The organism is Psychromarinibacter halotolerans (assembly GCF_029168315.1).
Classification (GTDB): domain Bacteria; phylum Pseudomonadota; class Alphaproteobacteria; order Rhodobacterales; family Rhodobacteraceae; genus Psychromarinibacter; species Psychromarinibacter halotolerans.
The window spans coordinates 1-227,764 of sequence record NZ_JARGYD010000004.1 but is presented as its reverse complement, the minus strand read 5'-3'; the positions used below and the strand labels follow the sequence as shown (position 1 = coordinate 227,764).

Here is a 227,764-nt window from a genome sequence, read left to right as displayed (position 1 = left end):
CGGGCTTGGCTTGGGACGCCCACGGCCCGGCGGTGCCCTCGTCGTGCAGCACGAAATCCAGCGTCAGGCGGCCCGCCTCGGCGTCGAAGGCGCGCGGTGTGAAGTCCCGCATCTCGGGCTTTTCGCCCGGCCATTCCAGCCCGCGTTCCCCCGACGTGGGGATCGGCAGGTCCTGCCCCGGACGGGGGAAGAACAGTTTCACATGGTCGTCGAAACCAAGCGACACGAAACCCTTCAAGTCCGGCGATTCAACGACGATGCGGGCCATGCCCGGGGTCAGACGCGTATTGGACACGACGGTCGTGCGGCGAAAACGGATCTCGTGCCGGACTCGGCGAGTGGTAATGGGCATAGGGGTGCCTTTCACAGATGTTACTGGAGGCTGGCGTCGGGCCCGGTCGGGGCTCGGCATTGCTTGCCGGTAGGGGGTCATACGGCCGCGACGGGAAATTCCGTCGCGGGGTGTCAGAAATGCCGTGCGGCGCCGGGTGTCAAGTCGCCCGCGCCGCACGGGATGGCGTCAGGCGCCAGCGTCGGTCAGTCGCGCAAGATCCTCGGACGACAGCTTCAGTTCGGCGGCCTTCGCAAAGCTTTCAACCTGCGCGACACTGGTGGCCGAGGCGATCGGCGCGGTCACACCGTCGCGCGCGATGACCCACGCCAGCGCGACCTCGGCGGGCTTGGCCCCATGCGCACCGGCGACGTCTTCCAGCACATCGAGAATGCGAATACCGCGCGGGTTCAAGTACTTCTCGACCATACCGCCCCGCTTGCGACCTTCCAGATCGTCCTTTGAGCGGTACTTGCCGGACAGGAACCCAGCGGCGAGGCTGAAATAGGTGACGATGCCGATGTCGTTCGCCATGCACAGGTCGCGCAGGCCGCCATCGACGGCGTCACGGTCGTACAGGTTGTATTCGGGCTGGATCACCTGATAGCTCGGCAACCCTTCAGCGCGCGAGGTTTCCAGCGCCGATGTCAGCAGCGCAGCGTCATAGTTCGATGCGCCGATCGCCTTGATCTTCCCGGCTTTCAGCAGCTTGTCATAGGCGCCCAGCGTCTCGGAATGCGTGACCTCAAGGTCGGGCCAGTGCGAGAAGTACAGGTCGACGTCATCGACGCCAAGGCGAGCCAGCGACTTGTCTGCCGCCTGAAGAATCCACGCCTCTGACAGGCCCTTTTGCCCCGCGCCGCCCATGTCGCTGCCGACCTTGGTGAACAGCTTCACCCGGTCGCGCATCCCCGGGCGCGCCCGGAACCACTTGCCCAGCATTTCTTCGGACTCGCCGCCCGAATGCCCGTCGGCCCACGCGGAATAGACATCGGCGGTGTCGATGGCATCGAAACCATGATCGACGAAGGCATCGAGAACACGGAAGCTTTCGGCCTCGTCCGTCGTCCAGCCCAGCACGTTGCCGCCGAACACGATGGGCCCGATCTGGAAGCCGGTGCTTCCCAAAGGTCTTTTTTCCATGATCTGTCTCCTGTGGTTTTCGGGGACGGCCCGACCCTTGGGTGCGGCTGCCGTCTTTTGAGACAGTTAGTTTTCGACGGCGCGATGCAACCCGCAGTGACGCACAGTCCATGTTTGCATCGGCCACTTCGCACCTGCCCGCCCACGTCATTCGGGCCGGTATCCGCGCAAAGGAGCCGTCTGGAGTTCACCGATACTTAACCGGCGATGGCGTAGCGTCCGACGCGGGGGAATATCGGAGGTTCTGGGATGCGGCACGACAGCACGGCGGCGATGGCGCTGCATGAATTCAACGGCGCGGGCGAGGCTCCTCCAGCGGTGCTGATCCTGGACGACCAGGAAATCGACCGGCTGCGTCTGCGGCGGGTCTGCGGCAAGGCTGGTCTACAGCCGGATTATTCAGAGGCCGCCACACTGGAAGAGTTTCGCGCGGCACTCGACGTTCGCCCCTATCAGGTGATCTTCCTCGACTATCATCTTGGAATGGACACCGGGCTGGACGCCCTGCAGATCGCCAAGGCGCACGAGCTTCAGGGCGATGCGATCCTGATCATGGTGACAAGCGTCGGCCAGCACGACGTCATCATCGAAGCGATGCGATCCGGCTGTTCCGATTACATCATCAAGGAAGAACTCGGGCCCGAGATGCTGCGCAAGGCGATCACCGGCGCGTTCGAACGGCGCATCCTGCTTGCTGCGCTTGCCGGGAACCAGCAGGTCGGCGACCTTGGCACCGCGCTGCAAAGTTTCCTGACCACCAGTGCGCCGGAACTGCAATCCATCCTGACGGAGATGATGCACGGCGTCTGGCGCATCCGGAACAGCGCCGGAAGCGACCCAGAGATGCGCAAGGACACGCTGGTGGTCACCCGGTCCTGCGGCGAACTCGCACGGTTCCTGGACGAACTGAAAGCGATCGCTGACGGCACCCACCCCATCGAGGGACCGGCCGGACGGCACGGTCAGGGTTAGCCCGCATGAGACTGCGTTCGAAAATCACACTGGCAGGTGTCGTGTCATCCGTGTTCGTTTCGGTGCTGTTCGCGCTGATGTCGGCACACTTCGTCCGGGTTCAGGGCAACGCAGAGGCGCGGCGCTATCTCAACGCCCGCGCCGCCCTGTATGCCGAACGGATCGAGGATGCCTTCAGCCGGATGCAGCGGGACGGCCACAGCCTGTCCGGCACGCCACCGGTGCCGGGGCTGATCCGCGCGATGCGCGCGCCCGACGGGCTTGATCCGCTGGACGGCACCTCTGCCGAACTCTGGCGGGAACGTCTGGCGCAGATCTTCAGCGCGGTTCTGCACAACACACCCCATTTCACCCAGATCCGCTATATCGGTATGGACGACAACTGGACCGAACTTGTGCGCGCCGACCGCAACGGCGACGACGTGCAGGTGGTCGCAGACGCGGACCTTCAGGCGAAGGGCAACGAACCCTACCTTGCCCCGATACGGTCCGGCACCGACACCGGGCCCTATTTCTCGAACGTGACGCTGAACCGTGAACACGGCCGGGACGAGGGGCCTCCGACCATACGCTACGTGGTGCCGGTGCATGATGCCGGCGGCAGCCTGTTCGGCGCACTGGTCATCAACGCGGACTACGAGAAACTGCTTCTGACGGCGACGCCGAACCTTGGGTCGGACTTCACTGTTACAGCCGTGACAAGCGCGCTTGATCACATGACGTGGACCGGCGACGGCGTGTCGGATCTTCGGTTCCACACCTACCCCGGGTGGACCCCTCCATTGCACGCCGCCCTGCTGCCCGCCGCCGACGGGCGGCTGGTCAGCACGGACAGTGCGGCGGTCGTCACCGTGCCGGTCTTCGAAGAGCGTCCCGATCGACCATTTTCGCTGTTCATCCAGACCGCGCTTCCGCTCAGCGTGCTGGAAGCCCCCGCGCATCGGGTGTTCGGGCTGGAGATCGCGGCGGGCGCCGTCGTCACCGCGCTGGCCGCCCTGCTGTCCTTTGTCCTTGGCCGCCAATTGACCCAGCCGCTGCACAGGTTGTCCGATGCGATCCGCGCCTACCGGGCGTCCGGGACACCGCTGCCCGACCTTCCCGCCGGGCGTGATGAGGTCGGCGACCTTGCCCGGGCCTTCCGGCACATGGCCGACGATCTGATCCGCGAAAGCGCCCGGTCGAAGGCGATGGTTCACGGCGTCGCCGACGCCATCTTTTCCGTCGACTCGAAGGGCCGCATCGAAGAGGCGAACCCGGTCGCCTTGGCCCTGTTCGGCTATTCCCGCGACGAACTGATCGGGAGCGACCTGTCGCTATTGGTGCCAACGGAAATCCGCGAGGCCCATCGCGGATTCGTCCGCGAAGCCGTGGTGCCTAGCCGCCGAAAGATGGGGTTCAACCGTACGATCCACGGGGTCCGGAAGGACGGAACCCGGGTGCCGCTGGAAATCACGATCAGCCGCGCCGTGTACGATGGCGCGGCCCACTTCATCGGCGTTGTGCACGACATCTCGGAACGGGTCGAAAGCCGCCGGATGCAGGTGTTGATCGAGGCGCTGTCGCGCTCGAACGAGGAGTTGGACAGGTTCGCCTACGTCGCCTCGCACGATCTGAAGGCGCCGCTGCGCGTGATCGACAACGCGTCGCGGTGGCTGGAAGAGGACCTTGAAGAGCACATGACGGACGACACGCGCGAAAGCATGACGATACTGCGCAACCGCGTGGTCCGGATGGAACGGCTGCTGGACGATCTGCTGGCCCATTCGCGTATCGGCCGGGTTCCGGTTACGTCGCAGATGATCTCTGGCACAGAACTGGAACAGGCACTGCGCGGACTGATCGACCTGCCGCCGGGGTTCCGGTTCGAGACCGGCGCAGACCTTGCCGGGATTTCGGTGCCGCGCATGCCGCTCGAAACGGTCCTTCTGAACCTCGTAGGAAATGCGATCAAGCACCACGACCGCGACACCGGAGAGGTTCGGCTGGATGTCGCGGAAACCCCCGAGGGGTACGAGTTCACGGTAACGGACGATGGCCCCGGCATCGCACCCGAGTATCATGAGAAAGTGTTCGAGCTGTTCCAGACCCTGCGCCCCCGCGACGCGGTCGAAGGCAGCGGTATGGGGCTGGCGATGGTGCGCAAACAGGCTGACGTGGTCGGCGGCCGCATCACCGTGGAATCGGACGGGACGCGCGGTACGTGTTTCCGCCTGTTCTGGCCGCGCGTGCCTCTGGTTGGGGAGATGGCCGCATGACCCGCAAGGATGACGTGATCGACAGCCCCCTGAGCATCATCCTTGTCGAGGATGACGACGGCGACGCGAAGGCCGTGACCCGCGCCTTCGCGCGGCTTGACGGGCAATGCTCGATCCTCCGCGTGCGCGACGGGATCGAGGCACTGGCCCTTTTGCGGGGCGAAAGCGGGCGCGCACCGCGGAACTATGTCCTGATCGCCGATCTTAATCTGCCGCGGATGGGCGGGATCGAACTGTTGCGGAAGATCCGCGACGATCCCGACCTGCACCGCGCTGTCGCCTTCGTCATGAGCACCAGCGCCGACGATCGCGACGTCACCGCCGCCTACGCCTATCAGGTGGCCGGCTATATCCTGAAACAGAAGGCGGGCCGGGACTTCGGCAGCCTTGTCACCACGATCAACCACTTCTGGCGGCTTGTCGAACTGCCCGACATGGGCGGCGGTGCGGGAGACTGAGATGGCACGACTGAGCGTACTGGTTGTCGATGACGACGATGCCGACCGCAAGATGATCCGACGCCTGATAGCTGCCTGCGGTCTGGACGTGACGGTCCACGAAGCCAGCTGCCGGGCAGAAATGCTGGATCAGGCCGCGCATGTCATTGATGCGATCTTCATGGACTACCGCCTGCCCGATGCGGATGGGCTGGAACTGGTGACGCCGGCGTTACAGCGGTGGCCACGCAGTGCCGTGATCCTTGTCACCGGTCAGGGGGACGAGGATCTTGCAAAGTCCGCGATCCTGCAGGGCGCGACGGACTACATTCCGAAACGGTCGCTCAACGCGAACGCGGTGACCCGGATCCTTGAAAACAGCGTGCAGGCCGCGCGGCTGCGCTGGCAACTGGAAGAACAGCGCACCGAACTGGAACTGTTTTCGGACACGCTGGTGCACGACCTGAAGGCCCCGATCCGGGCCGTCGCATTTTTCGGCGATCAAGCCGAAGAGGATCTTCGAAACGGCGACATCGACGCCGCACGCGAGGCGGTCGATTTCGTCCAGCGGGCGAACCGGCAGATGCGCAATCTGATCGACTGTCTTGCCGATCACATCCGAAACGACCGGGCAACCACGACCGAAGACATCAGCGTATCGACGCTGGTCTCGGAAGCGACCACCGCCCTGACCGGAGAAATCGCGGAAAGCGGCGCAGAGGTCCGGGTCGACGGCGGCGACGTCACCCTGTGCTGCATTCGCGCCCAGATCGTCCAGCTTCTGCAAAATCTGATCGGCAACGCGATCAAATACGCCGGCGGTGCACCTCCGCGGATCACCGTTTCAGCCACCGCCGAAAACGGTGCGACCCATCTGGTGGTGGCCGACAACGGGCCCGGCATCGAGGAAGGCTATCGCAAGCGCATCTTCGAGCCGTTCCGCCGGATCGACGGCACAAATCGGCCCGCCGGCACCGGGCTTGGCCTTGCCACCTGCCGCAAGATCGCACAGCGCCATGACGGGCACATCTGGTGCGCCCCCGATCCGGACGGCGGCAGCCAGTTCCACATTCTGCTGGGACAGGTTCAGGTTCCGATCGCCGCCGATCCCGGTGGTCCCGGCGCGCACCTTGCCAGCATATCTGCGACCGGCACGCCCGCCGCGGCCCCCGCCCCGAACAGCAACGTGGCGTGACCGGGATGGCCGCCGCAGCCCCGATCACCCGCACGCCGGACATCCTGGTGGTCGAGGATTCGGCGCTGGACCGCGAGATGATGCGCCGCGTCCTGGCTCTTCATCCCAAGTGTCGCGACGTTTACTTCGTCGAAACCGTGTCCCGCGCGCGAGAGGCCGTTTCGAAGTACCGCGTGCGGCTGATCTTCATGGACAACACGCTGCCGGACGGACACGGATCGAGCCTTGCGCTTGAACTTAGCAACACGCCCGCCCACCGCGACATCCCGGTGATCCTTGTCAGCGACTGGCCGTCGCCCTTCATGTACGCGAAGGCAAACGCCCCCAATGTGCGAGAGATCTGGACCAAGGACCAGTTCGACCTGGCAAACGTCAGCCGCGTCATCGACGGGCAGATGCGGCCCCGCCCGGCCTGACCGCGCCCGCGCAAACTGCCCCTGCCCCGACGCTCTGGTGCAGAAGCCACTGCGCCTTCAACCCAAGATGGCTGCACGCCGCGATCACAGCTTAAACCGTCCGCAGTATCGGCAGGATCGCCCCACCAAGCCGCCCTGCCCCTCCGGATCGCGCTGGCGTTTACCATTTGTAAACCCTCGCAGTTTTACCTCTTCCACATGACATTCGAGAGACCGTGGAGAGATCGCTGATGAAGGATGTGGTTCCGTCACCCGCTGCCAAAGCGATCATCCACCTGACGCGGTCCGAGGCGCCCGAGGACCGGCGTTTCGTGGTCGACAGCATCAACGTGACCTCGTCCGAGATGACCCTGACCCTGTCGAAACTGAAGACCCGATCCTTCGCCAATGCGGTCAATCCCGAGATCGTGCATGCGGTCCTGACCCACATGGGCGAGCGGCCGGGTCAATTGGTGTCGTTCCCGGATCTGGAGATCGTGTCGGACGATCTTGTCGCGCGGGGCCTGCGGGTGTTCACGCGGCAGTCCCCCGACGGCGAGGTTCGCGCGGCCGTGCATGTCGAACGGATCTTCTCGTCGTGGTATTCGCTGCTGCAACCAGAGAACCGGCCCCGCACGATCGAGGATTTTTCCGACTACGTGGCGGTGCGGGCCCTGTTCGACGTGGTGCTGCCCTGTCTGAACGTCGCATCGCTTAGCCCCACGCTTTGGGGCGACGACGGGCATAAGATGACCGCGCTTTCGTCGCGGATCGGCGAAGCGGTCGCCGACCTTGGGTTCTATTCGGAACTGATCATGCGCCACATCCGCGAGAAAGAGGACCGGCGCAGGGGCGGATCATCCCCTGCGGTCCCCTACCTCGACTGCGCCGATCCGTGATGCCGTGCGGGTCAGGCGTCGGCCCCGGCGGCGGACAACTTTTCGAACAGGCGTGCGACCGCTTCCGCCCCCGGGTCCACGTATCCGCGCAGCTGATCCGGATTGACGTAAGCCGCGCGCCCCGCCTTGGCCCTCAGCATCTCTGCCGTGCGGTCGGCCCCCTCTCGGGCGGCCACGGCGGCGGCGGCAATGTCACCGTCCGCCAAATGCTGCAACGCGGGGTGCAGCGCATCGACCATCGTGCGATCGCCCAGTTCCGCGCCGCCGACCTGCTGCATACGCTCCAACCCGGCCTTCAGCGCCTCGCGGATCGGCATACCGCTTGACGCGGCATCGCCGGCGGCGGCGAAGAAGATCGCCAACAGCACACCGGACGACCCGCCCATCGTCTGGCTAAGCTCTTGCCCGATGGCGCGATAAAGCTGCGTGTGGTCGGCCAGCGGCAGGTCGTCCATCGCGTGCACCAGCGCGCGCGCGGCGGTGGCCAGCGTGGTGCCGGTGTCGCCGTCGCCGGTGCGCGCGTCCAGCGCGTTCAGGTCGGCTTCGCAGGCGATCAGGATCTCGCAGCAGCGGGTCAGGAAGGCGCGGGTCGCGGGGTGGTCGGACGGCAGCGGCTTGATCGGGCGCAGGCCATCCGGCAGGTCGCGGATCTCGACCGGCGTCAGGGCGCGCACGCCGGGCCAAGCGGTCACCGGCGTCTCGGCCTGCAAGGCCGCCAGTTCTTCCGCGTCAGCGGGGAAGACCGAAACCGAAAAGCCGCGCATTTCCAGCGAGGTCATCATCGCTGCCGGGCCGATCACGAATTTCAGCCGGTCGGCGATGGCCGAGTTGGCAAGTTCATAGGCCAGTACCTGCATCTCCAGCACCGAGGCGCCGCCGAGGTTGTTCAGCAGCGCGACATGAGGCACGCCATCGGGCATGTGTCCCGACAGCTTGTCCGCCACCATGCCAACGGCCGTGCGGGCATCGATATAGTCCACCTGCTCGACCCCGGCCTCGCCGTGGATGCCCAGCCCCAGCTCGGCTTTTCCGGGCGGGATTCGGTCCTCTTTCGGGACACCGGGCACCATGCAGGTGTCCAGCGACATGCCAATGGACCGGACCCGGCGGATCACGTTCTCGGCGGCTGCCGTCACCGTGGCAAGGTCGGCGCCCCCCTCGGCCAGCGCGCCCGCGATCTTGTGGACCAGCAGCGTGCCCGCCACGCCCCGTGCCTGTGGCAGATCGGGCAGCGCCACGTCGTCGTCCACGATCACCATGCTGACGTTCAGCCCGAAGGCCCGCGCGCGCTCCGCCGCAAGGCCAAAGTTCAGCCGGTCGCCGGTATAATTTTTGACGATCAGCAGGCAGCCCGCCGGTCCCGTCACGGCGAGGATGCCCGCCAGCACCGCATCGACCGACGGCGAGGCGAAGACGTCGCCGCAGATCGCGGCGGTCAGCATCCCCTGCCCGAGGAACCCCGCGTGGGACGGTTCGTGACCGGACCCGCCGCCAGACACCAGCGCGACCTTCGAGCGGTCCCAGTCGGTGCGCACCACGGCGCGGATGTGGGGGTAACCGTCCAGCCGGGCCAGCCGTCCACCGGAACACGCGATCAGACCGTCCACGGCTTCGTTAACGATGTCTTCCTTGCTGTTCATGAATAGGGTCATCGTCGTCTCCTTCAAAGGGCACGGGCGCCGTCGGCGTCGAAGTAATAGGGGTTCCGGGGGCTGATCTTCAAAGTCTGGCCCGCCTGCAGTTCGGTGTGCGGGTCGGTCACCGTCACCAGATCCTGGTTGCGGAACCTCAGATGCAGACGGGTCTGATCGCCCAGCCGCTCGACGCGCACGACCTCGCTGTCCTGTCCTTCACCCTGACGGATCTGTTCCGGGCGCAGGCCGATCCAGCGGGCGCCCGGCGGCGCGGTGCCGAACAGGTCGGCGGGCAGGATGTTGATGCGCGGCAGGCCTAGCCGACTGGCGGCATAGATGCTGACCGGGGCCTCATAGACCTCGCGCGGGGTGCCGAACTGGACCAACCGGCCCTGTTCCAGCACGCCGACATGGGTGGCCATCGTCATCGCCTCGATCTGGTCGTGGGTCACGTACAGAAAGGTCGCCCGCGCCTCGGACTGGATCGCTTTCAGTTCGACCCGCAGGTCGGCGCGCAGCTTGGCATCCAGCGAGCTGAGCGGTTCGTCCATCAGATACGCTGCCGGGTCGCGCACCAGCGCCCGCCCGATGGACACGCGCTGCATCTCGCCGCCCGACAGCGCGGTCGCCTTGTTGTCCAGCTTGTGCGAGATCTGAAGCATCTCGGCGACGCGCCCCACCTTGCGCGCAATCTCGTCGGCGGGGGTGCTGAGAAGGGGCGATTTCAGCGGGAAGGCAAGGTTCTCGCGGACGGTCATGTGCGGGTACAGCGAGTATTGCTGGAACACCATCGCCACGTTGCGCTGAGCGGGCGTCAGGTTGGTCACGTCGCGCCCGCCGATCGAGATTTCGCCACCGTCCGGCGCATCAAGCCCCGAGATCAGCCGCAGCGTCGTGGTCTTGCCAGCACCGGTCGGGCCAAGAAGCACGACGAACGCGCCGTCCGGCACCGTCATCGACACACCGTCCAGCGCCAGCGTCTCGCCAAAGCGCCGCGTGATGTTGCGCAGGGTGACTTCAGCCATGAAACAGCACTCCTTCGTTTCCGGCGGACCGAAGCGCGCGCGAGGTGTCCGCGTCGAACAGGCTGATCATGCGGGCGTCGAACCGCAGGCCGGTCGTTTCCCCCTCGGTCACCCGCTGATGCGATGGGACGCGCGCCTTGACCTCGCCGTGATCCGTCAGAAGCGTGACGATCTGGGTGGTGCCCAGATATTCCGTCGCCACCACCTTGGCGCGCAGCGGCGCGTCGGCCTCTAGGTGAACGTGCTCGGGCCGTACGCCCAGCACGATACGGCCCTGCGCCCCCTCTCGCATCACGGGCACCTCGAAGGCCGTGCCGCCAAGAACCTGCGCGCCGGTGCCCTGTTCGACCGTGCCGTCGAATTCCAGCTTGTTCATCGGCGGCGAGCCAAGGAAACCCGCAACGAACAGCGTCGCGGGCCAGTCGTACAGGTCCTGCGGCACGCCGAACTGCTCGACCACGCCGTGGTTCATCACGACGATCTTGTCCCCCATCTGCATCGCTTCCAGCTGGTCGTGGGTCACGTAAACGGTCGTCGCCCCCATCCGGTCGTGCAGCGCACGCAACTCTTCCGCCATATGTTCGCGGAACTCGGCGTCCAAGGCGCCCAGCGGTTCGTCCATGAAGAACGCCTTCGGCTCGCGCACGATGGCGCGGCCCAGCGCGACCCGCTGCCGGTCGCCGCCGGACAGGCCGCCGACCGGCTTGTCGAGAAGGTCGGTGATCCCCAGCAGGCGTGCGATGTCTTCGACCTTTTCGCGGGTCTTCGCGCGCGACACGCCTTGGCTGCGCAGCGGATAGCCGATGTTGGCGCGGACGTTCATGTGCGGATACAAGGCGAACATCTGGAACACGAAGGCGATGTCGCGCTGGCTGGCGCGGCGGCCACCGACCTCTTGCCCGTCGATGTAGATCTCGCCGCTGGTCGGCAGTTCCAGCCCCGCCATCATCCGCAGCGTCGTCGTCTTGCCGCAGCCCGACGGCCCCAGCAGCATGAAGAACTCGCCATCCTCGATGGTGAAGGTCGAGGACTGTACGGCGGTGAACTCGCCGAAGTCCTTGCGCAGGTTGTCGATCCGGATCTGGGCCATGCTTACTCCGGGAAGTGGCTGACGATCAGGAACATGACGGTCCCGGCCAGCGTGACGATGAAGGAATAGGTGAAGGCGACCATCACGAAGGGCTGCATCATCATCACGACGCCCAGCCCGATGAGGATCGAGGCCGCCATCTCCCACGGGCCGCGCCGGAACAGGCGGGGGGTGGTACGATCTTGGTCAGGGGTGCTCATTTGCGGACCGCTCCGAAGGTGATGCCCCGCAGCAGGTGCTTGCGCAGCAGGATGGTGAAGACGACGACCGGCAGCAGGAAGATCGTGGCGCCGGCGGCGACCGCGGGCCAGTCTTGCCCGCCCACGCCGATGATCGTCGGGATGAAGGGCGGCGCGGTCTGGGCCGTGCCAGAGGTCAGCAGCACGGCGAAGGCGTATTCGTTCCACGCGAAGATCAGGCAGAAGATCGCGGTCGACGCTATGCCGGTGGCCGCCTGCGGCAGCACCACCTTGTAGAACGCCTGAAACCGCGTGTAGCCGTCGATCAGCGCGGCTTCTTCGTATTCGCGCGGGATCTCGTCGATGAAGCCCTTCAGCAGCCACACCGCCAGCGACAGGTTCACCGCCGTGTACAGCATGATCATGCCCGCGTGGGTGTCGCTGAGGCCCAGCGCCCGGAACATCAGGAAAATCGGGATCGCCACCGCGATGGGCGGCATCATCCGGGTCGACAGGATGAAGAACATCAGGTCGTCCTTCAGCGGCACCCGGAAGCGCGAGAAGGCATAGGCCGCCAGCGTGCCAAGGAAGACCGACAGGAAGGTCGATACGAAGCCGATGATGACCGAGTTCATGAAACGCGCGCCAAACCGCGACGGCCCCGCGATCACCATGTCGTACTTGCGCACGATTTCCTCGTACCACGTCTGCGGCGGGTTGGCGGCAAGGAACTCGGCCGTCTGCCGGGTGCGCGTGGTGAACAGGTTGACGTAGCCTTCCAGCGTCGGCTCGAACAGGATCTTGGGCGGATAGGCGATGGCGTCCGATGGCGATTTGAACCCGGTGGCGATGATCCACAGAAGCGGCAGAAGGGTGATGACGGCGTAGGCCACAACCAGCGTTCCGGCGACCCACTTCTGCGTTCGAGACGCTGCGATGACGGAAAAGTCGCTCATTGCACCGCCTCCGGATCGTTAACTATTTTGGACCCGAAAAGCGTCAGCGGTCCGACGTCCATATCAAGCAGGTCGTTCAACGGACCGGGTTTCGCGATTGCCGCGAAGCCAAACAGAAAAGGTGGATCCTCATAGATCCGGACCCACTCCATCAGCGTCCGTTCGCGATGAGGCAAATCCAGCATTTGAAGGAGTTCGCCATCCCCGTCCTCGCCGGGCCCGATGTAGTTGCATGTGGTGGTCCTGGGGTCGGACGACACCGCCAGAAGCGCGCCGTTCTTGGTCAGCAGCGTGCGGCGCGAAAGGAAAAGTGATCGGACCCGCTCGGGCCAATCGTCCCTAAGCGCGGTTTCCAGTCGATGGCGCAAATAATCGACGGACCGGTTGCTTTCGCCGTCGCCCATCATGAACCAGAAGATGACCGCCAGTTCATCCGGGGACAGGCTTCCCTCGGGCATAGCCAGTACCGGCCCGTCGGGAGAGAACGAGGTGGGCGACCAGCCCCGCGCGGCCAGTGCCTCCGGCACCTTTGTTCCGGTTCTGTCGGGCGTGGTGCAGATCTCGAAGGTCTCTAGCGCCTCGGTGGCGCCACAGGCGGCGGCGGTGGAAAGGCAAACGAGAGCGGACAGGACAAGGCGTTTCATCTCAGCGTTCCTTTACCTTGTTCAGCGCCTTCACGTAAATCGAGGCCAATCCGAACACCGTGACGAACAGGATGATCGCGTAGGCCGAGGCATAGCCCGTGCGCCATTTCTCGAACGCTTCGCGCTTAAGGTTGATGGAGGTCAGTTCCGTGGTCGATCCCGGCCCGCCCCCGGTCAGTTGCACCACAAGGTCGAACATCTTGAAGTTCTCGATCCCCCGGAACAGCACGGCCAGCATCAGGAACGGCAGCACCATCGGCACGGTGATCGTCCAGAATTGCCGCCACGGCGACGCCCGGTCGCATTCCGCGGCTTCGTAGATCGACGTCGGGATCGACCTCAGCCCGGCAAGGCAGATCAGCATGACAAAGGGCGTCCACATCCATGTATCGACGATGACAATCGCCCAAGGCGCCAGCGAGACCTCTCCGATCATCGAAAAGCTTGACGGATCGGTGCCCGAGACGAAGCCGACCACGTAATTGAACAGCCCGATTTGCGGCTGGTACAGGAAGGTCCAGAAGTTCCCCACCACCGCCGGCGACAGCATCATCGGAAGCACGATGATCGTGGTCCAGAAATTGTCGCCGCGGAATTTCTTGTTGATCAGCCATGCCAGCGCAAAGCCGATCAGCACTTGCAAGGCGATGGTCCAGAACAGGAAATGCGCCGTCGCCTGCATCGTCTGCCAGATATCCTCGTCCGTCAGGATGCGCTGGTAGTTGCGCAGGCCGACCCATTCGACTTCGGCGTTCGGACGGTTGACGCGGTAGTTGGTGAAACTCAGCCGGATCGTCCAGATCAGCGGGAAGATATTGACCGCCAGCAGCAGGAAGATCGTGGGCGCGACGAAGATCCACGCGATGGCCCGGTCCGATAACCCCCGTACCCTGCGGGCAAGTTTCGGAGGCGTGGCCGCGGCGGCCCGCTCGATTGCACTGTTGGACATGGTGCCTCGCACGTACGTTTTTGGTGGGTGCGGAGCGGCAGGGAGATCGACCGCTCCGCACGAGCTTCGGTGCCTGCGCCGGACGGATCCGGCGCAGCGGCCGTCAAAGCTTGCCGTCGTCCTCGAAGACCTCGGTCCAGTCCTCGACCAGCCCGTCCAGCGCCTCTTGCGCGGTGCCGTTGCCGGCGATGACGAAGTCATGCACCCGGTCCTGCATCGACAGAAGCAGGGAGGCATAGGACGGCTCGGCCCAGAAGTCTTTCACGATGGCCATCGAGTCGAGGAAGGTCTGCGCATAGGGTTGGCTGGTGGCGAAGTCAGGGTCTTCGACCACGGCCTTCAGCGCGGAATAGCCGCCCAGCTCCCACCACTTGGCCTGAATCTCGGGCTGCGCGAACCACTTGATGTATTCCAGCGCCGCGTCCTGGCTGTCGGAGTAGGACACGACAGAGATCCCCTGCCCGCCCAGCTGCGCGAAGTGACCGCCCGGGCCTGCGGGGTTCGGAAAATAGCCCGACTTGCCGCCACCGACGTTCGGGTCGGCCTCGACCCCCGGCCAGATGAAGGCGAAGTTCATCTGCAACGCGACCTGCCCGGATTTGTAGGCATCGATGTTCTCGGACATGTACCAGTCCGACGACCCCGGCGGGGTGCAGCAATCGTAAAGCTCCTTGTAGAACTCCAGCCCCTCGGCCACCTCGGGCGCGTTCACCACGCCGTCCAGCTTGTAGGGTTCGTCGGATGTGCCATAGGTCAGGCCGTAATTGTACAGCGCGTTGGTGACACCCATCGTGATGCCTTCCGAGCCGCGCTCGGTATAGATCGCGGCGCCATAAACGGTCTTGCCGTCGATCTCGCGGCCCTGGAAGAATTCCGCGATGTCTTTCAGTTCGGCCAGCGTTTCCGGCACGCCAAGATCGCGGCCGTATGTCTCGCTGAACTCGGCCTGAAGCTCGGGCATCTCGAACCAGTCCTTGCGATAGGTCCAGCCGACCACGTCGCCGAAGGCCGGCAGCGCCCAGTAGTTCGGGGTGCCCTTGGGCCATTCGGAATAGCCCGTCACCGTGGCGGGGATGAAATCGTCCATCGTGATCCCTTCGGCTTCGAAGAAATCGTTCAGCTTGATGTAATGGCCGCTTTCGGCAGATCCGCCGATCCACTGGCTGTCGCCGATCATCAGGTCGCACAGCTGGCCGCCCGAGTTCAGTTCGTTCAGCATCCGGTCCGCGAAGTTGGGCCAGGGCACGAATTCGAACGACATGGTGTGGCCGGACTGGGCCTCGAAATCCTTGGACAGTTCAATAAGGGCGTTGGCCGGGTCCCATGCCGCCCAGCACAGCGTCAGGTCGTCGGCGCTGGCCGCATGGGCCCCGGCGAAAAGCGCCCCGGCCGCCGCGGACATCAATGCAATTCGCGTCTTCATCTGAATCTCCTCCCCATGTTCGGTCGCTGCCTCCCTGCAGCGACTCGCTTGGTGAAACAAAGCTAACTGAGGTACGTGCCTCAGAGCAATTATTTTCTGAGGTACGTGCCTCAAAGGATTTGCATTCTGGCCGGAAAATTCGGATTAAGACGGAAGAGACCGCTGGCTTCACGCCCAGCATGGAGAGAAAATGCGCCCTACTACCAAAGACTTGGCCAAAGCCGCAGGCGTCAGCCTTGCCACGGTCGACCGGGTCTTGAACCGCCGCCCGGGCGTGCGGAAGGAAACCGTCGACGCGGTGACGGCGGCAATCGAAGAGATCGGATTCGAGCGCAACATCTCTGCCGCGAACCTTGCCCGAAGCCGCCGCTACAGGTTCGAATTCCTACTTCCGACGGCGGGCGATCAGTTCCTCGAAACTCTCGCGTCCCGCATCGAAGAAGCACGCATTGCCTTCGCCGCCGAGCACACCGAGGTCCGGTTCCGCCGGGTGCTTAGCGACGACCCGCACCAGATCGCGGCTGAACTGGCCCGGCTGGGTCCGGACGAGGTGGACGGGATCGCGATCATGGCCCCCGAGGCACCGCAGGTCCGGGACGCGACGCACCGCCTGTACGAACGGGGTGTGAAGGTGGTGCAGTTCGTGGCGGGCCAGCTTGGCGGACCCGAGGTCGACTTCGTCGGCGTCGACAACAACGCCGCCGGGGCCACCGCCGGGCGCCTGATGGGCAAGTTCTGCGGCGGCCGCCCCGGCCGCGTGCTGGTGATCGCCGACACGATGAACGCGCGCGACAATGTCGAGCGGCGGCAGGGCTTCGACCGGATCCTGACGACGGACTACCCCGACCTGTCCGCGCTTCCATCCTTGGAAACGCACGGAGACCCCGCCCGCACACGCCGGATCGTTGCCAACCTGTTCGAGAATTTCCGCGACATCGCAGGTGTTTACGTCCTAAGCTCGGAGACGCGCGTCGCGCTAGAAGCGGTGTCCGCCGTAACCGATTTGCGCCGGACGCAGGTGATCGCGCACGAGCGGACCGCGTTCAACATCGCCGGTCTTCGCAGCGGCGAACTGGACGCGGTGATCGCGCAGAACCCGGGCCATCTGGTGCGCAGCGCCATCCGGGTCCTGCGGGCGCGCTGCGACGGGCGCGAGCCCATCGCGTCACAAGAGGAAATCCGTATCGAAATCCTGATCCGCGAGAACCTTGGCCACGAGGACCCGGACCATAGCGTCGCGCGGGACTAGCCGACGATCAGCTGCTTTAGCTGCAACGCTTCGTATTCCAGGGTCGTCAGGCGATAGTTCACCACATCCCCGATCGACAGCATCGCGATCATCTGCCCCGCCTCGACCACGGGCAGGTGGCGGAACCGACCGTCGGTCATCTTGCGCAGCACCTGCACAAGCGTGTCCTCGGGGCTGGCCGTCTGCACATCGGTCGACATCAGATCGGCGACCGGCATCGACATGGTGCTGTCGGGCGCATCCGCCAGCCGGCGGACGATGTCGCGCTCGGACAGGATGCCGACCAGTTCCCCCTGCGGGCTTTTGACCGGCAGCGCGCCGATACGGTGATCGCGCAGCTTGCCAACCGCGGTGGCGACCGTGTCTTCGGGGGCGACCCACAACAGGCCCTCTCCCTTGGCCTCCAGCACATGCGCCACCGTCGCCTGCGCGGCGGACAAGTTCGTTTCTATCGACTGGCTGCTGGTGCGGTCCTGGCTGTCCAGGTCTCGGGTCTTCGGCGTGTACGAGGCAGGCATGGCGTTCTCTCCCTTGGGTAGGTACAGGGTATTGCAAAACGCGGGTTCGTAAATGGTTCACGACGAAAAGGGCCGACCTTGACCGATCTTTCGCTTACACCGGCGGTCGCAACCGTGCTGTTCGTGATCGCCTGCCTTGCCGGATATCGCTATCGCAGCGTGTGGAAAGCCGAAGGCCCGCGCAGCCAGTTGTGGCTGTTCGGGCTGATCGCGGCTGTGTCGCTTTTGACCTTGGGCTTCCTGCCCGTGACGGGCGGCTAGGGGTTAGCCCGCCCCCTGCTCTACCCGCTCCAGCATCTTGCGGGCACGCGGGCATTCTAGCCGTTCACGCAGCGGGCTGTCGGGGTCGATATCCTTCTTGCAGACAAGGCACTTGTCCGCGCCTGCGACGGCGTTCAGCCCGCCGCAGCTGCCCTTGATGGTGCGCCCGTTCAGGATGACGCCCAGCGCCATGCCCAGCATCACGATCAACAGCAGTCCGAATGCAAAAAGGAAAGTCGCCATCGGGATACCCCGTGTCTTGTGTCAGGTCCGGCTCAGGCGGTCAGTTGCGCGAACCGGTCCGACGCCGTGGTCTTGAACCCAGACTTGCCGCCTGCCCCGTCGCGGTCAATGAACAGCACGGCCATGTCACGATCATTTGCGATCTTCAGCCCGCGTTCGCGACCAAGCACCAGCAGCGCGGTCGCCCACGCATCGGCCAGCATCGCGTTGTCGGTCATCACGGTGACGGATGCGGTGTCGTGCGTCACCGGGCGGCCCGTGGTCGCGTCGATGATGTGCGAATAGCGCGTGCCGTCGACGTCGAAATAGTTGCGATAGTCGCCCGAGGTCGCCATGCCCATGCCGGACACGCCCACAACCTGCATCACGCCACGGTCGTGGACCTGCGGCGTTTCGATCCCGATCTGCCACGGACGACCGTCGGGATTGTTGCCAGCGGTGTACAGGTCGCCGCCGATTTCCACCATGTAGTCGGTGATGCCGAAGTCGTTCAGCACGCGGGCGACGTGATCCACGCCAAAGCCCTTGCCGATCGACGACAGGTAGATCCCGGCGTCCGAGTTCAGCTTGGTCAGTGCACCGCCGCCCAGCACGACCGACTGCGACTGGCCGCAGCAGGCCATCGCCTGCGCGATCTCGGCCTCGGTCGGCATATCGGACCGGGTCCGGCCTGCGCCGAAACCCCACAGGTCGATCAGCGCGCCGACGGTGACGTCGAAGCCACCCTCGCTTGCGTCGTGCACCTCGGCCGCGGCCTGCATGACCTGTGCCAATTCGGGCGAGACGGCGATGCTGTCGCCAGCCCGGGCGGCGTTGAACCGCGAAATCTCGGACCCGTCGTCCCAGTTCGACATCTGCGCGTTGACCTGCGCCAGCGCGCCGTCGACCGCCGCCTGAAGCGCATCGTGCTGCACGTCACGGCTATGATCGATCGCGACGATGTTATACCCCGTTCCCATCGTCAGGCCGCTGAGTTCGAGCACGTTCCAGCCCTTCCGGCAGGCAGCCAGTGCAAGCGGCATCACGATGAAGCTGCGGCGGGAAAGGTTAAACTGGTTCGACACGGGCCTACTCCGCTACGGTGCGTATGTTCTATAGGGTTCCGCCCGCTTCTGCGGCAGAACGGCGCGAGGATCAACATGGATTTCAAGAAGTGCGTCCAAGCGCCTTCCAAACTCCGGTCTTGTGTCGCATAAGGCAGCCGGAAAATCGACAGGACAAAAGACGTGCAGCAACACAGGTTGAGAAAAGGTCTGGATGTGCCGGTGCTGGGCGCGCCGGGCGACTTTATCGAAGACGGCGCCAGTATAAGGACCGTCGCGATCCTGGGAGCGGACTACATCGGGCTGAAGCCGCGGTTGTCGGTGCAGGAAGGCGACGTCATCGCCGCCGGCGCGCCGATCCTCGCGCACAAGGACACCCCCGAGGTGCTGGTCACCTCGCCCGCCTCGGGCCGGGTCAAGGCGATCAACCGTGGCGCGCGCCGGGCGCTGGTCAGTGTCGAGATCGAGGTCGACGACTCTGCTGCCGAGCCGGTCGATTTCAGCGACACCGGCGACGCGACCTCGCGCGAAGGCCTCACGGCGCGGCTGTGCGCATCGGGCCTGTGGACCTCGTTCCGGACCCGTCCCTATTCCAAGCTTCCCGTTCCGGGCACCGTCCCCGCCGCGATCTACGTGACCGCGATGGACAGCGAACCGCTGTCCGCCGACGCCGCCGTGATCATCGACGACGATCCCGAAGCGTTCTCGGCCGGCCTCGCGGCCGTTGCCCGCCTGACCGACGGCACGACCTACCTGTGCCACGAGATCGGCGCCGAGGTGTCGGGATCGGACGTCGAGGGCGTCGTCGCCGCCGGGTTCTCTGGCCCGCATCCCGCCGGTCTGGCCGGAACGCACATGCACTTTCTCGAACCGCCGTCGGCCACGAAAACGGTTTGGACCGTCGGCTATCACGACATCATCGCCATCGGGCGTCTGCTGCGCACGGGACGGCTGGACACCAGCCGCATCGTCGCGCTGACCGGCCCGCTGTGCCAGCGCCCACGCCTGGTGCGGACCGTGGCCGGCGCGTCGCTGACCGACCTGTGCGCCGAGGATCTTGCGACCGACACCCCGGTGCGGATGATCTCGGGCTCGATCCTCAGTGGGCGGGGCGCAGAGGGCGTCGCCGCCTATCTCGGGCGCTACGCCCGGCAGGTCACGCTGATCGAAGAGGATCACAAGCAGATCCCGATGGGCTGGATCCGCCCGATGCCGTCGAAATACGCGGTTCAGCCGGTTCTGGGCTCGGCCCTTAGCAACAAGCTGTACGCGCTGACGTCCAACCTGAACGGCGGCCGCCGCGCGATGGTGCCGATCGGGACCTTCGAACGGCTCATGCCACAGGATTTCCTTCCCACGCAGCTTCTTCGGTCGCTGCTGGTGATGGACACCGATTCCGCGCAGGCGCTTGGCGCGCTTGAGCTGGATGAGGAAGACGTGGCCCTGTGCGGCTTCGCCTGCCCCGCCAAATACGAATACGGCATCGCCCTGCGCGACAGCCTCACCAAGATCGAGAAGGAGGGGTAAGGCCGATGGGTCTCCGCGCATTCTTCGACCGGATCGAGCCTCAGTTCACCAAGGGCGGCAAGTACGAGAAGTACTTCCCCGTCTACGAGATGATCGAAAGCTTCATCTACACGCCCAAGACGGTGACCACGGTCGCACCGCACGCCCGGTCCTACATCGATATGAAACGGATCATGACATACGTGGTGCTTGCCACGGTGCCGTGCATCCTGTTCGGCCTGTACAACACCGGGCTTCAGACCAACATGGCGATTGCGGAATACGGCCCCTCGGGCTGGCGCGCCGCGATCATCGACGCTCTCGGGATCGGGTTCAACCCGGCCAACCCGATTGCCAACATGCTGCACGGCCTGATGTATTTCCTGCCGATCTATATCGTGACGCTGGTCGCGGGCGGCATCTTCGAGGTCATCTTCGCCGTCATCCGCCGGCACGAGGTCAACGAGGGCTTCCTTGTCACCTCGATGCTGTACACGCTGATCATGCCCGCCTCGACGCCCCTGTGGCAGGTGGCGCTGGGGATTATCTTCGGCGTCGTGATCGGCAAGGAAGTGTTCGGCGGCACCGGCAAGAACTTCCTGAACCCCGCGCTGGTGGGCCGGGCGTTCCTGTACTTCGCCTACCCCGCCTATATGTCCGGCGACACCGTCTGGACCCCGGTCGACGGCTTTTCCGGCGCGACCGCGCTGGCCATCGGCGCGTCCGACGGCCACGCCGCCCTGCCCGAGTACGGCATCACTTGGATGGATGCCTTCATCGGCACGATCCAGGGCTGCCTCGGCGAGACCTCGACCATCGCCTGCCTGCTGGGGCTGGCGTTCCTGCTGGCCACCCGCATTGCCAACTGGCGGCTGGTCGTCGGCTGTCTTGGCGGGATGATCGCGTTCTCCAGCCTGCTGAACGTCATCGGCTCTGACACCAACCCGATGTTCGCCATGCCGTGGTACTGGCACCTTGTCGTCGGCGGCTATGCCTTCGGTCTGGTGTTCATGGTGACGGAACCCGTGTCCGCGTCTCACACCAACGTCGGCCGCTACATCTATGGCGCTCTGATCGGCTTCATGGTCGTGATGATCCGCGTGATCAACCCGGCCTTCCCCGAAGGCATGATGCTGGCGATCCTGTTCGGCAATGTCTTCGCGCCGCTGATCGACTACTTCGTCGTGCAGGCCAACATCAAACGGAGGGCAAAGCGCAATGCCTGACGCTCAGGAGCAGAAAGGCCCGATCCGCCGTTTTCTGGATCTTCCGCCCGACTCTGTCGCGAAGACCGTGGTCGTGGCCGTCGGCCTGTGCCTTGTGGCATCGATGGTCGTGTCCGCCGCCGCCGTGGCCCTGCGCCCGGTGCAGGAAGCCAACCAGTTGAACGACAAGCGGGTGAACGTGCTGCAGGTCGCCGGGGTCTACGACCCGGACGTGCCGGTGAACGAAGCCTTCGCCGCGTTCGAACCGCACGTGCTGGAGCTGGACACCGGCGAATACACCGACCAGTTCGAGATCGACACCTTCGACCAGCTTGCCGCCAGCGGCGACCCGGCGATCGTGCGTGCTCTGGACGAGGACCCTGCGGGGCTTGGCGGCCAGATGGACGCCTTCCGCATGATCTATATCCTGCGCGACGACGCGGGCGAGATCGACAAGGTCGTGCTGCCCATCGAAGGCTATGGCCTGTGGTCCACGCTGTTCGGCTTCATCGCGCTTGAAGCGAACGGCAACGACATCTTCGGCCTGCAGTTCTATCAGCACGGCGAGACTCCGGGCCTTGGCGCGGAAATCGACAACCCGCGCTGGAAAGCCCTGTGGAACGGCAAGAAGCTGTTCACCGAGGACGGCACGCTGGCGATCACCGTCGCCAAGGCGCCGCCCCCGCAAGGGCGAGAGTATTACGTTGACGCGCTGGCGGGGGCGACCCTGACCTCGCGCGGGGTGGATAACCTGGTACGTTTCTGGATGAGCGAGGCCGGTTACGGCACCTTCCTCGACCGCCTTCAGGCAGGAGACATCGACTGATGGCACAGACCTATCGTTCGCAACTCGTCGATCCGCTGATCGACAACAACCCGATCACCCTGCAGGTGCTGGGCATCTGCTCGGCGCTGGCCGTGACCTCGTCGATGCAGGTGGCGCTGGTGATGTCCATCGCGGTGACGCTGGTGACCGGCTTCAGTTCGATGTTCATCTCGATGCTGCGCAACCAGATCCCCAACTCGATCCGGATCATCGTGCAGATGGTCGTGATCGCGTCTTTGGTGATCCTGGTGGACCAGGTGCTGAAGGCCTACGCCTACGAGATTTCCAAGACGCTGTCGGTCTTCGTCGGCCTGATCATCACCAACTGCATCGTCATGGGCCGCGCCGAGGCTTTCGCGATGAAGAACCCGCCGGTGGCCAGCTTCATCGACGGCGTCGGCAACGGTCTGGGCTATGGCCTGCTTCTGATGGTCGTGTCGGTGTTCCGCGAACTGTTCGGTTCGGGCTCGCTGTTCGGCATCACCATCATGCCGACCGTCAACAACGGCGGCTGGTACGTCCCGAACGGAATGCTGCTTCTGCCGCCGTCGGCCTTCTTCGTGATCGGGCTGCTGATCTGGGCCGTCCGCACATGGAAGCCCGGGCAGGTCGAAGAGCGTGAATACAAGATCCAGACGGTGGAGGCACACTGATGGAAGGTCTTGTCTCTCTCGCCGTCAAGGCGATCTTCGTCGAGAACCTCGCCCTGTCGTTCTTCCTTGGCATGTGCACCTTTCTTGCCGTGTCGAAGAAGGTCGCGACGGCCATTGGTCTTGGTGTTTCGGTCATGGTGGTGCAGGCCATCACCGTGCCCGCCAACAACCTGATCCTCAACTACCTGCTGGCGCCGGGCGCCCTGTCTTGGGCGGGCTTCGCGAACGTGGATCTGACCTTCCTTGGCCTGATCTCGTACATCGGGGTCATCGCCGCGCTGGTCCAGATCCTCGAGATGGTGCTCGATAAGTACTTCCCGCCGCTTTACAACGCGCTGGGTGTGTACCTGCCGCTGATCACCGTGAACTGCGCCATCCTCGGCGGCTCGCTGTTCATGGTCGAACGCAGCTACAACTTCGCCGAGGCGGCGACCTATGGCGTGTCCTCCGGCTTTGGCTGGGCGCTGGCGATCACCGCGATGGCGGGCGTGCGCGAAAAGCTGAAGTACTCGGACATCCCCGACGGCCTGCAGGGTCTGGGCATCACCTTCATCACCGCTGGACTGATGGCGATGGCCTTCATGTCCTTCAGCGGCGTCAAACTGTAAGGAGGACGATCCATGACGACTTTCGGACTTGGCGTCCTGCTGTTCACCCTGATCGTTCTGGTTCTGGTGACGTTCATTCTGGCGGCCCGCTCGAAGCTGGTCAGCTCGGGCAACGTCAACATCACCATCAACGGCGAGAAGACCATCTCGGTCCCGTCCGGCGGCAAGCTGCTGCAGACGCTGGCGGGCGAGAAGATGTTCGTCCCCTCTGCCTGCGGCGGCGGCGGCACCTGTGCCCAGTGCCGGGTGCGCATCCATTCCGGCGGCGGGTCGATCCTGCCGACCGAGGAATCGCACATCACCAAGCGCGAGGCCGCCCACGGCGACCGCCTGTCGTGTCAGGTGGCCGTGAAGCAGGACATGGACATTGAGGTGCCCGAGGAAGTGTTCGGCGTGAAGAAGTGGGAGTGCACCGTGCGCTCTAACGACAACGTCGCGACCTTCATCAAGAACCTCGTGCTGGAACTGCCCGAGGGCGAGGACGTGAACTTCCGCGCCGGTGGCTACATCCAGATCGAGGCGCCTGCGCACAAACTGTCCTACAAAGAATTCGACATCGCCGAGGAATACCGGCCGGATTGGGACAAGTTCAATCTGTGGCAGTACGAATCGACCGCCGACGAGCCGGTCGAACGCGCCTACTCGATGGCGAACTACCCGGACGAGAAGGGCATCATCATGCTCAACGTCCGCGTCGCCTCGCCCCCGCCGGGGTCTACCGGCATCCCGCCCGGGCTGATGTCGTCGTACATCTTCAACCTGAAGCCGGGCGACAAGGTCACCATTTCGGGTCCGTTCGGCGAGTTCTTCGCCCGCGACACCGACAAGGAGATGGTGTTCATCGGTGGCGGCGCCGGCATGGCGCCGATGCGGTCGCACATCTTCGACCAGCTGAAGCGGCTGAAGAACAAGGACCGGAAGATCACCTTCTGGTACGGCGCGCGGTCCAAGCGCGAGATGTTCTTCGTCGAGGATTTCGACGAGCTGGCGGCAGAGTTCCCGAACTTCGAATGGCACGTCGCCCTGTCCGACGCTCTGCCCGAGGACGACTGGACCGGCTACACCGGGTTCATCCACAACGTCCTGTACGAGGAATACCTCAAGAACCACCCGGCACCGGAAGACTGCGAGTACTACATGTGTGGCCCGCCCATCATGAACAGCTCGGTCATCAACATGCTGCTGGACCTTGGCGTCGACCGTGACGACATCATGCTGGACGACTTCGGCGGCTGACGCGGATCGACAGGTTTGAAAAGACCCACAAGGGGAAGCTTCGGCTTCCCCTTTTTCGTTCGGGCAGGGCGAACCGGCGCGGTGCTGGCCCCTGCCCTCGTCGCGGGCTAGACCTGTGCCAACTGCGTGAACATGGCCGCGCCGGGAGAAACGGGACCGAATGCTGCTGATCACCATCTGGCCGATCTTTGCCCTGATCTGCCTTGGCTTCGTCCTGTCGCGGCGGGACTTCCCGTCGGGACCGTTCTGGCCGGCAGCAGAGCGTCTGAACTATTTCGTGCTGTTCCCCGCCTTGCTGGTGTCGAGCCTTGCCGATGCGCCGGTGCGGGACCCCGACCTGCTTCGGTTCGGCGGCGCGGCGGCGGTGACGATCCTTTTGGCCGCGATGCTTCTTACCTTCGCGCGACTTGTACGCCCGGTCACGCCCGCCCGGTTCGGCCCGATGCTGCAAGGCGTGGTCCGGTTCAACACCTACCTGTCGCTGGCGCTGATCGCGATCCTGACCGGCGACGCCGGGGTCGAGCGCGCCGCCGTCTACCTTGCCATCTGCGTTCCGCTGGTGAACGTGCTGTCGATCCTTGCGCTTAGCGGCAGCGGCGCGTCGCGCAGCCCGATGCGGCTGGTCCGCACGGTGCTTGCCAATCCCCTGATCCTTGCCTGTCTGGCCGGGTTCGCGCTGGCACTTGGCGGCATCGGCCTACCCTTGGGCAGCGGCGACCTTTTGCGGCTTCTGGGTCAGGCCAGCCTGCCGCTGGGCCTGCTGTGTGTCGGGGCCGCGCTGAACCCCGCGGCACTGCGTCAGGACATGGCGCCCCTGTCCCTTGTGGGCGGCGCGCGGCTGCTGGCGATGCCCGCGCTGGCGGCGGCTACCGGCCACACCTTCGGGCTGTCCGGGATCGAGATCGCGGTGCTGGTGATCTTCTCGGCCGTGCCGACAGCGCCGACGTCCTATGTTCTGACCCGCCAGATGGGCGGGGACGGCGCGTTGATGGCCGGGATCGTGACATCGCAGACCCTCGCTGCGCTGGCGACCATTCCCCTTGTTTTGCTGCTGTTTGCGGGACTGTAATCGCGGGGCGAGCGAAGAAAATTCAAAAAAATTCGTCGCGGCTGCATCCAAACGCGGTCCGGCCCGAGTCCTAGGGGTATCAAGGCCGCCGATCATCGGCAGCCAGATACGCGAAAAGGACCAGTTAGATGCTCACCAAGTTTTCGACTCTTACCGCCGCCGCCGCCCTTATGACGACCGCGACGGGTGCCTTTGCCCAAGACAGCCTGATGGCCATCGGCCTGTCCGGCGACAAGACGCTGCACATGATCGACACGTCCACCGCGACCGTGACCGCGTCGATGGACGTCGAGGGCGTGGACAACCTGCTTGGCATCGACCTGCGCCCGGCGACCGGCCAGTTGATCGGCGTCACCGACACCTTCGAGATTGTCGAGATCGACCCCGCAACCGGCATGGCGACCGTCCTTTCCACGATGGACACCGAGCTGCCGGTCATGGACGGCGCGCCGGTGATCGTCGACTTCAACCCGATGGCTGACAAGCTGCGGTTCATGTCGGGCACCACCAACCACCGTGTCGACATCGAAAGCGGCGCAGTGACCGTCGACGGTTCGCTGGCCTTCGAAGAAGCCGACATGCACGCGGGCGAGGCTCCGGCCATCGCAGCCGCCGCCTACATCAATTCCTACGGCAAGCCGGAAAGCACGGCGATGTTCGACATCGACTCGACGATCGTTGCGGTGATCCAGCAGACGTCGCCCAATGACGGCACGCTGGCTGCCATCGGCAAGCTGGGCATCGACGCGGCAGACGCCTATGCGTTCGACATCGCCACCGATGCCGACGGCAACAACACCGCGTGGCTCGCCGCTGGCGGGATGCTTCACACCGTGTCGCTGGACGACGGCTCGGTTCAGGAAAGCTGGGAGATCATGGAAGCTGGTGACGCGGTCCTGCGCGACATTACCTTCATGACCGCGATGTGATCGTCCGATCGCAATCGGCCGGCGCGGGTATCCCCGCGCCGGTCGTCAGCCAAGATCCCTGCGGCTTGGCGGAATACGGCGCCGGTTCAGGTTGGACTGCGCAGCAAACGCCGCTAGGCTCCGTGGCAAAAGCGAGCGTCGAATGCCGCCGCCACGAGGGTTCGGAGCTGTCCTTGATCAACCACGACATGTTGCTCCGTTCTTGCGCGGATGGTGACAGAACGGCCTTGAAGCAATTGCTAGAGGCCGAAGGCGGCCGGATGTTGGGTGTCGCGCGTCGAATGCTCAAGCGCGACGATCTTGCTCAGGATGCGGTGCAAGAGGCACTGGTCCTGATCTGGCGCCGGGCCCACCAGTACGACAGCGGGCGCGGCAGCGCGAAGGGTTGGATCTATACGATCCTGCGAAACCGGTGCCTGACACTGCTGCGGTCCGAAGATCGCGACATCAGCACCTCGCCCGAGCGGATGGACGCCTTGCAGGACGCGGAAGTCGTCGACGAGGCGTTCGACAGGCTGGCGGGAAGATCCGATCTAAGGCGCTGCCTAGAGGGCCTGGATCTGCAGACGCGGCGGGCGATCCTGTCGTCATATATCCTCGGGCACAGCCACGGGGAAATCGCGGGGCGGATGGAGGCGCCCCTGGGTTCGGTGAAATCATGGGTCCGGCGCGGATTGATGAAACTGAGGGAGTGTCTGTCATGACGGACCGGTCTCTGGACGTCCTGATCGACGAGGTCGTGCTTGGCCTTGCGGACCCCGCCGAGGTGACCCGCATAGAGGCGCTGGCCGACCGCGATCCCGATATTGCGGCGCGGCTGGACCGTGCGCGCCGTCGGTTTGCGCCCTTGGACGAAACGGTCGACGAAGCGCCTTTGCCGGACGATCTGTGGTCGCGCATCGATGCTACCATCGACCAAGCCGAAAATCCCGACGCGCCCACCACCGACACAGACGCGCCAGCCGCCGAGGTCGTCGATCTGGCAGCCATCCGCCGTACGATGGCGCGCTGGAAGGGGGCTGCCGTTGGCGGTCTGGCCGCGGCCCTTCTTCTTGCCATTTCCTTGGCTTGGTCGATGATGTCCGCCAGCGGTCCAACGGTGGTTGCCGTGCTGTTGAACGATAGCGGAGAGGCCATTGCACTGGTCGAAAGCAGCCCGGACAACACCACCCGCGTCACCCTGCTGGAACCGGCGGATGTCCCGAGCGACCGCGTGATGCAGGTCTGGACCAAACCCGAAGACGACGGTCCGCCGGTGTCGCTGGGTCTTCTTGCGCGTGGGCTGTCGGAAACTCTGACGATCGAGGGCCTGCCCGCCCCCAATGCCCGCCAGCTTTACGAGATCACCGTCGAACCCGAGGGCGGATCGCCCACGAACCTTCCCACCGGGCCGATACTGGGCAAAGGGCTGGCGAAAGCGCCCCTGATCTGACCGGCGCGGCCTGCGGGGGCAAGCCCCGCAGGATAGCAAGCACCCATCCGATCCGTGCGCCGTCTTCGCCGGCCGGGACGATGCACGCCCTCCCCCTCATGCGACGCCCGCCGAACACTGCCCGCCCCCGCGCCTCTCAGATCCCTACGTGATCGGCAACGCGCCGTTTGTGCACCGCGCAGGTCGCTACGGGCGTTATTGCGGCGGTCTGAGTATTATTTTTCCGACGTTTCGCGGCAATTTCCCAAGTTCCCCAAGATTCTCCATGACTCGTGGCCCTATGCGGCCAAGACTGGCGGCAGCGGCATAAAGCCGCACAACAGCGCCGCACCCGAATTTTGGTTCGGAGAAAATTGCGGTGCACGGAACGGGAGAAGCAAATGACTACGGAAACATTCGTCGTCGCATATGAGTGCGAGGAGGATTCATCCAGTGTCTTGGCCTATGCCATCGCACGTGCGCAAAAGGACGGGGCGCTTTTACATTTGGTGCATGTGCTTGAATGGTCCCCCTACACCTTCCTGACTCCGCAGGAGATCGAGGAAAGGACGACCCGCCGAAAGCAAGAGATGACGCGCGCCCAAGAGGCCATCATCGACCCGGCCTTGGCCAAGGCCCGTGCGGCGGGTGTCGAGGCCAACGGCGAAATCCGCTTCGGTCAGGTGGTCGAGATCATCTCGGAGACAGCCACCAAGCTGAACGCCGACATGATCATCGTCGGCCGCTCCGGTTCCAATTCCGTCGCCGCCCGCGTCTTCGGGTCGGTTCCGCTGGGCCTTGCGCAGATCGCCAAAGTCCCCACGGTCATCGTCCCCTGAGTGAAAGGCAGCACCATGAAAATCATTTCCAAACTGGCCGCCTCGACAACGGCCCTGACCATTATGACCGCGCCAGCCTTGGCGCAGGGCATTGATGCCACCATCAACGACGCCTTCTCTAGATACACCGGCTGGTATGTCGGATTCATCTTCGCCCCGGTGCCCGGCACCAGTTTCAGCTGGATCGCCCTGTGGCTGGTGGTGGCGGCGCTGATCTTCACCTTCTACTTCTCGTTTATCCAGTTGAAGGGCTTCGGCCATTCCATCCGGCTGGTGAAGGGTGACTATTCCGACCCCGAGGATGCAGGCGAGGTCAGCCACTTCCAGGCGCTCGCTACCGCGCTTTCCGGCACCGTGGGCCTTGGCAACATCGCCGGGGTTGCCGTGGCGGTCGGGATCGGCGGGCCCGGCGCGACGTTCTGGATGATCGTCGCGGGCCTTTTCGGCATGGCCACCAAGTTCACCGAATGTACCTTGGGCGTGAAGTACCGGAACGAATACGCGGACGGCCACGTTTCGGGCGGCCCGATGTACTACATCACCAAGGGCTTCAAGGAGCGCGGCCTGCCGGGCGGCAAGATCCTTGCGGTACTGTTCTGTATCTTCACCATCCTCGGCGCCCTTGGCGGCGGCAACATGTTCCAGGCCAACCAAGCCCACGCGCAGCTGGCCAACGTGTTCGGCGACTATCCGGGCTGGATCACCGGCCTTGTGCTGGCGATCATCACGTTCGTCGTCATCGTCGGCGGCATCAAGTCCATCGCGCAGGTGACCGAGAAGGTTGTGCCCTTCATGGGGGTCTTCTATGTCGGCGTTTCGCTGATCATCCTGCTGATGAACTACGACATGATCCTTTGGGCGTTCGGCCAGATCTTCGCAGGTGCCTTCACCGGTCTTGGCGTCGCTGGCGGCTTTACCGGCGCGTTGATCCAAGGCTTCCGGCGTGCCGCCTTCTCGAACGAAGCGGGGATCGGCTCTGCCGCCATCGCGCACTCGGCCGTGAAGACCAAAGAGCCGATCACCGAGGGCTATGTCGCCCTGCTAGAGCCGTTCATCGACACGGTGGTGATCTGCACCATGACCGCCCTTGTGATCGTGATCACCGGCGTGATGCAGGTCGACCCGGAAACCGGCCTGTACATGTGGGACAGCGAAGCGGGCCGCATCATGACCGAGGGCGATGTCTCTGGCGTGGCGCTGACCTCTTCGGCCTTCGCGTCGGTCTTCTCGTGGTTCCCGATAACGCTGGCGATCGCGGTGGTGCTTTTCGCGTTCTCGACGATGATCTCGTGGAGCTACTACGGCCTTAAGGCTTGGACCTATCTCTTCGGCGAAAGCAAGGGCAGCGAGATTACCTTCAAGGTACTCTTCTGCGTATTCATCGTGATCGGCGCGGCCGCCAGTCTAGGGCCGGTGATCGACTTCTCTGATGCCATGCTGTTCTCGATGGCGATCGTGAACATCATTGCCCTGTACCTGTTGATGCCGATCGTGAAAGCCGAACTGGCCCACTATGTCGGGCGGCTGAAGTCCGGCGAGATCAAGCGGTTCAAGCACTGATCCACGCGCAAACAAACAGACGCCCGGCAATTCCGCCGGGCGTCTGCCGCCGGCCCTGCCCTGCGGCTGGATACGGTTCGACAGATGGCACTACGCCCTGCGAGGGGCAGTCGCAAAGCGCCCAGATGATCGTCGCCCCCGGTGATCGGAGACGCGAACCTCAGCCCGCCGCGCCGGGCGTACCTTTGCGGAAATGGAAGAAGGCGTAGTTCGACCGCGGCCGGATCTCGGTGATGAAGACGTCCTCGAAGCCGATCTTCTGCAGGATCGCGTGGAACTCGTCCAGCGCGTAGCTCGTCGCCGTGATGTGGCGCTTGCGGTATTCCTCGACCGACTGGATCGGCTTGAACCGGGGATTGCCGTTGTCATAGCGGATCTGAACCATGCCCAGCGAGAATGCCGCCATCTTGTCGTACATAAGCCGCAGCACATCCTCGCCGTAGGCTTTCGACGGGAAATGCTGGAACACGGCAATCGAGAAGAACACGTCAACCGGGGTCTCGATGGCTGCGGCGACCTCGTCCAGCCCCTCTTGGATCAGGACCGGGCGCAGCATATCCGAGCCCTCCTCGCGCAGCATCCGGCCGCATTCCTCCAGGTTCTTCTCGGAAATATCGACGCCATAGAATTGTTTGGCCACGTCGCGAAAGGCAAAGGCGTTCGCGCCGCCGCCCGGGCCCCATTCCAGGATCGTCCGAGGCGTCGCCCAGAAATCGCCGGGGTAGTTATAGAACTGAAGCATCCGCTCTAGGTCAGCGCGGGTGCGCTTGCCGATCGACTGCCACTTGGCATCATCCGCCCAACGGCCGACACCGCGATAGTGGGAATTGTCGGCACGGTGCAACTCGTCCTCGTGCTCGTTCCAGACGCTCCGCGCCGCCTCTGTTTCCCGCTTCAACCGTTCGGTATCAACCATACCTTTTTGCTCCATATATCTTTCCAAGCGTTGCCAGCCTACTGACGTACCAAACCGCCACAGGCCGCGCCCGGGAACCGCCTGCAGGACCATCCCAGCGGCTGCCAACGAAAGCAACCCATTTGCACCGTTCAGGCTGTATCGGGGCGAGTGACGTTCCCGTTTCGGTTTCGCCTGCGATGACGAGCAACCGGGCGGCGCCTCGGAAGCAGTCTGACCGAACCGAAGCACATCCGATGAAACCGATATACGGGAAATACCGCCGACATCGGACATTCGACCGTCCGGTGTCGTCTCGGGAAATCGGGGGGGCTAGGAGTAGATGGCGGAAAAGGAGTCCGCCACTCTTACTGTCTTAAGATTTGAAAATAAGATATTTTTTCTGTTCGCCTTTGGAAAATACCACATTTCATACCCCACCTTGCGTCAGATCTGACCGAAACAACCTGCAGTCGCTTCTTCAGATCTTGGCCTGATCTTGGCTACAAGCGGCAGCGAACAGAACCACGCTTCCACAGAATGCGATCCGAAACTCAGACCTGCTGATAACGGCCGACCCTAGACATGGAAAAGTTGCTAATCGGCCAATGCAACGTCTCTTTGACTGGGGGCGGAGAACCTTGCAGAGATCGCTTTAGGCGATCCATTCGGCTGCGATCCTGGTGAGCGTCGCGCTCAATCGGAGCGAACCGTCTATGGATTTCAGTTTCAATGCTTGTGTAGGAGAGGTGCCCGTAGGTTCGGCTGACGGTATCAGTATTCGCATGCCCCAGCTGCTTTGCCACGATCGCGAGCGGTGTGCCCGCCTGCACAAGCTGACTTGCATAGGTGTGCCGCAGGCCATGAAACACCAGCTCTAAAGGCAATTCCGCTTTATTGCAGGCTTCCCGGAATAGGTGCTTATGTCCACCATTCCAGACCGTGCCGTTCTCCATTTTGAAAACGAACTCATCCTCCGGTTTGCCGGCGATCAGGCTGAGAAAGAAATTCATACCCTCTTCGGGCAGGATAACATACCTGCCCCGGCCATTTTTCGATGGGCGAATGTAGATGCCGAACACATGAGTTCCGACGTCCTGGACGCGCATTCGCTGTAGTTCGGAAACCCGGCAACCTGAAAAAAGCGCACCTCTAACCAGATCCGCCAAGTCCCCTCGACAGTTCGAGATAAGGCTGCGGCACTGGTCGCGCGTCAGAAAGACCTGACGTGGCACATCCGCGCTCGGGATGCGGCGCAGGCATCGCCACGCCCGTTCCGAGTCCGTATCGCCATTTTCCCAAGCCATTCGGAGAGCTAGGCGAAGGATGCCTATCAGGGTGTTCAACGTCTTTTTGCGCTTTCTTAGCGCCTCTGCACCCAAATGCTCCAAACTCATCCGAGGGCCGACTGGCTGGTTGCCACGCTTCGGGGGCGTCTCGAGAACTTCCCGGCAGAACTCGGCAAACCGACGTCCCGTGAAACCGTCGAGCGGCACATTGCCGAGGCGAGGAATTATGTGGAAATTGATCAATGACAGGTTGGTTTCGAAGTGCGACCGCGTCGCTGCAATCCGCTTCCACTCAACATAGTCCTCCATCGCGTCGCCTATCGTGAAGGCTTCAACGGACTTTTCATACTTGAGAGTTCGGTTCACGCCGACTGGCGTCGGTTTGGACGCGATGCGTTCGATAGCAGGATCAGTGAACCACGCTTCGGCCAGAGCGATAGCATCATTGTAGCTCACTCCGTCATGAGATGGCTTGCAGGGCGCCAAGCGTCGCTGGCGGTACCCGCCACTAATCGTCCTGACGCGCGCAACCCAAAATGACTTACCGCTGGGTTTTCTGTGGACACCTAGGTGCCTAGAGTATTCTAAAACAATCCAATAGGGAGCCTGGCGTGCTGGCAAGTCAGCAATGGTCGCTGGGTTCGTGAGGTCTGGCTTCGTCATGAGGGTGCTCCTCGCCTTCGCGGTTCAAGAGCAGCTTCCTCGCCTTCTCGGTAATTCCGAACCGGAACATGTAGTCCGCAAGGACCGCTTCCAGTTTCAGCTCGTTTTCAGTCACCCGACTCACCCCATCTGCGGTATCGTGAGCGGACTCTGAACGGAATTGGTTAACGTTTGGTTAATTCGCAGCCAGATGCTTTCGGACCGCAGGAGGAGGCTTGTCATGAAAGCGATGTTCAACCGTGAAGAAGAGCGCCTTGAGGTGTTGGCCCAGTTGGCCCGCGCGCCAATACCGACCCGAGCCGCGTTGATTGAAGAATACCGCAGACGGTCCGAGGGGGCATTCGCCCCAAGGACTCTGGAATGCTATCATAATATTGTGCGCAGCTTCTCCGCTTGGTGCGATGAACGGGGCTATTCCTCAAAGCCGCCCATTAGCCCTTCCGTGGTGGCGGAATACGTCGACTGGCTGGGAGGACAGATCCGTTCAACGACTATCGCGACACGCCTGTGGGCAATAGCGGAGATGCATCGGGCCAACTTTGAGGCCTCCCCATGCCGTCACCGCCTCGTTGAATTAGCTTTGAAATCCGTCAAGAGAAAATATGGTGCAGCCGTACGGCAAGCACCTGCACTTAGCAAAAAAGAGGTTTGGGCAGCCATCGAGCGACAAGGCGATAGCCGCGCAGATCTGCGGAACAAAGCCTTGCTCTGGATTTTGACCGACAGTTGGTGTCGTGCGTCAGAGGTCGTCGCATTCAAGGTAAAGGATCTGCTTCGCCAAGAAGATGGTTCCAGCCTATTGTATGTTACACGATCAAAGACCGATCCCTATGGAGAGGGTGCATACGCTTTCTTATCGGCGGAGGGCACGCGAGCGTCGCTAAAATGGATAAGAGAGGCCGGCCTCAGACGTGACGATCCCATCATCACCAAATCGCAGGTAGGCGGGTTAAGAACACCACTAAACCCTGCCACCGTCACTCGCATCATTAAGCGATGCATCGGGCGAGACGATGTCTCGGCGCACAGTATGCGAGTTGGAGGTGTCCAAGATGCCTTCCGCATTGGATGCGATCTCTCATCAATCATGGTCGCGGGTCGATGGTCGTCACCAGAAATGCCGGCACGCTACGCCCGGCGGATACTTGCAAGTCAATCCGCTTCGGCGCAGGTCTCCCGGGCGTTTGAACAAGAGCGCGCCTCCGAGCTGTAGGCAAAGTTCGAGGTCCGGTCGCCGCGCCCCGCGCAATCAGTTCCCAATATGTTCTAATTATCATTAACCTTTTGTTCACGGAACGTCACAAGATCATACATTTTCCCGTGGGACCGCTCCATTGAAACTTGACCCAGTACTCAGTTCAAAAAATTAACTTCAATCGATTTAAAATGATTTTCTAAATTCATCGCCACACTTAATATCTCCACCTGTTATCTTGTTAATGGAGGGTTCATGTATAAATTTCGAAATGGGGACGTGATAATATCTGTCGCTTTTGGACCGCACTTTGAAGGTCGTCTCGATTGTGGTGAAGTTCACGTTATTGTCGAAGATTGCCGCGGCAGGCTTCGGAGAGAAAAAAATATATCGGAGTAATTTAACAAACGAAGCTTTGGGGCTTTGTGAAATTGCATCGGCATATCACGACGCACTACTCAAAGCTTTTAATCGGCTCCCAGCGACGCAGCCTAAAGCCGTCAGTCGGTGGACTTAAGAGCAGGCTTCACCGGCGCCCGGTTCGCGGCGTGCACCAATGCAGTCGATGTGGGCCAGTAAAGGCGACGATTAGTCGTTTCCTTCTTAGGTCGCGAAAGTTCGAGACGGGCGGTTAGCAGCCGTTCGCTGCGTTCTGGAGTAATGACCGCAAAGCGCTGAAAATGGACCTCTTTGCTCTTGCCGTCGGAAGTGGCTCGACGCGTTAAATTCCTTATCGACTTAGGCGTTTCACGCGCACCGTTGCGAAGGTCATGATGCCAAAGCTACTTGGCAGGGGCACTTCGCGACGGGACCTGGACTTCCGACCTTACAGGGATGCGGGAGCGTGCCCTTGCCCGGATCGCCGCGACCGACCGCCCCACGGTCAGATTCGGCGACCCTTCAAGGCTCATCCACCTCGAGAACGTAGCTGTCAGGCTCCATCCGGTTGCTGATGGCCTGAACGATTTCGGGCCTCAGCGCGGGGTCGTCCGGCAGGTACAGCCCTGTCTGCCGGATGGCACGCAAGAGATTGATCTCGGCTCCGAGATATTCCAGCGCCACGCGCGAGGCACCGGGTTTGCGGCCCTGGCGGGTAGGGCCGCCTGTCTGGATGCCAAGCAGGTAGTCCACGCGGCTGCCATAGCTTGGATAGAAGATCGCCTGGGTGACCGAGTTCAGTTCCGTCGTTTCGTATTCGAACAGATGCAGACGGTCCGCGAGCTGAAAGAGGATACCCTCGTACTTGTTCGTGCGCCTCCACCGGTCCGTCTCGGGGTGCGGCAGCACTTCGACGTTCTTGAAGTATCCGCGCCCATCCTGAACCACGACCCGCGCCAGCGAGCGGATGATCCGCCCCTTGTTGCCGAAGGAATAGAAATACCGGAAATAGAAGCCCTCGTAGCGATCCACGGGCGACGCGCGCGCCATCAGAGCGTCCATGCGCTGCATGGGGATCTCGAGCGTCGTCCGCGCCACAGGCTGCCTGCGCAGGCCGATCAACTGTGCAAAGCGCTGCTCTTCGAGAAACATCTCGGCTTCGGTGACCCCGATGAAATCACAGATCCGGCGCATGTTGTGCCGTGACGGTCGGACCTGCCCGTTCAGGTACTTGTTGAACTGCTGCCGGTTCATCCCGATGCGGCGGCATACATCGGAAATTGAGCTGTAGTGGCTGCATGCAAGCGAGAGATTTGCGGAGAAGGTATTCGACATGCAGCTATCGCACACTGACGCACAATTGGTGTCAAGTAGCATAAGGATGCGAAATTGTCATAAGCGGGTGTCGCACGGCATCCTGTGCGCAGAAAAGCAAAGACCGGTCGGTTTCGCGACCGGCCCCCGACAGGAGAGCTGACTTGACCCCCACGACGACCACCCGACGCACCTTTCTGACCTCCGCCGCCGCGATCGGCGCGGCGGGCCTCTTTCCCGGCGGCATCGGGATGCTGCGCGCACAGGAAGGCAGCGTGCTGAACCTGCGCCTCGACGGCGACAACTCGATCCTCGATCCCGGCTACATGGTCGGCGGGACCGAGATCGAGGCGCAGAAGCAGTGCCTGCCCTTCCTCGCCGAATACGTCCGCGACGGCGACACCTTCAGCTGGCAGCCCACGGCCCATGTGACCCGGCTGGAATATGTCGACGACACGCATATCGAGTTCGAGCTGGCCGAAGGCCTCGTCTGGTCCGGTGGCCACGGCACGCTCAAGGCCTCGGACGTGGCCTATTCCTATGCCCGCATGAAGGACAGTGAATGGTCGGGCTATTTCGACGCGCTGGAAACCGTCGAGGTCACGGGCGAGCTGACCGGCACGCTGGTGCTGAACAAGCCCTTCGCGCCGTTCATCATGGTCACGCTCTGCCACGGTCCGGGCGCCATCGTCTGCGAAGCCGCGACCGAAGCGGCTGGCGGTCGTTTCACCACCGACTTTCCCGCCGTCTGCGGCCCCTACACCTACAGCGCCACGCCGGGCCAGCGGGCGGTCTTCGAACGCAACCCCGAATGGACCGGCCCCGCGCCGGGCTACGACCGCGTTGTGGCCCACGTCATCACCGAGGTGCAGGCCGCCGAACTGGCCTACGAGGCCGGCGAGATCGACTGCACCGAGCTGGGGCCCGACAGCCTTGCACGCTACTCGAACGAAATGCCCGAGGGCACGGCGATCACCACCGCCGGCCAGCTGCAGTACATGTGGATGGGCATGAACACCCAGCACCCCAAGCTGCAGGACCTGAAGGTCCGCCAGGCGATCCAGCATGCGGTCGACGTGGACAGCATCCTTGCCGGTGCCTTTGCCGGCACCTCGGCCAAGTCGCACGGGATCGTCTGCCCCGGGCTGTTGGGCGCGCGGTCGGATCACGGCTACAGCTACGATCCCGCCCGCGCCCGCGAATTGCTGGCCGAAGCGGGTGTCTCCGGTTTGACCCTCACGCTGCGCACGCTGAACTGGCAGGAACGTCTGCTGACCGCGCAGATCATCCAGGCAAACCTTGCCGCCGTCGGCATCTCCGTGAACATCCTGCCGATGGAAAGCGGCCCGTTCTGGGAAATGGGCATGGAAGAGGCCGGGGACACCTGGCAGGATCTGGAACTGTGGATCATGCGCTTCGCCACCGTGCCCGACCCCTACGAGGCGACCCAGTGGTTCATCTCCGAACAGGTCGGTGTCTGGAACTGGGAACGCTGGACCAGCGAGGAGTTCGACAGCCTCTACGAACAGGGCCTGTCCGAGACCGACACCGCCGCGCGCGAGTCGATCTATGTCCGCATGCAGGAGATCATGGACGAGACCGGCGCCTATGTCTGGATCAACCATGAGCCGGAAACCTACGCACACAAGACGTCCATCGACGTCGTGGCCGCGCCCTCCGGGGAACTGAACTACCACCGCTTCAAACCGGTCTGATCCCAAAGGTCGCCCCCGCCCTGAGACATCCCCCGGGCGGGGGCCTCCCAACACGAACCGGGGGCAAATCCGGCATGATGACCTACCTACTCAAACGGCTCGGCCTGGCGGCGATCGTCGTCGTGGCCGTGCTGCTTCTTCTCTTTTCGATGCTGCACATGATCCCGGGCAACCCGGCGATCCTGGCCCTGGGCACCCGCGCCTCGCCCGAGGCGATCGCGGAATATACCGCGCGGATGCGCCTGGATGAGCCGGTGCTGGTACAGTTCACCCACTTCCTCGGCAATGCGCTTCAGGGGGACCTGGGCGAGGATGTCTTTTCCAACCGCCCCGTGACCGCCATCATCGGCGAGCGGATCGGCTTTACCCTGGCGCTGATCTGTACCGGCATGGGCTGGGCAGTGCTGCTGGGCATCCCGCTGGGCTGTCTGGCCGCCGTGCGGCCGGGCTCCTGGCTGGATCGGGTGACGGGGGTGTTCTCCGTCGGGATGATCGCCGTGCCGTCTTTCCTTGTGTCGATCTGGGCGCTGCTGCTCTTCTCGTTGCAGCTGCGCTGGCTGCCCGCCATCGGTGCGGGCGAACCCGGCGACCTCGGCGACCAGCTGACCCACCTTGTGCTGCCCGCCTTTGCCATCGGGCTGGGCTGGGTCGGCTACCTCGCCCGCATGGTGCGCGCCTCCATGCTGGAGGTGATGGGAGAGCCCTACATCCGCTCCGCCCGCGCCTTCGGCCTAACGGACCGACGCGTCAACGGCTACGCGCTGCGCGTGGCGATCCTGCCGACGATCACGCTGATCGGCATGGGTTTTGGCGGGCTCATCTCCTCGGCGGTCTTTGCCGAGATCATCTTTGCCCGCCCCGGCCTCGGCAAGATGATCTTCGACGCGGTGTCCGACCGCAACTTCCCCATCGTGCAGGGCGGCGTGCTGGTGGCCACCGGCTTCTATATCACCGTCGTCCTGATGTCCGACCTTCTCATTGCCTGGCTTGATCCTCGTGTCCGCTCTTCCCTCTGATCACATCGCACCCGAAGCGCGCGAGACCGCGAGCCGCGAGCGCCGCGAGAAGCTGAAGCGCTTCCTCACCGACTGGCAGGCCGTGACCGGCCTTGTGCTCGTGGTGCTGTTCTTCGCCAGCGCCCTCTTCGCCCCGTGGATCGCGCCCTACGATCCCAACGCCATGGACATTCCCGCCCGCATGTCCGGGCCCAGCTGGGCGCATATCGCGGGGACCGACCAGCTCGGGCGCGACACCTTTTCGCGCATCCTGCACGGCGGGCGCGTGGCGCTTTATATCGCGGCGCTCGGGGTGTCCGCATCGCTGACCATCGGGCTGATCCTCGGCATGATCGCGGGCTTCGGGCCGCGCTGGCTCGACAACCTGATGCTGCTGGCGTTCGACGCGGTGCGGTCCTTTCCGTCGGTCATCCTCGCACTGGCCACCGTCGCGCTGACGGGGCCGAGCCTGACCGTGGTTCTTGCCATCGTCATCCTGACCACGATCCCCAGCTATGGCCGCGTCGCACGGACCGCGACACTGGCGTTGCGACACACCGAATTCATCCTTGCGGAACGCTCGTTGGGCGCCTCGACGCCGCGCATCCTGCTGCACCACATCATGCCGAACGTGATCGGCCCGCTGCTGATCCTCGCGGCGATGGAGGTGCCGGTGGTCGTCTCGATCGAGGCCGGTCTGTCCTTCCTCGGCATCGGCGTGCTGCCGCCACAGGCCAGCTGGGGCACCATCCTGAACGAGGGCTACCTCGTGATCCGCGATGCGCCGTGGATGGTGATCGCCGGAGGCATCCCGCTGATCCTGACGACGCTGGGCTTCACCTTCCTCGGCGAGGCGCTGCGCGACATCTTCGACCCGCGCATGGGGAGGGGCAAATGAAGGACTTCATGACCGACACGCTTCTGAACATCGAGGGGCTGAGCCTTGAGTTCAAAACCAACCGAGGCCGGGTGAAGGCGCTGCGCAACATCTCCTTTCCCGTCCGCAAGGGTCGTATCCTCGGCATCGTGGGCGAAAGCGGCTCGGGCAAGAGCACGGTGCTGTGGTCCACCCTTGGCCTGCTCGCCGGGAATGCAGAGGTGACGGCGGGCCGCGTCGATTACGGCGACAGTGACCTGCTGACGCTGGATGCCGAGGGCCTGCGCGCCCTGCGGGGCGAGGAGGTGTCGGTCGTCTTCCAGGACCCGATGACCTCGCAGATCCCGGTGCTGCCCTACGCGCGGCAGATGTCCGACATCCTCTACCGTCGTTCCATGTCCGAGGCGGAGAAGCGTACCGCCGCCGTCGACATGTTGCGCCGGGTCGGCATCCCCGACCCCGACGCCCGCGTCGATGCCTACCCGCACCAGTTCTCCGGCGGGATGCGCCAGCGCGCGGGCATCGCCATGTCGATGCTGACCGGGCCGAACCTGCTGCTGGCGGATGAGCCGACCACCGCGCTCGACGTGACGATGGAAGCGCAGATGATCGGCCTCATGCGCGGTTTGCGCGATGATTTCGACACCACCATCGTCGTGGTGTCGCACAACCTCGGCCTGATCGCCGAGATGTGTGACGACGTGGTCGTCATGTACGCTGGCGAAGTGGTCGAGACCGGCGAGGTCCACGACATCTTTCACAACGCCCGCCATCCCTACACGCGGGCACTGCTGGAATGCGATCCGGCGCGGATCGCGGATGTGTCGCGCAAACTGCCGGTGATCCCCGGCGACATTCCCGATCTGACGAAGCCGCTGCGCGGCTGCATCTTCGCCAGCCGCTGTCAGAAGGTCATGCCCGCCTGCCGAAGCACCACGCCGCCGCTGGTGGAACGCGGCACCGGCGTGGCGCGCTGTCACCTGCTGAGCGGCCCCTTTGCCGATGGAGGCTGGCCACCGCCCAACGGCGAAAGCACGGTGGCGCGCGACCTCGGCGGCCTGTCCCCGGTCAAGACACTCACCGACACGCCCCCACTGCTCGACGTCACCGAGCTGAACGTGCAGTTCCGCACCATGGGCCCGCTGAAGGCCTGGATGCGCGGCGTGGCGCGCCCCTTCGTCAACGCGGTGCTGGACGTGAGCCTCGACGTGAAGCCCGGGGAAACCGTGGCGCTCGTCGGGGAAAGCGGGTCCGGCAAGACCACGCTGGGCCGCACCATCCTGAACCTTCAGGCGGCGGCGGGCGGATCGGTGCGCTTCGACGGGCAAGAGATCACCGGCATCTCCGAACGCCGGTTCAAGCCGCTGCGCCGCGACATGGCGATGATGTTCCAGGACCCGATCGGCTCGCTCTCGCCCCGCAAATCGGTGCGGGCGCTCATCACCGAGCCGTTGCTGATCCACGGCACGCAGGGGCGCGACCTCGATGCCGAAGCAGAGCGTCTTGCCGACATGGTCCGCCTGCCTCACGGGTTCCTGTCGCGCTACCCGCACGAGCTGTCCGGTGGCCAGGCCCGGCGTGTCGGCGTCGCGCGTGCGCTGGCGCTGAACCCGCGGCTGATCGTGGCGGATGAACCGACCGCCGGGCTGGACGTGTCGGTGCAGGGCGAGATCCTCAACCTGATGGCCGATCTTCAGGCCGAACACGGGCTGAGCTACCTCATCATCACGCACAACCTGCCGGTGGTGCGCCACATCGCCGACCGCATCGCCATCATGTACCTGGGCCGCATCGTCGAAGACGGCCCCGCGGCGCAGGTTTTCGCCAATCCGGCGCATCCCTACACCCGGGCGCTGGTCGAAGGCGTGCCGCAACCCGACCCGGACCGCCGCCGCCCCGAGGCCGCGAAGATCGAGGGCGAGGTGCCCAGCCTGCTGCGCCGCCCCAAGGGCTGCGATTTCGCCTCCCGCTGCCCGTTTGCCCGCGACGCCTGCCGGGCGGCCAAGCCCGAACACCGAAACATTTCCGCGGAGCGCCGGCACGCCTGCCTGTTCCCGCTGCACGACACGACAGACCTGACGGAGACCGCATGAGCTACGGCATCTATATCGGCCGCAACCTGACCGCTGACGGGCACGCATGGCTTGCCGGCTACGGCGACGAACCTTCCAGCCACTGGCTCGAGATCATCGACCGCGCCGAGCACGCCCCGGACGCGACCATCACCGTGGGCGTCGGCCCCGACAGCGACATGCCCGGCCACCGCACGCAGATCCCGCAGGCGGCGCAGACCGCGCGGCACATGCGGGTCAGCTACAGCTACTACCTTGGTGTGCCCGCGCCGATCACCAACGGCGGCCTGAACGAACACGGCGTGGCGGTGCGCGACATCTGGTCGACCTCCTGCCAGGCGCTGATCGACATGACGCCCAAGGATCAGACCGGCCCGAACTACTCCGATCTTGCGCGCATCGTGGTCGAACGCGCCCGCACCGCGCGCGAAGGCGTCGACATCATGGCGCAGCTGATCGCGGAACACGGCTATTCCTGCTACGGCGGCAACTCGCATATCATCGCCGATCCGGATGAGGCCTGGGTGGTCATCCAGTTCTCGGGCGGCAAGGGGCTGTGGGTGGCCGAACGGCTCGGGGCGGAGTCGATCCGCGCCTCGCGTCCGGGCTACATCGGCGTGGTGCCGACCGAGCCGAATGAGACCTTCCTCTATCCCGATCACTTCATCCAGACGGCGGTGGACCTTGGCTGGTATGACCCCGCCTCCGGCGCGCCCTTCGACGTGAATGCCATCTACGGCGACGGCAAGGGACCGTGGAAAGGCATGGCCTGGGTCGAGGAAGAAATGCGCACCCGCGCCGCCAAAGCGCCGATCACTTTCGAGGATGTGTGCTGGGCCATCCAGACCGAGAAACTGACCGGCGATACCGCGGGCTACGGCCAGGTCGTGCCACTGGTGCATCCCGAGCATTCCGACTTGCGGATGATGTGGCACGCGCCCGTCGGCCCCGTGACCGCGCCTCTGGTGCCGGTCTTCCTGGGCCAGACGGAGGTGCCCGACGCCTTCGCCCAGCACCGCTACCTGACCACCGGCGAAGCCCATCGTTTCCTGGATCGCCGCAAGGAGGCCGCAGACCCCGACACCGTCAGCCACGTTGCCCAGGGGATCGAGGTCTCGGAAAGCGCGGTCTACGAGTTCAAGCGCCTGATGCACCTTGCCTTTCAGGACGAGGCACTGCTGCGGGAGGTCTGGGACCACTGGCGGCTGATGGAGGCCCAGTTGGCCGGTGACCTGCCCACCGTGCTGGAAACGGCGCGCGTGTTGCTGGAGGCCGGCAAACCCGATCTCGCCCGCCGCGTGCTGACGCGTGAAAGCAGCGCATGGCTCGAGGACGCGCTGCAGGATTGCAAAGCGCTCGTCGGTTCCGGATACGCAAGGCTGCGCCAGCGAGACATCCTCAACCGCACCGGAAAGCCCCTTGCGCCCGAGCAGTTCTGGTAGGTCACCGCACGGCCCAAGGTCGCGCCGAAGCCACACGATCCCGCACGTCGCCATACCTGATCTGCGTCTTCAGTGTGACGCGCGGAAGGCCGAGATGAGCGACCATGGCAGCTTCGGGCTGGGACCGGTCATCCGCTGCGCCTGGCACGAACGTCCGGAGAGGGCCGAGAGTGCCGTTGGCCCCACCAGCCTGGGCCCGCGGCGCACTGCAGCACCGCATGACCGATTCGAGCCCTCTCAAGACATTAGTGCTGGTGCGGCGAAATAGCTCTCGCGTCCAGATCTTGCCTCCCCTTGTCTTGACCTTTGGCTAGATGGCGGCGAAGTCGCCCGAATGCTGAAAGAACGGCGTTGATGATGAAATCGGATTGCTGGCGACGACCGAACGCGCAATCCATCTCGATTTGGCGTAGGTTTGGCTGTTGGGAATTTATAGTCGACATCTGCTCACTCCTTCAAAGGCAGGGACATCGTGCTGTCTCTGGTGGGCCATTTCTTGAAGATTGCAGCCAGAATTTCTTAAGAATTTTTTGCCTTTCTCGGATGGCCCGCCATGGGTCATGCTGCGACCATGAAGATCACGTTCGGAGACTGCGCTGTCGATACTGGTCGGCACATGTTTTGGAAGGCAGGTAAGTCTGTCCGACTTGAACCGCAGGTCTTCGATGTGTTGGCCTACTTCCTGAGGAATCCAGGAAAGGTGATTTCACGCGACGACCTCGTCGAAGCTGTGTGGGACGGAAGGGCTATCTCTGACTCTACGATTTCCACCAGGATCAATGCGGTCAGAAGGGCCATTGGCGACAATGATCGTGCCAACCGCATGCTCGAAACACTGAGCAAGCGAGGTTATCGGCTCTCTGCCCAAGTCTCTGGCGACACACGGACAATCCCAAATATCGTAAACTTGGAGCGCCAGATCGTAAAAGTCGCTCGATCCGCGGATGGCACAATCATTGCCCACGCCACGAGCAGCGAGGGTCCACCATTGATGCGGGCTGGGCAGTTCCTGACACATCTGAACATGGACTGGGAGAGTGAAGTCAGGCGACCGACGCTTGACCGCCTCGGCGCACACTTCGCGCTGACGCGGTACGATCAGAGGGGTACTGGCCTCTCCGGAGGTCCCATGACGGATTTCTCGCTCGAACGGCTAGTGGAAGACATGCTTGCCGTTGCAGACGACGCTGAACTCGACAAATTCAGCATCTGGGCAACATCACAAGGAGTGCCGGTGTCATTGGCATTCGCGGCGGCCCATCCTAAACGAGTCAACCGCATGGTTTTGTATGGTGGTTTCGTTCAAGGGCGCGCTGTCCGTCAGCAGGAAGCCAACACGGTTCAGGCGGATACCCTTCTCGATTTGATTTCCGAGGGCTGGGGCAAGCCCGGCGGAGCCTTCGGCAAGGCATATGCGACACTCTTCATGCCCGACGCGACGGCGGCGCAGATGGATGACATGTGCAAAATGCAACTGGCATCCGCTTCGCCCGAGACTGCGATCGCACTGAGGCGCTCAATAGACAGCTTCGACGTGTCTGACATTCTCGAACAAGTACGAGTGCCGGTTCTGGTCGTTCACACAACCGAAGACTCCGTCAATCCATTGAGCCAATCCCGCTTGATGGCATCGCTGTTGCCAGAAGCACAATTGAAGATCGTCGACGGTAGAAATCACGTGCCGCTTCCAGGAACAGACGCATGGGAAACGATTATGCGCGTTTCGGTCAATTTCCTAAGGTCCGCTTAGTCCGAACTGCTGACGTTGCCCTGCCAGACCATGCTGCGTGATGCTACCCATAGCAGGTTTGGGGAAGCTGCGCCGCAGCGATGGCCCACCCGGTGAATGACGGCTTTAGGCCGGAAGCGTCATGCTTCTCTGCCACGCCTGCCAAACAGTCTGCCATAGCGCCCTATGAGCTCTTTGAGCCAACAATGTTGAATGCTGCATGCCAATCGAATGTCGGATTTGATGACCACGGCATGGAAACCAGAAAGGACCGACTTCGGCCCAAGGAAGCCTTGCGCCAAGCGACCAGAAATTTTGAATTGACGTTGGGTCATGGTACCCTCGCGCCATCTTGCGATGGGGGAGACGATGATTTCCAGATTTTCAATCGCTAGCATTCTGCTTGGACTAAGCGTTTTCGGGAGTTCGGCCTTTGCCAATCCTGACTTGATTGCAGCAGCAAAGGAGGGCGACCGCGATGCTGTCCTGAACGCCCTAGAGGCCGGACGGGATGGTCCTGCAAGCCTTGGCCGCCCGTTGTTCTTCGCCGCGCAGAGGGGTCATGCGGAAGTGGTGCGGCTGCTGTTGGAACACGGGGCAGATCCAAACACAAGCTTCACCTTTGGAAGCCCGCTCCATACGGCGGCGCGCGCCAATGACACCGCAGTCGTCGCGCTCATTCTGGAGCACGGTGGAGATCCGAACCTGCCCGCCGGCGATTTCGATCAATCCCCGCTTCACGAGGCCGCCGACCGAGGCGCGACGGAAGTCGTCAGAATCTTGATCGCCGGCGGAGCAGACGTGAATTTCCGAAACGACAAGGGGCAGCCTGCGATACATGATGCTGCCGCTTCCGGTCATCAGAACGTGGTGGAGCTGTTGCGTGGCTTCGGCGCCAAACCAGATCTGCCGAACCCAATCGCTCCGGGCGAACTCGAAAATGCCAACATTGAAGCGGGGTCAAGGGCTCTGAATGGATGCAACACGTGCCATGAGGTCGCCGAAGGCAAGGCCGCAACCGGTATCCACGTGGGTCCCACATTGATAGGGGTCTTTGATGCACCGCGTGCGGGCCAGGAAGGCTATGCCTACTCCGATGCAATGGCTGCTTTGAGCGGCTCGTGGACCGCCGAAGCTCTCAACGAGTTTCTTTCCGACCCAACCGGTGTGGTTCCCGGAACCGAAATGCTCCGTACACCGGATATGACCAGAGAGGAGAGGATCGGGATCATCGCGATTCTGCGCGACGCTGCGCGGTAAGACGGTCCTGACGCATGGCATGAACAACTCATGCTTGACGAGCGTTGGCCAGTAACGGCGCGAGAAGTGTTCGCGTGTTCTGTAGCGCTCGCCAGATACGCTTTTCCTCAGGAAGCACTTTGTCGAAGGTTCCACCGCCAATTTCGGCTGTGGCCTACACAGCGGACGCTCGGGTCCGGCGCAGCGAATGAACGCCCCCCTTCAGCACTGCGCCTGAAGCCATGCGGCAGCAAGGCCGACCGGCAGGTTAGGCCTGGTAGTGGTCATTTGCGCCTCCGGCATAAACGATCGCTTCCTCCACAGTGCTGACTTTTACTCTCCAAGAAAATTGCACGGTGGACGAATGGCCGCTTTGGTGAAGCTGCGCCGCAGCACTCTGAAACGAAGCAAACGGCCGCTGTGGGCCCTTCTTGAAGCTAGGCGCCATCCCGCATTCGGGGGAAGCGCGGTTAAAACTGTTACACCGCCGATATCTTTGACCGACCTTGCCGTGGTGTAAATTGTGGTAGGTGAGGTGTGTGTGAAAAATGTTCACCTTAAAAACGGGTGGTTACTTCGGAACTGATGCTCCCTTCGTCTCCGCCACTTGACTTGGCGAAAGTGTTCTCCCGATCCGGCTACGGCCGGATTTTTCCGTTGCTTTCGAGGGTTATGCTGGGTGGCCTGAGCACCGACCTTAGCGCAAGAAGACCCTGCAGCAGTCTCTCCGGCCCGTTTTCTCTAGACCTCATGACTAGGCCGATTTGGTGAATTCTCTGTAAGCCACTGAAATTCATGCCGTCTTCTTGAGTGCGACCTGAACACTTCGATCTGGGTGACACTCGGGCTCACGCGACTGACATCGAACCATTGGCGAAAGGCGGAAATATTTGTTCCTCTGCGCTGCCGCGTTCGACCCGAAGGGCGGAAAGGGGAAGTTCGCTGCAGACGCGAACTCACCCTTGGCGCACCGCGGAAGCGGACCTTCGTCTCGGTTTGCCCTACCGGACATTGGTTGACCAACATTTGGGGCGGACTCCGATCCTTGGTTGCCATTGCACTCCGAGCAACCGGCTATTTCCGACCGGACATTCGGGCGAATGGCGTAGCCGACCATGAGCCCATGCAGGTTGCCTGAGGTTGGTTGCTTTGAGCTGGCGGGGAATAGCCGCCTTGGGTTATCCACCTTCGTTCCCTTCGACAGGTGGCAGCACCATCATCTCTCTTGCTTTCCCAACAGCCTCCATACGGGACCGGGCGCCGAGCTTCTCGAGTATTGCCGAAACATGGTGGTCCACGGTTCTTGGCGAGATGAACAGCCGCTCGGCGATCTCGCCGTTTGTCAGCCCCCGCGAAAGCAGTTCGAGCACCTTGCTCTGACGGTTTGTCAGACCGGCGGCATTCTCACGCGTCGAGGCGCGCGGTCCCCGCGGCACCGACTGAACACCGCGCTGACGCAGGTCGAGGCGGACCCGTGCCGCGCTCGCCGCCGCCCCGAGGCCGTCGAGAAGGTCCAGTCCCATCCGCTGGGCCTTCGCATCGCCATTAACAAGGGCAAGTGCGCGTTCGAAGGGACAGCCCAACTTGGCCCATGCCGCCGCTGCCGCGCGCCAGTCGCCGCGGGCGAGATGCCGATGCGGGGCTTCCAGTTCGGCGGGTGTCTTCATCTCGAGGCCGAGTTTCCGGCCTAGCAGCCACAGGGCGCCGCAGGACCAGCGGTCGCCACATTGCTCGGCAAGCGCAGACGCTTCGGAAATGCGCCGGGCCGCGTTGGTATCGGCCTCACCCTTGAGCCAGGTCTCTTCCGCCATGAGCAGGGCATGGACGAGGAATCGCGGTGGCTCATTGCCGGTCATCAGGTAGTCCGCCAGGCTTCGAATGAGGGAGCCTGCTTCGGGGTCTCCGCGCCGAAGACGGACTTGGGCGAGCGCGGCCGTGGCCGGAAACTTCAACATGGGGGAGGCTTGCGCAGTCGTCAGGATCCCGAGCGCCTCCTCCGCCGCCTCGGTCCAGGCACCGTCCCGCACGAGCAACATTGCCCGCGTTCCGGTCATGTACCAGACCCAGCTGTCTAGGTCCCGTGACTCGCAATAGGCAATCCCTTCGATCAGCATCCTTCGCGCGCGTGGATGGTCATAGGCAGCCAGCGCCATATACCCAGCATTGGTATAGGCACGCGCGGCATGTTCCGGCAGGTCGTGGTCAACCGACAGTCCCAAAGCACGATCCAAGGCGTCGCGCGACGCCTGCGGTTGGGCATGGATCAGCGCGCTTCCGGAGTTGTTCAACGCGTGCACCAAGATGTCGACGCGGCCTAGCTTCTCGGCAAGTGGTATCGCGCGGTCGCTCCACTTCAGCGTCTCGCGCAGGTCTCCAGCCAACATCGCCAACTGGCCGAGGTTGGAGCAGGCCATTGCCAGTTCGGCACCCGGCGGTTGCGCGGCCAGCACTCGGTAGGCTTCGGCGGCGTGGCGATCGGCTGCCACACGGTCGCCTGCAAGCGAATGCATCCGGGAAAGCCAGCGCTGCGCGTCCCCCTCGCCAATCCGATCCTCCAGACTGCGCCGGATCTCCAGTGCCTCGGTCTCGGCGGCAATCGCATCGGGCATGCGGCCCAGAAGGTGGAGTTCGAAAGCCAGCGCCTCGCAAAGTCGCGCACGGTCCGCGGTCATCGCGGGCGGGCTTGCGGCAAGCGCGGTTTGCAGATGGCGCGCGGCTTCGCGATGGGCGCCGATCGCCGCCGCCTCGCGGGCGGCTTGCGGCGCCATCTCTGCGACGGCTGCACGTTCACCCGCCGCGTCGGCGTGGTGGACCAGCCGTGCCGTCGAGACCCCCGGTCGATCGCGTAGGACCGACAGAGCTGCCGCGTTCAAGGCACGGCGGCGCGCCGGCGAAAGCTCCATCTCGATGCTGCGCCTTCCTAGCTCATGACGGAAAGCATAGGTCGTCGCATCGCTTTCGATCAACCCGACATCCGCCGCGATTTCCAGCCGTTCGCTGGAGCCGGGCGCCAGAAGGTCCAGAACATCCGCTTCAACCCGGCCAGGAAAAATTGCGGCCATCTGCATTGCATCCTGCGTCGCTGCGGGCATCACGTCGAACCGGGCGAGCACGGTGTCGCGGACCGTGTGTGGCAAGGTCTCCTGCATGCGCAGAAGCTCGGTGACGAAAAAAGGGTTGCCCCCCGTCAGCCTGAATATGTCTTTTGCGTTTCGACCGGAATCTACGGCCAGATGCTCGACGGCGCCGAGGCTGAACGACGGGACATCGACATAGATCAGCTGGTCGCGCGGAACAGTGCTCAGAGCATTGCGCAGCCGCGTACGGGCCTCCCGGTCGTCGTCGCGAGCCGTGACGAGTAACATCAGAGGCGCGCCAGCCTGCCGTCGGCCGACGAAGCGGACGAAGTCCAACGTCGCGTCGTCGGCCCAGTGCAGATCCTCGATGATCGCGAGCGTCGGCGTCTCTGACAGCGACGCGAACATGTCCGAGAAAAAACGGCTGCGCGGAACGTCGGGCCCGGGTGGAGAAAACTCACCGCGCGTCTCTTGGCGTTGCCAGTCGGCCAGCGGGCCGAGCGTCTCAGGCGTTGCGAAGTCCTCGCACGCGCCCCACAGAACCCGCAGATCCGCCTGCGCCGCAAGGTGGCGCACCAGAGCGGTCTTGCCCGACCCTGCTTCCCCTAAAAGGCAGACCAGCTTACCCTCATGCGCGGCGGCCCGTTCCATTGTCCGGGTCAACGACTTAAGGATGGCTCCGCGTTCGAGCAGTTCCAACGCCCCGCTCCCTGCTTGTCAGTTTGGCAGGTTCAACTCCATGAAGACCAGCCAGTTCCGCATCTCGTCTTCGAGGTCATAATAGGGGTCCGCCTCGACAAAGCCCAATTGGCGGTAGAGACCCTGAGCTTCGCGTTGCTTGGGCCCGGTGTCCAGCAACATGCGATTATAGCCGGCCGTTGTGGCCTCCGCGATGATGGCTTCGGCCAGCGCCCTGCCCAATCCTTTCCCGTGGTAATCAGGGTGGACAAACATCCGCTTCATCTCGCAGGAGCCGCCGCCGATATCGCGCAAGGCGACGCAGCCCGCGGGGACATCCGCGTCGCAGGCCAGCAGCAACCGGCCGCGCGGTGGAGCATAGACGCCAGGCAGTCCCGCCAGTTCGGCCTGAAATGTCCTCATGTCGAAATAACGATCGATCAGGTCACGATACTCCGAGTGTCTGTCGTAGTGCCATTCGACGAACCCGGCCATAAGCGTCCGCACCGCGTCCAGTTCAGCTCCTGTAGTTGCTTGTGCAATTCTCATGATGTCTCCGGTCAGGTCACGGGGACCAGTGGAGCACCCACGCCTTTGCTGGGTCAAGGCACGTAACCTGGCGCTGGCCACAACCGAAAATAGGTGGTTTGCCGCCGCAAATTGGGCAGTGGCTCCGATGCGCAGGTGTGCTGTGCCGTGCATCCTTAACCCCGGCACAACAAAGGAGACCAGCCATGCCACGCTACCTGATCGAACGCACTTTCCCTCAAGGCCTGAACATCCCGATCAACGCCGAGGGGAAAGGCGTGTGCCTTGACGTCGCCGAACGCAACGCGGAGGGTGGCGTGACCTGGGTTCATTCCTATGTGTCCGGCGACAAGCAGAAGACCTTCTGCATCTACGACGCTCCGACCCCTGAAGCAGTCCGGACAGCGGCGCAGAAGAACGGCCTTCCGGTCGATCACATCACGGAGGTCAGAGTTCTCGATCCATACTTCTATGCCTGACCCGACTTCCCCGGATAAGTAGGCCATTGCCATGTTGATGCTACGCTTTGCACCAGTGTCCGCAATGACATGCCCCGGCGCGGCATGGCCATGACCACACAAAGGTTGGCTTTGGGCCGAAACCGGCCGCTACGACTCCGAGGGACTCGCAGGACACGCTACCCGCGGTTGGCCGCCGCCCGACAAAAACTGAATGCGGATTTTCTTCAGCACCGACGAGCGAGCTATTCCGGATGAATATCGTGCGGAGTGCATCCCGCGTCGAGCACAACGGCGATCCAGTTCACATCAAGCGCTTCGCCCTGCTCCGAAAGCCATTCTTCTTGTAGGCGGTAGGCTGGCAACTCCTGCGCAGCCGGGCAGTACCAGTAATGAGGTGCCTGCCGGTGGTGCGCGAGTTCATGCAGCAAAACGGCGACATCGCCGGCGTCGCGCGGATCCCAAGGGCGCACCAACAGGACCTCGGACCGGTCGGGATCATAGAGCCCTCGCAAGTGGCCACGCTGGAAAGTAGCCGCCTCCCCTCGCCGCGCCGCCGCCTGCCATGCGCTGACAAACCGGACGTGAGGAGCCGTATCTCGGCGCGGCCAGTCTGTCTGTGCATCAAGCCAGTGCTCAAGCGTCGATACGAGCATTGTCATATTAGCTGCACGGCGCCAGTCGGCGTCCAATTCCAGTGCAGGTAGCTCGGCGCGTGTCGGCATCGGACACAGGGCGATCGTTGCCGCAGCGAGGGCCGCGGCGAAACAGGGGCTAAGCATCGGTCCCTCCGATGAATGGTTTTGAGATTTGGTGTCCCGATGTTACGATACTGCCGCAACGTCACCCAGTGATCGTATTTCAGGCGCACGTGAGTTCAATTCAGGCAGGGAAATGGGACGCAAGCTTCCCCCATTCGCAGCTGTCCGGGCCTTCGAGGCCACCGCTAGGCACATGTCGGTCAAGGTTGCTGCCGAGGAGTTGTGTCTGACCCCCTCAGCGGTAAGCCACCAGATCAAGGCGCTCGAAGGGTTCTTGGACACGCAGCTGTTCGAGCGCGCGGGCAACCAGATCGCATTGACCCTCACAGGCGAGAGCTATGCCGGGAAACTGACTGGCTTGCTCGATACGTTTCTCGAAGAGACCGAAGCCGCTCGCGATGCTCCTCGCACCCTTCGCGTTCTGTCCACGCCCGGCTTCGCGGCGCGTTGGTTGGTTCCCCGTCTGCCTAGACTTGAGTTTGCCCGCGACATACGGCTTCGGGTCTCGAACGGCGCGCCCTCTCTCGACTTCGTGACCAATGACGCGGATGTGGTGATCCAGTGGTCCGACCGCCCGACGCCCGGCTTGCACGTCGAGCCGCTGATGGCCTCGACGCGCTATCCAGTCATTTCGCCCGAACTACGTCGGCGCGAGAACGTCCGACATCCGGAAGATCTGCTGCGATTGGAGTTGTTCTACGACGAGACGGATGATGCATGGCCCGAATGGTTCGAAAGGGCTGGCCTTCCAAGCGCCGAGTTGCCGCAGGGACAGACCTTTCCTAACTGTGAACTTTCGACGTCGATGGTTGAACAGCAACAGGGCGTGTCGCTCGCTTACGATGCCATCATCCGCGCTACGATAGCCTCAGGCCGGTTGGAACGCCTCTTCAACGTGACTACGCCGACCATTTCTATCTATGCGATTGCCTGTCCCCAATCCCGTATGCACGACCCGCGGATCGCCGCCTTTCGGCACTGGCTCCGCGCAGAAGCCGAGGCGGAGGAAGTTATTCCGCTGAGTTCACCGCAGGCAGCAGAATAATTGCGGTCGGAAGACAGGAATTCGTCGACCACGCTATTGCACCGCACGTCTGCTTCCTTTTCTCGGTGGATCCTACCCCTGTGCTGAATTTCGCCGACGCAGGGAAACTCGGCAGGGGCGCGCATCAGACCTATACATGGCTGACTAAAAAACTCGGCAATTTCAGAGAGAACGCAGAAAAGTTGATTTGTTACATAATTTAAACTCGGGTAGACTAGAATTTGGCCGCCCATTTTGCCGCCTTATCTACATAGGTTTTTTATGACCCAAACACCGCTCGAATGGCGCGATCTTGTCGTCGCAGAGTACGATAGTCTGGAAAATTTCAAGGACCGCGCGACGCTTGATCGCCGCCGCGAAGAAACACTACGCCGGCTCGACATGCTCCGCTACATGCTCTGGACGCTGAACGACGCGGAAGAGTGGGGCCAGAAAGTCGAAGGAGAAACCAGCCTCGTATTGCTAGAGTCCGAGATTTCTGAACTCGAAGATCTCCAAAGCCAGCTCGATCAGATCCTCCAAGGGCCCGGAAGCAGCAAAACCTGACCGTCCCATTAATCTCTGGCCATGCTCATAAGTGGTCGGTGATGGGTCCTTCCTGCACGAAGGCAACATTCGCCGAATATCCCAGAAAAGTAGGCTGTGCCGGAGAATGAGTATGTCTTCTTGGCTGAGTCCGATTCTGCGACATATCGATGGCTGGTTCGACCGACCGCTAGATTCGCCGGATATTCGGCGGATCTACCTACTTCAACCTCAGTCAATCGATCCGCCGCGGCTACAGTCGACGCCAGTTCGCAAGGGCCGTGCATCGGATCTCTCGCAATTTCCGTTGGGTCTGTGAACGCGACCAGATTTCATCCCGGCCCCGAAACCCTGAAGCAAGTTCGGCCACCTGCCTTGCGTACTTATCATTTGGTTCTGCGGCGCGCCATTGTGAACCGCGACCCTGCGCCGGGGCTGGTTCATCATTCCGATCGAGGATCGCAATACTGCTCCGTCGACTATCAGGCCGAGCTTCGAAAACGCGGCATCCTGATCTCGATGAGCGGCAAGGGGAACTGCTACGACAACTCGATGGTTTTACGTCGGGGCCGACAGTCCACTGGACTGTCTTCTATTCCCTCCTCACCTTCGTCAAGACCATCAAGTCGGAGCTGATCTGGCCGGTCGCCTGGCAGACCCGCCAGCAAGCCGAGAACGCCATCGCCAGATACATCGACGGGTTCTATAACCCCGTCAGGCGGCACTCATCGCTCGGCTTCCTAAGCCCCATCGCATTCGAGCGCAGGGCCCGCGAAGTGAGCTAAGCGCTCTCCACTAAAAACGGGCAAGTCCACTCTGACACAAGTCCCTCAACAGTTCTGCTTGCCTTTCCGGGGACAGAGGCATGTATGCGCTGACAGTCGTAGCGAGACTATCATGGCCTAAATTCTGCGACCATGCCTTGCGAGCCTCCATCGTGGTGCAAAGCCTGTCGCCAAGGAAGGCCAGCGTCTTGCGGATGCTGTGAGGGTTGAACTCTTCCAGCCCAACGGCTCGGAATGCCCCCTTGACTACCTTGCTCACGGTTTGGGCGTTGGAATATGGGGCACGGGTCAAACCGCCGCAACCGAACTTGCCACCCGTGACCACGACCGCTTGCTTGGGAAATACCGCATCGTCCGGTCCGTAGAGCAATTCCGTTCTCAAGAATTCAATCCATGCGGTGAAAGCTTCGCGATACATCGGATCGACCGGAAAGAACCAAGACACAAAAGACTTCGCACCCTTGGTTTTCACCTCGCGCCCGTCCTGGAAGATGGAGCCGGAAATCAAGTCGACATGCTTCAGCCGCAGCGACGCGATGGCGCCAGCACGCGCTCCGGTAAGCATGATCAGTGCGAACTTGGCCTTGTCGCGACGCTGGATTTCATTGTTTTCCGGCATATGGCGGAATGCATGGTTGCATTGCTCGATAGACGGATAGCGCGCCGGCCGCTGAGTATGGGCGGCGCGGGCGTCCTTCATCGAGTTGTTGAAGTAGGCCACGTCCGAGAGCGACACCCGAGACCGATAACCCGGCTGAGAAGACAGCCAGCGGATGAAGCCGCGAGCCTGGCGCAAGAGCGAGTCGCGCGTCGAGAGACTAATTGGCTTCCCGGTGCGAGCGTTCTTGCGGGTATCGAGGTACTTCTTAAACCGGGCCGCCCATTCGCGGTGAAACGCCTTGAATGGCTTATAGCCCACCGCCTCTTCCAGTTCCCGCAGGGCCGAGCGGACCTTGTCCAGCGACGCTTCATCGTAGCCTTCGGCATGCGTCAGATACTCTATGTAGTCGCGCTTGACTCGCTCGTTTTCCTCATTGAACTTTGGCACGGCTTGGGCCTCCTGCCCGAAGTTATGATTTAAGCGTGGTTTCGATGGTTCCTTTAGGCTGTCCGCCTGTCGTTGGTGCCAGCGTCGAGGAGGTCGGCCCATTTCGGGAGGTCGCGGCGCGAAATAATGCGGACGCAGATACCCTCGCAGGCGGAGCAGAAGCCTCTCAATTGCCCGTGCGCATCCGAGAGCCGTTGGTATTCCACCACACCTGCGACAGGCGTTCTCGGTTCCTTGCAGTGGAGGCAAAAGAACTCACCGTCCTGCAGCGGGCGTCGGCGTTTCTTGCGGAGTTGTTCGTGGAAACCCTTCAACGCCCAACCTAGGATCAAGGTGGGGCGCTTTTCGGTCATCGCAGGGAGCCCCTGCTTGATCCAAGCGCGGATCGTCTGCTCGGTCACCCTGACAACCTCTGCCGCTTCTTCGACCGTGTACGCCTTCAACGACTTGATCCGGACCGAGCTGACAGCGCGTGCCACTAGTGGCGCTCCCCGGCGCGCGGCTCAACGCGGTTCGCCTCCGCCCATGCGTTCAGGTCCGCGCCCCGGTACACGATCTTACGGCCCAGCTTATAGAAGGCGGGCCCTATACCCTTGTGCCGCCATTGTGCCAGTTTGGCGCGGTCGCCGATCAGATCCAGCTCGGGATCACCGAGGGTGTAGTTGCGGCGCTGCTCAAACAGATGTGTCATGCTATTGTTCTCCGTCAGTGTTTGACGGTCGTCTTCAAGCACGCTCGATGCCGATTGAGAAAATGCAGCGATCCGCCGAGAGAAAGGCCTTAGCTCTTGGGCCTTACCTGCATGCTTTCGACTAGATTATCTATGACAGCATCCCTGTTGCTTCTGGGCGACGGGAGGTCGAGCAGATCAGCAAGCGTGTCTTTCGGAGGGATTAGGTCGTTGTCTGTAAGCTGCTCTATCGCCCACTCGCAGGGCAGCCGCACGCCAGTCTGAATGTCCAGCGCGTCGAACGATGCCTTTACGGCCCGGGTGTAGTTTGTTGAAGGTTCACCCGTCTCACCTGACGATCCAACAGTCGGTCTGCTGCCAGTTTGCAACGCGTACAGTTTGGCAATGCGGAGTGCAATTGCGCGAGCGTAGTGATCGGGAGCGCGGTGTGGCAAACTCCAAAACTGTGCCTCCTGATCTCCAAGCTCCTTTGCGTGTGCCTCAAGTGCTTTAGTCAACTCCAACAGCACGAAAATACTAGGGACGAACCCACCCAAATCCGCAATATTTCTATGTATAAGACTCATACTATCTTTCGATTTTGCTCTGGGTGCGGACGCTCGTAGTTTCTGATCTACAACCGTCTGAAGAGACGCTAGGAGCGATTTTGTGTCAGGTGGATGGTCGCGATCCACAAGCCTTTCAGCAACCGCCCTCAATTGGGTTGCGCTAAATTCTACGGCTTCTTTTTCCCGCACGAACTCCCGCTTGCTGTCATGCATGTTCGCCTTTGAGATATCGAACGGCGGGTTCGGCTCAAATCCGTGGCCTCGCGGGCTGTGTCTCCCAAACGGTGCGAGCATCTCGTCAATAATCTCGTGCAGTCGTTCAACGAGGTCACGGAACGTGTCTGGGTTAGTGTCGGCGTTCATAAGGCAGCATGGGCGATGCCTTTATGCATTACAAGAATTTGTTCTCAGTTTGTTTCAGTTTCCGCATACTTGCAGAAAGGTGGGCGTCATAGAGCCTTTCGGCATTAAATTTCATGAGAAATAGAGAATGAGACTACCGTTCCATTCCCTCCAGTTACGAATTGCGACCATCGTTCCATCAGCGCACGGCGCTTTTCCAGCAGATCTGACCGCGCATATGCCTGTTCCACCTGTGATCCGATTCGGTGCGAAAGGCTCATTTCAGCAACCTCGCGCGGCGCGCTCGCCGCCTCGGCAGCCCAGTCCCGGAAGGTGGAGCGGAAGCCATGCACCGTCACGCCTTCGACTTTCATCCGGCGCAGCAGCATCAGCATCGACATGGGCGAGAGAGGCTTGTACCGCTTCTGCCCCTCGAATACGACCTCGGAGGACAAAGCCCGCAGCGGTTCGATGATTGCAAGCATCTCTCTGGTCAGCGGAACCCGATGCTCCTCGCCTCCCTTCATCCGGTCGGCGGGGCAGGTCCAGAGGCGCGCATCGACGTCTATCTCTTCCCATCGCATTCCCAAGACTTCGCCGGTGCGCGAGCCGGTCAGACAGGTAAACATCAACGCCTTTGCCGCCATCGCGTCGCGCGCTTGCAGATCCGCGAAGAATGCAGGTACGTCCCGCCAGTTCATCGCCTTGTGGTGTTTCGGCTTGGCCTTAACCTTCGGCAATACACCAGCATCGCGGATCGCCGTTACCGGGTTCTCGCTGTCGCGGAAGCCCTTCGACCGCGCCACGTCCAGCACAGTCTTGATGCGCTGCGCCAACCGCCGTGCTGTTTCGTGCTTCTCAGTCCAGATTGGCGAGAGACACATGAGCACTTCCGGCTGTCCGATGCTATCCACCGGCATCCGCCCAATCTTTGGAAAGGCATAGTCCCGCAAAGTGTTGATCCATTGCTGACCATGCTTGGCGTTCTTCCAAGTGGGCATTCGTTCGATATGAACCTGCTGCGCGACTTCCTCAAAGGTTGGGATGTGTTGCCGGCCATTGAAGCGCGGGTTCAGCCCCTGCTTCGCCAGCCGCCGATACTCCAAGGCTCGATCGCGCGCTTGGTTCAGCGTCACTACATCCGCCCCGCCCAGGCCAAAGTCCGTCCGCAGCGGAGCGCCTTTGCTATTCTTCTGGCCCTTGACCGTCACCCGCACGATCCAGCGCCGCGCTCCGGACGGATCGACGACGAGGTAAAGTCCGTTCCCATCCCCGTGCCGCCCCGGCCCGAGGTTGTCCACCAGCTTCCTTGTCAGCTTACCGCTCAGTGTCACGAGAGATACCACACTTCATACCACGCAAGGAACAGATACCAGAGGAATCGAAATGAAGCGAGCACAAGCGACAAGCGCCGTGCAACGCATTAAAGTAAGGGCATGAGGTCGCCCATGACGACTGCCTGACATCTGGGGAAAACGCAGGGTGGCGGAGAAGGAGGGATTCGAACCCCCGGAGGCTTGCACCTCAACGGTTTTCAAGACCGCCGCATTCGACCGCTCTGCCACTTCTCCGTGGGCGACAGGACTATCCCGCCGCGGGCGGGGAAGGCAAGACCGACCGCAACGCAACACGAAGGGACCGGATTGGGCCCGTCACAACCTTGCCACTTCCCAAAAGGCGCCGTCGCGGCTAGTCTGCTGCCACCCATGTTGCGTGCCCGCACTTGGGGAGAGCAGAACAAACGCGGCAAAGTTCGCGGGAAAAGGGGCAAGGTATGGCAAGGACGCGGACGGGGCGTATCGCTCTGATGCTGTGTAGCGCGGCGGCTTTGGCGGGCTGCAGCGAAAACAGCGACCTATTCAAGAAAACGACCCTCGGCGACGAAGCCGCGGTGACATCGGGCGTCGACACGCCCGGAACGACGAAACTGGTGGAACGCGACATCGAGGTTCCCGAGGTGTTTCAGGTTTCGGACAATGGCCTTTGGGACGGACGCCCGTCGCTGGGCGGCGTCTGGGTGGCACACCCCGACGTGACCGAACCCGAGCGCGTGATCATCCGCAACGGCGAGAACGGCAAATTCGTGATCGGCGCCCTGTTCAAACGCGAGCGCGAGAATCCCGGCCCGACCTTTCAGGTGTCGTCGGACGCAGCCGCTGCGCTTGGGATGCTGGCCGGTTCGCCCGGTGCGCTGAACGTCACCGCGCTGCGCCGCGAAGAAATTCCCGAAGCCGGACCGGCCGTGGCGCCGGAAACGGTTCAGGTCGCCAACCTCGAGACCCCCGAAGGGATCGAGACGACCACGCTGGACGACCCGACCGAGCTTGCAGATGCGGCGCTGACCGCGCTGGACACGCCCGCCGCGCCGTCGGTCACGCCCGAGATGGTGGCAAGCTCGGCGGTCGATACCGCGCCGACGCCGCGCCCTGTTCCCGGCGTGCTGACCAACGTCGAACCGACCTCGGCCCCGGTCAACGCGGCGCCGCCGGCGGCGACCTCGACCCTGTCCAAGCCGTATATCCAGATCGGCCTGTTCAGCGTTCAGGACAACGCCAACCGCAACGACACCGCGCTGCGCACCGCGGGCATCGCCTCGACGGTGAGGGAAGAGACCAGCAGCGGCAAGACCTATTGGCGCGTTCTCGCCGGGCCGGCAACGAACGGCTCGGAACGCGACGCTCTGCTGGCTAAGGTCAAGAAGCTCGGATATGCGGACGCATACTTCGTGAAGAACTAGCACGCCCAAAGAAAGGACCCTCAAGGCCCATGCGTTTTGCCCCTCTGCTCGCGACGCTCGCCCTGATCCTGATGACCGCCCTGCCCGTCCACGCGTTCGAAACGCGGGCACGGGCGGCCTGGGTCTATGACATGACCACCGAGACGGTGCTGATGTCGAAAGAGGCCGACCTGCCCTATCCGCCGGCCTCGATGTCCAAGCTGATGACGCTGAACATGCTGTTCGAGGCGCTGCGCGACGGTCGCGTGACGCTGGACACGCAGTTCCGCGTCTCGACCAAGGCGAAGAACATGGGCGGCTCGACCATGTTCCTGAACGAAACCGACCGTCCCACCGTGGAAGAGCTGATCAAGGGCATCATCGTCCTGTCCGGCAACGACGCCTGCGTCGTGGTGGCCGAGGGCCTCGCCGGGACCGAGGAAGCCTTTGCACGGATGATGAACGACCGCGCCCGCGCGCTTGGCATGTCGAACTCGACCTTCGCCAACGCCAGCGGCTGGCCCGCGCCGAACCAGCGCATGTCGATGCGTGACCTTGGCACGCTGGCCGCGCGCCTGATCTCGGAGTTCCCCGAGTACTACGGCTATTTCGGCATGACCGAGTTTCCGTTCGACGGCCGCGCCCCGCAGAACAGGTTCAACCGGAACCCGCTTCTGGCCCTCGGCATCGGCGCGGACGGCCTGAAAACGGGCCACACCGAGGAAGCCGGTTACGGCCTTGTCGGGTCCGCCATGCAGGGCAACCGGCGCATCGTCTTCGTGATCGCGGGTCTGAACACGGAAGACGAGCGCGCTGAGGAATCCGAGCGTATCGTGAACTGGGCCTTCCGCCAGTTCGTGCACAAGACCGTGGTGGAAGAAGGCAAGGTGCTGGCCTCGGCCCCCGTGTGGCTGGGCAACATCGATCAGGTGGGTCTTGCGGTGCCGCAGGACGTGGACCTGCTGATCCCGGCGCTGGTGCAGGGCAACATCGAGGGCGAGATCCGCTATCGCGGCCCGGTGCAGGCCCCGATCGAGCAGGGTCAGGAACTGGGCGAGCTGATCATCTCGCTGCCGGACATGCCGGAAACCCGCGTGCCGCTGGTGGCGGACCGCACCGTCGAGCGGGGCGGCTTCATGCCCCGCATCCGCACCGCCGCGCGCATTCTCCTGACCCGTTTCGCGGGTCAGGCCGCCGACCTGCTGTAAGCCTGCGTCAGGCCGTTGACCCCGTGCGGGTGGACGGCTACGCCGCTTTCATGACAGGACGTTTCATCACCTTCGAAGGCATCGACGGGTCGGGCAAGTCGACACAGGCCCGCCTGCTGGCCGACGCGCTGCGCGCCAAGGGGCACGACGCGGTGCTGACGCGCGAACCCGGCGGGTCCCCCGGCGCGGACGAGATCCGGCGGCTGGTGTTGGAAGGCGACCCGGACCGCTGGTCCGCCGAGACCGAGCTTTTGCTGTTCACCGCCGCCCGCCGCGATCATCTGGAACGGCTGATCGAACCGTCGCTGGCCGCCGGCAAGGTGGTGGTCTGCGACCGCTTCGCGGATTCCACGCGAATGTATCAGGGCCTGTCGCGGGGCGATCTGCGGGCCAAGGTCGACGCCCTGCACGACCTGATGATCGGGCGCGAGCCGGACCTGACGATCCTGATCGACATGGACCCCGCCACCGGCCTTGCCCGCGCCAAGGGGCGCAACGGGACCGAAGAACGGTTCGAGGACTTCGGTCTGGATCTTCAGGCCAAGATGCGCGCGGGGTTCCTTGCGCTGGCGAAGGAATTCGCCCCGCGTTTCCGGGTGATCGACGGCGACCGCCCGCCCGAGGCCGTCGCGGCGGAGGTCGAAGCCGTTGTCCTAAAGGCGCTGGCATGACCGACGCGGCGCCCGAAGCCGACCGCGCCCCCGGCGCCCCGCACCCGCGCCACACCGAGCGGCTGATCGGACAGGACGAGGCAGAGGCCGCGTTCCTCGACGCGTTCACCACCGGGCGGATGCATCACGCCTGGCTGATCACCGGCCCGCGCGGCGTGGGCAAGGCGACGCTGGCATGGCGGATCGCGCGGTTCCTGCTGGCGACGCCGCTCCAGCAGGAGGACGGCCTGTTCGGCGCCCCTCCGCCGCCCGAGACGCTGGATATCTCCGAAGACCACCCGGTCTCCCACCGCCTTGCTGCCCTGTCCGAGCCCGGCCTGTCGCTGGTGCGCCGCCCGTGGGACCCGAAGACCGAACGCCTGCGGCAGGAAATCACCGTCGAAGAGATCCGCCGCCTGAAGCGGTTCTTCGAATTGTCCGCCGCCGATGGCGGGCGCCGTGTGGTGATCGTGGATGCGGCGGATGAGATGAACGTCTCTGCCGCGAACGCCCTGCTGAAGGTGCTGGAGGAACCGCCCGCCAACACCACGCTTCTGTTGATCGCGCACCAGCCGTCGCGCCTTTTGCCGACCATCCTGTCGCGCTGCCGCCGCCTGCGGTGCCGCACGCTGGATGCCCCCGAGATCGCGCAGGCGCTGTCCCAAGCAGGTGTCGAGCCCGGCGAGGACGCAGACGCGCTTGCGGCGTTGGCGGAAGGGTCGGTCGGCACCGCGTTGCGCCTGCTGACGATGGACGGGCTGAAGCTTTACGGGGAACTGGTGCAGGTGCTGGGCGACCCCAACGCCCGCCCCCGCGCCTTGGCGCTGGCCGACGGCGCGACGGGCCGCACCAACGCCGACCGTTTCGCGCTGCTGCTGGACCTGTTCGATCTGTTCCTCGCACGGCTTGCCCGCGCCGGAATCTCTGGCCCGCCCCTGCCCGAGGCCGCCGAGGGCGAAGCCAGGTTGATGGCGCGGTTGTCGCCACACCCCCACGCGGCACGCCAGTGGGCCGACCTTGCGCAGTCGCTGGGCGCGCGGGCGCGGCATGGCCGGGCGGTCAACCTTGACCCTGCCGCGCTCATCCTTGATATGGTTCTCAAGGTTCACGAAACGGCGGCCAAGCTGCCCGCCTGACTCCCATCCGCCTTGCACGTTCACACTTCGACCGAAGACCGCTTTTCCATGCCCGCTGACATCCCGCAGATTACCGACAGCCATTGCCACCTCGACTTTCCGCAGTTCGAGGGCGAACACGACGCCCTCCTGGCGCGGGCCGCAGAGGCGGGCGTGACCCGCATGGTCACCATCTGCACGCGGCTGCGGCAGGAACCGCAGGTCCGCGCGCTGGCCGAGGCGCATGCGCCGGTGTTCTACGCCGCCGGCACCCACCCGATGAGCGCGGCGGAAGAGCCGCTGGCGACCGTCGACGAACTGGTGGCGCTGGCCGATCACCCGAAGTTCGTGGGCATCGGCGAAACCGGTCTCGATTACCACTACACGGCGGACTCGAAAGACATTCAGCAAGAGTCGCTGCGCATCCATATCGAGGCTTGCCGCCAAACCGGCCTGCCCCTGATCATCCATGCCCGCGACGCGGACGAGGACATGGCACGCATCCTGTCCGAGGAACACGCGGCCGGGGCCTATTCCTGCGTCATGCACTGCTTCTCGTCCGGCCGGCCGCTGGCCGAGGCCGCGCTGGGGCTTGGGTTCTACCTGTCGATGTCCGGCATCGCCGCCTTCCCCCGGTCAACCGAACTGCGCGAGATTTTCGCCGACGTGCCCGTAGACCGCGTGCTGGTCGAGACCGACAGCCCCTATCTTGCGCCGCCGCCCCATCGCGGCAAACGCAACGAGCCCGCCTTCTCGGCCCACACCGCCCGCGTGGGGGCCGAAGTGTACGGGCTGGACTATGCCGACTTCGCCGCCCGCACGCAGGCGAACTTCGAGCGCCTGTTCTCGCGCGTGGCCGCCTACGAGGCCGCCGCGTGAGCGCCGAGCTGCGGTTCACGATCCTCGGGTGCGGCTCGTCCGGCGGCGTCCCGCGTCTTGGCGGGCACTGGGGCCTGTGCGATCCCGACAATCCGAAAAACACGCGCCGCCGCTGTTCGATGCTGGTGGAACGCGAAACGCCCGAGGGCGTGACGCGCGTGCTGATCGACACCACGCCCGACATGCGGGCGCAGCTTCTGGACGCCGGTGTCGGCGCGCTGGATGCGGTGGTGTTCACGCACAGCCACGCGGACCATACCCACGGGCTGGATGACCTGCGGCAGGTGGTGTTCAACACCCGCCAGCGCCTGCAGGTCTGGGCCGACGGCGCGACGCAGGACGACCTGTATTCGCGCTTCGCCTATGCCTTCATCCAGCCGAAGACCTCGCCCTACCCGCCGATCCTTGAGATGAACACCATCGAGGGGCCGATCACCGTGACCGGTGCTGGCGGCGCGATCATCCTGACCCCGTTCGAGGTCAACCACGGTTCGATCGACGCGCTGGGGTTCCGGATCGGCGACCTCGCCTATCTGCCGGACGTGGCGCACATGTCGGACGAGGCATGGGAAGCGGTCACCGATCTCGACTGCTGGGTTCTCGACGCGCTGCGCCGCGATCCGCATCCGACCCATTCGCATCTGGCGCAATCGCTGGAATGGATCGAGCGCGCCGCGCCGAAACGGGCCGTCCTGACGAACATGCACCTCGACCTCGACTACGAGGCGGTGAAGGCCGAGACGCCCGACGACGTGACACCGGCCTATGACGGGATGGTGATCCGCTATGCGCTTTAGGCGCCGCGGTCTTCCGGTCGCAGGCGCCCCGATCACCGCTCTCAAGGGCGCACGCCCCTCCCCCGCTCTTTTCAAGGCCCAACAGTCATGCAAGCCCTCGTAGACGTCATCCTGCCCGTGTTCCTTGTCATCGGCGCGGGTTACCTCGTCGTGTGGCGCAAGATGTTCTCCGACGCGGCGGTGGACGGGCTGATGGGCTTTGCCCAGAACTTCGCTTTCCCGTGCCTGCTGTTCCGCGCCATCTCGCAGCTGAACCTTGACGAGGCCTTGTCGGTCTCGCTGTTCGCCAGCTTCTACACCGGCGCTTTCGCGGGCTTCGCGGCGGGTCTTCTGGGGGCGCGGCTGATCTTCCGGCGGCCGTGGCAGGACAGCATCGCCATCGGCTTCTGCGGCATGTTCTCGAACTCGCTTCTGCTGGGCGTGCCGATCACCGAACGCGCCTATGGCGCAGGTGCTCTGCAATCAAACTTCGCGATCATCTCGGTCCACGCTCCGATCCTGTACGGCATTGGCCTGACCATCATGGAACTGACCCGCGCCCAAGGCGCCGGGCCGCTTGCGAAGGCGAAGGCGATCCTGACGGCGGTGTTCCGCAACGGGCTGATCCTTGGCATCGCGCTGGGGTTCGTCGCGAACCTCACCAACCTGCCGGTGCCCGAGGTTGTCGGCGGCGCGCTTGATCTGGTCAGCCGGGCCGCCCTGCCCGCCGCGCTGTTCGCGCTTGGCGGCATCCTGTACCGCTATCGCCCCGAGGGCGACATGGCCACCATAACGATGGTCTGCCTGATCTCGCTGGTCCTGCATCCGCTGGTCACCTACACGCTGGGCAAGCTGACCGGGCTGACAACCGGGCAGCTGCGGTCCGCCGTGCTGACCGCGTCGATGGCGCCGGGCGTGAACACCTATATCTTCGCCAACATGTACGGCGTCGCCCGCCGCGTCGCGGCCTCGGCGCTGTTGATGGCGACGGCGCTGTCGATCGTGACGATCTGGATCTGGCTGGCGATCCTGCCATAGCAAAAGGCCCCGGACATCGCGATCCGGGGCCTTTCCTTATTCTGACGATAGCGCGCCGCGCCCGGATCAGCCGGGCGACATGCCCCGCATCCGCTCGGACCGGCGGCGCAGCAGTTCTACCGTGGTCAGCAGCAGGATCGAGATCCCCACAAGGATCGTCGCGACCGCAAGGATCGTCGGCGAGATCTGTTCCCGCAGGCCGGTGAACATCTGCCACGGCAGCGTCTTCTGCCCGACCGAGCCCACGAACAGCACCACCACGACCTCGTCGAACGAGGTGATGAAGGCGAATAGACCGCCCGAGATCACGCCCGGCAGGATCAGCGGCATCTGTACCTTGAAGAAGGTCGTCACCGGGTTGGCCCCCATGTTCGCCGCCGCCCGCGTCAGGCTGTCGTCGAAGCCGACCAGCGTCGCCGTCACGGTGATGATCACGAAGGGGATCCCCAGCGCCGCGTGCGCCAGCACGACGCCCACGTAGGTGCCCTGCAGACCGATCCGCGAGTAGAAGAAGTACATCCCCGCCGCCGAGATGATCAGCGGCACGATCATCGGCGAGATCAGGATCGCCATGATCGCCCGGCGGAACGGAACGTGCGGCTGGCTCAGGCCGATGGCCGCCAGCGTGCCCAGCGACACCGACAGCAGCGTGGCCGCAGGTGCGATCTGGACCGAGTTCCGCAGCGCCTGCTGCCAGTCCGGGTTGCTGAAGAAGTCACGGTAGTGCTTCAGCGAATAGGCTTCCGGATCCAGCGCCAGCATCCCCGGCGTGAAGGTGAAGAAGTTCTCGGCGTTGAACGACAGCGGCATCACCGTGAGGATCGGCGCGATCAGGAAGAAGAAGATCAGGCCGCAGATGAACTTGTAGGTGTTGTGCCACAGCGTCTCGCGCGGGGTGGAATAGATCGGCACCCCGTTCCGGTACTTGCCGGTGTGCAGCCAGTAAGCGAACCAGCCCAGCACGAAGCCGATGATCGCGCCCCCAAGAAGGCCGGACAGCCCCGCCAGAAGCAGCCCCACGACCGCGAAGATCGCGGCCGAGATCAGGGTGCCCGTGCGCTTATCCGGGACGAAGGTGCACAGCCCATAGGCCAGCGCCGCGCCGATCACCGCGCCGACCAGAAGGCCAAGGATGCCAGAGCCGTTGGCGATGCCGACGAACAGTCCGAAGAAGGCCGCCAGCGCCGCGACGAAGGGCACCGTGAAGGTGGTAAGCGGCGGGGTCTTGATAGGTTGTATAAGTGCCATGTCCGATTACCCCAGGCTCACGTTATCGATGCCGACGATCTTGTCGTAGACCCAGTACAGCACCAGCACGACCACCAGCAGGATGGTCCCCAGCGCGGCCGCAAGGCCCCAGTTCAGCGACGACGAGATGTGATAGGCGATCCGGTTACTGATGAAGGTACCCGTGGTGCCACCCACCAGTTCCGGCGTGATGTAGTAGCCGATCGCAAGGATGAACACGAGGATCGAGCCCGCGCCGATGCCGGGCACCGATTGCGGGAAATACACCCTCCAGAAGGCCGTCCACGGCGTCGCACCCAGCGACTTGGCCGCGCGGACATAGGACGGCGGAACCGTCTTCATCACCGAGTACAGCGGCAGGATCATGAACGGCAGCAGGATGTGCGTCATCGCGACGATGGTGCCGAACTGGTTGTTGATCATCACCAATCGGTTGTCGTCCGCCACAAGGCCGACCCAGACAAGGATGTCGTTGATGACCCCCTGTTGCTGCAGCAGGACCTTCCATGCTGACGTCCGCACCAGAAGCGAGGTCCAGAACGGCAGCAGCACAAGGATCATCAGCAGCGACGACACCCGCATCGGCAGGTTCGACAGCAGGTACGCCACCGGATAGCCCAGCAAGATGCACGACAGCATGATCGTCAGCGACATGATCATCGTGCGCTTGAACAGCAGCATATAGATCTGCTGGTCGTCAGGCTGCTGCTGCACCCCTTCCGGCGTCAGCTTCAGGTCAACCGAGGACAGGAAGTAGCCAGAGGTGTACTGCGGCGAAAACGTCTTGATCGTGGCCCAGACTTCCGGGCTGGCCCAGTCCGGGTCCAGTTCGGCGAAGAACGGGGCGTATTGCTGGTCGGGGAAGTCGGGAACGACCTCTTCCATCGCCGCCGCAAGCGCGTCGGCCCCGAACCCGTCATAGCCGGCCACCGCCTCGGCGGCGCCGTCGCGCGTCAGGTCCTTACCCAGCGCGGCGAAGACGGCTTCCCACGGTTCCTCTTCCGCGACGACGTCTTCGTCGACAAGGGCGGTGAAGGCTGCGAAGGCGGCATAGGCTTCTGCCGTGCGCGGCAGGACCTCGCTGATCGCGGCGTCGGGAACGAAACCGATGTCGCCGCCCATCGGGTCCTGCAACAGCGCCGAAAGGCGGCTGCGCTGTGCTTCGATCAGATCGACATTGCCCGGCGCGTCGCCGGTCGTGCCCATCATCTCGAACCAGAACCCGGCGTCTTCCCAGCGTTCGTCCAGATCTTCCAGCGGGTCCTGATAAACCTCGGCGAAATCGTCCAGACCGCGCCCCGAGGAGCGGAACAGCGACGACAGGCCAACCTGTTCATAGTTCAGGCGCGTGCCCAGACGCGTGTGGCGGCGGGCTTCGGCGGCAAGGAACAGATCGTAGTAAAGGGCTTCGTACACCGCTTCCGGCGGCTGCTCGTCGGACACCGCGTCCCAGTCCTGCAGGACCGACACCGTTTCCGGGATCGTGTTCTCGACGATCTGGTTCTCGACCGACCGGAACAGCATGTCGAGGATCGGCGCGATGAAGGTGACAAGCACGAAGATCAGCAGCGGCGCGATCAGCATCAGCGCCCGCAGCTTTTCGCGGCGAAGCGCGCGCATCAGCGACCGCTTCAGCGGTGTGCCGTCCGCGGCCAGCACCGGGCCCTTCTGGTCTACCGCGTCGGCTTCGCGCAGGGCGTTGTCGGGTGTCGGGCCAGTCTTGACGTCGGGCCCCGAGGTGGCATCGGTCATGCTCAGGTCCCTTCGACGACTAGGATCAGACTATCGGCGGACTTGCGGCGGATCTCGGCGACTTCTTGGTAGTCGGGATCGTTGTACGCCGCGAGCGCCTCTTCGTAGCTGGGGAACTCCATGACGACATGTCGGTCGCCGCAGGTGCCTTCGACCACTTCGTTGCGACCGCCGCGGACGATGAAATTGGCCCCCATCTTCTGCAGGATCGGCGTGTCGAGGCGCACGTACTCCGGGTACAGTTCCGGATCGGTCACCTTGATATGCGCAATGATATAGCCCTTGGGCATGATCGTGTGTTCCCCGTTGTCGTTTTTTGATTTTTGACTTTGGTTTTTGGGAAGCGGCCCAACGCTGGGCCGGGCCGCTCCGTTATCTTGTGACAGGGTGGCGCGCCCCGAAAGGAACGCGCCGGTCTGTCAATCTTACTGAGCGAGCCAGGCTTGGAACTTCGCGTCGATGTCGTCGCGATAGTCGGCCCAGAACTCGTAGTTGTAGACGAAGGTGTTGCCAGCGTTGGCTTCAGCCGTCGGCATGTGCGGCGCCATGTCGATCCCCAGTTCGGCGTGCTCGCCGACAAGCGGGCCGGACGAAACGCGGGCCGGGCCGTAGGAGATGTACGCAGCCTGATCGGCCAGACGCTGGGTGTCGGTGGCGAAGTACAGGAAATCCATCACGCGAGCGAGACGATCTTCCGGCAGACCTTCGGGGATGATCCAGCCGTCAAGGTCATAGACCTGAGCGTCCCACATCATCGCAACCGGCTGGTCCTGCTCTTCGATGACCGAGAACAGACGACCATTGTAGGTCGAACCGATGAAGACTTCGCCGTCAGCCAGAAGCTGGGGCGTGTCGGCGCCGGCGGACCACCAGACAACGCTGTCCTTGATGGTGTCGAGCTTGGCAAGCGCCTGATCCTGACCTTCCGGCGTGGCGAGCACGTCGTAGATCTCGTCCTTGGCGACGCCGTCGCAGAGAAGCGCCCATTCCATGTTGTTGATCGGACGGCGTTCCAGCGCGCGCTGGCCCGGATAGGTTTCCAGGTCAAACACGTCGCAGATTTCCGACGGCGCATCGACGCCTTCCGGCACCATGTCGGTGCGGTAGCCGAAGGTGGTCGAGTAAGCGATCTGCGGGATGAAGCAATCGCTGACGATCATGTCGCCAAAGTCATCCTCGGCCGAGGTGCCGTCAGGCGCCGGGGCAAGGATTTCGTCGTGGTCGACTTCCATCGCCAGACCTTCGTCGCACAGACGGATGGCGTCAGCCGCCACGACGTCGACGAGATCCCAGGTGATGTTGCCCGCTTCGTCCATTGCGCGCAGCTGAGCCACGGCTTCGTTCGAGCTTTCGTCCCAAACGATTTCGACTTCCGGGTTCGCTTCCATGTAGGGGTTGGCGTAGGCCTGAACTTGGCTGTTCTGGTAAGCACCGCCCCAGCTGACAAGCGTCATGCTGTCGGACATTTCCTGTGCAAACGCCATCGGCGCTGCCGCGACGGCGGCGCCGGTCATAAGCATCAGTGACTTGAGTTTCATACGAAATCTCTCCTGTTGTCGTTTTCCCGTATCTCCCTTTTCCATCCCCTTGGCCCCGGGCAGGCCGTGCATCGGGGGGAAACTCGATCAGGCGTCTAGCGCCCTGCAGTCCTGCGGACGCCACCCGATTTCCAGTATCTCGCCGGGCTTCAGCCGGCGCTGGTCGGGCGCGTTCCGGGTCTTGACGATGAAGTCGTCATTGCCCGCAACTCGCAGTTTGGTGCGATAGATGTCGCCCATGTAGATAAATTCCAGCACCTCGGCCTTCAGCGTATGCGCATCGGCGGCAAGGCGGTCCTTGTTGAACTCGACACGTTCGGGGCGGATCGAAACCAGCGTCCGGTCGCCCACGGCGTTCACGTTCACCGGCACGGTGTCGATCATCTCGCCGTTGTCCAGTTCCACCACAGCCTTGTCGGCAGTGATGCTTTTGACGGTGCCGTTCAGCGTATTGTTCTCGCCGATGAACTGCGCGACGAAGCTGTTCTGCGGTTCTTCGTACAGGACGTCCGGCGGATCCAGCTGCTGGATGCGACCGTCTTGAAACACCGCGACGCGGTCCGACATGGTCAGCGCCTCGGTCTGGTCGTGGGTCACGTAGACCACGGTGATCCCGAGGTTGTCGGCGATGTGCTTGATCTCGAACTGCATGTGCTCGCGCAGCTGTTTGTCAAGCGCGCCCAGCGGTTCGTCCATCAGCACTAGCTCGGCTTCGAACACCAGCGCGCGGGCCAGTGCGATCCGCTGCTGCTGACCACCCGAAAGCTGCGCCGGGCGGCGGCCGCCGAAGTCGCCCATCTGGACCATGTCCAGCGCGCGCTTGACCTTCTGCTCGCGCTCCGACTTGCCCATCTTGCGGACTTCCAGCGGGAAGGCGAGGTTCTCTGCCACCGTCATATGCGGGAACAGGGCGTAGTTCTGGAACACCATGCCGATGCCGCGCTTGTGCGGCGGGATGTTGTTGATCTCTTGCCCGCCAAGGCGAATTTCGCCGTGGGTGGCGGTCTCGAACCCGGCCAGCATCATAAGGCAGGTGGTCTTACCGGACCCGGACGGTCCGAGCATCGTCAGAAATTCGCCCCTCCCGATCGAGAGGTTGAGATCCTTCACGACGAGCGTTTCGCCATCGTAGCTTTTCTGCACCCGGTCGAATTCGACAAAGGCGTCATGGGCGGCGCTTCCGTCCAAGCCAGTTCTCCCTGTTGTTCCCGGTGCGTTGATCGCCCCGTTTTCGCTTTGCATCGTGGCGTTGATCGCCCTCGTTTCGCTCAGCATCCAAACAAATGTCTAAATGATGCGCAACCGGATCGCGGCACGACCAGCGACCTACCGTGGTGCATATCCGTCTTTTCGACGGGATTTGCGGCCCTCGGTGCGTATAGCTGGCTCGCGGTGAGGAAAAATCCACCGATTAGCGAACAAAAGGCGGGAAATTCAAAGTTCCTGACCCGCCGGAATGTCCAGAATGGCACGTTCGGCCAAGAAGGGATGAACCCGCAGCGCGTTGCGCACGGACAGCTGCGCCAGCGGCAGGCGACCCTGCTGGAAATAAATCATCCCCCGCCCCGCAAGGGCGCCGAAATGCCGCGGTTCGTGCTTCAGCACTTCCTCGACGTCGGCCAGCGCGCCTTCGTAGTCGCCGACAAGGAACCGGACGGTGGCCCGCTGGTTCCAGCCCTCGGCATAAGTGGGATAGGATTCCACCAGTATGTTCAGATGCTTAAGAGCCCCGGCATAGTCATAAGCCGACCGCCGGGACAGCGCCTCTTCCAGCACTTCCTGCGCGGCGTCGTCGGGGGCGGTCAGCCAGACATCCCAGATCCGCGGCACGATTGCTTGCGCTTCGGCGGGCGTGCCGGCGTTTGCCAGCGCGGCCAGAAGCGCCTCGTAACCCTCGTCCCCGCCTTGCTGCGCCGGGACAGCGACCGGGAATAGCGCCAGCATGGCGAGGACGGGGCCCAACAGGCGGATGCGGCACGTCATGGCTTATGGTCGGCCCTGAAACGCCGTTGCGTCAAGTGAAATGCTGTAACACCGCTGTCATCTGGCACTGGCCAAGGGTGCCGAAGGCGGCCAGTGTTAAGCAAACGGAGAACAACCCATGCATATCGCCCTGACCGGCGCGGCCTCGGGGATCGGGGCGGCCCTTGTGCGGCGCCTGAAAGCCGCCGGACACCGAATCACCGCTTTCGACATCGCAAAGCCCGAGGGCGTCGACCGCTGGCTTCCGGTGGACATGGCCGACACGGCCGCCGTGGCGCAGGCCGCCGATGCGGCAGAGGGTCCGTTCGACGCGCTGATCCTGAACGCTGGCCTGCCCCCGCGCGACGGAAACGCCGCGCAGTTGCTGGCGGTGAACGTGTTCGGCCTGATGGCCACCGCCACCGCGCTGGAACCCAAACTGGCGCCCGGCGCGTCCATCGTCGCCACCGCGTCGCGGGCGGGCGAACACTGGCGTGAGAACCTGCCGCAGGTGAAGGCGCTGATGGGGCTGCCCGGCCCCGACAGCCTGCCGGACTTCGTCGCCGCGAACCACATCGACCCGCTGCGCGCCTATTGCCTGTCGAAAGAGGCGGTCATCGTCTGGACCATCCGCCAGACCGAGCGGCTGCTGGCGAAGGGCCTGCGCGCGAACTGCGTCTGCCCCTCGGCGGTGGACACGCCGATCCTGTCGGACTTCAAAGCCGCCCTTGGAGAACGCGCCGCAGGGTCGCTTGCCCGCGTCGGCCGCGCCGGCACGGCGGACGAGATCGCCGCCGTTATCGCCTTCCTTGCCGGGCCGGACAGCGGCTGGATGCGCGGACAGGCGATTCCCGTGGATGGCGGCATCTCTGCGATGGTGCTGGCGGACGAGACCGATCTCGTCTGATCTTCCCATCCCCCGCAGAACAGTATACGACGGTATACATAGGGTGTGAGGGGCAGTGACGGCATGATCGACTTGTTCACGGGCGGACTGGATCCGCTGGTCGCGGCGCTGCTGCTGATTGTCAGCGCCTTCTCGTCCTTCATCACCGCGTCATTCGGCATCGGTGGCGGTGGGGTGATGCTGGCGGTGCTGGCGTCCCTTCTGCCCCCTGCGGCGATTATTCCGGTGCACGGCGTGGTGCAGCTGGGTTCGAACACCGGTCGCGCGGCCCTGTTCGTGCGCTACACCCAGTGGCAGGTCTTCTGGCCTTTCGTGATCGGGTCCATCATCGGCGTGCTGATCGGCGGCATGACCGTCGTGCAGCTGCATCCCGGCTGGCTTCAGATCGCGGTGGGCGTCTTCATCCTGTGGACGGTGGTCGGCAAACCGCCTGCCTTCCTGCGCAAATGGGGCGCGGTGTCGGGGGCGTTCTCTAGCTTTCTGTCGATGTTCATCGGCGGCACCGGCCCCTTCGTCGCGGCCTATGTCCGGGCGCAAGGCTATGACCGGCACGCCTATGTCGGAACCCACGCCACGCTGATGACCGTGCAGCACGGGCTGAAGGTACTGATGTTCGGCTTCCTTGGCTTCGCCTTTTCGGAATGGGCGCTGTTCATTCTTGCGCTGGTGCTGGCGGGGTTCGTCGGAACGTGGATCGGCAAGCACATGCTGGCCCGCATCAACGAGGCGCTGTTCAAAAAGGTCCTGAACGCGATCCTTGTCCTGCTGTCGCTGCGTCTGGTCTGGGCCGGTGCGATGCGGCTGTGGGGCTAGGCTCGCCTAGCCTTCCAGCAGGGCGCGCGCCGCGCCACGCGCCTCTTCGGTGATCGTATCGCCGGCCAGCATCCGTGCGATCTCGTCCACGCGGCCAGTGCCTTCCAGCGGCGTGACCTGCGACAGGGTCGCGCCCTTCGACACGCGCTTGGCCACCTGCCAGTGATGCGCCCCGCGCGCCGCCACTTGCGGCGAGTGGGTCACCACCAGCACCTGCCCCTTGTGCGCAAGGCTTTCCAGCCGCCGCCCGACGGCGTCCGCAGTCGCACCGCCGACGCCACGGTCGATCTCGTCGAAGATCAGCGTAATGCCGCTGTCGGTGCCGGTCAGGCAGACCTTGAGCGCCAGCAAGAAGCGGCTGAGTTCGCCGCCCGAGGCGATCTTGTTCAGCGGCCCTGACGGCGCGCCCGGGTTGGTGGCCACGGTGAAGGCCACGGCGTCACGCCCTTCGGGGCCCGGATCGGCGTCGTCGAGTTCGGTCGCGAAGACGGCGCGTTCCATCTTCAGCGGGGCCAGTTCCTTCGCCATCGCGCGGTCCAGCTTTCCCGCCGCCTTTCGGCGCAGGTCGGACAGCTTGGCGGCTTCGCTGTCATAGGCGGCTTCCGCCGTGGCAAGTGCGGCCTGCAACGACTTGAGATCCGCCGCACCGCTGTCCAGCGCCGCAAGCTGCGTCCGCAGCCGTTCCGCGAAGTCGCCAAGCTCGTCCGGCGCGACACCGTGCTTGCGGGCAAGCCCGCGGATCGCGAACAGGCGTTCTTCCACGCGTTCCAACTCGCCCGGGTCGACCTCCATCGATTCCAGCGCGTCGGCCACGGCCTGTTCGGCCTCTCCGAGTTCGGTCAGCGCACGGGCAAGCGCGGTCAGCGGCGCGTCCAGCCGGCCCTCGGCCTGATCGGCTGCGCCGTCCAGCCACCGGATCGCGTCCGAGATCATGCCCTCGGCGCCATCGTATCCCAGCGCGGCATGGGCGCGCGACACGTCCTCGCGGATGCGGCCGGCGGCCTGCATCAGGCGGCGGCGGTCATCCAGCTGGGCCTCTTCCCCCGGCTGCGGATCAAGCGCGTCCAGTTCCGTGGTGGCGTGGCGCAGGAAGTCCTCTTCCTCGCGGATTGCCGCCAGCCCCGCCTCGGCCTGCTCCAGCGCCTTGCGGGCCGCGCCCACGGCGCGCCACGCCGCGCGGGTCGACGACAGCAGGGCCCCCGCCCCGGCATAGTCGTCCAGCAACAGCCGATGGCCGCGCGTGTTCAGCAGCCCGCGATCGTCCTGTTGGCCGTGCAGTTCCACCAAGGTGTCCGACAGCCGCCGCAGGATATCGCCCGACGTGCGGCGATCGTTCACGAACGCGGTCTTGCGCCCGTCGGCGGTGTTGACCCGGCGCAGGATCAGTTCCTCGGTCTCGGGAAAGCCCGCCTCGGCCAGAACCGCATGGGCCGGGTGGCCTTCGCGCAGGTCGAAGACGGCGGTGACCTCGCCCTGCTCGGCGCCGGTGCGGACCAGTTCCGCCCTGCCCCGCCACCCCAGCACGAAGCCAAGGCTGTCGAGAAGGATCGACTTACCTGCCCCGGTTTCACCGGTCAGCACGTTGAGGCCGGGCTGGAAGTCAAGTTCCAGCCGGTCGATGATCAGGATGTCCCGGATGTCGAGACTGCGCAGCATGGCGCTATCGAAGCCCCCCGCAGGAGGCCACGACGCGACAAGTCAGCCCGACGGCAACGCAGCGTGTCAGAGCCATTCGCCCCGCACCATCTGCCGATAGATCTGCGCCAGCCAGTTGTCGCCCGCCAGTTCAAGCCGCAGGCCCTTGCCGGTCAGCAGCGTGTAGGCGTCGTCGTACCATTCGGTCGACTGGTAGTTGTAGCCCAGGATCGCACCCGCCGTCTGCGCCTCGCTGTACAGACCAAGCGCCACGTAAGCCTCGACAAGGCGATACAGCGCCTCGGGGGTATGGGTCGTGGTCTGGAACTGCTCGACCACCGCGCGGAACCGGCTGATCGACGCGGTATAATGCTTGCGGCGGTGATAGTAGCGGCCGATCTCCATCTCTTTCGCGGCGAGGTGGTTGAAGGCAAGGTCGAACTTCAGGATCGCAGAGTCCGCGTACTGGCTGTCGGGATACGTCTCGATCACAACGCGAAGCGCCTGCAAAGCCTGGAACGTCAGGCCTTGGTCGCGGCCGACCTCGTCGATCTGGTCGTAATAGCTCAGCGCCAGCAGGTACTGCGCATAGGCCGCGTCCTCGTCCGCCGGGTAGAACTCAAGGTACCGCTGCGCGGCGGCGCGGGTTTCCTCGTATTTCTTGTCCTGATGCCAAGCGTAGGCCTGCATGATCAGGGCCCGCTTCGCGAGCGCGGAATACGGGTACAGGCGCTCGATCTCCGAGAACAGCTGCGCCGCGTCGTCGGCGCGATTCACTTCAAGCTGGTACTCGGCATTCTGATAGATCTGTTCGGCGCTTTGATCCTCGATCGGGGTACGATCACGACCACCCCCGCACGAAGCCACCAAGGCCAGTGCCAGGATCGAAACGATTGCACCCTTTCGCGTCGCCCGAAGCTTCATGGAGTTGCCTTACCCTATCCGCTCTTATTCGGCCCGCCGCGGCCGGACGGCCCTGTTGCGCGTTGGTCTAGCACAGAAATGCCGGGAGCCAACAGCCCTTTCGGCGGCGCGGGACAGACCCGGACGGGCGGCGATGAACCGCCCGTTTCAGACCGTGTCTCAGGCCGCGTGGGCCAGCGCGGCAAGATCGCCGCGCGTCACGCCCGCGCCGGGAAGGCGCGCGACCGTGTCGGCGTCGCACAGGACGACGCGATAGGCCATCGGGTCCGCGAACAGCGCCCGCAGCAGCTGGTTCGTCAGCGCATGGCCGGCCCGAATGCCGGTATAGCGGCCAAGGATCGGGCAGCTGGCCAGTGCAAGGTCGCCAAGAGCGTCCAGCATCTTGTGGCGGACCGGTTCGTCCGTGTGGCGCAGACCGCCCGGCGACAGAACGTGGTCACCGTCGAAAACAACCGCGTTCTCACCCGGCACGCCGCCAAGGGCCAGACCGTTGGCTTGCATAGTTTCAACATCTGCACGGCGGCAGAAGGTGCGGCTGTCGCAGAGTTCATGCAGAAATGCGCCATTCGCCATGTGCAGGCGCTTTTCCTGATGACCGATGGCGGCATCCACGAAATCGATGCTGAATTCGATCTCCAGCGAATCTGCGGGCTCAAGGCGCGCGGTGGCTTCGCCGTTGCGAACCTCGACCGGCTTCAGCACCCGGATCGCACGCAGCGGCGCGCGCAGGCGGCGGATGCCCTTGGACAGGATGCCCTGCACAAACGGGGCAGAGCTGCCGTCGAGGATCGGAACCTCGGGGCCGTCGATCTCGATCATGGCGTTGTGCACGCCGCAACCGGCCAGCGCGGCCATCAGGTGCTCTACCGTCGAGACAGAGACGCCTTCATGATTGAACAAACGCGTGCACAGCGGCACGGCCTCGACCGCATCCCAGCGGGCGGGGACCAGCGCGTCCTTGTCGGTCACGTCCACCCGGCGGAACCAGATCCCCGTCTCGGCAGAGGCCGGCAGGATCGTCACGCGGGCGGGGGCGCCGCCATGAAGACCGACGCCTGTGAAGGTCACGGCGTTCTTGATTGTCGTTTGCACTGTATGCCTCACACCAATCCGAGAAGAAGGTTCCCGGCAAGCATCAGTTAAGGAACGTAAAACTTCACTACAATTCACTCTTTGCAACGCTCTGAAACATGCGATTCGCACGTAAGCGAAAATATGCGCAATGTGCAAATTCAAGCCATCAAATCATTGATTTAAAATAAGAAAAGACCGGGCGATGCCGGTCTTTTCAGGGTCGTTTATGTGACCGCTATCAGTTGGCTTGGCGCCGCAGGAAGGCCGGAATCTCGATCCGTTCCTGTTCCGGATCCAGCTCCATCTCTTCTTCCGGGGCCGTCACCGGCGGCTGCCGGCGCACCGACGGCTGCGGTTTCGCGGCCGTTGCGGCCTCGCCCGAATGGCCGGTCATGCGGCCGATCAGCGAGTTGATGCCAAAGCGCGGCTTCTCTGTCGGCTGCTCTGCGGCGGCCGGTTGCTGTGCGACGACCGCCTGAGGACGCGCCCGCGGGCTGTTCTTCACGGCGTTCTGCAGACGGGTCAGCATCTCGGGCGACGGCGCACTGGATTTGGGTGCGACGAAAGTCTCGGGCTGCGGATCGTCGAAGTACTGTTCGTCCTCGACAGCGGCCGGAGCGGCAGCGACGGGTTCCGGCTGATACGCCGGCGGCGGTAGATCGTCACCGTCGTCGAACAGGCTCGCGGTGTCGTTCTTGGCGGCCTTCGTCTCCATCCCCTTGAAGGACGGCTGCTCGGGCTCGAACGATGCGACCTTCGGCTCGGACGCGGCGGCCGGGACGTGCTGGTCCGCAGCCGCTATCTTCTGGGCCTGAGGAAACCCGGCCTCGAACTTTTCGTCGACCTCCTCTGGCGTAGCGAGCGGCTCGGACAGGCGGCGGCGCGGAACCGGGATGTCGGCGACATTCTCGGACGCGTCGATGCCAGTGGCCACGACGGAGACGCGCATACGGCCTTCCATCTGGTCTTCCAGCGTCGAGCCGACGATGATGTTGGCCTCGGCGTCCACTTCCTCGCGGATACGGTTCGCGGCTTCGTCGAGTTCGAACAGGGTCAGGTCGTGACCGCCGGTGATGTTGATCAGCACACCACGCGCACCGCGCAGCGAGATCTCGTCCAGCAGCGGGTTCGCGATGGCCTTCTCGGCGGCCTGGATCGCGCGATCCTCGCCTTCCGCTTCGCCGGTGCCCATCATCGCCTTGCCCATTTCGTCCATCACGGCACGAACGTCGGCAAAGTCGAGGTTGATGAGGCCCGGACGGACCATCAGGTCGGTGACGCCTTTGACGCCTTGGTACAGGACGTCGTCCGCCATCGAGAACGCTTCGGTGAAGGTCGTCTTCTCGTTGGCAAGGCGGAACAGGTTCTGGTTCGGGATGATGATCAGCGTGTCGACCATCTTCTGCAGATTTTCCACGCCGTCCTCGGCCTGGCGCATCCGCTTCGCACCTTCGAACTGGAAGGGCTTGGTCACGACGCCGACGGTCAGAACGCCCAGCTCGCGTGCCGCCTGTGCGATGATCGGCGCAGCACCCGTCCCGGTGCCGCCGCCCATGCCGGCGGTGATGAAGCACATGTGCGCCCCGGCGAGGTGATCGACGATCTCCTCGATGGTCTCTTCCGCCGCAGCAGCGCCAACGGACGGACGCGCACCGGCGCCCAGACCTTCGGTCACTTTCACGCCAATCTGGACCCGCGAGGCAGCGCGGCTTTGGGAAAGCGCTTGAGCGTCGGTGTTCGCAACAACGAATTCGACGCCCTCAAGCTCTTTCTCGATCATGTTGTTGACGGCGTTCCCACCGGCGCCGCCGACACCGAAGACCGTAATACGCGGCTTCAGGTCTTCACGTTCGGGCATCTGCAAATTCAAAGTCATCCTCTTTCCGCCTGCTCTATGTCCGCCCGGGTATGGCCCAGGTCCGCCTCGGTTGACATTGACCATACCGACTCAGCGACGGAAGGTCACGAGAAAAACAAAATTCGCCACAAAATATCGAAGTCATTTCATGGCCAGCGGCGGGATATGGTCAGCGCAACGACATCTTGTGTTTACCAATTGTCCTTGAACCATTTCACCGCACGCCGCAGCGATCTGGCGGGGTACCGTTCAGCCGGCATTTCGAAGTCCCACCACTCGTCCTGCGGGTGCGCGGCGAAAAGCGCCAGCCCCACACACGACGCGAAAGCTGCACCGGTTGCGGCCTGAGGTAAACCCTGAACTCGCAGCGGCTGTCCGATGCGCACTTGATTGCCGAGGATCTTGGGCGCAAGGCCGTCAAGGCCGGGAATCTGCGAGGCTCCGCCGGTCAACACGATCTGTTGACTGGGTAGATGTTCGAATCCTGCTGCATCCAGCCGTTCGCGGACTTCCTCCAGAATCTCCTCGACGCGGGGGCGCATGATGCCGATCAGCTCGGCACGGCTGACCGTGCGGCGGTCGTGTTCCCAGTCGCCGGTGTCGCCGCCGATCTCGATCCGCTCGCGGTCGTCCATGCCGGTGGCCACCACCCCGCCGAACACGGTTTTGATCCGCTCGGCCGTGGCCAGCGAGACTTGCAGGCCCTTCGAGATGTCCGAAGTCACATGCTCGCCGCCCAGACGGACGCTGTCGGCATAGATCATGTGCTTCTTCATGAAGATCGAGATGCCGGTTGATCCGCCGCCCATATCGACACAGGCGGCGCCCAACTCCTGTTCATCCTCGACCAGCGACGAGATGCCCGAGGTGTAGGCCGAGTTTGCGATCCCGGCGAGTTCCATGTCGCACCGCTTGATGCAGTACAGCAGGTTCTGCACCGCGTCGCCGTCGATGGTCATCATGTGCATGTCGCAGGCCAGACGGTTGCCGATCTGGCCGCGCGGATCGCCAAGGCCGGACCGATGGTCCAGCGCGAAGTTCACCGGCTGGGCGTGCAGGACGTGCCGCCCCTCGCCATAGTCGGGCACGTCGCAGGACGCGAGGACGCGGGCGACGTCTTGTTCCGTCACGCTGCTTTCGTGCAGTTCGATGAACCCGGCAAGGCCATAGCTGCGCGGGTTGGCGCCGGACAGACAGGCGATGACATGGTCGACGCGGACGCCGGCCATCTTCTGCGCCGCCTGTACGGCGGTGCGGATTGCACGCTCGGTCTCGTTCATCGCCGAGACCTCGCCGAAGCGAACGCCGCGCGACCGGGTCGTTGCCGCGCCGATCACGCGGAAGGCGCTTTGCCCCGCCAGCGAGCCGACGCCATCGCTTTCGCGGTACTGCTCGGGTCCGTCGAACCGCAGCACGAGGCAGGCGATCTTGGACGTCCCGATGTCCAGGATCGCGATCACCCCCCGTTGCAACGCGGCCTTGCGCATGGCCCGCATCGCGCGCTGGGATTCGTAGAAGTCCGTCATTGCAGTATGTCTCCCAGTTCGATGCCCTTGATCATATGAAGGTTCGCCACCGCGTCGGGCCGCATCCGCAGCGTCGCCCGGTTCGGGTTGCGCATGTCCACGACCGACAGGTCGCGTTCCAGCAGGTCCTGCGCCTCGTGCAGCGCCATGACGCGTTCCAGCGCGATGACGGGCTCATCCTCGGGCAGCATGATCTTCTGCCCACGGTCCAGAACGATGTCCCACCGGCGCTCGCCGACACGGACGATGCCGCGCAGGCGGTCCGCGATCGGCGCGGCGGCCGCGTGCAGTTTCAGAGCCTCGGGAACCTCGGTATCCGCGCCGATCCCGGCGATCAGCGGCAGGTCGCTGCGGCGTCCACGCTCTTCAAGCGCGGCCACGCGGCGCCCCTGCCCGTCCAAAAGCTCCAGCAGTCCCGGCGCGCGCCAGACGACAGAGGGAAGGCGTTCGGTGACAGCGAGTTCCAACACACCGCCGGGCTTCACCCGCAGGTTGGCGTGCGCGACGGCATCCAGCTGTTCGACGACCTTCTGCATCGCGACAAGGTCGATGTCGAAAGAGCTGATTGGGAAATCCATCGGCAGGATTTCCTTGATGTCGGCGGTCAGTTCCTCGGACGCGTTCTCGATGGTCATCTCGGTGACCATGAACTCGGGACGCTCGGCCACGGTGCGACGGATCTCGGCGATCATGTCGGTCAGGGCCGTGCGGTTTTCCGGCTGCATGAACACGTACAGCAGCGCCAGCGCGGACACCGCCAGCGGCAACCCCACGCGCAGCAGGCGCGGGACATAGGGCGTCAGCCACAGCCGGTGCATCCGATAGGCCCAGCGGGACGGCGCCGGATCCCGGCGGGGGGTACGATGATCTACCTGTTGCATGAGGCGTCCTCGACGATCCAGCGGCAGAACGGGCCGAACGGCATCCCGCAGACGGCGGCCTGCTCGGGTGCCAGCGACGTCGGCGTCATGCCGGGCTGCGTGTTGGTTTCCAGCAGGACCAGCCCGTCGAGCCCCCTGCTGTCGTCCCAGCGGAAATCGGTGCGGCTGATGCCACGACATCCAAGAATGCGGTGCGCGGTCAGCGCGTGGGCCATGCAGGCGTCGAACACGTCCTGCGGGATGTTGGCTGGCACCTCGTGGCGCGAACCGCCGTCCTTGTACTTGGCGTCGTAGTCGTACCAGCCGTCGGTCAGGATGTCGGTGACCGTTATGGCGCGGTCGCCCATCACCATCGTCGTCAGTTCGCGTCCGGGCACGTAGGTCTCGACCATCACCGTGTCCGGCATGGCGTCGTCCAGCTGCGGTGGGCCGTTCGACCCCTCGTTCACAAGATAGACGCCGACGCTGGACCCCTCGTTATAGGGCTTCACCACATAGGGCGGCTCCATCACGTGACGGGCGCGGACCTCGTCTCGCGTGGCCAGCACGCTGTCGACGACAGGCAGACCGGCGGCGCGATAGGCGGCCTTCGTCTTGTCCTTGTCCATCGCAAGCGCCGACGCCAAAACGCCGGAATGGGTGTAGGGAATTTGCAGCCATTCAAGGATGCCCTGAACGCAGCCATCTTCACCGTACCGGCCATGCAGCGCGTTGAAGGCGACGTCGGGCTTCACTTCGGCAAGGCGCACGGCAAGGTCCGGCCCGGCGTCGATCTCGACAACCTCGAACCCTTCCCCCCTAAGAGCTGCGGCGCATTCACGCCCGGATGACAAGGACACCTCGCGCTCGGCCGAGAGTCCGCCCATCAATACCGCAACCTTGGGGGATGCCCTGCCCGACATACCCAACGCCTCTGCCTCTGTGTTTCGTGCCGGGCCTTATTATTGGTGACCCGTGCGACCGCTCATTATCTGGGAACGGGTTCTCCGACCCGTATGACTTCCCATACTAACGAAATCCCGCGCGTTTGGAATACCTTTTCTCGAACCATTTCACCGAGTTCTTCCAGCTCGGCCGCCGTCGCACCGTCGGCGTTGGTCAGGAAATTCGGATGCTTCTCGGACATCTGCGCCCCACCGTGGCGGAAGCCCCGAAAACCGGCTTCTTCGATGATTTTCCACGACTTCAACTCGTGCGTGTCATCGGCCCGCCCGGTCGAGCTGAACCCCGCAGGGTTGCGGAACGTCGACCCCGCCGTGCGGTCCTTCGACGGCTGGCTTGCGTCGCGGCGCGCCAGCTGTTCCGCCATCGTCGCCTCAAGCTCTGCCGGATCGCCCTTCGGCGCGCGGAAGGTGGCGGAAGTCACGACCATCCCGTCCGGCAGATCCGTTTGGCGATAGGCAAAGTTCAGGTCCGCCGCCGTCAGCGTGACCGCCTCCCCTGCCCGAGTGACAGCCGTGGCGTGCTCGAACACGTCCGCCGTGTAGGTGCCATAGCAGCCAGCGTTCATCCGAACCGCGCCGCCGATCGATCCGGGAATGGTGCGCAAGAAGGTCAGGTCCAGCCCCGCCGCCGCCGCCTTTCGCGCGACATGCGCATCCAACGCCGCAGCACCGGCCGTGACCCGGTCGCCGTCGATCTCGATCCCGTTGAAGCCCCGCCCAAGCCGCACCACCACGGCCCGGATGCCGCCGTCGCGCACGATCAGGTTGGACCCGACGCCCATCGGGAACACCGGGATCGAAGGATCCAGCGCCTTGAGGAACGACTGCAGGTCCTCCGTATCCGCTGGCTGGAACAGCCAGTCCGCCGGGCCGCCGACGCGCAGCCACGTCAGGGAAGACAGGTCACGATCGGGGGTCAGGGTCCCCCGCACTTCGGGCAGTTCGGTCATGTTAGTCAGGATGTCCGCCAATTCGTTTCAGCCACCGGACAAGATACAGCACCGGCCAGCGCAGCATCGACACTCCGGCCGCGAGGAAGATCAACGCGAACCACGGCCCGTTCTCGAAATACAGCCAGATCAGGATCGGAATGCCCGACGCGAGCAGCACGAAAGCCGCGGGCCAGTGGCTGCGGCGCGACGGGATCATCGCCGCGAAATTCGCCGCGATGCACCACAGGCAGGCCAGCACGAAGGGGATCGTCATGACGCGCCCCCAAGCTTGCGGGCCAGATGGATCAACGGGCGGCGGAACAGCGACAGGACGGCGAAGACGCCGAACAGCGTCGGCAGCAGCCCGTGGGCGACGCCGATCCAGTACAGCAGCGGCGGCGCCGACAGCAGCAGTGCCAGCCCCGGCGCCATTTGCAGCCGCATCGGCAGAAGCGCAGTAAGAGAGGCCGCCACGACCCAAAGACACGCAAGAAGCAGTGGCAGACTCATCGCACGCCCCTTCAGTCCGCCAGCCGGGCCGGAAGCCCGTTGGCCCATGCGCTGATGGTGCCGGCGCCAAGGCAGACGACGATGTCGCCCGGCCCGGCATTGGCGCGGACCAGCGCCTCTAGGTCGTCCTCGGTCGAGATGGCATTCGCGTTGCGGTGCCCTGCCCGCACAAGACCTGCGACAAGATCCTCGCGGCTGGCGCCGGGAATGGGATCTTCGCCAGCGGCATAGACCTCGGCGATGCCGACAACGTCCGCGTCATTGAAACAGGCGCAGAATTCCTTGAACAGGCTCGACAGGCGCGTGTAGCGGTGCGGCTGGTGCACCGCGATCACCTTGCCCGACGACGCTTGCCGCGCGGCCTTCAGCACGGCGGCAATCTCGGTCGGGTGGTGGCCATAGTCGTCGATGATCGTCACACCGCCAACTTCGCCGACCTTGGTGAACCGGCGATTTACGCCCTTGAACCCGGCCAGCGCCTCGCGGATTTTCTCACGCGGGATGCCAAGGTGGCGGGACACGGCAACAGCGGCCAGCGCGTTGGAAACGTTGTGGTTTCCAGGCATAGGCAGGGTACAGCCCTCGATCGTCTTGTCCTCGGCGGCCAGCCGGATGTCGAAATGCGCCACCCCGCCCTCGTACCGAAGATTGTCGGCGCGCACGTCGGCCTGCGCGTTGAACCCGAAGGTCACGACGCGGCGGTCGGTCACTTTGCTGACCAGCGTCTGCACGTCCGCATCATCGGTGCAGCAGACGGCCAGCCCGTAGAACGGAATGTTCTCGACGAAGTCGAGGAAGCCTTGGTGCAGCGCCTCTTCGGTGCCCCAGTGCTCCATGTGCTCGGGGTCGATGTTCGTCACGATGGCGATCGTCGCAGGCAGACGGTTGAAGGTGCCGTCGCTTTCGTCCGCCTCGACCACCATCCAGTCGCCGGTGCCGACACGGGCGTTCGATCCGTAGGCGTGGATGATGCCGCCGTTGATCACGGTGGGGTCGATGCCGCCCTGATCCAGCAGCGTCGCGACCAGTGTGGTGGTCGTGGTTTTGCCGTGCGTGCCGGCGACCGCGACGTTGGACTTCAGGCGCATCAACTCGGCCAGCATCTCGGCGCGGCGCACCACCGGCATCCCGCGCGCACGGGCGGCGTCAAGTTCGGGGTTGCCCGGCTTGATCGCGGACGAGATCACGACGACCTCGGCCTCTTCAAGGTTCTCGGCGGTCTGGCCCACGAAGATCTTCGCGCCCATCCCGGCCAGACGGTCGGTGATCTTCGACGCTTTCAGGTCGGACCCCTGCACCAGATAACCGTGGTTCAGCAGAACCTCGGCAATCCCGGACATGCCGATGCCGCCGATCCCCACGAAGTGGATCGGCCCCATCTCTGTCGGCAGCTTGGTCGCCGCGTTCGTGCCAGCCATGCGAAATCTTTCCCAGCGCTCGAAAGTCATGCCCGTCTATCGCCTCTCTGCCAAGTGTTCCACCAGAGCCGCCAGACTGTCTGTCGCGTCCGGTCGGCCGACGGTCAGTGCCGCGTTCGCCATCTCGGACGCGGCGCGGGGGTTCGTCAGGACTGCGGCCATATGCTCTGAAAGCGTATCGGCGTCCAGCTTCGATTCGGGGATCATCACCGCAGCGTCGGCGGAAACGAGCCCGCGCGCGTTGGCGGTCTGCTCGTCCCGGATCGCCGCCGCCAGCGGCACAAGGATCGAGGGACGGCCGATGATCGACAGGTCCGCAACGGTCGATGCGCCGGAGCGGGCGACGACAAGCTGCGCCTCGGACATGCGGTTCGGGACGTCGGTGAAAAAGGTTTGCACGTCCGCCTTGATGCCGTGTTCGGCATAGAAGGCGTTCACGCGATCCTCATCCTCGGCGCGGGCCTGATGCGACACGCGAACGTGACGGCGGATCTCGTCGGGCAGCTTCGCGACGGCCTCTGGCACCACGTCCGACAGGATGCGCGCACCTTGGCTGCCGCCCAGCACCAGAACCTGCATCGGGTAATCGCCCGGGGCGATGTAAGGCGCCGCGTGCCGCTCTGCGATCGCGCCACGCACCGGGTTGCCGGTGTGATAGCCTTCGATCCCTTCAGGCAGCTGCGTCGGCCACGTTCCGCATGCGACGGCATCGACGCGCTTTGCGAACAGCTGGTTCACACGGCCAAGCACACCGTTCTGTTCGTGGATCATGCGGGGCAGCTTCAGCAGCGTCGCCGCCGCCAGCGCCGGGATCGACGGATAGCCGCCAAAGCCGACCACCACGGCGGGCTTCAGTCGACGGAAGTCCATGACCGCCTTCATCACGCCGCCCGTGATGCGGAATGGCACGACCAGCTTCGCGGCGGCACCGCCGCGGGCGAAGGTGGCAGAGGCGACCTGTTCGATCACGACGTCTGACGGGAAACCGCCGGTGTACCGCGCGCCGCGCGCGTCGGTCGACAGCATCACGCGCCAGCCGCGCGCCAGCATGTGTTCCGCCAGCGCCTGCGCCGGGAACATGTGACCGCCGGTGCCTCCGGCAGCAATGACAAGAAGCGGCGCAGTCATGCCGCCGCTTCCATGTTTTCAGTATTCTGCTTATTCACGGTACTTTTTGCGCTGATTGGCGCCTGATCTTTTACTTTTGCAACAACCATCACCGCCGACTTCTCAGCAGGATATCCCCGATCTCGCCCTGCGGACGTGTCCGGGTCAGCGCCAGTAGCATCCCGACAAGGATGCCCCCGGCGATCAGCGACGAGCCGCCGTAGCTGACGAAGGGTAGCGTCATGCCCTTCGCCGGCAAGAGCCGCACCGCGACGCCCATGTTGATGATGGCCTGCACCCCGAAGGTACACGCGAGACCCGTTCCCGCCAGTCGGATGAACGGATCCCGCTCCCGTATCAGTCGCATCAGCGACCGGACAGTAATCGTCATGTACAGAAGGATGATGAACAGCACGAGGATCAGGCCGTACTCCTCGGCGGCGACGGCGATGATGAAATCGGTGTGCGCATCGGGCAGCGACCATTTCACCTGCCCCTCGCCCACGCCGACACCGAAGAACCCACCCTCGCGGATTGCGCCGGTGGCATAGCCAAGCTGCGTGCGCGGGTCGATGTCCGGCGACAGAAAGCCGTCGATCCGGCGGGCGAAGTGCTGCGAGGAATTGTAAGCCACGGTCCCTGCCGCGACCACAAGGCCGGCCATCCCGGTCAGAAGGGTGAACGGCGCACCGGCGACGAAATACATCACGCCCCAGCCGAACAGCACAAGGCATGCCTGCCCGAAATCGGGTTGCAGCGCCAGCAGGCCCACCACCGCAAGAACCAGACCGAAGGACAGGCTTTTACCCGGCGGTCCGTGGATCTCTTGGCTGGCAGCCATAAGCCACGCCGAGATGACGATCAGACCGGGTTTCAGAAATTCCGAAGGCTGGACGGATGCGAACCCAAGCGAGAACCAGCGCACCGCACCTTTGCCGAAATCGGTTCCGAAGAACGGCAGCAGCATCAGCGATGCCAGCGCAAGAACGGCGCCGATCACGCCGATCCGGCGGATCACCAGCGGCGACATCATCGACACAAGGAACATCACCGTCAGCGCAAGACAGCCGAACAGCGCCTGCCGCTGGACGTAGTGGAAAGGATCCAGACCGTTGCGCGACGCCAGCGGAGGCGACGCCGCAAGACCCAGCAGCATCCCCACGCCGAACAGCAGAAGAACGCACGCCATCGACCACTTGTCGATGGTCCGCCACCACCTGGGAAGAATCGGCTCGCCTTCCCGGACCGGGACCGCACCGAACACCATTTCCGTCATGGAGTACCGCCTGCCAAAGATGTGCTGCTCGCCCGGTTATCCGGGTCTAGCTGGTACAATAACGAGATTCAGCCTTATGCGCTAGGGCAAATGCGGCGGTTTAATATCACGAACCCAACCTTGCCTGGACCTCTGCGGTGAAATGCTCTCCGCGTTTCTCGAAGTCCGGGTACTGGTCGAAACTGGCCGCTGCCGGGGCCAGCAGCACGGTGTCACCCGGCTCTGCCTCGGCCATCGCATCGGCGACCGCCTGTTCCATCGTCTCGCTGATCTGGTGCGGCGTGTCGCCCAGCTGAAGCGCGAACTCGCGGGCGGAATGGCCGATGAGATAGGCCTTGGTCACGTTCCCCAGCGCATCGGCAAGACTGGCGATGCCACCGTCCTTGCCCAGCCCGCCCGCGATCCATCGAATGCGGCCGAACGCCCGCAGGGCCTGTGCGGCGCTGTCGGCGTTGGTGGCCTTCGAGTCGTTGACATAGGCGACGCCGTTCGCCTCGGCGATCAGTTGGCTGCGATGCGGAAGACCCGCGAAGTCGTGGAACGCGGCCTCGATCGTTTTCGGGGACAGGCCCAGCGCGCGGGTCGCGGCATAGGCCGCGCAAGCGTTCTGGTGATTGTGCGCGCCCGGTAGCCCGCGGATGTCGCGCAGGTCGATCGACGCCATCTGGCGGGCCTTGCGGTATTCCGACAGAAAGCCCTTCCGCGCGAAGACCGACCAGCCCGGCCCGCCCAGCTTTTGCCCAGACGAGATGCGGATCACCCGGTCGTCCCCCGGCCCCTGCGACATCTGGTTGGCAAGGAACCGTCCCTCGGCCTCGTCCACACCGATGACGGCGCGGTCGGGCGCGCCCTCGGCAAACAGGCGACGCTTGGCCGCGAAATAGCCCCCCAGCCCACCATGACGGTCAAGGTGGTCGGGCGTCAGGTTGGTGAAGACCGAAATGTCCGGCGTCAGCGCCCGCGCAAGGTCGGTCTGGTAGCTGGACAGTTCCAGCACGATGACCTCGCCGTTTTCCGGCGGGTCGATGTCCAGAACCCCGCGCCCGATATTGCCGGCCAGCTGCGCCGGGCGGCCAGCGTGGCGCAGAATATGGTGGATCAGCGCCGAGGTCGTCGACTTGCCATTCGATCCGGTCACGGCGATCACCCGCGGCGGCTGGTCGAAACTCATCCAGTCCGAGGTGCCAAGGCTGGCGAAGAACAGGCCGATGTCGTTGTCGACGGGAATGCCCGCGTCCCACGCGGCGGCAATGGCGCGGTTGGGCTGCGGGTACAGGTGCGGAATACCGGGCGACACGATCAGGGCGGCAACACCGTCGTAAGCGCCGGGGCGGGTCAGGTCGACCAGTTCGAAGCCTTCCGCCTCGGCCCGGGCGCGGCCCTCTGCACCGTCGTCCCAGCAGATCGGCGTCGCGCGCCCGACCAGCAACGCACGGGCGGCGGCAAGGCCCGAACGGCCAAGACCGAGGATGGCGACCTTGTGGCCGGCGTAGCCGCGGACGGGGATCATCTGATGGCTCCTGAATCTGTTCCGCAAGGGTTAGCGCGGTTTGCGGTCCGGGGCCAGTGCGCGGCCAAAGAACGCCCCCGCGCACGTCTCGCGTCACCGCCTGCGTTTGAACGGATACGACAATCGCCGCTGGTCCGGACGCAAAATAAGCCGCGTTTCCAGCAGAAATCCGACAATCGCCGCTTAACGCAGCTTCAGCGTCGCAAGTCCGATCAGGGCAAGGATCACCGCGATGATCCAGAAACGGATGACGATCTGCGGTTCCGCCCAGCCACGCTTTTCGAAGTGGTGGTGGATCGGCGCCATCAGGAACACCCGCTTGCCGGTGCGCTTGAAGTACAGGACCTGAATGATCACCGACAAGGCTTCGACCACGAACAAGCCGCCGACGATGGCCAGCACGATCTCGTGCTTGATTGCCACCGCGATGGCGCCAAGCGCGCCGCCCAGCGCCAGCGAGCCGGTGTCGCCCATGAACACCGCAGCAGGGGGTGCGTTGTACCAAAGGAACCCCAGCCCGCCCCCGATCAGCGCCGCGACGAAGACTAGGATCTCGCCGGTGCCGGGCACGTAATGGACGTCAAGGTATTCGGTAAAGTCGACCCGCCCGACCGCGTAGGCGATCACGCCCAGCGTTCCGGCGGCGATCATCACCGGCATGATGGCCAAGCCATCCAGCCCGTCGGTCAGGTTCACCGCGTTTGCGGCGCCGACGATCACGATCATCGCGAACGGCACGAAGAACCACCACAAGTTCAGCAGCACGTCCTTGAACACCGGAAACGCCAGCCGAAAGCTTAGCTCTTCCGGGTGGAACCAAGACGCCCAGACGGCGGCAAGCCCGGCGATGGTGAAGCCGATCAACAGCCGGATGCGGCCCGAAACGCCCTTGGTGTTGGACTTGGAGACCTTCGCATAGTCGTCCGCGAAGCCGACAGCGCCGAAGCCCACGGTGACGAACAGCACCATCCAGACATAGGGGTTGTCCAACCGGGCCCAAAGCAGGCTGGAGACGACCAGCGCCCCAAGGATCAGCACGCCGCCCATCGTCGGCGTCCCCTGCTTGGTCAGCAGGTGGCTTTCCGGACCGTCGTCGCGGATCGGCTGCCCCCGGCCCTGCCGCTTGCGCAACTGGTCGATCAGGGGACGACCGAAGATGAAACCGAAGATCAGCGCGGTGAAGAAGGCCGCGCCGGCCCGAAAGGTGATGTAGCGAAACAGGTTGAAGAAATCGCCGCCGTCGGAAAATTGGGTGAGCCAGTACAGCATCAGGCGATCTCCTCGGAATCCGCCAGCAGCGGATGGCCCAATTTCCGCACGGCGTCAACGACGAGACTGACCTTGATCCCCTTCGATCCTTTCACCAGCAGCACGTCGCCCGCGTCGACCAGCCCGTGCGCGGCGCTCGCCACCTTCTTGGCGCTTGGCGCCCACTGGCCCTGCTTTTCGGGTGGCAGCGCGTCGTAAAGGTTGCGCATCAGCGGGCCGACGCAATGGACCACGTCGACCTCGGACAGGCTTGGATCCCGCGCGATGGCCGCGTGAAGCTCGGCGGCCTCGGGGCCCAGTTCCAGCATGTCGCCCAGCACCGCGATGCGGCGCCCCGAGGCGATGCGGCCCAGGCCGTCGCGCGGATGGGTGGCGGCGAGGATCTCTAGCGACGCGGTCATCGAAACCGGGTTCGCGTTGAACGCGTCGTCGATCAGGTCGAAGCTTTGTTTCTGCTCAAGCGGGTCGAGGTACAGCCGCTCGATCGTGCCCCGCCCTTCCGGCGGCTGCCACTTGGCCAGCGCGGCGATGGCAAGCGCGACGTCGCCCTTTACCGCCTTGACCGCCGCGAAGGCGGCCATCGCGTTGATCGCGAAGTGACGGCCGGGGGACTGCACCTTGTAGATCACCGACTGCCGCCAAAGGCGCCCCTGCGCCACGGTGGTCTCGCGGCTAAGCCGCACGTCGGTCACCCGGTGGAAGTTCCGCGCCGCCTCGCCGAAGGTGCGCAGCGTGGCGCCCTTCTCGCGCGCGGCGGCTTCAAGGATCGGGGCGGTCGGGATGTCGCCGTTGGTGATCGCCGTGCCGCCGGGTTCCAGCCCCTCGAAGATCGACGCCTTTTCGCGCGCGATGGCTTCGATGCTATCGAAGGCTTCAAGGTGGGCCGGGGCGACCGTCGTGATCACCGCCACATGCGGGCGCGCCATGCGGGTCAGCGGCGCGATCTCGCCGGGGTGGTTCATGCCGATCTCGATCACGGCATAGTCGACGTCAGCCGGCATCCGGGCCAGCGTCAGCGGCACGCCCCATTGGTTGTTGAAGCTCTTTTCCGCCGCATGAACAGTACCTTGCGCCGAAAGAACGGCCCGCAGCATATCCTTGGTCGAGGTCTTGCCGACCGACCCGGTCACCGCCACGACCTGCGCGCGGCAGCGGCCCCGCGCGGCGACGCCAAGACGTTCCAGCGCCGGCAGGACCTCGTCCACGATCAGCAGCGGCGCGTCCTCGGGCACCCCGTCCGGCACGCGGGAAACCAGTGCGGCGGCTGCGCCCTTCTCAAGCGCCTGCGCCACGAAGTCGTGGCCGTCGCGCACATCCGTCAGGGCGACGAACAGATCGCCGGGCGCGATGGAACGGGTGTCGATGGACACGCCCGAGGCGGACCAGTCGGTCGTCGCGCGGCCGCCGGTGGCCGCCGCGGCCTCGGCCGCGGTCCACAGGGTCATACCAGCCGCCCGTCCAGCGCGGCGACCGCCACGCTGGCCTGTTCCGCGTCGTCGAAGGGATAGACGTCGTCGCCGATCACCTGCCCCGTCTCGTGCCCCTTGCCCGCGATCAGCAGCGCGTCGCCGGGTTGCAGGGCATCGACGCCGCGCAGGATAGCTTCAGCCCGGTCGCCGACCTCTGTCGCGTCGGGCGCGCCCGCCATGATCATCGCGCGGATCGCCGCCGGATCCTCGGACCGCGGGTTGTCGTCGGTGACGAAGGCCACGTCGGCATTCTCGGCGGCGGCCTGCCCCATCAGCGGGCGCTTGGTGGTGTCGCGGTCGCCACCGGCGCCGAACACCACGATCAGACGGCCCAGCACATGCGGGCGCAGGGCCTTCAGCGCCGTTTTCAGGGCGTCGGGCGTGTGGGCGTAGTCGACGAAAACCGTCGCGCCATTCTCGCGCGCGGCGACAAGCTGCATCCGGCCGCGTACTCCGCCGAGGTGCGGAAGCATGTCGAAGGTGCGGGTCGGGTCACAGCCCGTGGCGATGACAAGCCCCGCCGCCAACAGCACATTTTCGGCCTGAAATCCGCCGATCAGGTCAAGCCGGGTCTGGCGCGGGCGACCGTTCCAGTCGAACCGCAGGTCCTGTCCGGTTGCGTCGTACCGCTGACCCCGGATGCGCAGGTTCGCGTCGGCGGACCGGCCCACGGTCAGGATGTCCTGCCCGCGCTCCATGGCCATCTCGGCCAGCTGTGCGCCGCGCGGATCGTCGATGTTGATCACCGCCGCGCCGTCGTCCGGCAGAACGCGGGTGAACAACCCCGCCTTCGCCTCGAAATACTCTTCGAAGCTGGCGTGGTAATCCAAATGGTCCTGCGTGAAGTTCGTGAACGCCGCCGCCGACAGGTTGACCCCGTCCAGCCGCCGCTGGGACAGCCCGTGCGAGGACGCTTCCATCGCGACATGATCGACCCCGGCGGCCGCGATCTCGGACAGGACACGGTGCAGGGTGATTGGTTCGGGCGTGGTGTGCTGAAGCGGCGCCTGATACGCGCCCTCGACCCCGGTCGTGCCGACATTGGCCGATTTCAGGCCAAGCTCGGCCCACAGCTGCCGGGTAAAGGTCGCGACCGATGTCTTTCCGTTGGTTCCCGTCACCGCGACGGTGGTGTCCGGCTGAAGCCCGAACCACAGCGCGGCAGCATAGGCCAGCGCCTGACGCGGGTCTTCGGCGATGACAATCGCGGCGTCGGACTCGGCCAGCTCGGCAGCCGCGATCTTCGCACCCTGCCGGTCGGTCAGGATCGCGCCCGCGCCCATGCGCAGGGCGTACTGGATGAACTCCCCGCCGTGGATTCGACTACCGGGCAACGCCGCGAACAGGTGCCCCTGCTCGACCGAGCGGCTGTCGACGGACAGTCCGGTGATCCGCGTCTCGCGCCCGCCCTGAGCCGTAAGACCCAGATCAGCAAGTGTTTTTTCCTGTCCGCTCATCTGCCCGCTTTCCGTGGTCAGCCCTTTGTTACTCCATCGGCGCTGTCGGGTTCAATCACTGGCCGCAGCCCAAGCAGCGGCGCGACGCGACGGATCACCTCGGTCGCCACCGGAACCGCCGTCCACCCCGCAGAGCGGCGCGGCTTCGTGCCCGAGGTCTCGACAGGTTCGTCCAGCGTCACGACCAGAACGTACTTCGGATCGTCCACCGGGAAAACGCTTGCGAAGGTGGTGATCACCTTGTCGTCGTAATAACCGCCGTTGGGCCGGGGCTTGTCGGCGGTGCCGGTCTTGCCCGCGACGCCGTACCCCGGCACATCCGCGAAGCTTGCCGTGCCACGCGTGACGACCGCCCGCAGCATTGCGCGCGCCGCGGCCGACGTCTCTTCCGACACGATGCGCGGGCCGGGAATGCGGTAGGCCTGCTTGACCAGCGTCGGCGTCACCTTGGTGCCGCCATTGGTCAGCGAGGCATAGGCCGCCGCAAGGTGCAGCGGGCTGGCCGACAGGCCGTGGCCGTAGGAAATGGTGATCGTGTGGATGTCGGACCAGTTCTTCGGGGTCAGCGGCTTGGCGTAGGGCGCTTCGAACAGTTCGACTTTGGTCGGCTCGAAAAAGCCCAGCGCCTTCAGGAATTCCTGCTGCCGCTTTTCGCCGATCTGAAGCGCGACATGCGCCGTGCCCACGTTCGAAGACTTCACGATCACATCCGTCAGCGAGATCAGCGGGCCATAGTTGTGACCCTCGAACTCTTTGATCGTGTACTTGCCCCACCGCATCGGCGCATCTGCGTCGATCAGAGTCGAAGGATTGGCCAGACCGATTTCCAGCGCCTGCGCGGCGGCGAAGATCTTGAAGGTGGACCCAAGCTCGTACAGGCCCTGCACCGCGCGGTTGAACAGCGGGCTGTCAGACGGATCCCCTTCCAAAAGCGGGACGGGCCGGTTGTTGGGGTCGAAGTCCGGCAGGCTGGCCATCGACACGATCTCGCCGGTGTAGGCGTCCATCAGGACTGCGGCGGCGCCCTTGGCGTTCAGCAACTTCATGCCGCCGTACAGGATTTCCTCGATCGCGGACTGGATCGTGAGATCCAGCGACAGTTCCAGCGGGCGGCCGTTGTTGGCCGGATCGCGCAGGAATTCGTCGAACGCCTTCTCGACACCGGCGGTGCCGATCACCTCGGCCGCATAGACACCTTCGACGCCGAACTTGTAGCCGCCAAGGACATGCGCCGCGAGCGAGCCGTTCGGGTACAGCCGCATCTCGCGCGGGCCGAACAGCAGGCCGGGTTCGCCGATATCGTGGACCTGCTGTTGCTGCTCGGGGCTTAGCACCTTCTTGATCCAGATGAATTTCCGCTTGCCGGTGAACTGCTTGAACAGGTCCTCGGCATCGAGATCCGGGAAGATCCGCGCCAGTTCGCTGGCGGCGCGGGCCTTGTCGACCATCATCGGCGGCTGGGCGTACAGGCTGTGCGTCTGCAGGTTGGTCGCAAGGATGCGGCCGTTGCGGTCGACGATGTCAGCCCGCTGGTTGACGATCTCGCTGGTCGAGGCCGAGGCGCGCGGCTCTTCCGGTACAGAAGCCGCCATCAGCCCCATGCGGGCACCGACCACGGTGAAGGCGCAGAAGAAGAACAGGCCCAGCACCAGCAGACGCCCCTCGGCGCGCTGGCGGGCCTTGTCGCGCATCTGTTCATGACGCAGGCGGATGTTCTCGCGCTCGATTGCGTCGGGGTTCTCGCCCTTGCGGCGGGCTTCGAGAATGCGGGCAAGCGGACGAAGAGGGACGCGGGTCATGGGATCAGCATATCCTCGGCAGGCACCGGAGCATTGGCCGGGGCGGAAACGGTCACGGCGCCGGTAATCGGGCCAAGTTGCAGTTCGGACGGCAGCGCATCGGGGCGCGGATACGAGATCTGTTCGACCCGGCCGAACTGGACGGCGGCCAGCGGCACAAGACCCAGCGAGGCGAAGTTCATGCCGACAAGATCAGCCAGCCGGTCAGGACGGTTCAGATAGGCCCATTCGGCGCGCAGCACCGCGCGGGTTTCGCGCAGTTGGCCGATCTGGCCCTGCAGCGATTCCACTTCACTTAGCGCGCGCTGTGTCTTGTAGTTTTCGCCATAGGCCCAGAACGCCAGCCCCATGACAGCCAGGATCGACAGTACGAAAGCGAATGACTTCAACGTCTTGCCCCCTTGTTTAGCATCGGCATCCCCAGTTTTGCGCGGTCCGCCGCGCCCGCCGGCGCGTCGGTGCGACGCGCGACCCGCAGCCGTGCCGACCGGGCACGCGGGTTTTCGGCCAGTTCGTCGTCATCGGGTCCCACCGCCTTGCGGGTGATGATCTCCCAGCGGGGCGTTTCCGCTTCGGTCGGCGGGGCATGGCGACTGCCCTGCCCCTGCTTGCCGCCCCGGATCTGGAAGAACCGCTTGACCATGCGGTCCTCGATTGAATGGAAGGTCACCACCGCCAGCTGCCCGCCCGGTTTCAGCGCGCGTTCCGCCGCTTCCATCCCGGTGGCCAGCTCACCGAACTCGTCGTTCACCGCGATGCGGATGGCCTGAAAGGTGCGGGTGGCGGGATGCGCCTGCCCCGGTTTCGGGCGCGGCAGCTGGGACTCGACGATCTTCGCCAGCTGCAGCGTGGTTTCGATCGGCGTTTCGGCCCGCGCCCTGACAATCGCACGGGCGATCCGGCGCGAGGCGCGCTCTTCTCCGTAAAGATAAAGGATGTCGGCCAGCTCCGCTTCGGACGTCTCGGCCACCAGATCGGCGGCGGACGGGCCCGTGTCGCTCATCCGCATGTCCAGCGGGCCGTCTTTCTGAAACGAAAAGCCGCGCTCGGCCATGTCGAGCTGCATCGACGAGACGCCGAGATCCAGCACCACGCCGTCAAGTTGGTCTGCGTATTCGTCCAGACGACTAAAGGTGCCCTCGACCAGCGACAGGCGGTCGCCGTACTCGCCGGCCCAGTCCTTTGCCATCTCGAAGACCATCGGATCGCGGTCGACACCGATCACGTGATCCGCGCCGGCCTCGAGCAGCCCACGCGCATAGCCCCCTGCCCCGAAGGTGCCGTCAAGCCACCGCCCGGAGACCGGTGCGACCTCTCTCAGAAGCGGGCGCAGCAGGACCGGGATGTGGGGGGCGGACGCGCTGGCAGATGCGGTCGCGGCCATGACCTATTCGCTCCGGACGTCGTTCAACAGCGTCAGAGGATCGAAATCCTCTGGTTTTTCTGCGAGGTAGGCTTCGATTTTCGCCTTCTTGATCCTGTCGTAGGCTTCCGGTTTCCACACTTGGAAACAGGCGCCTTGGGCAATGAAATAGGCTTCCTCGTCGATATCCAGCTTGTCGCGCAGCTTCTTGCTAAGGACGATCCGGCCGGTTTCGTCCACGGACATTTCAAGCGAGAACGCCTGATAGCGGTCAATCATGTAGGTGCGGTCGGGGCCATTCGGGAGCTTTGCGATCTTGTCCTCGAGCTCGTCCATCGAGTCGATCGTGTAGCATTCAAGATATTGCTGGCTTTCGTCGCCGTAGACGATGACGAACTCGGCGGGCTTGCCCTCGACCCAGTCGGGGTCACCGGACTCGATCACGCGGCGATAGCGAGAGGGGATGGAAACACGGCCCTTGCCGTCCACCTTCTGGGTGTATTCCCCTCTGAACCTACGCGCCACTGTCCCGCGTGTCCTTGTCCCGTCCCCCGCGAATTGTTCTGATTTTCAACCCCTAGAACGGAAACGGCGGATCGAGCTGCTGCCACTGCTCGATCCGCCGCCCTCGTCCCGCTTAGCGGGTTGTCCAGCTGCGCGCGCCACCTGGGGGGATGTCTGCTCGCCCGCGCGCCGGATCTCTTGGTCTGATGAAGTTGGGAGCCTGTATGAAACCTGCTTTTTGGTTACCTCGGATCTTGTTGTCCGTTTTTTGAACCCGTCTTCATCGTGGTTAAAGGAATGCCATGGGAATTCAGGGGAAGCAACGGGGTATATTTTCAGAACCCCCCTTTTCTGGCGTTGACAGAGACCGAAAAACAACAGCCCCGACAGCGCGCCCGCTTCGTTTTCCAACATATAGATCAGGGGTATAAATTGCCGTCTATATATGGTCGAAACTTTTTTGCAGGCTGGTTCCCTAAATTCCCACAAGATCCGGCCATTCCCACCCGATCCCCTTTCTCGCAGGCCGGAATCACGGGATGCGAGCGGTGAATCGTCCGATTTTGGGCTTGGTTTGGGGTTGGGACCATCTGGAACCCTGCGGGTCCCCTGAATTCCCAACCGTTCCATACCCCCGGAGTCGACGATGCCCCGCTGGACAGCGAGGCATCGGTCGGAACGTTGCTCGAAGAGATATTAACAGGGTTCTGTGGATAAATCCAGAATCCTTTCAGGCGACCCCGCCCGCGACAAGCCCGCTGGCCAGCCGGGCATAGGCCTCGGCCTCGGGCCCCTCGCCCGCGGCGATCGGCACGCCGACGTCCCCGGCAAGGCGGACATCCAGCGTCAGCGGCAACTCTCCTAGGAAGGGCAGGTCCAGCCGCTCTGCATCGGCGCGCACGCCGCCGTGGCCGAAGATATGAGACTCGCCCCCGCAGTGCGGACAGAAGAACGACGACATGTTCTCTATAAGACCAAGCACCGGCGTCCCCAGCCGACGGAACATGTCTATAGCCTTGCGCGCATCCAGAAGCGCCACGTCCTGCGGCGTCGAAACGACCAAGGCGCCGCTCAGGCGCGTCCGTTGTGCCAGCGACAACTGCACGTCACCGGTGCCGGGCGGCAGGTCGACGATAAGAACGTCAAGCTGACCCCAGTTCACCTGACCCAGCATCTGCTGCATCGCTCCCATCAACATCGGCCCCCGCCAGACGACAGCCTGATCGTCTTCTACCAGCAACCCGATCGACATGACCGTAACGCCATGCGCATGAGGCGGCTCGATCGTCTTGCCATCCTTCGAATCCGGCTTGCCCGACAGACCCATCATGCGCGGCACGCTGGGACCGTATATATCGGCATCGAGAAGCCCGACGCGCCGCCCCTGCCGCGCCAGCGCAACCGCAAGGTTTGTCGCGACCGTCGATTTACCGACACCCCCCTTCCCAGAGGCGACAGCGATGATGCGATCGACGCCGCTGACCTGCTGCGGACCGTCCTGTTGCGTGGGGTGCCGACCGATCTTCAGGCTTGGCGCCTCACCCCCGCCCTGCTGCGCCCGCGAAGCGCCTTGCTGCGACGCAGCATTGGCGTGGGCGGTGACGACAACGGACACGTCATGCACGCCCGGCATGGCGCGCACGGCGCGGACGCATTCGGCGCGAACCGGCTCCAACGTCCGCGCCGACTCGGGGCTGTCCGCTTCAAGCACAAAGCGGACGATTCCCGCCTCGACCCAAAGCGCTTTAACAAGCCCCGCCGTGACAGGGTCGCCACCATCGGGAAGCTCAACACCCATTAGGACTTGACGGATTTTCTCAGCGTTTGGGGCCATCTTTGCGATCTCCGCGCGGGGTGGTGAATTTTAAGCCTTTTCCGAAGGCGCTATGAAAGAGCCTGCTGAAAATTTCGGCATAAGTCACGCCGCGTGACTTAGGGTTACTTATGCGCCTTCTGCATAGCCGGAATGAAGCTTGGACGGATTGTGCATCTGCAGCATATGTTTATTTTGATCCTCAACACGACGGCACAAGCAGCCATCGACACAGACACACCCGGCGGCGGACACCAAACACCCGCAGCCGACCCGAGACAAGACAGGGTGCCCGATGCACCCGCAGAGAAACGAAGGAAAGCAATATGGCTTTCACACAGGAAATCGCAGGCTTCGAAGCCGGACTGGTCCGTCACATGCGCGAAGAGCTTTCGCTGGCCCGCCGGGTCGCAGGCAAGCGCGGCAAGACCGGAACCGCCGAAGCCCGCTGAACAGAGATAGAGTTTCAGGCACCTTCTCCTCCTCCCTAGGTTGTCTGATGACTCGCGGCGACGTCTTCCTCCTCCCTGATGTCGCCGCATCCTAATACGCCGAAGCCCCTCTCCTCCTCCCTGGGGCCTAGGTGATCGAAGACCGGCGATGCCCTCTCCTCCTCCCTGGGCATCGCCGGGACTTCGCAAAGAATACGAATACGGACGCCTCCTCCTCCCTTTGGCGTTCGTTGGAAAGTCGGCGGCACCCTCTCCTCCTCCCTGGGTGCCGCCGATGCCAAAACAGAGATGCGTGCGTTCCTCTCCTCCTCCCTGGAACGCTCGTTGGAAGATCGGCGGCACCCTCTCCTCCTCCCTGGGTGCCGTCGGTTCCTTCCACCGGAATACGGACGTCCCTCTCCTCCTCCCTGGGGCGCACGTTGGAAAGTCGGCGGCGCGCTACCTCCTCCCTGCGCGCCGCCGATTCCAAAACAGAGATACGGGCTTTCCTCTCCTCCTCCCTGGAAGGTCCGTTGGAAAGTCGGCGGCACCCTCTCCTCCTCCCTGGGTGTCGCCGGTGCTTTCCCCAGATACGGGCGTTCCTCTCCTCCTCCCTGGGACGCACGTTGAAATGACGGCGATGCGCTTCCTCCTCCCTGCGCATCGCCGTTTTTCTTTTCAGACACAGCCACCGCAATTCACGCGACCGCCGCCGTCAGGGCGGCGAAATCCGATTGATTTCCGCCGGTCCATTCGCCAAACGGATACGGACCTGAATTGGGGGACCGGACATGACCAGGATCGACGCCAAGTTCGCAGAGCTGAAAGCGAGCGGGAAAAAGGCTTTCGTAGCTTATGTAATGGCCGGCGACCCCGACTATGAAACGTCGCTTGAGATCGTGAAATCGCTGCCCGCCGCCGGTGTCGACGTGATCGAGCTTGGCCTGCCCTTCACCGATCCGATGGCGGACGGCCCGACCATCCAGCTTGCCGGTCAACGCGCGCTGGAAGGCGGGATGACGTTGCAGAAGACGCTGGATCTGGCGACCGAGTTCCGCAAAGAGGACGACACGACCCCGATCGTGCTGATGGGCTACTACAACCCCATCTATAATCGTGGCGTCGACACCTTCCTTGCAGACGCGAAGGCCGCCGGGATCGACGGGCTGATCATCGTCGATCTGCCGCCGGAAGAAGACGACGAACTGTGCATCCCGGCGCAAAAGGCAGGCCTGAACTTCATCCGCCTTGCCACGCCGACCACCGACGACAAACGGCTGCCGACGGTTCTGCAGAACACGTCCGGCTTCGTCTATTACGTGTCGATCACCGGCATCACCGGCTCGGCCGAGGCGCAGGCCGCCGATGTCGGCCCCGAGGTTGCGCGCATCAAGGCGAAAACCGACCTGCCGGTTATCGTGGGCTTCGGTATCCGCACCCCCGAATCCGCCGAGTCGATCGCCGGTATCGCGGACGGCGCCGTCGTGGGGTCTGCCATCGTGGCAAAGATCGCGAACGGCGACCCGGTGGAGTCGGTGCAAGCCTACGTCAAGACGCTTGCCGACGGCGCCCATCGCGCCTGACCGCTTGCCCGCGGCCCCCGCGACGTGCATGGGTACGACATGACCTTGCCCCCTGACCGCATCGCCGCCCTTGCCGAAGACCTTCTGAGCGCCCGCGACAGCGGCCGTCAGCGGCCTCCGCTGTCCGACACCGAGGACGCGTTCGGCTGGGACGACGCCCATGCCATCGCCGCGCGGATCCGCACGCTGCGCATCGCCAGCGGCGAAACGCCTGTGGGTCGCAAGATCGGCTTCACGAACCGCACCCTCTGGCCGCGCTACAGCGTCAACGGTCCGATCTGGGGCGACATGTTCGACCGCTCTGTCATTCAACTGGACGCGGCGCAGGCGACGGTCGACCTGCCCCGTGTGCCGGAACCGCGTATCGAGCCCGAGATCGTGTTTGGCTTTGGCGCGACCCCGGCCAGCGGCATGTCGGATGCAGAGCTTTTGGACTGCATCGAATGGGTCGCGCACGGGTTCGAGATCGTGACCTCGGTCTATCCCGGCTGGACCTTCGCCGCCGCCGACTGTCAGGCCGCCTTCGGGCTGCATGGCGCCCTGCTTGTCGGACCGCGTCAGCCGCTGGCCCGGATGGGCGATGCCCCGGCCGAAACGCTTGCCGCGCTGGAACTGACCCTGACCGGCGGCGAGGTGCGTGCCGAAGGGCGCGGCACGGACGTGCTTGGCGGCCCGCTTCAGGCTTTGCGGTTCCTGCTGGGCGGTCTGGACAAGACACCGGGCGAGACGCCGCTGAAGGCCGGCGACATCGTGACCACAGGGACGCTGACCGACGCGATGCCGGTTGCCCCCGGCGACCGTTGGCAGACGGAACTGCGCGGCTGCGACCTGCCGGGACTGGACGTCACCTTCCGCTAAGGCGGCCCGCAGCGGTGCCCCGGCACAGCCAATTGTCAGCGGCGCGCGCGACTGCTAACCAAAGACGCCGCACACAATGCCCCGGAGGAAGCATCCATGCCCGTCATCACCGAGATCGAGGACCTCAAACGCATCTATCGCAATCGGGTGCCGAAGATGTTCTTCGACTACTGCGAGTCGGGCAGCTGGACAGAACAGACCTTCCGCGAGAACTCTTCGGACTTCGACAAGCTCTACCTGCGCCAGCGGGTGGCCATGAACATGGAAGGCCGGTCGACCAAGTCGCAGATGATCGGTCAGGACGTGTCGATGCCGGTGGCGCTTGCGCCCGTCGGATCGACCGGGATGCAGTGGCCCGACGGGGAAATCCTTGCCTGCCGCGCCGCGCACGCCTTTGGCACCCAGTTCACCCTGTCGACGATGTCCGTCTGCTCGATCGAAGATGTGGCCTCTCATGTCGACAAGCCGTTCTGGTTCCAGCTTTACGTGATGCGCGACTGGAAATTCGTCGTGCGCATGATCGAGCGTGCCAAGGAAGCCAAGTGCTCCGCGCTGGTGCTGACGCTTGATCTGCAGATCCTCGGCCAACGCCACAAGGACCTGAAGAACGGCCTGTCGGTGCCGCTGCGCCCGACCCTGTCGAACATCTTCGATTTGTCGACCAAGTGGGCATGGGGCCGCGCGATGATGAAAACGCCGCGCCGCACCTTCGGCAATATCGTCGGCCACGCCGAGGGCGTCACCGACCTGTCGTCGCTGTCGGCTTGGACGGCTGAAAGCTTCGACCCCCGGCTGGACTGGGAAAAGGTCAAAGAGATCAAGAAGCTTTGGGGCGGCCCGCTGATCCTGAAAGGGATCCTGGATGCCGAGGACGCCCGCATGGCGCTGGACGTCGGTGCCGACGCGATCGTGGTGTCGAACCACGGCGGGCGTCAGCTGGACGGCGCGCTGTCGTCGATCCGCGCGCTGCCGTCGATCCTTGACGCCGTGGGCGACAAGATCGAGGTGCACCTCGACAGCGGCATCCGGTCCGGGCAGGACGTGCTGAAGGCCATCGCGATGGGCGCCAAGGGCACCTTCATCGGCCGCGCCGCAATCTACGGGCTGGGCGCGATGGGCCAGCAGGGCGTCACCCGCGCGCTGGAAGTCATCCACAAGGAACTCGACGTGTCGATGGCGCTGTGCGGCAAGCGAAACATCTCGGAGCTTGACCGCGACATCATGCTGATCCCCGAGGATTTCGCGGGGAAGTGGGCCGATACGTCCTCCCCCGCCGCCTAAGCCGGAGACCCTGCGTATGACACCCGATCACGCCAAGGCGCTGGACCTGCTGTCAACGGGCCAGTGGCAGGCTGCGCATGACATCGTCGAACACGAAGGCGATACCACCAGTGCGTGGATTCACGCGCTGGTGCACCGGATCGAAGGCGACGACTGGAACGCCGGGTATTGGTATCGCCGCGCTGGCCGTGCGCCGTTCGACGGGACGGTCGATCAGGAGATCGCGGCGATCCGGTCCGACTTGGCCGACTGAGCACCCGGCGTGGCCCCGTTTCGGGGCCACCGCCCGTCAAAGCCCGACGGCAACCCGCGGCTTGCGCCATGCCAGCGCCCAGATCGCCGGAAGCGTGAAGGCCACCAGACCTGCCACCGCGACGAAGGACCAGCGTAGGCCGAACATCTCGGCCAGCCCGCCCATCAGCGACGGTCCGATGAAGAAGCCCACGATCCCGAACATCCACGCCCGCGACAGCACATAGCTGCGCTGTTTGTCGCCCACGCGCGCGCCCAGCAGGGACGTGGCCGAGGGCACGATCACCGACATGCCAATGCCCGTCAGCGCGACACCCGCCAGCACCACCGGCACGTTGGGCGCGGCCGCGATCACCAGCGCGCCAATAGACCCGATGATGGCAGAGCCGAAGATCAGCTTGGCGTCGCCATACCGCGCGCTCAGCACCTGCCCGGACAACCGCCCGATTCCCATCATCAGGCCCAGCATTGCCGGGCCGAAACTGCCCGAGCCATGCTCGCCGCCCAGCGTGCGCTCGATGTGCAGGGCCGACCACGCCTCGGTCGAGTTTTCGCCGATGAAGCTGGCGAACAGGATGACGCCGGTCAGAACGATGGCGCCCCACGGGATGCGCGCCGGGTTGCCGGGGGCGTCTTCCTCGACCGGGGCCGCCGTGCGGGGAACGCGCATCAGTGCGACGCACAGCAGGATCAGAACCGCCATCCCGGGCAGGATCTGCGCCGGAGACATCCCCGCCTGCCGCCCCAAACCGCAGACCCACGCGACGGCGGCGAAGGACAGCGAGTACATCGCGTGGTTCACGTTCATAAGGTGCATACCGTGCCGCGCCTCTAGCCCGCTGATGTGCACGTTGGCCGAGATGTCGAGGAACGCCACCGACAGCCCCATCACCAGCAGCACAGCGCCCAGCGTGACCACGCTGGTGGGCAGCATCGGCAGCATCACCACGATGCAGACCAGAAGGCCGAACACCGGCATCGCATAGCGGCCAAGGCGGCCCGTCACCTTCGGCGCGGCCCACATGCCAAGCAGCCCGCCAAGCGCCGACATCAGCAGGGCGCCGCCCATCTCGCCGTCGCCCGCGCCGACACGGTCCTTGATGTCGGGCAACAGCGCGGCGAAACTGCCCCACAGGGCACCCACGGCCATCAGGCTGGCGGACGGCGCGCGCGACACGCGCAACGCTTTGATCAGGGACATTCCGGGAATCCTTCGCTTGCGGGGCGGACGCTATCCCTGCCCGGTCGGCCTGCCAAGGGATGGCCCGGCGGAATTAGACCCTTCCCTTGGGTCGGGATCTGCCTTATAGGCGGCGCTTCATCGGGCATACACCCTTGGAGGATGCCCATAACACTCAGTTAGGAGAAGAATTATGGCTGGCGAGATTCCTGATCTTGTAGCCACGGAGCGTACGGGGACAGGCAAGGGGGCCGCCCGTCAAGCACGCCGTGAGAATCTGGTACCTGGTATCGTGTACGGGGGCGGTGTCGATCCGCTGCCGATCAACCTTCCCTTCAACGAACTGCTGAAGCGCCTGAAAGCTGGCCGCTTCCTGTCGACGCTGTTCAACATGAAGGTCGAAGGGCACGATGATGTGCGCGTGATCTGCCGTGCCGTGCAGCGCGACGTGGTGAAAGACCTGCCCACGCATGTCGATTTCATCCGCCTGCGCCGCACCACGAAGATCAACCTCTTCATCCCCGTCGAGTTCGTCGGCGAAGAAGAGAGCCCGGGCCTGAAGAAGGGCGGCGTGCTGACTGCTGTCCGCCCCGAGGTCGAGCTGGTCGTCACCGCTGGCGACATCCCCGACCACCTGACCCTCGACGTGTCGAAGATGAACATCGGCGACACCGCGACGATCTCGTCCATCGATCTGCCCGCCGGCGCCAAGCCGACGATCGATCGGGACTTCGTGATCGCCAACATCACCGCCCCGTCCGGCCTGCGCGCCAGCGACGACGCCGAGGATGAAGGCGCGGAAGAAGCAGAGGCCGAGACCGAGGAGTAATCCCGGTTCCCTCTCGGATCTGATTGCAACGGAGCCTTCGGGCTCCGTTGTTCGTTTTGGAACAGCCTTCGCGACAAACTTCGCAAAAGCTGCCGCAAATTGTTCGATTTCTGAATATCAGGCGAGGTGGCCCAACGGCCGCCCAGCGGGACGTTCCACCCGCCGCCATTGCACGCGGCGCGCCGCGCGGATAGATCTTTCGCAACCGCAGCAAGGAGCCCCGCCCCATGCGTCTGTTCGTCGGTCTCGGCAATCCGGGGGCCAAGTACGCCCGCAATCGTCACAACATCGGCTTCATGGCCCTCGACCGCATCGCCGAGGATCACGGCTTTGGACCGTGGCGCGCCAAGTTTCAGGGACAGGTGTCCGAGGGACGGCTGGGGCTGGAAAAGGTGCTGCTGCTGAAGCCCGAGACCTACATGAACCTGTCGGGCAATTCCGTGTCGGCGGCGGCGCAGTTCTACAAGATCGGCCCCGAGGACGTCATCGTCTTCCACGACGAACTGGACCTTGCCCCGGGCAAGTGCCGCTTCAAGACCGGCGGCGGCCACGCGGGGCACAACGGCCTGCGCTCGATCCACGCGCAGTTCAGCGACAAATACCACCGCGTGCGGATGGGTATCGGCCACCCGGGCCACAAGGATGCGGTGTCGCATTACGTTCTGCACGACTTCCCGAAGGCCGATCAGGACTGGTTGGACGACCTGCTGCGGGGGATCTCTGACGGGGCGAAACCGCTGGCCGAAGGGCACACCGGCAAGTTCATGAACGCTGTCGCCCTGCGCACGGCACCGCCGCGATCTTCGAAAACCGCTGGCAAGCCGGAACAGGAACCTGCACCGAAACCGGACGCCAAACCCGAACCCGAACCCGAGCCCGATTCGCGCAGCGCGATCCAGAAGCTGGTGGACAAGTTCAAATGACCCTGCGCGCGGCGCTGCGCGATCAGGCCACGTCCTGCGAACATTTGGGGTCGCCGTTCAACGCGCGCCTTCTGCGGCTGATCGCGGACCGGCTGGAACCGGGCGGTGTGATCGCCGACCGTCTGCTGGACTGGCCGGGCGACATCTCGTCCCGCGGGCATTCGGTGCCCCTGCGGCTGGCCGGAAGCCTGCATGGTCTGGTGATCGAAGGCGAAGCGCCGGAGTTGGCGGCCTGTTACCCCCCGCATGACGCAAGCGATGACGCGCTGTGGGCTGCGGTAAAATCCGCGATGGAAGATCACACCGAACGGCTGGGGCAGTGGCTCGACCGCCCGCCGCAGACGAACGAAACCGCCCGAAGCGCGGTTCTGATCGCGGCGGGGCATTGGCTGGCGGACCATTACGATCTGCCTTTCGTCCTGTCGGAACTTGGCGCAAGTGCGGGGCTGAACCTCTTCTGGGATCGCTACGCCCTTAACCTTCCCGGCCGTCGGCTTGGGCCCATCGATGCGGTGCTGACCCTTTCGCCCGACTGGGACGGCCCCCTGCCCCCGAACGCGTCCCCACGGGTTGCCGAACGGCGCGGCACGGACCTGACCCCTTTGGATCCCACATCGCCCGACGACCGGCAGCGCCTGTGCGCCTATATCTGGCCCGACCAGTCGGACCGCCTGTCGCGCACGCAGGCCGCCCTTGCCGCGGCAACCCCCGTCGTCGATGCCGCCGATGCCGCGGACTGGCTGGATCAGCGACTGGCCGATCCCCGGCCCGGTCATCTGCACCTGATCTATCACACCATCGCGTGGCAGTATTTTCCCGAACCGGTCAAGGCACGCGCCCGCGCCGCCATCGAGGCCGCAGGCCAGCGCGCCACCAAGGCGGCGCCCGTCGCATGGCTGGGCATGGAGGCCGACAGCGACTCGCCTGGCGCGGGGATGACGCTGCGTCTGTGGCCGGAAGACAGAACAGTCACGCTGGGCCGGGTGGATTTTCACGGCCGCTGGCTGCGGTGGTCGCCACACGGTTGAACGCCGCGACACCGAAGCTAACATCGACACGGACCAACCCCGGAGACCCGCCATGACAATGGACCCTTCTGTCAACGTGCTCGGAGAGCCGCTGGAATCCTGCTCGGACGACCCGCTTACGGGCTATTACCGCAATGGGTCCTGCGACACATGCGACGAGGATACCGGCAGCCACACCGTGTGCGCGGTCATGACGGCAGAGTTTCTGGCGTTCTCGAAATACGTCGGCAACGACCTGTCGACCCCGCGCCCCGAGCTTGGCTTTGCCGGGTTGAAGCCGGGCGACCGCTGGTGCGTGTGCGCGGCGCGGTTCCTGCAGGCCCATGACGAAGGATGCTCTCCCGAGGTGGACCTGTCGGCCACCCACATGCGTGCGCTGGAAGTCGTGCCGCTTGCGGTGCTTCAGGCCCGGGCTATCGGCGCGGATTGACCTTGTGCGCCGGTCATGCGACCTCGGGGCCAAGCCAGCGACCGCCGAGGCGCAGCCAGCCTATCCCCGAACCAGCATGAGACAGGCCATGAGCTTTATCGCGATGAACCGCTTCCGGATTCTGCCGGGCAAGGAAGAAACCTTCGAGACCATTTGGAAAAGCCGGGAAAGCCGGCTGAAAGAGCTGAAAGGCTTCCGGGAATTCCGGCTGCTGAAAGGCCCGGAGGGCGAAGGCCACACGCTGTATTCCAGCCACGTCGTCTGGGACAGCCGCGAAGATTTCGAAGCGTGGACCAAGTCGGAACAGTTCCGCGACGCGCACAAGAATGCCGGCAACAGCGGCACCAAGGACGTGATGGCCGGACCGCCGCAGTTCGAAGGCTTCGAGACGGTCCTGCACGAATCGTAAGACCCGTCAGGCCGCCCGCCCTGCCCGTTCCGCCGGTTTCTCGGCCACGGGCGTCAGTTCATCCCCCATCAGGTCGTCGATGAACAGGCTGAGTAACTGCGGGCGGCCGGACACCCCGGCTTTGCGGTAGATCGCGTTCGACTGCGCCTTAACCGTCCCTTCAGATGTTGCGCGAAGCCCGGCGATCTCTTGGATCGACAAACCTTTCAGCAAGAACATCGCGACGTCGTGCTCGGCGGCTGTCAGCTGCCATGATGTGAATCGGTCCTCGATCAATTCGTGGAACGCGCCAGAGGCGATGCGCAGGCGATCCTCCAGCGCGTCGGCCCGCCGGTGAGACTGGCGCAGGGCCATCGCCCCCAGCACCAGCCCAAGGATCAGCCCCAAGGACGCGCCGATTTCCAGAAACTCGCGGGTCTGCCAGCTGATCGGCTGCAAACGGATGCCGATCACGGTCAGCGCGATGTCCGACACGAAGAAGATCGCGCAGATTGCCTGCACGAGCAGAATGCTGATCAGAAGTGTCCGACGCTTCACGGGGCCGCCTGTTCCGTTTCCTGCTCTGGTGTCCGCGCCCTTCCAACGGACAACCCGTGTTTATACGGAAAACGCTTGGCGCTCCATCGTGACGGCACGGCCCCGTTGCGTCAGCCGTTGCCGCCGCCGGGTGATCCGTCTGGGCGGTCGGGCCTGTCGGGCCGGTCCGGTCTGTCCGGGCGATCCGGGCGATCTGGCCTGTCTGTCTGGTCCGGGCGGTCGGGCCTGTCAGGAAGATCGGGCCTGTCAGGACGATCGGGCCGTTCGGGGCGTTCAGGGCGGTCGGGAACCTCTGCCGGGCCGAGATCCGGCATCAACCGTGGTCCGTCGACGAAGGTATCGTCACCACTGGTATAGTCGCGCAGGATCTCTCCGGTGCGGGGATTGACGATGATCTCTCTTTGACGCGACCCGTCATGACCCACGACCCGCAGGCGGCCCAGCAAGGTGTGGCTGACGTCGATCTCATCATAGCCGTAGCGGCGCAGTTGATCTGCGACCCGCTCTTCCAGCGACGCCGCGTGCGCCGTTGCGGCGCCCGACGCGACGATGAATGCGGCTGTAAGAAGTTTAGCAATCATCTGTATCCTCCGGGGTCAGCGAAAGCTGTCGATGCGGCGGCTCCTGCTGGGGACAGGAACCGCCGCATACTACTGGAACGAACTTCGGCTTCGGGATACCGGCGTCGTTCCTTTGGTTCGCGTTTGCCCGCCGTCCCGGCCCCTCCTCATGTTTGGAGACACGTCGGAGGTCGCCCACGGATGCATGATTGGTCGGATCCGCACCGCGAGCTGTTATGCCGGGAACTGCCAGAGGCAGCGGGATGAGTGGTGGCACACACGATATGCCCCCCACATGCCAGCCCCGCCGGAGATGCGCCATAAACCTTCGGCCAGACCGCATAAACCCAGGTTTAAGGGCCAATAAAACAAGAGGTTTCCGCAGGATAGGCGCGGTGCCCTGTTCGGCCCGAACCGCAGTCGCGCGCCGGATGGATGCGGACCGCGCCCGCGTCATCGCAGGCAGGTCCGACCGATTGCACGGCCCCGATGCGGCCGGAACCGTGCGCAGTTGGCGGTAAAGGGTGATGTCAGCCCAGATCCTGCCCAAGGTGCTGGGCGACGGCGAAGATGTCCTTGTCGCCCCGACCGCACATGTTCATGCAGATGATGTGATCGGCGGGAAGGTCCGGCGCAATCTTCATGACATGGGCCAGCGCGTGGCTGGGTTCCAGCGCGGGGATGATGCCCTCGGTCTCACAGGACAGCTGGAACGCCTCCAGCGCTTCCTTGTCGGTGATCGACACGTACTCGGCCCGGCCGGTGTCGTGCAGCCACGAATGTTCCGGCCCGATGCCGGGATAATCGAGCCCCGCCGAGATCGAGAAGCCTTCAAGGATCTGCCCATCGTCGTCCTGCAGCAGGTAGGTCCGGTTGCCGTGCAGCACGCCGGGGCGCCCGCCCGTCAGCGAGGCGCAATGCTCCATCTTTTCGTTCACGCCCTTACCGCCGGCCTCGACGCCGATGATACGGACGTCCTTGTCATCGAGGAACGGGAAGAACAGGCCCATCGCGTTGGAACCGCCGCCGATGGCGGCGATGATCGTGTCGGGCAGACGGCCCTCGGCCTCCATCATCTGTTCCTTGGTTTCCTTGCCGATGATCGACTGGAAATCGCGGACCATCGCCGGGTACGGGTGCGGGCCCGCCACCGTGCCGATGCAGTAGAACGTGTCGCGCACGTTGGTCACCCAGTCGCGCAGCGCATCGTTCATCGCGTCCTTCAGGGTGCCGCGACCAGACGTCACCGGCACCACCTCGGCGCCCAGCAGCTTCATGCGGAACACGTTGGGTTTTTGCCGTTCAACATCGTGGGCGCCCATGTAGACCACGCATTTCAGGCCGAACTTGGCGCAAACCGTCGCCGTGGCCACACCGTGCTGACCCGCGCCGGTTTCGGCGATGATGCGGGTCTTGCCCATGCGGCGGGCAAGGATGATCTGGCCCAGCACGTTGTTGATCTTGTGCGCGCCGGTGTGGTTCAGCTCGTCGCGTTTGAAATAGACCTTGGCGCCGCCCAGCCGCTCGGACAGGCGTTCGGCATGGTACAGCGGCGAGGGGCGACCGACATAGTGCTTCCACAGGAAGTCCATCTCGTCCCAGAAGCTTTGGTCGGTCTTCGCACGTTCGTATTCCGCCTCGAGATCGAGGATCAGCGGCATCAGCGTTTCCGACACGAACCGCCCGCCGTAAAGGCCGAAGCGGCCGTTCTCGTCAGGGCCGGTTTTATACGAGTTGGGAAGATCTTCGGCCATGGTGCGCCCCCTTGAACTGGTTTCTCCGCGTTTAATCCGAAAGCCCCACGCGGTAAAGCCGCGTGCGCCGTCGGACGGCCCGATCGGACACCTTCGGTTGCTTGCGATGGTAATTGACCTGCGCGGCCAGTTGGAGGCACTCTGATCGCGGGAAGAGGACCCCGGGAGGACGACCATGAACACCAAAACCCTGCTGTGCGCGGGCACGGCGCTGTTTGCGCTTGCGCCTGCTGCATGGGCCGCCGACTGCGCGGCGATGACGGACGCCGCACCGGAAGGAGTCACGATCACCGAGGCGGTGCAGACCGAAGCGTCGGAAGAGATTAACGTCGCCCACTGCCTGCTGCGCGGCGTGATGGACGAACGCACCGGGATGGATGGCAAACCCTATGCCATCCGCTTTGAACTGCGGATGCCGGACGACTGGCAGGGGCGGTTCATGCATCAGTTCAACGGCGGCAATGACGGCGCAGTCGTCCCCGCCCTTGGCGAGGGCACCGGCGTCGCGATGGGCAATCCCGCATTGGCGCGGGGCATGGCCGTGGTGTCGTCCGATGCCGGTCACGACGGCGAGGCGAACCCCGAAGCCGGGCTGGCCGGGTCGAACATGTTCGGCTTCGATTTCGAGGCGCGGCGCGACTATGGCTATGGGGCCGTCGCCAAGCTGCACCCCGTCGCGCTTGAACTGGTTGAAACCTACTATGGCCATGCGCCGGACTACGTTTACGGCTTTGGCCGGTCCAACGGCGGACGGCACGCGATGGTCGCCGCGGAACGGATGCCGGATGCCTTCGACGGCCTGCTGGCAGGTTACCCCGGCTTCAACCTGCCGAAGGCTGCGCTTCAGCACGCGTGGGATGTGCAGTCTTTCCGCAGCGTGGGCAACAGCCTTGCCACCGCCTTCTCGGCCGACGAACTGGCCGCCGTCGCCACCCGCGTGGCCGAAGCCTGCGATGGGCTCGACGGGCTTGAGGATGGCATGATCTTCGACGTCGAAGGCTGTCAGGATGCGTTCGACCCCGCCACGATGGCGTGCAGTGCGGGCCAGAACAGCGCCTGCTTGTCCGAGGACAAGGTCGCCGCGCTGCAACGAATTCACGCCGGTCCGACCGACAGTTCCGGCACGGCGCTGTATAGCGACTGGGTCTGGGACACCGGCATCGCCACCGCGAACTGGCGCTTCTGGAAGCTGGAAAGCCCGATCCCGCCGTGGGGCAAGAAACCCCTGATCGCGATCATGGGGTCGGGTTCGCTGGCACAGATCTTCACCACCCCGCCCACGCAAGTCGCGGGAGACCCGGAGTCGCTTGAAGCCTATCTGATGGCCTTCGATTTCGACACCGACGCTGACGGGATCTGGGCCACGTCCGACGCGTTCCCCGAAAGCCCGATGGAGGTCATGACGCCGCCCTCGGCTGCCGATCCGACGCTGGACGGCATGGAAGCGGCAGGCAGCAAGCTGATCGTGTTCCACGGCGTGTCCGATCCCGTGTTCTCGTTCAAGGACACTGCGACCTGGTACGCCCGCCTGATGGAAAACAACGCGGCGGCCAGCGACTTCGTTCGGCTTTACGCGATCCCGGGCATGCCGCATGGCCAAGGCGGCAATGCCCCGGACGAGGTGGACATGCTGGGCGCCCTGATCGCATGGGTCGAGGACGGCGCAGCCCCCGGCCCGCTGACCGCGACGATCCGGCAAGGCAACGAAGAGGCCGACACCGGCAACCTTGGCGCCACGCGCCCGCTGTGCCCGTGGCCCCGGCACGCGCAGTTCACGGGGAACGACCCGATGTCCGCCGCCAGCTTCAGCTGCGAATAGGCCATTTCTCCCGCCCCCGTTCGGCGGGGGCGGCGCGCTTAGACCAGCGTTTTCTTGAAACCGACGTGGCTGGGGTCATATCCCAGCGCCTCGTAGAACTTGCGGGATTCGGTCCGCTGCGCGTTCATCGTCAACTGCATCAGACGGCAGCCGGCGGCGCGGGCCCGTGCTTCGGCATCGTCGAACATCGCCCGGCCCAGCCCGCGGCCCCGCATGGTGTCGGACACCCGCACGCCTTCGACCTGCGCGCGGCGGGCCGCGCTGATCGACAGGCCTGAAATGAACGTGATCTGGTAGGTGGCGACGACAACGCCGTCCTCTTCCCCGACGATCAGATGGTTCGCACCCTCGTCCGCCATCGCGTCGAACGCCGAAAAGTAGCCGTCCATATCGGACTGCTCTCGCCCCTGCCCCAGAAAATCATTCGCCAAAAGCGCCACGACGGCCGGCACATCCTCGCGCCGGGCCTCGCGCCAGATCATGCCAGCGCCTTCGCCAAGGCCGCGATCTTCGCGGGGTCTTTGACGCCGGGGGCGCTTTCGATGCCGGACGACAGGTCGACTTGCCGCGCGCCGGTCAGGCGAACCGCCTCGGCGACGTTATCCGGGGTCAGCCCACCGGCCAGCATCCACGGAACTGGCCAGCGCCGATTGGCGATCAATGTCCAGTCGAAGGCCACCCCGTTGCCGCCGGGCCGGTCGTCGTCCGGAGACGGCTTGGCGTCGAGCAGGATCTGGTCGGCGACAGAGACGTAGGTCTCTAGCGTCGGAAGGTCGTCTTCCGTGGCGATCCCGACCGCTTTCATCACCGGAAGCCCGTACCGCGCCTTCACCTCGGCCACCCGTTCCGGGGTTTCCTTGCCGTGCAACTGAAGCATGTCCAGCGGCACGGTGTCGGTGATCCGGTCCAGCAGTTCGTTGTCGGCGTTCACCGTCAGGGCGACCTTGCAGATGCCCACGGGCACCTCGGCCGCCAACTCAGCGGCCGTTTCGATGGACACGTTCCGGGGCGATTTCGGGAAGAAGACGAACCCGACATAGGCCGCGCCCGCCTTGGCGGCGGCGGCGACGTCTTCGGGCCGGGACAGGCCGCAGAACTTGATGCGTGTCGAGGTCATGGCAGCCGCGGGTCTAGCTTGCCTTGCGGTCGTCCTCAAGCAAAGCCAGCACGTCGTCCGACGTCCCCGGCTTCTCGTGCTTGATCCGAGTCACCTCGCGCGCAAGCTTTTCCTTCTCGCGGCGCTGGTGGGCGGCTTCGGCGCGGTGCTTGTGCTCGCGCAGCCATTCCCAGACGAAGCCCAGCAGAAGGCCGATCACGACCCCGCCAAGGATGACAAGGAACAGCGGCAGCGTCACCGAAGAGTTGAAGCCCAGCAGCAGACTGGTCTGCTCGGGCAGGACGTTCAGCGTCACCATCTCGCGGTTGGCAAGGGCAACGGTAATCAGGCAGACCGCGATGACGGCCAGGATCAGGTAGCGAATATAGCGCATATAAGTCTCAGGCGTTTCCGTTCAGCCGGTCGCGCAGCAGCTTGCCGGTCTTGAAGAAGGGGACATGTTTCTCGTCCACCTCAACGGATTCGCCGGTGCGCGGGTTCCGTCCCAGTCTGGCATCCCGCTTCTTTACGGAAAAGGCCCCGAAGCCGCGCAATTCGACGCGGTCGCCACGCGCCATCGCTTCGATCACTTCTTCGAAGATCGTGTTTACGATCCGTTCGACATCGCGCTGGAACAGGTGCGGATTTTCGTCAGCGATCTTCTGGATCAATTCCGAGCGGATCATTGGCAGCATTCCCCCATCGCTTTCAGAAAAACGGCCGCGTTTTCACGGCTCTAGTTATCGTAGGACTATAGGCCCAATCTAGAAGGCACAAAACAACAGCGCCACGGGTTTCGCGCCAGAAAAGGTGATTTCGGCATGGAATCGCGCGTCGATGCGGCGGCGCAGCGGGAAAAACCCAATGATTTCGCTGAATTCCGGGCGTTCCGAGCAAGCAGAGGGCACTGCTGATTCGCAAAGCGGGCGAATCTGTCGGACGTATTTCGCCGCCTCTGCCCCAGTCGGCAGGTCGGAGTCGGAGCATGTTCATTAACAAGTAAAAAAGGCGCCGAGGCGTTGCCCGGGCGATTTTGTCCGACCGGGAACGAAAAAACCCCGCGCCTTTCGGCGCGGGGTTCGCTTCACCGGCAGAGGCCGGGAAATCTCTTACTCGTCGCCCTTCAGAGCAGCGCCGAGGATGTCGCCCAGCGACGCACCCGAGTCGGAGGAACCGTACTGCTGAACGGCCTCTTTCTCTTCGGCGATCTCGCGTGCCTTGATCGACAGGCCCAGACGGCGGGTCTTGGCGTCGACGTTGGTGACGCGGACGTCGACCTTGTCGCCAACCTGGAACCGCTCGGGGCGCTGCTCGGCACGGTCACGCGACAGGTCGGAGCGGCGGATGAACGACTTGAGGCCGTCGTATTCCACTTCGATGCCGCCATCTTCGATCGCCGTGACTTCCACGGTGATGATCGAACCGCGCTTGACGCCGTCCATGGCTTCCGCGAACGGGTCGCCTTCCAGAGCCTTGATCGAGAGCGAGATACGCTCTTTGTCGGTGTCCACCTCGGTGACGACGGCTTTCACCATGTCGCCCTTGCGGTAGTTCTGGATGGCTTCTTCGCCACGCTGGTCCCACGACAGGTCGGACAGGTGAACCATGCCGTCGATGTCGTTGTCGAGACCGATGAACAGACCGAATTCGGTGATGTTCTTGACCTCGCCTTCGACCTCGGTGCCCATCGGATGGGATTCCTCGAAGACTTCCCACGGGTTGCGCATGGTCTGCTTGAGACCCAGCGAAACGCGGCGCTTCGCGGTGTCGATTTCCAGAACCATGACTTCGACTTCCTGAGAGGTCGAAACGATTTTGCCCGGGTGGACGTTCTTCTTGGTCCACGACATTTCCGAAACGTGCACCAGACCCTCGACGCCGGGTTCCAGTTCCACGAACGCACCATAGTCGGTGATGTTCGTGACGCGGCCGGTGTGAACCGACTCGATCGGGAACTTGGCTTCGACGGAATCCCACGGATCGTCCTGCAGCTGCTTCATGCCGAGGCTGATACGGTGAGTTTCCTTGTTGATCTTGATGACCTGGACCTTGACGGTCTCGCCGATAGACAGGATCTCCGACGGGTGGTTGACGCGGCGCCAGGCCATGTCGGTGACGTGCAGCAGGCCGTCCACACCGCCAAGATCGACGAACGCGCCGTACTCGGTGATGTTCTTGACCACGCCGTCCACGGCATCGCCTTCGCTGAGCTTGCCGATGACTTCGGCGCGCTGCTCGGCGCGGGACTCTTCAAGGATGGCACGGCGCGACACAACGATGTTGCCACGGCGACGGTCCATCTTGAGGATCTGGAACGGCTGCTTGAGACCCATCAGCGGGCCGGCATCGCGCACGGGGCGCACATCGACCTGCGAACCGGGCAGGAACGCCACGGCGCCGCCGAGGTCGACGGTGAAGCCGCCCTTGACGCGGCCGAAGATCGCGCCTTCGACGCGCTGATCGTCGGCATAGGCCTTTTCGAGACGATCCCAGGCTTCTTCGCGGCGGGCTTTGTCACGGCTGATGACCGCTTCGCCACGCGCGTTCTCGACGCGGTCGAGGAACACTTCGACCTCGTCACCGACAGCGATGTCGGGCGCTTCACCGGGGTTCGCGAATTCTTTGAGTTCGACACGGCCTTCCATCTTGTAGCCGACGTCGATGATGGCTTGGCCGGCTTCGATAGCGATGACCTTGCCTTTGACAACCGAACCTTCGTTCGGGGTGTCGATTTCGAGGCTTTCATTAAGGAGGGCCTCGAATTCCTCCATGGATGCGTTCTGAGCCATGTGGCGTCTATTTTCCTTCATAGGCGTTTTGCGGGCCGTGCGGTTGTCTCCGCCGGTCTTGGGATTTCATTGGTCAACGGGTCCACAAAACAAAGAGGGCCGGTGGTCCCGACCCTGCTCGTCTCGATGTCTCGCGGTTAATCCCGTCTTGTCGACGGGAGGCGTATAGCCAAGCGACCGCGAAAAGACAAGCCCCGGGGGCCTGGGTGGGGCGTTCCGGCGGCCTGCCGTCTGCCGCAGGGTCAGGCGCCGCCCTGCCCCGGCCCGGCGGCACCCGCTGGCGCCTGCCATTCAAAGTGGATGTCCCAGCTGTCGCTGCCCGTCACCACGAAGCCGAGGCTTTCGTAGAACGCGTTCGCCCGACTGCCGCGCAGCGCCATCAGCCGCAGGGGCAGACCGGCCTCGCGCGCCTCGGCCTGGACCGCGGCGACAACGGCACTGCCCCGTCCCTCGCCCTGCCGGTCGGGGCTTAGATAGAGGTGGTCGAGGTACAGGTGATCCGCGCGTCGCCGGACCACGACGAACCCCGCAAGCGCGTCCCCGTCCAGGATCAGGCGCGTGTCGTCCGGATCGAATGCACCAAGAAACCGCTCACGGGCGCGGGCCGGGTCGAACCGGCCCAGCGCCTCTAGGCTGGGTCGCATGGCTTCCACCCGGATCGCGGCCAGCCGCGTGCCATCTTCGGGCGCGGCGGGCGCAAGGCGCAGGTCTGGCAGCGTGGAAGTCAGCAATACCGCTCGGGTCCGTTCCACTGCCCGGCATTGTAACGGTCGCCGTGGCACCAGCCGACCGGCAGGATTCTTTCGATCTCGGCTAGTTCGCTGTCGCCCAGCGTGATCTCGGTGCCGCGCACCAGTTCGCGGAAGTGGTCGGCGGTGCGGGTACCGGGGATCGGGATGATATTGTCCCCCTGCGCCAACGTCCACGCAATGGCAATTGCGGCGGTGGGTTCGCCCATCTCGGCTGCGAACTCGCGCAGCGCGTCGGTGTATTCAAGGTTCGGCGGCAGGGTATCGGGCTGGAAGCGCGGGTTCCCCTTGAGGAATCCGATGCCTTCGACCTTTTCCAAGGACGGCGGCGTGTCGGTCAGCAGGCCACGGCCCACAGGCGAGAAGGCGACAAGCGCTGCGCCAAGCTCTTTCGTCGCCTGCAGCAAGCCCAGTTCGGGTGCGCGGGTCGAAAGCGAGTACTCGGACTGCACCGCCGCGATCGGCGCGGCGGCGGCGGCGCGGCGCAGGCTGGACGGCGCGATCTCGGAAAAGCCGATGGACTTGCACTTGCCCTTGGCCACCAGCGCCTGCAGCGCCTCTGCCGCGTCTTCGATGGGCATGTCGGCCTGACGACGGTGGACGTAATAAACCTCGACGCAGTCGACGCCCAGACGCTTGAGGCTGCCGTTCAGTTCGGCCTCGAGGTGGTCCAGATCGTTGCGGTAACAGCGGTTGCCGTCCGCGTCCTTGGTGATCCCGCCCTTGGTGGCGATGACGAAATGATCCTTCGCCCATGGGTTGGCGGCAAGATACGCGCCGATGGTCTCTTCCGACTTGCCGCCTGCGTAGACGTTCGAGGTGTCGATGTGGGTGACGCCCAGTTCGACCGCCGCGTCCAGCACGCCAAAGCTTTCGTCCTGCGTGGTCGGTCCATAGAACGGCCCGAAGGACATCGCGCCGATCCCCAACGGCGAAACCTCGGTCGTTCCCAGTTTGCGTTTCTGCATCATCCGTCTCCCCTCATCCTGCTTTCGATCTCGGCGATGGCGCGGGCCACGGCCTGTTCAATCGTCATGTCGCTGGTGTCGATCAGCATCGCATCCGGCGCCTGTGTCAACGGCGCGTCAGCCCGTCCGGTGTCCCGTGCGTCGCGGGCCAGCTGGTCGGCCAGAACCTCGTCATAAGTCACCGCCAGCCCCTTGCCGGTCAGCTCAAGATGCCGCCGCGCCGCTCGCACCTCGGCAGAGGCCGTGACGAACAGTTTCGCGTCGGCATCCGGGCAGATGACCGTGCCGATGTCGCGCCCGTCCAGCACCGCGCCGCCGGGGCGGCGGGCGAACCCTTTCTGGAACGCTACCAGCGCCTTGCGCACGGCGGGCATCGCCGCCACGCGGCTTGCGGCCTCGGCCACCTGCGGCGTGCGCAACCCCTCGCGGTCCAGATCGGCAGGCACCAGCGCCTCGGCGGCGGTCAGCGCGTCCTCGCCGTCCAGCGTCCGGGCGCCCACGGCGCGGTACAGCAGGCCGGTGTCGAGATGCGCGAACCCGAAATGATCCGCCACCTGCTTCGAGATCGTGCCCTTGCCGGCGGCGGCGGGGCCGTCGATGGCCACGGTGAACGGGCGGTTGGTCATGGGCTCAGCGATTGGACCGCACCAGCTGTGCACCGAGCGTGCCCATCAGCGGCTCGAAGATCGGGAACGAGGTCGCGATCGGGCCGCTGTCGTCCACGCCGATGGGTTTCTCCGACGCCATGCCGCAGCACAGGAAGGACATCGCGATCCGGTGATCCAGCCGCGCCTCGGCGGTCGCGCCGCCGGGAACGCCGCCCGGTCCCATGCCGTGGACGATGAGGGTGTCCTCGTCCTCTTCGATGGTGACGCCACAGGCCTCCAGCCCGCGCGCCATCGCGTCGATCCGGTCGCTTTCCTTCACGCGCAGTTCCTTCACGCCCTTCATCACGGTCTTGCCAGAGGCGAAGGACGCGACGACCGAAAGGATCGGATATTCGTCGATCATCGACGGCGCGCGTTCCGGCGGAACCTCGATGCCCTTCATGTCCGGTGAGAAGCGGGCGCGCAGGTCCGCGACGGGTTCGCCGCCCTCGGTGCGCTCGTTTTCGAACGTCAGATCGGCGCCCATTTCCTTCAGCGTGGTGTACAAACCCGCACGGGTCGGGTTCAGGCCGATGTTCGGCACCAACACGTCAGACCCCTCGACGATCAGCGCGGCGCAGACCGGGAACGCGGCCGAGGACGGATCGCGCGGCACGGCGATGGTCTGGGGCTTCAACTCGGGGCGGCCGGTCAGGGTAACGACGCGGCCCTCGTCGGTGTCCTCGACGGTAATCTCGGCCCCGAAGCCGGCCAGCATCCGCTCGGTATGGTCGCGGGTCGGTTCCTTTTCGATCACCACGGTCTGGCCCGGCGCGTTCAGCCCCGCCAGCAGAACGGCGGACTTCACCTGCGCCGAGGCCATTGGCAGCGTGTAGGTCACCGGCACCGGATCGGCGGCGCCGACCAGCGTCATCGGCAGGCGCCCGCCCTCGCGGCCTACGGCTTGGCAGCCGAACAGCGACAGCGGGTCGGTGATGCGGCCCATCGGGCGCTTGCGCAGGCTGGCATCGCCGGTGAAGGTCGCGGTGATCGGCGTGGTCGCCATCGTCCCCATGATCAGCCGCACCCCGGTGCCCGAGTTGCCGCAGTCGATCACGTCCTCGGGCTCCGAGAAGCCGCCGACACCGACGCCGTGCACGGTCCAGTCGCCGCCGCCATGTTCGATTACCTCGGCCCCGAAGGCGCGCATCGCCTTGGCGGTGTCCAGCACGTCCTGCCCTTCCAGCAGGCCAGAGATCTTCGTCTCGCCCACCGTCAGCGCGCCAAGGATCAGCGAGCGGTGGCTGATCGACTTGTCGCCGGGCACGTCGGCGGTGCCTTTCAGCGGCCCGGACTTGCGGGCGGTCATAGGGGTGGCGGGGCCGTGGGACGACATCGGGGACCTCTCGTTGAACCGTTCCCCGGATAGCGAAACCCCGAAGGACAATCCACAGGCAATCAACCTGTTGCGGTCGCGCGGGGGCGCCGAGCGCGCCGCGAAATCGGAAACGAGGGCAGCGCCGGCCCGCGGGGTGGCGCAATAGCGCCGCCCCAGGGGGGCGGGTCGGCGCTGCCCGGCGTAAACGCCGGGCGGGACGTCACTCCGCCCCCTACCCCGCCTTGCGGAAGGTCAGATAATGCGGCGTCCGCCCCTCGCGCAGGGCTTTCTGTTCATAGCGGGTCGAATACCAGTCGTCCCACGGCGTCCGCCAGTCGGCGGCGCGCTCGGCCTGCCATTCGAACCCGTGGCGCGGCACCTGTTCCAGTGTCTGACGCACGTAGTCCGGGATATCGGTCGCGACGCGAAACTCGGCGCCGGGTTTCAACACGCGCGCCAACGGTTCCAGATGCTCGGGCGTCACGAAGCGGCGACGGTGGTGTTTCTTCTTGGGCCACGGGTCAGGATACAGCAGGAAAGCCTTCGCGACCGAAGCTTCCGGCAGCACGTCGAACAGATCGCGGACATCACCCGGATGGATGCGGATGTTCTCGACCCCGGCGTCGCGCATCTTGCCCAGAAGCATCGCAACGCCGTTGATGAACGGCTCGCATCCGATGATGCCGACGTCGGGGTTGGACGCGGCCTGATGCACCATGTGCTCGCCGCCGCCAAAGCCGATCTCCAGCCACAGATCGCGGCCGCCGAACAGCGCCTGAAGATCCAGCGGCGCACGGTCCGGATTCACGTCCCAGCCGACAGCGCCGGGGCTGAGGTCCGAGAGGTCCTCTTCAAGGTATTCCTGTTGGCTGGGGCGCAGCGTTTTGCCATGCCGACGGCCATAGAAATTGCGCCAAGGCGCTTGCGGATGCTTTTGATCGTTCTTCGTGTCGCTCATGGCCGCGCCTATGGCGCAGCCACCGCCCCGGGGTCAAGCACCAGACGGTCAGGCTTCACTGTTTGCTCCACGCGAACGACCCTCTCGTTTTCGTGATTAAATTATGTTAACGTTACGTCAACCTCATTGCGTGGCGTCACGAGTTCAGCGGTTTCATTCCGGCCAACCAATAGGGGAAAACACCATGTCCAACTGGGAAATCCACGGGCACGAGCTCGTGACCTGCAACTGCGTGTATGCGTGCCCATGCCAGTTCAACGCGCTGCCCGACAAGGGCCACTGCGAGGCGGCGGTTCTTTACGAGATCGACAAGGGCCACCACGGCGACACAAAGCTGGACGGCTTGCGGCTGGGCATTCTGTACAAGTGGCCGGGCGCCGTGCACGAGGGCGATGGCACGATGCAAATCTTCGTCGACGACCGCGCGACCGACGCACAGGCGACCGCGCTTGAAGCGATCGCCAGCGGCGAGGACACCGAGGATTTCGCGACCATGTGGTGGATCTTCCATGCGATGGCGCCCAACCGGCTTCCGACGGAACGCGCCGCGATTTCGCTGGATGTCGACATCGAAGAACGGACTGGCAAAGGTCGCGTCGGTGATGCGTTCTCGCTGAGTGCCGAGCCGATCCGCAACCCGGTCACAGGCGACACGCACCGCGTCCGGATCGATCTGCCGAACGGCTTCGAGTACCGCATCGCCGAGATCGGGTCCGGCACCGCCAATGTGACGGCCGACATCAAGATCGACGGGATCGACGGCACCTACGCCCAGATGGCGGAACTTCACATCTCGGGCACCGGCGTGCTTGAAGCCGCCTGACGCCATGCGCGGCGGATGGGTAGAGGTCGCGCTTCGGCGCGACCGCGCGCTGCTGGTCGGCGCGATGGGGGTCCTGTTCCTGCTGGCGGGCCTTTACACGATCTTCGGTGTCGGCATGTCGATGTCGGCGCTGGACATGACCCGGATGGCAGGCATGATCGACATGCCATCATTGCGGACGCCGGGCGCATGGTCAGCGGGCTTCACGGTGCTGGTCGTCCTGATGTGGTGGGTGATGATGGTGGCGATGATGCTGCCGTCCGTCGCGCCAGTGATCCTGCTATACGCTGCGCTGATCCGGCGATCTTCCACCCCGGACCGCGCGCGGAACCTTGGTGCAAACTTCCTTGCCGGCTATTTGCTGGCATGGTTGGGCTTCAGCCTAGGTGCTGCGCTGTGTCAGTGGGCGCTGGAATACGCCGGGGTCGTCTCGGCCTCGATGATGACGCTGCTCGACACGCGGCTGGGCGCTGTCGTGCTGATCGCGGCGGGGGCGTTCCAATTCACACCTTTGAAAGACAGCTGCCTGTCACAGTGCCGATCCCCCGCAAAATTCCTGTCAGAGCGTCATCGCCCCGGCCTGCGGGGCGCGCTGGTGATGGGGCTTGAACACGGGATCTACTGCCTTGGCTGCTGCTGGGGGCTGATGGCCCTGCTGTTCGTCGGCGGCATCATGAACCTGTACTGGATCGTGGGGCTTGCAGCGTTGGTCGCACTGGAAAAGCTGACACCGCACGGACGCCTGATCTCGCGCATCGCGGGCGCGGCGTTGGTGGCGTGGGGACTGTCGCTGCTCACGGGGCTAACCTAGGCAGGTCTAGCCACGGCCGCGATAGGTCGGCACACCCTGATCGGGTATCCAAGCGCCTTCGGGGGCCGGGCCGGTCTGCCAGAAGACGTCGATCGGGATCCCGCCGCGCGGATACCAATAGGCACCGATGCGCAGCCATTCGGGCGACAGCAGTTCGACCAGCCGGTTGGCGATCTCCATCGTGCAATCTTCGTGAAAGGCGCCGTGATTGCGGAAGGAATGCAAAAATAGCTTGAGCGACTTGGATTCCACCAGCCAGTCGCCGGGGATGTAGTCGATCACGATGTGGGCGAAGTCGGGCTGCCCCGTCATCGGGCACAGCGAGGTAAACTCGGGCGCGGTGAACCGCACCGCGGCGCCCTGCCCCTTGGAACCGAAGGGCACCCGTTCCAGCACCGCCTCGGACGGCGACGCGGGAAGCGCGGTGTGAGCGCCAAGTTGTGAAAGGCCCGATACGTCGGTTTTCGCCATGTACCGGGCCCTCCCGTTTCAGTGGATCAGATCGCGGACTTCAGCGCCTCGGCCAGATCCGTCTGTTCCCAAGAGAAGCCGCCGTCGGCTTCCGGGGCGCGGCCGAAGTGGCCGTAAGCCGCGGTGCGCTGGAAGATCGGCTTGTTCAGCTGAAGCTTCTCGCGGATGCCACGCGGGGTCAGGTCCATGACCTGCGCGATGGCCGCCTCGATCTTCGCCTCGTCCACTTCGCCGGTGCCGTGGGTGTCGACATAGATCGACAGCGGCTTGGCGACGCCGATGGCGTAGGACAGCTGCAGCGTGCACTTGTGGGCCAGACCGGCGGCAACGACGTTCTTGGCGACGTAACGCGCGGCGTAGGCAGCCGAACGGTCAACCTTGGTCGGATCCTTGCCCGAGAACGCACCGCCACCGTGCGGAGCAGCCCCGCCATAGGTGTCGACGATGATCTTGCGGCCGGTCAGGCCGGCGTCGCCGTCGGGTCCGCCGATCACGAACTTGCCGGTCGGGTTCACGTGCCATTCCGTTTCGCCGGTGACCCATCCTTCGGGCAGTTCGCCAAGAATGTAGGGTTCGACGATGGCACGCACGTCGGCCGAGCTTAGCGTCGGATCAAGGTGCTGGGTCGACAGAACGATCGACGTCACGCCAACGGGCTGGCCGTTTTCGTAGCGCACGGTCAGCTGCGACTTGGCGTCCGGTCCCAGCTTGGGCTCGGTGCCGTTCTTGCGGACCTCGGCCAGCTTCTTGAGGATCGCGTGGCTGTAGAGGATCGGCGCCGGCATCAGTTCCGGGGTCTCGTCGGTCGCGTAACCGAACATGATCCCCTGGTCGCCTGCGCCTTCGTCCTTGTTGTCGGCGGCGTCAACGCCCTGGGCGATGTCGGCGGACTGGGCATGAAGGTAGCTGTCGACCTTCATGTTGGCCCAGTGGAAGCCTTCCTGCTCATAGCCGATGTCCTTCACGCAGTCGCGTGCGATCTGTTCGACGTTGCGGATGACCTCGCCGGGGCCGCGAACCTCGCCGCCGATCACAACGCGATCGGTGGTGGCGAACGTCTCGCATGCGACGCGGGAGTACGGATCTTCTGAAAGGAATGCATCAAGGACCGCGTCGGAAATGCGGTCACAGACCTTGTCCGGGTGGCCCTCTGAAACGGATTCAGAGGTGAAGATATAGCTGTTTCGGGACATGAGTGCTCCATTGGAATGTAGGCCGACCACGCCAGGAAGCCGTTGTGGCGGCACATTCCAATTGGGTTATCTTTGTGGCGAACTCGCGTCAATGGCGTTGCGGCGGCGCAGCACGATTAGCCCCGAAAGCCCCGCCAACAAAACGAAGAACACGGGCCAATCCCCGGTATTCGCGTAGATTGTCGGCGGAAGTGGACTAGGAAGGGATGAATCAATCCACCCGGCCTCGTTCAGCGGGATCGACGCCACAATTTCGCCACGCGCATCAATCACCGCCGAGACGCCGGTATTCGCGGCCCGCACCATCGGCAGGCCCTGCTCGACCGCGCGCAGCCGCGCTTGCGCCAGATGCTGGTACGGCCCCGAGACCTTGCCGAACCAAGCGTCGTTGGTGATCTGCAAAAGCCAGCCGGGCCGCGCGGGCGCCGCGTTGACGTCTTGCGGGAAGATCGCCTCGTAGCAGATCAGTGGCAGCGCGCTGCCCAGCGGCCCCAGATCCAGAAGCTGCGGCCCCGGCCCCGAACTATAGCCAAAGCCCATGCTGGACCCGAACAGTGTCATGCCGACCGTGTCGAACATCGACGACAGGGGCAGATATTCCCCGAACGGCACAAGGTGATACTTGTCGTAAAGATCGGCGACGACGCCGTCGCCATCCAGCACGATCAGGCTGTTGAAGGCGTCCCGCCCCTCCCACCGCTGAATTCCCAGCACGACCGGCACCCCGCCTGCGGCCTGCGCGACCCGCATAAGAAGCGGCTCAGCGTTGTTCAGAACCGTGGGGATCGCGGTTTCCGGCCAGATCACAAGGTCGGGCCGCCCGTCGGCGCCCGCAGCCGTGTATTCCAGCTGTCGGCGGAAGAAAGTCGTCGCGTGGTCCGGGTCCCACTTCAGGTGCTGCGCCGCGTTGGGCTGCACCAAGCGGACCACCTGCGGCGATTCAACGGCCGGGACCGGCTGCGCCGCCTGCCACATGCCAAGCCCGTACAGCACCGCGAAGGGCAAGAGCGCCAGCCCACCCCGGCGCCAGCTGGGCCAAGCCGCCGACGCAAGGGCTGCCGCAAGAACCGTCAGGACCGACAACCCGACCGGCCCGACCCACGCCACCAGCTGCATCGGGCCCCAACCGACCCACACATGACCGATCATCGCCCACGGAAAGCCGGTCAGAATGTAAGATCGCGTCAGTTCGACGAAGGCCAGCGCAAGGGCGAAGGCCACCGCCTGCCCCCAGCGGCCTGTCCCCCGCCCGATCCAGTGCGCCAGCGCAAAGGCCGCGCCCCAGAACAGCGCGAACCCGCCCGCCATGAAGACCAACGCGAAGGGCGCCATCCAGCCGTGGCGGGCGATGTCGACGAAGAACGGCTCGACGATCCAGAACAGCGACGCCGCGAAGTAGCCCGCGCCAAAGCTCCAGCCGATCCACGCAGCCCCCCGCACTGTCGATGTGAGTACAAAGAAACGGAACACCAAGGCCAGCGCGGCAAGCGTCGCCCAAGGCAGGCCCACGGGCGCCTGCCCAAGCGCAGCCAGCGCGCCCAGAAGGATCGCCGCCGGCATGGACCGGCGCGCGAAAATACCCTTCCGCGACGCTACTGCGGTTTCACTCACCCGCGACCTGCGGCAGCCTGACACGCAGACGCTTGATCCGGCGCGGGTCGGCGTCGACGACGACGAACTCGACCCCTGCGGGGTGCGGGATCATCTCGCCACGCGCCGGCACGCGGCCGGACAGCATGAAGACCAGGCCGCCAAGCGTGTCGATCTCTTCCTGTTCTTCGTCATCCGCAAGGGACAGGCCGATCTCGTGCTCGAACTCTTCCAGCGGCGCCGTGGCCTGCGCAAGGTAGACGCCCGGTTTCTCCTGCGTCCAAAGCTGATCTTCCTCGGTGTCGTGTTCGTCCTCGATCTCGCCGATGACCTGTTCGATCAGGTCCTCGATGGTCACAAGGCCGTCGACCCCACCGTATTCGTCGATCACCAGCGCAAGGTGCATCCGCTGCGTCTGCATCTTCTGCAGCAGCACGCCGATGGGCATCGACGGCGGCGCGAACAGCAGCGGCCGCAACATCTTGCGAAGGTTGAAGGGAATGCCGTCGCCGTTGAACCCGTGGGTCAGGGCAAAGTCCTTCAGGTGGACCATGCCCAGCGGCGTGTCGAGCGTGCCTTCGAACACCGGAAGACGCGTCAGCCCGCTTTCGCGGAACACGGCCACCAGTTCCTCCATCGAGATTTCGATGGGGACCGACACGATCTCGGATTTCGGGATCGCGACGTCCTCGACCCGCATCCTGCGCAGGTTGAGCATACCAAGAGCCGCGCCGGCCTGAGCCGACCCGTTCGGGGTCCCGTCGGTTTCATCTGAATCTTCCAGCTCGACATCCGTCGGGCCGTTCAGGGCTTTCTTGAACCAGGTAAATAACCCGCCCTGCCCGTTCTCTATCTGATCCTGCGCGCTTTGCGCTGCGCTAGAGGACCCGCTATCCGCGTCGCCCATCTGTCCTTTCCAAGAAACGCGAGCCGCTGCGGCCCGCGCCGCTAATATGGGTCTGGAAGCCCCAAGGTTGCAAGTATCTCGACCTCAAGACTTTCCATCAATTCCGCATCCGCGTCGTCGATGTGATCGAAGCCCAACAGATGCAGGACTCCGTGCACCACCAGATGGGTCACATGGTCCTCGACGGGGCGCCCCGCCTCGGCAGCTTCCCGCCGACAGGTTTCCACCGCGATGGCGATGTCGCCCAGTTCCCCGGCCTCTGGCGGGTCGGGACGTTCGCCTGCGAATTCCGACGCGCGTTCCTCGGACGGCCATGACAGGACGTTGGTCGGCGTGGGCTTGTCGCGGAAGTCCGCATTCAACACGGCGATGCGGGCGTCGTCGCAGCCCAGAACCGCCGTTTCGAAGTCATCGGGATCAAGCCCAAGGTGACGCAGGGTCGCCGTTTCCGCACGCGCGGCCAGCTGTTCCAGCTTCAGCGTCTCCCAGTCGGGGGCTTCGATCACAACATCCACGGTCATTCCGCCAGTGATGCCAAGCCACCCCGAAAGTAAAGCCCGCCGCGGCATCCGCGCCACGATCCCGCGCAAAATCATTAAAGCCAGCGTTATTAAACGGACCTTAGGACAGGGATTGTTAAGCTGCTACCGGATAACACGCGGCGGATTTTGACTATCCGCACCGTGAAGGAGACGTTGAATGCGGAAGGCTCGGGCAATCCCGCCCGGCCCTACAGGAGCCTACAGGAGACAAACCCGCAATGTACGTGACCGTCCTGTATCGCAACACATGCCTGCAGATGTATCTGCGGCCCGCGCGGGCTGTGCGCAGGTCCGTGCGCCCGGCGCCGATGCTGCGGCTGATCGCCGGCTAAGCCCACCGCGCTGAAACGCTGGCTTAGGCGTGGCCGATCACTTTCGGGTCGCGGCACGCGTGGCGCGCGCATTCCAGTTCCAGCGTCGAATGTCCGACGCCGAACTTCTCTGACAGCATCACCTTGATACGCGCCTTGATGGCGTCCGCTTCGGCCCACCTGCCCTCGACCACGACGACATGCGCCTCCATCGCGGGGTGATGTTCCTCCATCTGCCACAGATGCGCGTGATGCACGCTTGCGACCCCGTCGACCCCTTGCAGGCTTTCGACGATCTCTTCGCTGTCCAGACCCGGCGGGCTGGCCTGCATGAGGATGCGGATCACCTCGCCGATTTCAGCGAACCCCATCCACAGGATGTAGCCCGCGATCATCAGCGTCACCAGCGGGTCGACCCACCACCAGCCGAACACCAGAATGGCCACCCCCGCCACGATGACGGCGACCGAGCCCAGCGCATCTGCAAGGTTGTGCAGGAAGGCGGCCCGGATGTTCACGCTGGACATCGACATCGCATAGGTCAGCGCCGCGGTCACAAGATCCACCACTAGGGCGATCCCGGCGATGATCACGATCATCCAGCCGTTCGCCTGAGACGGATCGAAGAACCGCTCGACGGCTTCGTAGACAAGGTAGAACGCCAGCAGGATCAGCGTGGTATAGTTGATCAGCGCCGCGACGACCTCTGCCCGCCCATAGCCGAACGTCATCTGCGCATCCGCAGGACGGCGGGCGATCTTGCGGGCCGCGAACGCGATAACCAGCGAAACCGCGTCGCTGAGATTGTGCAGCGCATCCGCGATCAACGCCAGCGATCCGGACAGGATGCCGCCGACGATCTGCGCAATCGTCAGCGCGAAGTTCACGCCAATCGCGCCGTACATGCGCCGGTCGCCCGCGTCGGGATCAACGTGATGGTGATGGTGGTGGTGATGACCCATGCCGGCGCCTCCGCAATCCGGGGTCAGACTTAGCCGGACATGCCCCACATGCAAGCCTTCGCGTGGTCAGGCCAGCTTCACGCTCAGCCCGGTCCGCCCGAGAATTTGTGTCAGGAACCCGTTCGCCGGGTCGGACACGTGGTCGGCATAGGGCTGTGCCGAGCCGTGATCTAGATTGTCGCCGATGACCATCGCACCGGGGCGCAGCGCCGGGGTCAGCAGGTCCAGCACCGGCAGGTACATCGACTTCCAACCATCAAGGAACAGGACGTCCACCGGGCCCTGCACCTGACGAAGCGTTTCGCGCGCGTCGCCTTCCAGCAGCGTCACGATGTCCTCGACCCCGGCCCGCGCGAAGGTGTCGCGCAGGGCGGCGCACTTGTCGGGATGCACCTCTGTCGTGATCAGCCGACCGCCGGTTTCCTTCAGCGCGGCGGCAAAATACAGCGTGCTGATCCCGAAGGACGCACCGAACTCGACCACCGTCCGGGCCTGTGCGCCCATCGCCATCATGTAAACGAAGCGCCCCTCTTCGGGCGACAGCGCAAGGTATTCGGACCCCAAGCGCACGATGTCGTCAGTGTTTTCCTCGGGCTTGAAGCCGCCGCGGGCCCGGCGTTCGGCGGTAGAGCGCGCGTCGGCATCGTGCAGGCGCAACAACTCTTCCGCGATGCGCGGGTCCTTCGGCAACCAGTCCATGTCAAATCCTCTTAGGCTGGAATGGCTCAGGAGGTGGCGTCGGCGTCGTAGGCCTGAATGATCTTCGCCACCAGCGGGTGCCGGACAACGTCCTTGGCGGTGAAGTAGCTGAACGAGATGTCGCTGATCGCGCCCAACAGCCGCTCCGCGTCCTGCAGGCCCGACTGTACGCCGCGCGGCAGGTCGACCTGACTGCGGTCGCCGGTGATCACCATGCGGCTGCCTTCGCCAAGGCGGGTCAGGAACATCTTCATCTGCATGGTGGTGGCGTTCTGCGCCTCGTCCAGCACGACGAAGGCGTTCGACAGGGTCCGCCCCCGCATGAAGGCCAGCGGCGCAATCTCGATCTTCTTTTCCTCGATCAGCTTGGCCAGTTGCTTGGCGGGCAGGAAATCGTTCAGCGCGTCGTACAGCGGCTGCATGTACGGATCGACCTTGTCCTTCATGTCGCCGGGCAGGAACCCAAGGCGTTCGCCGGCTTCGACAGCCGGGCGCGACAGGATGATGCGATCGACGTGGCCGCCGATGAACATGCTGACGCCCACCGCCACGGCAAGATAGGTCTTGCCCGTCCCTGCCGGTCCGATGCCGAACGCCAGCTCGTGCTCGAACAGGGCGCGGACATAGGCCTTTTGCGCCTCGGTTCTGGGTTCGACCGTCTTCTTGCGCGTCTTGATCTCAAGCGCACCAGCGTTGAACATTTCCATCTGGTCGCCCGAGCGGCTGCCCGTCTCATCCGGCGACGCGCCCAGCCGCAGCAGGCCGTCGATATCGCCCGCGTCCACGGACCGGCCAGCTTCAAGCCGGGTGTACAGTTGCTGAAGCACCGCCGCCGCTTGGCCGCGTGCTTCGCCCTCGCCGATCACCGCAAGGTGGTTGCCCTTTCGGAAGATCTGGACGCCAAGGCCATGTTCCACCTGAGCGAGGTTGCGGTCGAATTCACCGCATAGGTCAATCAGAAGCCGGTTGTCGGGGAATTCCAACAGTGTCTCGTGGATGTCATCCTGCGAGGCGGGCGGGGTCAGCGTGCCAATTGCCAAAGAGCTCTCCGTTCCCAAATGTTGTGTCCAAGCGTGACAAGACACGCGACATCGCGCAAGCCGCAATCTGAAAAGTTGAACGCGCGCCGTTCAACTTTGATCCGCTTCATGTTGCAGGCGCGTGAAATCAGCGGCGGATCCTGCACAAATCGCGGTGAAACCGGGCGCGACACCCGGCAAAACGCACCTGCAGCAGGCGATTAAAAAATAGTCATCCGTGCCGCCGTCAGGTCGCGGAAGGATGTCCACAGCGTGATTTCAGTATGGGGATAAGTGGAATCCGGCGCGAGCGGGCGAGTCGCCTCTCGCAAGAGGACCGGACACCGTGCGGTTGGGCCGCCCCGGCCGTCAGCGGCCGGGGGCGAATGCCCCAGGCCTTAGTAGCCGCGCAGCACCGAGCGCGCGGTTTCGCGCAGGGCCGCCGAGTTGCCGACGCCAGCGCGATCACGGCAGACGCGTTCAGCCATCGCGTGCGCAGTCGGATAGTCGTAACCGGCAGCGACAAGGCTATCGATGAACTCCGGGTTCGGGCGATCCCAGATCACCTCTTTCCACGGACCGCGGAAACAGCTCACCTTGATCTTTGGACCATACGAATAATAGCGCCCTTCCTGGGCGCTGGCAGTGGTGGCGGCGCTGGCCAGTGTCATCGCGGCAGCGGCAGCCAAAGCAACGAATTTCATGTCTGTACCCCTCAAGAACAGAGATGCGACACGGCGAGGTCAAGCAGCTTCAACGACCTCGTCGCGCGGATGGAATACCCATCCGACGCCAAAGAACGTAGCGCGATTGGAGAGTAAAGCGGGAAATATTAATAGATTGTTGATGGTAGGAGGAAATCCGCCACAATCTTGCCGTGATTTACGAAATTTTAAGACACATTTTCCGCGAATCGACGCGACTCAGCCCCCGAGGTAACGCCCCGAGGGGACCTCGAAATCAGACCAGAACGCCGCCCAAAGAATTCGGCCCGCTTTCCGTGATACGAACCCGGCGCAGGTCGCCGACGGCAACATCCCCGGTGACGTGCACCGCGTGCAGGTAATCCGACTTGCCGGTCATCTGCCCCTCGATCCGGCCCGTCCGTTCGAACAGCACGCCGACCTCGCGACCGACCATCTCGTCCTGAATCTCGCGCTGCTGGCGGGTCAGCAGGGCCTGAAGCCGCGCCAGCCGGTCGCTTGCCGCGTCGGCATCGACCAGCGGGCGTTCCGCCGCCGGGGTTCCCGGACGGGACGAGTACTTGAACGAATAGCACTGGCCGTACCGCACCGCCTCGACCAGCGCCATCGTGTCGGCGAAGTCCTCTTCGGTCTCGCCGGGAAAACCGACGATGAAGTCGCCCGACAGCAGGATGTCCGGCCGCGCGGCGCGGATGCGTTCGATCAGGCGCAGGTAGCTTTCCGCCGTGTGCTTGCGGTTCATCGCCTTCAGCACGCGGTCACTGCCCGACTGCACCGGCAGGTGCAGATACGGCATCAGCTTGTCGACCTCGCCATGCGCCGCGATCAGGTCGTCGTCCATGTCGTTCGGGTGCGAGGTGGTGAACCGGATGCGATCCAGCCCGTCGACCTTCGCCAATTCGCGGATCAGCGTGGCCAGCGTCCAGTCGCCGCCCTCATGCGCCCCGTGGTAGGCGTTGACGTTCTGACCCAGCAGCGTGATCTCGCGCACGCCGCGTTCGACCAGGTCGCGCGCTTCGGTCAGCACCTGCGACACCGGGCGCGAAACCTCGGCGCCCCGGGTATAGGGCACAACGCAGAAGGCGCAGAACTTGTCGCAGCCTTCCTGCACCGTCAGGAACGCGGTCGGGCCACGCTTGGCCTGCGGGCGCTTCTTCAGCTTCTCGAACTTGTCTTCTTCGGGAAAATCGGTGTCGACCACCTTGGCCCCGTTCGAGGTCCGCGCCTCCATCTCGGGTAGGCGGTGATAGCTTTGCGGCCCCACGACCAGATCGACCAGCGGCTGACGGCGCATGATCTCTTCGCCCTCGGCCTGCGCGACGCAACCGGCGACACCGATCCGCAGATCGGGTTTCGCGGCCTTCAGTTCTTTGAAGCGGCCCAGCTCGGAATAGACCTTCTCGGCGGCCTTCTCGCGGATGTGGCAGGTGTTCAGCAGGATCATGTCGGCATCCTCGGGGGTCGAGGTTTCGACATACCCGGCGCCGCCCATGGCCTCTGCCATGCGCTCGCTGTCATAGACGTTCATCTGACAGCCGTAGGTCTTGATGAAAAGCTTCCTGGGGTCCGCCATGTCCGGTTCCGTCCGCTGAAGGGCTTCCGCTGAAGTTCAGACGCGGGCCATACACCCTTGCCCGCGCTCTTGCAAACCCGGCCACGTTCGTCGGATGTTAACGCAAAACGAACAGAACGGGCAGACGATGCGCTACACCAGCCTGGTGGATTTTCTCAACGACGGGCGCCCGGCCTTGGCGAAGGGGCCGGTCGGCATGATCTTCGTCGAGGATCTGGTCGAGGTCGACAGCACCATCCGCCACCATCTGCAGCTGGGCTTCCCGACCCTGCTGGTCTTCGGACCGGAGGAAATGACGCTGTCGCAGGATCTTGCGACCTCTGTCCACCGGATCGACCATCCGATGCAGACGCGCGGGGCGGCGGTGGACGCGGTCAATCAGCTGATCGATGCGGCACCGGATCTGTGGATGTACTACTGCTATAACGCCGAGTACCTGTTCTACCCGTTTTGCGAGACGCGGTCGGTGACGGAAATGCTGGCCTTCCACACCGAGGAACGGCGCGACGCGATCCTGACCTATGTCATCGACCTGTACGCGGGCGATCTGGACATCCATCCCGACGCGGTCAGCCTGAGCGAGGCGTATCTGGACAAGTCCGGCTATTACGCGCTGGCCCGCAACGACGAGGTGGGGCATCCGCGCGAGCGCCAGCTTGATTTTTACGGCGGGCTGCGCTGGCGGTTCGAGGAACACATTCCCACCGCCAGCCGCCGGATCGACCGCATCGCGCTGTTCCGCGCGGCGAAGGGGCTGACGCTGAGGCCGAACCACACGTTCTCGGACGAGGAGTACAACACCTATTCCTGCCCGTGGCACCACAACATCACCGCTGCGATCTGTTCTTTCCGGACGGCCAAGGCATTGAAAACGAACGCGGGTTCCACGTTCGACATTCCGAACTTCGTTTGGCACAACTCGACGCCCTTTACGTGGCAGTCAAAGCAGCTTCTGGACCTTGGGTTGATGGAACCGGGCCAGTGGTTCTGACACGCGGATCACGGCAATTTGCCGCCAAGCGGTCCTAGTGTTGCCGTAATGCCTTAATTAAGCCCGATTCCATTTTTAGGCCTTTACCCTAACAAAAAATACAATCGAGCAGACGCGAGGCATAAAATGCGCCTCTTTCAAATTGGCCTGAACAACTGTGCCGACTTGGCACTTCACGAGCTTTTCACCGCCAGCGGCGTCACATCGCTGCGCGGATCGGGGATCGACTGGCAAGAGACCGCGCCAACGCTGGACCGGCGTAACGCGCAGATCCGCATCGACCGCAACATCCGCGCCGGGCGCCATGCGCTGGACGGGCTGGAAGAGTTCGACGCCTTCTTCGATATGGAATTCGTCGTGAATGGCGGTTCGATCGAGAACTTCCGCCACTTTGCCCTGCTGGCCGAGGATTACCCGGACGCGAAGTTCCTTCTGAACACCCGTGACAAGCAGGACTGGCTGCGCGACCGCGCGCTGGCCCGCGACGGGCTGTACCTGCGCCTTGCCAAGGAACGCACAGGCATGAGCGACAAGGGGGTGCTGAACATGTGGGCCGATGACTTTCACCGGCATCACGACATGGTCCGCAGCTACTTCGCCCCCCAGCCCGGGCGGTTGCTGGAGTTCGACATCGACCGCACGCCAATCCGCGACCTGAAACGGTTCGTCGCGCCGGACATGCACCTGATGACACGGCACTGGCAGCGTGGCGATCACCCTGCATCGGTCTGGGACAACTGGCCGCTCAGCTTGCTGACGGCTTGGGCCCAAGACCGCGACCCGGATACCTCCCCCAACAAACCAAGGGCGGCCTGAACCGCCCGGATGACCCTCCTGTCACCCACTTCCGCCGCCGATCCCGCCGGGATCCGGCGGCGGCTTCACTGGGTCAGGATCTTCTGCATCAGGTGCAGGTCCAGCAACCGCCCGAACTTCCACCCGACCTCTGGCAGCACCGCGACCTCACGGTAGCCCAGCGCCGCGTGGAAGGCGATGCCCGCCGGATTGCCGGAACTGACACCGGCGAAGATCGAATGCGCCCCGCCCTGCCGCGCGTGATCCTCGACCGCTTCCATCAGGGCCCGGCCAAGGCCACGGCCACGGACCGCCGGGTCAAGGATCACGGTATGCTCCATCGTCCGGGCGTATCCGCGTCCGCCGCGGAACTGGAAATAGGTCGCGAAGCCTTCGACCGCTCCGCCATCTTCGGCCACGAAGAAGCCATGCCCGTCCGCCGCCCGCTGCGACAGGATCGCGACGACATCGGCGTCCGATTTCTCGACGGGATTGAAGGTGATGTCCGTGTCGCGGATGACCGGGTTCCACAACGCCGCGATCCGGGCGGCATCGGCCTCGGTCGCGGGGCGGATCGTCATTCCAGAACGCGCAGGCCGCCGGGCGTCTCGATCTCGGCCCGCATCGCCAACGGTCCTTGGTGCAGGACGACCGGCATCGTCGTGAAGACCTTCGACAGCGCGTCGCGCAATGCGTCCGCGTCGGGGTGGCTGATCTCCAACCTCTTCAGGCGACAGCCCGCGTCGGGCAGCGTTTGCGACGGATGGACGCCCTCGGGCCACTGGATGATTGCCGGAAAGGCGCCCGAGAACGGCAGCTTTCCGTCCACCGGCACGCCCATATGCCACACGAGCGAGCCGCGCGACATTTCGGTCGCGGGTCCGGCGGCCGCCGGGGCCGCGGCCAGCGCCGCGTCCAGATCATCGGTGCGGGCGATCCAGTTGGTCAGCCTTGGCGCGCCCGAGAAGTTATCAAGGTCGAAGGGGCGCGGACGCCCCGGATCTATGCCGTCCGGGTCGATGGCGATGACTTCCAGATAGACCGGGCCCAGCCCCAGCAAGCGGTTGTGGGTGCCCATCTTCTCGTGCCGCCCACCGCCTGCCAGCGGGACGCCCAGCGCGGCCTCGACCGCTGCGACGCCCTCCTCCAGCGTAGAGGCAGACAGGGCGAAATGATCAAGCTCGGCCATGAAGGTCATGCGGAGGCTCCGTGCTTTAGGGCAGTGCCGTGGTTCAGATCACGCGCAGGATCAGCGCCCAGACCAGCGCCAGCACGGTCGGGTACATCGTTGCCGCGAACCCGAAGGCGCGCAAGGGCGGCGAGACGTGGTAGCCGATCCAAAAGGCCAGCCGGGCGATAACGAACCCGATCGACAGGCACAGCACCACGCCCAGCCCGTCGGTCAGAAGCAGGTAGGAAATCACCGGCCACAGGCAGGCGGCCAGCACCGACTGTTCGACGGTGTTGCGCAGCACGCGCTGGTCGATCTCGGCGGCGCTGCCCAAGGGCGGTGGCGTGCCGTCGATCAGCGTGGGCGAGAAGAAGCGGCGCATCGCAATGGCGCCGATCACCAGAAGCAGCGAAATGCCGGGGCCGATCAGGAAGAACTGTTCCACGACAACGCGCGAGAAGACCGGGATCTGCACATACGTTACCGCGATCCAGATCAGCGCCACCGACCAGACGGCGCCCAGTCCCGCGCCGATGGCGATCTTGCCTTGCTTGCCCATGTCGTCGTCTCTCCGGTTTCCGCTGCACCCCGCCGTTTCTACAGGCTTTTCCCAGTCGTGCAACGACGGGGATGCGCGAAAGCCTGCCCTATGCGGCGTCCGTCCGGGCGGCCGAGATCAGCTGCAGGATGTCCTTCGCCGCTTCGGGGATGTTGGTTCCCGGCCCGAAGATCGCCTTCACGCCGGCCTTCTTGAGGAACTCGTAATCCTGATGCGGGATCACCCCGCCGCAGATCACGATAATGTCCTCTGCGCCCTGCTCTTTCAGCGCGGCGATCAGCTTGGGCGCCAGCGTCTTGTGGCCCGCCGCCTGGCTTGAGATGCCGACGACGTGCACGTCGTTGTCCACCGCATCCTGCGCGGCCTCTTCCGGGGTCTGGAACAAGGGGCCGACGTCGACGTCAAAACCGATGTCGGCAAAGGCCGTGGCGATCACCTTGGCGCCGCGGTCGTGACCGTCCTGACCCATCTTGACCACCAGCATCCGGGGCCGGCGGCCTTCCTCTTCGGCGAAGGCCTCGACGTCCTTCTGGATCTGGGCAAAGCCCTCGTCGCCCTCGTAGGCCGCGCCATAGACACCCGCCAGCGTCTTTACCTCGGCCCGATGCCGGCCGAACACCTTCTCCATCGCCATGCTGATCTCTCCTACCGATGCGCGCGCCCGCGCGGCCTCGACCGCGGCTTCCAACAGGTTGCCGCCTTCGGACGCCCGCCGTTCCAGTTCCGCCAGCGCCGCGTCGCAGGCGGCCTGATCGCGGCTGCCCCGGATGCGCTCTAGCCGGGCGATCTGGCTGTCGCGCACCTTGACGTTGTCCACGTCGAGAATGTCGATCTCGTCCTCTGTCTCGCGGCGGTACTTGTTGACCCCGACGATCACCTCTTCGCCGCGGTCGATCATCGCCTGCCGACGTGCTGCCGATTCCTCGATCCGCAGCTTCGGCATCCCAGACGCAACGGCCTTGGTCATGCCGCCCATTTCCTCGATCTCGCCGATCAGCGCCCATGCCTTGTCGGCCAGCTCGGCGGTCAGGCTTTCCACATAGTAAGATCCGGCCAGAGGATCGACGACGCTGGTCACGCCGGTCTCTTCCTGAAGGATCAGCTGCGTGTTCCGGGCGATGCGGGCCGAGAACTCGGTCGGCAGCGCGATCGCTTCGTCCAGCGCATTGGTGTGCAGCGACTGGGTGCCGCCCAGCGCGGCGGACATAGCCTCGTACGCGGTGCGGATGACGTTGTTATAGGGGTCCTGTTCTTGCAAAGACACGCCCGAGGTCTGGCAGTGGGTCCGCAGCATCTTGGACCGCTCTTGCTTTGCGCCGAACTCTTCCATGATGCGGTGCCACAACAGGCGTGCGGCACGCAGCTTGGCGGCCTCCATGAAGAAATTCATGCCGATGGCGAAGAAGAACGACAGCCGTCCGGCGAACTTGTCGACGTCCATGCCGGCCTCGATGGCGGCGCGCACGTACTCGCGCCCGTCCGCCAGCGTGAAGGCCAGTTCCTGCACAAGGTTCGCGCCCGCTTCCTGCATGTGGTAGCCGGAAATCGAGATCGAGTTGAAGCGCGGCATCTCGTTCGACGTGTATTCGATGATGTCCGAGATGATCCGCATCGAGGGTTCGGGCGGATAGATATAGGTGTTCCGCACCATGAACTCTTTCAGAATGTCGTTCTGGATGGTCCCGGACAGAACGGCCCGGTCATGCCCCTGCTCTTCGCCGGTGACGATGAAACTGGCAAGGATCGGGATCACCGCGCCGTTCATGGTCATCGACACGGAGACCTGATCCAGCGGGATGCCGTCGAACAGGATCTTCATGTCCTCGACGCTGTCGATCGCCACCCCCGCCTTTCCCACGTCGCCCACGACCCGTTCATGATCGCTGTCGTATCCGCGGTGCGTGGCAAGGTCGAAAGCCACCGAAACGCCCTGCTGACCGGCGGCCAGCGCCTTGCGGTAAAAGGCGTTCGACTCCTCTGCGGTCGAGAAACCGGCGTACTGGCGGATCGTCCACGGACGTCCGGCATACATCGTGGCCTTCACCCCGCGGGTGAACGGCTCGAACCCCGGCAGCGTCCCCATATGCGGCAGGTCGGCCGTGTCCTCGGCCGTATAAAGGGGCCGTACGTCGATCCCCTCCAGCGTATGCCACGTCAGATCTTCCAGCGGCTTGCCCCGCAGTTCCTTCTCGGCGCGGGCCTTCCAGGCATCGATGTCGCTCATTGATCGGGCTCCTCTCCTACGGATGCGCGCTGGTCACAGTTTCCGGCGCGGGCGCCTTGGCCCTTCGTTTTCCCGACCCCCGGGCTTATATGCGAATAAGCAGGAGGACGAATGGCCAAGGTCTTGACTTCAATATTCATTGTCTGCGTCAGCGCGGCTGCGTGGGCGCAGGATGCAGAGGTGGTCAGCGATACCGGCACGGCAGAGGCCGAGCGGGAGATGGCAGAGGAAGTGCCCCTGTTCTTCGAGGCCTCCGAAGTCACGCTGGACGAGTTCGTCTGGACCAAGCGTGTGGTCGTTGTTTTCGCCGACACGCCAGCGGATCCGCGATACATCGAACAGCTGGAATTGCTTAGCGCCCGGCCCGAGGCCCTGATCGCCCGCGACGTGATCGTCATCACCGACTCGGACCCGTCCGCCGAAACCGACGTGCGCCGTGCGCTCAGGCCGCGCGGCTTCCAACTGACGCTGATCGAGAAGGACGGCCGCGTGAACCTGCGCAAACCGCTTCCGTGGGACGTGCGCGAGGTGACACGCGCCATCGACAAGTGGCCGCTGCGGCAGGAAGAGATCCGCGAAGGGCGCGGGACGGAATAGGTCATGCGGCGGGCTCCTCTTCCGGGGCGTTCGCGAAGCTGAACCGCGCACCGTCCGGAAGCCCCCCGGCCCAGTCGCGCAGCTTGGCCAGATAGGCGTCGGGATCGGGCACCGCCGCCTCGTTCAGCCAGAACACCACCTCTGTGTTGCCAAGATAGAAGGCGTGCACATCCGTGGTCAGCACCCCGACGCGGCGCCAGCCTTCGCCCATTTCCTCGTCCGAGAACCAGACGCCGGAATACAGCATGGCGAAGTGTACGCCCGCCTGTTCCGCCTGCGCCCCGGCCCAGCCGGGCCGGTTCTCGCGCGCTTCGAGAATCCGCATGATCTCGGCGTTGGCGAGCCCCCACAGGTCCAGCACGTAATTCGGGTTCTGCCACGCGACATAGCCGATGTCGTTGACCGCGACGGGTTCGTTCAGGACGTCCTTCGCGAACCGCGCCATCTGGCCCTGCTGAACGTGGATCGCCCGCGGCGCATAGGGATACTCGCGCACCGCCGTCGGCAGATAATAGATGGCGGCCAAGGCGATTGGCACGGCGGCGACCGCCCCGGCCAGCCGCCCCTGAGCCGACGCGGCGGCGGCCAACAGGCCCGCGGCCAGCGTGGCAAGGATGTAGATCTCGTACCGATCCAGCCAGCCGAACTTGCCCAGCAACACGTGGCCCATCCCGGCAAGGATGACGACCGGCAGGATGAGGCGGCGGCGCGAGGTTCGGACCCCCGGCCAAAGCGCCAGCACGAAGGCCAGCAGCATCGACAGCAGCAGGATCTGCCCCGGCGGTGACGTCAGCGCCGTGTGCAGCTTGAACCGGAAATAGGCCAGCGGCCCGCCGCCCACGACCTCGCCCGCCGTCATCTTGAACCGGACCGAGCTTGGCAGGGGGTCCAGCCCCATCGACCACAGCAACGCGCAGAAGCCCGCGACCGGCAGCACCGCGATCAGTCCAAGCCCGAGCCCCGCCCGGACCCGGCCCGCCAGAAGCACCGCGAAGGCGGCGGCCACCGCAAGCGCCAGCCCCTCGAACCGCAGCAGCGGCGCGAACAGGATGCCCGCGATCAGGAACGGTGTGATGCGGTTCCGATCCGCAAGGATCAGCAGGCCAAGGATGATCGCAAGGCTGGCTGCCGTATGCAGCATGTGCTCCATCCCGGTGAAGGCCAGCCCGGCCATGTTCAGCGCGACGGGCCCCGCGACGGCCAGCGCAATGCCGAACACCCCACGGTATCCCGCCTGCCACAGGATCCGGCCCCACAGCGCGGCGGCGGCCATCAGGCCCACGACGTTCCAGAACAGCGGCAGGTAGCGTTGCAGCGGGCTTTCCGAGAACGGCGTCAGCAGCAGCGGATAGACGGGGGACGACGCGGCGGCGGCGATCTCTCCGTCGTTCACGCCGTAACCGCCGCCCGCGATCTGTTCGGCGATCGCAAGGTGGATGTACGGATCATCCAGCGGATAGTCGAAGACACCGCCCGCGATCGACCATGCCGCGACCTGAAGCACGAGATGCGCCAGCACCGCCGCCACCACCGCCAGAAGCGGCAGACGCAATGCGGTGCCGGGGCCGGTCCCGGCGTCGGTCGCGGCGGATCGAGTCATTCGAACTCCATGATCACTTCGTCCACGGCAAGGCTGTCACCCGCCGCCGCGTTGACCCGCGACACGACGCCTTTGCGTTCGGCCCGCAGGATGTTCTCCATCTTCATCGCCTCGATGGTGCACAGGGCCTGCCCTTCCTGCACCTCTTGCCCCTCTTCGACCTCGATCTTCACGACAAGGCCCGGCATCGGACACAGCAACATCTTAGAGGTATCCGGCGGCAGTTTTTCCGGCATCAACCGGGCCAGTTCCGCCTGCCTCGGGGTGCGGACGTGCACCTTCAGGTCGGCGCCCCGGCTGCGCACGCGGAAGCCGTGGCTGATCTTGCCGACCTTCATCACCAGCGGCGCGCCGTCCACGGTCAGTTCGGCAAGCGGATTGCCCGGGGTCCAATCGCCTTCGATACGGTGGCTTGTCCCGTCATCGAAGGTGACGGTCGATCCGCCCGTGTCCGGCGCGATCGCGACCGCGAAATCGTGCCCCTGCGCGCTGACCACCCAGTTCTGGCCGACCTTGCGTTCATGGTTGTCCATTCGGCCCGAGATGCGGGTGCGCCGGATCTCGGACACAAGGTTCATCGCGGCACAGGCGGCGGCGACGCGGCGCAGCGCCGTCTCGCCCAAGGTCACGCCATCGAAGCCTTCGGGATATTCCTCGGCGATGAAGGCGGTGGTGATGTTGCCCGACGTGAAGCGCGGGTGATCCATGACCGCCGACAGGAACGGCAGGTTGTGCCCGATCCCCTCGACCTCGAAGCTGTCCAGCGCGATGCGCATCGCCTCGACCGCCTCGTCGCGGGTGCGGCCCCATGTGCACAGCTTTGCGATCATCGGGTCGTAGTACATCGAGATCTCGCCGCCCTCGTAGACGCCGGTATCGTTGCGCACGGCAACCTCGGCCGCAGGCGCGTCGCCCTGCCACTTGCCCGAGTCCAGCAGCGGGCCCGCCGCCTGCTCCGCCGGGGGTCGATAGCGGGTCAGCCGCCCGATGGACGGCAGGAAGTTGCGATACGGGTCCTCGGCATACAGACGGTTCTCGATCGCCCATCCGTTGATGCCGACGTCGGCCTGCGTCATCGACAACGTCTCGCCCGCTGCGACGCGGATCATCTGCTCTACAAGGTCGACGCCCGTGATCAACTCGGTCACCGGGTGTTCCACCTGAAGGCGGGTGTTCATTTCGAGGAAATAGAAGTTCCGGTCGCCGTCGACGATGAACTCGACCGTCCCGGCGCTGGCATATCCCACGGCGGCGGCAAGCGCGCAGGACTGTTCGCCCATCGCCTTGCGGGTCTCTTCGTCGAGGAAGGGCGACGGAGCCTCTTCCACGACCTTCTGGTTCCGCCGCTGGATCGAGCATTCACGCTCGTTCAGGTAAATCGCGTTGCCGTGGCCGTCGGCCAGCACCTGAATTTCGATGTGCCGCGGCTGGGTGACGAACTTCTCGATGAAGATACGGTCGTCGCCGAAGGAACTGGCCGCCTCGTTCTTGGACGACTGGAAGCCCTCGCGCGCCTCTTGGTCGTTCCACGCGATGCGCATCCCCTTGCCGCCGCCGCCGGCGCTGGCCTTGATCATGACCGGATACCCGATCTCGGCCGAGATCTTCACCGCCTCGTCGGCATCCTCGATCAGGCCCATGTAGCCGGGAACGGTGCTGACCCCGGCCTCCTGCGCGATCTTCTTGGACGTGATCTTGTCGCCCATCGCTTCGATCGCCTTCACGGGCGGGCCGATGAAGGCGACACCGGCCTTGTCCAGCGCCTCGGCGAATTTGGGGTTCTCGGACAGGAAGCCATATCCCGGGTGCACAGCCTCGGCGCCGCTGTCCTTGATCGCCTGCATGATCTTGTCGATCACGATATAGGACTGGTTGGCTGGCGGCGGGCCGATATGGATCGCCTCGTCCGCCATCTGGACGTGCAGCGCGTGGCGGTCGGCGTCGGAATAGACCGCGACCGTGGCAATTCCCATCTTCCGCGCCGTCTTGATCACCCGGCAGGCGATCTCTCCGCGGTTGGCGATGAGTATCTTCTTGAACATCTCCGTCCCTCTCCCTCTTGGCGTTCAGACTCTGGACTGACCGCAACGCGAAAAGCCGCCCGGACACAGGGTCCGGACGGCTTCATTCACGGCGGCACGGGGCCGCCCAAGGCTTAGACTGCGGCTGGGATCAGCGGCAGTTGGCCTGATTGACGTACTGGCAATAGGCGACGTTGCCGGCCGCGCCGACAATTGCACCCGTGACCGGATCTGCGCCGGTAAGAAGTGCGGCACCGGTGCCGGCGCCCATACCGAAAACGCCTTGTTCCAGCGGAGTGTCACCACAGGCCGAAAGGCCCAAAGCCGCGACCAGCAGCGCGGCGGAAAGCTTGATGCGCATTGGGATGTGCCCTTGTTGTTTTCTGCTCTGCTTCGATCTAGCGCCGGACGCGGCAGAAATCCAAACCTCAGGGCGGACAAACGTGGATTTTGGGCAGTTTGCCGCTCAAATCCGCGTGTAGACGCAGGTAGGGGATCGGGGAGGCCCGACGCGGGGGGTGACGGTCTGACCTGGGGATGGCCAGACCGTCGATAAGGGGAAGGGTAACGGTCGAGACGCGCCCTGACATAAAACGATGCCTTAGGCCGCGGCTCAGGTTCGACACTGACCTTGGTCGCGCGGTCTGCATAGGGGGCTGTGAACGCGGCACGCAGGTGCGCCGTTTCCCGCCGAAATCGTTTTGCCCCATGCGGAAAAACGCCGACCATCAATCGAAATCCAGCTCTGGAAAGGATGCGCGGGCGGCATCCACGTCGATGCGCAGCAGCGAGTCGTAGCTTGCCGGTTCGAACGGGTCATCGACGGCAACGACTTCGCGGCCGAACAGCCACGACAGCCGCCCGGCATCAAGATTGCCGCGTTCAAAGGGTTCTTCGCCGAAGTGATCCCAAAGCGCCTGCAGAAAGCCTGCATCGGCCCTTTTGTCGGCAGGACGCCGGTCGGGAAAACGCTCGCGGCGGGTGATCGGTGTCACCCCGCGCGGATTCGCCCTGCGGATCACGAATTGAAAGTCGGTGCCCGGAAGACGTCCGGGAAACCCTCGATGCTTCAGCATCCTCGTCCCTCCCGGTGCGGGACGATCAGGGAGTCCGGGACGGGCGCGAGCGCCCGTCCCGTCCGAAGATTACTTGTACTTGCCGGTGTAGACCGGTTCGATCGTAATCGGCTCGGGATCGATGTATACGGGTTCTTCCTCTTGCTGGGCACAAGCCGCAGCGAAGGCCACGAGGCCAAAGGCGAGAACCAGTTTGACGCTTTTCGACATCCTAGTCTCCTGTCGTAAAGATGGAGGCCGAACACTGACTCTGCAGCGCGAGACCTCCCATTCAGGGTACAGGTCACTGTCCGGTAACCTCCCGAGACGATAGAACATTCGTGACTAAAAGGAAATTCCACCCGAGCGAGTGAGCGGTTTTGTGGCACCGTTGCATCAAGTGCCCCCCGGCGACCGGCGAATGCCGCTAGATATTGTGTCTGCATCAGAATGCCTCCCAGATACAGTGATCGCCTTCGATGCTATAAGCCTCGAAAAACTGGGTAATTTCCGGGTTTGGCTCCCCGAATTCGGAAGGTTGATCCGCCAGCGAAATGATCACTTGCGCGGGACGCGGACCGATGTTCGGCAGCCGCGGAAGCGCGTAGGACCGGCAAAGAAATTCCATGTCCGATGCTGCTTGCGCAAATGTGATCTTGCCTTCCGCGTGTCCGATGTCCGGAGCAACGAATCGGAAACGCCACGTCAAGCCTTTTGGTCCAGCCGTGTCGCGGACCACCTCGGCGAAGTTGACGGGCTGGCCTGACGGCACCTCGACCGGCTCTGCCCCGGCTGGGACCGCCATAGCCGCAAAGGCGATTGCGGGCAGTCTCATGATTTGCCCCATGTCTTCACCTGACCACGACGCGCGCGTGTTTTTGACGGCAACAGGCGACGGCCTTCGACACCGGACGGCGCGGCAAGGCTGTCCGTCGGACGCCCCCTCATGATCACTCGGCCCCTTGCTGCGGTGCGGCGGAGGTTCGGGGCGACGGTTTGGACCGGCGCCTTGAGACGGCGGATCGCCGACCTGACGGCCCTGTCGGCGCACCGGTCGCCGCGCATCTGAATATCGGACGTGATTCGGCTGCCCGCGCCACCGGGAATTGCCGACCGCCGCAGGCCCATCGGCATGCGTTCGAGACGGCACAGGGGCTTCGCATCAAGCCTAGGCATCAGCGCGCCACCTTTCCGGCATAGCGCGCCCAACGCGCCCGCCGCTCTGGCTGTGCCAAAAGCGACGCAAGCCGGGCTTCCAACGCGGCGCGCGCCACCGGGCCGCCGTCGATCCGCCCGCCTGCCCGCAACCGCAAACCGCTGTCGGTGGCCGAAACCTCGACCACCGGAGAAAAGCCCCGCACCGACTGCAGCGCACGCCAGACATCCTGACGCACCTGCCGGGCCAGTCTGCGACGCGAGACGGTGGGAAAGGCCGTTTCGGCCACCACGTCGAACCGCGGCGGCAGCCGGCGGCACAGGGTCAGCGTCTCGCCCTCGATCATATGCCAGTCGTTGCGGCTCACACGCGGCTCACAGAGGAATGTTGTCGTGCTTTTTCCAAGGGTTCGTCAGCTTCTTGTTGCGAAGGCTGGCGAAAGCGCGGCTGACCCGGCGGCGCGTCGAGCGCGGCATGATCACCTCGTCGATGAACCCTTTCTCGGCGGCTACGAACGGATTGGCGAAGCGGTCCTCGTAATCGGCCGTGTGGCGCGCGATCTTCTCGGGGTCGCCAAGATCCCCGCGATGCAGGATCTCGACCGCGCCCTTCGCACCCATCACCGCGATTTCGGCGGTGGGCCACGCATAGTTGAAATCGCCTCGCAGGTGCTTGGAAGCCATAACGTCGTATGCCCCGCCATAGGCCTTGCGCGTAATCACCGTGACCTTCGGCACTGTCGCTTCGCCATAGGCGAACAGCAGCTTGGCACCGTGCTTGATAACGCCGCCGTACTCTTGCCCCGTCCCCGGAAGGAAACCGGGCACGTCGACCAGCGTCAGGATCGGGATCTCGAAACAGTCGCAGAACCGCACGAACCGCGCGGCCTTTTTCGAACTGTCGATGTCCAGGCACCCGGCCAGCACCATCGGCTGGTTCGCGACGATGCCCACCGTCTGCCCTTCCAGCCGGACGAAGCCGGTGATGATGTTCTTCGCGTGGTCTTCCTGAATCTCGTAGAAATCGCCCTCGTCCGCGATCTTCAGGATCAACTCCTTCATATCGTAGGGCGTGTTCGGGTTGTCCGGGATCAGCGTGTCCAGCGACGCCTCTTGCCGGTGCGGGTCGTCGAAAAACGGACGCACCGGGGGCTTCTCGCGGTTGTTCAGCGGCAGGAAATCGACCAGTCGCCGGACCTCGGCCAGCGCCTCGACGTCGTTCTCGAATGCGCCATCGGCGACCGAGGACTTCTTGGTGTGGGTCGACGCTCCGCCCAGTTCCTCGGCGGTGACCACTTCGTTAGTGACGGTCTTCACAACGTCGGGCCCGGTGACGAACATGTAGGATGTATCACGCACCATGAAGATGAAGTCGGTCATCGCGGGGCTGTAGACCGCGCCGCCCGCGCAGGGGCCCATGATCACCGAAATCTGCGGCACCACGCCGGACGCCATGATGTTGCGCTGGAACACGTCGGCATAGCCTGCAAGCGAGGCCACGCCTTCCTGAATTCGCGCTCCGCCGGAATCGTTCAGACCGATCACCGGGGCGCCGTTTTGCACCGCCATGTCCATGATCTTGCAGATCTTCTGGGCGTGGGTCTCTGAAAGCGAGCCGCCGAACACCGTGAAGTCCTGACTGAAGACATAGACCATCCGGCCATTGATCGTGCCCCAGCCCGTGACAACGCCGTCGCCATAGGGGCGCTGCGCCTCCATGCCGAAGTCGGTGCACCGGTGCGCGACGAACATGTCGAACTCTTCGAACGACCCTTCGTCCAGCAAAAGTTCGATCCGTTCGCGCGCGGTCAGCTTGCCCTTCGCGTGCTGGCTGTCGATGCGCTTTTCGCCGCCGCCAAGGCGGGCTTGTTCGCGCCGGCTTTCCAGTTCGTGCAGGATGTCCTTCATGCGCTCGCCTCCATTCCCCGTTCGGCGGCAACCTACGCGAGGGGAACGCCTGCGGGAAGAGATTTAAGGTAAATTTGCAAATACTTGGCAAGCGGACGACTGCATATTGCAAATTGGCAAATTCACCGTTTGGCACCCTCGCGCGAATATCGGCTCGGATGGACAAGTCACAAAAGCGGGACTAATAGATGCCAATGACACGTAATACCAGCGTCCGCTTTCTGGACCGGCAAAGTCCGCCGCACATCTTTACCCTGATCGTCATGGCCAGCACCTCGGCGCTGACCATGAACATGTACCTGCCGTCGCTGCCCAAGATGACAGAGCATTTTGGTACGGATTACAGCGTGATGGCCCGGTCGGTGACGTTGTTTCTCGTCGGAAACGCGGTGCTGCAACTGTTCATCGGCCCGGTCGCGGACAGGTTCGGTCGGCGGCCCGTGATGCTGGGCGGTCTGGCCATCTTCATCTTCGCCACGATCGGCTGCCTGCTGGCCCCGACGGCGGCCGTTTTCCTGACGTTTCGGATGATGCAGGCCTTCATCGTGGTCGGCATGGTGCTAAGCCGCGCCGTGGTCCGCGACACCCACGATCAAGCCGACGCCGCATCCATGATCGGCTATGTCACGATGGGCATGGCGGTGGTTCCGATGATCTCGCCCGCGCTGGGCGGGGTGCTGGACGAATGGTTCGGCTGGCAAGCCAATTTCTATGCGTTTCTGCTGTTCGGGATCTGCACCTTCGCGCTGATCTGGGCCGACCAAGGCGAAACCAATCCGAACGCGGGCGCCCGGTTCCGGGACCAGCTTCGCGACTACCCCGAGCTTTTGGCCTCGCCCCGGTTCTGGGGCTACGCGCTGGCCGCCGGGTTTTCGTCTGGTGCGTTCTTCTCTTACATGGGCAGCGCCCCGCTTGTCGGGTCCGAGATCTTCGGCCTCGACCCCTCGACGCTGGGCATCCTGTTCGGCGCGCCGGCGCTTGGGTATGTCTTCGGCAACTACCTGACCGCGCGCTACTCGGTGCGGATGGGCATCAACCGGATGATCATCACGGGCTCGCTGATCTGCGCAATCGGCGTCGCGATCTCACTGCTGGTGTTCCTTGCGGGCTACGGCTCGGCCTTCACCTTCTTCGGATTCATGTGCTTCGTCGGCTTCGGCAACGGCATGGTCCTGCCGAACGCGATTGCCGGCACCTTGTCCGTGCGCCCCCACCTTGCGGGCACCGCCAGCGGACTGGGCGGGTCGCTTATGATCGGCGGCGGCGCGGTGCTGGCCCAGATGGCCGGTGAGATGCTAAGCGTCGAAACAGGCCCCTACCCGGTGCTTTGGATTCAGATCATCACCTCGGTCCTCGGGGTGCTTGCCATCCTCATGGTCATTCGCCGTGAAAAGCGCCTGGGGATTGCCCGGGGCGATTAGCGGCTGCTAAACCTCGCTTGCAAATCTGCAAAGCGGGGGGGGAGCCATGCCGAAGCAGAAACTGTACGCGGGCGCCAAGCTGCGCGAACTGCGCGGCCGGCTGGAGCTGACGCAGAAAAGCTTTGCCGAGAAGCTGGGCGTTTCGCTGCCCTACCTGAACCAGATGGAAAACAACAACCGCCCAATCTCGGCGGCGGTGGTGTTGTCGCTGGCGCAAGAGTTCGGGCTGGACGTGACAGAGCTGTCGACCGGCGACGCCGAGCGGATCGTCGTCGACATGCGCGAGGCGCTGGCCGATCCGGTCTTCGCGGAAAGCGCGCCGCCGCTGGCCGATCTGCGGCTGGTCGCGTCGAACGCGCCCGCCCTTGCCCGCGCCTTCCTCAGTCTGCACCAAGCCTACCGGCAGACCCACGAACGGCTGGCCTCGCTGGACGAGGCGTTGGGCCGCGAGGGCAGCACGGTGCAGCCGTCTCCTTGGGAAGAGGTTCGCGACTTCTTCCACTATTGCGACAACTACCTGGATGCGATCGACCGCGCCGCCGAACGGTTCGCAAATTCCGGCCCGCCCGATGCCGACATGCGCGAAACGGCGGTGTCGCAATTGTCTAAACTTGGGATTTCGGTTCGGTTTCAGAAGGCTGGCTCGGTCCGTTCATTCGACCCAGACAGCCGAACCCTAACCCTGTCAGATCGCAGTCCGGCGGAAACCCAACGTTTCCAACTTCTGCACCAAGTCGCGCTGCTTTCACACAACGAACTGCTCGAGGCGACGCTGGACCTTGCCCGGTTCCAGACCGACGAGGCCCGCGCCATCGCGAAGATCGGCTTGGCCAACTATTTCGCCGGCGCCGCGCTGATGCCCTATGCCCGGTTTCTTGCGGCGGCGCAGGACCACCGGCATGACCTGGAAGTTCTGGCCGACGTGTTCGGGGCATCCATGGAACAGGTGGCGCACCGCCTGTCCACGATGCAGCGCCCCGGCGCCAAGGGGGTGCCGTTCTTCTTCGTCCGGGTGGATCAGGCGGGTACGATCACCAAGCGGCACTCTGCCACGCGGCTTCAGTTCGCGCGGTTCGGTGGGGCCTGCCCGTTATGGAACGTGCACCAGGCCTTCGAACAGCCCGAACGGTTCCTGCGCCAGCTTGCGGAAACACCCGACGGCGTCCGTTACCTGTGCCTATCGCGCGCGGTCTCGAAACCCGGCGGCAGCTTTCATGCGCCGGTGCAGCGGTACGCCATCCAGCTTGGATGCGAGATTCGCCACGCCGAGTCGCTGGTCTATGCCGACGGGATGGACATCGGGCGGCGCACCGCCTTCGAACCGATCGGCATTTCCTGCCGGATCTGCGAACGGCGCGACTGTCACCAAAGAGCCGTCCCACCTTTGGAACGGCCCCTTAGCGTGGACCCCGACACGCGCGGGGTCCTGCCCTATCGGATTGGTTAACCGATCTCTGCCGGCGCGACGAGGATGCGATACAGCTCGTCCTTCAGCGCCATCCGCCGCTTGCGCAGCTCCATCTCGGCCAGTTCCTCCATCGGCGCGACGTTCGTCTCGGCGTTGTGCACCGTGTTGTTCACCTCGCCATACTCTTCCAGCAGGCGCGCGAAATGGGCGTTGTCCTGCTTCAGCTGGCGGATGCGGTCGGCGAATTCCGGGAATTCGGCGGTCAGTTCGTGCGGGACGTGGGACATGTCCGTCTCCTCTCTGTTGTCTGCCCCGACTTTAGCGCCCGCAAGCGGGGCGCTCTTTGACGCGGATCAAACAGAGAGGATCGGATACATCTATTTCTGCGACTGCTCCCACGCCGGGTTGATCCACGGCTGAAGGTTCTCGGGCGGCAACGGCGTGCGGCCAAGGACGTGGTCCGCGGCCTTTTCGCCCACCAGGATCGAGGGGCCGTTGGTGTTGCCGTTCGGGATGCTGGGAAAGACCGAGCTGTCCGCCACCCGCAGCCCGTCGACGCCGATCACCCGGCATTCCGGGTCGACCACCGCGTTCGGATCGTCGCGGCGCCCCATCCGCGCGGTGCCGCAGGGATGATAGGCGCTTTCGACATGCTCGCGGATCGCGTCGTCCAGATCCGCATCGGACTGGACATCGCCCCCCGGCAACAGCTCGTCGCCCGCATAGGGGGCGAAGGCATCCTGCGCGAAGATCTCGCGCGTCAGCCGGATGCAGGTTCGGAAATCGCGCCAGTCGTCTTCGTGGCTCATGTAGTTGAACCGGATCATCGGCGCGTCCGCCGGATCGGCCGACCGCAGCGTGACCGCGCCGCGCGACGCCGACCGCATTGGGCCGACATGGGCCTGGAACCCGTGCCCCCCGGCATCGGCCTGCCCATCATAGCGAACGGCCAGCGGCAGGAAGTGATACTGGATGTCCGGGTATTCCACCCCGGCCCGCGACCGGATGAACCCGCAGCTTTCGAACTGGTTCGACGCACCGGGTCCGCGGCGGGCGAATAGCCACTGCGCTCCGGCCAGCGCCTTGCCGAACGGGTTCCACCACGAATACAGGCTGACCGGCTGGGTCGCCCGCATCTGGATGTACATCTCGAGGTGGTCCATCAGGTTCTGCCCGACGCCTGCGCGATCCGCGACGACCGGGATGCCGTGGCGGGCCAGTTCCGCCCCCGGGCCGATGCCCGACAGCATCAGCAGCTTGGGCGTGTTGATCGAGGATGCCGACAGGATAACTTCGCGCCGGGCGCGCAGCGTGACGGTGCGCCCGCCCTGCTTCACTTCGACCGCGGTGGCGCGGCCGTCCTCGATCACCACCTTCTGCGCAAGCCCCTGCACAAGATGGCAGATCTGCCGCCGCAGCGCGGGCTTCAGGTAGGCATCCGCAGCCGACCAGCGGCGACCGCGCCAGATCGTCGCCTCCATCGCGCCGAAGCCTTCCTGCTGGGCGCCGTTGTAGTCCGAGGTGACCGGGTATCCGGCCTGCTGCCCCGCCTCGACGAAGGCCTGCACCAGCGGGTTGTCACGCGGCCCGCGCGAGACGTGCAGCGGGCCGTCGGTGCCACGCCATTCGGACGGCTCGGGTCCGTGCCAGCTTTCCATCCGCTTGTAATAGGGCAGGACGCTGGCAAAGCCCCAGCCGTCCGCCCCCATCTCGGCCCATGTATCGAAGTCTCGGGCATGGCCACGCACATAGACCATGCCATTGATCGACGAGGACCCACCGATCACCTTGCCGCGCGGCGTCGCCATGCGGCGGTTGCCCAGATGCGGCTCGGGTTCGCTGGAATAGCCCCAATCGTACCGCTTCATGTTCATCGGATAGCTCAGCGCGCCGGGCATCCGGATGAAGGGCCCGGCATCGGTGCCGCCCAGTTCGACGATCAGCACGGAATGCCCCGCCTCGGTCAGGCGATAGGCCATGGCACAGCCGGCGGACCCGGCGCCGACGATGACGAAATCAGCCTCCATCACGCGCCCCCGATTGTCTTAATAAGGTGCATCCACGCCCCCCATGCCGACGTAGACGGTCTTCAGTTGCGAGAAATGTTCAATCGCGCCCAGCCCATTCTCGCGCCCGATGCCGGATTGCTTGGCGCCACCGAACCCGATCTCGACCGGGGTCAGGTTGTAGGTGTTGATCCAGCAGGTCCCCGCTTCGAACGCCGCGGCGACCCGGTGGCCCCGCGCAAGGTCCGCGGTGAACACACCCGCCGCCAGCCCGAAAGAGGTGGCGTTGGCGCGGGCGATCGCCTCTGCCTCGTCCTCGAATGTCAGGATGCTGGCGACCGGGCCGAAGATCTCTTGCCGGGCAATGGACATGTCGTCGGTAACGTCAGCGAACACGGTGGGTTCGACGTACCAGCCGTCGCGGTCCACCCGGTTGCCGCCAGTCACCAGCGTCGCGCCCTCGGCCACGCCGTCCCGGATGTGGCCCAGCACCTTGGTCAGCTGCGCCTCGCTGACCAGCGGGCCGAAGTTCACCGCCTCGTCCAGCGGGTCGCCCATGACGACGCCTTTCAACCGCTCGGACAGCCGGTCAAGGAACGCGTCGCGGATGCCGGACTGTACGAAGACGCGGGTGCCGTTGGAACAGATCTGCCCCGAGCTGTAAAAATTCCCAAGGATCGCGCCGCCCACGGCCGCGTCTATGTCGGCGTCGTCGAACACCAGCATCGGGGATTTGCCACCCAGTTCCATCGTGACATGGCGCATCCCTTCCGCCGCGGCGGCATAGACCTTTCGGCCAGTGGGGACGGACCCGGTCAGGGACACCTTCGCAACGCGCGGGTCGGTGACCAGCGCGGCGCCGACGTCCCCCCTGCCCTGCACCACGTTGAACACGCCCGGAGGCGCGCCCGCCTCGGTCAGGATCTCGGCCAGTTTCAGCGCGCACAGCGGCGTTTCCTCGGACGGCTTGAAGACCATCGTGTTGCCGCAGGCCAGCGCGGGCGCGGCTTTCCATGCGGCGATCTGGGTGGGGTAGTTCCACGCGCCAATACCGACGCAGACACCCAGCGGCTCGCGGATCGTATAGGCCCAGTCGGCCCCTAGCTGAAGATGCTCGCCCCGCACCGTGGCGGCGATGCCGCCGAACCATTCCAGCGCATCGGCGGCGGACGCCGCGTCAGCGACCAGCGTCTCTTGCAGCGGCTTGCCAGTGTCGATGGTCTCGATCTCGGACAGTTCGCGATTGCGTTCGCGCAGCAGGTCGGCGGCGCGGCGCAGGACGCGGCCCCGCTCGACCCCGGGCAGCGCGGCCCAGTCCCGGCGCGCGGCCTCTGCGGCGGCCAGCGCCCGGTCGACCACCGCGGGCGTCGCCGCGTGAAGCGTCGCGACCTGTTCGCCCGTCGCGGCATAGGTCACGTCGATGGCGTCGCCCGCCGCATCCTCGACATAGGCGCCGCCGATGTAATGGCTCGCCTCGGGTTGTACGTTTCTCATCCGTCCTACTCCCCGCGCGGAAAACGCTTCGAGTCTTCCAGCACGTTCAGGTCCATGTGGTTGCGCATGTACCGCTCGGACGCGTCGCGCAGCGGCTGGTAATCCCACGGGTAATACCCGCCCTGCCGCAATGCTTCATAAACGACCCAGCGGCGCGCCTGACTGGCGCGGACATCTGCGTCGAACTTGTCCAGATCCCACATTCTCAGCGCCTCGGTGCGAAGAGCCGCCAAGGTTTCTTGATGTTCTGCGGACTCGGCCAGATTCCGAAGCTCGTTCGGATCTGTCTCCAGATCGAACAGCTGGTCCGGGTCCAGCGTGCACAGGTTCAGCTTCCACCGCCCCTTGCGCAGGCAGACCATCGGCGCCTCGGTGCCTTCCGCCGCATACTCGATCTTCACCGGCGCGTCCCGCGTCTCGCCCCGTGCAAGCGGCAGCAGGCTTTCGCCGTCGGTCCACGGCATCACCTCGTCCATCGCCACACCGGCGAGGTCGCAAAGCGTCGGACAGACATCCATCGTGGACACCGGTGTGTCGACCAGCCCCGGTTCCAGCCCCGGCGCCGAGATCATCATCGGGACGCGGGCAGAGCCGTCGTAGAAACTCATCTTGAACCACAGGCCGCGCTCGCCCAGCATGTCGCCGTGGTCCGAGACGAACAGGACGATGGCCTCTTGCCGGGTGTCTTCGAGCACCTGCAAAATCTGGCCGATCTTGTCGTCCAGATACGAGATATTCGCGAAATACGCCCGGCGCGAGCGTTCGATGTCCGTTTCGGTGATGTCGAAGCTGCGCCAGTCGTTCGCGTCGAAAATCCGCTTCGAGTGCTTGTCCTGATCCTCGTAGGGGATCGCGGGCACCTCGGGCTGCAGGTGGTCGCAGTCCTCGTACAGGTCCCAATACTTGCGCCGCGCGACATAGGGGTCGTGCGGGTGGGTGAAGCTGGCCGTCAGGCACCACGGCCGCTCGTCCCCGCCGCGCGAGGCATCGTACAGCCACGACATCGCCTGATAGGCAACGTCGTCGTCGTATTCCATCTGATTGGTGATCTCGGCCACGCCCGCCCCGGTGACCGAGCCCATGTTGTGATACCACCAGTCGATCCGCTCGCCCGGCTTGCGATAGTCCGGGGTCCAGCCGAAATCGGCCGGGTAAATGTCGGTGGTCAGGCGTTCCTCGAACCCGTGAAGCTGATCCGGCCCGACGAAGTGCATCTTGCCCGAAAGACAGGTGCGGTAGCCCGCGCGCCGCAGGTGGTGGGCATAGGTCGGGATGTCAGACCGGAACTCGGCTGCGTTATCGTAGACACCGGTGCGGCTGGGCAGCTGACCCGACATGAAGGACGCGCGGCCCGGCGCGCACAGCGGGGACCCGGTGTAGCTGTTGGCGAACCGGACCGACCGGTCGGCCAGCTTGCGCAGGTTCGGCGCATGCAGCCACGGGACGGGGCCGTCGGGGAACAGCGTCCCGTTCAGCTGGTCCACCATAAGAATAAGGATATTCGGGCCGCTCATGTTACCTCCGCGATCACCATGTCCAACAATCGCAAGACCCGTCCGGCGGCGTCCTCGGGGGCCGACTGACCCGGGGCAAGCGCCGCGCGGATGTACAGCCCGTCGATCAGCGCGGCGACGGTCTCGGCCGCGACCGGAGCCCGCGCACCGACAAGGGGGCGCAGGTCGTGCACCAGGTTCGACCGCAGCCGACGCTGGTAAACCTTCAGCAACCGCTGCGCCCGGGGCGAGGATTGCGCCGCCACGTAGAAGTTCAGCCATGCGCTGACGACGTGGCCCGAGAATTGCTCCTGCTCGAAACTGGCGCGCACCACGGCGTCCAGCCGTTCGCGCGGGCCGTTCGCCTTGGACAACCGGGCCTGCACCGCCGCGCCGTACTGCGTCAGGATATGCCGCATCGCCGCCAGGAACAGGTCGTCCTTGCCGCCGAAATAGTGGTGCGCCAGCGCAGAACTCACGCCCGCACGTCGCGCGATCCGTCCCACGGTCACGTCCAAAGTGCCAGCCGTTCCGATCTCGTCGATCGTCGCTTTGACCAGCGCGGCTCGCCTGATAGGCTCCATTCCGAGTTTCGGCATCCCGGCACCTCCTGAAAAAGGTCTTGCCGAGCGAAGCTGAAGGAAGATTATTGACTCGTCAATCAATGAAAAACGGGGAGCTCAGCAATGACCATCAAAACCACCCTTTCGGCACTGGCCCTTGCCGCCGCCGCCGGGCCCGCCTTCGCCAACTGCGAAAGCGTCACCTTCTCGGATGTCGGCTGGACCGACATCACCGCGACCACTGCCGCGACCACGGTGATCCTGGACGCGCTTGGGTATGAGACCGACGTGAAGGTGCTGTCGGTTCCAGTCACCTACACCTCGATGGCCGAGGGCGACGTGGACGTTTTCCTGGGCAACTGGATGCCCACGATGGAGGCCGACATCGCCCCCTACCGCGACGAAGGCACCGTCGACACCGTCCGCGCCAACCTTGAAGGGGCCAAGTACACGCTGGCCGTCAACAAGGCCGCCGCGGACCTTGGCATCACCGACTTCGCCGAGATCGCCAACTTCGCCGACGAACTGGACGGCAAGATCTACGGCATCGAACCGGGCAATGACGGCAACCGCCTGATCCAGTCGATGATCGACGAGAACGCCTTCGGTCTTGATGAATTCGAGGTCGCGGAAAGTTCGGAACAGGGGATGCTGGCGCAGGTCGAACGCGCCACCCGCCGCGAAGAGCCCATCGTGTTCCTGGGTTGGGAACCGCATCCGATGAACGCCAATTTCGAGATGTCCTACCTGACCGGCGGCGACGACTGGTTCGGTCCGAACCTTGGCGGGGCCACGGTTTACACCAACACCTCGGCAGGGTTCGTCGAGGAATGCCCCAACGTCGGTAAGCTTCTGCAAAACCTCGAATTCTCGTTGGCGATGGAAAACGAGATCATGGGCGCCATCCTGAACGACGGCGAGGATGCGAACGACGCGGCGGCGGCGTGGCTGAAGGCCAACCCCGAACCGCTGGATGCATGGCTTGACGGCGTGACCACGCAAGACGGCGGCGACGCGATGGAAGCGGTGAAGGCCGCACTGGACCTGTAACGCATACGGCGGCCCGCCGCATCGGGCGGGCCGCCGAACCGGATCAGGACTGCGCGCGCGCGGTCATCATCGCGGGGTATCCCGCGTCCTCGGGCCGGGGCGGCTTGGCGACCTTTTCCATGATATTGATCGACACGTGCGGCCAGCGGATCTGTCCCGCCTTGCCGTCAGCGCGACCGAAAAAGTCCAGCATGATGAACTGCGAATAAGCCAGAAGCAGTTTGGGATCGCCGTCCTCGTCCATTTCGTCCAGTTCCATGATCCAGAACGTCACGTTCATCACCTTGGCGTTCGCCTGCCGCACGATGAACGGGATGTTGACGATCCCGGCCTCGAACGCATCGGTGTCCATCTGAAGCACGGTCGTCTTCGTGATCCTGTCCGCGAATTCCTGAACGCTCGCCTGCAACAGCGCATTCGCGTTGATCGGGCTGAAGCCCTGCCCGTCCGGGAACGGGATCACGCCCTTGAACGGCTTCTGCGCGAAATGCGCATAGGGCAGCATGTAGGTCTCTCGCGGGCCGTTCGGCGCATCAAGGTCGATCCCGTTGACGAAGGCCTCCAGCCCGCCGCCGACACCTTCGGGAAGGGCCGAAAGATCGGGGATCTGCGGGGCTTCGGTCAGTTCGTGCAGCCTTTCGGTGAAGGCCCCCAGCGCCACCAGCGAGTCGCCGTGCGGGATTGTGGAGAGACGCGCGATGTTGGTGCCCTCGATGGTCTGGTCGCGCATCCGCAGGAAGAAGCCCGGCTCGTGGTGGATCGGCAGAAGGTCGTCCCCCGCATCCCCGCTGACCGGGAAATCGGCGGCCCGGATCTGCGCGATCATCTGCTCGTAATCAAGCGCCGCGACAAGCTGGTCGGCCTTTTGCGGCGGCGAAACCTGCGTGATCCCCCGGTTCGGGATGTTCTCGTCCACCTTCTTGAACTGCAGCACCTCGTTGTACTGGTTCATCAGCACACGATAATTCGGCTGTTGGTCCGGGGTGGCAAAGGGCAGCGCGATGATGTTCCAGCCGCGACCGTCCAGCGGGCTGGCACCTTCGGCGGTTAGCGTACCCTCGCCCTGAAACAGGTTCTCGCTGCCGTCGTCATTGATCAGGCGGTGTTCCGGACGCACGTTGGCCCAAGTGCCGGGCAACAGTTCCAACGGGCCAAGAGCGGGTTCGCGGGGCGCGGCGGGACGGATCTCGCGCTTCGCGCCTGCAGAGGCAACTTCATACTCTATCATGATCTAAACTTTCTCTTTGAATGGGTTACGGCCACGAAACGGCCGAGCCTAAAAAGCAAGCAGATCAGGAATAGCAGAATTCACCCATAAGAGTTATGGCGGGATACCATACTCTCCTTATAGGTGAATTTGTTACGCATCAGAAACAACTGCGGGCGCGACGGGCGCCCGTAGCTTTGGTTAGCTCAAAGAGCCGTTGTACCAGTCATGCAGTTTGACCTCGGTCTCGGCACCGGCGTCCGCGACCATCTGGGCGAAGGTCTCGGGGTCCTGCGTGCCGCCGTCCTGCCCACGGTAGTGGTAGGGATAGACGTAGCTCGGCGCGAATTCGGCCACGGCTGCGGCTGCCGCCTCGGCGTCCATCGTGTACGGCAGGTTCATGCAGACGAACGCCACGTCGATGCCCGACAGCGCCGCCATTTCCGGCGTGCCCTCGGTGTCGCCCGAGATATAGATCGTCAGTCCGTCGACAGTCAGCACATAGCCGTTGTCGCGCCCCTCGGGATGGAAGTTCGACCGCTCTTCGGTGGTGTTGTAGGCCGGGATCGCCTCGATCCCGACGCCCATCATCTCGGTCGTCTCGCCGTTGGCGATCGACGAGGCGCGGGCTTTCAGGTCTTCGGGCAGCATGTCGAAGACAGCCGGGTTCGTTAGGATCGGCGCCTCGCCCGAGATCGCGGCAAGCGTCTCGGCGTTATAGTGATCGCCGTGTTCGTGGGTGATCAGCACCATGTCCGGGGCCGGCATGTCGGCGTACATCGCCGGATCGCCCACGGTGTCGACATAGATCACGCCAGCGGGCGTCTCGAGGATCAGCGAGGCGTGCTCGACCGGGTGCACCACGACCTCGCCGCCATCGGTCGGAAAGGTGTTGCCGCCCGCGGTATTGGCCCGTGCGTCGAACGGCAGGATGGTGATCACGCCAGCGCCGGCGGCGGCGCCGGCAGCACTCATAAGGAAGGTCCGTCGTGTCGTCATGGTTTCCAACTCCCTGTTGTCGGTCAGAGACACGTAGGGCATGCACCGGGCCTGTCTCTTTCCAACACGCCAGCCTCACGGCATGGTGAACGGAACCGGGGGAACCGACATGAACTGGCTGACCGAATACAAGATACCCGTCGGAGACTGGGCCGAGGCCCTGTTCGACTGGTTGCAGGACGTCGGCGGCGGCGTGTTCGACGCCATCGCCATCTGGATGGAGGACGTCGCCATCGAATGGGTGCTGTACCTTTTGCAGACCCCGCCCCCGCTGCTGATCGTCGCGCTGTTCGTCGCCCTGACGTGGGCGCTGCAACGCAACTGGAAGGTCTGCCTGTTCGTCGCTGCCGGGTTCCTGTTCATTCTAAACCAAGGCTATTGGGAGGAAACGACCGAAAGCCTGACGCTGGTGGTGTTCGCCTGCGCTGCCTGCATGGCCGTCGGCGTGCCCATCGGGATCGCCGCCGCGCATCGGCCAAGGCTGTATGCCGCGATGCGTCCGGTGCTGGACCTGATGCAGACCCTGCCGACCTTCGTCTACCTGATCCCCGCCATCGTCCTGTTCGGCATCGGCATGGTGCCCGGACTGTTCGCCACCGTGATCTTCGTGCTGCCCGCGCCGATCCGGCTTACGCATCTTGGTGTGTCGTCGACACCGACCCACCTGCTGGAAGCGGCGCGCGCCTTTGGCGCCACCGGGCGGCAGGTGTTGTGGAAGGTGGAACTGCCCTATGCCTTTCCGCAGATCATGGCGGGCCTGAACCAGACCATCATGCTGTCGCTGTCGATGGTCGTCATCGCCGCGCTGGTCGGGGCGGACGGCCTTGGGGTGCCGGTGGTCCGGGCACTGAACCAGGTCAACACGTCGCTGGGCTTCGAAAGCGGGTTCATCATCGTCGTCGTCGCGATCATGCTGGACCGGATGTTGCGGGTGGACCGCAAATGAGCGCCGTCATCTTCGACAATGTCTCGATCGTCTTCGGAGACGATCCCAAGGACGCCCTGCCCCTGATGGACGCAGGCCAAAGCCGCGCCGAGATTCAGGACGCCACGGGTCAGGTGCTTGGCGTGCACGATTGTTCGCTAGAGGTCGCAGAGGGAGAGATCCTTGTCCTGATGGGGCTGTCGGGCTCGGGCAAGTCCACACTGCTGCGCGCGGTCAACGGGCTGAACCCGGTGGCGCGCGGCGAGGTCCGCGTCGCCTATGGCGACCGAGAGGTCAGTGTGACCCGCGCCAACGCCCGGCTGCTGCGCGAGTTGCGGTTGAAACAGATCTCGATGGTGTTTCAGGCGTTCGGCCTGCTGCCGTGGCGCACGGTGCGCGAGAACGTCGGGCTTGGGCTGGAACTGGGCGGGATGCCCCGTGCCGAACGCGACGGGCGGGTCGAACGGCAGTTGGACCTTGTCGGCCTGTCCGACTGGGCCGACCGCAAGGTGGGCGAACTGTCGGGCGGGATGCAGCAGCGCGTCGGCCTTGCTCGCGCCTTCGCGACAGAAGCGCCGGTGCTGCTGATGGACGAGCCCTTCTCAGCGCTCGATCCGCTGATCCGCACCCGGTTGCAGGACGAACTGCTGGAACTTCAGGCCCGCCTGAAGCGCACCATCATCTTCGTCAGCCACGATCTGGACGAGGCGTTCAAGATCGGCAACCGGATCGCGATCATGGAGGGCGGGCGGATCGTGCAGTGCGGCACCCCGCAAGAGATCTTTACCAATCCCGCGAACGATTACGTGGCCGATTTCGTGGCGCACATGAACCCGCTGGGTGTGCTGTGCGCGCGCGACGTGATGGTACCGGCACACGAGGATATTGAAGACCGAGTGCCGCCCGACACCGACATCCGCGAGGTCATGAGCCGTGTCGCGGCCAGCGGTCGTCCGGTTGGCGTCACAGGCCCCGACGGCCAGCTTGCGGGGCAGATCACCCGCGACTCGGTGCTTGCCAAACTGTTGGACCCGCGCGGATAAATCCGTCGCATCCGTGACAAACGAAAACCGCCCCGCCGGTGTCCCGGCAGGGCGGTGTGAAAAGCGATACGCCTTGGGTCTGACGTCAGGCGGCGGTGGCCTGAAGCAGACGGCTGGACGCCACGCGCGGCAGGTCCATCTCGGGAACGACGCGCGACATGCGGGTGTCGGCATTGTCGAATGCGACGTCGGACCGCTGTTCCAGATAGGTTTCGGCCGCCACGCCCTCGGCCAGGATCAGCTCGTGGGCGTCGGTTTCAACGTGGTAATACGCGAAGGGCTCGGTGCGTTTGTCGCGGCGGATCGTGGTGCCGTTCAGCAGCGCGCCGGCGTTGACCAGCTTGCCGTCCAGTGCAACCGCATGTTCCGCCGAGACCAGCAGGTCGCGTTCCGGCAGACCATTGCCCAGCGCCCCTTTCGAGATCCGGACCGGCGACACGCGGGCGGCGTCGCTGACTGCGGGGTCGACCATCGTGCGGCCCAGCCAGCGGATGGCGACAGTGCGACCATCGGCGGTCAGAACCTCGTCACCTTCGGCCAGATCCTGCACCGCGCGTTGGCCGGACGGGGTGGTGATCAGGGTGTCTTCGCAGAAGCATTCAAGGCTGTTCACGAACAGCGAGTTCATCATCTGCGCGTTATCAGTGCCAGAGGTCAGGCTGGATGTGAAAGTGATCCCGGTGAAGCTGCCAACGGCGGTCAGAAGCTGGTTCGACGTGTAGGTGGTGTAGGACACCGTGCCGGTTCCGTTGATGGAATCGGTGAATGCAATGTCGAACGACCCGCTATTGAAGCTACCGTCCATTTGAAGGGCGACGGGATTCAACGCGGTCCCGGTAAACACAGTGTTGTCAGTGTCGGCGGTGCTTTCCAGCGTCAGGCGGATGACATCCGGAACCGTCGATGGGGCCGTGTCAAAGGTCAGCGAGTCCGCAATATAGAACGGCCCTGGAATGCCGCCGCCCGGCGCGCCGAAAGTGACAACCACGTCGCCTTGGTTCGACGCATTCGTGAAGGACACAGTGAACTTCACGCCGTCCGCAACATAGGTAAAACCGACACCGGATATGAGCGTGACGGTCGTAGTTGGCAGAGCAGTCGTCTGAAAATCGTAAAGGGGCAAAGTATTACTCCTGTTCCCGTCGTACGCGTCGAGATGGTTCCGCCCTACTCGGGCACACTTTCGACACAGGAATCCAGTGCACGCCGGGTGCCGTCAAGGAAAACTCTCCCTTGACGACGCCCTTTCGCAGCTTTTCGCCAAGGCTCAGCCGGCACGACCAGCCCTCAGGCAGCCGAATTTCACTGTGGCCGAACCGGCGGATTTCGACGGTCAGCGCATCTTTCGATAGCTGGTGGTTCGTCCACGCCGCACGTCCGTCAGTTCCAGCCGACCCGGTTCCGCGCGGTCGATGCTGTAGCAGGTGCGGCGGTTGTTCTCGGCGTTGATCTGAACAAGGAACGGCCCCTCTCCTGTCGCGCCGTCGCATTGCCGTGCGATCCGCATGAAGCGGCTGCCCGAATAGTCGCCGTTCTGCCGGAAATGGATTTCGGACCCGCTGACCGTCATCTCCCACCGCTGATCCGACGTATCGACCCAGTCGCCCTGCAGCGTTGCGCGCAAACGCGAATCCACGTCGTCGCCCGGCCGCGGTTCGACGGCGCGCACGACGATGGCGGCGGTGTTGCCGTGCGTTTCGACCATGTCGGCCTTCAGGTACACCGGCATGTTCACCGCCAGTTCCTCCAGCGCGTACATCAACGCTTCGGGCGTCGGGCCGCGATAGAACACGCGCATTTTCCAGTCGCCCGCGTGGAACGAGCACATCTCGCGCCCGCCGTCCAATTCGCAGCCTTGGAACAGCGCCGTGGTCTCGAACGCCCTGCCGTGGTTACCTGCGGGAATGTCGGTCACAAGATCCTCGGCCGAGACGGTCATCGGGATCTCTTCCGGCACGATGGTCGTGTCCTGCACCGTCTCTGTCACAGGCGCTCCGCCGCCGGGACCGCCGGGCCCCGAAGAACTGTCGTTGACGCCTTCGTTCACCTCGGCCGTGGGCGGTGCGCTTTCGTCCTCGATCTTCGGCGCGATCTTGTCGGTCCCGGTCGGATTGCCGCCCGAATTGACCAGCGTCAGCGTAAAGTCGCGCGCCCGTTCGCCGGTGTCGATCTCGCGCATCGACAACGTCTCATAGCCGCGTTCCTCGCAGCCCGTGTCGCCCTCGATGGTGAAGATCTCGTCCGAGGCACAGAAGCGGTAATCCTGCCCCTCGAAATCCTCATTCGAGGATTCCGCGTAATAGTAGTAATAGCGCCGGGTCAGCCCGCCCGCCAATACGACCGCGCAATCGCCGGCTTCTATGTTCCACCAGCCCTCGGACACCCAGTCGCGGTCGCCCTTGTAGCCGATCGCGACCGTCTGCAGCGTGTTCGTATCGTTGCAGATCTCCAGCGCAGCGTGCGCGCCGGTCGCAAGGGCGGCCCAAAGGCCGCCCGCGATCACATGTGGCAGGATACGCGTCGGACGCATCGCGTCAGCCCCCGCGCGTTCCGCCGCGCCGCGTCGGTGTCGGCTCGGCGTCGTCTTCCGGAACGCTCGTATCCGGGTCCGGGGTGTCCGCTTCCGGCGTGTCGGGCGTATCCGTCTCTGGCGTATCGGGCGTGTCGAAGTCGAAGTCCGGCGCCGTGTCGGTGTCGGTATCCGTCGCGACGGCCTCGTCGTCCTCGCCGGGGACGCCAAAGTCGAAGCTGGGCTGTTCCGGCGTGTCGGTCTCGGCCGTGTCCTCGTCCGGGGCCACGTCAGTGTCGGCATCGGTATCGGTCGGATCACCGGGAACCTTCGGTTCGTCCGGGAACCCGACGCGGTCGTCACCCACCGGCCCGCCGTCGACTTCGTTGGGCGACACCAGCGTCAGGGTGAAGGTTCCGGTGGTGCCGCCGGTGTCGACCTCGGCGAAGTCCTCGCGGTCATAGCCGCGCGCCTCGCACTCGGTGTCGCCGACGATCACGAAAGCCTCTGGCGTGGTGCAGAAGAAATAGCTTTCGCCGTAGAAGTCGCCGCCGTCGATCTCGGCGCGATAGTAGATGTACCGCCGGTTCACGCCGTCCAGCGCGGGAACCATGCACGCGCCCGGGTCGATGTTCCACCACCCTTCCGAGGTCCAGTCTTCCGCGCCCTCGTAGCCGATGGTGACCGACTGGACGTCCGCGGTGTCGTTGCAGATCTCTAGCCCGGCATCCCCGACAGGTCCCGCGTCCGGGGTGGTCTGCGGCGGCGCCTCGCCGTTCGCGGTGATGTATTCGACATGGCCGACCGCGGTCGGGCCCGTGTCGATCTCGGTGAAGCTTTCAGAGTCGTAGCCCCGCGCTTCGCAGTTCGTGTCGCCTTCGATCTCGTAGACCTCGGGCGTGGTGCAGAACATGTACCCCTCGCCGTCGAACGGTCCGCCGTTCACCTCGGCGCGGTAGTAATAGTACCGCTGCTGCAGTTCCCCCGCGAGCACCAGCGCGCAGTCGTCCGGCTCGACGTTCCACCAGCCTTCGGACAGGAAACCGCTATCGGTTTCATAGCCGATCGAGACCGACTGAACCTCGGAGGTCGAGTTACAGATGCTCAGCCCCAGTTCCGGCGTGTCGGTCGCCGGGCCGTCTTCCGAGCGGGGCGCAGTGCCGTCGCCGGTCAGGGTGAAGGTGAAATCGGTCGCGGTCTCGCCCGTGTCGATCTCGCGGAAGCCCTCGGTGTCGTAACCACGCTGTTCGCAGTTGGTGTCCCCGATGATCTCGAATTCCTCGGGCGTGGTGCAGAAATTGAAGGTCCCGCCCGCAAAGTCGCCCGCGTTCACTTCGGCGCGGTAATAATAGTAGCGCTTGGTGAGGTTGCCGCCGACCACGGTCGAGCATTCGCCCGGATCGATGTTCCACCAGCCCTCGGACATCCAGTCGCGATCACCGCTATACCCAATCGCGACGCTCTGGACATGCTCGGTCTCGTTACAGAACCGCAGCGCGGCATGCGCTTGGTCTCCGACGACAATCAATGTTCCTGCGACAATGAACTGCTTCAAATAGGTCAAGCCACCCTCCGATGCTGGCATTTTGGAAACCACATTAATCGGGCCTTTCGGTCCAGGTAAAGAACGCAGAACACGACTTTTTTCCGATCGTGCAGATAACCGGAACCGCCCCGCAGTTACCCCGAAATCATCCGCCATGCGCCGCAATCCCGCCCCGTTGCATCGTTAACCATAGCCATGTCGCGACTGAAGGCCCCCCGAGAGGTCGCGATGAACCCGGACTGAGACTTTCGAATTCTTTTGTGAGAGAGAGAACCATGAAACTGATCAACCTGATCAACCGCTTTCGCGCCGAAGAAGACGGCGCCGTGACCGTCGACTGGGTCGTTCTGACCGCTGCTATCGTCGGCCTCGGCATCGCCGTCCTGACCACCGTCGGCGGCGCGACCGACGACTATGGCCAGACCATCGGCTCGCACCTGTCCTCGCAGGGCATCAAGACGACTTACTAATCTAAGCGTTTTCAATAACGACAGGGCCGCGTTCCAACTGGACGCGGCCCTTTCTCATGCAGGTGACGCTGGGGCAATACACCCCTTTGGACGGTGATAGGCGCAGGACCGGAAACAGACGGCCAGAATGCTATGAATTCGTACCGCTCTGAACGAATTCCTGCCCGATTTCGGCATCAAAACCAGCCCCAGCGAGTGGGAAGAAAGTCCCGCGAGCAAAGGGCAATACAAACACCTGCTGCTGCTTGCGGGCAGGATTGATGGAGAGAGAGACCATGAAACTGTTCAACCTGATCAACCGCTTCCGTTCCGACGAAGATGGCGCCGTGACCGTCGACTGGGTCGTGCTGACCGCTGCCATCGTCGGCCTCGGCATCGCCGTTCTGACCACCGTTGGTGGCGCCACCGACGACTACGGCCAGACCATCGGCTCGCACCTGTCGTCGCAGGGCATCAAGACCACCTACTAAGGTCTTGCACGACGAGGGCGGCGCCGCGATGCGCCGTCGTCGCCGAACCAAATCAGCCCCGGGCCCCCGGCCCCGGGGCTTTTTCGTGCCCGCCTGCCCCCATTGCCAAGCGCGGCAGATTGCGCGGGCGGACAGGTCGCGATAAGCGAACGGCCATGCCCCGTTACGCCCTGAAGATCGAGTATCATGGCGGCGCCTTTTCCGGCTGGCAGCGGCAGAAGGAGCATCCTTCCGTCCAGCAGGCCGTGGAAGAGGCGATCCGCCGCCTTGAACCGGATGCGCCCGGCATCGGTGCCGCAGGCCGGACCGATACCGGCGTCCATGCGACCGGACAGGTCGCGCATTGCGACATGGCGCGGGACTGGGATCCGTTCCGCCTGTCCGAGGCGATCAACTATCATCTGAAGCCGGCGCTTGTCGCCGTGGTCGACGCCGCGCGGGTGTCGGACGACTGGCACGCGCGGTTCTCGGCTGTCGAACGCCGTTACCTGTACCGCATGATCTGCCGCCGCGCGCCTTTGACCCACGACCGGGGGCTGGCGTGGAAGGTCCCGAACGCGATGGACGCAGCGGCGATGCAGGCGGGGGCGAACTATCTTGTCGGCCTGCACGACTTCACCACCTTCCGCGCCTCGGAATGTCAGGCGAAAAGCCCGGTGAAGACGGTGGACGAGGTGACGGTGACCGCGGACGGCGACGAAGTCCGTATCCGCGTCCGCGCGCGATCCTTCCTGCACAACCAGGTGCGCAGCTTCGTCGGCACGCTGGAACGGGTCGGCGCCGGGTCCTGGGCGCCGGAGGACGTGAAGGCCGCGCTAGAGGCCGTTGATCGCGCGGCCTGCGGCCCCGTTGCACCGCCGGACGGGCTGTACCTGACCGGCGTCGGCTATCCCGAGGATCCGTTCAGCGCGGACTGACCCACGCCACCGTCCTACTGCACAGGCTGGCCCAGACGCTCGACGACATAGGCGGCGCCCGCAGGCAGCGGTCCCCGGATGGTCGAGACTTCGCCGTCGGGCCAGCGCACCGACAGCGTGGACAAAGCCTCGGCCTCGCCCAGACCGAAATGCGCGACCGGCGCGTCGAAGGACATGAACCCGCCGCCCACGGTGATCTCTCGCGTCATCCGCGTGCCGTCTTCCAGCTCGGCGGTCAGCCGCGTCCCGATGCCGTGGCTGTTCCCCCGCCCGTCCACCAGCGACACGGTGACCGCTTTCGTGTCCTGCGCGTTGTTGCGGAACACCACGACCGGGCCGTTGACCGGCTGAGAAACGATATCGAGATCGCCGTCGCCATCCATGTCGAACGACACGGCGGCGGCGGTCATCAGGTAGTCTTCAAGCCCGAACGGACCGGACGCCTCGGTGAAGGTGCCATCGCCGTTGTTGCGGAAAAACAGGTTCGAGGGCGACACCTCGTTCGGCACCCACGTCCCGTTGACGATATAGACGTCCTGAAAGCCGTCGTTGTCGAAGTCGCCGACCTTCACATCCCACGACCAGCCGCCCACCTCCAGCCCCTCGGGACCGGCGGTGTCCTCGTAGACGCCGCCCTCGCCCAGTGTCAGCAACACGTTCGCGCGCATGATCTGCGGGACCGTGGTGTCGAACACCGACTGAAGCGGTAGTTCAGCGGGCTTGAAATGCAGGTCGCAATACGCCTTCTCCTGCCGCCGCTCGGCCGGGATCAGCGCGCACAGAGAAGGGTCGCGGCGCTGGATCGCAAGGTCCTTGACCAGCATCGCCTTGCACTCGGCCTGCAGGTCGCCGTCCAGCGCCTGACAGTTCGCGGCATAGGTCGGGTCGAAGCGGTTGCCCGACTTGTACCACGTCTTGATCTCCATGTTCCGGTCGCACAGCGCCCGGGCGTCGGCATTCGCAATGGTGTCGCAATACAGGTCGAGGTCCTGCATCTTCAGCGTCGAAGACACGCCGGACGACCGGCCCGCGATCTGTGCAAAGTACAACTCGGGCACGCCGTCGTTGTGCAGATCGGCGGTGCGGATCGCCATCGTGGTGTTGGTGGTGTGCGGCAGGACGCCGTCGGCCTTGGTCACCGGGGTGAAGCCGCCCGCCCCGTCGCCATAGTACAGGTAGTCGGGCAGTTCGAAATCGTTGCCGACCAGCAGGTCCGGCGCGCCGTCTAGGTTCACGTCAGACAGCAGGATCGTCAGCGTCTCGCCCGGCAGGCCGGGAAGATCGGTGTACAGCGACCCGTCCATCACGCCGCCGTCGTTTAGGACCACCCGGTTGCGGGATTCCTCGCCCGGGATGCGGCGATACCAGCCTGCGGTCCAGTTCCCCATCACCGCATCAAGGTCGCCGTCCAGATCCACGTCGCCAAAGGTCATCGACAGCGACAGCGGCGCATCGGGCGTGTTGGCGACAGGATGCGCCGCATCGGTCAGGAACCGGCCGTTGTCGTTGCGAACCCAGAAGTTGCCATCAAGGTAGGTGGCAAGGAACAGGTCCAGCCAGCCATCGTTGTCGATGTCGACCAACGCCGCGTTGAACACGTCGAGATCCGCCAGCGGCGACACGTCGTCGTCCGACCGGGTGAAGCCGCCCGCGCCGTCGTTCAAGTAGATGTACAGCCCCGCCTCGGTCGAGGCGCTGACAAGGTCCAGATCGCCGTCCCGGTCGATGTCGCCGGTGGACATGCTGCGGCCCTCCCAGAATGGCGGCCACATATCCTTCATCGAGAATTCAAGCGGACGGTCGATCCCGACCGTGTCGGCCTCGACCCGCGTGAACGGGGTCACTGCCGCAGGCGACGGCGGGGCGAAGGGGGTCGAGGACACCCGGACCTCGCTGTCGCTTTCGACGACCGGCGCGGCCTCCTGCGCCTCGGCTGCCGGCAGAAGCAGGCGTTCGACGGACAACAGCATTTCCAGCGCGCGGTCGGACTGCCAATTGTGATACCACTGCGAGGCCGCGCCACCGAGGATGCCCAGCGCGCAGATCGCCGCCAGCAGCAGGTTCGCCGCGCGCATCGAGATGGTGGACGAGATGATCAACCACGAATAGATCGACGCCGCGCCCAGTGTGAACATCAGCGCGAAGACATAACCCTGCGACAGCCCCGCGCTCAGCAGCGCCCCGGCGACGACCACATCGAATGAAATCGGCACCGGCAGGAAGGTCCCGACGAGGGCCAGCAGCACGAGGATGCCGACCGAAAAGGACGTGCCCATCACCATGTCCTGCGGCAGCAAGGTCCCGGCGATAGCACCAAGGAAGCCCGCCATCAGCATCAGCGGCACGGTGGTCTTGACGATGAACCAGAAATTCGCGGCGAAGCTTTTGACGAATTCGAAGAAGGCGGCGGCAAAGCCTTCGCGGTACTCGGCGGCGTGGCCCTCGACCTGACCGGGCACGTCCGGCGCGGCGACGCGTTGCAGCTGTTCGGTGGGCAGCGCGCGGCAGATCAGCGGCACCGCGACAAGGATGACCAGAAGCGACAGGCCGATCTTCGCCGCGGCCATGTAGAAGGGCAGCAGCGAGAACGCCATCGTCAGCACGATGATGTTCAGCGTGGGCGAGGCGACCATCGCCGACAGCGCGGTTTCTGCCCGCACGCCGCCCGCATACATCCCCTTGCCGATCGGAGCGGCGCAGTTCGCGCAGACCCCAAGGGGCGCGCCGATCACCAGCCCCAAGAACGAATTCGCAAAACCGCCACGGAAACTGCGCCTGCGCAGGTAGCCGAACAGCGTCAGAAACGCCGAGGCGAACAGGATCCCGAAGGTCATGCCCTTCTTGTTCGTGTTGATCCAGTTAAGGGTCGACAGAAAGATCCGCTCGACCGTGCCCATCGACGGATCCAGCGGGAACTTCGCCTCGAAGCCCAGCGGATCCTCTAGCTGGATCGCGCCCGACATCATCGCCTTCTCGTTCAGCGCGGGATAGCGGGACTGGGTCCAGAACACGAAGGCCAGAATGACGCACAGCAGGACGGCGAACAGCAGCCGCTTCTCATTGGATTTGGCGACCAGCTGGTTCATCGTCTTTCTCCGCGTGGCAGCGGACCGAAATGGGGCCCATCGTTGCCTTGGCCCCGGTCCGCAATCGTCACGACCACGGGACGCGGGACGTCACGGGTCGCTTCGCGCCATACAGTACACCGCGCGGCGAGACATGCAATTTCCCGTTGCATTCCCCCCGACAGCTTCGGGGGTTGCGCGGGTCATTCGGTGGCGTCGGTGTCCGCGCCCTCGCCCGCGGTTTCGTCGATCGGGACGATCAGGCCCTGCTGCACCCGGAACGCGCCGGACATGTTGAAGGCGCGGTACTCGGTCGTCCGCGCTTCGGGGCCGCGGCCATTGTCCATCTTGTTGCGCAGCGGGATGACTTCGTCCGTCGCGGCGGTCAGCGCGAACTGGTAATATCCGTCGACGAGCCGCCCGGCGGTCTGCAAGCGGAAGATCGGCATGCCGCGCGTTGCGCTTTCCTCTCTCATGTAGCCGTCGGGACCGGTCACGGTCAGCACTGCGTTGCTGAAGTTCTGCCCGCCCGCGAAAGAGATCGAGGTCGATTGCACGCGCGCCTCGATATCCGGGGCCGCGAAGGCGGCGCTGGACAGCGACACGGCCAGCACAAGGGGCGCGAGACGGGCAGCGGCGGAAATGGGGGATCGCATGCGAAGGCTCCTTTGCGGTTGCGGGGCCACGATACCCCCGCAGGCCATCCCGATCAACGGCGCACACACCCGGCGCGCGGGAACGAGGGGCCCTGCCCCTCGCGCTCCCCGGGATATTTGTGGACCAAAGACGGGGTGGGTGTCAGTCCCGCTGACGGTCGGCCCATGCCTGTTCCGCAGCGGCGTTGGCGGCGTTGATCTGGTCCGGGGTCATGCGGCGCGCAAGTTCATCGCGGGTCGCGGCAGCGCCGGGGAAGCCCGACGTGGCGGCGAGCGACAGCCACATGTACCCCGCGACGTAATCCTGCAGGGCGCCACGCCCTTCGAACATCAGGATGCCGAGATTGGCCATCGCCGCGGCCGATCCCTTGGCGGCGGCGCTTTCGAACAACCGGACCGCTTCAAGATAGTCGGCGCCCGACGTCGCTGCGCTGGCCCGGATGTAGCCCAGCAGGAATTCCGCCGTCGGGTCCCCGGCGCTGGCGGCGGCGGCATAGTCTTCCAGCCGTCCGGCGTCGGGCGGCAACAGGCGGTCGTCGTACAGAAGCGCAAGGCCCGTGGCATCGCCCTCTGCGTCCGCCGACTGGCCCGGCGCCAGCGCGGCAAGCCGATAAAGACGCTGGGCTTCGATTTCGTCCAGCGGCACCCCGAAGCCGTTTTCGTACATCACGCCAAGGTTGCGGATCGCCTCTGGCAGGCCGGTCTCGGCGGCGCGGCGGAACCACTCGGCAGCTGCGGCGTAATCCTGTTCCACGCCGCCCTCGCCCCGCGACAGGATAAGCCCAAGGTTGTTCTGCGCGCGCGGGTGGCCGGCGTTCGCCGGGGCAGTGTACAGCTCGACCGCGCGCGGAATGTCCTGCGGCACGCCCCGACCGTCCTGATACAGCAATGCCAGCGCCACCGCGCTGTCGGCCCAGCCAAGCGCCGCCGCCTGTGCGTACAGGTCCGCCGCGCGGGCCGGGTCCGCCGGGGTGCCGATGCCAGCCTCGGTCACAGCCGCAAGGTTGTGCAGGTACTCGGCTTCTCCGGACTGCGCCGCCGTGGTGACAAGATCAAAGGCTCGGGCCGGGTCGTTCGGCACGCCAAGCCCGCCCGCGTACAGGCCCGCCAGCGCGTTCATCGCGGCGGGCAGGCCCTGATCTGCGGCGGCCGCGTACCACTCGGCCGCGCGGACAAAATTCTGCGGCACACCCTCGCCCCTGCGGTAGACCTCGGCCAGACGGTACTGTGCCTGCGGATCGCCCGCCTCTGCCGCCGCCTGCAAGGCCGCAAGGTCCTGCTGCGCCTGTGCTGCCAGCGGTGCCGCCGTCAGCAGCAGAAGGACGAGAAGCGCGCGGATCACCTGTCGCGGCCCGGCCAGTCGCGCGCAAGGTCCTGCGCCCGGGCAATCTCGTCCGGGGTCATCAGCGCCGCGAAGTCATCGCGACGGTCGGCGCCTTCGTCGCTGCCGTTCGAGGCGGCGATGTTGGTCCAGACATGCGCCTGCACGAGATCCTGCTCGACGCCGAAGCCCTCGGCGTAGAACTGGCCCAGCGACAATTGCGCGGGGACAACGCCCGCCTCTGCCGCAAGACGCATGTGGCGCGCCGCCGAACCGGCATCGCGGCCCACCGTGTCGCTTTCATGGAACAGCGCCGCGAGCATATAATGCGACAGCGAGTCCCCGTCCGTCGCGCGGGCCTGCAGCCACTCCACCGCGCCCTCGACCCCGGCGTCCGCCGCCTGCGCGACCCAGCTGGGCCCAAGCTCGGGCTGGTCATCCGCCGTATAGTCGCCCGCGACGATCATGCGTCCCAGCCGCGCCCCGGCATAGGGGCTGCCACCTTGATCGGCGATGCGGTAGTACCAGACCGCGCGCTCGACATCCGCCGGGGTGCCGCGCCCGGCCTCGAACATCTGGGCCGCCGCCGCCGCCGCGCGCGCCAGCCCCTGATCGGCGGCCTTGCGGAACCAGTCCAACGCCTTGGCGTCGTCCTGCCCGACCCCCTTGCCGGTATAGTAGGCAAACCCAAGGTTCGACTGCGCCCCGGCGATCCCCTTCTCGGCCGCCCGCACAAGATAGGCGACACCGCGCAGCGCATCCTCTTCCAGACCGCCCTCGCCCAGCAGGTAGTTGGAACCGAGAACATGCTCGGCCTCGCCATAGCCCGCGTCCGCCGCCTTGCTCAGCCACTCCAGCGCCTTGTCGCGATCCTGCGGAAAGCCCTCGCCGGTGTTGTATCCTTCGTACAAGGCCATCTGCGCCGGGGCCCAGCCCGCATCGGCGGACTGGAACAGCCAGCGCATCGCTTGCGCTTCGTCCTGCGCGACCCCAAGCCCGTTGGCATACAGCCGCGCCAGTTGGAACTGCGCACCATGGTGCCCCGCTTCCGCCGCGATGCGCATCAGCTCGAACCCGCGCTCGGGGTCCGCCGCGCCCGCACGGCCGGACCGGGCAAGCTGCGCCAGCAGATAGGCCGCCTCGGGTTGGTCAGGCCCCGCAATCATCTGAAGCAATTCGGCGGCACGAAGATAGTCCGGCGCTTCCGGCGATCCCGACAGATAGGCGCGCGCCAGCAACAGCACAGCCGGGCCATGCCCCTGCGCCACCGCCTTTTCCAGCCACTCGATCGCGCCCGCCCTGTCGACCGGCCCGCCCTCTCCGGCGCCCAGCATGAACCCCAGCCGGTACTGCGCCGTCACATCCCCGGCCTCGGCGATGGGCAGGATACCCTCGCGCGCGGCGGCCCGGTCGCCGGACAGGTAGGCCTGTTCGACCTGCTCCATCGTCATCGGCGCAGCGTCCTGCCCGATCGCGGCCCCGGCCAGCGACAGCGCAAGAACGGCGGCGCCCAGTCCGCTGCGGACATGGAACGGGGGGAACGGCAGGGACATCGGGGGTTATCCTTCGAAGGGGCAAGGCGCGGATCGGGCCTTCACAGGACCAAAAACAACCTCACGGTGCAAGGGGCGGAGGCGGCTTACAGCAATAGCGCCAGCACCGCGCCACCCGAAAGCCACGCCCCGAACGGCACGCGGGCCTGCGGGTTCAGCCCAGCGCCGCCCCGCCACCCCTCGACCACCGCCACCAGCAGGGCAAGGACGGCGGCGGCCAGCACCGCAAGCGGAAGCGCCTCGGGGCCAAGCCCGGCGCCGAGACCGGCCATCATCTTCACATCGCCCAGCCCCAGCCCGTCCCGCCCGCGCAAGCGCCGGTAGCCGATGCGCAGCAGCCAGAACACCAGCACACCCGCCGCCGCCGTGGCCAGCGCCTCTGGCACACTCCGCCCGGGCGTCACGGCGGCCAGCGCAAGCCCCGCGACAAACAGCGCGGCGGTCAGAACATTCGGCAGGCGAAAGTGCAGCAGGTCGGCATAGAACAGCCCGACAAGGCACCACAGGAAAGCGGCAAGCGCCAGCATCGTGGCCGGGCCGGTGGCCAGCGCCACGGCAATCGCGCTGGCGGCAAGCGCCGCGATCTCCAGCCGCAGCAGGTGGCCCGGTATTTCGACACCGCAATGGCGGCAGCGCCCGCGCACCGAAGACAGGATCGGCACAAGGTCGAGCGCCCCAAGCCGGGCGCCGCAGGCTTCGCAGGCCGAGCGCGACCACAGGCTTCGTCCGTCCGCGACCCGGTCGACGACGACGCCAAGGAACGATCCCACCGCCGGTCCGGCCAGCAGCACGAACAGGGCGATGGGCCAATCACCGGTCATAGCGTGAATGCGGGAAACAGCAGGCGCATGCCACGGCGTCTAGCGCGCCCACGTCCATCCGGACAAGCGGGGCGGCTCAGAGGACCGTGAACAGCTCTGTCTCGATCTGTTGCAGCCGCGTCGCCATGCCGCCCGTCGGGTCAAGCTCGGGGTTGTTCGCCAGCATCTCGGTCAGGGCGGCTTTCGCGGCCTTCATCCGGTTCGCCGTTTCAAGCCCGGTCTTGCCCTTCAGGATCGCCGCACGTGCCGTTTCGTGCTCGGCGGTGCCCAGCACCGCAAGCGCGGCGGACCGGCCGGTGCCCGACAGCTCCATCGACACGCGGCGCGCTTCATCGGCGGCCTTGCCGTATTTTCCGGCCCGCAGCAGGGCGTGCGCGTATTCCAGCCGCAGGCGGGGTTCCAGCGGTCCGGCGGTGCGCAGAAGCGACGCGTACTGGCGCAGCGCCTTGTCATACTGCCCGCCTTCCAGCGCGACCCGTGCGACAAGATAGTTCGCCTTGAACCCCGCGCGGCTGGTGGACACATCGACGCCCTTGCACCCCGCCAGCGCCAAGCCTATGCCGGACACAAGGACGACCTTGATAAGAGCTGCCTGTATCATGCGAACCCCTTGGTATTCTTATGTTTCGGGCGCTGTTCTTCGCGCCTTGCTCGATTTCGTGTCATCTTTTCCACAAAAGTTGGGCAAGACTAAGGCAGCCCTTCGGAAAATTCGTTTCGCCCTCTCGACATCCGGACCTTCCGCAGGAAAGCTTCCCGCATGACCGACACCACACCCCCCTTCTCCGCCGCCGAATACGACCGCCGTCTTGCGAAGACCCGCGCCGAGATGGAGGCGCGCGGCCTCGACGTGATGATCGTGACCGACCCGTCGAACCAGGCGTGGCTGACGGGGTACGACGGCTGGTCCTTCTACGTGCACCAGGCGGTGATCCTGCCGCTGAACGACCGCCCCTACTGGTGGGGTCGACGGCAGGACGCGAACGGCGCGCTGCGCACCGTCGACACCGAACGCACCGGCATCGACAGCTACCCGGACCACTTCGTTCAGTCGACCGAACTGCACCCGATGCAGCACCTTGCGTCGCTTCTGCGCGGTCAGGGGCTGGGCACCGGCAAGATCGGTCTGGAAATGGAGAACTATTATTTCTCCGCCAAGGCCTACACCACGCTGGTCGAGGAATTGCCCGACGCCACGCTGGTGGATGCCACCGCGCTGGTGAACTGGCAGCGCGCGGTGAAGTCGGCGGAAGAGATCGCCTTCATGCGCAAGGCGGCCAAGATCTCGGAAAAGATCAACCGGCTGGCGATCGAACTGGCCGCGCCCGGCGTCGCCAAGAACCACATCGCCGCCCGCCTGATGGGTGCGGGGATCGAGGGCACCGACGAGGCGTGGGGCGACTACCCCGCCATCGTGCCGCTGATGCCCTCGGGCCCCTCCGCCGCCGCGCCGCACCTGACGTGGGACGGCGAACCGATGCAGGAAGGCGAATGCACCTTCTTCGAACTGTCGGGCTGCTATCGCCGGTATCACGCGCCGCTGTGCCGCTCGGTGTTTCTGGGCCGCGACATGCCCGATCACATCAAACGCGGCGAAGAGGCGCTGATCGAGGGGCTGGAAGCCGGGCTTGACGCCGCCCGCGCGGGCAACCGGGCCTGCGACATCGCCAATGCGCTGGGGGCCGCGATGGACCGCGCAGGCATCCAGCGCGGCGCGCGCTGCGGCTACCCCATCGGGCTAAGCTATCCGCCGGACTGGGGCGAGCGCACCATCTCGCTGCGCCCCGAGGACGAAACGGTGCTGGAACCGGGCATGACCTTCCACTTCATGCCCGGCCTCTGGATGGAGACCTGGGGACTGGAGATCACCGAGTCGATCCTGATTACCGAGGACGGGCCGGCCGAGACCTTCTGCGACCTGCCCCGAGAACTGTTCGTGAAACACTGACCCACGCGCGACCCGGCGCCCTCCCGTGGCGTCCGCCGGGTTGCAACTCGCCGCCCCAGGTTGCAGAGCATGGCCATGACCCTTCTGGACCAAACCGTCGCGACGCTCGGCGACCTGATCTCGTTTCCCAGCGTGTCGTCGGACTCGAACATCCACGTCATCGGCTACCTCGCCCGCCGCATGGAGGACATGGGCGCGCGGATCGAGGTGATGCACGATGAAAGCGGCACCAAGGCCAACCTCGTCGCCACCTTCGGCCCCGAGGGCGACGGCGGGCTGATGCTGTGCGGCCATACCGACGTGGTGCCGGTGGCGGACCAGCCCTGGACCCACGATCCGTTCGAGATGGTCGAACGCGACGGCCTGCTGTACGGCCGCGGCACCTGCGACATGAAAGGCTTCATCGCCGCCTGCGTCGAGGCGGCGCCGATGCTGGCCGAACAGGTGAAAAACCGCCCCCTGCATTTCGTCTTCACCCATGACGAGGAAGTCGGCTGCCTTGGCGCGCAGGCCCTCGTGGCGCTGCTGAAAAAGCGCAAGATGCGGCCCGCGCTCGCGATCATCGGGGAACCGACCGAGATGAGGGTGATCGAAGGCCACAAGGGCTGCTACGAATACTACACCGAGTTCACAGGGCTCGAAGGCCACGGTTCGGCCCCGGACCGCGGCGTAAACGCGGTGGAATTCGCCAGCCGCTACGTCGCCCGCCTGTTGGACCTGAAGGACCAGCTAAAGGCGCGCACGCCACCGGGCAGCCGGTTCGATCCGCCGTGGACCACAATCAACGTCGGCGCCCTGACCGGCGGCCATGCCCACAACGTGATCCCCGCCCGCGCCGAAATCGCGTGGGAAATGCGCCCCGTCGTCACCGGCGACGCGGATTTCGTGAAGGCCGATCTCGAGGCTTACGTGGCCGACGTGCTGCTTCCGGCGATGCGCGCGGTGGACCCCGAGGCCGGCATCGTCACCCGCACCGTGGCCGAGGTGCCGGGCTTGGAACCGATGGACACCAACGCCGCCCGCGACCTGTGCTGCACGCTGACCGGCGCGAACGGCACCCACATCGTCCCCTTCGGCACCGAGGCGGGGCTGTTCCAGTCGCTCGGCATCGACGCGGTGGTCTGCGGCCCCGGCTCGATCCAGCAAGCCCATATGGCGGACGAGTTCATCTCGCGCGCGCAGCTGGGCCTGTGCCTCGACATGCTCACCCGGCTGGGCGCACGCCTGTAAGGCATGTTCCAAGCGCCCTCGCCGCGCACCCATACACCGTCGGATGACGCCATCCCGCTTCTTCTCTTGCAAAATACCTCGGGGGAGTCGCGCAGCGACGGGGGCAGAGCCCCCTTCCGCCTCTCAGCCCGCACGCCTCGCCCCCGCGCCATCAGCGCGGCGCGATCGCACCCTTCACACCGACCACCATCGACGCCAGGTCATGACCGGCCCGCAGCGCGTCCCTTTGCCCCCGTCCGGTCAGCGCCGCGGCAAGGTAGCCGCCGTTGAAACTGTCGCCGGCGGCAGTCGTGTCGACCACCTGCGCGGCGGGCGCATACTGCGCCTCGACGGCCTCGCCCAGCGATACCGGCCCGTCCGCGCCGCGTTTCAGCGCGCCGTCACGCACGCCCCACCCCGTCAGCCGGTCCAGCACGGCCGGGGCATCCGGATCGCCGAAGACCGCCATCTCGTCATCGACAGAGGGTAGCGCGATATCGCAGCTGCGCCATGCCCGTTCGATCGCCGCGTGCGCGGTGGCCTCGTCCGGCCAAAGGCGCGGGCGATAGTTGGAATCGAACGCCACCCGTCCGCCGCGCGCGCGAAATTCATCCAGCCACGTCATCAGTGCGCCGCGCACGTCGGGCGACAGGATCGCAAGCGTGATGGCGGACGAATAGACCACGTCATAGCCTTCCAGCACCGAGAAATCCGGCCCGTCCGGCGCCTGAAACAGGGTCCGCGCCGCAGAACTGTCGCGCCAGTAGGTGAAGGATCGTTCGCCCTGCGCATCCGTCGTGATCGCGTACAGGCCCACGTTGCGGTCGTCGCTGCGTCCGATGGCACCGGTCCCGACTTCTTCGGCTGCGATGAACCCGACCATCCGGTCCGAAAAGGCGTCGCGCCCCACGCGGGTGACGAAATCCACCTGCAATTCCGGCGCGCTCCGCTTGAGATAAATCGCCGTGTTCAGCACATCCCCCGCGAACCCAAGCCGAGCCGCGGTGGACGGCGCGGCGTCCAGCGACAGTTCGACCATCGCTTCTCCGACACAGGCGACGCGCATCAGCCCTTGAACCTTTCCGCAAAGAAATCGACCTGCTCCGGCACCATCGTCTCGCCGCGCCCTGCCGCGTCCGACGCCGTCATGGCGCCCAGCGCGGCGCCCGACATCATGCTGTCCACGCCCGCCTCTTCCGCCATCCGCGCGTAATAGCCGACGTCCTTCAACCCGTTCTTCACCGCGAAGGCCAACCCGGTGGGGTCGCCGTCAATCGCATAGGCCTTCACAAAATCCATCATCCCCGAATGCAGCGGCCCCGCCGACATCACGTCGTACAGCCCCTGCCGCGGAACGCCCATGACATCCGCCATCGCGAACGCCTCGGCCATGCCGTTGGCCATCGTCATCGCCATGAAGTTGTTGATCAGCTTGATCGTGTGCCCGGACCCAAGCGGCCCAAGGTGGAAGACGTTCTCGCCCAGATCGTCCAGCACCGGGCGGACCCGCTCGTAGGCCGCCGTGTCGCCCGCCGCCATGATGTTCAGCTTTCCGTCCTTTGCATGGCTAGGCGTGCGGCCCAGCGGCGCGTCAAGATACGTGCCCCCGGCGGCGGCGACCTCTTCGCCCAGCGCGCGGGTCGACGCGGGAAGCGAGGTGCCGAAGTCGATCACCACCGCCCCGGGCCGCAGCCCCGCGATCACGCCATCGGGACCGCGCATCCGGCTCTCGACCTGATCCGACGTGCCCATGCACAGCATCACGATGTCCGACGCCGCCGCCAGATCGCGGGCGGTTGCCGCCTCGGTCGCGCCACGCCCGACAGCCGCCTCGACCCCGGCGCGGTTGCGGTGTCCCAGCACCGTCAGCGCGTACCCGCGGTCCTGCAGGCGGCCAACCATCGCCGCGCCCATCAGGCCCAGCCCGATGAATCCGATCTCTGTTGTCGTCATCCGTCTTTCCTCCCTTGATCCTGTTCCGTCTGCCGTCTCGGGCCATAAGGGCTGGCCCGCATCGCGCGCAGTTTCAGGCCGCTGCGCTGCCGCTCGCGGTGCCAGATATACAGGCCCGACGCCACGATGATCGCCCCGCCACCCAGCGTCCAGACCGTGGGCCAGGTGTCGAACACAAGCACCCCGGCCACAGCCGCCGTCAGGATCTGCGTGTAGACCATCGGCGCCAACACCGACGCATCGGCCAGCCGGTGCGCCATCGTCGCCGCGATATGACCCAGCGCGCCGAGCACCCCGATCACCAGCATCACCGCCACGGTCAGCTCGCTGTCCGGCGCAACCCACGCTGCGATCCCGAACGGCGCCAGCACCAGCGTGGCAAGTCCGGCGCCCCACAGCTGCGCGGTGGCATTGCTGTCGATCCCCGCCAGCATCCGCGTCATGATGAAATATCCCGCCGAGCACAAAAGCGCCCCGAGCGTAAAGAAAACCTCTGGCTCAAAGGACACATCCCACGGCCGGATCGTGACCAACACGCCAACGAACCCCACGCAAACCGCGACGATCCGATGCGGCCCCACCTTTTCGCTCAGGATCGGGATCGCCAGCAGTGTGATCACGATGGGCGCCGCGAACATGATCGTCGTGGTCAGGGTGATCGGCAGGTATTTCAGCGCGGTGAAGTTCAGCGCCGTGCTGCCCAGCAACAGCACCGCCCGCAACAGCTGTCGGCGCGGCGCGGCGGACCGAAAGGCCGACATGCCCTCTTGCGGCAGATAAACCAGCAGGCACATCGCGAAATGCCCAGCATAGCGGACGAACACCACCTGCAGCGGCGCCAGCCCGGCCAGCATCAGCGTCTTCGCCGAAGTATCGATGCCCGTGAACAGGACCATCGCAAGCGCCATCAGCAACAGGCCGGCGGCGGTCCGGTCCTCGCGGGGAAGCGGGGCGGCCATCCTGGTCAGGCCGCCCGCGCGAAGCGGTTGGGGGACGGCGTCCCGGGCATGCGACTACATCACCGCCCCGATCTGCCACGGCACGAACTCGTAATCGCCAAGGCCCTGGCCTTCCGACTTGGTCACCTCGCCCGACGCGACGGCAATGATCTTCTCGTAGATCTCGCGCCCCTTCTGCTCCAGCGACTGGCCCTCGGTCAGCATGGCGCCCGCGTTGATGTCCATGTCCTCGATCATGCGGCCGTACATCTCGGTGTTGGTCGCGACCTTGATCGTCGGCGCGGGCTTCGAGCCAAAGGCCGACCCGCGCCCGGTGGTGAACACCACGACGTTGCAGCCGCCCGCGATCTGGCCGGTGACCGAGGCCGGGTCGTAGCCGGGGCTGTCCATGAAGGTGAAGCCACGCGCCGTCACCGGCTCGGCGTACTTGTAGACGCCCGCCAGCGGCGAGGTGCCGCCCTTCGCCGCCGCGCCCAGCGACTTTTCAAGAATGGTGGTCAGGCCGCCCTTCTTGTTGCCGGGGCTGGGGTTGTTGTCCATCGAGCCCTTGTTGCGGGCGGTGTAATCCTCCCACCACTTCACAAGGCCCACCAGCTTCTCGCCCACGGCGGGCGTGACGGCGCGCCGGGTCAGGAGGTGCTCGGCGCCGTAGATCTCGGGCGTCTCCGCCAGCACCCCGGTGCCGCCCTGCCCGGCCAGCAGATCGCAGGCAAAGCCCAGCGCGGGGTTCGCGGTGATGCCGGACCACGCGTCCGAGCCGCCGCATTGCAGCGCGACCTTCAACTCGCTCACCGGGCACGGCTCGCGCTTGGCCTCGTTGGCGATGGGCAGCATCGCCTCGACCTTCTTGATACCCATTTCGATTGTCTTGCGCAGACCCGCGACGCCCTGGATGTTCATCACCTGGAAGGTGTCGGACTGCTTCAGCCCGTAAGCCTCCAGCAGCCAGTCGATCTGGTTCATCTCGCAGCCAAGACCGACCATCAGCACGCCAGCGTGGTTCGGATGCCGGGCATAGCCCCACATCACCCGCTGCAGCGCCTCGAACCCCTCTCCGTCGCCGGCCATACCGCAACCGGTGCCGTGCACGAAAGCGCAGACGCCGTCGACATTGGGGTAATCGGCCAGCACCTCGGGCGTGAAGTGATCCGCGATGCGCCGGGCGGCGGTGGCCGAACAGTTCACCGAGGTCACGATGGCGATGTAGTTCCGGGTGCCGACGCCCCCGTTCGCGCGGCGATAGCCCATGAAGGTATCGCGCGCGTCTTCGTCAACCATCTCGACCGGGCGCTGATCGGTGCCATACTCATACTCGACATCGGTACCGATGAAATCGAGGTTCTGCGTATGGACGTGATCGCCCGGCGCGATGTCCTCATGCGCCAGCCCGATCAGCTGCGCATACTTGCGGACGGCCTCGCCCTTGGCGATGGCGCGGGTGGCGATCTTGTGGCCCGAGGGGATCAGACCGGTGGTCTTCACCCCTTCGATCTCGGTCCCCGCTTCCAGCGCACGGGTGGCGGTAACCACGTTGTCGCTGGGGTCGAGACGCACGAAAGGTTCCATGTTTGGGCTCCCTGGCTTGGCCGCGCACGCGCCTCCTCCGGCGCGCCGGCGGTCCTGACGGATGTCGGCGGACGGCGACCGCCGCGCCCTGCGGGTGATGGCGGCCCCTCTTGTCGGAGTTTCTGCACAATGCGGGCGGCAACCACAACACCCACTTCGAACCGGGCTCCGTTTGCACCCGCCGAAGCGAGGGGCCAGCCCCTCGCGCTCCCCGAGGTATTTGGAAAGAGAAGAAGCCAGATTCGACCGGACCTTCTTCTCTTTCAAAATACCTCAGGGGGGGTCCGGGGGGACAGCGTCCCCCCGGCTTTGGGTCTCATCAGTCCAGCAGGATCTCGACGATCGGCGGCCAGATCAGCAGTACCGACAGGGCCAGCATCTGGATCGCGATGAATGGCAGGAAGCCCTTGAAGATGTCGGTCAGCGAGATGTGCGCGGGTGCCACCGACTTCAGGTAAAAGGCCGCTGGGCCGAATGGAGGTGACAGGAAACTGACCTGCATGTTCATACAGAACACCACCCCGAACCAGATGCCCACGTTCTTCGGGTCCAGCGTGCCCAGCCAGCCGAGTTCTTCGACAGGCAGGCGCAGCACGATGGGCAGGAACACCGGCATCACCAGCAGCACGATGCCGACCCAGTCCATGAACATGCCCATGATCAGGAAGATCAGCATCATCACGAGGATGATGGTCATCGTCGGCATGTCGGCCCCCACGATCAGGTTCGCCACATAGCGCGGCCCGCCCGCAAGGGTGTAGGCCGCCGCAAGCGAGGCGGCGCCGATGGTCACCCAGATGATTGTGCCGGTCGACTTCAGCGTGCGCATGACCGAATCCCACACGATGTCGAAGGTCATCTCGCGCCGGATCAGCCCGATCACGAAGACCGCGATCACGCCCATGCCGGCGGCCTCGGTGATGCCGGTGATGCCGCCGTAGATCGACCCAAGCACCACCCCGATCACCACGATCGGCGCAACAAGGCCCTTGCCCATATGCCAGCCGGCCTTGGTGCGCTCGACGCCGAAGACCACGAAGATCAGCGCCAGCCCCAGCACCCCCGCGCCGATCAGCCACGGCAGGTCCGAGGGCATGCCAAGCGGAATGGGATCCTCGCCCTCGACCAGAACGGTCGCGCCGGTCAGCAGGAAGAACAGCGCGCGCAGGGTCAGCACGGCGCTGGCCAGCACCACCAGGCAGGACAGGAAGCCAAGGAACATCTGGAACTTCTGCCCGCCCGCCGGTTCGCCTTCCTTCGGCTCGGGCAAGGGCGCCTGTTCCGGGCGCAACTGGGTGCGGATTATGATGTAGACGATGTAGAACGACGCCAGCATGAAGCCCGGCAGGAACGACGCGGTGAACAGCGCCTTGATCGAGGTTTCCGTGACAAGCCCGTAGAAGATCAACACGATCGACGGCGGGATCATCGTGCCCAGCGAACCGCTGGCACAGATGGTGCCGATGGCGAGGTTCTGGTTGTAGCCCAGCCGCAGCATCTGCGGCAGCGCGATCAGGCCCAGCAGCACGACCTCGCCGCCGATGATGCCGGACATCGCCGCCATGATCACCGCCATGATCGAGGTCACGATCGCGATGCCGCCGCGCGCCCGGCTTAGCCAGACGTTCAGGGACGAATACATGTCACGCGCGATGCCGGACCGTTCCAGCAATGACGCCATGAATATGAACAACGGCACCGATATCAGCGAGTAGTTCGTCATTTGCCGATAGACAGACTGGGTCAGTACGGCGAGCGGTCCGCGCCCGAAGTCGCCGAACAGAAGGTCCGGTCCGAATTTCAGCACAAGCGTCACCACGGCCAGGAAGGCCGAGGCAAAGCCCAGCGGCATGCCGATCGCCAGCAGCGCGAACATCGCCAGCAGCAGGATCAGCGAAAGGGTCCCGATATCAACCATTCCTGGTGTCCTCTCTCAGGGTGGCCTTGATGTTCTCGATCTCGGTCTCGTCGATCTCGTCGGCGGGCGAGTGGTGCTCGGGCGCCTTGTTCCAGTCCGCGATCAGGTTCGACAGCGCCTGGATCGCGACCAGCGTGATGATGACGAGGATGCCCAGCTTGATCGTCGCGGGGATGGGCGGATCCCAGGCTGTGCCGAAGGCCTCCATCCGCAGGATCTTGTCGCGCGCCTCGTTATAGCCGCCCCAGACCAGCGAGACGGCGAAGATCCAGATCAGCAGGACCGAGATACAGTCCGCCGTCTTCTGCGCCCAGCGGGGCATGATGTCGTAGATAATGTAGATCCGGATGTGGCTGCGCTGCTGCATGGCGTAAAGCCCCGCCAGCAGGAACAGAAAGCCTGCAATCCATAGCGACATCTCGTTCGCCCACAGCGTGGGTTTCTCGAACAGGTAGCGGGCGCAGACCTCGTAGAACATGACCACGACGATGAACACGACCGACAGCATCGCCAGCCGCCCGCAGATCAGCGAGACGATGTCGAAGAACCCCGCGGGTTCCGTCTCGATCGAGCCGCGTGTGTCGCTGAGATAGACCGAGGCCAAGACCAGCGACAGCGCAAGCGCGATCAGCATCGCCGCCACCACCGGCCGCCCGGCGGGGCGCAGCATCTCGTACATCCCGACATCGCTATAGCCGAAGATCTGCCCGAGGATCAGATAGGCCGCGATCAGACAGGCCAGCGCCGTCATCCCGATGGCCGCCATCCTGACCGGGCCGCGCAGCGAACCGAGCCAGACGCTCTGTTGTTCCATGAAAACCTCCACCACGGCGCGGTTCCGCGCCCTTCCCGTTCAACGGGCGCTGTCGCCGCGCCCTGTCGAAAACGGCGAGCCCGTTCCCGGGGCTCGCCGAAGTGTCGTGGTCAGTCGCGACGCATCGCGGCTTAGTTCGTCTCGGAGACGAGACCCAGCTGACGCAGATAGTCCATGTGGCTTGCGACCAGCGCCTCGGCTTCCGGCGAAGTGGCGAACTCGGGCCAGGTGGCCTGCGCCGCGTCACGGAAGGCCTGCAGGTCTTCGTCGGACCAGGCGTGGATGGTGACACCCTGTTCCTTCAGCTGTGCGACGGCCTCGGCGTTGGCCTTCTCGAAGGTCAGCGCGGTGCGCAGGGCCAGCGATTCCATCGCGACCGACATGATGCGGCGGTGATGCTCGGGCATCCCGTCCCAGACGGCCTTGTTGCAGGTCAGGTGGTCGGACGGCATCGAGTGGAAGCCCGGGAAGTTGGCGTGCTTCACGATGTCGTACAGGCCCATGCCCATGTTGTTGGCGATGCCCGACGCGTCGGCGCCGTCGATGATGCCGGTTTCAAGCGCGGTGAAGATCTCGGTGAAGTCCATCACGATGGGCGATGCGCCCAGCTTTTCGAAGATCTTGGTTTCCATGCCCGGGGGCGACCGGAATTTCCAGTCCTTGAAGTCTTCGGCGTTGCGGATCGGCTTGGACGACGCCAGCGATTCCTGGCCATAGACCCACCAACCGACCAGCTGCATGCCGTACTGGTTGTACAGGTCCTGCGCCGCGTCGAGACCGCCGCCGTAGTACAGCCAGCTCAGCTGCTGGTACGGGGTCGAGTAGCCGCCCATGATGTCGCCGACGAACTGGAACGCGGGGTTCTTGCCGGTCTGATAACCGCCGCCGGTCATGTCGCAGTCGATGATGCCGTTCGACGCCGCGTCGAAGGTCTCGACGGTGGCCACGACCGAGGACGAGTAGAACATCTCGATCTCGATCTCGCCGTTCGACATGGTCTGGACGTTGTCGATGTATTCCGCCGCCAGCTTGCCCGAAACGGTCTCGGGGGCATAGTGCGTCTGGATACGAAGCGTGGTGCTCTGCGCCAGTGCGGTCGAACCGGCAAGCGCAATGGTCCCAGCGGCAAGCGCCGCCTTGCAAAACGTGTTCATAGGTCTCCTCCCAGTTTCCGGCGCGCTCCGGGCTCCCCCCCGTTGCCGCCAACACCCGTGTTGTAGCAACCCGAACGCGTCACGCAAACAAAAAGTCTCCAATCTGCGAAATTTTGAAATTTATTTGCAATGTCAAATTTTCTGTTTCAATCTTGCTCAAGTTCCGTGCAACCACCCACGAAGAGCGCCCCTTGAAGCAACAGACCCCGGATATTCTGCGACAGATGCGCGACCGGATGATCATGGCGCACTACCGGCTTGGCCAAAAACTGCGGCCAACTGACGTGGCGGCGGACTTCAACGTCTCGGCCAATACGATCCGCGAGATCCTGTTGCGGCTGGCATCAGAAGGGCTGCTGGACTACGAGGAACAGCGCGGATTTCGCGTCGTCGCCGGATCGGACCAGCTGCTGCACGACGTGACCGAGTTTCGAATCGTGCTGGAACAGGCCGGGGTCGAACGGTCGATTGCCCGCGGCGGCATCGAGTGGGAAGCCCAGATGACCGCGGCGCATCACAAGCTGTCGCATATCGAGAACCGCATCCGCCGCACCGGCGACGTGGTCGGCGTCCTCAAGCACTGGAGCGATGCCGAACTCGAATTTCACCTGTCGCTTATGGGCGCCGCCGAGATGCCGGTCCTGCAGCAGAATTTCCGTACCATCTATGCCCGGTTCCGCCAGCAGATCGTGTCCCCCGACCGCAGCTACGCGCACCGCGACGGCAACATCGTCGAACACCAGCGCATCCTCGAAGCCGCGCTCGACCGCGACGTCGCCGCCAGCCGGGACGCGATCCACAGCCATCTTTGCCGGAACCTGCTGCCGACGCCGGACACCGCCCCCCGCATGTCAGAGACGGGCTGAGGGTGCGCCTTTATGACGGCCGCGTACGAGGGGCCAGCCCCTCGCGCACCCCGGGATATTTCCGGACCAAAGACGGGGCGGACCGCCCTGCTTCTTCTCTTCGGAAATACCTCGGGGGAGTCGCGCGGACCGCGCGACGGGGGCAGCGCCCCCATCGCTCGGCCCGAGGCGCACGCCCTCAGTCGGTCAGGTAATCCTCGATATAGGCGCGCACGATGGCGTCGAAATCGGCATCCGCCCGGAACCCCAGCGCCAGCGCCCGCGCGGGGTCGAAGTCACGGGCCCAGCCGCCGACGATCCGCTGGATCGTCTCGTTCGGTTCGTGCCGGATCAGGGCCACCGCCTTGTCGCCGGCCGCCGCGCGCAGGGACTCGATCTGCTCGGCCACGGTGCAGCTGACCCCCGGCATCGACAGCGCGCGGTTGTCGCCCAGCAGCGCGGTGTCCAGCCCCGCGGCGTGGATCAGGAAGCCGACGGCGGCACGGGGCGAGGCGTGCCAGTGGCGCACCGACTCGTCCACCGGCAGGATCGCCTCCTGCCCGTTCAGCGGTTCGCGGATGATGCCCGAGAAGAAGGACGACGCGGCAAGGTTCGGCTTGCCGGGGCGCACGACGATGGTGGGCAGCCGGATCGAAACAGCCTCGACGATGCCGCGGCGGCCAAGGTCGTTCATCATCAGCTCGGCGCAGGCCTTCTGGGCGCCATAGGACGTTTGCGGCGTCAGTGGCTGATCGTCCGGGATCTGGTCCGGGAACGGCGGTCCGAACACCGCGATGGACGATGTGAACACCACCCGCGGCACATAGGCGCCGCCGGACACGCGGTGCTCTTCTTCCAGCTTCATACCGAAGTGCAGGAAAGCCGCACCGTTGATCAGCCAGCCCTTCTGGAAATCCGATTCCGACTCGCCCGACACGATCGCCGCAAGATGGAAGATCACGTCGTAGCGCGCCGCCACCAGCGCATCGATGTCGGCGAAATTGCCAAGCTGGCCGACGATCCGTTCCGCCGCCGGTGCGCCGCCCTCGGGATAGGCCATGTCGAACAGCGTCACCTCGATGTCGGTGTCCCCGTCCAGCCCCTCCACGCTCAGCCGGTGGGCCAGTTTCTGGCCGACCATGCCGCCGCCACCGATGATCAGAACCCTGCGCATTGCCACTCTCCTCCGCGTGTCGTGTCATTCGCCGGCGACCCTAGCTTTTTGCAAAGCTTTGGAATAGGCCTGATGTGCGCTAACGGAAACCGGACCGGATGCGCCCGATCCGACTAGCGTTCCATTGGGAGGAAATGCATGACGAAACAACGCCTTGAGGGCAAGCGCGCGCTTGTGACCGCAGCGGGCCAAGGGATCGGGCTGGCCTCGGTGCTGGCGATGGCCGAGGCGGGCGCGACGGTGTTCGCGACCGACGTGAACGAGGGCGCGCTGGCCGAAATCGACCATCCGAACATCGAGACCTTCGCGCTGAACGTGCTTGACGACGCAAGCGTGAAAGCCGGGATCGAGAAGGCGCAGCCGGATGTCCTGTTCAACTGCGCGGGCTACGTGCACAACGGAACGATCCTCGAGGCGACGGACGACGACTGGGATTTCGCGTTCGACCTGAACGCCAAGGCGCAGTTCCACACCATCCGCGCGGCGCTGCCCGGAATGCTGGAACGCGGCGGCGGTTCGATCATCAACATGTCCTCGGTGGCCTCGTCGGTCACCGCGCCGCCCAACCGATTCATTTACACCGCGTCCAAGGCGGCCGTGGTCGGCATCACCAAGTCCGTCGCGATGGACTATGTAACCAAGGGCATTCGCTGCAACTGCATCTGCCCCGGCACCGTCGACAGCCCTTCGTTGCACGAACGCCTGAAGGCGACGGGCGACTACGAAGCGGCACTGGCCGCCTTCAACGCACGCCAGCCGATGGGCCGCATCGCCCGGGCCGAGGAGATCGCCGCACTGGTCGTCTACCTTGCATCCGACGAGTCCAGCTACACAACAGGTCAGGCGCACGTCATCGACGGCGGCTGGTCGATCTGACGGGGACGAAAGAACATGACCGACAAACCGAAACTGCGTTCTCGCCACTGGTTCAACAACCCGGACGACCGCGAGATGACCGCCCTGTACCTTGAGCGGTACCTGAACTACGGCCTGACCCGCGAAGAGCTGCAGTCCGACAAGCCGATCATCGGCATCGCCCAGACCGGCAGCGACCTGTCGCCCTGCAACCGCCACCACATGGAACTGTCCAAGCGCGTGCGTGACGGCATCGCGGCGGCCGGCGGCACCACGATGGAGATCCCGGTTCACCCGATTCAGGAAACCGGCAAGCGTCCGACCGCGTCGCTCGACCGCAACCTTGCCTATCTAAGCCTCGTCGAATCGCTGTTTGGCTACCCGATCGACGGCGTCGTGCTGAACATCGGCTGCGACAAGACCACCCCTGCCCTGCTGATGGCCTGCGCCACCGTGGGCATTCCCGCCATCGCCTTGTCGGTCGGCCCGATGCTGAACGGCTGGTTCCGCGGCGAGCGGACCGGGTCCGGCACCATCGTCTGGAAGGCGCGCGAACTGCACGCCGCGGGCGAGATCGACGACGACCAGTTCATGGAACTGGTGGCCTCGTCCGCGCCCTCGACCGGCTACTGCAACACGATGGGCACCGCGACCACGATGAACAGCCTCGCCGAGGCGCTTGGCATGCAGCTTCCCGGCTCTGCCGCGATCCCGGCGCCCTACCGCGAGCGCGGCCAGATCGCCTATCAGACCGGCAAGCGCATCGTCGAAATGGTCGAGGAAGACCTGACGCCGAAGAAGATCATGACCCGCGAGGCGTTCGAGAACGCGATCGTGGTGAACTCGGCCATCGGCGGCTCGACGAACGCGCCGATCCACCTGAACGGCGTCGCGCGGCACCTTGGTGTCGAACTGGACAACGACGATTGGCAGCGGCTGGGCTACAAGGTGCCGCTTCTGGTGAACCTGCAGCCCGCCGGTGAGTATCTGGGCGAGGATTATCACCGCGCAGGCGGTGTTCCGGCCGTGATCGCCGAACTGCTGGAAGCCGGGCTGCTGCCGCACCCCGACGCGCTGACCGCGAACGGCAAGTCGATGCGCGAGAACTGCGAAGGCAAGCGGTCGATCAACACCGACGTGATCAAGACCGTCGACGCGCCGATGCTGAAGGACGCGGGCTTCCTGAACCTCAAGGGCAACCTGTTCGACAGCGCGATCATGAAGACCAGCGTGATCTCGCAGGAATTCCGCAGCCGCTATCTCGAGAACCCGGACGACCCGATGGCCTTCGAGGGCCGCGCGATCGTGTTCGATTCGATCGAGGACTATCACAAGCGGATCGACGACCCTGCGCTGGACATCGACGAGAACTGCATCCTGATCATGCGCGGCGCAGGGCCCATCGGCTATCCCGGCGGCGCCGAAGTCGTGAACATGCGCCCCCCCGCCTACCTGCTGAAAAAGGGCATCAAGGCGCTGCCCTGTGTCGGCGACGGGCGTCAGTCCGGCACCTCCGGGTCGCCCTCGATCCTGAACGCCTCGCCCGAGGCGGCGGATGGCGGCGGCCTTGGACTCGTGCAGACCGGCGACCGCGTGCGGATCGACCTGAACAAGTGCACCGCGGACATGGACGTGCCGGCGGATGAACTGGCGAGCCGCGCCGCTGGGTTGGGAACGCACCCCTACGCGCCGGACAGCCAGTCGCCGTGGCAGGAAATCTTCCGCGAAAAGGTCGAGCCGTTCTCGAAAGGCATGACCCTGAAGGGGGCTGACGCCTACAAGGACATCGCCCGCAAGTACACGCCACGCGACAATCACTGACCTGATACACACCTGAATTTTCGATGAAGATTCGCCGACCACCGGCGAAATGAGAGGAGACTGACCATGAAACTGTGCCGCTACGGAGCCCCCGGCGAAGAAAAGCCCGGCCTGATCGACGCCGACGGCAACCTGCGCGACCTGTCGCCCCACGTGCCCGACATCGCGGGCAACGCGCTGTCCGACGAAGGGCTGGCCCGCCTGCGCGGGATCGACGTGAACTCGCTGTCGATCGTGCAGACCAAGCCGCGCTTCGGCCCCTGCGTCGGCGGCACCCGCAAGTTCATGTGCATCGGCCTGAACTATTCCGACCACGCCGCCGAAACCGGCGCCGACATCCCCGAGAACCCGATCCTGTTCATGAAGGCCATCTCGGCCATCGTGGGCCCGAACGACGACGTGGTGATGCCGCGCGGCTCGACCCACACCGACTGGGAGGTCGAACTTGGCGTCGTGATCGGCAAGCCCTGCAAATACGTGTCCGAGGAAGACGCTCTGGACTACGTCGCGGGCTACTGCACGATCAACGACGTGTCCGAACGCCACTTCCAGGCGAAGATCTCGGGCCAGTGGACCAAGGGCAAGTCCTGCGACACCTTCGGCCCGACCGGCCCGTGGCTGGTGACCCGCGACGAGATCGAGGACGTTCAGAACCTCGACATGTGGCTCGACGTGAACGGCAAGCGGATGCAGACCGGGAACACCAACACGATGATCTTCACCGTGGCGCAGATCATCAGCCACCTCAGCCAGCTGTTCACGCTGGAACCGGGCGACGTGATCTCGACCGGCACGCCTCCGGGTGTCGGCATGGGCATCAAGCCCGAGCCGGTCTACCTGAAGGAAGGCGACGTGATGGAGCTGGAAATCGCCGGTCTCGGCAAACAGCGCCAGACCGTGAAGGCCGACGCATGAGCGGCGGGCCGGACGCCATCGTTCTGGGCACCGTGACCGATCGGATGCGCGCCCGGCTCGATGAGAAATTCACTGTTCATGCCGTCGGTACGGACAGTGTCCCGGAGGCGCTTCTCGGCGCCTCCTACATCTGCTGCGGTCAGGGCGGCGCGTCCGTCCGGGCCGACCTGATCGACGCCATGCCCGAGCTGAAGATCATCTCGAACTTCGGCGTCGGCTACGACAACGTCGACGCGGCGCACGCGGCGTCGAAGGGCGTGGTCGTGTCGCACACGCCCGACGTCCTGAACGACGAGGTCGCGAACACCGCGATCCTTCTGATGCTCGCCTCCGCGCGCAACTTCCGCCATGACGAAGACTGGGCCCGGTCCGGAACGTGGGAAAAGCAAGGCGCCGCGCCGCTCTCCCGCTCGGTGAAGGGCGCGACCGTCGGCATCCTCGGTCTGGGCCGTATCGGCGAGGCGCTGGCCGAAAAGCTCGGCGTCTTCGGGGTGACGGTTGTCTACCACAACCGCTCTGAAAAGCCGGTGCCGTACACGTACTATGGCGATCTCGTCGAGATGGCCCGCGACGCGGACATCCTGATCTCGGTCGCCCCCGGCGGCGCGTCGACGCATCACATCGTGAATGCCGAGGTGCTTAAGGCGCTGGGACCCGACGGTCTTCTGGTCAACGTGGGCCGCGGCAGCGTGGTGGACGAAACCGCCCTCGTTGCGGCGCTGTCCTCGGGCACGCTCGGCGCGGCCGCGCTGGATGTGTTCGAACACGAACCCAAGATCCCCGATGCGCTGAAGACGATGGACAACGTCGTGCTTCTGCCCCACGTCGGCAGCGCCACCGTCGAGACCCGCGCCGCGATGGGCGACCTCGTGGTCGACAACCTTATCGCCATGCTCGAAACCGGCAAGGCGCGCACGCCGGTGCCGGAATGTCGCGACATCTGATCGATGACGGAAGCGAGGGGCCAGCCCCTCGCGCTCCCCGAGGTATTTGAAAAGAGAAGAAACAGGACGGTCTGGTCCCTTCTTCTCTTTCAAAATACCTCGGGGGGAGTCGCACCTTGGGTGCGACGGGGGCAGCGCCCCCGCTGCCGGTCAGGGCCGCGCGTCCGGCCCGAGGTCTTCCTCCAGCCGCGCCATGAAGCCCTGCGTCTTCAAGCCGGCGGGGATCTGCGGGCAGATCCGGACCTCGATGATTCCGGGGCATCTCAGCCACGATCCGTAGGGCCAGAGATCACCCGAGTTCAACGTCACCGGGACGCAGGGCACGCCCATCTGCCGATAAAGCACCGCGACGCCAGACTGCAACCGGTCGCGCCGCTCGGGGTGGCGGGTGCCGGACGGGAAGATCAGCACGCTTCGGCCCGCCTTCGCGGACGCCTTTGCCGCCGCGAACGATCGCCGCGCCGCGGCAAGATCGCCGCTGCGATCGATGCCGATGTAGCCAAGCTTGCGCGCGATGGCCCCGGCAATCGGATAGGTCAGGATCTCCTGCTTCAGCATCACCGCCGGGTTGCCCAGCCGCACCGGCAGGAACAGGGTCTCCCACATCGCTTCGTGTCGGGCCGCCACAAGGCAGGGGCCGTCCGGCAGGTTCTCTGTCCCGGTCAGTCGAACCCTTTGGCCGCAGACGACCCGCAGAAGCCAGAGCTGTATCGCGACATAGGCGCGGACCACCGGCCAGCACCATGATCGCGGGGCGGCCAGAAGCACGATGGCCGGGAAGAACAGCAGGGACACGACGACGCGCAGCACGATATACGCCGTTGTCCGTGCTCTGACGCTCGCCAGTGAGTGGCTTGGGCTGGTCATGGGTCCTGCATTTCCGGCGCCGGTGAGTGAGCCAAGGCGCCGCGCCTTATCGCGCAGTGCGCGTGGCGGTGCAACGTCGGCTGACGTGCGGTGGCGCGGGCGGGGTGCGAGGATCAGACGGTCTCTGCGTCCGGCAGCACCGGGGCCGCCGCGACGAGGGCGCGGGTGTATCCGTTGTCCGGCGCGTGAAGCACTTGCGCCGTCTCGCCTTGTTCCACGATCTTGCCGGACTTCATCACCAGCACCCGGTCGGTGATCGCGCGGACCACCGACAGGTCGTGGCTGATGAACAGATAGCTCAGACCGAAGCGGTGCTGCAGGTCGGCCAGCAAATCGAGGATCTGCGCCCGGATCGAAACGTCCAGCGCGGAAACCGCCTCGTCGAGGATGACAAGGCCGGGGCGGATGACGATGGCGCGGGCGATGGCGATGCGCTGTCGCTGGCCGCCCGAGAACTCGTGGATGAAGCGGCTGCCATCTTCGGGGGTCAGCCCCACGGCCTTCAACGCCTCGGCCACGCGCCTGCGGCGTTCGTCCGCCGGGACGGGGTGCAGGTGAAAGGGTTCCGCCACCAGCCGCGACACCTTCTGTCGCGGGTCGAACGAGCCGTAGGGATCCTGAAACACCACCTGCATCCGGCGGCGCAGGTCGGACGGCACCCGGCCCGCCACCACGGCCTGACCGTCAAGCTGTACCGCACCGCCCTGCAACGGCTCCAGCCCGAGGATCGCGCGGGTCAGGGTGGACTTGCCGCAGCCCGACTCGCCCACAAGCCCGACGCTTTCGCCAGCCGCCACCGTCAGCGACACGCCGTCCACCGCGCGAACCGGGTCCGACCCGCCGAACAGTCCCCGCCGGCGGCCCGGATAGACGCGCACAGCGTCGCGCACGTCCAGCACGGGCTGTCCCTTGGGGCGCGCGGCACGCTTGGGGACGTGTCGGCTGTCTTCGAAAAGTCGCGCGGTATAGGGATGCGCGCGGGCGCGGAACAACTGCCCGGTGGGGCCCTGATCCACCACCTCGCCGCCGCGCATGACCGCGACGCGATCCGCCAGTCCATGGACGACGGCAAGATCGTGGGTGATCAGCATCAGCGCCATGCCCTCGTCCGCCACGAGGTCCTTCAGCAGCTCGAGGATCTGCGCCTGCGTCGTGACATCCAGCGCCGTCGTGGGTTCGTCCGCGATCAGCAGTTTGGGCCGCAGCGCCACCGCCGCGGCGATGCAGACACGTTGGCGCTGGCCGCCGGACAGCTCGTGCGGATAGCGCGACAGCGGCACGCGGGCGGGGTCGAGCCCGACGCGGGCCAGCCGTTCCTCTGCCATTGCGCGCGCGCCGGACCGGTCGGCGGCGCCATGCACCAGCAGCGTTTCCGCCACTTGGTCCCCGATGGTCTTCAGCGGGTTCAGCGCCGTCATCGGCTCTTGGAAGATCATGCCGATGTCGCGCCCGCGCAGCGCGTTCAGGCGGCGCTCGGGTTCGGTCAGCAGGTCGCGGCCCTCGAACGCGATCCGCCCGGACAGGCGCGCGCCGCGGGGTTCCAGCCGCAGCACCGACAGCGCCGTCATCGACTTGCCAGAGCCGCTTTCGCCCACGATGCCAAAAACCTCGCCCGGCGCCACATCGAACGAGACGTCGCGCAGGATCTGCGCGTTCCCGATCCGCATCCACAGGCCATCGACCGTCAACATGGGCGCGGCCCTCTTTGGTCTGGAAATATCCCCGCCGGAGGCATTGAAGGTTCCGTCATGCCGCGCGCCGCATTCGGGGGTCGAGCATGTCGCGCAGCCCGTCCCCCATCAGGTTCAGGCCCAGCACCATCAGCACGATCGCAAGGCCCGGGATCAGCGCCATGTGGGGGGCAAGGCCGATCATCGTCTGGCTGTCCGCCAGCATCCGGCCCCACGAGGGCACCGGGGGCTGCGCGCCAAGGCCGAAATAGCTCAGCGCCGCCTCGGACACGATGCCGACCGAGAACTGGATCGTGGCCTGTACGATCAGCAGGTTGCCGATGTTGGGCAGGATGTGCTCGGCGCTGATGCGGGCCGCGCCCTTCCCGGCGACGCGGGCGGCCATGATGAAATCCAGCGTCCACAGGCTGATCGCCCCGGCGCGGGCGACGCGGGCGAAGACCGGGATGTTGAACACCCCGATCGCCAGCATCGCGTTCAGCGCCGAGGGGCCGAAGACCGCCGCGATCAGGATGGCCATGACCAGCGGCGGAAAGGCGAAGACAAGATCGTTGCCGCGCATGATGATCTCGTCTACCCAACCGCCCCTGCGCGCGGCGGCGAACAGGCCCAGCGGCACCCCGACGGCAAGTCCGATGCCCGCCGCCACCAGCGCGACGCCGATCGAGGTGCGCGCGCCGACCATCAGCATCGACAGGATGTCCCGCCCAAGGTGGTCCGTGCCAAGGACATAGCCGTCGCCGGGCACCTTCATCCGCTCGGCCACCGCCAGCGCGGCCACGTCATGCGGCACCCACACCAGCGACACCAGCGCCATCGACAGGAACACGGCGCTAAGCGCCGCACCGATCACGAAGCCTGCGGGCAGCCTCATGCGCTGCGCCTCAGCCTTGGGTCGACGACGGCATAGGCAAGGTCGACAAGGAAGTTGACCAGCACCACCGCGAAGACCAGCAGCATCACCACCGCCTCGACCACGATCAGGTCGCGCTGGGTCACGGCCTGAAAGATCAGACGTCCCAGCCCCGGCAGGAAGAACACGTTCTCGACCACGATCGCACCGGCGATCAGCACAGAGACCTGCATGCCAAGGATCGTCATCACCGGGATCAGCGCGTTGCGCAGGGCGTGTCGCAGCACCGCGCGGCCCCGGCTAAGCCCCTTCGCCCGCGCGGTGCGGATGTAATCGCGGTCCAGTGTCTCCAGCAGCGACGAGCGCATCACGCGGGCTAGGATCGACGCCTGCAGCAGTGCCAGCGCCAGCGCGGGAAGGGTCAATGACTTCAGCCCCGCGAACAGACCGGCGTCCCAGCCCGGGAAGCCGCCAGAGGCGAACCAGCCCAGACGTATCGCGAAGATCAGCACAAGGATCATCGCGAACCAGAAGTTCGGCACCGCGATGCCAAGCTGGGTCACCCCCATGATCGCAAGGTCCGCCGGTCGCCCGTGGCGTGTTGCGGCCCAGACGCCCAGCGGGATCGCCAGCGCGGTGGACAGGAAAATCGCGTACAGCGTCAGCGGCAGCGACACGCCCAACCGGGCCGCAATCAGGTCGGCCACCGGGACGCGGTAGGTGTAGGAGATGCCGAAATCGCCCTGCAGCATCCCCCCGACCCAAGCCACGTAGCGTTGCGCCAGCGGCAGATCCAGGCCGAGTTCTGCGCGCAGCGCGGCCAGCGCCTCGGGCTGGGCATTCATCCCCAGCATCACCGCCGCCGGATCGCCCGGCACGATCTCGAGCATCGCGAAGATCACCAGACTGGCGACGGCCAGACTGAGGACCAGCGAGATCAGGCGCGAGAGAAGATAGCGGAGCATGTGGGGGACGTTAGGCGGGATGCGGGTGCAGCGAAAGGGGCTTGCACGGCCTCCCGCGGTGGCGACCGGCCGGGCGCGAACCCGGCCGGCGTGGCGTTATTGCGACCAGCTGACGCCGGTCAGGTCGTTGGCCTGTGTCGGGGCGTTTTCCCACAGTCCCTCGATGTTCGCGTTGGCGACGCCGGTGCGGGCCAGCTGGAACAGGTAGCCGTTGACGTAATCCTCGGCGATCATCGTCTGCGCCTGCTCAAGGATCGACGACCGTTCCGCCGGATCGGTGGCAAGGTTCAGCGCGTCCATCAGCTCGACGAACTCGGGCTTGCCGTACTGGAAATAGTAGTCGGGCCGCGCGTAGATGTTGATGTCCATCGGTTCGGTGTGGCTGACGATGGTCAGGTCGAAGTCCTTGCCGGTGAACACCTGTTCCAGCCACTGCGCCCATTCGAGGTTCTCGATCTGCGTCTCGATCCCGACGGCGCGCAACTGGGCCGCGATGATCTCGCCGCCGCGGCGGGCGTAGGACGGGGGCGGCAGTTTCAGCGACAGGGTCAGACCCTCCTGCCCCGCCTCGGCCAGCAGCGCCTTCGACGCGTCTGGGTCATAGTCGGACAGGCCGGTCAGGTCGACGTAGTCGGGGTTGTGCGGCGCGAAGTGGGTGCCGATCGGAGTGCCGTAGCCGAACATCGCGCCGTCGATGATTTCCTGACGGTTGATGGCGTGGGCGATGGCCTCGCGGACTTTCGGGTCGGACAGCGCCTCGGACTTGTTGTTCATGCCAAGGATCGTCTCACCCTCGGTCGAGCCGATCAGCAGCTTGAAGCGGGGGTCGGCCTCGAACTGCACCAGCGTTTCGGGCGCGGGATAACCGGGGAAGACGTCGATGTCGCCGGCCATCATGGCGGCGAAGGCGGCGGTCGGGTCCGAGATGAACTTGAAGGTCGCGGCGGTCAGCGCGGGTTTCTCGCCCCAATAGCCATCGTAGGCCACCAGTTCCACGCGGTCGCCCTGCACCCAGTCCGAGAACATGAACGGCCCGGTGCCGACCGGAGCGGTGGCGGCATTGTCGATGCTTTCGGGCGCCACGATCACCGCGTCGCCCCATGCCATATTGTTCGGGAAGGCAGAGTTCGGGCCGGACAGCGTGACCTTCACGGTCAGCGGATCGACGACCTCGACCTCGGAGATCCCCGCGAACAGCGCCTTTTGCGCGTTGGTCGAGTCCTCGGCGCGGGCACGATCCAGCGAAAACTTGACGTCCTCGGCGTCCATCGTGCTGCCGTCGTGGAAGGTCACGCCGTCGCGCAGATGGAAGGTGTATTCCGTGCCGTCCTCGGAAATGTCCCAGCTTTCCGCCAGCGCGGGCGCGATGGACCCGTCCGAGGTGTAGCGGGTCAGACCCTCGAACAGGTTGGCATAGACCACCTCGTCAATCGCGGCGGCGGCGCCGCCGGTGGGGTCCAGATTGGGCGGCTCAAGCTGCATACCGACGGTGATGTCGGTCTGCTGCGCCATCGCGGCACCTGCGGTAAGCGCCAGCGCGGCCACGGAGAACTTCAGTCGTGCGAACATGATCGGGGACCCCCTGTTGATCCGGTCGACCCAAGCTAGCAGCGTGGGCCCCCAGCGCAAAGCCCCATCGGGGCCGCATACCGATCCCTCAAGACAGCGAAGCCCCGCCGTTCAGGTCAGCGGGGCTTCGGGTCGTACATTGGCGAGCTAAGCGCGGCTTAGGCTGCTTCGACGACGACGCGGTCTTCCGGCACGCCCTTGTCCTTCAGGATCGCCTCGATGTCCTCGACCATCTTGTCGGGGCCGCAGACATAGAACACGCCGGACCAGTCGGCGACGTGGCTGTCCAGAAACTCGGCGTCGATCTTGTGATGCGGCAGGCCTTTGGCGTCTTCGCCGGTGACAGTGTAGGTCGTTTTCAGGCCCGGCATGGCATCCCATTCGTCGCGCAGGATGATGTCGCGCTTTTCGTCGTTCGAGAAGATCAGCTGGCATCCGTCCAGCGATCCTTCGCGCGCATGGCGGGCACGCAGAATGGCGATGAAGGGCGTGATGCCTGCGCCGCCAGCGATGAAAGTGCCGGGGCCCTTGTCCTCGATCGCGCCCCACGGATCCTCGATCAGCACCGAGTCGCCGGGTTTCAGGTCGGCAATCTGTTCCGTCACGCCGTCATGCGACGGGTAGGATTTGATCACGAATTCAAGCCGGTCGGCGTCCGGCAGGCCGGTAAAGGTGAAGGGGCGCTGTTCGTCGCGCCAGCCGTCCTTGTCCAGCGCGAAGTCGGTCGCCTGTCCCGGTGTGAACTCGAAGCCCTTGGGGCGGTCGAAGACAAGATGATTCACGTCGTGGGTCACGGGCTCGATGGCCTTCAGGGTCAGCGTATGTGTCATTGTGGGCTCCTTTCGGGCGTCCGTCGTTGCGGTCTGTCCGTTCAACGAACCAGACCGGACGTCCGTTCCGAAGACGTCGGCCCTTGGCCGCATCCGACCGATCACGAAAGCGAAAGCGTCCGTAAGCCCGCCAGAAGCTCGGACAGTGTCAGCGCCATGACCTTGGCGCTGTCGGCCATGTCATCGACGCCGATCCATTCGTCCGGCTGATGCGCAAGATCCAGCACGCCGGGACCGTAGGCGATGCAGTTCTTCAGCCGCCCGATCCGGTCGATGTGCTTCTGGTCGTAGGTGCCGGGCGACACCACATAGCCCGCGTCGCGGTTCAGCACCTTGCCAATGGCGCGCGCCACCGACTGCACCACCGGCGCGTCGCGCTCGGTCATCGTGGGCGTCACCTGCCACAGGTCGCGGATCTCGTATGTAAAGCCGGGGCGGTCCGCCTTCACCCGCTCCATCAGCGTGGCGATCTCGGCCTTCACCTCGGACAGGTCTTCCTCGATCAGGAACCGGCGGTCGATGACGATGCGGCAGCGGTCGGCGACGCAGGCCGCCGGGAAGCCGGTAAAGTCCGGTTCCGGCTCGGGCTCGCCCCCGTGGATCGAGTTGATGTTCATCGTCGACTGACGCGCACCCTCGGGGATCACCGGCATCTCGGTGCGCTTGCCCGCAAGCAGCGGGTACAGCCAGCGTTCCATTTCATCCAGCACCGCGCCCATGTGCCGGATCGCGCTGTCGCCAAGAAACGGCATCGAGCCATGAGCGATACGGCCGTGCGTCTCGATCTCGGCCCACCAGACGCCCCGATGCCCAAGGCAGATGCGGTCCTTGTGCAAAGGTTCGGGGATGATGACGTGCTGCACCCGTTCCGGGGAAAAATGCCCCTGCTCTGCCAGCCACGCGACGCCGCCGTAGCCGCCGGTTTCCTCGTCGGCGGTGCCGCTGATCTCGATGGCGCCGGCAAAGTCAGGACAGGCGGCGATGAACGCCTCGGCCGCGATGATCGAGGCGGCCAGCCCGCCCTTCATGTCACAGGCGCCCCGGCCATAGATCCGGCCGTCCTTCAGTTCGGCGCCGAAGGGATCGACCGTCCACCCCTCGCCCACGGCGACGACGTCGGTGTGCGAGTTGAAATGCACGCATTCCCCCGGTGTCGCCCCCTCGCGGCGGGCAACGATGTTCCAGCGCGGATATTTCTCGCTGTCGCCGGGGGTGCCCACCGCGCGCTTCATCTCGCAGGCGAAGCCCGACGCGGACAAGCGCGCGTCGAGATACTCGCAGATGTCGCGATAGCAGTTGCCCGGCGGGTTCAGCGTCGGGATGCGGATCAGGTCCTGCGTCAGCGCGATCAGGTCGTCGCGCCGCGCGTCGATCTCGGAAACAAGGCGGGAGGTCAGCGGCATGGCGTCAGCCTATACCCGCCCTCCCGCCGGGCAAGCGGGAATGTCGCCCCCTTGCCCGCGTGCACCTACGTCACTCGGCGTTCGAGCCGCTCTGCCCCGCACCCTCCGCCCAGTCCCACGGACGCGAGAACTCGCCAAGGCAATGGCGCACCGCCTCGGCGTCCACCTCGCCGGTGCGCTCCAGCTTTGCCACCAGCCCGCGTTTCTTGTCCTCGACGACAGAAACGACCCGCGCGGCCAGCCCCTTGTCGGCCAGCGCCGCGTCATACACCCGCGCGATGGCGCTTTTGCGAAGGTCCGGCTTGAACACCTTGCCGACGGCGGTCTTGGGAAGCTCGGGCACGATTTCCAGATACTTGGGCCGCGCGGCCCGTTCGTGGATACGGCTGTTCGCGTGTTCCAGCAGTTCGGCCTCTGTCACCTGTGCCCCGTCGACCAGTTCGACATACGCGCATGGCAACTCGCCCGAGAAGGCGTCGGGCTGGCCGATCGCACCGGCGACGGCCACGCTGTCGTGACTGGTCAGCGCCTCTTCGATCTCGGCCGGGTCAATATTGTGCCCGCCCCGGATGATCAGATCCTTCGCGCGCCCGGTGATCCACAGGTAGCCATCCGCGTCGATCCGACCAAGGTCGCCGGTCCGCAACCACGTACCGTCCGCGAACAGGCCCTTGTTCTTGTCAGGCTCCAAATAGGTCTGTCCGGCGAACACGCCGGGGTTCGACACGCAGATCTCGCCCACCTCGTCGACGCCCATCTCTTGCTGGACCTCACCCGAGTCGTCGCAGTGCAGGATGCGGATCTCGGTATACGGGAACGGCAGCCCGACAGACCCGACCTTCTTCTCTCCCTCTGGCGGGTTCACCGCGACAAGGCAGGTGGCTTCGGTCAGGCCGTACCCTTCGACGATGGTGACGTCGGTCGCGGTGCGAAAGCGGTTGTACAGTTCGACCGGCAGCGGAGCCGATCCAGAGAACGCGATTTTCAGCGCGGAGAGATCGGCGTTCACAGGCCGCTGCATCAACGCGGCAATCGCCGTCGGAACGGTGATGACGAAGCTGACCTTCCAGCGTTCAAGCAGCTTCCAGAAGTTGTCGAACACGCCGTCGCCGCGATACCCCGCCGGTGTCGGCAACACGACATGGGCGCCCGAACTCATCACGGCGCCGCCCACAACGACGGCGGCAAAAACGTGGAAGAACGGCAGCGGACAGATCAGCGTGTCCTCTTCGGTGAACAGCAGCCGATCCGCCAGCCAGCCGTTGTAGATGAACCCCGAGTACTTGTGCTGCGCCACCTTCGGCATCCCGGTGGTGCCGCCGGTGTGGAAATAGGCCGACACCCGGTCGCCGTCGCTGTCGGCGAAGTCGAGCGTTTCGGACTGCTTCGGCACAGCTTCGGCGTAGCTTAGGACGCGCGCGTTATGGCGGACCGGCACCTTCGGCCGGATCAGCGGCACGATCCAGCTTTTGGGGAAATCCAGATAGCGCAGCAGGTCGACCTCGATCACGGTCTCGACGCCGGGGGCAAGCCGCAAAGCCTTGGCCGCCTTCTGCGCGATGTCGGTCTTCGGAAACGCCCGCAGGGTCACCAGCACCTTCGCGCCTGTTTCGCGCAGGATGCTTGCGATCTGTTCCGGTTCAAGCAGCGGGTTGATCGGATTGGCGATCCCGGCGACCTGCGCGCCGTACAGCGACACGACGCACTCGGTGCAGTTCGGCATCAGGATCGCGACGGTGTCGTCTTCGCCCACGCCCAGCCCGCGAAACAGGTTCGCGGCCTGCGTGACCCGCGCCTTCAGCGTCCGCCATGTCAGGGTTTCCGCCCGGGCGCCGGGGTCCGAGAACATCTGGAACGTTACCGCGTTGCGGTCCGGGAACTTTTCGGCGGTCTGGCTCAGAAGCCCGTACAGGGTCGGCGGCACGTCCCGCTCGCTCCACGGCATCTCGTTGGTGATCGCATCACGGTCGACGCGGGTTGCATAGTCCGCCATTGCCAATTCCTCCCCTTGGCCACCGATCCTCCCCGGCGACGCGGCTTCCGGGAAAAATGATGACATTTACCGGTTCGTGCAAGGCAGACGCCACGACGAAGCCGGGGCGACGCCGGGTCACGACAGGGCAAAGGCGTTATTCCGCCGCGACGCCCTCGGTGAACTGCAACCGCGCCAAACGGGCATATAGCCCGTCTTGCGTCACAAGCTCGTCATGCGTGCCGGTCGCGACGATGCGGCCCTCATCGAACACGACGATGCGGTCGGCTTTCTTCACGGTTGCAAGCCGGTGCGCGACGATCAGCGTGGTCCGGTCGTGCGACAGCCGGTCGACCGCCGACTGCACCAGCCGTTCGCTTTCCGCGTCCAGCGCGCTGGTCGCCTCGTCCAGCAGCAGGATCGGCGCATCCCGCAGGATGGCTCGGGCGATGGCGATGCGCTGTTTTTGTCCGCCCGACAGCATCACGCCGCGCTCGCCCACATAGCTGCCGTATCCGTCCGGCAGCTTCGACAAAAAGTCGTCCGCCGCCGCAGCTTGCGCCGCCTCGACCACCTCTTCATCGGTCGCGCCCGGACGGCCGAAGCGGATGTTCTCGCGCGCGGTGTCGGCGAAGATCACCGGGTCCTGCGGCACAAGCGCGATGGCGCGGCGGAAATCGGCGCGGGCCATGCCGGTCAGCGGCTGGCCGTCGATCCGGACGACGCCGGACTGCGGATCGTAATGCCGCAGCAGAAGCTGGATGATCGTCGATTTACCCGCCCCGGACGGGCCGACCAGCGCAACCGTCTCGCCCGGCTCGACCGCGAGCGAGACGTTGTCCAGCGCCGAGACATCGGGCCGCGTAGGATAGTGGAAGGTCACGTTTTCGAACGCGATTGCGCCCCGGCAGGGGTCGGGCAGCGGCATCGCGTGGTCCGGGTCGCGGACCGTGTCCTCGGCGCCTAGCAACTCGACCAGACGTTCGGTCGCGCCGGCTGCGCGCTGCAATTCGCCCCAGATCTCGGACAGCGCCCCGGTCGCACCGGCCACCATCACCGCGTAGATCACGAACTGCACCAGTTCGCCCACGGACATCGCATCTGCCCGCACGTCGCGCGCGCCGATCCACAGCACGCCGACGACGCCCGAGAAGATCAGCGCGATCACGATCACCGTCATCGCCGCCCGCGTGGCGATCCGCTTGCGCGCGGCGGTAAAGCTGCGTTCGGTCACGTCGGAAAAGCTGCGCCGCGTGGCGGGTTCGTTGGTAAAGGCCTGCACCGCCTGAACCGACAACAGCGCCTCGGACGCGCTGCCGGACGACGCCGCGATCCAGTCCTGGTTCTCGCGGCTCAGGCTGCGCAGGCGACGGCCAAGCAGAACGATGGGCACGATGACGACCGGCACGATCAGCAGCACAAGCCCCGTCAGCTTGGCCGAGGTCAGCAGAAGCAGGAACAGCCCGCCCACAAGGATCAGCAGGTTGCGCAGCGCAACCGACACCGATGATCCGATCACCGACAGGATCAGCGTCGTGTCGGTGGTGATCCGGCTAAGAACCTCGCCTGTCATGATTTTTTCGTAGAAAGCGGGCGACATGCCGATCATCCGGTCGAACACCGCCTTGCGGATGTCCGCCACCACACGTTCGCCCAGCCGCGTGACCAGATAATACCGAAGCCCGGTCCCCACTGCGAGCAGCAACGCAATGATCAGGGCGGCGATGAAATAGCTGTCCAGCAACCGCTCGGCCGAGGTCTCGAACCCGTCGACGACGCGGCGCACCGCCAAGGGCAGCGCCAGCGAGACCATCGCGGTCATAACCAGCGCGCAGATCGCCGCGATCATTAGCCCGCGATAGGGCAACAGGAACGGCGCAAGCCCCCGCAGCGCGCCGATGCGCTTGGATTTCTCGCGATCTTCGGTCTGCGGCTGATTGCGTGCCATGCTGCCCCCCGTCTGCACAGGCCGCATAGCCGTCCCGGCGCCAATCGGCAAGCACACCCCGCCCGGCATCGCGGTTCGGCGGACGCTTGCAGGACGGACGCGCCAAGTTGACGCCACGGCGTGCGGGCGCAGGAATCGGGCGCAGGCGGGCCAGCATGTCGGGAAGTGGAGCGGGCGGCGGGAATCGAACCCGCTTCATCAGCTTGGAAGGCTGAGGTAATAGCCAGTATACGACGCCCGCTCAGCAGGACCGGTGTCTAGATCATGCGTCTGACATCGTCAAGCGGGGCGCGGGCCGGTTCCCGGCGGCGGCTTCTCCCGACGTGCGCCACCTTAGGGAAGATCGCGTTCCGCAAGTCCGCGGATCAGGTACATTTCCGCCTCGTGGACGGTCGAAATCTGGGTCCACGCCGCGTCGTCCTGATCGGCAAGGCGCCATGTCATCAGGGTCACGACGCAGCTGCCGTCCTCGTGCCCCAGAACCGCACCGGGCAGCACCCGAGAGCTGTTGCGGAACCGCAGCTGGTCCGCAGCACCACCGACGTCGTAATCGACCAGCATCCGGCGGGCGTCCACGTCCAGCCGCACGAAGGTCCGCGCGCCGTTGAAGACCGACGTCCCCGCGAAGATGCCGTCGCCCGCGTCCTCGCGCTCGGCGCTGCCCCAAGCCCAGTGGCCCTGTTTCAGCCCGTCTGACATCAGTTCGAACACCTGTTCGGCGGGGCGGTCCACCTTGATGCTGCTGGTGTGGCAATGCGGATCGATCATGTCTGGTCCTTTCGTTCGTCGCTGTGCGTGTCCCGGCCCGAAGGCGCCTTGGTGCCGGAACTATCGCGGTCGCCCCGGCCCCGCGTCCAATTCAAACGCTTGCCGGTTTCGATGCCGAATTGTTATCAGTCGTCATGCTTCCAAGACGCATCAGGTATTTCATCGCGGTTGCCGAGGACGAACACTTCGGTCGCGCGTCCCGCCGCCTTCGCATCGCGCAGCCCGCCCTCAGCCGTCAGATCCGCACGCTGGAGGACGAACTGGGCTTCGATCTGTTCGAGCGTCTGTCGCGCGGGGTGCGGCTGACGCATCCTGGCCGGCTACTGCTTGCCGAGATGCGAGAGGTCGAAGCCCAGCTGCTGCGCGGTATCGCAGCCGCGCGGTCCGCCGCCGAGGGGCGGCACGGCCGCCTGCGACTAAGCCTGATCGACAGCGCCGCGTGGCACGGTGTGGTCCCGAACGCCCTGCGCGCCTATCGGGCCCGCTTTCCGGACGTAGAGGTTTCGCTCTCCACCATGCCAGCGGCGCAGCAGATCGCGTGGCTGTCCGAGGGCCGAACGGACGCTGCCATCGTCTACAACATCGCCGAGGCGGACGGGCTTGTGTCGACCCATCTTGCGTCGATCCCGATCGTGCTGGCGATGCCTGCGGATTGCCCCCTGCTTGCCCTGCCGCGGATCCGCGTGCGGGACCTGTCCGACTATCCGCTGATCGGCTTTCAGCGCGCGGCCAGCCCGAAGCTGTTCGACGACCTTACCGCGGCGCTTGCCGACATCGACTTCACCCGGAATTTCATCTCGGAGCCGACGAACGAAGCGGACATGCTGGCGCTGGTCAGCATGGGGTCGGGCCTTGCGCTGGCGAACGCCATGCAATCGTGGCGCCCGCCGCACGGCGTCGCCTTTGCCCCGGTAGAGGATCTGAACGTCACGCAAAGCCTGAACGTCCTGCACCGCCGCGATGACAACTCGCCCCTGCGCGCCAGCTTCATAGACGCGCTTCTGGCAGAGGCATCGACAGATGGCACAGGAGACACCCGCCCAGAGACGGGTCGCGCGTCCGGATGACACCCGGCGGTCGGCCAACCCCGCAAAGCTCGGGCTGAATACGCGTCCGGGTCAGCCCCAGCCCAGCGCCCGCGACAGCTGCCGCGCTTCGGAACCGACGATCTCGTCCAGCGCCTCCTTGCCGCCAAGGTCGTCCAGCACCTTTTTTGGTCCGATCACGTTCAGGGCCGCGGTGATCTGCCCCGCCCCCGTCTTGACCGGCGTCGCATAGCTTTCGATCCCCGGATCGAAGGCAGACTCCCCCATGACAAAACCGCGTTCCCGGTCGGCGTTTGCGCGGGCGACAAGGTCCTGCAACTCGGGTGGCGGATAGTCGGGGTGGTCAGAAACCATGCGGGGATAAAGCGCGGCCAGACCATCGGCCGTCAGCCCCGACAGCAGCACCCGACCACTGACCGTCCGATGCGCCGGAAGGCGCATGCCGACCTGAAGGTTCGAGATGACCCGCGCCGACGGCGCCACGCGCGCAAGATAGACGGTCTCTGTCCCGTCTAGTTCGACCAGATGCGCCGCAAGCCGCGTGCGCTGACTGATTCGCTGCAGGAAGGGCTGAACCGTCTCGACCAGCGGGCGGGCGGCGAGGAAAGCGTAGCCAAGCGTCATCACGCGCGAGGTCAGCGCGTATCGCTTGCTTTGCGCATCCCGCGACAGGAAACCGGATTTCTCAAGGGTATAGACCAGACGGTAGGCCGAGGACCGCGACAGCCCGATGCCTTCGGCCAGCTCGGCCAGCGTCATAGACTCGCCGGTCGCGTTGAACAGTTGCAGGATGTGAAGGCCGCGTTCGAGACCGGGCACGATGTAGCGCTGGTCTACCTCGTCCGCGCCTTGCTCTGCCTTGTCCATGTCCGGCCCTTCACCCAGCGTCCTCTAGGCGCCCCACCCGGCGCGCCTGCCGCAATGTCGCACTCACTCCGACCAGCGGCAAGAGTGCCACCGCGGCAAGGATCGGCCCCCAGTCCACGCCCGCGCCAAGCAGGGCCGAAACGATCATCGGCCCCGTCACAACGCCGGATCCGATCGCCAGCGTGATGCCCGACACGGCCTCGTACATCCGGTCGCGCGGGGCAAGGCGCACGGTCTCTGCCACCTGAATGCCGTTCCACCCCGCCGCCGCGACCCCGCCGATCAGACAGACAGCGACGACCGGCCAGCCCGGTCCCGTCAGAACCGTTCCGGCCAGTGCCAGCGTCGACACGGTGGACATGACAAGCGACAGGCAGATCAGCGGCAGCGCGGTTCCCAACCGGTCCGCGCCCCAACCAAGCGTCAGGCGGCCAATGATGCTCATGCCCTGCATCAAGGCGTACAGCACACCGGCGGCGGTGGCCGAATAGCCCAGCCCGAACGCAAGGAAGGACGTGAGATAGACGAACCAGACCGATTGCACGAAGGCCAGCAGGAAACCCGACAGCGCAAGGCTCCGCATCCGGGGCGAGGACAGGGCCAGCCGCACCGGTGCCGTCAGGTTCTCGCGCGACATGGCATCGGACAGCTTGGCGCCCGGTTCCGGCTTTGGTTCGCGGCGCCGCACGGGTCCAGTCGCGACGATGGTCAGAACGGCCACCAGCGCCCCGAACACCATCACGGCCTCTACCCCCCAAAGCTGCGCGATGCCGGGAAGGACAAGCCCGCCCACGACGCCTGCGACCGGAACCGAGGACTGTTTTACCGAGAAGATCAGCGCCTGCTTGCCGCGCGGCACGTATCGTTGCAGCACGTCGTTGCCGGCAGGGTTCGTCGGCCCGTGGCCCATGCCCGCGATGAAGCTGCCCACCAGCGCGAGCGCCGGGATCGGCAGCAGAAGAACCAGCGTTCCGATACCACCGGCCGCCAGCCCCCAACGGACGGCCTTGATCGAGCCAAGCAGACGCAGCAGCCCAACCCCGCCCGCCACCACAACGATGGATCCAAGGTTCGCCGCTGTCGCCAGCCACCCCACGAAACTGGGGCTCCAGCCGTATTGCGTGACCATGTCGGGCGCGATGGTCGGAACCAGCCGCAAAAGCAGGGTCGAGGTCGCGTGGCACCCCAGCATGATGAAGAGCACTGTCGTCCATCGCATCAGCGCCTGCCTTTCGGGGTCGGATTTTTCGGGCTTCAAATGCACAGTTGTTTGATATATGGTTTTTCAAGTTCGTCAACAAAACACTTGGAGGGGTGGTGTCGACCGAGGCAAACGCGCAGCGACTGACCCGGGCAATCGCAGAATGGATCGCCTCCGGGCCGCACTCGACGCCGGCTGATGTGGCGCTTGCCGGTCGGGGGATGGCCGACTGCATTGCGGTGATGCTTGCAGGCTGGAGCGATTCCGCATCGCACGCGCTGCGCCGGATCGACGGGCTTGGCGACTGGGCCGACCCGCTTTCGCCGCCCGCCCGCGACCCTGGCACCCTTGCCGCTCACCTTGCCTGCGCGGCCCATGCGCTTGACTTCGACGACAACGCGTTCGGCAACCACACCAGCGCGGTCCTGACGCCGGTGCTGCTGGCCGAAGCGGCGCGTGTCCCCACCAGCGGGGCACGCCTGCTTGACGCTTACCTCGCGGGTTACGAAACGTGGGCCGAGCTTTCCGCTCGCGAAGACGACTCGGTTCACGGCAAGGGCTGGCATCCCAGTGCAGTCTACGGCCCCATTGCTGCTGCGGCGGCGTTGTGCGTGCTGCGTGGACTGGACGCGGACCAATGCAGCAACGCGCTGTCGCTGGCAGCGTCCATGTCAGGCGGCGTCGTCGCCCAGTTCGGAACGCCGGCCAAGCCGTGGCAGGTCGGTCGATCCGCGCGCGCTGGGTTCGAAGCGGTCGCACTGACAGAGGCCGGGATGACCGCCGCGCCGGACGCGCTTGAACATCCGCTCGGATTCCTGATGGCGATTTCGCCAAAGGGCCACGTCCGACGGGACGGGCCGACCGAAACGGGCCGCCACATGGCCCGCAACGGGCTGAACTTCAAACGCTACCCCGTTTGCTATGCCATGCATCGGGCGTTGGACGGCTTGCTGGCGATACAGCACAAGTCGATGACGCCGCCCGAAGACATCGCCCGCATCGAAATCGAGGTCGGCGAGGCTCAGGCGGCCATGTTGCGCCACGCCCAGCCGTCGACCACGGCCGAGGCGAAATTCAGCCTGCCATTCGGCGCCGCCGCGGTGTTGCTGCGCGGCGGATTGGGTCCGGCAGAGCTGGACCCGGACTTTATCACCTCGGACGCGGTTCGCGCCCTTCTGGCCAAGGTGGACGTCCACACGCGCAAAGGTCGTCACCCGATCGAGCCATCGCTTGCGCCCAGCGACAGCGTGACGATCCACCTGAAAAACGGCGCCTCGCACTCGTCCGAGGTCATTTTGCCGCTCGGCCACTTCTGCAACCCGGCCCCGCCAGAGGTTCTGGACCGCAAGATCGCGGACTGCCTTGCCGCTGGGCCCCGCCCGGATCACGCCTCCCGCCTGCTTTCGAAAATGCGGGATCTCTCGGCGCTTGACGACACACGCGCGCTTATCGCCATCGGACAGGAGGATCTCGTTGCCTGATGCCCATCTTCCCCTCGCCGGCCTGACGGTCGTCGAAATTTCAACCTCGGTCGCCGGCCCTTTCGCGGGGCAGGTGCTGGCCGATCTCGGCGCCCGCGTCATCAAGGTCGAGAACCCCGGCGGCGGCGACGACGCCCGCCACTGGGGGCCGCCGTTCGACGCCACCGGCACCTCGCCCGTGTTTGCCAGCTTCAACCGCAACAAGCGGTCCGTGGCGGTGGACCTCAAGGACGCGGACGAGCTCGCCCGCCTGCGCCGCTTCATCCTGCGGCACGCCGACGTGGTGCTTCAGAACATGCGCCCCGGCCTGCTGAAACGCTTCGGGCTCGACGGCGAAAGCCTTCGGGCCGAGGCGCCGGGGCTGATCTGTGCCGACATCCTCGCCTTCGGGGCGGTCGGCCCGAAGCGGATGCAGCCGGGTTATGACCCGCTGATGCAGGCGGCCAGCGGGATCATGAGCGTCACCGGGCTGGAGGGCCAGGAACCCGTCCGCGTCGGCCCGTCGCTGGTCGACCAAGGCTCTGGCATGTGGGCGGTGATCGGTATCCTCGCCGCACTCCGTACCCGCGAAGCGACCGGACTGGGCGCGCAGATCGACACCTCGTTGTACGAGACGGGGCTGGGCTGGCTGCCTGCGCAGATCGCGACCTATGCGCTGACCGGACGCGCGCCGCGCAAGATCGGCAGTGAGAATTCCGGCATCGCGCCCTACAAGGCGTTCGAGGCTGCGGACGGCTGGCTCGTGATCGCGGCGGGGAATGACAAGCTGTTCACCCGGCTGGCCGAGGTGTTGGGCCGTCCCGATCTGCCGCAGATTCCCGAATTTTCCAGCAATCCGAAACGGGTCGAGAACCGCGTCGCGCTGAACGCGCTTATCTCGGACATCCTGCCCTCGGCCACGCGCGATGACTGGCTGGAACGGCTTGCGACGGCGGGCGTGCCGTCTGCCCCTGTCCTGTCGCTGGAAGAAGTCACCCGCGACCCGCAGTTCGAGGCGGTGGAAATGATGCAAAGCGACCCGGAAGAGACCGTCAGGCTGGCGGGCATTCCGTTGCGGTTCGACGGAACCCGGCCGCCGCTGCGGCACCCGGCCCCCGCGCTGGGAGAGGCCAACGACATACTGACAGAGCTTGAAGAGACAGAGGAGGAAACCAAGGCATGAGCGATCTGCCCGAAATGCGGCGCCTGAAGCTGGAGGACAAGGGCGACGGCGTGCTGCTGGTGCGCTTCGACCGCCCCGAGGTGATGAACGCGCTGGACACCGCGACCAGCGAGGATCTGCGCGACCTGTTCGGCCCGCTGTCCCGCGCGCCGGGTCCGTGGCGCTGCATCGTGCTGACCGGCACCGGCGACAAGGCGTTCTCGGCTGGCGGTGACCTGAAAGAACGGCAGGGCATGACCGACGACCAGTGGCGCGCCCAACATGCGATCATCGAACAGGGCGCATACGGCGTCATGGATTGCGTCGTTCCGATCATTGCGGCGGTGAATGGCGTCGCTTTCGGCGGTGGCTGCGAGCTTGCGCTGGCATGCGACTTTATCTACGCGGCCGACACCGCCCGTTTCGCACTGCCCGAGGTGACGCGCGGCATCATGCCCGGCGCCGGTTCGACCCAAACCCTGCCCCGCGCCGTTGGCGAGCGCCGCGCGCGCGAGCTGATCATGACGGGCGCCCCTTTCTCGGCTGCGGAAGCCGCCGAATGGGGCATGGTGAACCGCCTGCTGCCCGCGGACGAATTGCTGCCCGCCACCATGGAGACGGCCAACCGTATCGCACGGAATGCTCCGGTTTCGGTGCGCCAGATCAAGCGGTCGATCCGCTACGGCTGGTCCACCGACATCGTGCAGGGCCGCGAGATCGAGATCATGGCCTACAACCAGACCATCGTGACCGAAGACCGCCTGGAAGGGGTGAACGCCTTCAACGAAAAGCGCGCGCCGGAATTCAAGGGAAGATAAATGACCGAAGAAACACTCGTCCCGCTGGGACGCGACCACCCCGAAATCCGCGATGCGGTTCGTGCGATCTGCGACAAGTACCCCGGCGCCTACTGGCGCGAGCTAGAGGCCTCTGGCGATTACCCCGACGACTTCGTCAAGGATATGACCGAGGCCGGCTTCCTGTCCGCGTTGATCCCCGAGGAATACGGCGGGTCCGGCCTGCCCCTTCGCGCAGGTGCGGTGATCCTTGAAGAGATCCACGCCTCGGGCTGCGACGCCTATGCCTGCCACGCGCAGATGTACATGATGCACATGCTGGTGCGCCACGGCAGCCAAGAGCAGCGCGACAAGTACCTGCCCGGCATCGCCTCGGGCGAGATCCGGTTTCAGGCCTTCGGCGTGACCGAACCGACGACCGGCTCGGACACTCTGAAGCTGAAGACCAAGGCGGTGCGCGATGGCGACCACTATGTCGTCAGCGGACAGAAGATCTGGACCTCGCGCGCGCGGCATTCGGACTTGATGACGCTTCTGGTGCGCACCACGCCGATTGATCAGGTCGAGAAAAAGACCGACGGGCTTTCGGTGCTGCTGGTCGACATCAACGAAAGCCTTGGCAAGGGGCTGACGATCAAGCCGATCGACACGATGGTGAACCACCACACGAACGAAGTGTTCTACGACAACCTCCGCGTCCCGGCCGAGAACCTGATCGGCGAAGAGGGCAAGGGGTTCCGCTATATCCTTTCCGGAATGAACGCCGAGCGGATTCTTGTCGCGTCAGAATCGCTTGGCGATGCGCGGTACTTCGTCGAGAAGGCCAGCGCCTATGCCGGCGAGCGGACCGTGTTCGGCAAGCCGATCGGCGCGAACCAAGGGGTGCAGTTTCCCATCGCGCAGGCCTATTCAGAGTGGAAGGCAGCGGACATGGTCTGTCGATCGGCGGCGGCGCTGTTCGAGGCGGGCCAACCCTGCGGCGAAGAGGCGAACATCGCCAAGCACCTTGCTTGCGAATCCGCATGGCACGCGGGAGAGGCCTGTATGCAAACCTTCGGCGGCTTCGCGGCGGCGCGTGAATACGACATCGAGCGCAAATGGCGGTCGGCACGGCTGGCACGGATCGCGCCGATCTCGACCAACCTGATCCTCAGCTACATCGGCCAGCACGTTCTGGGCATGGCGAAAAGCTACTGACGCGCACATCCTCGGCGGCGGCCCTCGGGCGCGCCGCCGGGCGGTTTCAACGACGATCACGGGACACATCCCGCCAGAGGACAGCGATGGCCTATCCGGACACGATAACAATCAGCGAAGTCGGGCCCCGCGATGGCTTGCAGATGGAGAAGCGGCATTTGCCGGTGGACCAGAAGCTGCGGATGATCGAGGCATTGGCCGAGGCCGGTCTGACCCGGATCGAGGCGACGGGCTTCGTGCATCCCAAGGTCATCCCACAGTTCGCTGACGCTCAGGAGGTGGCACGCGCCCTGCCCCGGCGCGCTGGGCTGTCCTATGCTGCGTTCGTGCCCAATCGACGCGGTGCGGAAACGGCCGTGGATTGCGGCATAGACGAACTGAAATGCGGGATCGCAGCGTCCGCGACCTTCAATCGCCTGAATGTTCGGATGGACATGGACACCGGCATGAAGTCGCTAGAGGACATCGCAGCTGCGACGCAAGGCAGCGCGACGCGGATCGTCGGTGTCGTCGCCACCGCTTTCGGCTGCCCCTACGAGGGCGAGGTGGCATTCGAGACCGTCGACAGGCTGTTTTCGCACCTCGAAGGTCTTGGGGCGCGGCTGATCTACCTTGCCGACACCACCGGCGTCGCGGACCCGACCCGCGTGCGGGACCGGGTGACGGCCCTTCAGGACCGCCACCCGGGTACCCCGGTCGGCCTGCACCTGCACAACACGCGCGGGCTGGGGCTGGCGAACGCGCTGACTGGGCTGGACTGCGGCGTGCGCGACTTCGAGTCCTCGATCGGCGGGCTTGGCGGCTGCCCCTTCGCGCCGCGTGCCGTGGGCAATATCTGCACCGAAGACTTCGTCCATATGGCGCACCGGATGGGCATTGCCACGGGGCTGGATCTGGACCGGCTGGTCGCCGCTGCGCGCCTGACCGAAGACCTGCTCGACCGCAAACTTCCCGGAATGGTGATGAAGGCCGGCCCCGCGGACGAGATCCACGACCCCGAGGGACAGCGCACCAAGGTCGACTGACCGCGCCGGCCCTGCGCAGCACGGAGCGGCAAAGTTAAAGGGCGGTGGATTTCTCCACCGCCCTTATTCGTTGGTCCGATGGGATGCGGATCAGTTGGTCATCGCTGCCGCCGTTGCGGCATCAAGGATCTCGGTGCCCGGCAGGTTGCGGGAATTCATCTGCTCGACCCAGACCTCGCCAACCTTCTCTTGCGCGGCGCGGATGCGTTCGACGACGTCCTCGGGGAAATCGTAGACGTTCACACCGGCAGCGGCGATCTCGTCCAGCGCGTCCTGCGTACCGCTGTTATAGGCTTCGGCAACGTCGTATCCGACCTGCTTGCCCACTTCGAGGATGATCTCCTGAAGGTCGGGCGGCAGCTTCTGGAACGAGTTCTCGTTCATGAACAGGATCGCCGCGTTCGAGCCGAAGGACACGTTCTTGGCCACGCCACCCACGATGTTCTGCAGGTTGTACCCAAGGGTCGAGGCCGGGGCGAACACCGCTCCGTCCAGCGTCCCGCGCTCGACCCCGACGTAGATGTCAGGCGCGGACATTTTCACCGGGATCGCGCCAAGCTCGGTCAGCGTCAGTTCGACCGCGCTGCCACCGGCGCGAAGCTTCAGACCCGCGATGTCCTCCAGCGACGAAATCTCGTCGACACCGGTGGTCATAAATTGGGGCGGCGTGCAGTTCACCTCGATGGCGCGGACGCCCATCGGCTTGAACTCACGTTCCAGCAGTTCGCCCTCGGCCAGCGTCTGGAAAGCGTTAAAGCACTTTTCGACGTCGGAGCTGATGCTAGGCAGCTCGACAACGGTCGACAGCGGCAGCCGGTCCGACACGTAGCCCGCGACCTGCAGTCCGATGTCGGTGACGCCGGTGCGAACCGCATCCAGCATGCCGCGCCCCTTTGCCAGCTGTTCCGCCGGGTAGTGTTCGAACGTGATGCGCCCTTCCGACCGAGCCTCGACCTCCTCGATGAACGGCTGAATGGTCAGCTTGGACGCGATGTGCGTCAGCGGAAACTGGTCCGCGATCCGCAGCGTATATGTCTCTTGGGCGTGCGCCAGAGCGGGCAGAAGCCCAGCCAGCGCCATCGCCGGAAGCGATAGAATTCCGATTTTCAATGTAGTACCTCCCTTTGCTGCACTTTTTCGCCACAGCGTATCATTATTCATGGCGGCGCAATTTCGCAAAGTCAACTGTGGAGGCGGCTACGGCTGCCCGAGGGAGCTGCAAACCTCTGTGAGCCGGGCGATGATGGCCTCAAGCTTGGGCTCCACGCGGAAGGTCGGGCCTGCGACGGTCACGAAGTATTCCGACCGGTGCCAAGTGAACCAGCCGGTGACGGTGGTGGCGGTCGGCACGCTTTCCTCGCGATTGATCGCATAGCCACGCGCGCGGGTTTCCTCGATCTCGGCAATCAGCTTCGCCGGATCGGTCTGGGTTTTCTCGGTCAAGGGCTCTAGCGGGCCGGGCCCAAGCAGATCGGGCAGGTCTTCCGGAGGAAGCGTGGCCAAAAGCGCCTTCCCGACCGATGTGGCATGCAGCGAACGCGCGTGGTCCCCCACCCGGACAAGGAAGCGCAGCGGATGCGAAGGTTCCAGAACCAGCAGGTAGGTCACCTGCGGCCCTGCCGAGCGTGCCAGCGACACGGATTCATCGAACTCGTCGCGCAGGTCGCGCAGCTTCAGCCCCGCGCGCAGCGACACAGGGTCGTGCTGGCTGATGACTGCCGCCAATTCCGTCAGGCGTGCGGTCGGATAGAACCCGGCCCGGTGCCCGAGTTCGTAGATATAGCCGCGTTCTTGCAAGGATTGGACGACGTCGAAACAGCTCGACATCGGGATGTCCAGAAGCCGGGAAATATCGGACAGCGACAGCGGTCGTTTCTCTTCGGCGAAGAGTTCGATGAAATCCAGCGTCCGTTTTACGATCTTCGACATGTGGGCCTGCTTTGCGGATTTGCGCCAAGTCGGGCCGATGACTGCGTCAGCCGCCATGTCGGGCCCGTTGTCGCGACTACCCCACTAATATCCGGCGCTCAAGCTTCACGGCATGGGCTGTCTCTGATGCAGGCAGGCCCATCTGCGTGTCAGGAACCGTCTTTCCAAAGGCAATCGAGCCCGATCTCGTCGATGGTCCGCACGCCGCACAGCGCCATGCAGCGCCGCAATTCCTCGGCAAGTATGTCCAGCGCCTTCAAGGCACCCTCCTCTCCTGCCGCCGCAAGGCCGTACAGCGTGGCGCGGCCGACAAGCACGCCGTCCGCGCCCAAAGCCAGCGCGCGCAGGATGTCGGCGCCACGCCGGATGCCGCTGTCGAAAAGTACCGACAGGCTATCCGGCGCCGCGCGGACAACGGGGCCCAGCGCCTCTATCGCCGCAGGGCCCGGGTCGAACATCCGGCCGCCGTGGTTCGAAACCACCACCGCATCCGCCCCGATGGCGCCCGCCTTCACGGCTGTCTCGGGCGTCAGCACGCCCTTGAGGATCAGCCGCCCGTCCCACCTGTCGCGGAACCGTGCGATGTCGTCCCATGTCACACTGGCCGAGTTTGCCATCCGGCTGGTGCCCTTCGTCACCTTGCCGCCGATCCGCTGCGGATAATTGACGAAGCGCGGCGTGCCTCCGGTCAGCCAGTATCGCCCCATTACCGGGCACAGCCACCGCGGATGCGCCAGCATGTCGGCGATCAAGACCGGGTCCGGCCGCACCGGAAAGGAAAATCCGTTGCGGTCGTTGTATTCCCGGTTCGCCATTACTGGCGTGTCCACCGTAACCACCAAGGCCTCCGCCCCCGCGTCCCGTGCACGTTCGACAACAGACCACGTCGCCTCGCGATCCTCCCAAACGTAGAGTTGCAGCCAGAACCCGGACGTGGCCGCAGCAGCGATATCCTCGATCGCCGTGGTGGAACTGGTGGCCAGCGTGAAGGGAATGCCCGCCCTCGCGGCAGCGCGCGCAAGGGCAAGCTCGCCCTGATAGTGCATCATGTTGGCGACGCCGGTCGGCGCCACGGCAAGCGGCAACGGCACGGCGCGTCCCAGCAGGTCGGTCGCCGTGTTGATCTCGCGGACGTCGGTAAGAACGGTCGGCTTCAGCGTCACCGCATCCAGCGCGGCGCGATTGCGCCTCAACTGGGTTTCATCCTCGGTGCCCCGGTCCATGAATTCGAAGAACGCCCGCGCCACGCGGCGGCGCGCGATCTCGCGCAGATCGGCGATGTTGCGAGCACGGGCAAGACGGTGGCTCATGACGCCGTTCCCCTGTCCATCAGGATCTTGCCGGGGTTCATGAGACCTTGCGGGTCCAGCACCGATTTGACCCGGTGCATCAGGTCCAGTTCCACCGGATCCGCGTAGACCGCCAGTTCCTCGCGCTTCAACAGACCGATCCCATGCTCGGCCGAGATACTGCCACCAAGCTCTGCGACCAGGTCGTGGATGATGCGGTTCATCGCGGCGGTCCGAGCGCGAAAGTCGGCGGGGTCGTGCCCGTCGGGCTGCACCAGATTGTAGTGCAGGTTCCCGTCGCCCACGTGCCCGAACGCGATGACATGCGTGCCAGGAAGCGCCGCGTGCACCGCTGCCGTTCCGCGCGCGATCATCTCTGGCACCCGGCCCACCGGCACCGAGATGTCGTGCTTGATCAGCGCACCTGCACGGTACTGGTGCCCGCCCGCGCCGATTTCGCGCAACTTCCACAGGTCGGCGCGCTGCGCTCCGGTCTGCGCCACCACGGCGTCCAGCAGCAGCCCGTCCTCGGCAGCCGCGGCAAGCGCGGCCTCCAGCCGCTCGGTCGCGTCAGCATCGCCTGCTTCGACAAGCACATGCCAATCGAACCGCTCCTCAAAGGGTTCGCGGATCGGGCCGATGTGGCGGATGCCGAATTCCAGCGCGATGCGCGGCAGCAACTCGTAGGCGGTGATACAGTCCCCCAACTGCGCCCGCAGCGCCCGCAAAAGGGCGACAGCCGCCGCCGGGTCCTGAACCGCGGCAAATGCGGTGCCGACGGCAAGGCTTTGCGGGTACAGCTTCAGCGCGGCGGCGGTGACGATACCCAGCGTCCCCTCTGCCCCGATGAACAGGTGTTTGAGCGCATAGCCGGTGTTGTCCTTCCGAAGCGTGCGCAGACCGTTCCAGATCCGTCCGTCCGGCAGCACGACCTCCAACCCCAGCACCTGATCGCGCGTATTGCCATAGCGCAGAACATTGATGCCGCCCGCGTTGGTCGAGACGTTTCCACCGACGCGGCACGTCCCCTCCGAGCCAAGAGAGACGGGATAAAAGCACCCTTCCGCCGCCGCAGCTTGCTGCAGGTCCGACAGGATGACCCCTGCGCCCGCCACGGCGACCATTTCGTCCGGGTCGATGCGGTGTATGCGGTTCAGACGCTCGGTCGAAAGAACCACGGTGCCCGGCCCGCCACGCGGCACGGCGCCCCCGACCTGCCCCGTATTGCCGCCGACCGGCACGACGGGCCAGCCCAAATCGGCGCAAACCCCGACAACGGCGGCGACCTCTTGCGTGGTACCGGGCCTTACGACAGCAGCCGCGTCACCTTCGTAAAGCTTCCGGTCGTCGATCAGGTACGGGCTCATCCCGTCCGCATCGCGGACAACGTTGGAAGGCCCCACGATGTCCGAGATCTTGCCCCACCCGCTCATCTCGGCGCCTCAAGCCGGCGCGCCGCGGCGGCAAGGTCCGCCGCGATCGCGTTGATCTCGGCATCGTCGGACACGCCCGGTCCGGCCATCGTCAGGATGTAATCCTCTGCGTTCCAGTGCAGCGGCACCGAAATCGTCATTGCGGTCCGCACGCTTTCTTCCTTGTTCAGGTACCAGCCACGGGCGCGGGACATCTCGATGTCCGCCGCCAGATCTTCGCGTGTCTGGATCGTCTGCGGCGTCAGGACCGGCATCGGCAGCGCGGCGATAACCGCCGCACGCACCTCTGGCGTCAGCTGCCCCAAAAGCGCCTTGCCCGCCGAGGTCGCGTGGGGATGGCGGACCTCTGCCCCCTCCTCGATATGGTAGCGCCAAGGGCCGTACGCCTCGACAACCAACACGTAACGCGCGGTCTTACCGTCGATGCGGGCCAGGAAACAGGACCGCCCATGCCGCGCCGACAGATCTCTGAGGTCGGTCCGCACTCGTAGAAGGAAGGGATCGTTACGTGCGATCTCGGCAGCCAGAAGGCCCAGCCGCTGGGTCGGATAGTACTCTCCCCGCTCTCCCGGCTGATAGACGAAGCCATGTTCGACCAGCGTTCGCAGCACGTCGTGGCAGCTGGATGCCGGCAGGTCGAGTTCGCGCGCGACGCCAGACAGACTAAGCGGACGGCGGGTTCTTTCGAACAGCTCGAAGAAATCCAACGTCCGCTTCACGATCTTGGACATGTTCACTTTCCGCTCTTTGGCCGGTTGGACGCCCTTGACGAACTTGCCGAACCGGACTTATTTTGCGACACAACGAATTAATATTCGCTACTGCGAAATAATACAATGGGCCGCGCAGACGGCCCGCGGGAGGAAGACATGATGGAATTCCCTGATCCGTTGGTGGAGAACGCCGATCAGGCAGAGATCCGGAACGCCGTCCGGGCGATCTGCGACAAGTTCGATGACGAATACTGGTCCGAAAAAGACCGCACCCACACCTTCCCGACAGAGTTCTGCAAGGCCATCGCCGATGGCGGCTGGCTTGGCATCGCGATGCCCGAAGAGTTCGGCGGCGCGGGTCTGGGCGTGACAGAGGCCGCATTGATGATGCAGACCATCGGGTCCTCTGCCGGGACTTTCGCGGCCTGCTCGGCGGTGCACATCAATATCTTCGGCCCCCATGCCATCGTGAAGCATGGCACCGACGAGCAGAAGAAACGCTGGCTGACCCCGCTGATCGCAGGCGAGACGCGCGCCTGTTTTGGTGTAACCGAGCCCGATGCGGGGCTGGACACCACCAAGCTTAAGACACGGGCGGTCGACAAAGGGGACCACTACCTGGTGAACGGCCGGAAGATGTGGATCTCGACCGCGCAAACCGCCGACAAGATCCTGCTTCTGGCGCGCACCACGCCCATCGAGGACTGTGCGAAGCCCACCGACGGGCTGTCGATTTTCTTCACCGACCTGAACCGCAAGTATATCGACGTGCACGAGGTGCCGAAGATGGGACGGGGCGCGGTGGATTCGAACGCGCTGTTCATCGACAACCTGCCGATCCCGAAAGAGGACTTGATCGGCGAAGAGGGCAAAGGCTTTCGCTATATCCTCGACAGCCTGAACCCCGAACGCATCCTGAACGCGGCCGAGGTCATCGGCATCGGACGCCGCGCGCTGTGGAAGGCCGCGAATTATGCCGCCGACCGCGAGGTCTTCGGGCGTCCCATCGGCAAGAACCAGTCGATCCAGCACCCGCTGGCCGAGAACTGGTCCGAGCTTTACGCGGCCGAGCTTATGACGATGCGCGCGGCAAACCTGTACGACAGCGGTCAGTCCTGCGGCGCGGAGGCGAACGCCGCAAAATACCTTGCCGCCGATGCCGCGTTCAAGGCCGGCGATCAGGCAATCCGGACCCACGGCGGCATGGGATACGCGCAAGAGTTCATGGTCGAACGCTATTTCCGCGAACTCGTCGCCACCCGCCTTGCCCCTGTCTCGCGCGAATTGATCCTGTGTTTCTTGGCCGAGCGAAAGCTGGGCCTGCCGAAATCCTACTGAGCGCGCGATGACCGGTAAAATCGTACGCATCGGCGGCGCGTCCGGCGCTTGGGGCGACAGCCCGATGGCCATTGGGCAACTGCTGGATGCCGGGGTCGACGTCCTGATGATGGACTACCTCGCCGAGGTCACCATGTCGCTGATGGCCCGCGCCCGGATGAAGAACCCCGCCTTCGGCTTTCCGCCGGACGCGGTCGCGTACCTGAAGCCTCACCTGTCGCGGATCGCGGCGGATGGGGTGAAGGTGGTCTCGAACGCTGGCGGGGTGAACCCGCTGGGCTGCAAGGCCGCGCTGGAGGCCGCGATCGCAGAGGCCGGGCTGGACCTGACCGTCGCGGCGGTCACCGGCGACGATCTGCTGCCGATGCTCAACGACCTGCGGGCGATGGGACTGACAGAGGCAGAAACCGGCGCGCCGATCCCGGACAGCCTGCTGACCGCGAATGCCTATCTTGGCGCCCTGCCCGTCCGCGATGCGCTGTCGGCGGGTGCGGACATCGTCGTGACCGGGCGCTGCGCCGACAGCGCGTTGGCGCTGGGGGCGTTGATGCACAGCTTCGGCTGGGCCGAGGACGACCACGACCTTCTGGCCGCCGGCAGCTTGGCGGGCCATGTCATCGAATGCGGACCGCAGGCGACGGGCGGCACGTTCACAGACTGGGATCAAGTCGAGGGGTGGGACAACATTGGCTATCCCATCGCCTGCTGCGCCGCAGACGGCAGCTTTACACTGGAAAAGCCTGCCGGAACCGGCGGGATGATCAGCGTCGGCACCGTGTCCGAACAGGTGCTGTACGAGATCGGCGATCCCGCGGCCTATATCCTGCCGGACGTGGTCGCGGATTTCTCTGGTGTGACGGTCGAGCAAATCGGGACAGACAGCGTTCGCGTCAGCGGCGCGCGCGGGCGGCCACCCACACCGGACTACAAGGTCTCGGCAACGTGGCAGGACGGTTGGCGCGCGGTGCTGTCGGTGTCGATCGTCGGCCCGGACGCGGCCGCGAAGGCCGAAAAGACCGCCCGCGCCATGATCGCACGGGCCGAAGCCGGTTTCGCACGCGACGGACTTGGTCCGTTCCGGGCGACCCGGATCGAAGCACTGGGCGCAGAATCCGCCTATGGCGAGGCCTCTGCCGCCCGCACCACGCGCGAGGTTCTATTGCGACTGGTCGTCGACCACGACAGCCGCGACGCGTTGAACGCCTTCGCGCGGGAAGCCGGGTCCATCGGCATCAGCATGGCGCCGGGCACCACCGGCATCTATGCCGGCCGTCCCAAGCCGACGCCTGTCGTCCGTCTGTTCACGCTGCTGGTGCCGAAAGACAGCGTCGCCCCGCCGCAGGTTCACGTGGCGGACGCCGCGCCCCGCGACACGGCAATTGCGGCAGGACAACCGCTTCAGCCGGTGCAGCCCCCGGACCTGCCCGACACCCCCGTTCCCGACGGTCCGACGGCCCGCGCGCCGTTGCGCCAGCTGGCGTGGGCGCGGTCCGGCGACAAGGGCAACCGCGCCAATATCGCGATCATCGCCCGCCGGCCCGAGTACCTGCCGTTCCTGCGGCGCGAGGTTACGGTGGACCGTCTGCTGGCGCATTTCGCGCAGCAGGTCGAAGGGCCCGCAGAACGCTTCGAGGCCCCAGGCCTCAACGCACTGAATTTCCTTGTTGGCGATGCGCTTGGAGGAGGAGGCATGGCCTCGATGCGCATCGACCCACAAGGCAAGGCCTATGGCCAGATGGCACTCGAGATGGAGCTTGACGTTCCCGCCGACTGGCTCTGACAAAAACACGAGGGAGGAGAACGTGATGGAGACGACCACCAGGAGGGCCCGGGCATGGCGATGAACGCGATCATCCCTGTCGGGCTTCTTGTCCTACTTATACTTGGCGGCAGTCCCATTGCTTTCGCCCTGCTGATTTCCGGCATGGTCGGGATCTACATGACAGTCGGCACCGGGCCGCTGATCGGCGTGATCCAGAACAGCCCATACGAACACGTCGCCAGCTTTACCCTGACGACGCTGCCGATGTTTATCCTGATGGCAGAGTTTCTGACGGCAGGCCGGTTTACCCGTGACATCTTCGAAGCCGGCGACCGCTGGCTGCGCCATATCAAGGGCGGCATGTCGATGGCTGCCGTCGCAGGCGGCGTGTTGCTGGCCGCGGTCTGCGGATCTTCCAGCGCCGCGGCAGGCACCCTGGCCTCGGCGGCCTATCCCGAGATGAAGCGACTGGGTTATGCACCTTCGTTCGCGACGGCCTCTATCGCCATCGTCGGCACGCTGGCGATCATGATCCCGCCCTCTATCGCCTTCGTCTTCTACGGAATTCTGACCGAGGTCTCGATCGGCAAGCTCTTTCTGGCGGGGATCATTCCCGGCTTGCTGACCGGCTTCTCGTACCTTTTGGTGATCGTGCTGACCGTCCGCTTCAAGAAGGACGCCGCCCCCGAGCGCCTGCCGAAGCTTCCTATGAAAGAACGCGTGAAGGGTCTGACCACTATCTGGCCGATCCTGATCTTTTTCATCTTCATGTTCGCCGGGCTTTATTCCGGCGCCGTGACGGCGACCGAGATCGGGGCCGTCGGCGCGTTTCTTGCCTTGGCCTTCGCCTTCATCATGCGGCGTCTGACGATGGACGGGTTCAAGCAGGCGCTGATGAACTCCACCCGGAACTCGGTGATGATCTTCACCATCATCATCGGCGCCGGGATCTTCGGGCTTTTCCTGACCCTGACCGGGCTGACCCAAGGTCTGATGACGATGGTTCAAGTGGCCGAGATCAACCGCTGGGCCATCCTGATCATGGTCGTCCTGCTGTGGGTCGTGCTGGGGTTCTTCTTGGAACAGTTCGCAATCCAGGTGCTGACGGTGCCTGTTGCCGTGCCGCTGCTGATGCAACTGGGCTTCGACCCGGTCTGGATCGGCGTGCTGCTGGTCAAGGCAGGCGAGATCGGCGTCGTGACCCCGCCGATGGGCCTGAACGTCTTCGTCGTCAGTTCGGTCAGCAAGGTCCCGGTCGGTACGATCTTCCGTGGCATCTGGCCCTTCGTTCTTGCCGAAGTGGTGACGCTTTCCCTTATCATCGCCTTCCCGAGCCTTTCGCTCTGGCTGGCCCAATATGCGCCGTGACCCATGAAACAGTTCATTGACCGCATCCTATCCGCCTTCGAGACCATCGCGATCATCGCCGCAGCGACGGCGCTGCTGCTGATCATGTTCTCGATTACCATCGACGCTTTCGGGCGCTACTTTCTCAACAGCCCGCTTCAGGGACAGTACGAGTTCACCTCGCTTTACCTGATGGTGATCCTGACGTTCCTTGGCATGCCCAAGATCCAGGCCTTGGGCGGGCACATTGCCGTTCCGCTGTTTCAGGGGCTGATCTCGTCGATCCCGGGACGCCCGGTCGAGCGGATCATCTTCCTGATGTCCGCCGCCGCCTTCAGCTACATTACGTGGATGACCGGGATCGAGGCGCTGGAAAAGATCGCACACCGCACGACGACCTTCGGGGCGATCCAGTTCCCGACGTATCTAAGTTATTGCTGGGTGCCGGTCGGAACCGCGCTGATCACGCTGCGCCTGCTGTTCCAAAGCGTCTGGCCCCCGGAACCGCACACCGGTCCCGAACCGGACGTCTGACGCTATGCCGCCGCGCCGGGTCACTTGGCGCGGCGGTTCACTTTTGAAGGCAAGCAGCCAGTAATCCCGTCATGTCCGGCGCCCTATCAATTGCGCGGACCTCATCTGCCAGCCGGGACACCCCCGCCTCGGACAGGTCCATCTCGGGCGCAAGCTGCTGGGCGAACCGCGCCATCGCGTCAAAGTCGGGTCGGCCGACAGGCTCGTTAACTTCGACCTCCAAGACCCGGCAATCGTCGAGCGTTACCCGCACACGGCACAGCCGCGGTTCAACCGCCGGGTCAGGATGCACGGTGATGCGCTCGGCCATTGCTGCGATCTCTGGCTCGGTGGTCCGGGACAGGTCGGACAGGCGAAGCCGCTCGTCCAGCGCCATCACGCCAAGGCAGAACTGTGCGCTCATCTTCGCGGCGGTGGGTCCGGCAAAGGCGGGTCCTGCGTTGTCGACACCGGGATAGCCAGCCTCGTAGGGCGACAACGATAAGTCGATCCGATCTATCCTTGCGAGTCCGATCGTGTCGAGAAGCCCCTGCAACGCGCCCAACGGTCCTTGCAGGATCGCGCAGGCGGGAAAGGCCTTCACGGTCACTTCGTCGAACTGCCATGCCTCGCCCAGCCCATGAAGCGCCTCGACCGGTGCCGCGTCGGCCCCGGCGTAGGTGGCATAGAAGCCCTTCGCGCCCTCCAGCATCGACCGGGCCGCCGTCATGCCCAGCGACGCCAGCCGTGCCGACCGAAGGCCAGCATGCGCCGCAAGGCCAAGCTGCATCGGGAACTCGTCGGTGCCCTCGACCCAGACCTGCGCCAGACCGCCCGCCTGATGCGCCGAGAACGCAAGTGCGTGGCCGGTCTGTTCAGCATCCAGCCGCATCAACCGCGCAGCCGCCGCCGCCGAGCCGAAGCCACCGATCACGGCAGCCGCCCGAAAGCCACGCTTGGTTACCAACTCGTCGAAATCCCGGCCCGCTCGGCACAGGGCCTCGTACCCAAGGATCACCGCATCCAGAAACTGCGCGCCGGTCGCGCCTTCGGCCTCGGCCACCGCAAGCGCAGCCGCCATGACCGGCGCGCCAGGGTGCGAGGTAGAGCCGGGGTGTGTGTCATCCTGCGACCGCGCATGAAACAGCGACCCGTTCGCGAAGGCCGCCGCCTCTGCTGTCACGCGCGCGCCACCGCTTAGAAGCGTGGCCTCGGCGGGCACTGCATGGAAGCGACGCGCATAGGCGTCCGCGCTGCCATAGCGACCGCGCCCGGCGCGCGCCATGCACAGGTTGTGCAACAGGCTGACCCGTGCGCGTTCACGAACCCGCTCGGGGATGTCGCCCGGGGACGTCTCGGCCACGAACCTGCCCAGCCGCGCCGTCAGACCATCCGGCTTAGTCATGCCGGCGCGTCGCGCTGGAACAGTCCGCGGTCCTCGGCCATTCGTTGCGCCAGCGCGGCGAGCGTATCAAGCACCGGCGTGTCCACACCCGCCTGACGGGCGAAAGCAAGCGGCGCGAGCAGGATCTGCCCGATCTCCATCGGTCGACCTGCTTCGAAATCCTGCCGGATCGACGGCTTGTGTTCGGGAATGCTTTTCAACATCGCGTCCACGTCGACAGTGTCGGCAAGGTCGTAGCCATAGGCCGCGGCAATCGCCATCCCTTCGCCGACCGCGCGGCGATAGACCGCCCCCAGCGCGGGATCCTTCCGGCTGATCGACGACTTGTTGCCGGTGATCAGCGCGATGATCGACCCGCTCATATTCGCCAGCAGCTTCCGCCAGATCACGGCCCGGATGTCCGGCACGTCGGGGGCGTCGATCCCGGCGTCACGGAACGCTCTGCGCAGATCCTCGACCCCGTCCCCACCGGGAACAACCGCACCCAGATCCAGCCGGTTGTGGCCCGGGGACGCGTTTCTCACCACGCCCGGAGCGTCCAGTTCGTTCGCGGAATAGATGCTTCCGCCAACCAGTTGCCCGGGCGCGATATAGTCAAGGAAGCCCGCTCCGATAGAGAAGTCCGCCCAGTCCGGCGGCGCGGGGGTGGTCGTCAGCCCCACCGGGTACCACCACGGCATCCCGTTTTGCGGAAAGATCACCCGCGTGTCCGGTCCGACCAGCGGACGCAGCGCCTGCGTGATCGCCGCCAGACCCGCCCCCTTCACACCGACAAGCACCACATCCTGCACGCCGATCTCGGTCGCATCCGCCGATGCCCGCACCTTCACCGTCGCGCGGTCGTCGGCAGCAAGCAAAGTTAGCCCATTGCTACGGATCGCCTCAAGATGCGCGCCACGCGCCACCACGGACACGTCGTGCCCCGCCTGCGAGAGACGTACGGCGAAATGTCCGCCCGTCGCGCCCGCGCCGAATACAGTGACCTTCATATATCCTCCCCGCGTCCTGCCGCCCGCCCCGGAAATTGGCATCGGGGACGGCAAACCGGCTTGCTTGACTTAAAATAGACGCCCCCGTAAACTCCGCAAGCACGAATATTAATTCGCCACTGCGAAATAGGACGACAGGAAAGACGTATGACGAACGCCCCGGGCCATACAGACGCAAACTCGCCCAAGGGGCCGCTGGCCGGGGTTCGGATACTTGACCTTACCACGGTCGTGATGGGTCCGGCAGCCACCCAGCTGCTTGGCGACCTCGGCGCCGAAGTCATCAAGGTCGAAGGCCCCGAGGGCGACTCGTTGCGCCGCATCGGCCCCGCTCGGCATCCGTCGATGGGCACCCTGTTCCTGCAGTCGAACCGCAACAAGAAGAGCATCGTGCTGGATCTCAAGAAGCCCGAGGACAAGGCGCACCTGCTAGAGCTTGCGTCGAAGACCGACGCGCTGATGACGAACATCCGTCCCAACGGCCTGAAACGGCTGGGACTGGACTATGGCGCGGTGTCCAAGGTGAACCCGTCGATCGTCTATTGCCAGATGGTCGGCTACGGGTCGGACGGCCCCTATTCCGGTCAGGCCGTTTACGATGATCTGATCCAAGCCGCGGCCGGTGTGTCCGGCCTTTTCGAAGCCGTCGACGGCGACGTCCGCTATGCGCCGCTTAACATCTGCGACCGCGTGACCGGGCTGTATGCCGTCATCGCCGTGGTCTCGGCCCTGATGCACCGCGCCCTGACCGGCGAAGGTCAGGATATCGAAGTGCCGATGTTCGAGACGATGACCAGCTTCGTTCTTGCTGACAACATGGGCGGCCGATCGTTCGTGCCGCCGGAAAGCGGCGCGGGCTACAAGCGTTTGCTGTCCCGCTTCCGCGGCCCCTACCCCACAGGCGACGGGCACCTTGCGCTTGTGGTCTACACCGACCGCGACTGGCAGCGGTTCACCGACCTCGTCGGGCGGCCCGACATCCTTCAGGACCCGCGTTTCGCCAGCCAGTCGACCCGAACCGAGAATGCCGAGGCCTGCGGGCAGTTTCTTGGCGAGGTTCTTCAGCAGCACCCAACCGACAAGTGGATCGACCTGCTGCGCGGGATCGACATCCCCTGCGCGAAGGTCAACAGCCTTGACGAGTTGTTCGACGACCCGCACCTGAAGCAGGTCGGCATGTTCCAACAGCACGAACACCCGACCGAAGGCTCGATCCTGATGGCGCGGCCGCCGATCAAGTTCGGGGCCACACCGCTGTCCATCCGCAGCCTTGCGCCGAACCTCGGCGAGCATGCGGACGCCGATTTCACCGGCGAAGCGCCCGCACCGGCACCGGCGCGGCGCAACGCAGGCTGAGGCCGCGCACCGGCCAAGTCTTACCTGGAAGGAATGAAGATGAAGGTCCTCGTACCTGTGAAACGTGTGATCGACTACAACGTGAAGGTCCGCGTGAAGGCGGATGGCACGGGCGTCGATCTCGCCAACGTCAA

The 227,764-nt window shown here is 64.8% G+C and carries 214 protein-coding genes, 2 tRNA genes, 2 pseudogenes and 1 riboswitch (1 of these 219 cut by a window edge); of the genes and pseudogenes, 84 read left to right on the top strand and 134 right to left on the bottom strand.

Features of this window, described 5'->3' with window-relative positions; genetic code table 11:
• Together P1K30_RS12215 and P1K30_RS12210 are read right to left on the bottom strand one after the other, a co-directional pair.
• A protein-coding gene (locus P1K30_RS12215) for a siderophore-interacting protein (RefSeq protein ID WP_275633021.1) crosses the window boundary here: on the bottom strand, positions 1-352 show its start. Its footprint begins 422 nt before the window's first position; only the first 352 of its 774 coding nucleotides appear in the window; its start codon is at positions 350-352; its stop codon lies beyond the left edge, outside the window.
• A gap of 168 nt (positions 353-520) precedes the next feature.
• Positions 521-1,474, bottom strand: a complete 954-nt coding sequence (locus P1K30_RS12210; protein ID WP_275633020.1) for an aldo/keto reductase — start codon at positions 1,472-1,474, stop codon at positions 521-523.
• A 249-nt stretch (positions 1,475-1,723) separates the two neighbouring features.
• Between P1K30_RS12210 and P1K30_RS12205 the strand changes: the two genes are divergently transcribed.
• The 6 genes from P1K30_RS12205 to P1K30_RS12180 all read left to right on the top strand — a co-directional run bounded on the left by P1K30_RS12205 (position 1,724) and on the right by P1K30_RS12180 (position 7,627).
• Entirely contained in the window at positions 1,724-2,446 is a 723-nt protein-coding gene (locus tag P1K30_RS12205; protein WP_275633019.1) for a response regulator, read from the top strand.
• 5 nt (positions 2,447-2,451) lie between these two features.
• Positions 2,452-4,701, top strand: a complete 2,250-nt coding sequence (locus P1K30_RS12200; protein ID WP_275633018.1) for a sensor histidine kinase — start codon at positions 2,452-2,454, stop codon at positions 4,699-4,701.
• Entirely contained in the window at positions 4,698-5,159 is a 462-nt protein-coding gene (locus tag P1K30_RS12195) for a response regulator (protein WP_275633017.1), read from the top strand. Before P1K30_RS12200 ends, P1K30_RS12195 begins: the two co-directional genes overlap by 4 nt.
• A 1-nt stretch (position 5,160) precedes the next feature.
• Complete coding sequence (locus tag P1K30_RS12190; protein WP_275633016.1) at positions 5,161-6,333, top strand: sensor histidine kinase; 1,173 nt, start codon at positions 5,161-5,163, stop codon at positions 6,331-6,333.
• A gap of 5 nt (positions 6,334-6,338) precedes the next feature.
• Positions 6,339-6,749 carry a response regulator gene (locus P1K30_RS12185; protein WP_275633015.1) on the top strand — a complete coding sequence of 137 codons (411 nt, stop codon included), beginning with the start codon at positions 6,339-6,341 and terminating at the stop codon, positions 6,747-6,749.
• A 230-nt stretch (positions 6,750-6,979) separates the two neighbouring features.
• Positions 6,980-7,627 (top strand): hypothetical protein, encoded by a 648-nt coding sequence (locus tag P1K30_RS12180; protein ID WP_275633014.1) that lies wholly within the window; start codon positions 6,980-6,982, stop codon positions 7,625-7,627.
• A gap of 11 nt (positions 7,628-7,638) precedes the next feature.
• Here the strand turns inward: P1K30_RS12180 and P1K30_RS12175 are convergent, their stop codons facing one another.
• From P1K30_RS12175 to P1K30_RS12140, 8 genes are all read right to left on the bottom strand, one after another.
• A complete protein-coding gene (locus tag P1K30_RS12175; RefSeq protein WP_275633013.1) occupies positions 7,639-9,279 on the bottom strand; it encodes a dihydroxyacetone kinase subunit DhaK in 1,641 nt (546 codons plus the stop codon).
• An 11-nt stretch (positions 9,280-9,290) separates the two neighbouring features.
• Complete coding sequence (locus tag P1K30_RS12170; RefSeq protein ID WP_275633012.1) at positions 9,291-10,286, bottom strand: ABC transporter ATP-binding protein; 996 nt, start codon at positions 10,284-10,286, stop codon at positions 9,291-9,293.
• On the bottom strand, positions 10,279-11,376 hold the full coding sequence (locus tag P1K30_RS12165; protein WP_275633011.1) for an ABC transporter ATP-binding protein: 1,098 nt from the start codon (positions 11,374-11,376) through the stop codon (positions 10,279-10,281). Before P1K30_RS12165 ends, P1K30_RS12170 begins: the two co-directional genes overlap by 8 nt.
• 2 nt (positions 11,377-11,378) lie before the next feature.
• On the bottom strand, positions 11,379-11,576 hold the full coding sequence (locus P1K30_RS12160) for a hypothetical protein (protein ID WP_275633010.1): 198 nt from the start codon (positions 11,574-11,576) through the stop codon (positions 11,379-11,381).
• Positions 11,573-12,511 (bottom strand): carbohydrate ABC transporter permease, encoded by a 939-nt coding sequence (locus tag P1K30_RS12155; RefSeq protein WP_275633009.1) that lies wholly within the window; start codon positions 12,509-12,511, stop codon positions 11,573-11,575. Before P1K30_RS12155 ends, P1K30_RS12160 begins: the two co-directional genes overlap by 4 nt.
• Positions 12,508-13,155: a hypothetical protein gene (locus P1K30_RS12150; RefSeq protein WP_275633008.1), complete on the bottom strand. Its 648-nt coding sequence runs from the start codon at positions 13,153-13,155 to the stop codon at positions 12,508-12,510. The genes P1K30_RS12155 and P1K30_RS12150 overlap by 4 nt, the downstream gene beginning before the upstream one ends.
• 1 nt (position 13,156) lies before the next feature.
• Positions 13,157-14,104 carry a carbohydrate ABC transporter permease gene (locus P1K30_RS12145; protein WP_275633007.1) on the bottom strand — a complete coding sequence of 316 codons (948 nt, stop codon included), beginning with the start codon at positions 14,102-14,104 and terminating at the stop codon, positions 13,157-13,159.
• A gap of 103 nt (positions 14,105-14,207) precedes the next feature.
• Positions 14,208-15,527, bottom strand: a complete 1,320-nt coding sequence (locus P1K30_RS12140; RefSeq protein WP_275633006.1) for an ABC transporter substrate-binding protein — start codon at positions 15,525-15,527, stop codon at positions 14,208-14,210.
• 190 nt (positions 15,528-15,717) lie between these two features.
• Here P1K30_RS12140 and P1K30_RS12135 point away from each other — a divergent pair, with 190 nt between their 5' ends.
• A complete protein-coding gene (locus tag P1K30_RS12135) occupies positions 15,718-16,776 on the top strand; it encodes a LacI family DNA-binding transcriptional regulator (RefSeq protein ID WP_275633005.1) in 1,059 nt (352 codons plus the stop codon).
• On the opposite strand, the gene P1K30_RS12130 is transcribed toward P1K30_RS12135, so the two are convergent.
• On the bottom strand, positions 16,773-17,294 hold the full coding sequence (locus P1K30_RS12130) for a CBS domain-containing protein (protein WP_275633004.1): 522 nt from the start codon (positions 17,292-17,294) through the stop codon (positions 16,773-16,775). The genes P1K30_RS12135 and P1K30_RS12130 overlap by 4 nt on opposite strands.
• A 78-nt stretch (positions 17,295-17,372) precedes the next feature.
• Here P1K30_RS12130 and P1K30_RS12125 point away from each other — a divergent pair, with 78 nt between their 5' ends.
• Positions 17,373-17,555, top strand: a complete 183-nt coding sequence (locus P1K30_RS12125) for a hypothetical protein (protein ID WP_275633003.1) — start codon at positions 17,373-17,375, stop codon at positions 17,553-17,555.
• Between the two features lie 3 nt (positions 17,556-17,558).
• On the opposite strand, the gene nqrM is transcribed toward P1K30_RS12125, so the two are convergent.
• Positions 17,559-17,798 carry a (Na+)-NQR maturation NqrM gene (gene nqrM, locus P1K30_RS12120; RefSeq protein ID WP_275633002.1) on the bottom strand — a complete coding sequence of 80 codons (240 nt, stop codon included), beginning with the start codon at positions 17,796-17,798 and terminating at the stop codon, positions 17,559-17,561.
• Between the two features lie 32 nt (positions 17,799-17,830).
• Positions 17,831-18,862 (bottom strand): FAD:protein FMN transferase, encoded by a 1,032-nt coding sequence (locus P1K30_RS12115; RefSeq protein ID WP_275633001.1) that lies wholly within the window; start codon positions 18,860-18,862, stop codon positions 17,831-17,833.
• 162 nt (positions 18,863-19,024) lie between these two features.
• Here P1K30_RS12115 and P1K30_RS12110 point away from each other — a divergent pair, with 162 nt between their 5' ends.
• The 12 genes from P1K30_RS12110 (at position 19,025) to P1K30_RS12055 (ending at position 30,683) form a co-directional block, all read left to right on the top strand.
• The gene (locus P1K30_RS12110) at positions 19,025-20,368 is read left to right on the top strand and encodes a Na(+)-translocating NADH-quinone reductase subunit A (RefSeq protein WP_275633000.1); all 1,344 of its coding nucleotides are present in this window, start codon (positions 19,025-19,027) and stop codon (positions 20,366-20,368) included.
• A gap of 5 nt (positions 20,369-20,373) precedes the next feature.
• The gene (locus P1K30_RS12105; RefSeq protein ID WP_275632999.1) at positions 20,374-21,573 is read left to right on the top strand and encodes an NADH:ubiquinone reductase (Na(+)-transporting) subunit B; all 1,200 of its coding nucleotides are present in this window, start codon (positions 20,374-20,376) and stop codon (positions 21,571-21,573) included.
• Positions 21,566-22,378, top strand: a complete 813-nt coding sequence (locus P1K30_RS12100; protein WP_275632998.1) for a Na(+)-translocating NADH-quinone reductase subunit C — start codon at positions 21,566-21,568, stop codon at positions 22,376-22,378. The genes P1K30_RS12105 and P1K30_RS12100 overlap by 8 nt, the downstream gene beginning before the upstream one ends.
• Entirely contained in the window at positions 22,378-23,031 is a 654-nt protein-coding gene (locus P1K30_RS12095) for an NADH:ubiquinone reductase (Na(+)-transporting) subunit D (RefSeq protein ID WP_275632997.1), read from the top strand. Before P1K30_RS12100 ends, P1K30_RS12095 begins: the two co-directional genes overlap by 1 nt.
• Positions 23,031-23,639 carry an NADH:ubiquinone reductase (Na(+)-transporting) subunit E gene (gene nqrE / locus P1K30_RS12090; RefSeq protein WP_275632996.1) on the top strand — a complete coding sequence of 203 codons (609 nt, stop codon included), beginning with the start codon at positions 23,031-23,033 and terminating at the stop codon, positions 23,637-23,639. Before P1K30_RS12095 ends, nqrE begins: the two co-directional genes overlap by 1 nt.
• A gap of 12 nt (positions 23,640-23,651) precedes the next feature.
• Positions 23,652-24,875, top strand: coding sequence for an NADH:ubiquinone reductase (Na(+)-transporting) subunit F (nqrF, locus tag P1K30_RS12085; RefSeq protein ID WP_275632995.1), 1,224 nt, complete (start codon positions 23,652-23,654; stop codon positions 24,873-24,875).
• Between the two features lie 160 nt (positions 24,876-25,035).
• Entirely contained in the window at positions 25,036-25,944 is a 909-nt protein-coding gene (locus P1K30_RS12080) for an AEC family transporter (protein ID WP_275632994.1), read from the top strand.
• 128 nt (positions 25,945-26,072) lie between these two features.
• The gene (locus P1K30_RS12075) at positions 26,073-26,873 is read left to right on the top strand and encodes a DUF4394 domain-containing protein (RefSeq protein ID WP_275632993.1); all 801 of its coding nucleotides are present in this window, start codon (positions 26,073-26,075) and stop codon (positions 26,871-26,873) included.
• A 188-nt stretch (positions 26,874-27,061) separates the two neighbouring features.
• A complete protein-coding gene (locus P1K30_RS12070) occupies positions 27,062-27,577 on the top strand; it encodes a sigma-70 family RNA polymerase sigma factor (protein WP_379562015.1) in 516 nt (171 codons plus the stop codon).
• Complete coding sequence (locus P1K30_RS12065; RefSeq protein WP_275632991.1) at positions 27,574-28,305, top strand: anti-sigma factor; 732 nt, start codon at positions 27,574-27,576, stop codon at positions 28,303-28,305. The genes P1K30_RS12070 and P1K30_RS12065 overlap by 4 nt, the downstream gene beginning before the upstream one ends.
• A 380-nt stretch (positions 28,306-28,685) precedes the next feature.
• Entirely contained in the window at positions 28,686-29,123 is a 438-nt protein-coding gene (locus P1K30_RS12060) for a universal stress protein (RefSeq protein ID WP_275632990.1), read from the top strand.
• Positions 29,124-29,138: 15 nt separating this feature from the next.
• Positions 29,139-30,683 (top strand): alanine/glycine:cation symporter family protein, encoded by a 1,545-nt coding sequence (locus P1K30_RS12055; RefSeq protein ID WP_275632989.1) that lies wholly within the window; start codon positions 29,139-29,141, stop codon positions 30,681-30,683.
• A gap of 160 nt (positions 30,684-30,843) precedes the next feature.
• Here the strand turns inward: P1K30_RS12055 and P1K30_RS12050 are convergent, their stop codons facing one another.
• Together P1K30_RS12050 and P1K30_RS12045 are read right to left on the bottom strand one after the other, a co-directional pair.
• A complete protein-coding gene (locus P1K30_RS12050) occupies positions 30,844-31,599 on the bottom strand; it encodes a class I SAM-dependent methyltransferase (protein WP_275632988.1) in 756 nt (251 codons plus the stop codon).
• A gap of 533 nt (positions 31,600-32,132) precedes the next feature.
• Positions 32,133-33,323: a tyrosine-type recombinase/integrase gene (locus tag P1K30_RS12045; RefSeq protein ID WP_275632987.1), complete on the bottom strand. Its 1,191-nt coding sequence runs from the start codon at positions 33,321-33,323 to the stop codon at positions 32,133-32,135.
• Positions 33,324-33,750: 427 nt separating this feature from the next.
• Here P1K30_RS12045 and P1K30_RS12040 point away from each other — a divergent pair, with 427 nt between their 5' ends.
• The gene (locus tag P1K30_RS12040) at positions 33,751-34,743 is read left to right on the top strand and encodes a tyrosine-type recombinase/integrase (protein ID WP_275632986.1); all 993 of its coding nucleotides are present in this window, start codon (positions 33,751-33,753) and stop codon (positions 34,741-34,743) included.
• An 882-nt stretch (positions 34,744-35,625) separates the two neighbouring features.
• Here the strand turns inward: P1K30_RS12040 and P1K30_RS12035 are convergent.
• Entirely contained in the window at positions 35,626-36,438 is an 813-nt protein-coding gene (locus P1K30_RS12035) for a helix-turn-helix domain-containing protein (protein ID WP_275632985.1), read from the bottom strand.
• A gap of 143 nt (positions 36,439-36,581) precedes the next feature.
• On the opposite strand from P1K30_RS12035, the gene P1K30_RS12030 reads away from it, so the two are divergent.
• The 7 genes from P1K30_RS12030 (at position 36,582) to P1K30_RS12000 (ending at position 46,507) form a co-directional block, all read left to right on the top strand.
• Entirely contained in the window at positions 36,582-38,132 is a 1,551-nt protein-coding gene (locus P1K30_RS12030; protein WP_275632984.1) for an ABC transporter substrate-binding protein, read from the top strand.
• Positions 38,133-38,209: 77 nt separating this feature from the next.
• Positions 38,210-39,148, top strand: a complete 939-nt coding sequence (locus tag P1K30_RS12025; RefSeq protein WP_275632983.1) for an ABC transporter permease — start codon at positions 38,210-38,212, stop codon at positions 39,146-39,148.
• Positions 39,129-40,025: an ABC transporter permease gene (locus P1K30_RS12020; protein WP_275632982.1), complete on the top strand. Its 897-nt coding sequence runs from the start codon at positions 39,129-39,131 to the stop codon at positions 40,023-40,025. Before P1K30_RS12025 ends, P1K30_RS12020 begins: the two co-directional genes overlap by 20 nt.
• 8 nt (positions 40,026-40,033) lie before the next feature.
• Positions 40,034-42,097, top strand: coding sequence for a dipeptide ABC transporter ATP-binding protein (locus tag P1K30_RS12015; protein ID WP_275632981.1), 2,064 nt, complete (start codon positions 40,034-40,036; stop codon positions 42,095-42,097).
• Entirely contained in the window at positions 42,094-43,518 is a 1,425-nt protein-coding gene (locus tag P1K30_RS12010) for a C69 family dipeptidase (protein WP_275632980.1), read from the top strand. Before P1K30_RS12015 ends, P1K30_RS12010 begins: the two co-directional genes overlap by 4 nt.
• A 571-nt stretch (positions 43,519-44,089) precedes the next feature.
• Complete coding sequence (locus P1K30_RS12005) at positions 44,090-45,268, top strand: alpha/beta hydrolase (RefSeq protein ID WP_275632979.1); 1,179 nt, start codon at positions 44,090-44,092, stop codon at positions 45,266-45,268.
• A 312-nt stretch (positions 45,269-45,580) separates the two neighbouring features.
• Positions 45,581-46,507, top strand: a complete 927-nt coding sequence (locus P1K30_RS12000; RefSeq protein WP_275632978.1) for an ankyrin repeat domain-containing protein — start codon at positions 45,581-45,583, stop codon at positions 46,505-46,507.
• A 1,157-nt stretch (positions 46,508-47,664) separates the two neighbouring features.
• On the opposite strand, the gene P1K30_RS11995 is transcribed toward P1K30_RS12000, so the two are convergent.
• Both P1K30_RS11995 and P1K30_RS11990 read right to left on the bottom strand, forming a co-directional pair.
• Entirely contained in the window at positions 47,665-50,262 is a 2,598-nt protein-coding gene (locus tag P1K30_RS11995; RefSeq protein ID WP_275632977.1) for a helix-turn-helix transcriptional regulator, read from the bottom strand.
• 18 nt (positions 50,263-50,280) lie between these two features.
• Positions 50,281-50,790, bottom strand: coding sequence for a GNAT family N-acetyltransferase (locus tag P1K30_RS11990; RefSeq protein ID WP_275632976.1), 510 nt, complete (start codon positions 50,788-50,790; stop codon positions 50,281-50,283).
• Positions 50,791-50,975: 185 nt separating this feature from the next.
• On the opposite strand from P1K30_RS11990, the gene P1K30_RS11985 reads away from it, so the two are divergent.
• Positions 50,976-51,248: a DUF4242 domain-containing protein gene (locus P1K30_RS11985; protein ID WP_275632975.1), complete on the top strand. Its 273-nt coding sequence runs from the start codon at positions 50,976-50,978 to the stop codon at positions 51,246-51,248.
• Between the two features lie 224 nt (positions 51,249-51,472).
• On the opposite strand, the gene P1K30_RS11980 is transcribed toward P1K30_RS11985, so the two are convergent.
• Positions 51,473-52,009 carry a DUF6647 family protein gene (locus P1K30_RS11980; RefSeq protein ID WP_338052360.1) on the bottom strand — a complete coding sequence of 179 codons (537 nt, stop codon included), beginning with the start codon at positions 52,007-52,009 and terminating at the stop codon, positions 51,473-51,475.
• Between the two features lie 112 nt (positions 52,010-52,121).
• Here P1K30_RS11980 and P1K30_RS11975 point away from each other — a divergent pair, with 112 nt between their 5' ends.
• The 3 genes and pseudogenes from P1K30_RS11975 to P1K30_RS11965 all read left to right on the top strand — a co-directional run.
• Complete coding sequence (locus P1K30_RS11975) at positions 52,122-53,033, top strand: LysR substrate-binding domain-containing protein (RefSeq protein ID WP_275632973.1); 912 nt, start codon at positions 52,122-52,124, stop codon at positions 53,031-53,033.
• Between the two features lie 261 nt (positions 53,034-53,294).
• Positions 53,295-53,579, top strand: coding sequence for a hypothetical protein (locus tag P1K30_RS11970; protein WP_275632972.1), 285 nt, complete (start codon positions 53,295-53,297; stop codon positions 53,577-53,579).
• Between the two features lie 375 nt (positions 53,580-53,954).
• Positions 53,955-54,357, top strand: a pseudogene (locus P1K30_RS11965) (transposase); the annotation flags it as partial.
• Here P1K30_RS11965 and P1K30_RS11960 read toward each other — a convergent pair.
• The 6 genes from P1K30_RS11960 to P1K30_RS11935 all read right to left on the bottom strand — a co-directional run bounded on the left by P1K30_RS11960 (position 54,354) and on the right by P1K30_RS11935 (position 58,543).
• On the bottom strand, positions 54,354-55,391 hold the full coding sequence (locus P1K30_RS11960; protein WP_275632971.1) for a site-specific integrase: 1,038 nt from the start codon (positions 55,389-55,391) through the stop codon (positions 54,354-54,356). The pseudogene P1K30_RS11965 and the gene P1K30_RS11960 overlap by 4 nt on opposite strands.
• Positions 55,392-55,444: 53 nt before the next feature.
• A complete protein-coding gene (locus P1K30_RS11955) occupies positions 55,445-55,870 on the bottom strand; it encodes a helix-turn-helix domain-containing protein (RefSeq protein WP_275632970.1) in 426 nt (141 codons plus the stop codon).
• Positions 55,870-56,082 (bottom strand): helix-turn-helix domain-containing protein, encoded by a 213-nt coding sequence (locus P1K30_RS11950; RefSeq protein ID WP_275632969.1) that lies wholly within the window; start codon positions 56,080-56,082, stop codon positions 55,870-55,872. The genes P1K30_RS11955 and P1K30_RS11950 overlap by 1 nt, the downstream gene beginning before the upstream one ends.
• 89 nt (positions 56,083-56,171) lie before the next feature.
• Positions 56,172-56,993, bottom strand: coding sequence for a hypothetical protein (locus tag P1K30_RS11945; RefSeq protein ID WP_275632968.1), 822 nt, complete (start codon positions 56,991-56,993; stop codon positions 56,172-56,174).
• 104 nt (positions 56,994-57,097) lie between these two features.
• Positions 57,098-58,306 (bottom strand): tyrosine-type recombinase/integrase, encoded by a 1,209-nt coding sequence (locus P1K30_RS11940; protein ID WP_275632967.1) that lies wholly within the window; start codon positions 58,304-58,306, stop codon positions 57,098-57,100.
• A 149-nt stretch (positions 58,307-58,455) separates the two neighbouring features.
• Positions 58,456-58,543, bottom strand: a tRNA-Ser gene (locus tag P1K30_RS11935).
• Between the two features lie 203 nt (positions 58,544-58,746).
• On the opposite strand from P1K30_RS11935, the gene P1K30_RS11930 reads away from it, so the two are divergent.
• The 7 genes from P1K30_RS11930 (at position 58,747) to P1K30_RS11900 (ending at position 65,354) form a co-directional block, all read left to right on the top strand.
• On the top strand, positions 58,747-59,709 hold the full coding sequence (locus P1K30_RS11930; protein ID WP_275632966.1) for an SPOR domain-containing protein: 963 nt from the start codon (positions 58,747-58,749) through the stop codon (positions 59,707-59,709).
• A gap of 29 nt (positions 59,710-59,738) precedes the next feature.
• Positions 59,739-60,896: a D-alanyl-D-alanine carboxypeptidase family protein gene (locus P1K30_RS11925; RefSeq protein ID WP_275632965.1), complete on the top strand. Its 1,158-nt coding sequence runs from the start codon at positions 59,739-59,741 to the stop codon at positions 60,894-60,896.
• A 50-nt stretch (positions 60,897-60,946) separates the two neighbouring features.
• A complete protein-coding gene (tmk, locus tag P1K30_RS11920) occupies positions 60,947-61,567 on the top strand; it encodes a dTMP kinase (protein ID WP_275632964.1) in 621 nt (206 codons plus the stop codon).
• Entirely contained in the window at positions 61,564-62,682 is a 1,119-nt protein-coding gene (locus tag P1K30_RS11915) for a DNA polymerase III subunit delta' (RefSeq protein WP_275632963.1), read from the top strand. The genes tmk and P1K30_RS11915 overlap by 4 nt, the downstream gene beginning before the upstream one ends.
• 48 nt (positions 62,683-62,730) lie before the next feature.
• Positions 62,731-63,540, top strand: a complete 810-nt coding sequence (locus P1K30_RS11910) for a TatD family hydrolase (protein ID WP_275632962.1) — start codon at positions 62,731-62,733, stop codon at positions 63,538-63,540.
• On the top strand, positions 63,537-64,337 hold the full coding sequence (locus P1K30_RS11905; RefSeq protein WP_275632961.1) for an MBL fold metallo-hydrolase: 801 nt from the start codon (positions 63,537-63,539) through the stop codon (positions 64,335-64,337). The genes P1K30_RS11910 and P1K30_RS11905 overlap by 4 nt, the downstream gene beginning before the upstream one ends.
• A gap of 87 nt (positions 64,338-64,424) precedes the next feature.
• On the top strand, positions 64,425-65,354 hold the full coding sequence (locus tag P1K30_RS11900) for an AEC family transporter (RefSeq protein WP_275632960.1): 930 nt from the start codon (positions 64,425-64,427) through the stop codon (positions 65,352-65,354).
• A gap of 66 nt (positions 65,355-65,420) precedes the next feature.
• Here the strand turns inward: P1K30_RS11900 and P1K30_RS11895 are convergent, their stop codons facing one another.
• The 6 genes from P1K30_RS11895 to P1K30_RS11870 all read right to left on the bottom strand — a co-directional run bounded on the left by P1K30_RS11895 (position 65,421) and on the right by P1K30_RS11870 (position 71,875).
• Entirely contained in the window at positions 65,421-66,602 is a 1,182-nt protein-coding gene (locus P1K30_RS11895) for an ABC transporter permease (protein ID WP_275632959.1), read from the bottom strand.
• A gap of 6 nt (positions 66,603-66,608) precedes the next feature.
• Positions 66,609-68,354: an ABC transporter permease gene (locus P1K30_RS11890; RefSeq protein WP_275632958.1), complete on the bottom strand. Its 1,746-nt coding sequence runs from the start codon at positions 68,352-68,354 to the stop codon at positions 66,609-66,611.
• Positions 68,355-68,356: 2 nt separating this feature from the next.
• Positions 68,357-68,644 (bottom strand): DUF1330 domain-containing protein, encoded by a 288-nt coding sequence (locus P1K30_RS11885; RefSeq protein WP_275632957.1) that lies wholly within the window; start codon positions 68,642-68,644, stop codon positions 68,357-68,359.
• A 135-nt stretch (positions 68,645-68,779) separates the two neighbouring features.
• Positions 68,780-69,892: an extracellular solute-binding protein gene (locus tag P1K30_RS11880; protein WP_275632956.1), complete on the bottom strand. Its 1,113-nt coding sequence runs from the start codon at positions 69,890-69,892 to the stop codon at positions 68,780-68,782.
• 87 nt (positions 69,893-69,979) lie between these two features.
• Positions 69,980-71,080 carry an ABC transporter ATP-binding protein gene (locus tag P1K30_RS11875; protein WP_275632955.1) on the bottom strand — a complete coding sequence of 367 codons (1,101 nt, stop codon included), beginning with the start codon at positions 71,078-71,080 and terminating at the stop codon, positions 69,980-69,982.
• A gap of 246 nt (positions 71,081-71,326) precedes the next feature.
• Positions 71,327-71,875: a tetratricopeptide repeat protein gene (locus P1K30_RS11870; RefSeq protein WP_275632954.1), complete on the bottom strand. Its 549-nt coding sequence runs from the start codon at positions 71,873-71,875 to the stop codon at positions 71,327-71,329.
• Between the two features lie 118 nt (positions 71,876-71,993).
• Here P1K30_RS11870 and P1K30_RS11865 point away from each other — a divergent pair, with 118 nt between their 5' ends.
• Complete coding sequence (locus P1K30_RS11865) at positions 71,994-72,761, top strand: SDR family oxidoreductase (protein ID WP_275632953.1); 768 nt, start codon at positions 71,994-71,996, stop codon at positions 72,759-72,761.
• A gap of 63 nt (positions 72,762-72,824) precedes the next feature.
• Complete coding sequence (locus tag P1K30_RS11860; RefSeq protein WP_275632952.1) at positions 72,825-73,574, top strand: sulfite exporter TauE/SafE family protein; 750 nt, start codon at positions 72,825-72,827, stop codon at positions 73,572-73,574.
• 6 nt (positions 73,575-73,580) lie between these two features.
• On the opposite strand, the gene recN is transcribed toward P1K30_RS11860, so the two are convergent.
• From recN to P1K30_RS11750, 22 genes are all read right to left on the bottom strand, one after another.
• Positions 73,581-75,230: a DNA repair protein RecN gene (gene recN / locus P1K30_RS11855; protein ID WP_275632951.1), complete on the bottom strand. Its 1,650-nt coding sequence runs from the start codon at positions 75,228-75,230 to the stop codon at positions 73,581-73,583.
• A 66-nt stretch (positions 75,231-75,296) separates the two neighbouring features.
• The gene (locus P1K30_RS11850; RefSeq protein WP_275632950.1) at positions 75,297-76,133 is read right to left on the bottom strand and encodes an outer membrane protein assembly factor BamD; all 837 of its coding nucleotides are present in this window, start codon (positions 76,131-76,133) and stop codon (positions 75,297-75,299) included.
• Between the two features lie 159 nt (positions 76,134-76,292).
• Complete coding sequence (gene lpxC / locus P1K30_RS11845; protein ID WP_275632949.1) at positions 76,293-77,225, bottom strand: UDP-3-O-acyl-N-acetylglucosamine deacetylase; 933 nt, start codon at positions 77,223-77,225, stop codon at positions 76,293-76,295.
• 220 nt (positions 77,226-77,445) lie between these two features.
• On the bottom strand, positions 77,446-79,083 hold the full coding sequence (gene ftsZ, locus P1K30_RS11840) for a cell division protein FtsZ (protein ID WP_275632948.1): 1,638 nt from the start codon (positions 79,081-79,083) through the stop codon (positions 77,446-77,448).
• Between the two features lie 173 nt (positions 79,084-79,256).
• A complete protein-coding gene (ftsA, locus tag P1K30_RS11835) occupies positions 79,257-80,591 on the bottom strand; it encodes a cell division protein FtsA (protein WP_275632947.1) in 1,335 nt (444 codons plus the stop codon).
• Positions 80,588-81,472, bottom strand: coding sequence for a cell division protein FtsQ/DivIB (locus P1K30_RS11830; RefSeq protein ID WP_275632946.1), 885 nt, complete (start codon positions 81,470-81,472; stop codon positions 80,588-80,590). Before P1K30_RS11830 ends, ftsA begins: the two co-directional genes overlap by 4 nt.
• Entirely contained in the window at positions 81,460-82,338 is an 879-nt protein-coding gene (locus P1K30_RS11825) for a D-alanine--D-alanine ligase (protein ID WP_379560622.1), read from the bottom strand. Before P1K30_RS11825 ends, P1K30_RS11830 begins: the two co-directional genes overlap by 13 nt.
• Before the next feature lie 101 nt (positions 82,339-82,439).
• The gene (gene murB, locus P1K30_RS11820) at positions 82,440-83,366 is read right to left on the bottom strand and encodes a UDP-N-acetylmuramate dehydrogenase (RefSeq protein WP_275632944.1); all 927 of its coding nucleotides are present in this window, start codon (positions 83,364-83,366) and stop codon (positions 82,440-82,442) included.
• A gap of 1 nt (position 83,367) precedes the next feature.
• Positions 83,368-83,622: a DUF2484 family protein gene (locus P1K30_RS11815; protein WP_275632943.1), complete on the bottom strand. Its 255-nt coding sequence runs from the start codon at positions 83,620-83,622 to the stop codon at positions 83,368-83,370.
• On the bottom strand, positions 83,619-83,858 hold the full coding sequence (locus tag P1K30_RS11810) for a DUF2484 family protein (protein WP_275632942.1): 240 nt from the start codon (positions 83,856-83,858) through the stop codon (positions 83,619-83,621). Before P1K30_RS11810 ends, P1K30_RS11815 begins: the two co-directional genes overlap by 4 nt.
• An 11-nt stretch (positions 83,859-83,869) precedes the next feature.
• Positions 83,870-85,276 (bottom strand): UDP-N-acetylmuramate--L-alanine ligase, encoded by a 1,407-nt coding sequence (gene murC, locus P1K30_RS11805; protein WP_275632941.1) that lies wholly within the window; start codon positions 85,274-85,276, stop codon positions 83,870-83,872.
• Positions 85,277-85,312: 36 nt separating this feature from the next.
• The gene (locus tag P1K30_RS11800) at positions 85,313-86,404 is read right to left on the bottom strand and encodes a UDP-N-acetylglucosamine--N-acetylmuramyl-(pentapeptide) pyrophosphoryl-undecaprenol N-acetylglucosamine transferase (protein WP_275632940.1); all 1,092 of its coding nucleotides are present in this window, start codon (positions 86,402-86,404) and stop codon (positions 85,313-85,315) included.
• Between the two features lie 88 nt (positions 86,405-86,492).
• Entirely contained in the window at positions 86,493-87,659 is a 1,167-nt protein-coding gene (locus P1K30_RS11795; protein WP_275632939.1) for a peptidoglycan glycosyltransferase FtsW, read from the bottom strand.
• Between the two features lie 106 nt (positions 87,660-87,765).
• Entirely contained in the window at positions 87,766-89,169 is a 1,404-nt protein-coding gene (gene murD / locus P1K30_RS11790) for a UDP-N-acetylmuramoyl-L-alanine--D-glutamate ligase (RefSeq protein ID WP_275632938.1), read from the bottom strand.
• A gap of 183 nt (positions 89,170-89,352) precedes the next feature.
• Complete coding sequence (mraY, locus tag P1K30_RS11785) at positions 89,353-90,438, bottom strand: phospho-N-acetylmuramoyl-pentapeptide-transferase (protein ID WP_275632937.1); 1,086 nt, start codon at positions 90,436-90,438, stop codon at positions 89,353-89,355.
• Positions 90,438-91,883: a UDP-N-acetylmuramoyl-tripeptide--D-alanyl-D-alanine ligase gene (locus P1K30_RS11780; protein ID WP_275632936.1), complete on the bottom strand. Its 1,446-nt coding sequence runs from the start codon at positions 91,881-91,883 to the stop codon at positions 90,438-90,440. The genes mraY and P1K30_RS11780 overlap by 1 nt, the downstream gene beginning before the upstream one ends.
• Positions 91,880-93,364 (bottom strand): UDP-N-acetylmuramoyl-L-alanyl-D-glutamate--2,6-diaminopimelate ligase, encoded by a 1,485-nt coding sequence (locus tag P1K30_RS11775; RefSeq protein ID WP_275632935.1) that lies wholly within the window; start codon positions 93,362-93,364, stop codon positions 91,880-91,882. Before P1K30_RS11775 ends, P1K30_RS11780 begins: the two co-directional genes overlap by 4 nt.
• Before the next feature lie 17 nt (positions 93,365-93,381).
• Positions 93,382-95,163: a peptidoglycan D,D-transpeptidase FtsI family protein gene (locus tag P1K30_RS11770; RefSeq protein ID WP_275632934.1), complete on the bottom strand. Its 1,782-nt coding sequence runs from the start codon at positions 95,161-95,163 to the stop codon at positions 93,382-93,384.
• Entirely contained in the window at positions 95,160-95,552 is a 393-nt protein-coding gene (ftsL, locus tag P1K30_RS11765) for a cell division protein FtsL (RefSeq protein ID WP_275632933.1), read from the bottom strand. The genes P1K30_RS11770 and ftsL overlap by 4 nt, the downstream gene beginning before the upstream one ends.
• Positions 95,549-96,547, bottom strand: a complete 999-nt coding sequence (gene rsmH, locus P1K30_RS11760; protein ID WP_275632932.1) for a 16S rRNA (cytosine(1402)-N(4))-methyltransferase RsmH — start codon at positions 96,545-96,547, stop codon at positions 95,549-95,551. Before rsmH ends, ftsL begins: the two co-directional genes overlap by 4 nt.
• 3 nt (positions 96,548-96,550) lie before the next feature.
• Complete coding sequence (mraZ, locus tag P1K30_RS11755) at positions 96,551-97,051, bottom strand: division/cell wall cluster transcriptional repressor MraZ (RefSeq protein ID WP_275632931.1); 501 nt, start codon at positions 97,049-97,051, stop codon at positions 96,551-96,553.
• A gap of 709 nt (positions 97,052-97,760) precedes the next feature.
• A complete protein-coding gene (locus P1K30_RS11750) occupies positions 97,761-98,864 on the bottom strand; it encodes an Mrp/NBP35 family ATP-binding protein (protein WP_275632930.1) in 1,104 nt (367 codons plus the stop codon).
• Positions 98,865-99,169: 305 nt separating this feature from the next.
• On the opposite strand from P1K30_RS11750, the gene P1K30_RS11745 reads away from it, so the two are divergent.
• From P1K30_RS11745 to P1K30_RS11725, 5 genes are all read left to right on the top strand, one after another.
• Complete coding sequence (locus P1K30_RS11745) at positions 99,170-99,295, top strand: hypothetical protein (RefSeq protein ID WP_275632929.1); 126 nt, start codon at positions 99,170-99,172, stop codon at positions 99,293-99,295.
• A gap of 770 nt (positions 99,296-100,065) precedes the next feature.
• Positions 100,066-100,857 carry a tryptophan synthase subunit alpha gene (gene trpA / locus P1K30_RS11740; protein ID WP_275632928.1) on the top strand — a complete coding sequence of 264 codons (792 nt, stop codon included), beginning with the start codon at positions 100,066-100,068 and terminating at the stop codon, positions 100,855-100,857.
• A 39-nt stretch (positions 100,858-100,896) separates the two neighbouring features.
• Entirely contained in the window at positions 100,897-101,715 is an 819-nt protein-coding gene (locus P1K30_RS11735; RefSeq protein ID WP_275632927.1) for a 2-keto-4-pentenoate hydratase, read from the top strand.
• A gap of 96 nt (positions 101,716-101,811) precedes the next feature.
• Entirely contained in the window at positions 101,812-102,996 is a 1,185-nt protein-coding gene (locus P1K30_RS11730) for an alpha-hydroxy acid oxidase (protein WP_275632926.1), read from the top strand.
• A 16-nt stretch (positions 102,997-103,012) separates the two neighbouring features.
• Entirely contained in the window at positions 103,013-103,249 is a 237-nt protein-coding gene (locus P1K30_RS11725) for a hypothetical protein (RefSeq protein WP_275632925.1), read from the top strand.
• A gap of 36 nt (positions 103,250-103,285) precedes the next feature.
• On the opposite strand, the gene P1K30_RS11720 is transcribed toward P1K30_RS11725, so the two are convergent.
• Complete coding sequence (locus P1K30_RS11720; RefSeq protein WP_275632924.1) at positions 103,286-104,449, bottom strand: MFS transporter; 1,164 nt, start codon at positions 104,447-104,449, stop codon at positions 103,286-103,288.
• A gap of 172 nt (positions 104,450-104,621) precedes the next feature.
• Between P1K30_RS11720 and P1K30_RS11715 the strand changes: the two genes are divergently transcribed.
• From P1K30_RS11715 to hmuQ, 5 genes are all read left to right on the top strand, one after another.
• Positions 104,622-105,257: a 50S ribosomal protein L25/general stress protein Ctc gene (locus P1K30_RS11715; protein WP_275632923.1), complete on the top strand. Its 636-nt coding sequence runs from the start codon at positions 104,622-104,624 to the stop codon at positions 105,255-105,257.
• 227 nt (positions 105,258-105,484) lie between these two features.
• Positions 105,485-106,180, top strand: coding sequence for an aminoacyl-tRNA hydrolase (pth, locus tag P1K30_RS11710; protein ID WP_275632922.1), 696 nt, complete (start codon positions 105,485-105,487; stop codon positions 106,178-106,180).
• A complete protein-coding gene (locus P1K30_RS11705) occupies positions 106,177-107,208 on the top strand; it encodes a DUF2332 domain-containing protein (protein ID WP_275632921.1) in 1,032 nt (343 codons plus the stop codon). Before pth ends, P1K30_RS11705 begins: the two co-directional genes overlap by 4 nt.
• Before the next feature lie 52 nt (positions 107,209-107,260).
• A complete protein-coding gene (locus P1K30_RS11700; RefSeq protein ID WP_275632920.1) occupies positions 107,261-107,638 on the top strand; it encodes a DUF2237 family protein in 378 nt (125 codons plus the stop codon).
• 88 nt (positions 107,639-107,726) lie between these two features.
• Positions 107,727-108,047: a heme-degrading protein HmuQ gene (hmuQ, locus tag P1K30_RS11695; protein WP_275632919.1), complete on the top strand. Its 321-nt coding sequence runs from the start codon at positions 107,727-107,729 to the stop codon at positions 108,045-108,047.
• Between the two features lie 6 nt (positions 108,048-108,053).
• Here hmuQ and P1K30_RS11690 read toward each other — a convergent pair whose 3' ends face one another.
• The 3 genes from P1K30_RS11690 to trpB form a co-directional block, all read right to left on the bottom strand.
• Positions 108,054-108,584 carry a helix-turn-helix transcriptional regulator gene (locus P1K30_RS11690; protein ID WP_275632918.1) on the bottom strand — a complete coding sequence of 177 codons (531 nt, stop codon included), beginning with the start codon at positions 108,582-108,584 and terminating at the stop codon, positions 108,054-108,056.
• Positions 108,585-108,694: 110 nt separating this feature from the next.
• Complete coding sequence (locus P1K30_RS11685; RefSeq protein WP_275632917.1) at positions 108,695-109,165, bottom strand: hypothetical protein; 471 nt, start codon at positions 109,163-109,165, stop codon at positions 108,695-108,697.
• A gap of 509 nt (positions 109,166-109,674) precedes the next feature.
• Positions 109,675-110,898 carry a tryptophan synthase subunit beta gene (trpB, locus tag P1K30_RS11680; RefSeq protein ID WP_275632916.1) on the bottom strand — a complete coding sequence of 408 codons (1,224 nt, stop codon included), beginning with the start codon at positions 110,896-110,898 and terminating at the stop codon, positions 109,675-109,677.
• A gap of 175 nt (positions 110,899-111,073) precedes the next feature.
• Here trpB and P1K30_RS11675 point away from each other — a divergent pair, with 175 nt between their 5' ends.
• Positions 111,074-112,717, top strand: coding sequence for a tannase/feruloyl esterase family alpha/beta hydrolase (locus P1K30_RS11675; RefSeq protein WP_275632915.1), 1,644 nt, complete (start codon positions 111,074-111,076; stop codon positions 112,715-112,717).
• Between the two features lie 38 nt (positions 112,718-112,755).
• On the opposite strand, the gene P1K30_RS11670 is transcribed toward P1K30_RS11675, so the two are convergent.
• The 10 genes from P1K30_RS11670 to trmB all read right to left on the bottom strand — a co-directional run bounded on the left by P1K30_RS11670 (position 112,756) and on the right by trmB (position 121,242).
• Entirely contained in the window at positions 112,756-113,199 is a 444-nt protein-coding gene (locus P1K30_RS11670) for a GNAT family N-acetyltransferase (protein WP_275632914.1), read from the bottom strand.
• Positions 113,196-113,834, bottom strand: a complete 639-nt coding sequence (locus P1K30_RS11665; protein ID WP_275632913.1) for a phosphoribosylanthranilate isomerase — start codon at positions 113,832-113,834, stop codon at positions 113,196-113,198. Before P1K30_RS11665 ends, P1K30_RS11670 begins: the two co-directional genes overlap by 4 nt.
• Positions 113,835-113,847: 13 nt before the next feature.
• Positions 113,848-114,207, bottom strand: coding sequence for a LapA family protein (locus P1K30_RS11660; RefSeq protein ID WP_275632912.1), 360 nt, complete (start codon positions 114,205-114,207; stop codon positions 113,848-113,850).
• A gap of 7 nt (positions 114,208-114,214) precedes the next feature.
• Positions 114,215-114,499, bottom strand: a complete 285-nt coding sequence (gene ihfB / locus P1K30_RS11655; RefSeq protein ID WP_275632911.1) for an integration host factor subunit beta — start codon at positions 114,497-114,499, stop codon at positions 114,215-114,217.
• 423 nt (positions 114,500-114,922) lie between these two features.
• Positions 114,923-116,623 (bottom strand): 30S ribosomal protein S1, encoded by a 1,701-nt coding sequence (gene rpsA, locus P1K30_RS11650; protein ID WP_275632910.1) that lies wholly within the window; start codon positions 116,621-116,623, stop codon positions 114,923-114,925.
• A gap of 221 nt (positions 116,624-116,844) precedes the next feature.
• The gene (locus P1K30_RS11645) at positions 116,845-117,333 is read right to left on the bottom strand and encodes a GNAT family N-acetyltransferase (RefSeq protein ID WP_275632909.1); all 489 of its coding nucleotides are present in this window, start codon (positions 117,331-117,333) and stop codon (positions 116,845-116,847) included.
• Positions 117,327-118,319 carry an aldo/keto reductase gene (locus P1K30_RS11640; RefSeq protein WP_275632908.1) on the bottom strand — a complete coding sequence of 331 codons (993 nt, stop codon included), beginning with the start codon at positions 118,317-118,319 and terminating at the stop codon, positions 117,327-117,329. Before P1K30_RS11640 ends, P1K30_RS11645 begins: the two co-directional genes overlap by 7 nt.
• Positions 118,319-118,945: a (d)CMP kinase gene (locus tag P1K30_RS11635; protein WP_275632907.1), complete on the bottom strand. Its 627-nt coding sequence runs from the start codon at positions 118,943-118,945 to the stop codon at positions 118,319-118,321. The genes P1K30_RS11640 and P1K30_RS11635 overlap by 1 nt, the downstream gene beginning before the upstream one ends.
• A 4-nt stretch (positions 118,946-118,949) precedes the next feature.
• Positions 118,950-120,302 (bottom strand): 3-phosphoshikimate 1-carboxyvinyltransferase, encoded by a 1,353-nt coding sequence (aroA, locus tag P1K30_RS11630; protein WP_275632906.1) that lies wholly within the window; start codon positions 120,300-120,302, stop codon positions 118,950-118,952.
• A 214-nt stretch (positions 120,303-120,516) separates the two neighbouring features.
• Positions 120,517-121,242 carry a tRNA (guanine(46)-N(7))-methyltransferase TrmB gene (gene trmB, locus P1K30_RS11625; RefSeq protein ID WP_275632905.1) on the bottom strand — a complete coding sequence of 242 codons (726 nt, stop codon included), beginning with the start codon at positions 121,240-121,242 and terminating at the stop codon, positions 120,517-120,519.
• A 184-nt stretch (positions 121,243-121,426) separates the two neighbouring features.
• Here trmB and P1K30_RS11620 point away from each other — a divergent pair, with 184 nt between their 5' ends.
• On the top strand, positions 121,427-122,065 hold the full coding sequence (locus P1K30_RS11620) for a DUF1326 domain-containing protein (protein WP_275632904.1): 639 nt from the start codon (positions 121,427-121,429) through the stop codon (positions 122,063-122,065).
• A gap of 4 nt (positions 122,066-122,069) precedes the next feature.
• On the top strand, positions 122,070-122,876 hold the full coding sequence (locus tag P1K30_RS11615) for a DUF2182 domain-containing protein (protein WP_275632903.1): 807 nt from the start codon (positions 122,070-122,072) through the stop codon (positions 122,874-122,876).
• A gap of 6 nt (positions 122,877-122,882) precedes the next feature.
• Here the strand turns inward: P1K30_RS11615 and queF are convergent, their stop codons facing one another.
• The 10 genes from queF to miaB form a co-directional block, all read right to left on the bottom strand.
• Complete coding sequence (queF, locus tag P1K30_RS11610; RefSeq protein ID WP_275632902.1) at positions 122,883-123,347, bottom strand: preQ(1) synthase; 465 nt, start codon at positions 123,345-123,347, stop codon at positions 122,883-122,885.
• Positions 123,348-123,373: 26 nt separating this feature from the next.
• Positions 123,374-124,540, bottom strand: coding sequence for a methionine adenosyltransferase (gene metK / locus P1K30_RS11605; protein WP_275632901.1), 1,167 nt, complete (start codon positions 124,538-124,540; stop codon positions 123,374-123,376).
• Between the two features lie 3 nt (positions 124,541-124,543).
• Positions 124,544-124,594: riboswitch (SAM-SAH riboswitch) on the bottom strand.
• A gap of 12 nt (positions 124,595-124,606) precedes the next feature.
• Positions 124,607-126,100, bottom strand: coding sequence for an apolipoprotein N-acyltransferase (lnt, locus tag P1K30_RS11600; protein ID WP_275632900.1), 1,494 nt, complete (start codon positions 126,098-126,100; stop codon positions 124,607-124,609).
• 43 nt (positions 126,101-126,143) lie between these two features.
• Complete coding sequence (locus P1K30_RS11595) at positions 126,144-127,037, bottom strand: hemolysin family protein (RefSeq protein WP_275632899.1); 894 nt, start codon at positions 127,035-127,037, stop codon at positions 126,144-126,146.
• Positions 127,038-127,078: 41 nt separating this feature from the next.
• Positions 127,079-127,558 (bottom strand): rRNA maturation RNase YbeY, encoded by a 480-nt coding sequence (gene ybeY / locus P1K30_RS11590; protein ID WP_275632898.1) that lies wholly within the window; start codon positions 127,556-127,558, stop codon positions 127,079-127,081.
• A 376-nt stretch (positions 127,559-127,934) separates the two neighbouring features.
• On the bottom strand, positions 127,935-128,852 hold the full coding sequence (locus P1K30_RS11585; protein WP_275632897.1) for a cation diffusion facilitator family transporter: 918 nt from the start codon (positions 128,850-128,852) through the stop codon (positions 127,935-127,937).
• Positions 128,853-128,918: 66 nt separating this feature from the next.
• The gene (locus P1K30_RS11580) at positions 128,919-129,551 is read right to left on the bottom strand and encodes an O-methyltransferase (RefSeq protein ID WP_275632896.1); all 633 of its coding nucleotides are present in this window, start codon (positions 129,549-129,551) and stop codon (positions 128,919-128,921) included.
• Between the two features lie 26 nt (positions 129,552-129,577).
• Positions 129,578-130,591 carry a PhoH family protein gene (locus P1K30_RS11575; protein WP_275632895.1) on the bottom strand — a complete coding sequence of 338 codons (1,014 nt, stop codon included), beginning with the start codon at positions 130,589-130,591 and terminating at the stop codon, positions 129,578-129,580.
• A 377-nt stretch (positions 130,592-130,968) separates the two neighbouring features.
• Positions 130,969-131,274: a hypothetical protein gene (locus P1K30_RS11570; protein WP_275632894.1), complete on the bottom strand. Its 306-nt coding sequence runs from the start codon at positions 131,272-131,274 to the stop codon at positions 130,969-130,971.
• 256 nt (positions 131,275-131,530) lie between these two features.
• A complete protein-coding gene (gene miaB, locus P1K30_RS11565; RefSeq protein ID WP_275632893.1) occupies positions 131,531-132,847 on the bottom strand; it encodes a tRNA (N6-isopentenyl adenosine(37)-C2)-methylthiotransferase MiaB in 1,317 nt (438 codons plus the stop codon).
• Positions 132,848-132,974: 127 nt separating this feature from the next.
• Between miaB and P1K30_RS11560 the strand changes: the two genes are divergently transcribed.
• Together P1K30_RS11560 and P1K30_RS11555 are read left to right on the top strand one after the other, a co-directional pair.
• Entirely contained in the window at positions 132,975-133,838 is an 864-nt protein-coding gene (locus P1K30_RS11560) for a glycosyltransferase family 2 protein (RefSeq protein WP_275632892.1), read from the top strand.
• A 165-nt stretch (positions 133,839-134,003) separates the two neighbouring features.
• Entirely contained in the window at positions 134,004-134,654 is a 651-nt protein-coding gene (locus P1K30_RS11555; RefSeq protein ID WP_275632891.1) for a sulfotransferase family protein, read from the top strand.
• A gap of 65 nt (positions 134,655-134,719) precedes the next feature.
• On the opposite strand, the gene P1K30_RS11550 is transcribed toward P1K30_RS11555, so the two are convergent.
• The 4 genes from P1K30_RS11550 to scpA all read right to left on the bottom strand — a co-directional run bounded on the left by P1K30_RS11550 (position 134,720) and on the right by scpA (position 138,587).
• The gene (locus tag P1K30_RS11550; RefSeq protein ID WP_275632890.1) at positions 134,720-135,214 is read right to left on the bottom strand and encodes a GNAT family N-acetyltransferase; all 495 of its coding nucleotides are present in this window, start codon (positions 135,212-135,214) and stop codon (positions 134,720-134,722) included.
• Positions 135,211-135,831, bottom strand: a complete 621-nt coding sequence (locus P1K30_RS11545; protein ID WP_338052359.1) for a VOC family protein — start codon at positions 135,829-135,831, stop codon at positions 135,211-135,213. Before P1K30_RS11545 ends, P1K30_RS11550 begins: the two co-directional genes overlap by 4 nt.
• 34 nt (positions 135,832-135,865) lie before the next feature.
• Positions 135,866-136,363 carry an MAPEG family protein gene (locus P1K30_RS11540; RefSeq protein WP_275632889.1) on the bottom strand — a complete coding sequence of 166 codons (498 nt, stop codon included), beginning with the start codon at positions 136,361-136,363 and terminating at the stop codon, positions 135,866-135,868.
• 88 nt (positions 136,364-136,451) lie between these two features.
• Positions 136,452-138,587, bottom strand: coding sequence for a methylmalonyl-CoA mutase (scpA, locus tag P1K30_RS11535; RefSeq protein ID WP_275632888.1), 2,136 nt, complete (start codon positions 138,585-138,587; stop codon positions 136,452-136,454).
• A gap of 111 nt (positions 138,588-138,698) precedes the next feature.
• Between scpA and P1K30_RS11530 the strand changes: the two genes are divergently transcribed.
• Positions 138,699-139,184, top strand: coding sequence for a DUF4174 domain-containing protein (locus tag P1K30_RS11530; protein WP_275632887.1), 486 nt, complete (start codon positions 138,699-138,701; stop codon positions 139,182-139,184).
• Between the two features lies 1 nt (position 139,185).
• Here the strand turns inward: P1K30_RS11530 and P1K30_RS11525 are convergent, their stop codons facing one another.
• The 8 genes from P1K30_RS11525 to P1K30_RS11490 form a co-directional block, all read right to left on the bottom strand.
• Positions 139,186-140,784 carry a hypothetical protein gene (locus P1K30_RS11525; protein ID WP_275632886.1) on the bottom strand — a complete coding sequence of 533 codons (1,599 nt, stop codon included), beginning with the start codon at positions 140,782-140,784 and terminating at the stop codon, positions 139,186-139,188.
• Positions 140,781-142,826, bottom strand: a complete 2,046-nt coding sequence (locus tag P1K30_RS11520; protein WP_275632885.1) for an acetyl-CoA carboxylase biotin carboxylase subunit — start codon at positions 142,824-142,826, stop codon at positions 140,781-140,783. Before P1K30_RS11520 ends, P1K30_RS11525 begins: the two co-directional genes overlap by 4 nt.
• 130 nt (positions 142,827-142,956) lie before the next feature.
• The gene (locus P1K30_RS11515; protein ID WP_275632884.1) at positions 142,957-143,166 is read right to left on the bottom strand and encodes a hypothetical protein; all 210 of its coding nucleotides are present in this window, start codon (positions 143,164-143,166) and stop codon (positions 142,957-142,959) included.
• Between the two features lie 367 nt (positions 143,167-143,533).
• A complete protein-coding gene (locus tag P1K30_RS11510) occupies positions 143,534-143,881 on the bottom strand; it encodes a hypothetical protein (protein ID WP_275632883.1) in 348 nt (115 codons plus the stop codon).
• 69 nt (positions 143,882-143,950) lie between these two features.
• Positions 143,951-144,091 (bottom strand): hypothetical protein, encoded by a 141-nt coding sequence (locus tag P1K30_RS11505; protein WP_275632882.1) that lies wholly within the window; start codon positions 144,089-144,091, stop codon positions 143,951-143,953.
• A gap of 214 nt (positions 144,092-144,305) precedes the next feature.
• On the bottom strand, positions 144,306-144,695 hold the full coding sequence (locus P1K30_RS11500; RefSeq protein WP_275632881.1) for a DUF6497 family protein: 390 nt from the start codon (positions 144,693-144,695) through the stop codon (positions 144,306-144,308).
• A 340-nt stretch (positions 144,696-145,035) separates the two neighbouring features.
• On the bottom strand, positions 145,036-145,383 hold the full coding sequence (locus P1K30_RS11495; RefSeq protein ID WP_275632880.1) for a hypothetical protein: 348 nt from the start codon (positions 145,381-145,383) through the stop codon (positions 145,036-145,038).
• A 7-nt stretch (positions 145,384-145,390) separates the two neighbouring features.
• On the bottom strand, positions 145,391-146,923 hold the full coding sequence (locus P1K30_RS11490) for an acyl-CoA carboxylase subunit beta (protein ID WP_275632879.1): 1,533 nt from the start codon (positions 146,921-146,923) through the stop codon (positions 145,391-145,393).
• Positions 146,924-147,117: 194 nt separating this feature from the next.
• Between P1K30_RS11490 and P1K30_RS11485 the strand changes: the two genes are divergently transcribed.
• The gene (locus P1K30_RS11485) at positions 147,118-148,344 is read left to right on the top strand and encodes a multidrug effflux MFS transporter (RefSeq protein WP_275632878.1); all 1,227 of its coding nucleotides are present in this window, start codon (positions 147,118-147,120) and stop codon (positions 148,342-148,344) included.
• A gap of 46 nt (positions 148,345-148,390) precedes the next feature.
• Complete coding sequence (locus P1K30_RS11480; RefSeq protein ID WP_275632877.1) at positions 148,391-149,791, top strand: helix-turn-helix domain-containing protein; 1,401 nt, start codon at positions 148,391-148,393, stop codon at positions 149,789-149,791.
• On the opposite strand, the gene P1K30_RS11475 is transcribed toward P1K30_RS11480, so the two are convergent.
• The 5 genes from P1K30_RS11475 to betI all read right to left on the bottom strand — a co-directional run bounded on the left by P1K30_RS11475 (position 149,788) and on the right by betI (position 155,344).
• Positions 149,788-150,039: an HP1242/YdcH family protein gene (locus tag P1K30_RS11475; RefSeq protein ID WP_275632876.1), complete on the bottom strand. Its 252-nt coding sequence runs from the start codon at positions 150,037-150,039 to the stop codon at positions 149,788-149,790. The genes P1K30_RS11480 and P1K30_RS11475 overlap by 4 nt on opposite strands.
• A 90-nt stretch (positions 150,040-150,129) precedes the next feature.
• Positions 150,130-151,779, bottom strand: coding sequence for a choline dehydrogenase (betA, locus tag P1K30_RS11470; protein WP_275632875.1), 1,650 nt, complete (start codon positions 151,777-151,779; stop codon positions 150,130-150,132).
• An 18-nt stretch (positions 151,780-151,797) separates the two neighbouring features.
• Positions 151,798-153,252, bottom strand: a complete 1,455-nt coding sequence (betB, locus tag P1K30_RS11465) for a betaine-aldehyde dehydrogenase (protein WP_275632874.1) — start codon at positions 153,250-153,252, stop codon at positions 151,798-151,800.
• 5 nt (positions 153,253-153,257) lie between these two features.
• Positions 153,258-154,766 (bottom strand): choline-sulfatase, encoded by a 1,509-nt coding sequence (betC, locus tag P1K30_RS11460; RefSeq protein WP_275632873.1) that lies wholly within the window; start codon positions 154,764-154,766, stop codon positions 153,258-153,260.
• On the bottom strand, positions 154,763-155,344 hold the full coding sequence (gene betI, locus P1K30_RS11455) for a choline-binding transcriptional repressor BetI (RefSeq protein WP_275632872.1): 582 nt from the start codon (positions 155,342-155,344) through the stop codon (positions 154,763-154,765). Before betI ends, betC begins: the two co-directional genes overlap by 4 nt.
• Positions 155,345-155,431: 87 nt before the next feature.
• Here betI and P1K30_RS11450 point away from each other — a divergent pair, with 87 nt between their 5' ends.
• The gene (locus tag P1K30_RS11450) at positions 155,432-156,358 is read left to right on the top strand and encodes a choline ABC transporter substrate-binding protein (RefSeq protein WP_275632871.1); all 927 of its coding nucleotides are present in this window, start codon (positions 155,432-155,434) and stop codon (positions 156,356-156,358) included.
• Between the two features lie 43 nt (positions 156,359-156,401).
• On the opposite strand, the gene P1K30_RS11445 is transcribed toward P1K30_RS11450, so the two are convergent.
• On the bottom strand, positions 156,402-157,586 hold the full coding sequence (locus P1K30_RS11445) for a heme-binding protein (protein ID WP_275632870.1): 1,185 nt from the start codon (positions 157,584-157,586) through the stop codon (positions 156,402-156,404).
• A 180-nt stretch (positions 157,587-157,766) separates the two neighbouring features.
• Positions 157,767-158,564, bottom strand: a complete 798-nt coding sequence (locus tag P1K30_RS11440; RefSeq protein ID WP_275633294.1) for an MBL fold metallo-hydrolase — start codon at positions 158,562-158,564, stop codon at positions 157,767-157,769.
• A 109-nt stretch (positions 158,565-158,673) separates the two neighbouring features.
• On the opposite strand from P1K30_RS11440, the gene choW reads away from it, so the two are divergent.
• Both choW and choV read left to right on the top strand, forming a co-directional pair.
• Positions 158,674-159,510, top strand: a complete 837-nt coding sequence (choW, locus tag P1K30_RS11435) for a choline ABC transporter permease subunit (RefSeq protein WP_275632869.1) — start codon at positions 158,674-158,676, stop codon at positions 159,508-159,510.
• Positions 159,507-160,532 carry a choline ABC transporter ATP-binding protein gene (gene choV / locus P1K30_RS11430; RefSeq protein ID WP_275632868.1) on the top strand — a complete coding sequence of 342 codons (1,026 nt, stop codon included), beginning with the start codon at positions 159,507-159,509 and terminating at the stop codon, positions 160,530-160,532. The genes choW and choV overlap by 4 nt, the downstream gene beginning before the upstream one ends.
• Before the next feature lie 85 nt (positions 160,533-160,617).
• On the opposite strand, the gene P1K30_RS11425 is transcribed toward choV, so the two are convergent.
• From P1K30_RS11425 to P1K30_RS11415, 3 genes are all read right to left on the bottom strand, one after another.
• On the bottom strand, positions 160,618-161,655 hold the full coding sequence (locus P1K30_RS11425) for a Hint domain-containing protein (RefSeq protein WP_275632867.1): 1,038 nt from the start codon (positions 161,653-161,655) through the stop codon (positions 160,618-160,620).
• Positions 161,656-161,865: 210 nt separating this feature from the next.
• Positions 161,866-163,062 (bottom strand): DUF1036 domain-containing protein, encoded by a 1,197-nt coding sequence (locus P1K30_RS11420; protein ID WP_275632866.1) that lies wholly within the window; start codon positions 163,060-163,062, stop codon positions 161,866-161,868.
• A gap of 4 nt (positions 163,063-163,066) precedes the next feature.
• Positions 163,067-164,605, bottom strand: coding sequence for a DUF1036 domain-containing protein (locus tag P1K30_RS11415; RefSeq protein ID WP_275632865.1), 1,539 nt, complete (start codon positions 164,603-164,605; stop codon positions 163,067-163,069).
• Positions 164,606-164,862: 257 nt separating this feature from the next.
• Between P1K30_RS11415 and P1K30_RS11410 the strand changes: the two genes are divergently transcribed.
• Positions 164,863-165,057 (top strand): hypothetical protein, encoded by a 195-nt coding sequence (locus P1K30_RS11410; RefSeq protein ID WP_275632864.1) that lies wholly within the window; start codon positions 164,863-164,865, stop codon positions 165,055-165,057.
• A 130-nt stretch (positions 165,058-165,187) separates the two neighbouring features.
• Here P1K30_RS11410 and P1K30_RS11405 read toward each other — a convergent pair whose 3' ends face one another.
• On the bottom strand, positions 165,188-165,334 hold the full coding sequence (locus P1K30_RS11405; RefSeq protein WP_275632863.1) for a hypothetical protein: 147 nt from the start codon (positions 165,332-165,334) through the stop codon (positions 165,188-165,190).
• Here P1K30_RS11405 and P1K30_RS11400 point away from each other — a divergent pair.
• Together P1K30_RS11400 and truA are read left to right on the top strand one after the other, a co-directional pair.
• A complete protein-coding gene (locus P1K30_RS11400) occupies positions 165,333-165,527 on the top strand; it encodes a hypothetical protein (protein ID WP_275632862.1) in 195 nt (64 codons plus the stop codon). The genes P1K30_RS11405 and P1K30_RS11400 overlap by 2 nt on opposite strands.
• A 155-nt stretch (positions 165,528-165,682) precedes the next feature.
• Positions 165,683-166,444: a tRNA pseudouridine(38-40) synthase TruA gene (gene truA, locus P1K30_RS11395; protein ID WP_275632861.1), complete on the top strand. Its 762-nt coding sequence runs from the start codon at positions 165,683-165,685 to the stop codon at positions 166,442-166,444.
• Between the two features lie 14 nt (positions 166,445-166,458).
• Here the strand turns inward: truA and P1K30_RS11390 are convergent, their stop codons facing one another.
• From P1K30_RS11390 to P1K30_RS11365, 6 genes are all read right to left on the bottom strand, one after another.
• Positions 166,459-169,530 carry an FG-GAP-like repeat-containing protein gene (locus tag P1K30_RS11390; protein ID WP_275632860.1) on the bottom strand — a complete coding sequence of 1,024 codons (3,072 nt, stop codon included), beginning with the start codon at positions 169,528-169,530 and terminating at the stop codon, positions 166,459-166,461.
• A 182-nt stretch (positions 169,531-169,712) separates the two neighbouring features.
• A complete protein-coding gene (locus tag P1K30_RS11385; RefSeq protein WP_275632859.1) occupies positions 169,713-170,165 on the bottom strand; it encodes a hypothetical protein in 453 nt (150 codons plus the stop codon).
• A 142-nt stretch (positions 170,166-170,307) separates the two neighbouring features.
• Complete coding sequence (locus P1K30_RS11380) at positions 170,308-171,507, bottom strand: tetratricopeptide repeat protein (RefSeq protein ID WP_275632858.1); 1,200 nt, start codon at positions 171,505-171,507, stop codon at positions 170,308-170,310.
• A complete protein-coding gene (locus P1K30_RS11375) occupies positions 171,504-173,039 on the bottom strand; it encodes a tetratricopeptide repeat protein (protein WP_275632857.1) in 1,536 nt (511 codons plus the stop codon). Before P1K30_RS11375 ends, P1K30_RS11380 begins: the two co-directional genes overlap by 4 nt.
• Before the next feature lie 86 nt (positions 173,040-173,125).
• Positions 173,126-173,860 carry a prepilin peptidase gene (locus tag P1K30_RS11370; protein ID WP_275632856.1) on the bottom strand — a complete coding sequence of 245 codons (735 nt, stop codon included), beginning with the start codon at positions 173,858-173,860 and terminating at the stop codon, positions 173,126-173,128.
• Between the two features lie 76 nt (positions 173,861-173,936).
• A complete protein-coding gene (locus tag P1K30_RS11365; RefSeq protein ID WP_275632855.1) occupies positions 173,937-174,461 on the bottom strand; it encodes an outer membrane protein assembly factor BamD in 525 nt (174 codons plus the stop codon).
• 159 nt (positions 174,462-174,620) lie between these two features.
• Between P1K30_RS11365 and P1K30_RS11360 the strand changes: the two genes are divergently transcribed.
• The gene (locus tag P1K30_RS11360; protein WP_275632854.1) at positions 174,621-175,808 is read left to right on the top strand and encodes a M24 family metallopeptidase; all 1,188 of its coding nucleotides are present in this window, start codon (positions 174,621-174,623) and stop codon (positions 175,806-175,808) included.
• Between the two features lie 75 nt (positions 175,809-175,883).
• The gene (gene argE / locus P1K30_RS11355) at positions 175,884-177,038 is read left to right on the top strand and encodes an acetylornithine deacetylase (protein WP_275633293.1); all 1,155 of its coding nucleotides are present in this window, start codon (positions 175,884-175,886) and stop codon (positions 177,036-177,038) included.
• 151 nt (positions 177,039-177,189) lie between these two features.
• On the opposite strand, the gene P1K30_RS11350 is transcribed toward argE, so the two are convergent.
• The 7 genes from P1K30_RS11350 to P1K30_RS11320 form a co-directional block, all read right to left on the bottom strand.
• Positions 177,190-178,083, bottom strand: a complete 894-nt coding sequence (locus P1K30_RS11350) for a sugar kinase (protein WP_275632853.1) — start codon at positions 178,081-178,083, stop codon at positions 177,190-177,192.
• A complete protein-coding gene (locus P1K30_RS11345) occupies positions 178,083-178,970 on the bottom strand; it encodes an NAD(P)-dependent oxidoreductase (RefSeq protein WP_275632852.1) in 888 nt (295 codons plus the stop codon). Before P1K30_RS11345 ends, P1K30_RS11350 begins: the two co-directional genes overlap by 1 nt.
• Positions 178,967-179,929 carry a DMT family transporter gene (locus P1K30_RS11340; protein WP_275632851.1) on the bottom strand — a complete coding sequence of 321 codons (963 nt, stop codon included), beginning with the start codon at positions 179,927-179,929 and terminating at the stop codon, positions 178,967-178,969. The genes P1K30_RS11345 and P1K30_RS11340 overlap by 4 nt, the downstream gene beginning before the upstream one ends.
• Positions 179,930-179,983: 54 nt before the next feature.
• Positions 179,984-181,495, bottom strand: a complete 1,512-nt coding sequence (locus P1K30_RS11335) for a UxaA family hydrolase (protein WP_275632850.1) — start codon at positions 181,493-181,495, stop codon at positions 179,984-179,986.
• 319 nt (positions 181,496-181,814) lie between these two features.
• On the bottom strand, positions 181,815-183,413 hold the full coding sequence (locus P1K30_RS11330) for a TRAP transporter large permease (RefSeq protein WP_275632849.1): 1,599 nt from the start codon (positions 183,411-183,413) through the stop codon (positions 181,815-181,817).
• The gene (locus P1K30_RS11325; protein ID WP_275632848.1) at positions 183,406-184,227 is read right to left on the bottom strand and encodes a TRAP transporter small permease subunit; all 822 of its coding nucleotides are present in this window, start codon (positions 184,225-184,227) and stop codon (positions 183,406-183,408) included. The genes P1K30_RS11330 and P1K30_RS11325 overlap by 8 nt, the downstream gene beginning before the upstream one ends.
• A gap of 131 nt (positions 184,228-184,358) precedes the next feature.
• Positions 184,359-185,381, bottom strand: coding sequence for a TRAP transporter substrate-binding protein (locus P1K30_RS11320; protein WP_275632847.1), 1,023 nt, complete (start codon positions 185,379-185,381; stop codon positions 184,359-184,361).
• Positions 185,382-185,572: 191 nt separating this feature from the next.
• Here P1K30_RS11320 and P1K30_RS11315 point away from each other — a divergent pair, with 191 nt between their 5' ends.
• Entirely contained in the window at positions 185,573-186,247 is a 675-nt protein-coding gene (locus tag P1K30_RS11315) for a GntR family transcriptional regulator (RefSeq protein WP_275632846.1), read from the top strand.
• Positions 186,248-186,425: 178 nt separating this feature from the next.
• Here P1K30_RS11315 and denD read toward each other — a convergent pair whose 3' ends face one another.
• Entirely contained in the window at positions 186,426-187,400 is a 975-nt protein-coding gene (denD, locus tag P1K30_RS11310; RefSeq protein ID WP_275632845.1) for a D-erythronate dehydrogenase, read from the bottom strand.
• Between the two features lie 138 nt (positions 187,401-187,538).
• On the opposite strand from denD, the gene P1K30_RS11305 reads away from it, so the two are divergent.
• The 4 genes from P1K30_RS11305 (at position 187,539) to P1K30_RS11290 (ending at position 191,935) form a co-directional block, all read left to right on the top strand.
• On the top strand, positions 187,539-188,276 hold the full coding sequence (locus tag P1K30_RS11305) for an SDR family oxidoreductase (protein WP_275632844.1): 738 nt from the start codon (positions 187,539-187,541) through the stop codon (positions 188,274-188,276).
• Positions 188,277-188,291: 15 nt separating this feature from the next.
• On the top strand, positions 188,292-190,076 hold the full coding sequence (locus P1K30_RS11300) for an IlvD/Edd family dehydratase (RefSeq protein ID WP_275632843.1): 1,785 nt from the start codon (positions 188,292-188,294) through the stop codon (positions 190,074-190,076).
• A gap of 66 nt (positions 190,077-190,142) precedes the next feature.
• Positions 190,143-190,991, top strand: a complete 849-nt coding sequence (locus tag P1K30_RS11295; protein WP_275632842.1) for a fumarylacetoacetate hydrolase family protein — start codon at positions 190,143-190,145, stop codon at positions 190,989-190,991.
• Entirely contained in the window at positions 190,988-191,935 is a 948-nt protein-coding gene (locus P1K30_RS11290) for a 2-hydroxyacid dehydrogenase (RefSeq protein WP_275632841.1), read from the top strand. The genes P1K30_RS11295 and P1K30_RS11290 overlap by 4 nt, the downstream gene beginning before the upstream one ends.
• 150 nt (positions 191,936-192,085) lie before the next feature.
• Here the strand turns inward: P1K30_RS11290 and P1K30_RS11285 are convergent, their stop codons facing one another.
• The 11 genes from P1K30_RS11285 to P1K30_RS11235 form a co-directional block, all read right to left on the bottom strand.
• The gene (locus P1K30_RS11285) at positions 192,086-192,802 is read right to left on the bottom strand and encodes a lysophospholipid acyltransferase family protein (protein ID WP_275632840.1); all 717 of its coding nucleotides are present in this window, start codon (positions 192,800-192,802) and stop codon (positions 192,086-192,088) included.
• 113 nt (positions 192,803-192,915) lie between these two features.
• Entirely contained in the window at positions 192,916-194,493 is a 1,578-nt protein-coding gene (locus tag P1K30_RS11280) for an ABC transporter ATP-binding protein (RefSeq protein ID WP_275632839.1), read from the bottom strand.
• 55 nt (positions 194,494-194,548) lie between these two features.
• Positions 194,549-195,367: an ABC transporter permease gene (locus P1K30_RS11275; RefSeq protein WP_275632838.1), complete on the bottom strand. Its 819-nt coding sequence runs from the start codon at positions 195,365-195,367 to the stop codon at positions 194,549-194,551.
• Entirely contained in the window at positions 195,364-196,311 is a 948-nt protein-coding gene (locus tag P1K30_RS11270; protein WP_275632837.1) for an ABC transporter permease, read from the bottom strand. Before P1K30_RS11270 ends, P1K30_RS11275 begins: the two co-directional genes overlap by 4 nt.
• A 96-nt stretch (positions 196,312-196,407) precedes the next feature.
• The gene (locus P1K30_RS11265) at positions 196,408-197,880 is read right to left on the bottom strand and encodes an ABC transporter substrate-binding protein (RefSeq protein ID WP_275632836.1); all 1,473 of its coding nucleotides are present in this window, start codon (positions 197,878-197,880) and stop codon (positions 196,408-196,410) included.
• Positions 197,881-198,038: 158 nt separating this feature from the next.
• On the bottom strand, positions 198,039-198,710 hold the full coding sequence (locus tag P1K30_RS11260; RefSeq protein WP_275632835.1) for an FAD-binding oxidoreductase: 672 nt from the start codon (positions 198,708-198,710) through the stop codon (positions 198,039-198,041).
• Between the two features lie 101 nt (positions 198,711-198,811).
• On the bottom strand, positions 198,812-200,113 hold the full coding sequence (locus P1K30_RS11255) for an acetylornithine deacetylase/succinyl-diaminopimelate desuccinylase family protein (protein WP_275632834.1): 1,302 nt from the start codon (positions 200,111-200,113) through the stop codon (positions 198,812-198,814).
• Between the two features lie 70 nt (positions 200,114-200,183).
• The gene (locus P1K30_RS11250) at positions 200,184-202,106 is read right to left on the bottom strand and encodes an acyl-CoA synthetase (RefSeq protein WP_275632833.1); all 1,923 of its coding nucleotides are present in this window, start codon (positions 202,104-202,106) and stop codon (positions 200,184-200,186) included.
• Between the two features lie 136 nt (positions 202,107-202,242).
• Positions 202,243-204,033, bottom strand: coding sequence for an ABC transporter transmembrane domain-containing protein (locus P1K30_RS11245; protein ID WP_275632832.1), 1,791 nt, complete (start codon positions 204,031-204,033; stop codon positions 202,243-202,245).
• Between the two features lie 166 nt (positions 204,034-204,199).
• A tRNA-Gly gene (locus tag P1K30_RS11240) sits at positions 204,200-204,274 on the bottom strand.
• 92 nt (positions 204,275-204,366) lie between these two features.
• Entirely contained in the window at positions 204,367-204,801 is a 435-nt protein-coding gene (locus P1K30_RS11235) for a hypothetical protein (protein ID WP_275632831.1), read from the bottom strand.
• A gap of 134 nt (positions 204,802-204,935) precedes the next feature.
• Between P1K30_RS11235 and P1K30_RS11230 the strand changes: the two genes are divergently transcribed.
• The gene (locus tag P1K30_RS11230; protein ID WP_275632830.1) at positions 204,936-205,868 is read left to right on the top strand and encodes a LysR family transcriptional regulator; all 933 of its coding nucleotides are present in this window, start codon (positions 204,936-204,938) and stop codon (positions 205,866-205,868) included.
• Positions 205,869-205,919: 51 nt separating this feature from the next.
• Here P1K30_RS11230 and P1K30_RS11225 read toward each other — a convergent pair whose 3' ends face one another.
• Together P1K30_RS11225 and P1K30_RS11220 are read right to left on the bottom strand one after the other, a co-directional pair.
• Entirely contained in the window at positions 205,920-206,714 is a 795-nt protein-coding gene (locus P1K30_RS11225) for an IclR family transcriptional regulator (RefSeq protein WP_275632829.1), read from the bottom strand.
• A 10-nt stretch (positions 206,715-206,724) separates the two neighbouring features.
• Positions 206,725-207,933: an MFS transporter gene (locus P1K30_RS11220; protein ID WP_275632828.1), complete on the bottom strand. Its 1,209-nt coding sequence runs from the start codon at positions 207,931-207,933 to the stop codon at positions 206,725-206,727.
• Positions 207,934-208,028: 95 nt separating this feature from the next.
• Between P1K30_RS11220 and P1K30_RS11215 the strand changes: the two genes are divergently transcribed.
• The 5 genes from P1K30_RS11215 to P1K30_RS11195 all read left to right on the top strand — a co-directional run bounded on the left by P1K30_RS11215 (position 208,029) and on the right by P1K30_RS11195 (position 213,556).
• The gene (locus tag P1K30_RS11215; RefSeq protein ID WP_338052367.1) at positions 208,029-209,396 is read left to right on the top strand and encodes an MmgE/PrpD family protein; all 1,368 of its coding nucleotides are present in this window, start codon (positions 208,029-208,031) and stop codon (positions 209,394-209,396) included.
• The gene (locus P1K30_RS11210) at positions 209,389-210,558 is read left to right on the top strand and encodes a CaiB/BaiF CoA transferase family protein (protein ID WP_275632826.1); all 1,170 of its coding nucleotides are present in this window, start codon (positions 209,389-209,391) and stop codon (positions 210,556-210,558) included. The genes P1K30_RS11215 and P1K30_RS11210 overlap by 8 nt, the downstream gene beginning before the upstream one ends.
• Positions 210,555-211,355, top strand: a complete 801-nt coding sequence (locus tag P1K30_RS11205) for an enoyl-CoA hydratase/isomerase family protein (RefSeq protein ID WP_275632825.1) — start codon at positions 210,555-210,557, stop codon at positions 211,353-211,355. The genes P1K30_RS11210 and P1K30_RS11205 overlap by 4 nt, the downstream gene beginning before the upstream one ends.
• Positions 211,356-212,531 carry an acyl-CoA dehydrogenase family protein gene (locus tag P1K30_RS11200; RefSeq protein ID WP_275632824.1) on the top strand — a complete coding sequence of 392 codons (1,176 nt, stop codon included), beginning with the start codon at positions 211,356-211,358 and terminating at the stop codon, positions 212,529-212,531.
• Between the two features lie 86 nt (positions 212,532-212,617).
• Complete coding sequence (locus tag P1K30_RS11195) at positions 212,618-213,556, top strand: hydroxymethylglutaryl-CoA lyase (RefSeq protein ID WP_275632823.1); 939 nt, start codon at positions 212,618-212,620, stop codon at positions 213,554-213,556.
• A gap of 90 nt (positions 213,557-213,646) precedes the next feature.
• On the opposite strand, the gene P1K30_RS11190 is transcribed toward P1K30_RS11195, so the two are convergent.
• From P1K30_RS11190 to P1K30_RS11170, 5 genes are all read right to left on the bottom strand, one after another.
• Positions 213,647-214,666 carry a TRAP transporter substrate-binding protein gene (locus tag P1K30_RS11190; RefSeq protein ID WP_275632822.1) on the bottom strand — a complete coding sequence of 340 codons (1,020 nt, stop codon included), beginning with the start codon at positions 214,664-214,666 and terminating at the stop codon, positions 213,647-213,649.
• An 87-nt stretch (positions 214,667-214,753) separates the two neighbouring features.
• A complete protein-coding gene (locus tag P1K30_RS11185) occupies positions 214,754-215,485 on the bottom strand; it encodes an IclR family transcriptional regulator (protein WP_275632821.1) in 732 nt (243 codons plus the stop codon).
• A 149-nt stretch (positions 215,486-215,634) separates the two neighbouring features.
• Positions 215,635-216,795 carry an alpha-hydroxy acid oxidase gene (locus P1K30_RS11180; protein WP_275632820.1) on the bottom strand — a complete coding sequence of 387 codons (1,161 nt, stop codon included), beginning with the start codon at positions 216,793-216,795 and terminating at the stop codon, positions 215,635-215,637.
• Positions 216,792-218,207, bottom strand: coding sequence for an FAD-binding oxidoreductase (locus P1K30_RS11175; RefSeq protein ID WP_275632819.1), 1,416 nt, complete (start codon positions 218,205-218,207; stop codon positions 216,792-216,794). Before P1K30_RS11175 ends, P1K30_RS11180 begins: the two co-directional genes overlap by 4 nt.
• Positions 218,204-218,938, bottom strand: coding sequence for an IclR family transcriptional regulator (locus tag P1K30_RS11170; RefSeq protein WP_275632818.1), 735 nt, complete (start codon positions 218,936-218,938; stop codon positions 218,204-218,206). Before P1K30_RS11170 ends, P1K30_RS11175 begins: the two co-directional genes overlap by 4 nt.
• A gap of 138 nt (positions 218,939-219,076) precedes the next feature.
• On the opposite strand from P1K30_RS11170, the gene P1K30_RS11165 reads away from it, so the two are divergent.
• From P1K30_RS11165 to P1K30_RS11150, 4 genes are read left to right on the top strand one after another with little or no spacing between them, the layout of a single operon-like run.
• The gene (locus P1K30_RS11165) at positions 219,077-220,258 is read left to right on the top strand and encodes an acyl-CoA dehydrogenase family protein (protein WP_275632817.1); all 1,182 of its coding nucleotides are present in this window, start codon (positions 219,077-219,079) and stop codon (positions 220,256-220,258) included.
• Between the two features lie 7 nt (positions 220,259-220,265).
• Positions 220,266-222,038, top strand: a complete 1,773-nt coding sequence (locus P1K30_RS11160; RefSeq protein ID WP_275632816.1) for an acyclic terpene utilization AtuA family protein — start codon at positions 220,266-220,268, stop codon at positions 222,036-222,038.
• 54 nt (positions 222,039-222,092) lie between these two features.
• Positions 222,093-223,388: a TRAP transporter large permease gene (locus P1K30_RS11155; protein ID WP_275632815.1), complete on the top strand. Its 1,296-nt coding sequence runs from the start codon at positions 222,093-222,095 to the stop codon at positions 223,386-223,388.
• A gap of 3 nt (positions 223,389-223,391) precedes the next feature.
• Entirely contained in the window at positions 223,392-223,901 is a 510-nt protein-coding gene (locus P1K30_RS11150; RefSeq protein WP_275632814.1) for a TRAP transporter small permease, read from the top strand.
• Positions 223,902-223,938: 37 nt separating this feature from the next.
• Here P1K30_RS11150 and P1K30_RS11145 read toward each other — a convergent pair whose 3' ends face one another.
• Positions 223,939-225,285 (bottom strand): MmgE/PrpD family protein, encoded by a 1,347-nt coding sequence (locus P1K30_RS11145; protein WP_275632813.1) that lies wholly within the window; start codon positions 225,283-225,285, stop codon positions 223,939-223,941.
• Positions 225,282-226,274, bottom strand: a complete 993-nt coding sequence (locus P1K30_RS11140; protein ID WP_275632812.1) for a ketopantoate reductase family protein — start codon at positions 226,272-226,274, stop codon at positions 225,282-225,284. The genes P1K30_RS11145 and P1K30_RS11140 overlap by 4 nt, the downstream gene beginning before the upstream one ends.
• A 147-nt stretch (positions 226,275-226,421) precedes the next feature.
• On the opposite strand from P1K30_RS11140, the gene P1K30_RS11135 reads away from it, so the two are divergent.
• Both P1K30_RS11135 and P1K30_RS11130 read left to right on the top strand, forming a co-directional pair.
• Positions 226,422-227,630, top strand: a complete 1,209-nt coding sequence (locus tag P1K30_RS11135; protein WP_275632811.1) for a CaiB/BaiF CoA transferase family protein — start codon at positions 226,422-226,424, stop codon at positions 227,628-227,630.
• Positions 227,631-227,669: 39 nt separating this feature from the next.
• Positions 227,670-227,764 (top strand): annotated as a pseudogene (locus P1K30_RS11130) (electron transfer flavoprotein subunit beta/FixA family protein); the annotation flags it as partial.

Coding starts and splice junctions, on each gene's coding strand:
- P1K30_RS12095 (WP_275632997.1), top strand. CDS start 22,378: ATGGCACAGACCTATCGTTCGCAACTCGTCGATCCGCTGATCGACAAC.
- P1K30_RS12165 (WP_275633011.1), bottom strand. CDS start 11,376: ATGGCCCAGATCCGGATCGACAACCTGCGCAAGGACTTCGGCGAGTTC.
- nqrM (WP_275633002.1), bottom strand. CDS start 17,798: ATGGCGACTTTCCTTTTTGCATTCGGACTGCTGTTGATCGTGATGCTG.
- P1K30_RS12135 (WP_275633005.1), top strand. CDS start 15,718: ATGCGCCCTACTACCAAAGACTTGGCCAAAGCCGCAGGCGTCAGCCTT.
- P1K30_RS11475 (WP_275632876.1), bottom strand. CDS start 150,039: ATGTCCCACGTCCCGCACGAACTGACCGCCGAATTCCCGGAATTCGCC.
- P1K30_RS12075 (WP_275632993.1), top strand. CDS start 26,073: ATGCTCACCAAGTTTTCGACTCTTACCGCCGCCGCCGCCCTTATGACG.
- P1K30_RS11285 (WP_275632840.1), bottom strand. CDS start 192,802: ATGACCAGCCCAAGCCACTCACTGGCGAGCGTCAGAGCACGGACAACG.
- P1K30_RS11530 (WP_275632887.1), top strand. CDS start 138,699: ATGGCCAAGGTCTTGACTTCAATATTCATTGTCTGCGTCAGCGCGGCT.
- P1K30_RS11925 (WP_275632965.1), top strand. CDS start 59,739: ATGCGTTTTGCCCCTCTGCTCGCGACGCTCGCCCTGATCCTGATGACC.
- P1K30_RS12185 (WP_275633015.1), top strand. CDS start 6,339: ATGGCCGCCGCAGCCCCGATCACCCGCACGCCGGACATCCTGGTGGTC.
- P1K30_RS11490 (WP_275632879.1), bottom strand. CDS start 146,923: ATGAAGGACATCCTGCACGAACTGGAAAGCCGGCGCGAACAAGCCCGC.
- P1K30_RS11330 (WP_275632849.1), bottom strand. CDS start 183,413: ATGGTTGATATCGGGACCCTTTCGCTGATCCTGCTGCTGGCGATGTTC.
- trpA (WP_275632928.1), top strand. CDS start 100,066: ATGACCAGGATCGACGCCAAGTTCGCAGAGCTGAAAGCGAGCGGGAAA.
- P1K30_RS11900 (WP_275632960.1), top strand. CDS start 64,425: ATGCAAGCCCTCGTAGACGTCATCCTGCCCGTGTTCCTTGTCATCGGC.
- P1K30_RS11890 (WP_275632958.1), bottom strand. CDS start 68,354: ATGACCGATGCCACCTCGGGGCCCGACGTCAAGACTGGCCCGACACCC.
- P1K30_RS11420 (WP_275632866.1), bottom strand. CDS start 163,062: ATGCGTCCGACGCGTATCCTGCCACATGTGATCGCGGGCGGCCTTTGG.
- P1K30_RS12170 (WP_275633012.1), bottom strand. CDS start 10,286: ATGGCTGAAGTCACCCTGCGCAACATCACGCGGCGCTTTGGCGAGACG.
- P1K30_RS11685 (WP_275632917.1), bottom strand. CDS start 109,165: ATGATTGCTAAACTTCTTACAGCCGCATTCATCGTCGCGTCGGGCGCC.
- P1K30_RS11180 (WP_275632820.1), bottom strand. CDS start 216,795: ATGAGCCACCGTCTTGCCCGTGCTCGCAACATCGCCGATCTGCGCGAG.
- P1K30_RS11365 (WP_275632855.1), bottom strand. CDS start 174,461: ATGATACAGGCAGCTCTTATCAAGGTCGTCCTTGTGTCCGGCATAGGC.
- P1K30_RS11570 (WP_275632894.1), bottom strand. CDS start 131,274: ATGAAATTCGTTGCTTTGGCTGCCGCTGCCGCGATGACACTGGCCAGC.
- P1K30_RS11675 (WP_275632915.1), top strand. CDS start 111,074: ATGAACACCAAAACCCTGCTGTGCGCGGGCACGGCGCTGTTTGCGCTT.
- P1K30_RS11335 (WP_275632850.1), bottom strand. CDS start 181,495: ATGGAACCTTTCGTGCGTCTCGACCCCAGCGACAACGTGGTTACCGCC.
- P1K30_RS11810 (WP_275632942.1), bottom strand. CDS start 83,858: ATGAGTCTGCCACTGCTTCTTGCGTGTCTTTGGGTCGTGGCGGCCTCT.
- P1K30_RS11910 (WP_275632962.1), top strand. CDS start 62,731: ATGCCCGCTGACATCCCGCAGATTACCGACAGCCATTGCCACCTCGAC.
- P1K30_RS11970 (WP_275632972.1), top strand. CDS start 53,295: ATGACCCAAACACCGCTCGAATGGCGCGATCTTGTCGTCGCAGAGTAC.
- P1K30_RS12010 (WP_275632980.1), top strand. CDS start 42,094: ATGAGCTACGGCATCTATATCGGCCGCAACCTGACCGCTGACGGGCAC.
- P1K30_RS12070 (WP_379562015.1), top strand. CDS start 27,062: ATGTTGCTCCGTTCTTGCGCGGATGGTGACAGAACGGCCTTGAAGCAA.
- rpsA (WP_275632910.1), bottom strand. CDS start 116,623: ATGAAGGAAAATAGACGCCACATGGCTCAGAACGCATCCATGGAGGAA.
- ihfB (WP_275632911.1), bottom strand. CDS start 114,499: ATGATCCGCTCGGAATTGATCCAGAAGATCGCTGACGAAAATCCGCAC.
- P1K30_RS11725 (WP_275632925.1), top strand. CDS start 103,013: ATGACACCCGATCACGCCAAGGCGCTGGACCTGCTGTCAACGGGCCAG.
- P1K30_RS11260 (WP_275632835.1), bottom strand. CDS start 198,710: ATGACACATACGCTGACCCTGAAGGCCATCGAGCCCGTGACCCACGAC.
- P1K30_RS12205 (WP_275633019.1), top strand. CDS start 1,724: ATGCGGCACGACAGCACGGCGGCGATGGCGCTGCATGAATTCAACGGC.
- miaB (WP_275632893.1), bottom strand. CDS start 132,847: ATGGCGGACCCCAGGAAGCTTTTCATCAAGACCTACGGCTGTCAGATG.
- ftsA (WP_275632947.1), bottom strand. CDS start 80,591: ATGACGGACTTCTACGAATCCCAGCGCGCGATGCGGGCCATGCGCAAG.
- P1K30_RS11500 (WP_275632881.1), bottom strand. CDS start 144,695: ATGAGACTGCCCGCAATCGCCTTTGCGGCTATGGCGGTCCCAGCCGGG.
- P1K30_RS11175 (WP_275632819.1), bottom strand. CDS start 218,207: ATGAGCGGGTGGGGCAAGATCTCGGACATCGTGGGGCCTTCCAACGTT.
- P1K30_RS11265 (WP_275632836.1), bottom strand. CDS start 197,880: ATGTTCGCACGACTGAAGTTCTCCGTGGCCGCGCTGGCGCTTACCGCA.
- mraY (WP_275632937.1), bottom strand. CDS start 90,438: ATGCTGTACTGGCTCACCCAATTTTCCGACGGCGGCGATTTCTTCAAC.
- P1K30_RS12040 (WP_275632986.1), top strand. CDS start 33,751: ATGAAAGCGATGTTCAACCGTGAAGAAGAGCGCCTTGAGGTGTTGGCC.
- P1K30_RS11775 (WP_275632935.1), bottom strand. CDS start 93,364: ATGAGCGGACAGGAAAAAACACTTGCTGATCTGGGTCTTACGGCTCAG.
- P1K30_RS11620 (WP_275632904.1), top strand. CDS start 121,427: ATGTCCAACTGGGAAATCCACGGGCACGAGCTCGTGACCTGCAACTGC.
- P1K30_RS11305 (WP_275632844.1), top strand. CDS start 187,539: ATGACGAAACAACGCCTTGAGGGCAAGCGCGCGCTTGTGACCGCAGCG.
- P1K30_RS11750 (WP_275632930.1), bottom strand. CDS start 98,864: ATGGCCCCAAACGCTGAGAAAATCCGTCAAGTCCTAATGGGTGTTGAG.
- P1K30_RS11720 (WP_275632924.1), bottom strand. CDS start 104,449: ATGTCCCTGATCAAAGCGTTGCGCGTGTCGCGCGCGCCGTCCGCCAGC.
- P1K30_RS11595 (WP_275632899.1), bottom strand. CDS start 127,037: ATGGGCGACGCGGATAGCGGGTCCTCTAGCGCAGCGCAAAGCGCGCAG.
- P1K30_RS11400 (WP_275632862.1), top strand. CDS start 165,333: ATGAAACTGTTCAACCTGATCAACCGCTTCCGTTCCGACGAAGATGGC.
- metK (WP_275632901.1), bottom strand. CDS start 124,540: ATGTCCCGAAACAGCTATATCTTCACCTCTGAATCCGTTTCAGAGGGC.
- P1K30_RS11245 (WP_275632832.1), bottom strand. CDS start 204,033: ATGGCACGCAATCAGCCGCAGACCGAAGATCGCGAGAAATCCAAGCGC.
- P1K30_RS12145 (WP_275633007.1), bottom strand. CDS start 14,104: ATGTCCAACAGTGCAATCGAGCGGGCCGCCGCGGCCACGCCTCCGAAA.
- P1K30_RS11795 (WP_275632939.1), bottom strand. CDS start 87,659: ATGACGGAAATGGTGTTCGGTGCGGTCCCGGTCCGGGAAGGCGAGCCG.
- P1K30_RS11220 (WP_275632828.1), bottom strand. CDS start 207,933: ATGCGATGGACGACAGTGCTCTTCATCATGCTGGGGTGCCACGCGACC.
- choV (WP_275632868.1), top strand. CDS start 159,507: ATGAGCGCCGTCATCTTCGACAATGTCTCGATCGTCTTCGGAGACGAT.
- P1K30_RS11895 (WP_275632959.1), bottom strand. CDS start 66,602: ATGGCACTTATACAACCTATCAAGACCCCGCCGCTTACCACCTTCACG.
- P1K30_RS12130 (WP_275633004.1), bottom strand. CDS start 17,294: ATGCCTGCCTCGTACACGCCGAAGACCCGAGACCTGGACAGCCAGGAC.
- P1K30_RS11660 (WP_275632912.1), bottom strand. CDS start 114,207: ATGCGCTATATTCGCTACCTGATCCTGGCCGTCATCGCGGTCTGCCTG.
- P1K30_RS11735 (WP_275632927.1), top strand. CDS start 100,897: ATGACCTTGCCCCCTGACCGCATCGCCGCCCTTGCCGAAGACCTTCTG.
- P1K30_RS11155 (WP_275632815.1), top strand. CDS start 222,093: ATGGCGATGAACGCGATCATCCCTGTCGGGCTTCTTGTCCTACTTATA.
- P1K30_RS12100 (WP_275632998.1), top strand. CDS start 21,566: ATGCCTGACGCTCAGGAGCAGAAAGGCCCGATCCGCCGTTTTCTGGAT.
- P1K30_RS12065 (WP_275632991.1), top strand. CDS start 27,574: ATGACGGACCGGTCTCTGGACGTCCTGATCGACGAGGTCGTGCTTGGC.
- P1K30_RS11730 (WP_275632926.1), top strand. CDS start 101,812: ATGCCCGTCATCACCGAGATCGAGGACCTCAAACGCATCTATCGCAAT.
- P1K30_RS11945 (WP_275632968.1), bottom strand. CDS start 56,993: ATGAACGCCGACACTAACCCAGACACGTTCCGTGACCTCGTTGAACGA.
- P1K30_RS11385 (WP_275632859.1), bottom strand. CDS start 170,165: ATGCGATCCCCCATTTCCGCCGCTGCCCGTCTCGCGCCCCTTGTGCTG.
- P1K30_RS11270 (WP_275632837.1), bottom strand. CDS start 196,311: ATGCTCCGCTATCTTCTCTCGCGCCTGATCTCGCTGGTCCTCAGTCTG.
- P1K30_RS11715 (WP_275632923.1), top strand. CDS start 104,622: ATGGCTGGCGAGATTCCTGATCTTGTAGCCACGGAGCGTACGGGGACA.
- P1K30_RS11295 (WP_275632842.1), top strand. CDS start 190,143: ATGAAACTGTGCCGCTACGGAGCCCCCGGCGAAGAAAAGCCCGGCCTG.
- P1K30_RS11540 (WP_275632889.1), bottom strand. CDS start 136,363: ATGGGCAAGCAAGGCAAGATCGCCATCGGCGCGGGACTGGGCGCCGTC.
- P1K30_RS11615 (WP_275632903.1), top strand. CDS start 122,070: ATGCGCGGCGGATGGGTAGAGGTCGCGCTTCGGCGCGACCGCGCGCTG.
- P1K30_RS11230 (WP_275632830.1), top strand. CDS start 204,936: ATGCTTCCAAGACGCATCAGGTATTTCATCGCGGTTGCCGAGGACGAA.
- P1K30_RS11665 (WP_275632913.1), bottom strand. CDS start 113,834: ATGACCTCGACACGCATCAAGTTCTGCGGCCTGTCCCGGCCCGAAGAC.
- P1K30_RS11485 (WP_275632878.1), top strand. CDS start 147,118: ATGACACGTAATACCAGCGTCCGCTTTCTGGACCGGCAAAGTCCGCCG.
- truA (WP_275632861.1), top strand. CDS start 165,683: ATGCCCCGTTACGCCCTGAAGATCGAGTATCATGGCGGCGCCTTTTCC.
- P1K30_RS11255 (WP_275632834.1), bottom strand. CDS start 200,113: ATGCCGCTGACCTCCCGCCTTGTTTCCGAGATCGACGCGCGGCGCGAC.
- denD (WP_275632845.1), bottom strand. CDS start 187,400: ATGCGCAGGGTTCTGATCATCGGTGGCGGCGGCATGGTCGGCCAGAAA.
- P1K30_RS12050 (WP_275632988.1), bottom strand. CDS start 31,599: ATGGTTGATACCGAACGGTTGAAGCGGGAAACAGAGGCGGCGCGGAGC.
- P1K30_RS11480 (WP_275632877.1), top strand. CDS start 148,391: ATGCCGAAGCAGAAACTGTACGCGGGCGCCAAGCTGCGCGAACTGCGC.
- P1K30_RS11450 (WP_275632871.1), top strand. CDS start 155,432: ATGACCATCAAAACCACCCTTTCGGCACTGGCCCTTGCCGCCGCCGCC.
- P1K30_RS12180 (WP_275633014.1), top strand. CDS start 6,980: ATGAAGGATGTGGTTCCGTCACCCGCTGCCAAAGCGATCATCCACCTG.
- recN (WP_275632951.1), bottom strand. CDS start 75,230: ATGCTGCGCAGTCTCGACATCCGGGACATCCTGATCATCGACCGGCTG.
- P1K30_RS11520 (WP_275632885.1), bottom strand. CDS start 142,826: ATGTTCAAGAAGATACTCATCGCCAACCGCGGAGAGATCGCCTGCCGG.
- P1K30_RS11410 (WP_275632864.1), top strand. CDS start 164,863: ATGAAACTGATCAACCTGATCAACCGCTTTCGCGCCGAAGAAGACGGC.
- P1K30_RS11990 (WP_275632976.1), bottom strand. CDS start 50,790: ATGAGAATTGCACAAGCAACTACAGGAGCTGAACTGGACGCGGTGCGG.
- argE (WP_275633293.1), top strand. CDS start 175,884: ATGACCCTTCTGGACCAAACCGTCGCGACGCTCGGCGACCTGATCTCG.
- P1K30_RS11975 (WP_275632973.1), top strand. CDS start 52,122: ATGGGACGCAAGCTTCCCCCATTCGCAGCTGTCCGGGCCTTCGAGGCC.
- P1K30_RS11390 (WP_275632860.1), bottom strand. CDS start 169,530: ATGAACCAGCTGGTCGCCAAATCCAATGAGAAGCGGCTGCTGTTCGCC.
- P1K30_RS12080 (WP_275632994.1), top strand. CDS start 25,036: ATGCTGCTGATCACCATCTGGCCGATCTTTGCCCTGATCTGCCTTGGC.
- P1K30_RS12055 (WP_275632989.1), top strand. CDS start 29,139: ATGAAAATCATTTCCAAACTGGCCGCCTCGACAACGGCCCTGACCATT.
- betA (WP_275632875.1), bottom strand. CDS start 151,779: ATGGAGGCTGATTTCGTCATCGTCGGCGCCGGGTCCGCCGGCTGTGCC.
- P1K30_RS11440 (WP_275633294.1), bottom strand. CDS start 158,564: ATGACGACACGACGGACCTTCCTTATGAGTGCTGCCGGCGCCGCCGCC.
- P1K30_RS11150 (WP_275632814.1), top strand. CDS start 223,392: ATGAAACAGTTCATTGACCGCATCCTATCCGCCTTCGAGACCATCGCG.
- trpB (WP_275632916.1), bottom strand. CDS start 110,898: ATGGCCGAAGATCTTCCCAACTCGTATAAAACCGGCCCTGACGAGAAC.
- P1K30_RS11550 (WP_275632890.1), bottom strand. CDS start 135,214: ATGACGATCCGCCCCGCGACCGAGGCCGATGCCGCCCGGATCGCGGCG.
- P1K30_RS11170 (WP_275632818.1), bottom strand. CDS start 218,938: ATGTCCAAGATCGTGAAGCGGACGTTGGATTTCTTCGAGCTGTTCGAA.
- P1K30_RS12175 (WP_275633013.1), bottom strand. CDS start 9,279: ATGACCCTATTCATGAACAGCAAGGAAGACATCGTTAACGAAGCCGTG.
- P1K30_RS11200 (WP_275632824.1), top strand. CDS start 211,356: ATGACCGAAGAAACACTCGTCCCGCTGGGACGCGACCACCCCGAAATC.
- P1K30_RS11185 (WP_275632821.1), bottom strand. CDS start 215,485: ATGTCGAAGATCGTAAAACGGACGCTGGATTTCATCGAACTCTTCGCC.
- P1K30_RS12060 (WP_275632990.1), top strand. CDS start 28,686: ATGACTACGGAAACATTCGTCGTCGCATATGAGTGCGAGGAGGATTCA.
- P1K30_RS11225 (WP_275632829.1), bottom strand. CDS start 206,714: ATGGACAAGGCAGAGCAAGGCGCGGACGAGGTAGACCAGCGCTACATC.
- P1K30_RS11375 (WP_275632857.1), bottom strand. CDS start 173,039: ATGTCCCTGCCGTTCCCCCCGTTCCATGTCCGCAGCGGACTGGGCGCC.
- P1K30_RS11635 (WP_275632907.1), bottom strand. CDS start 118,945: ATGACCAACCGCCCGTTCACCGTGGCCATCGACGGCCCCGCCGCCGCC.
- P1K30_RS12195 (WP_275633017.1), top strand. CDS start 4,698: ATGACCCGCAAGGATGACGTGATCGACAGCCCCCTGAGCATCATCCTT.
- betC (WP_275632873.1), bottom strand. CDS start 154,766: ATGAGCGGCCCGAATATCCTTATTCTTATGGTGGACCAGCTGAACGGG.
- P1K30_RS11770 (WP_275632934.1), bottom strand. CDS start 95,163: ATGACCCGCGTCCCTCTTCGTCCGCTTGCCCGCATTCTCGAAGCCCGC.
- P1K30_RS11280 (WP_275632839.1), bottom strand. CDS start 194,493: ATGTTGACGGTCGATGGCCTGTGGATGCGGATCGGGAACGCGCAGATC.
- P1K30_RS11865 (WP_275632953.1), top strand. CDS start 71,994: ATGCATATCGCCCTGACCGGCGCGGCCTCGGGGATCGGGGCGGCCCTT.
- P1K30_RS11345 (WP_275632852.1), bottom strand. CDS start 178,970: ATGACGACAACAGAGATCGGATTCATCGGGCTGGGCCTGATGGGCGCG.
- pth (WP_275632922.1), top strand. CDS start 105,485: ATGCGTCTGTTCGTCGGTCTCGGCAATCCGGGGGCCAAGTACGCCCGC.
- queF (WP_275632902.1), bottom strand. CDS start 123,347: ATGGCGAAAACCGACGTATCGGGCCTTTCACAACTTGGCGCTCACACC.
- P1K30_RS11250 (WP_275632833.1), bottom strand. CDS start 202,106: ATGGCGGACTATGCAACCCGCGTCGACCGTGATGCGATCACCAACGAG.
- P1K30_RS11915 (WP_275632963.1), top strand. CDS start 61,564: ATGACCGACGCGGCGCCCGAAGCCGACCGCGCCCCCGGCGCCCCGCAC.
- P1K30_RS12155 (WP_275633009.1), bottom strand. CDS start 12,511: ATGAGCGACTTTTCCGTCATCGCAGCGTCTCGAACGCAGAAGTGGGTC.
- P1K30_RS11505 (WP_275632882.1), bottom strand. CDS start 144,091: ATGTCGAAAAGCGTCAAACTGGTTCTCGCCTTTGGCCTCGTGGCCTTC.
- P1K30_RS11870 (WP_275632954.1), bottom strand. CDS start 71,875: ATGACGTGCCGCATCCGCCTGTTGGGCCCCGTCCTCGCCATGCTGGCG.
- P1K30_RS12190 (WP_275633016.1), top strand. CDS start 5,161: ATGGCACGACTGAGCGTACTGGTTGTCGATGACGACGATGCCGACCGC.
- P1K30_RS11350 (WP_275632853.1), bottom strand. CDS start 178,083: ATGCGCGTCGCCTGTGTCGGAGAAGCGATGGTCGAACTGTCGCTGGAC.
- P1K30_RS11640 (WP_275632908.1), bottom strand. CDS start 118,319: ATGCAGAAACGCAAACTGGGAACGACCGAGGTTTCGCCGTTGGGGATC.
- P1K30_RS11545 (WP_338052359.1), bottom strand. CDS start 135,831: ATGACCTTCATGGCCGAGCTTGATCATTTCGCCCTGTCTGCCTCTACG.
- P1K30_RS11825 (WP_379560622.1), bottom strand. CDS start 82,338: ATGGGCGGACTCTCGGCCGAGCGCGAGGTGTCCTTGTCATCCGGGCGT.
- P1K30_RS11165 (WP_275632817.1), top strand. CDS start 219,077: ATGATGGAATTCCCTGATCCGTTGGTGGAGAACGCCGATCAGGCAGAG.
- P1K30_RS11860 (WP_275632952.1), top strand. CDS start 72,825: ATGATCGACTTGTTCACGGGCGGACTGGATCCGCTGGTCGCGGCGCTG.
- P1K30_RS11560 (WP_275632892.1), top strand. CDS start 132,975: ATGCGCTACACCAGCCTGGTGGATTTTCTCAACGACGGGCGCCCGGCC.
- P1K30_RS11780 (WP_275632936.1), bottom strand. CDS start 91,883: ATGACCCTGTGGACCGCGGCCGAGGCCGCGGCGGCCACCGGCGGCCGC.
- scpA (WP_275632888.1), bottom strand. CDS start 138,587: ATGAGCGACATCGATGCCTGGAAGGCCCGCGCCGAGAAGGAACTGCGG.
- P1K30_RS12005 (WP_275632979.1), top strand. CDS start 44,090: ATGAAGATCACGTTCGGAGACTGCGCTGTCGATACTGGTCGGCACATG.
- betB (WP_275632874.1), bottom strand. CDS start 153,252: ATGAGAAACGTACAACCCGAGGCGAGCCATTACATCGGCGGCGCCTAT.
- P1K30_RS12140 (WP_275633006.1), bottom strand. CDS start 15,527: ATGAAGACGCGAATTGCATTGATGTCCGCGGCGGCCGGGGCGCTTTTC.
- P1K30_RS11195 (WP_275632823.1), top strand. CDS start 212,618: ATGGCCTATCCGGACACGATAACAATCAGCGAAGTCGGGCCCCGCGAT.
- ybeY (WP_275632898.1), bottom strand. CDS start 127,558: ATGACCGTGGATGTTGTGATCGAAGCCCCCGACTGGGAGACGCTGAAG.
- P1K30_RS11850 (WP_275632950.1), bottom strand. CDS start 76,133: ATGAAGCTTCGGGCGACGCGAAAGGGTGCAATCGTTTCGATCCTGGCA.
- P1K30_RS11930 (WP_275632966.1), top strand. CDS start 58,747: ATGGCAAGGACGCGGACGGGGCGTATCGCTCTGATGCTGTGTAGCGCG.
- betI (WP_275632872.1), bottom strand. CDS start 155,344: ATGCCGAAACTCGGAATGGAGCCTATCAGGCGAGCCGCGCTGGTCAAA.
- murD (WP_275632938.1), bottom strand. CDS start 89,169: ATGATCCCCGTCCGCGGCTACGCCGGCCACAAGGTCGCCATCCTCGGT.
- P1K30_RS11370 (WP_275632856.1), bottom strand. CDS start 173,860: ATGACCGGTGATTGGCCCATCGCCCTGTTCGTGCTGCTGGCCGGACCG.
- P1K30_RS11360 (WP_275632854.1), top strand. CDS start 174,621: ATGACCGACACCACACCCCCCTTCTCCGCCGCCGAATACGACCGCCGT.
- P1K30_RS12150 (WP_275633008.1), bottom strand. CDS start 13,155: ATGAAACGCCTTGTCCTGTCCGCTCTCGTTTGCCTTTCCACCGCCGCC.
- P1K30_RS11290 (WP_275632841.1), top strand. CDS start 190,988: ATGAGCGGCGGGCCGGACGCCATCGTTCTGGGCACCGTGACCGATCGG.
- P1K30_RS11140 (WP_275632812.1), bottom strand. CDS start 226,274: ATGAAGGTCACTGTATTCGGCGCGGGCGCGACGGGCGGACATTTCGCC.
- P1K30_RS11985 (WP_275632975.1), top strand. CDS start 50,976: ATGCCACGCTACCTGATCGAACGCACTTTCCCTCAAGGCCTGAACATC.
- tmk (WP_275632964.1), top strand. CDS start 60,947: ATGACAGGACGTTTCATCACCTTCGAAGGCATCGACGGGTCGGGCAAG.
- P1K30_RS12035 (WP_275632985.1), bottom strand. CDS start 36,438: ATGTCGAATACCTTCTCCGCAAATCTCTCGCTTGCATGCAGCCACTAC.
- P1K30_RS11510 (WP_275632883.1), bottom strand. CDS start 143,881: ATGCTGAAGCATCGAGGGTTTCCCGGACGTCTTCCGGGCACCGACTTT.
- ftsZ (WP_275632948.1), bottom strand. CDS start 79,083: ATGACTTTGAATTTGCAGATGCCCGAACGTGAAGACCTGAAGCCGCGT.
- P1K30_RS12025 (WP_275632983.1), top strand. CDS start 38,210: ATGACCTACCTACTCAAACGGCTCGGCCTGGCGGCGATCGTCGTCGTG.
- P1K30_RS11340 (WP_275632851.1), bottom strand. CDS start 179,929: ATGGCCGCCCCGCTTCCCCGCGAGGACCGGACCGCCGCCGGCCTGTTG.
- P1K30_RS11815 (WP_275632943.1), bottom strand. CDS start 83,622: ATGACGATCCCCTTCGTGCTGGCCTGCCTGTGGTGCATCGCGGCGAAT.
- P1K30_RS11300 (WP_275632843.1), top strand. CDS start 188,292: ATGACCGACAAACCGAAACTGCGTTCTCGCCACTGGTTCAACAACCCG.
- P1K30_RS11670 (WP_275632914.1), bottom strand. CDS start 113,199: ATGATCTGGCGCGAGGCCCGGCGCGAGGATGTGCCGGCCGTCGTGGCG.
- P1K30_RS11235 (WP_275632831.1), bottom strand. CDS start 204,801: ATGATCGATCCGCATTGCCACACCAGCAGCATCAAGGTGGACCGCCCC.
- P1K30_RS11700 (WP_275632920.1), top strand. CDS start 107,261: ATGACAATGGACCCTTCTGTCAACGTGCTCGGAGAGCCGCTGGAATCC.
- P1K30_RS11880 (WP_275632956.1), bottom strand. CDS start 69,892: ATGAAACTCAAGTCACTGATGCTTATGACCGGCGCCGCCGTCGCGGCA.
- P1K30_RS11525 (WP_275632886.1), bottom strand. CDS start 140,784: ATGACTCGATCCGCCGCGACCGACGCCGGGACCGGCCCCGGCACCGCA.
- P1K30_RS11320 (WP_275632847.1), bottom strand. CDS start 185,381: ATGAACACGTTTTGCAAGGCGGCGCTTGCCGCTGGGACCATTGCGCTT.
- murC (WP_275632941.1), bottom strand. CDS start 85,276: ATGGCTGGCACGAACGCGGCGACCAAGCTGCCGACAGAGATGGGGCCG.
- rsmH (WP_275632932.1), bottom strand. CDS start 96,547: ATGGCCGCGACCGCATCTGCCAGCGCGTCCGCCCCCCACATCCCGGTC.
- P1K30_RS11135 (WP_275632811.1), top strand. CDS start 226,422: ATGACGAACGCCCCGGGCCATACAGACGCAAACTCGCCCAAGGGGCCG.
- nqrE (WP_275632996.1), top strand. CDS start 23,031: ATGGAAGGTCTTGTCTCTCTCGCCGTCAAGGCGATCTTCGTCGAGAAC.
- hmuQ (WP_275632919.1), top strand. CDS start 107,727: ATGAGCTTTATCGCGATGAACCGCTTCCGGATTCTGCCGGGCAAGGAA.
- P1K30_RS11515 (WP_275632884.1), bottom strand. CDS start 143,166: ATGCGCATCAAGCTTTCCGCCGCGCTGCTGGTCGCGGCTTTGGGCCTT.
- P1K30_RS11980 (WP_338052360.1), bottom strand. CDS start 52,009: ATGCTTAGCCCCTGTTTCGCCGCGGCCCTCGCTGCGGCAACGATCGCC.
- lnt (WP_275632900.1), bottom strand. CDS start 126,100: ATGCCGGCGGCGATCCTTCTGGGCGCGCTGGCTGCGCTTGGGCAGGCG.
- P1K30_RS11585 (WP_275632897.1), bottom strand. CDS start 128,852: ATGGGTCATCACCACCACCATCACCATCACGTTGATCCCGACGCGGGC.
- P1K30_RS12210 (WP_275633020.1), bottom strand. CDS start 1,474: ATGGAAAAAAGACCTTTGGGAAGCACCGGCTTCCAGATCGGGCCCATC.
- P1K30_RS11205 (WP_275632825.1), top strand. CDS start 210,555: ATGAGCGATCTGCCCGAAATGCGGCGCCTGAAGCTGGAGGACAAGGGC.
- P1K30_RS12015 (WP_275632981.1), top strand. CDS start 40,034: ATGACCGACACGCTTCTGAACATCGAGGGGCTGAGCCTTGAGTTCAAA.
- P1K30_RS11580 (WP_275632896.1), bottom strand. CDS start 129,551: ATGGACTGGTTGCCGAAGGACCCGCGCATCGCGGAAGAGTTGTTGCGC.
- P1K30_RS11275 (WP_275632838.1), bottom strand. CDS start 195,367: ATGAGGCTGCCCGCAGGCTTCGTGATCGGTGCGGCGCTTAGCGCCGTG.
- P1K30_RS11160 (WP_275632816.1), top strand. CDS start 220,266: ATGACCGGTAAAATCGTACGCATCGGCGGCGCGTCCGGCGCTTGGGGC.
- aroA (WP_275632906.1), bottom strand. CDS start 120,302: ATGTCGTCCCACGGCCCCGCCACCCCTATGACCGCCCGCAAGTCCGGG.
- P1K30_RS11325 (WP_275632848.1), bottom strand. CDS start 184,227: ATGGAACAACAGAGCGTCTGGCTCGGTTCGCTGCGCGGCCCGGTCAGG.
- P1K30_RS12105 (WP_275632999.1), top strand. CDS start 20,374: ATGGGTCTCCGCGCATTCTTCGACCGGATCGAGCCTCAGTTCACCAAG.
- P1K30_RS11950 (WP_275632969.1), bottom strand. CDS start 56,082: ATGACACATCTGTTTGAGCAGCGCCGCAACTACACCCTCGGTGATCCC.
- P1K30_RS12000 (WP_275632978.1), top strand. CDS start 45,581: ATGGTACCCTCGCGCCATCTTGCGATGGGGGAGACGATGATTTCCAGA.
- P1K30_RS11445 (WP_275632870.1), bottom strand. CDS start 157,586: ATGATAGAGTATGAAGTTGCCTCTGCAGGCGCGAAGCGCGAGATCCGT.
- choW (WP_275632869.1), top strand. CDS start 158,674: ATGAACTGGCTGACCGAATACAAGATACCCGTCGGAGACTGGGCCGAG.
- P1K30_RS11405 (WP_275632863.1), bottom strand. CDS start 165,334: ATGGTCTCTCTCTCCATCAATCCTGCCCGCAAGCAGCAGCAGGTGTTT.
- nqrF (WP_275632995.1), top strand. CDS start 23,652: ATGACGACTTTCGGACTTGGCGTCCTGCTGTTCACCCTGATCGTTCTG.
- P1K30_RS11745 (WP_275632929.1), top strand. CDS start 99,170: ATGGCTTTCACACAGGAAATCGCAGGCTTCGAAGCCGGACTGGTCCGT.
- P1K30_RS12160 (WP_275633010.1), bottom strand. CDS start 11,576: ATGAGCACCCCTGACCAAGATCGTACCACCCCCCGCCTGTTCCGGCGC.
- P1K30_RS11885 (WP_275632957.1), bottom strand. CDS start 68,644: ATGCCCAAGGGCTATATCATTGCGCATATCAAGGTGACCGATCCGGAA.
- P1K30_RS11830 (WP_275632946.1), bottom strand. CDS start 81,472: ATGCAACAGGTAGATCATCGTACCCCCCGCCGGGATCCGGCGCCGTCC.
- P1K30_RS12200 (WP_275633018.1), top strand. CDS start 2,452: ATGAGACTGCGTTCGAAAATCACACTGGCAGGTGTCGTGTCATCCGTG.
- trmB (WP_275632905.1), bottom strand. CDS start 121,242: ATGAGCGACACGAAGAACGATCAAAAGCATCCGCAAGCGCCTTGGCGC.
- murB (WP_275632944.1), bottom strand. CDS start 83,366: ATGACCGAACTGCCCGAAGTGCGGGGGACCCTGACCCCCGATCGTGAC.
- P1K30_RS11800 (WP_275632940.1), bottom strand. CDS start 86,404: ATGACTGCGCCGCTTCTTGTCATTGCTGCCGGAGGCACCGGCGGTCAC.
- P1K30_RS11145 (WP_275632813.1), bottom strand. CDS start 225,285: ATGACTAAGCCGGATGGTCTGACGGCGCGGCTGGGCAGGTTCGTGGCC.
- P1K30_RS11705 (WP_275632921.1), top strand. CDS start 106,177: ATGACCCTGCGCGCGGCGCTGCGCGATCAGGCCACGTCCTGCGAACAT.